The sequence below is a fragment of the Mycolicibacterium houstonense genome, assembly GCF_900078665.2.
Taxonomy (GTDB): Bacteria; Actinomycetota; Actinomycetes; order Mycobacteriales; family Mycobacteriaceae; genus Mycobacterium; species Mycobacterium houstonense.
The window spans coordinates 3,308,467-3,539,152 of record NZ_LT546207.1; the positions used below are offsets into that span (position 1 = coordinate 3,308,467).

General features: G+C 65.9%; 165 protein-coding genes and 7 pseudogenes (1 of these 172 cut by a window edge). 89 read left to right on the top strand and 83 right to left on the bottom strand.

The features are described 5' to 3' along the window. From BN4332_RS16815 to BN4332_RS16850, 8 genes are all read right to left on the bottom strand, one after another. The coding region (locus BN4332_RS16815; protein ID WP_066899845.1) for an MCE family protein at nucleotides 1-1,334 on the bottom strand (1,334 nt) is incomplete at its 3' end. After that, nucleotides 1,331-2,389, bottom strand: a complete 1,059-nt coding sequence (locus tag BN4332_RS16820; protein WP_066899847.1) for a virulence factor Mce family protein — start codon at nucleotides 2,387-2,389, stop codon at nucleotides 1,331-1,333. The genes BN4332_RS16815 and BN4332_RS16820, both read right to left, overlap by 4 nt. Further along, complete coding sequence (locus BN4332_RS16825; RefSeq protein ID WP_066899849.1) at nucleotides 2,382-3,428, bottom strand: MCE family protein; 1,047 nt, start codon at nucleotides 3,426-3,428, stop codon at nucleotides 2,382-2,384. The genes BN4332_RS16820 and BN4332_RS16825 overlap by 8 nt, the downstream gene beginning before the upstream one ends. Beyond that, a complete protein-coding gene (locus BN4332_RS16830; protein WP_066899851.1) occupies nucleotides 3,428-4,633 on the bottom strand; it encodes an MCE family protein in 1,206 nt (401 codons plus the stop codon). Before BN4332_RS16830 ends, BN4332_RS16825 begins: the two co-directional genes overlap by 1 nt. Nucleotides 4,634-4,648: 15 nt before the next feature. Continuing rightward, nucleotides 4,649-5,491: an ABC transporter permease gene (locus BN4332_RS16835; RefSeq protein WP_066899853.1), complete on the bottom strand. Its 843-nt coding sequence runs from the start codon at nucleotides 5,489-5,491 to the stop codon at nucleotides 4,649-4,651. A gap of 88 nt (nucleotides 5,492-5,579) precedes the next feature. Further along, complete coding sequence (locus BN4332_RS16840; protein ID WP_003879810.1) at nucleotides 5,580-6,344, bottom strand: MlaE family ABC transporter permease; 765 nt, start codon at nucleotides 6,342-6,344, stop codon at nucleotides 5,580-5,582. A gap of 281 nt (nucleotides 6,345-6,625) precedes the next feature. After that, on the bottom strand, nucleotides 6,626-7,543 hold the full coding sequence (locus tag BN4332_RS16845) for a 3-oxoacyl-ACP reductase (RefSeq protein ID WP_066899855.1): 918 nt from the start codon (nucleotides 7,541-7,543) through the stop codon (nucleotides 6,626-6,628). Between the two features lie 15 nt (nucleotides 7,544-7,558). Beyond that, nucleotides 7,559-7,750, bottom strand: a complete 192-nt coding sequence (locus BN4332_RS16850; protein ID WP_036391771.1) for a ferredoxin — start codon at nucleotides 7,748-7,750, stop codon at nucleotides 7,559-7,561. Nucleotides 7,751-7,915: 165 nt separating this feature from the next. Between BN4332_RS16850 and BN4332_RS16855 the strand changes: the two genes are divergently transcribed. The 6 genes and pseudogenes from BN4332_RS16855 (at nucleotide 7,916) to BN4332_RS16880 (ending at nucleotide 13,508) form a co-directional block, all read left to right on the top strand. After that, on the top strand, nucleotides 7,916-9,094 hold the full coding sequence (locus BN4332_RS16855) for an acyl-CoA dehydrogenase family protein (protein ID WP_066899857.1): 1,179 nt from the start codon (nucleotides 7,916-7,918) through the stop codon (nucleotides 9,092-9,094). 13 nt (nucleotides 9,095-9,107) lie between these two features. After that, a pseudogene (locus BN4332_RS16860) lies at nucleotides 9,108-9,254 on the top strand (acyl-CoA dehydrogenase family protein); the annotation flags it as partial. 2 nt (nucleotides 9,255-9,256) lie between these two features. After that, nucleotides 9,257-9,850 (top strand): annotated as a pseudogene (locus BN4332_RS16865) (acyl-CoA dehydrogenase family protein); the annotation flags it as partial. A 13-nt stretch (nucleotides 9,851-9,863) separates the two neighbouring features. Then, on the top strand, nucleotides 9,864-10,961 hold the full coding sequence (locus tag BN4332_RS16870; protein WP_066899859.1) for an acyl-CoA dehydrogenase family protein: 1,098 nt from the start codon (nucleotides 9,864-9,866) through the stop codon (nucleotides 10,959-10,961). Between the two features lie 3 nt (nucleotides 10,962-10,964). After that, entirely contained in the window at nucleotides 10,965-12,464 is a 1,500-nt protein-coding gene (gene fadD17, locus BN4332_RS16875) for a long-chain-fatty-acid--CoA ligase FadD17 (RefSeq protein WP_066899861.1), read from the top strand. A gap of 69 nt (nucleotides 12,465-12,533) precedes the next feature. Beyond that, nucleotides 12,534-13,508, top strand: coding sequence for an NAD-dependent epimerase/dehydratase family protein (locus tag BN4332_RS16880; protein WP_066899863.1), 975 nt, complete (start codon nucleotides 12,534-12,536; stop codon nucleotides 13,506-13,508). On the opposite strand, the gene BN4332_RS16885 is transcribed toward BN4332_RS16880, so the two are convergent. Continuing rightward, nucleotides 13,494-14,048, bottom strand: coding sequence for a TetR/AcrR family transcriptional regulator (locus BN4332_RS16885; protein WP_066899865.1), 555 nt, complete (start codon nucleotides 14,046-14,048; stop codon nucleotides 13,494-13,496). The genes BN4332_RS16880 and BN4332_RS16885 overlap by 15 nt on opposite strands. A gap of 42 nt (nucleotides 14,049-14,090) precedes the next feature. On the opposite strand from BN4332_RS16885, the gene BN4332_RS16890 reads away from it, so the two are divergent. Then, nucleotides 14,091-14,816, top strand: a complete 726-nt coding sequence (locus tag BN4332_RS16890) for an AraC family transcriptional regulator (RefSeq protein WP_066899867.1) — start codon at nucleotides 14,091-14,093, stop codon at nucleotides 14,814-14,816. On the opposite strand, the gene BN4332_RS16895 is transcribed toward BN4332_RS16890, so the two are convergent. Then, the gene (locus tag BN4332_RS16895; RefSeq protein ID WP_066899869.1) at nucleotides 14,753-15,148 is read right to left on the bottom strand and encodes a VOC family protein; all 396 of its coding nucleotides are present in this window, start codon (nucleotides 15,146-15,148) and stop codon (nucleotides 14,753-14,755) included. The genes BN4332_RS16890 and BN4332_RS16895 overlap by 64 nt on opposite strands. Nucleotides 15,149-15,275: 127 nt before the next feature. Between BN4332_RS16895 and BN4332_RS16900 the strand changes: the two genes are divergently transcribed. After that, nucleotides 15,276-16,829, top strand: coding sequence for a succinic semialdehyde dehydrogenase (locus BN4332_RS16900; RefSeq protein ID WP_066899870.1), 1,554 nt, complete (start codon nucleotides 15,276-15,278; stop codon nucleotides 16,827-16,829). A 6-nt stretch (nucleotides 16,830-16,835) separates the two neighbouring features. Here BN4332_RS16900 and BN4332_RS16905 read toward each other — a convergent pair whose 3' ends face one another. The 3 genes from BN4332_RS16905 to BN4332_RS16915 form a co-directional block, all read right to left on the bottom strand. Beyond that, on the bottom strand, nucleotides 16,836-17,672 hold the full coding sequence (locus BN4332_RS16905; protein ID WP_066900138.1) for a class I SAM-dependent methyltransferase: 837 nt from the start codon (nucleotides 17,670-17,672) through the stop codon (nucleotides 16,836-16,838). Between the two features lie 103 nt (nucleotides 17,673-17,775). Beyond that, nucleotides 17,776-18,897: an NAD(P)H-dependent flavin oxidoreductase gene (locus tag BN4332_RS16910; RefSeq protein WP_064900125.1), complete on the bottom strand. Its 1,122-nt coding sequence runs from the start codon at nucleotides 18,895-18,897 to the stop codon at nucleotides 17,776-17,778. Nucleotides 18,898-18,926: 29 nt separating this feature from the next. Further along, nucleotides 18,927-20,576, bottom strand: coding sequence for a medium/long-chain-fatty-acid--CoA/3-oxocholest-4-en-26-oate--CoA ligase (locus tag BN4332_RS16915; protein WP_066899872.1), 1,650 nt, complete (start codon nucleotides 20,574-20,576; stop codon nucleotides 18,927-18,929). Between the two features lie 69 nt (nucleotides 20,577-20,645). Between BN4332_RS16915 and BN4332_RS16920 the strand changes: the two genes are divergently transcribed. Both BN4332_RS16920 and BN4332_RS16930 read left to right on the top strand, forming a co-directional pair. Further along, on the top strand, nucleotides 20,646-21,446 hold the full coding sequence (locus BN4332_RS16920) for a crotonase/enoyl-CoA hydratase family protein (protein ID WP_066899874.1): 801 nt from the start codon (nucleotides 20,646-20,648) through the stop codon (nucleotides 21,444-21,446). 601 nt (nucleotides 21,447-22,047) lie between these two features. After that, the gene (locus BN4332_RS16930) at nucleotides 22,048-22,701 is read left to right on the top strand and encodes a nitroreductase (RefSeq protein WP_066899876.1); all 654 of its coding nucleotides are present in this window, start codon (nucleotides 22,048-22,050) and stop codon (nucleotides 22,699-22,701) included. Here the strand turns inward: BN4332_RS16930 and BN4332_RS16935 are convergent. From BN4332_RS16935 to BN4332_RS16945, 3 genes are all read right to left on the bottom strand, one after another. Continuing rightward, on the bottom strand, nucleotides 22,698-23,909 hold the full coding sequence (locus tag BN4332_RS16935) for a cytochrome P450 (protein WP_066899878.1): 1,212 nt from the start codon (nucleotides 23,907-23,909) through the stop codon (nucleotides 22,698-22,700). The genes BN4332_RS16930 and BN4332_RS16935 overlap by 4 nt on opposite strands. After that, on the bottom strand, nucleotides 23,906-24,613 hold the full coding sequence (locus BN4332_RS16940; RefSeq protein WP_066899880.1) for an acetoacetate decarboxylase family protein: 708 nt from the start codon (nucleotides 24,611-24,613) through the stop codon (nucleotides 23,906-23,908). The genes BN4332_RS16935 and BN4332_RS16940 overlap by 4 nt, the downstream gene beginning before the upstream one ends. Before the next feature lie 118 nt (nucleotides 24,614-24,731). Continuing rightward, a complete protein-coding gene (locus BN4332_RS16945) occupies nucleotides 24,732-25,763 on the bottom strand; it encodes an LLM class F420-dependent oxidoreductase (protein ID WP_066899881.1) in 1,032 nt (343 codons plus the stop codon). 58 nt (nucleotides 25,764-25,821) lie between these two features. On the opposite strand from BN4332_RS16945, the gene BN4332_RS16950 reads away from it, so the two are divergent. From BN4332_RS16950 to BN4332_RS16970, 5 genes are read left to right on the top strand one after another with little or no spacing between them, the layout of a single operon-like run. Beyond that, complete coding sequence (locus BN4332_RS16950) at nucleotides 25,822-26,814, top strand: Zn-ribbon domain-containing OB-fold protein (RefSeq protein ID WP_066899883.1); 993 nt, start codon at nucleotides 25,822-25,824, stop codon at nucleotides 26,812-26,814. A 13-nt stretch (nucleotides 26,815-26,827) separates the two neighbouring features. Beyond that, a complete protein-coding gene (locus BN4332_RS16955; RefSeq protein WP_066899885.1) occupies nucleotides 26,828-27,889 on the top strand; it encodes a thiolase family protein in 1,062 nt (353 codons plus the stop codon). Beyond that, nucleotides 27,889-29,061: a thiolase family protein gene (locus BN4332_RS16960; protein WP_066899887.1), complete on the top strand. Its 1,173-nt coding sequence runs from the start codon at nucleotides 27,889-27,891 to the stop codon at nucleotides 29,059-29,061. Before BN4332_RS16955 ends, BN4332_RS16960 begins: the two co-directional genes overlap by 1 nt. Nucleotides 29,062-29,066: 5 nt before the next feature. Further along, nucleotides 29,067-29,945 carry a TIGR03619 family F420-dependent LLM class oxidoreductase gene (locus tag BN4332_RS16965; RefSeq protein WP_066900141.1) on the top strand — a complete coding sequence of 293 codons (879 nt, stop codon included), beginning with the start codon at nucleotides 29,067-29,069 and terminating at the stop codon, nucleotides 29,943-29,945. Nucleotide 29,946: 1 nt separating this feature from the next. Next, nucleotides 29,947-30,366: a nuclear transport factor 2 family protein gene (locus BN4332_RS16970; protein WP_066899889.1), complete on the top strand. Its 420-nt coding sequence runs from the start codon at nucleotides 29,947-29,949 to the stop codon at nucleotides 30,364-30,366. A gap of 72 nt (nucleotides 30,367-30,438) precedes the next feature. On the opposite strand, the gene BN4332_RS16975 is transcribed toward BN4332_RS16970, so the two are convergent. Together BN4332_RS16975 and BN4332_RS16980 are read right to left on the bottom strand one after the other, a co-directional pair. After that, nucleotides 30,439-32,409 carry a hydantoinase B/oxoprolinase family protein gene (locus BN4332_RS16975; RefSeq protein ID WP_066899891.1) on the bottom strand — a complete coding sequence of 657 codons (1,971 nt, stop codon included), beginning with the start codon at nucleotides 32,407-32,409 and terminating at the stop codon, nucleotides 30,439-30,441. After that, nucleotides 32,406-34,469, bottom strand: coding sequence for a hydantoinase/oxoprolinase family protein (locus BN4332_RS16980; protein ID WP_066899893.1), 2,064 nt, complete (start codon nucleotides 34,467-34,469; stop codon nucleotides 32,406-32,408). Before BN4332_RS16980 ends, BN4332_RS16975 begins: the two co-directional genes overlap by 4 nt. Before the next feature lie 130 nt (nucleotides 34,470-34,599). Here BN4332_RS16980 and BN4332_RS16985 point away from each other — a divergent pair, with 130 nt between their 5' ends. Further along, nucleotides 34,600-36,192, top strand: a complete 1,593-nt coding sequence (locus BN4332_RS16985) for a PucR family transcriptional regulator (protein WP_066899895.1) — start codon at nucleotides 34,600-34,602, stop codon at nucleotides 36,190-36,192. On the opposite strand, the gene BN4332_RS16990 is transcribed toward BN4332_RS16985, so the two are convergent. Further along, complete coding sequence (locus BN4332_RS16990) at nucleotides 36,170-36,694, bottom strand: gamma carbonic anhydrase family protein (RefSeq protein ID WP_066899897.1); 525 nt, start codon at nucleotides 36,692-36,694, stop codon at nucleotides 36,170-36,172. The two genes, BN4332_RS16985 and BN4332_RS16990, sit on opposite strands and share 23 nt — an antisense overlap. 61 nt (nucleotides 36,695-36,755) lie before the next feature. On the opposite strand from BN4332_RS16990, the gene BN4332_RS16995 reads away from it, so the two are divergent. The 3 genes from BN4332_RS16995 to BN4332_RS17005 all read left to right on the top strand — a co-directional run bounded on the left by BN4332_RS16995 (nucleotide 36,756) and on the right by BN4332_RS17005 (nucleotide 39,142). Beyond that, nucleotides 36,756-37,385, top strand: coding sequence for a hypothetical protein (locus BN4332_RS16995; RefSeq protein WP_066899899.1), 630 nt, complete (start codon nucleotides 36,756-36,758; stop codon nucleotides 37,383-37,385). 108 nt (nucleotides 37,386-37,493) lie between these two features. Further along, nucleotides 37,494-38,657, top strand: coding sequence for a 3-ketosteroid-9-alpha-monooxygenase, oxygenase component (locus BN4332_RS17000; RefSeq protein ID WP_066899902.1), 1,164 nt, complete (start codon nucleotides 37,494-37,496; stop codon nucleotides 38,655-38,657). Further along, nucleotides 38,657-39,142, top strand: coding sequence for a hypothetical protein (locus tag BN4332_RS17005; RefSeq protein ID WP_066899904.1), 486 nt, complete (start codon nucleotides 38,657-38,659; stop codon nucleotides 39,140-39,142). The genes BN4332_RS17000 and BN4332_RS17005 overlap by 1 nt, the downstream gene beginning before the upstream one ends. A gap of 72 nt (nucleotides 39,143-39,214) precedes the next feature. Here BN4332_RS17005 and BN4332_RS17010 read toward each other — a convergent pair whose 3' ends face one another. From BN4332_RS17010 to BN4332_RS17020, 3 genes are read right to left on the bottom strand one after another with little or no spacing between them, the layout of a single operon-like run. Further along, nucleotides 39,215-40,357, bottom strand: a complete 1,143-nt coding sequence (locus BN4332_RS17010; protein WP_066899906.1) for a sulfotransferase family protein — start codon at nucleotides 40,355-40,357, stop codon at nucleotides 39,215-39,217. Continuing rightward, on the bottom strand, nucleotides 40,354-41,133 hold the full coding sequence (locus tag BN4332_RS17015) for an SDR family oxidoreductase (protein ID WP_066899907.1): 780 nt from the start codon (nucleotides 41,131-41,133) through the stop codon (nucleotides 40,354-40,356). The genes BN4332_RS17010 and BN4332_RS17015 overlap by 4 nt, the downstream gene beginning before the upstream one ends. 3 nt (nucleotides 41,134-41,136) lie before the next feature. Further along, the gene (locus BN4332_RS17020) at nucleotides 41,137-42,264 is read right to left on the bottom strand and encodes a hypothetical protein (RefSeq protein ID WP_066899909.1); all 1,128 of its coding nucleotides are present in this window, start codon (nucleotides 42,262-42,264) and stop codon (nucleotides 41,137-41,139) included. 109 nt (nucleotides 42,265-42,373) lie between these two features. Here BN4332_RS17020 and BN4332_RS17025 point away from each other — a divergent pair, with 109 nt between their 5' ends. Next, complete coding sequence (locus tag BN4332_RS17025; RefSeq protein ID WP_066899911.1) at nucleotides 42,374-43,288, top strand: IclR family transcriptional regulator; 915 nt, start codon at nucleotides 42,374-42,376, stop codon at nucleotides 43,286-43,288. A 6-nt stretch (nucleotides 43,289-43,294) separates the two neighbouring features. Here the strand turns inward: BN4332_RS17025 and BN4332_RS17030 are convergent, their stop codons facing one another. From BN4332_RS17030 to BN4332_RS17055, 6 genes are all read right to left on the bottom strand, one after another. Then, nucleotides 43,295-43,621 (bottom strand): hemophore-related protein, encoded by a 327-nt coding sequence (locus BN4332_RS17030; RefSeq protein WP_084459300.1) that lies wholly within the window; start codon nucleotides 43,619-43,621, stop codon nucleotides 43,295-43,297. Nucleotides 43,622-43,767: 146 nt separating this feature from the next. After that, on the bottom strand, nucleotides 43,768-46,641 hold the full coding sequence (locus BN4332_RS17035; protein ID WP_066899912.1) for an MMPL/RND family transporter: 2,874 nt from the start codon (nucleotides 46,639-46,641) through the stop codon (nucleotides 43,768-43,770). Beyond that, a complete protein-coding gene (locus BN4332_RS17040) occupies nucleotides 46,641-49,526 on the bottom strand; it encodes an MMPL/RND family transporter (protein ID WP_066899914.1) in 2,886 nt (961 codons plus the stop codon). Before BN4332_RS17040 ends, BN4332_RS17035 begins: the two co-directional genes overlap by 1 nt. Next, a complete protein-coding gene (locus BN4332_RS17045; protein ID WP_066900145.1) occupies nucleotides 49,523-49,942 on the bottom strand; it encodes an MmpS family transport accessory protein in 420 nt (139 codons plus the stop codon). Before BN4332_RS17045 ends, BN4332_RS17040 begins: the two co-directional genes overlap by 4 nt. A 363-nt stretch (nucleotides 49,943-50,305) precedes the next feature. Next, the gene (locus tag BN4332_RS17050) at nucleotides 50,306-51,097 is read right to left on the bottom strand and encodes an alpha/beta fold hydrolase (protein WP_066900147.1); all 792 of its coding nucleotides are present in this window, start codon (nucleotides 51,095-51,097) and stop codon (nucleotides 50,306-50,308) included. Between the two features lie 22 nt (nucleotides 51,098-51,119). After that, nucleotides 51,120-52,856 carry an AMP-binding protein gene (locus BN4332_RS17055; RefSeq protein WP_066899916.1) on the bottom strand — a complete coding sequence of 579 codons (1,737 nt, stop codon included), beginning with the start codon at nucleotides 52,854-52,856 and terminating at the stop codon, nucleotides 51,120-51,122. A gap of 461 nt (nucleotides 52,857-53,317) precedes the next feature. On the opposite strand from BN4332_RS17055, the gene pks2 reads away from it, so the two are divergent. From pks2 to BN4332_RS17070, 3 genes are all read left to right on the top strand, one after another. Continuing rightward, nucleotides 53,318-59,611: a sulfolipid-1 biosynthesis phthioceranic/hydroxyphthioceranic acid synthase gene (gene pks2, locus BN4332_RS17060; RefSeq protein WP_066899918.1), complete on the top strand. Its 6,294-nt coding sequence runs from the start codon at nucleotides 53,318-53,320 to the stop codon at nucleotides 59,609-59,611. A 380-nt stretch (nucleotides 59,612-59,991) separates the two neighbouring features. After that, nucleotides 59,992-60,804 carry a GAP family protein gene (locus BN4332_RS17065; protein ID WP_066899920.1) on the top strand — a complete coding sequence of 271 codons (813 nt, stop codon included), beginning with the start codon at nucleotides 59,992-59,994 and terminating at the stop codon, nucleotides 60,802-60,804. Between the two features lie 238 nt (nucleotides 60,805-61,042). Continuing rightward, complete coding sequence (locus BN4332_RS17070; protein WP_066899922.1) at nucleotides 61,043-61,708, top strand: methyltransferase family protein; 666 nt, start codon at nucleotides 61,043-61,045, stop codon at nucleotides 61,706-61,708. A 57-nt stretch (nucleotides 61,709-61,765) separates the two neighbouring features. Here BN4332_RS17070 and BN4332_RS17075 read toward each other — a convergent pair. Continuing rightward, nucleotides 61,766-75,076 (bottom strand): annotated as a pseudogene (locus BN4332_RS17075) (amino acid adenylation domain-containing protein); the annotation flags it as partial. 1,168 nt (nucleotides 75,077-76,244) lie between these two features. Between BN4332_RS17075 and htpG the strand changes: the two are divergent. Together htpG and BN4332_RS17085 are read left to right on the top strand one after the other, a co-directional pair. Beyond that, nucleotides 76,245-78,197, top strand: a complete 1,953-nt coding sequence (htpG, locus tag BN4332_RS17080) for a molecular chaperone HtpG (RefSeq protein ID WP_066899925.1) — start codon at nucleotides 76,245-76,247, stop codon at nucleotides 78,195-78,197. Between the two features lie 419 nt (nucleotides 78,198-78,616). Then, nucleotides 78,617-79,615 (top strand): hypothetical protein, encoded by a 999-nt coding sequence (locus tag BN4332_RS17085; protein ID WP_338066779.1) that lies wholly within the window; start codon nucleotides 78,617-78,619, stop codon nucleotides 79,613-79,615. Nucleotides 79,616-79,637: 22 nt separating this feature from the next. Here BN4332_RS17085 and BN4332_RS17090 read toward each other — a convergent pair whose 3' ends face one another. The 9 genes from BN4332_RS17090 to BN4332_RS17125 all read right to left on the bottom strand — a co-directional run bounded on the left by BN4332_RS17090 (nucleotide 79,638) and on the right by BN4332_RS17125 (nucleotide 119,975). Next, nucleotides 79,638-80,312 carry a methyltransferase family protein gene (locus BN4332_RS17090; RefSeq protein ID WP_066899929.1) on the bottom strand — a complete coding sequence of 225 codons (675 nt, stop codon included), beginning with the start codon at nucleotides 80,310-80,312 and terminating at the stop codon, nucleotides 79,638-79,640. A gap of 28 nt (nucleotides 80,313-80,340) precedes the next feature. Beyond that, complete coding sequence (locus tag BN4332_RS17095; protein WP_066900148.1) at nucleotides 80,341-81,681, bottom strand: WS/DGAT/MGAT family O-acyltransferase; 1,341 nt, start codon at nucleotides 81,679-81,681, stop codon at nucleotides 80,341-80,343. Nucleotides 81,682-81,799: 118 nt separating this feature from the next. Continuing rightward, nucleotides 81,800-94,048 (bottom strand): non-ribosomal peptide synthetase, encoded by a 12,249-nt coding sequence (locus BN4332_RS35510; protein ID WP_066899931.1) that lies wholly within the window; start codon nucleotides 94,046-94,048, stop codon nucleotides 81,800-81,802. Continuing rightward, nucleotides 94,045-113,649 (bottom strand): non-ribosomal peptide synthase/polyketide synthase, encoded by a 19,605-nt coding sequence (locus tag BN4332_RS35515; RefSeq protein ID WP_160110878.1) that lies wholly within the window; start codon nucleotides 113,647-113,649, stop codon nucleotides 94,045-94,047. Before BN4332_RS35515 ends, BN4332_RS35510 begins: the two co-directional genes overlap by 4 nt. A 45-nt stretch (nucleotides 113,650-113,694) precedes the next feature. Beyond that, nucleotides 113,695-113,925 (bottom strand): MbtH family protein, encoded by a 231-nt coding sequence (locus BN4332_RS17105; protein ID WP_066900150.1) that lies wholly within the window; start codon nucleotides 113,923-113,925, stop codon nucleotides 113,695-113,697. Nucleotides 113,926-115,040: 1,115 nt separating this feature from the next. Further along, nucleotides 115,041-117,116: a RecQ family ATP-dependent DNA helicase gene (locus BN4332_RS17110; protein ID WP_066900152.1), complete on the bottom strand. Its 2,076-nt coding sequence runs from the start codon at nucleotides 117,114-117,116 to the stop codon at nucleotides 115,041-115,043. Nucleotides 117,117-117,207: 91 nt separating this feature from the next. Next, nucleotides 117,208-118,260 (bottom strand): 4-hydroxy-2-oxovalerate aldolase, encoded by a 1,053-nt coding sequence (dmpG, locus tag BN4332_RS17115; protein ID WP_066899935.1) that lies wholly within the window; start codon nucleotides 118,258-118,260, stop codon nucleotides 117,208-117,210. Next, nucleotides 118,257-119,177: an acetaldehyde dehydrogenase (acetylating) gene (locus tag BN4332_RS17120; protein ID WP_066899937.1), complete on the bottom strand. Its 921-nt coding sequence runs from the start codon at nucleotides 119,175-119,177 to the stop codon at nucleotides 118,257-118,259. Before BN4332_RS17120 ends, dmpG begins: the two co-directional genes overlap by 4 nt. Nucleotides 119,178-119,189: 12 nt before the next feature. Then, nucleotides 119,190-119,975: a 2-keto-4-pentenoate hydratase gene (locus tag BN4332_RS17125; protein WP_066899939.1), complete on the bottom strand. Its 786-nt coding sequence runs from the start codon at nucleotides 119,973-119,975 to the stop codon at nucleotides 119,190-119,192. 73 nt (nucleotides 119,976-120,048) lie between these two features. Here BN4332_RS17125 and kstD point away from each other — a divergent pair, with 73 nt between their 5' ends. From kstD to BN4332_RS17140, 3 genes are all read left to right on the top strand, one after another. Further along, complete coding sequence (gene kstD / locus BN4332_RS17130) at nucleotides 120,049-121,728, top strand: 3-oxosteroid 1-dehydrogenase (RefSeq protein ID WP_066900154.1); 1,680 nt, start codon at nucleotides 120,049-120,051, stop codon at nucleotides 121,726-121,728. Next, a complete protein-coding gene (locus BN4332_RS17135; protein ID WP_066899941.1) occupies nucleotides 121,729-122,589 on the top strand; it encodes an enoyl-CoA hydratase ChsH3 in 861 nt (286 codons plus the stop codon). A 326-nt stretch (nucleotides 122,590-122,915) separates the two neighbouring features. Continuing rightward, nucleotides 122,916-123,761, top strand: a complete 846-nt coding sequence (locus tag BN4332_RS17140) for a hypothetical protein (RefSeq protein ID WP_066899943.1) — start codon at nucleotides 122,916-122,918, stop codon at nucleotides 123,759-123,761. Between the two features lie 654 nt (nucleotides 123,762-124,415). On the opposite strand, the gene BN4332_RS17150 is transcribed toward BN4332_RS17140, so the two are convergent. The 4 genes and pseudogenes from BN4332_RS17150 to BN4332_RS17165 form a co-directional block, all read right to left on the bottom strand. Then, on the bottom strand, nucleotides 124,416-125,510 hold the full coding sequence (locus BN4332_RS17150; RefSeq protein WP_066899945.1) for a hypothetical protein: 1,095 nt from the start codon (nucleotides 125,508-125,510) through the stop codon (nucleotides 124,416-124,418). A gap of 75 nt (nucleotides 125,511-125,585) precedes the next feature. After that, entirely contained in the window at nucleotides 125,586-126,713 is a 1,128-nt protein-coding gene (gene ltp2, locus BN4332_RS17155; protein ID WP_066899947.1) for a 17-hydroxy-3-oxo-4-pregnene-20-carboxyl-CoA lyase, read from the bottom strand. A gap of 7 nt (nucleotides 126,714-126,720) precedes the next feature. Continuing rightward, nucleotides 126,721-127,521 (bottom strand): annotated as a pseudogene (locus tag BN4332_RS17160) (acyl-CoA dehydrogenase family protein); the annotation flags it as partial. A 36-nt stretch (nucleotides 127,522-127,557) separates the two neighbouring features. Further along, complete coding sequence (locus BN4332_RS17165) at nucleotides 127,558-128,808, bottom strand: cytochrome P450 (RefSeq protein ID WP_066899953.1); 1,251 nt, start codon at nucleotides 128,806-128,808, stop codon at nucleotides 127,558-127,560. Nucleotides 128,809-128,975: 167 nt separating this feature from the next. On the opposite strand from BN4332_RS17165, the gene BN4332_RS17170 reads away from it, so the two are divergent. From BN4332_RS17170 to BN4332_RS17195, 6 genes are all read left to right on the top strand, one after another. Then, nucleotides 128,976-130,127, top strand: a complete 1,152-nt coding sequence (locus tag BN4332_RS17170; RefSeq protein ID WP_066899955.1) for a steroid 3-ketoacyl-CoA thiolase — start codon at nucleotides 128,976-128,978, stop codon at nucleotides 130,125-130,127. Beyond that, nucleotides 130,127-130,501 (top strand): DUF8021 domain-containing protein, encoded by a 375-nt coding sequence (locus tag BN4332_RS17175; protein ID WP_066899957.1) that lies wholly within the window; start codon nucleotides 130,127-130,129, stop codon nucleotides 130,499-130,501. The genes BN4332_RS17170 and BN4332_RS17175 overlap by 1 nt, the downstream gene beginning before the upstream one ends. Nucleotides 130,502-130,510: 9 nt before the next feature. Beyond that, a complete protein-coding gene (locus BN4332_RS17180; protein ID WP_066899959.1) occupies nucleotides 130,511-130,990 on the top strand; it encodes a nitroreductase family deazaflavin-dependent oxidoreductase in 480 nt (159 codons plus the stop codon). A gap of 198 nt (nucleotides 130,991-131,188) precedes the next feature. Continuing rightward, nucleotides 131,189-132,589, top strand: coding sequence for a histidine phosphatase family protein (locus BN4332_RS17185; protein ID WP_066899960.1), 1,401 nt, complete (start codon nucleotides 131,189-131,191; stop codon nucleotides 132,587-132,589). A 238-nt stretch (nucleotides 132,590-132,827) separates the two neighbouring features. Next, complete coding sequence (locus tag BN4332_RS17190; RefSeq protein ID WP_066899962.1) at nucleotides 132,828-134,234, top strand: histidine phosphatase family protein; 1,407 nt, start codon at nucleotides 132,828-132,830, stop codon at nucleotides 134,232-134,234. 17 nt (nucleotides 134,235-134,251) lie between these two features. Then, on the top strand, nucleotides 134,252-135,718 hold the full coding sequence (locus BN4332_RS17195) for a histidine phosphatase family protein (protein ID WP_235654115.1): 1,467 nt from the start codon (nucleotides 134,252-134,254) through the stop codon (nucleotides 135,716-135,718). 101 nt (nucleotides 135,719-135,819) lie between these two features. On the opposite strand, the gene BN4332_RS17200 is transcribed toward BN4332_RS17195, so the two are convergent. Both BN4332_RS17200 and BN4332_RS17205 read right to left on the bottom strand, forming a co-directional pair. Next, nucleotides 135,820-136,725 carry an SDR family oxidoreductase gene (locus tag BN4332_RS17200; protein WP_066899966.1) on the bottom strand — a complete coding sequence of 302 codons (906 nt, stop codon included), beginning with the start codon at nucleotides 136,723-136,725 and terminating at the stop codon, nucleotides 135,820-135,822. A 21-nt stretch (nucleotides 136,726-136,746) separates the two neighbouring features. After that, nucleotides 136,747-137,529, bottom strand: coding sequence for an SDR family oxidoreductase (locus tag BN4332_RS17205; RefSeq protein WP_066899968.1), 783 nt, complete (start codon nucleotides 137,527-137,529; stop codon nucleotides 136,747-136,749). Between the two features lie 59 nt (nucleotides 137,530-137,588). Here BN4332_RS17205 and echA20 point away from each other — a divergent pair, with 59 nt between their 5' ends. The 9 genes from echA20 to narI all read left to right on the top strand — a co-directional run bounded on the left by echA20 (nucleotide 137,589) and on the right by narI (nucleotide 148,821). Then, complete coding sequence (echA20, locus tag BN4332_RS17210) at nucleotides 137,589-138,344, top strand: (7aS)-7a-methyl-1,5-dioxo-2,3,5,6,7,7a-hexahydro-1H-indene-carboxyl-CoA hydrolase (protein WP_055117843.1); 756 nt, start codon at nucleotides 137,589-137,591, stop codon at nucleotides 138,342-138,344. A 1-nt stretch (nucleotide 138,345) separates the two neighbouring features. Then, a complete protein-coding gene (ipdA, locus tag BN4332_RS17215; protein ID WP_066899970.1) occupies nucleotides 138,346-139,224 on the top strand; it encodes a cholesterol ring-cleaving hydrolase subunit IpdA in 879 nt (292 codons plus the stop codon). Next, on the top strand, nucleotides 139,221-139,970 hold the full coding sequence (gene ipdB, locus BN4332_RS17220) for a cholesterol ring-cleaving hydrolase subunit IpdB (protein WP_066899972.1): 750 nt from the start codon (nucleotides 139,221-139,223) through the stop codon (nucleotides 139,968-139,970). The genes ipdA and ipdB overlap by 4 nt, the downstream gene beginning before the upstream one ends. 3 nt (nucleotides 139,971-139,973) lie before the next feature. Continuing rightward, complete coding sequence (gene ipdC, locus BN4332_RS17225) at nucleotides 139,974-141,044, top strand: (3aS,4S,5R,7aS)-5-hydroxy-7a-methyl-1-oxo-octahydro-1H-indene-4-carboxyl-CoA dehydrogenase (RefSeq protein WP_066899974.1); 1,071 nt, start codon at nucleotides 139,974-139,976, stop codon at nucleotides 141,042-141,044. A 122-nt stretch (nucleotides 141,045-141,166) separates the two neighbouring features. Then, nucleotides 141,167-141,832, top strand: a complete 666-nt coding sequence (locus BN4332_RS17230; RefSeq protein ID WP_066899976.1) for a class I SAM-dependent methyltransferase — start codon at nucleotides 141,167-141,169, stop codon at nucleotides 141,830-141,832. Nucleotides 141,833-142,141: 309 nt separating this feature from the next. Next, nucleotides 142,142-145,807, top strand: a complete 3,666-nt coding sequence (locus tag BN4332_RS17235; RefSeq protein WP_235654116.1) for a nitrate reductase subunit alpha — start codon at nucleotides 142,142-142,144, stop codon at nucleotides 145,805-145,807. A 10-nt stretch (nucleotides 145,808-145,817) separates the two neighbouring features. After that, entirely contained in the window at nucleotides 145,818-147,404 is a 1,587-nt protein-coding gene (gene narH / locus BN4332_RS17240; RefSeq protein WP_066899980.1) for a nitrate reductase subunit beta, read from the top strand. Beyond that, on the top strand, nucleotides 147,401-148,081 hold the full coding sequence (gene narJ, locus BN4332_RS17245) for a nitrate reductase molybdenum cofactor assembly chaperone (protein ID WP_066899982.1): 681 nt from the start codon (nucleotides 147,401-147,403) through the stop codon (nucleotides 148,079-148,081). The genes narH and narJ overlap by 4 nt, the downstream gene beginning before the upstream one ends. Further along, entirely contained in the window at nucleotides 148,078-148,821 is a 744-nt protein-coding gene (gene narI, locus BN4332_RS17250; RefSeq protein WP_066899984.1) for a respiratory nitrate reductase subunit gamma, read from the top strand. Before narJ ends, narI begins: the two co-directional genes overlap by 4 nt. Before the next feature lie 78 nt (nucleotides 148,822-148,899). Here the strand turns inward: narI and fadA6 are convergent, their stop codons facing one another. The 7 genes from fadA6 to BN4332_RS17290 form a co-directional block, all read right to left on the bottom strand. Beyond that, nucleotides 148,900-150,048, bottom strand: a complete 1,149-nt coding sequence (gene fadA6, locus BN4332_RS17255) for a steroid 3-ketoacyl-CoA thiolase FadA6 (protein WP_066899986.1) — start codon at nucleotides 150,046-150,048, stop codon at nucleotides 148,900-148,902. After that, nucleotides 150,041-150,655, bottom strand: coding sequence for a TetR/AcrR family transcriptional regulator (locus tag BN4332_RS17260; protein WP_066899988.1), 615 nt, complete (start codon nucleotides 150,653-150,655; stop codon nucleotides 150,041-150,043). Before BN4332_RS17260 ends, fadA6 begins: the two co-directional genes overlap by 8 nt. Nucleotides 150,656-150,925: 270 nt before the next feature. Then, nucleotides 150,926-151,675 (bottom strand): AmiS/UreI family transporter, encoded by a 750-nt coding sequence (locus tag BN4332_RS17270; RefSeq protein ID WP_338066780.1) that lies wholly within the window; start codon nucleotides 151,673-151,675, stop codon nucleotides 150,926-150,928. After that, nucleotides 151,675-152,433 carry a cysteine hydrolase family protein gene (locus BN4332_RS17275; RefSeq protein WP_066899992.1) on the bottom strand — a complete coding sequence of 253 codons (759 nt, stop codon included), beginning with the start codon at nucleotides 152,431-152,433 and terminating at the stop codon, nucleotides 151,675-151,677. The genes BN4332_RS17270 and BN4332_RS17275 overlap by 1 nt, the downstream gene beginning before the upstream one ends. Before the next feature lie 63 nt (nucleotides 152,434-152,496). After that, a complete protein-coding gene (locus BN4332_RS17280; protein ID WP_066899994.1) occupies nucleotides 152,497-154,038 on the bottom strand; it encodes a DUF4153 domain-containing protein in 1,542 nt (513 codons plus the stop codon). After that, the gene (locus BN4332_RS17285) at nucleotides 154,035-155,063 is read right to left on the bottom strand and encodes a HAMP domain-containing sensor histidine kinase (RefSeq protein ID WP_066899995.1); all 1,029 of its coding nucleotides are present in this window, start codon (nucleotides 155,061-155,063) and stop codon (nucleotides 154,035-154,037) included. Before BN4332_RS17285 ends, BN4332_RS17280 begins: the two co-directional genes overlap by 4 nt. Further along, entirely contained in the window at nucleotides 155,060-155,725 is a 666-nt protein-coding gene (locus BN4332_RS17290) for a response regulator (protein WP_066899997.1), read from the bottom strand. The genes BN4332_RS17285 and BN4332_RS17290 overlap by 4 nt, the downstream gene beginning before the upstream one ends. Before the next feature lie 143 nt (nucleotides 155,726-155,868). On the opposite strand from BN4332_RS17290, the gene BN4332_RS17295 reads away from it, so the two are divergent. The 7 genes from BN4332_RS17295 to BN4332_RS17325 all read left to right on the top strand — a co-directional run bounded on the left by BN4332_RS17295 (nucleotide 155,869) and on the right by BN4332_RS17325 (nucleotide 165,505). Beyond that, nucleotides 155,869-157,182 carry an SWIM zinc finger family protein gene (locus BN4332_RS17295; protein WP_066899999.1) on the top strand — a complete coding sequence of 438 codons (1,314 nt, stop codon included), beginning with the start codon at nucleotides 155,869-155,871 and terminating at the stop codon, nucleotides 157,180-157,182. Beyond that, nucleotides 157,179-158,636 (top strand): DUF5691 domain-containing protein, encoded by a 1,458-nt coding sequence (locus BN4332_RS17300; RefSeq protein WP_066900001.1) that lies wholly within the window; start codon nucleotides 157,179-157,181, stop codon nucleotides 158,634-158,636. Before BN4332_RS17295 ends, BN4332_RS17300 begins: the two co-directional genes overlap by 4 nt. Beyond that, nucleotides 158,633-159,721, top strand: a complete 1,089-nt coding sequence (locus BN4332_RS17305; RefSeq protein WP_066900003.1) for an ATP-binding protein — start codon at nucleotides 158,633-158,635, stop codon at nucleotides 159,719-159,721. The genes BN4332_RS17300 and BN4332_RS17305 overlap by 4 nt, the downstream gene beginning before the upstream one ends. Then, complete coding sequence (locus BN4332_RS17310; protein WP_235654117.1) at nucleotides 159,718-161,898, top strand: DUF5682 family protein; 2,181 nt, start codon at nucleotides 159,718-159,720, stop codon at nucleotides 161,896-161,898. Before BN4332_RS17305 ends, BN4332_RS17310 begins: the two co-directional genes overlap by 4 nt. Next, nucleotides 161,891-163,045, top strand: coding sequence for a VWA domain-containing protein (locus tag BN4332_RS17315; protein ID WP_066900005.1), 1,155 nt, complete (start codon nucleotides 161,891-161,893; stop codon nucleotides 163,043-163,045). Before BN4332_RS17310 ends, BN4332_RS17315 begins: the two co-directional genes overlap by 8 nt. 103 nt (nucleotides 163,046-163,148) lie before the next feature. Beyond that, on the top strand, nucleotides 163,149-164,009 hold the full coding sequence (locus BN4332_RS17320; RefSeq protein WP_066900007.1) for a helix-turn-helix domain-containing protein: 861 nt from the start codon (nucleotides 163,149-163,151) through the stop codon (nucleotides 164,007-164,009). Nucleotides 164,010-164,296: 287 nt separating this feature from the next. Then, nucleotides 164,297-165,505, top strand: a complete 1,209-nt coding sequence (locus tag BN4332_RS17325) for a hypothetical protein (RefSeq protein WP_096866931.1) — start codon at nucleotides 164,297-164,299, stop codon at nucleotides 165,503-165,505. A 60-nt stretch (nucleotides 165,506-165,565) separates the two neighbouring features. On the opposite strand, the gene ipdF is transcribed toward BN4332_RS17325, so the two are convergent. Together ipdF and ipdE1 are read right to left on the bottom strand one after the other, a co-directional pair. Beyond that, the gene (gene ipdF, locus BN4332_RS17330; RefSeq protein ID WP_066900011.1) at nucleotides 165,566-166,357 is read right to left on the bottom strand and encodes a (5R,7aS)-5-hydroxy-7a-methyl-1-oxo-2,3,5,6,7,7a-hexahydro-1H-indene-carboxyl-CoA reductase; all 792 of its coding nucleotides are present in this window, start codon (nucleotides 166,355-166,357) and stop codon (nucleotides 165,566-165,568) included. Next, a complete protein-coding gene (gene ipdE1, locus BN4332_RS17335; protein ID WP_066900013.1) occupies nucleotides 166,357-167,505 on the bottom strand; it encodes an acyl-CoA dehydrogenase IpdE1 in 1,149 nt (382 codons plus the stop codon). Before ipdE1 ends, ipdF begins: the two co-directional genes overlap by 1 nt. Before the next feature lie 45 nt (nucleotides 167,506-167,550). Between ipdE1 and fadD3 the strand changes: the two genes are divergently transcribed. The 5 genes from fadD3 to BN4332_RS17360 all read left to right on the top strand — a co-directional run bounded on the left by fadD3 (nucleotide 167,551) and on the right by BN4332_RS17360 (nucleotide 173,390). Beyond that, the gene (gene fadD3, locus BN4332_RS17340; RefSeq protein WP_066900015.1) at nucleotides 167,551-169,119 is read left to right on the top strand and encodes a 3-((3aS,4S,7aS)-7a-methyl-1,5-dioxo-octahydro-1H-inden-4-yl)propanoate--CoA ligase FadD3; all 1,569 of its coding nucleotides are present in this window, start codon (nucleotides 167,551-167,553) and stop codon (nucleotides 169,117-169,119) included. After that, complete coding sequence (locus BN4332_RS17345; RefSeq protein WP_066900017.1) at nucleotides 169,110-170,240, top strand: acyl-CoA dehydrogenase family protein; 1,131 nt, start codon at nucleotides 169,110-169,112, stop codon at nucleotides 170,238-170,240. Before fadD3 ends, BN4332_RS17345 begins: the two co-directional genes overlap by 10 nt. Nucleotides 170,241-170,313: 73 nt before the next feature. Beyond that, entirely contained in the window at nucleotides 170,314-171,267 is a 954-nt protein-coding gene (locus tag BN4332_RS17350; protein WP_066900019.1) for an acyl-CoA dehydrogenase family protein, read from the top strand. Further along, complete coding sequence (gene ipdE2, locus BN4332_RS17355) at nucleotides 171,267-172,202, top strand: acyl-CoA dehydrogenase IpdE2 (RefSeq protein ID WP_066900022.1); 936 nt, start codon at nucleotides 171,267-171,269, stop codon at nucleotides 172,200-172,202. The genes BN4332_RS17350 and ipdE2 overlap by 1 nt, the downstream gene beginning before the upstream one ends. Nucleotides 172,203-172,238: 36 nt before the next feature. Then, a complete protein-coding gene (locus tag BN4332_RS17360) occupies nucleotides 172,239-173,390 on the top strand; it encodes a pyridoxal phosphate-dependent aminotransferase (protein WP_066900024.1) in 1,152 nt (383 codons plus the stop codon). A 17-nt stretch (nucleotides 173,391-173,407) separates the two neighbouring features. Here the strand turns inward: BN4332_RS17360 and BN4332_RS17365 are convergent, their stop codons facing one another. The 3 genes from BN4332_RS17365 to BN4332_RS17375 all read right to left on the bottom strand — a co-directional run bounded on the left by BN4332_RS17365 (nucleotide 173,408) and on the right by BN4332_RS17375 (nucleotide 176,068). Next, nucleotides 173,408-174,079: a hypothetical protein gene (locus tag BN4332_RS17365; RefSeq protein WP_066900027.1), complete on the bottom strand. Its 672-nt coding sequence runs from the start codon at nucleotides 174,077-174,079 to the stop codon at nucleotides 173,408-173,410. A 73-nt stretch (nucleotides 174,080-174,152) separates the two neighbouring features. Further along, the gene (locus BN4332_RS17370) at nucleotides 174,153-174,776 is read right to left on the bottom strand and encodes a PaaI family thioesterase (RefSeq protein ID WP_066900029.1); all 624 of its coding nucleotides are present in this window, start codon (nucleotides 174,774-174,776) and stop codon (nucleotides 174,153-174,155) included. Then, entirely contained in the window at nucleotides 174,773-176,068 is a 1,296-nt protein-coding gene (locus tag BN4332_RS17375) for an adenylosuccinate synthase (RefSeq protein ID WP_066900031.1), read from the bottom strand. The genes BN4332_RS17370 and BN4332_RS17375 overlap by 4 nt, the downstream gene beginning before the upstream one ends. A gap of 129 nt (nucleotides 176,069-176,197) precedes the next feature. Here BN4332_RS17375 and BN4332_RS17380 point away from each other — a divergent pair, with 129 nt between their 5' ends. The 3 genes from BN4332_RS17380 (at nucleotide 176,198) to BN4332_RS17390 (ending at nucleotide 178,663) form a co-directional block, all read left to right on the top strand. Then, the gene (locus BN4332_RS17380) at nucleotides 176,198-176,737 is read left to right on the top strand and encodes a hypothetical protein (RefSeq protein ID WP_435405196.1); all 540 of its coding nucleotides are present in this window, start codon (nucleotides 176,198-176,200) and stop codon (nucleotides 176,735-176,737) included. Nucleotides 176,738-176,767: 30 nt separating this feature from the next. After that, the gene (locus BN4332_RS17385; protein ID WP_066900035.1) at nucleotides 176,768-177,547 is read left to right on the top strand and encodes a site-2 protease family protein; all 780 of its coding nucleotides are present in this window, start codon (nucleotides 176,768-176,770) and stop codon (nucleotides 177,545-177,547) included. A 216-nt stretch (nucleotides 177,548-177,763) separates the two neighbouring features. Then, nucleotides 177,764-178,663 carry a cation diffusion facilitator family transporter gene (locus BN4332_RS17390; protein ID WP_066900037.1) on the top strand — a complete coding sequence of 300 codons (900 nt, stop codon included), beginning with the start codon at nucleotides 177,764-177,766 and terminating at the stop codon, nucleotides 178,661-178,663. Nucleotides 178,664-178,667: 4 nt separating this feature from the next. On the opposite strand, the gene BN4332_RS17395 is transcribed toward BN4332_RS17390, so the two are convergent. Next, complete coding sequence (locus BN4332_RS17395) at nucleotides 178,668-179,084, bottom strand: DUF3151 domain-containing protein (RefSeq protein ID WP_066900040.1); 417 nt, start codon at nucleotides 179,082-179,084, stop codon at nucleotides 178,668-178,670. 117 nt (nucleotides 179,085-179,201) lie between these two features. Here BN4332_RS17395 and BN4332_RS17400 point away from each other — a divergent pair, with 117 nt between their 5' ends. Both BN4332_RS17400 and BN4332_RS17405 read left to right on the top strand, forming a co-directional pair. Next, on the top strand, nucleotides 179,202-180,029 hold the full coding sequence (locus BN4332_RS17400; RefSeq protein WP_066900042.1) for an Rv0361 family membrane protein: 828 nt from the start codon (nucleotides 179,202-179,204) through the stop codon (nucleotides 180,027-180,029). A 9-nt stretch (nucleotides 180,030-180,038) separates the two neighbouring features. Further along, complete coding sequence (locus tag BN4332_RS17405; protein ID WP_066900044.1) at nucleotides 180,039-180,629, top strand: CHAP domain-containing protein; 591 nt, start codon at nucleotides 180,039-180,041, stop codon at nucleotides 180,627-180,629. Here the strand turns inward: BN4332_RS17405 and fbaA are convergent. Further along, a complete protein-coding gene (fbaA, locus tag BN4332_RS17410) occupies nucleotides 180,626-181,663 on the bottom strand; it encodes a class II fructose-bisphosphate aldolase (RefSeq protein ID WP_066900045.1) in 1,038 nt (345 codons plus the stop codon). The two genes, BN4332_RS17405 and fbaA, sit on opposite strands and share 4 nt — an antisense overlap. Before the next feature lie 119 nt (nucleotides 181,664-181,782). Between fbaA and BN4332_RS17415 the strand changes: the two genes are divergently transcribed. Beyond that, nucleotides 181,783-182,433 (top strand): VTT domain-containing protein, encoded by a 651-nt coding sequence (locus BN4332_RS17415; protein WP_066900159.1) that lies wholly within the window; start codon nucleotides 181,783-181,785, stop codon nucleotides 182,431-182,433. Here BN4332_RS17415 and BN4332_RS17420 read toward each other — a convergent pair whose 3' ends face one another. Beyond that, complete coding sequence (locus BN4332_RS17420) at nucleotides 182,434-183,594, bottom strand: XdhC family protein (protein WP_066900047.1); 1,161 nt, start codon at nucleotides 183,592-183,594, stop codon at nucleotides 182,434-182,436. Nucleotides 183,595-183,646: 52 nt separating this feature from the next. Here BN4332_RS17420 and BN4332_RS17425 point away from each other — a divergent pair, with 52 nt between their 5' ends. Further along, entirely contained in the window at nucleotides 183,647-184,669 is a 1,023-nt protein-coding gene (locus BN4332_RS17425; protein ID WP_066900049.1) for an LLM class flavin-dependent oxidoreductase, read from the top strand. Nucleotides 184,670-184,687: 18 nt separating this feature from the next. Here BN4332_RS17425 and BN4332_RS17430 read toward each other — a convergent pair whose 3' ends face one another. Both BN4332_RS17430 and BN4332_RS33255 read right to left on the bottom strand, forming a co-directional pair. Next, complete coding sequence (locus BN4332_RS17430) at nucleotides 184,688-185,593, bottom strand: LLM class F420-dependent oxidoreductase (protein WP_066900051.1); 906 nt, start codon at nucleotides 185,591-185,593, stop codon at nucleotides 184,688-184,690. 48 nt (nucleotides 185,594-185,641) lie between these two features. Next, nucleotides 185,642-186,751 (bottom strand): glycoside hydrolase family 76 protein, encoded by a 1,110-nt coding sequence (locus BN4332_RS33255; RefSeq protein ID WP_066900053.1) that lies wholly within the window; start codon nucleotides 186,749-186,751, stop codon nucleotides 185,642-185,644. Between the two features lie 65 nt (nucleotides 186,752-186,816). Between BN4332_RS33255 and BN4332_RS17445 the strand changes: the two are divergent. After that, nucleotides 186,817-186,923: pseudogene (locus BN4332_RS17445) on the top strand (cyanase); the annotation flags it as partial. Here the strand turns inward: BN4332_RS17445 and BN4332_RS17450 are convergent. From BN4332_RS17450 to BN4332_RS17470, 5 genes and pseudogenes are all read right to left on the bottom strand, one after another. Then, nucleotides 186,924-187,577, bottom strand: a complete 654-nt coding sequence (locus BN4332_RS17450) for a TrmH family RNA methyltransferase (protein WP_066900055.1) — start codon at nucleotides 187,575-187,577, stop codon at nucleotides 186,924-186,926. Beyond that, the gene (locus BN4332_RS17455) at nucleotides 187,570-188,460 is read right to left on the bottom strand and encodes a hypothetical protein (protein ID WP_066900160.1); all 891 of its coding nucleotides are present in this window, start codon (nucleotides 188,458-188,460) and stop codon (nucleotides 187,570-187,572) included. Before BN4332_RS17455 ends, BN4332_RS17450 begins: the two co-directional genes overlap by 8 nt. Before the next feature lie 18 nt (nucleotides 188,461-188,478). After that, nucleotides 188,479-189,255 (bottom strand): SDR family NAD(P)-dependent oxidoreductase, encoded by a 777-nt coding sequence (locus BN4332_RS17460; RefSeq protein ID WP_066900057.1) that lies wholly within the window; start codon nucleotides 189,253-189,255, stop codon nucleotides 188,479-188,481. Nucleotides 189,256-189,272: 17 nt separating this feature from the next. Then, a pseudogene (gene ttfA, locus BN4332_RS17465) lies at nucleotides 189,273-189,956 on the bottom strand (trehalose monomycolate transport factor TtfA); the annotation flags it as partial. 80 nt (nucleotides 189,957-190,036) lie between these two features. Next, the gene (locus tag BN4332_RS17470) at nucleotides 190,037-190,660 is read right to left on the bottom strand and encodes a TetR/AcrR family transcriptional regulator (RefSeq protein WP_066900059.1); all 624 of its coding nucleotides are present in this window, start codon (nucleotides 190,658-190,660) and stop codon (nucleotides 190,037-190,039) included. Between the two features lie 70 nt (nucleotides 190,661-190,730). Between BN4332_RS17470 and BN4332_RS17475 the strand changes: the two genes are divergently transcribed. Together BN4332_RS17475 and BN4332_RS17480 are read left to right on the top strand one after the other, a co-directional pair. Beyond that, complete coding sequence (locus BN4332_RS17475; RefSeq protein ID WP_066900061.1) at nucleotides 190,731-191,789, top strand: Rieske 2Fe-2S domain-containing protein; 1,059 nt, start codon at nucleotides 190,731-190,733, stop codon at nucleotides 191,787-191,789. Further along, nucleotides 191,786-192,865 (top strand): NAD(P)H-dependent amine dehydrogenase family protein, encoded by a 1,080-nt coding sequence (locus tag BN4332_RS17480; protein ID WP_066900064.1) that lies wholly within the window; start codon nucleotides 191,786-191,788, stop codon nucleotides 192,863-192,865. Before BN4332_RS17475 ends, BN4332_RS17480 begins: the two co-directional genes overlap by 4 nt. 59 nt (nucleotides 192,866-192,924) lie before the next feature. Here BN4332_RS17480 and clpB read toward each other — a convergent pair whose 3' ends face one another. Next, a complete protein-coding gene (clpB, locus tag BN4332_RS17485) occupies nucleotides 192,925-195,471 on the bottom strand; it encodes an ATP-dependent chaperone ClpB (protein WP_066900066.1) in 2,547 nt (848 codons plus the stop codon). A 130-nt stretch (nucleotides 195,472-195,601) separates the two neighbouring features. Further along, nucleotides 195,602-196,381, bottom strand: a complete 780-nt coding sequence (locus BN4332_RS17490) for a DUF2510 domain-containing protein (protein ID WP_160110879.1) — start codon at nucleotides 196,379-196,381, stop codon at nucleotides 195,602-195,604. Nucleotides 196,382-197,149: 768 nt separating this feature from the next. On the opposite strand from BN4332_RS17490, the gene BN4332_RS35520 reads away from it, so the two are divergent. The 3 genes from BN4332_RS35520 to BN4332_RS17510 all read left to right on the top strand — a co-directional run bounded on the left by BN4332_RS35520 (nucleotide 197,150) and on the right by BN4332_RS17510 (nucleotide 199,299). After that, on the top strand, nucleotides 197,150-197,890 hold the full coding sequence (locus BN4332_RS35520; protein ID WP_435405197.1) for a nucleotide disphospho-sugar-binding domain-containing protein: 741 nt from the start codon (nucleotides 197,150-197,152) through the stop codon (nucleotides 197,888-197,890). Nucleotides 197,891-197,968: 78 nt separating this feature from the next. Next, entirely contained in the window at nucleotides 197,969-198,637 is a 669-nt protein-coding gene (locus BN4332_RS17505) for a GAP family protein (RefSeq protein ID WP_066900070.1), read from the top strand. A 38-nt stretch (nucleotides 198,638-198,675) separates the two neighbouring features. Next, the gene (locus BN4332_RS17510; RefSeq protein WP_066900072.1) at nucleotides 198,676-199,299 is read left to right on the top strand and encodes a CYTH domain-containing protein; all 624 of its coding nucleotides are present in this window, start codon (nucleotides 198,676-198,678) and stop codon (nucleotides 199,297-199,299) included. Here the strand turns inward: BN4332_RS17510 and BN4332_RS17515 are convergent. The 4 genes from BN4332_RS17515 to BN4332_RS17530 are packed head-to-tail and all read right to left on the bottom strand — an operon-like array spanning nucleotide 199,281 to nucleotide 201,101. Beyond that, nucleotides 199,281-199,742: a hypothetical protein gene (locus BN4332_RS17515; protein WP_066900074.1), complete on the bottom strand. Its 462-nt coding sequence runs from the start codon at nucleotides 199,740-199,742 to the stop codon at nucleotides 199,281-199,283. The genes BN4332_RS17510 and BN4332_RS17515 overlap by 19 nt on opposite strands. Then, entirely contained in the window at nucleotides 199,739-200,149 is a 411-nt protein-coding gene (locus tag BN4332_RS17520; protein WP_160110880.1) for a hypothetical protein, read from the bottom strand. Before BN4332_RS17520 ends, BN4332_RS17515 begins: the two co-directional genes overlap by 4 nt. A 57-nt stretch (nucleotides 200,150-200,206) precedes the next feature. Then, complete coding sequence (locus BN4332_RS17525; RefSeq protein ID WP_066900077.1) at nucleotides 200,207-200,659, bottom strand: hypothetical protein; 453 nt, start codon at nucleotides 200,657-200,659, stop codon at nucleotides 200,207-200,209. A gap of 1 nt (nucleotide 200,660) precedes the next feature. Next, nucleotides 200,661-201,101, bottom strand: a complete 441-nt coding sequence (locus BN4332_RS17530) for a hypothetical protein (protein ID WP_066900079.1) — start codon at nucleotides 201,099-201,101, stop codon at nucleotides 200,661-200,663. A 112-nt stretch (nucleotides 201,102-201,213) separates the two neighbouring features. On the opposite strand from BN4332_RS17530, the gene BN4332_RS17535 reads away from it, so the two are divergent. From BN4332_RS17535 to BN4332_RS34430, 3 genes are read left to right on the top strand one after another with little or no spacing between them, the layout of a single operon-like run. Further along, nucleotides 201,214-202,104 carry an EspA/EspE family type VII secretion system effector gene (locus tag BN4332_RS17535; protein WP_066900081.1) on the top strand — a complete coding sequence of 297 codons (891 nt, stop codon included), beginning with the start codon at nucleotides 201,214-201,216 and terminating at the stop codon, nucleotides 202,102-202,104. Beyond that, a complete protein-coding gene (locus tag BN4332_RS17540; RefSeq protein WP_066900083.1) occupies nucleotides 202,097-202,417 on the top strand; it encodes an ESX-1 secretion-associated protein in 321 nt (106 codons plus the stop codon). The genes BN4332_RS17535 and BN4332_RS17540 overlap by 8 nt, the downstream gene beginning before the upstream one ends. A gap of 51 nt (nucleotides 202,418-202,468) precedes the next feature. Continuing rightward, nucleotides 202,469-203,068, top strand: a complete 600-nt coding sequence (locus tag BN4332_RS34430; protein ID WP_235654119.1) for a hypothetical protein — start codon at nucleotides 202,469-202,471, stop codon at nucleotides 203,066-203,068. A gap of 4 nt (nucleotides 203,069-203,072) precedes the next feature. Here BN4332_RS34430 and BN4332_RS17550 read toward each other — a convergent pair whose 3' ends face one another. Next, nucleotides 203,073-203,702, bottom strand: a complete 630-nt coding sequence (locus BN4332_RS17550) for a TetR/AcrR family transcriptional regulator (RefSeq protein ID WP_066900084.1) — start codon at nucleotides 203,700-203,702, stop codon at nucleotides 203,073-203,075. A gap of 100 nt (nucleotides 203,703-203,802) precedes the next feature. Between BN4332_RS17550 and BN4332_RS17555 the strand changes: the two genes are divergently transcribed. The 3 genes from BN4332_RS17555 to BN4332_RS17565 are packed head-to-tail and all read left to right on the top strand — an operon-like array spanning nucleotide 203,803 to nucleotide 206,925. Continuing rightward, nucleotides 203,803-204,840, top strand: coding sequence for an ABC transporter permease (locus BN4332_RS17555; RefSeq protein ID WP_066900086.1), 1,038 nt, complete (start codon nucleotides 203,803-203,805; stop codon nucleotides 204,838-204,840). After that, complete coding sequence (locus BN4332_RS17560) at nucleotides 204,827-205,993, top strand: FAD-binding oxidoreductase (protein ID WP_066900088.1); 1,167 nt, start codon at nucleotides 204,827-204,829, stop codon at nucleotides 205,991-205,993. Before BN4332_RS17555 ends, BN4332_RS17560 begins: the two co-directional genes overlap by 14 nt. 20 nt (nucleotides 205,994-206,013) lie before the next feature. Further along, nucleotides 206,014-206,925 carry an aldose 1-epimerase gene (locus BN4332_RS17565; protein WP_066900091.1) on the top strand — a complete coding sequence of 304 codons (912 nt, stop codon included), beginning with the start codon at nucleotides 206,014-206,016 and terminating at the stop codon, nucleotides 206,923-206,925. Between the two features lie 21 nt (nucleotides 206,926-206,946). Here BN4332_RS17565 and BN4332_RS17570 read toward each other — a convergent pair whose 3' ends face one another. From BN4332_RS17570 to dnaK, 4 genes are read right to left on the bottom strand one after another with little or no spacing between them, the layout of a single operon-like run. Beyond that, nucleotides 206,947-207,336 carry a heat shock protein transcriptional repressor HspR gene (locus tag BN4332_RS17570; RefSeq protein WP_066900093.1) on the bottom strand — a complete coding sequence of 130 codons (390 nt, stop codon included), beginning with the start codon at nucleotides 207,334-207,336 and terminating at the stop codon, nucleotides 206,947-206,949. Then, complete coding sequence (gene dnaJ / locus BN4332_RS17575; RefSeq protein WP_066900096.1) at nucleotides 207,333-208,499, bottom strand: molecular chaperone DnaJ; 1,167 nt, start codon at nucleotides 208,497-208,499, stop codon at nucleotides 207,333-207,335. The genes BN4332_RS17570 and dnaJ overlap by 4 nt, the downstream gene beginning before the upstream one ends. A 39-nt stretch (nucleotides 208,500-208,538) precedes the next feature. Next, nucleotides 208,539-209,156 carry a nucleotide exchange factor GrpE gene (gene grpE, locus BN4332_RS17580; protein ID WP_066900098.1) on the bottom strand — a complete coding sequence of 206 codons (618 nt, stop codon included), beginning with the start codon at nucleotides 209,154-209,156 and terminating at the stop codon, nucleotides 208,539-208,541. Continuing rightward, on the bottom strand, nucleotides 209,153-211,015 hold the full coding sequence (dnaK, locus tag BN4332_RS17585) for a molecular chaperone DnaK (protein WP_066900100.1): 1,863 nt from the start codon (nucleotides 211,013-211,015) through the stop codon (nucleotides 209,153-209,155). The genes grpE and dnaK overlap by 4 nt, the downstream gene beginning before the upstream one ends. Before the next feature lie 488 nt (nucleotides 211,016-211,503). On the opposite strand from dnaK, the gene BN4332_RS33260 reads away from it, so the two are divergent. From BN4332_RS33260 to BN4332_RS17600, 3 genes are all read left to right on the top strand, one after another. Then, the gene (locus BN4332_RS33260; protein WP_066900102.1) at nucleotides 211,504-212,211 is read left to right on the top strand and encodes an alpha/beta hydrolase fold domain-containing protein; all 708 of its coding nucleotides are present in this window, start codon (nucleotides 211,504-211,506) and stop codon (nucleotides 212,209-212,211) included. Between the two features lie 93 nt (nucleotides 212,212-212,304). Next, complete coding sequence (locus tag BN4332_RS17595) at nucleotides 212,305-213,153, top strand: SDR family NAD(P)-dependent oxidoreductase (protein ID WP_066900104.1); 849 nt, start codon at nucleotides 212,305-212,307, stop codon at nucleotides 213,151-213,153. A 23-nt stretch (nucleotides 213,154-213,176) separates the two neighbouring features. Continuing rightward, on the top strand, nucleotides 213,177-213,965 hold the full coding sequence (locus BN4332_RS17600; RefSeq protein ID WP_066900106.1) for an SDR family NAD(P)-dependent oxidoreductase: 789 nt from the start codon (nucleotides 213,177-213,179) through the stop codon (nucleotides 213,963-213,965). 25 nt (nucleotides 213,966-213,990) lie between these two features. Here BN4332_RS17600 and BN4332_RS17605 read toward each other — a convergent pair whose 3' ends face one another. Beyond that, on the bottom strand, nucleotides 213,991-215,316 hold the full coding sequence (locus BN4332_RS17605) for a PucR family transcriptional regulator (RefSeq protein WP_066900108.1): 1,326 nt from the start codon (nucleotides 215,314-215,316) through the stop codon (nucleotides 213,991-213,993). A 115-nt stretch (nucleotides 215,317-215,431) separates the two neighbouring features. On the opposite strand from BN4332_RS17605, the gene BN4332_RS17610 reads away from it, so the two are divergent. The 5 genes from BN4332_RS17610 (at nucleotide 215,432) to BN4332_RS17630 (ending at nucleotide 220,711) form a co-directional block, all read left to right on the top strand. Continuing rightward, the gene (locus tag BN4332_RS17610) at nucleotides 215,432-216,931 is read left to right on the top strand and encodes a WS/DGAT/MGAT family O-acyltransferase (RefSeq protein WP_066900110.1); all 1,500 of its coding nucleotides are present in this window, start codon (nucleotides 215,432-215,434) and stop codon (nucleotides 216,929-216,931) included. Beyond that, nucleotides 216,928-218,544 (top strand): long-chain fatty acid--CoA ligase, encoded by a 1,617-nt coding sequence (locus tag BN4332_RS17615; protein WP_084459309.1) that lies wholly within the window; start codon nucleotides 216,928-216,930, stop codon nucleotides 218,542-218,544. The genes BN4332_RS17610 and BN4332_RS17615 overlap by 4 nt, the downstream gene beginning before the upstream one ends. Before the next feature lie 14 nt (nucleotides 218,545-218,558). Then, the gene (locus BN4332_RS17620) at nucleotides 218,559-219,155 is read left to right on the top strand and encodes a hypothetical protein (protein WP_066900114.1); all 597 of its coding nucleotides are present in this window, start codon (nucleotides 218,559-218,561) and stop codon (nucleotides 219,153-219,155) included. 103 nt (nucleotides 219,156-219,258) lie between these two features. Next, complete coding sequence (locus BN4332_RS17625) at nucleotides 219,259-220,101, top strand: oxidoreductase (protein WP_066900173.1); 843 nt, start codon at nucleotides 219,259-219,261, stop codon at nucleotides 220,099-220,101. Continuing rightward, nucleotides 220,088-220,711 (top strand): TetR/AcrR family transcriptional regulator, encoded by a 624-nt coding sequence (locus BN4332_RS17630; RefSeq protein ID WP_066900116.1) that lies wholly within the window; start codon nucleotides 220,088-220,090, stop codon nucleotides 220,709-220,711. The genes BN4332_RS17625 and BN4332_RS17630 overlap by 14 nt, the downstream gene beginning before the upstream one ends. Here BN4332_RS17630 and BN4332_RS17635 read toward each other — a convergent pair. Next, nucleotides 220,708-221,481 (bottom strand): TioE family transcriptional regulator, encoded by a 774-nt coding sequence (locus BN4332_RS17635; RefSeq protein WP_066900118.1) that lies wholly within the window; start codon nucleotides 221,479-221,481, stop codon nucleotides 220,708-220,710. The genes BN4332_RS17630 and BN4332_RS17635 overlap by 4 nt on opposite strands. A 56-nt stretch (nucleotides 221,482-221,537) precedes the next feature. Here BN4332_RS17635 and BN4332_RS17640 point away from each other — a divergent pair, with 56 nt between their 5' ends. Next, on the top strand, nucleotides 221,538-222,689 hold the full coding sequence (locus BN4332_RS17640) for an erythromycin esterase family protein (RefSeq protein ID WP_066900120.1): 1,152 nt from the start codon (nucleotides 221,538-221,540) through the stop codon (nucleotides 222,687-222,689). 3 nt (nucleotides 222,690-222,692) lie between these two features. On the opposite strand, the gene BN4332_RS17645 is transcribed toward BN4332_RS17640, so the two are convergent. Then, nucleotides 222,693-223,472, bottom strand: coding sequence for a hypothetical protein (locus BN4332_RS17645; protein ID WP_066900121.1), 780 nt, complete (start codon nucleotides 223,470-223,472; stop codon nucleotides 222,693-222,695). 97 nt (nucleotides 223,473-223,569) lie between these two features. Here BN4332_RS17645 and BN4332_RS17650 point away from each other — a divergent pair, with 97 nt between their 5' ends. Genes BN4332_RS17650 through BN4332_RS33715 form a run of 6 tightly spaced genes read left to right on the top strand, consistent with a single transcriptional unit; the run spans nucleotide 223,570 to nucleotide 227,488 of the window. Next, nucleotides 223,570-224,289 (top strand): oxygen-binding di-iron domain-containing protein, encoded by a 720-nt coding sequence (locus BN4332_RS17650; protein ID WP_066900175.1) that lies wholly within the window; start codon nucleotides 223,570-223,572, stop codon nucleotides 224,287-224,289. A gap of 37 nt (nucleotides 224,290-224,326) precedes the next feature. Continuing rightward, nucleotides 224,327-224,881 carry a hypothetical protein gene (locus tag BN4332_RS17655; protein ID WP_264077089.1) on the top strand — a complete coding sequence of 185 codons (555 nt, stop codon included), beginning with the start codon at nucleotides 224,327-224,329 and terminating at the stop codon, nucleotides 224,879-224,881. A gap of 51 nt (nucleotides 224,882-224,932) precedes the next feature. Then, nucleotides 224,933-225,556: a TIGR03085 family metal-binding protein gene (locus tag BN4332_RS17660; protein ID WP_066900127.1), complete on the top strand. Its 624-nt coding sequence runs from the start codon at nucleotides 224,933-224,935 to the stop codon at nucleotides 225,554-225,556. A 17-nt stretch (nucleotides 225,557-225,573) separates the two neighbouring features. Next, a complete protein-coding gene (locus BN4332_RS17665) occupies nucleotides 225,574-226,506 on the top strand; it encodes an LLM class F420-dependent oxidoreductase (RefSeq protein WP_066900129.1) in 933 nt (310 codons plus the stop codon). A gap of 39 nt (nucleotides 226,507-226,545) precedes the next feature. Further along, nucleotides 226,546-227,025 (top strand): hypothetical protein, encoded by a 480-nt coding sequence (locus BN4332_RS17670; RefSeq protein ID WP_235654120.1) that lies wholly within the window; start codon nucleotides 226,546-226,548, stop codon nucleotides 227,023-227,025. 19 nt (nucleotides 227,026-227,044) lie between these two features. Continuing rightward, on the top strand, nucleotides 227,045-227,488 hold the full coding sequence (locus BN4332_RS33715) for a hypothetical protein (protein WP_066900133.1): 444 nt from the start codon (nucleotides 227,045-227,047) through the stop codon (nucleotides 227,486-227,488). Here BN4332_RS33715 and BN4332_RS17675 read toward each other — a convergent pair. From BN4332_RS17675 to iniA, 3 genes and pseudogenes are all read right to left on the bottom strand, one after another. Further along, nucleotides 227,457-228,464 carry an Hsp70 family protein gene (locus tag BN4332_RS17675; RefSeq protein WP_435405164.1) on the bottom strand — a complete coding sequence of 336 codons (1,008 nt, stop codon included), beginning with the start codon at nucleotides 228,462-228,464 and terminating at the stop codon, nucleotides 227,457-227,459. The two genes, BN4332_RS33715 and BN4332_RS17675, sit on opposite strands and share 32 nt — an antisense overlap. Further along, nucleotides 228,412-229,767, bottom strand: a pseudogene (locus tag BN4332_RS17680) (dynamin family protein); the annotation flags it as partial. The pseudogene BN4332_RS17680 and the gene BN4332_RS17675, both read right to left, overlap by 53 nt. Nucleotides 229,768-229,835: 68 nt before the next feature. After that, nucleotides 229,836-230,686 carry the 3' end of an isoniazid-induced dynamin-like GTPase IniA gene (gene iniA, locus BN4332_RS17685; protein ID WP_066900134.1) on the bottom strand. Its footprint extends 1,006 nt past the window's final position, so only the last 851 of its 1,857 coding nucleotides appear in the window; its start codon lies off the right edge, out of view; the stop codon is at nucleotides 229,836-229,838.

Consider the following 230,686-nt stretch of genomic DNA (forward strand, 5'->3'; position numbering starts at 1 on the left):
GGTCCGGGTTGCGGGCCGACCCCGGTGCCGGGCGGGGGCGCGGCTCCGTCCGGCGGCAGGATCAGCGAGCTCAGCGACGCGTCAGGCGGGATCTGCGGCGGAGTCACACCCGGGGCGTTCTGCCACTGCAGATACGGCACCGGCGTCTCCGACTTGGCCTCGGTCTGCGGGGTGTCGTAGATGATCTGCCCCTTGTAGGCCGTGATGCTGTTGACCGGGTGGAACAGCACCGGCGGGTAGTTCATCGTGATGCGCTTGAGCACGGGGCCCATGCGCTGCCGGCAGATCTCGGCACGCTTGAAGTTGTCCGGGTTGGCGCCGGTGTCGAACGTGCCACCGCAGATGAACTGCACCGGGTTGGCGAAGTTGGGCAGCGACAGCAGACCACCGACGGTGCCCTGCGCCGGGTTGTAGATGTTGTAGAAGTTCGCCAACCCGTGGGGCGTGACGTGCAGGATCTGCTCGATGTCGTCGCTGTGGTCGGTCATGATCTGGGTGAAGTCGGCGAGCTTGCCCACCTGCGCGATCAATGCCTCGTTGTTCTCGTTCAGGAAACCGCGGACGTCGCTCAGTGCCTGATTCAGGGTGCCCAGGGTCTGGTCGAGACCGCTGGAGCTGTCGGCCAGCACCTGCGAGACCGACGCCACGTGATTGGTGAACTGCACGATCTGTTCGTTGCTGTTGGACAGCGCGTCGACCAAGACCTGCAGGTTTTTCACGGTGCCGAACAGGTCGGTGCGGGAGTCGCCCAACCGTCCCGCAGTTTGGGACAACTCACGCAGCGCATTGCGGAACGAGTCTCCGTTGCCGTCGAACGTGGCGGCGGCCTGGTCGACGAACTGCGCGATCGGGCCCTGCACCGAGCCGGGCTGGGGTCCGAGCTGCGTACTCAGCTGGGTCAGTTGCTCCTTGACCTCGTCCCACTCGACCGGAACCCCGGTGCGGTCGAGCCCGATCGAGGCGCCGTCGGCCATCACCTCGCCCTCGGTGTAGGCGGGCGTGAGCTGAATGAACCTGGCAGAAACCAGGTTCGGCGAGAGAATCAACGCCTTGGCATCCGCGGGCACCTTGATACCCCGATCGAGGGTCATCTCGATCTTGACGTCCGACGCTCGCGGCTCGATCGAGTCGATCGTGCCAACGGGCACACCCACGATCCGCACCTCGTCGCCCGGGTACAGGCCGACCGCGTTGGTGAAGTACGCCGTGAGCTTGGGGCCAGTGCGCGACGGCCACACCTGGTACACACCGACGGCGAGTACGCCGATCAGCAGCGCGGCCAGCGCAAACCGTATCCAGCGGTTCCGCCCGGAACCCGAATTCTGTTGTGTCATGGCGATTTCGGCCTAATGATCGTCCGTTCGGAAATGTATCCACGCAGCATGTCGGCAAGGCTGTCGGGCAGCTTGCCCGGCTGGAAGTAGGTGTCGAGCAGCACCTCGGACATCGCCGCGGGCGGCAGACCGTACAGGTTGATGTTGAAGCCGGGGCCGTTGCCGACCACCTCGGCGAGCGCCGTCGCGTACGGCGGCAATCTCTTGAGCGCCTCGCCGATGTGCTCGCGACGCTCCAGCAGGTTGTCCATCACCAGGTTGAGGTTGTCGAGCGCCGGCTTGAACTCCTTGCGGTTGTCGGCGACGAATCCCGAAAGTTGCCGGGACACATCGTCGATTCCGGCGATCAGGTTGCTCAACGCCTGCCTGCGCTCGGCGAGTGCGGCGAACAGTTGGTTGCCGTCGGTCACCAACTGGTTGACCTGCCCGGCGCGCGCGGCCAGCAGATCCGACACGCGCTTGGCGTGGGTGAGCAACCCGTCCAGGGCCTCGTCGCGCTTGTTGATGCTGCGCGACAGGTTGGCAACCCCGTCGAGTGCACCCCGCAGCTGCGGCGTGGCGTCGCGCAGCGTGTCGGTCAACGTCTGGAGGGCCTGCTCGAACTTCGGCTTGTCCAGCGCGGTGGCGTTCTGGCCCAGATCCTGCAGGGCGGTATTGAGCGTGTACGGAGTCGTGGTGCGGCCCAACGGGATCACCGTCGACGTGCCGGTGCCCTTCGGCGTCACCGACAATGCCTTCTGCCCGAGCACGGTTTCGGTCTTGATCGCGACAAGCGATTGGTCGCCCACCTTGATCTTGCGGTCCACGGTGAAGTTGACCTTGGCGGTGTCACCGGCCAGGGATACCTCGGTGACCTTGCCCACCGTGATCCCTGAGACGTGAACGTCGTTGCCCGGGTCGATGCCGCCTGCGTCGCTGAAATACGCCTCGTACTGCTTGCCCTGCGGGAAGAACGGAAGCCCGGTGTAGCCGAACGACACCAGCACCACGCACGCGACGAGGGCAATTCCGAATATGCCGGTGCGCAGCGCCGTATCGCCGTCGCGCTTAGCCACTTTCCGAACACCTCCCCTTGGACGGGTCCGGCGGGCCGCCGAACGGAATCAGGATGTCGCTGCCGGCCGGACCGTTGACCTTCATCCGGATCGAGCAGTAGTAGATGTTGAAGAACGAGCCATAGGCGCCGAGCGCATTGAGCCGCAGGTAGTTCTCGGCGAGCGGTTCGATGACCTTGTTGACGTCGCCCTTGCGTTCGTCGAGACGCTGCGCGAGCGGCCGCGCGTTCTCGATCACGCCCTGGATCGGTCGACGCGACTTCTCCAGCATCTCGGTCAGGTCGTTCTCGGCCGAGGCCAGCGGTCCGATCGCACCGGCGATCGGGTCGCGCCCCTCGGCGAGGCCGGTGATCAGCTTCTGCAGTTCGTCGACGCTGGTGTCGAACTGAGCGCCCTTCTCGTCGACCGTGCTCAGCACCGTGTTCAGGTTGGTGATCACGTCACCGATCAACTGGTCGCGGGCGGCCAGGTTCTGGGTGAACGCGCTCGTGCTGGTCAGCATGTTCGCCAGCGCCCCGCCCTGGCCCTGCAGCAGCTCGATCACCGCGTTGGAGATCTCGTTGACCTTGTTGCCGTCGAGGCCCTTGAGCACCGGCCGCAGCCCACCCAACAGGGCGTCGAGATCCAGCGCCGGCTGGGTGTTCTCCGGCGGGATGGTCGCCCCGGGCGCGAGCTTGCGCAGCTCTCCGGGACCCGAGGTGATCTCCAGATACCGGTCGCCGACCAGATTCTCGTAACGCACCTGAGCCCGGCTGGACGTGTAGAGCTGGTAGCGCTTGTTGACGTCGAACGACACATCGACGGTGTTGTCCGGGTTGAGTTTGACCGCATTGACCGTGCCCACCGGGACGCCCGCGATGCGGACATCCTGACCGGCCTTCAGCCGCGACGCCTCACGGAATGTCGCGTGGTAGCCGTTCTCCGAGGCGAACCGGAACTCGCCGAACACCACGACCAGCATCGCCGCCACCAACAGCATCGCGATGGTGAAGATGCTGACCTTGAGCATGGTCCGGTCAGGACGCGCACTGGACGCCATCAGTAATCGTCCCTTTCCGCGTACGCGCCGTTGAACAGGAACTGCAGGGTCGCCGGGGCGTCGAACTGCACCTCGGTGTTGGGCTGGAACGGGACGTAGGCGTTGTCGGTCACCAGGAACGGCGAGTGGAACCAGCTACCGCCGAACTGCTTCGACGGCATGTCCGGCAAGCCACGGCAGTTGGGGCCGCCGGAGGCGTTCACGATCGGCAGGCTCTCGGGGTAGGTGTAGGCCGGTGCGCCCGGCAGGAAGTTCGACGACACGAACAGGCCGGGGCGGATACCACCGATGATCGGCGCGAACCGGTCCACACCGACCGATACACCCTTCAACACACAGCCGAATTCGGGCGAGTAGTCGCCCGCCACCTTGAGCGGGGCGCGCAGCCGCTGAATCGCGGCGATGTAGTCGTCGGCGGCCGGCTGCAGGGTCGCGGTGCCGTTGTTGGCCAGCCCGGTCGCGGCCAGCAACGTGGCGTTGAGGTTGGTCTTCTCGTCGACGATGGTCTGGTTCAGCGCGGGCACGTTGTCGATCACCCGGGCCAGATCGGGTCCGGCGTCGCCGTAGATGTTGGCGACCACGGCCGCCTTGGCGAAGTCGTCCTGCAGGGTCGGGAGCTTCGGATTGATCTGCTGCAGATAGCCGTTGAGGCCCGACATCGCCGCGCCCAGATCGTCACCGTGGCCGCGCAGGCCTTCACCGAGCGCGGTCAGGGTGGCGTTCAGGCTGACCGGGTCGATCTTGTTGAGCACGTCGGACAGCGTCTGGAAGAGGGTGTTGACCTCCAGCTGCACGTCCTTGGCCGCGACGGTGCTGCCCGGTCGCAGTGAGGTGGGCTGCGGCTCCTCCGGCGGCAGGAACTCCACCGACTTGGCGCCGAAGATCGTGTTGCCCGCGATCCGCACTGTGGCGTTGGACGGGATGTACTGCATCTCGCCGCGCTTGATCGAGAGCGTCAGCTTCGCTTCGTTGCCGGCGTACGCGATGTCGGTGACCTTGCCGATCTGGATGCCCCGGTACTTCACCTTGGCGTCTTGCTCCATCACCAGGCCCGCGCGCGGTGCGGTCAGGCTGACGGTGTCGGTCGGCGTGAACGCGGCGGTGTAGGACAGGTAGGTGAAGATCACCGCGGCTGCCACGATCGCAGCCAGGATGGCGGCGGCGATCCGGACATGGCGCCGGTGTTTGGACGTTGCGTCTGACATGGAGATTCCTGCCACCTAACCCGCGAGGTTGAAGTTGCCGGACGCGCCGTAGACGGCCAGGGAGATGAACAGGGTGATGGTGACCACCACGATCAGCGAGGTGCGCACGGCCTGACCGACCGCGATGCCCACACCGACCGGTCCACCGGAGGCGTTGTAGCCGTAATAGGTGTGCACCAGCATCACCGCGATCGCCATCACGATCGCCTGCAGGAACGACCACAGCAGGTCGCTCGGTATCAGGAAGGTATTGAAGTAGTGGTCGTACAGGCCCGCGGACTGGCCGTTGATGAACACCGTGGTGAACCTCGCGGCGAAGAACGCGGCCAGCACGGACAGCGAGTACAGCGGGACGATCGCGATCAGACCGGCCAACAGGCGGGTCGAGACCAGGTAGGACACCGCGTGGACGGCCATCGCCTCGACGGCGTCGATCTCCTCGGCGACCCGCATGGCCCCGAGCTGGGCGGTGGCACCCGCGCCGATCGTCGCGGCCAGCGCGATACCGGCGATCACCGGCGCCACGATGCGCACGTTGAGGAATGCGGACAGGAAGCCGGTCAGGGCTTCGATGCCGATGTTGCCCAGCGACGAATAACCCTGCACCGCGATGACGCCGCCGGAGGCCAGGGTGAGGAAGGCCGCGACACCGACGGTGCCGCCGATCATCACCAGCGCGCCGGCGCCCATGGTCATCTCGGCCACCAGCCGGATGGTCTCCTTGCGGTACCGGTTGATCGCATTCGGCAGGTACCGCATGGTCTCGCCGTAGAACAGCGCCTGCTCGCCGACGGTGTCGACGGTCTTGGGCACGCCGCGGAACAGCCGGCGGAAGCGGAGGGTGGCGTCGTAACTCATAGTTGTCTCTTCTTCGCGCAAGCGCTCATCAGATCCATGTTCTTCGCGCAAGCGCTCATCAGGTCCATGTTCTTCGCGCAAGCGCTCATCAACGCACCAGCACTCTCACCCCGATGGCCGTCATGATCACGTTGATCACGAACAGGCAGATGAAGGCGTAGACCACCGTTTCGTTCACTGCGTTACCGACACCCTTCGGGCCTCCTTTTACGGTCAACCCGCGGTAGCACCCGACCAGGCCGGCCACCACGCCGAACAGCAGCGCCTTGATCTCGGCCAGCACCAGCTCGCCGAGTCCGGTGAGCACGGTCAGGCCGTTGATGAAGGAGCCCGGGTTGACGCCCTGCAGGAACACCGAGAAGACATAGCCGCCGGCCAGGCCGATCGCACAGACCAGGCCGTTGAGCAGCAGCGCGACGAACGTCGAGGCGAGCACCCGGGGCACGACCAGCCGTTGGATCGGGTCGATACCCAGCACCCGCATGGCGTCGATCTCCTCGCGGATGGTGCGGGCGCCCAGGTCGGCGCAGATCGCGGTGGCGCCTGCGCCGGCCACCACCAGCACGGTCACGACCGGACCGAGCTGGGTGATGGTGCCGAAGGCGGTGCCGGCGCCGGACAGGTCGGCGGCACCGATCTCACGAAGGAGGATGTTGAGCGTGAACGCGACCAGGACCGTGAACGGAATGGCGACCAACAGCGTCGGCACCAGGGAGACCCGCGCGATCATCCAGGTCTGATCGAGGAACTCCTTGAACTGGAACGGTCGACGGAACATCTTGGCGAAGGTGTCCAAGGACATCTCGACGAAGCCGCCCACGGCCCGGGCCGGAACCGCAAGCTGTTCGATCAACCTGGGCTCCGTTCTCGTACGTCTGGGTGGGACTCAGAGGTAGGTGAATTTGCGGAAACTCGCGTTGGCGAAAATCCGGCGACCACATGTCGTGATCGCTCTCCCACCCCTTTGTCTTATCGCGCTCTTAGTGAGCCGGATCATATTAACTAGAACACGTTCGCACTGTCAAAGAATTCAAAATCTTGATGTCAGGCGACGTTTTCGCAGCTCAGAGCAAGCAGAGCCAGATGCACACTGGAACAAGTTCTACTTCCGCTGAGCCTCGGTTAACGAGACCGTCAGTCTCGTGAAGTCATCAGCTCGGTGGCCGAGAATCCACGCTCCGGATCACGATCAGCAAAGTACTCGTGCAGTGTCCCGCTCAGGTCTGCCGGATCCCAGGCGGCGGAGTCCGCGGTGAAGTGCTTCTCCGCCGTAGGGGGCGCGACCAACGTGACAGTTGGACCATAGACGATGAACAGCTGACCGTTCACCGCTTCGGATGCAGGCGAAGCCAGGAATCGCACCAAAGTGACCACATGGTCGGTCGACAGCGGATCGACCTGGCCGCTGGCCAACTCGGGCGCGTCGCCGAATCCGCCCGCCGTCATGGCGGTGCGGGCGCGCGGAGCGATGGCATTGGCCCGCACACCGAAGCGCTCCAGGGCCCGGGCCGCCGACACGGTGAGTGCCGTGATGCCCGCCTTCGCGGCGCCGTAGTTGGGCTGACCGACCGGGCCCGACAGCCCGGCCTCCGACGAGGTGTTGATGATCCGGCCGTAGACGGTACCGTCGCCCGCCTTGGCCTTGTTGCGCCAGTAAACGGCCGCGTTGCGGGTCAGCAGGAAGTGACCCCGCAGGTGCACCGCGATGACCGCGTCCCACTCCTCGTCACTCATGTTGAAGAGGATCCGGTCGCGGGTGATGCCGGCGTTGTTGACGACGATGCCCAGTCCGCCGAGACCGTCGGCGGCGGCGATCAGCTCGTCGGCTGTCGAGCGCGCGCTGATGTCGCCGGCAACCGCGACACCCTTGGAGCCCGCCGCTGCGATCTCGTCGAGGACGTCAGAGGCATCCAGCGCGCCGGCCATGTCGTTGACCACCACGGTCGCCCCGGCCTTGGCCAGGCCGATGGCTTCGGCGCGGCCCAATCCGGCGGCCGCACCGGTGACCACGGCCACCTTCCCGGACAGGTCGATCTGTGCGTCGTCAGTCATAGTTTATGAATACCTCTAGTCTTTTCGGATCAGGGCTGCCCGGGGGCATTCGGCGATGGACTGCTCGGCCAGATCCTCCTGGTCGGCAGGCACCGGATCAGACTTGACCACGGCGTAGTCGTCGTCATCAAGATCGAACAAATCGGGGGCAATACCCACGCACACCGCATTGCCTTCGCAACGATCCCGGTCAACTTCAACTCGCATGGCGACCTCCTCGTGACGTGTGCGCACACGGGGCTGCGTGCACGCAGCCACAGAATACGACCCCACCTGACGGATACCAGTCCGATACCGGCCTGGATCCTAAGACTAGAACGTGTTACAACCAGGTGAGAACTCAGGTCTATCAAGCAGTGAGGATGCAGCGGTATGCGGATCGGTTACACCCCCGAGCAGGAGGAGCTGCGCCGCGAGTTGCGCGCGTACTTCTCCAAGTTGATGACGCCGGAGCGGGTTGAGGCCCTCAGCTCCTCCGAAGGCGAGATGGGTCGCGGCAACGTCTACCGGGACACCGTCGCGCAGATGGGCAAGGACGGCTGGCTCACGCTGAGCTGGCCCGAGGAGTTCGGCGGCCAGGCCCGGCCGCCGATGGACGGGCTGATCTTCACCGACGAGGCCGCGATCGCCGGCGCCCCGGTGCCGTTCCTGACCATCAACAGCGTCGCGCCGACGATCATGCACTTCGGCACCGAGGAACAGAAGAAGTTCTTCCTGCCCAAGATCGCCGCCGGCGAGCTGCACTTCTCGATCGGTTACTCCGAGCCCGGCGCGGGCACCGACCTGGCCGCACTGCGGACCACCGCGGTGCGCGACGGCGACGACTACGTGGTCAACGGCCAGAAGATGTGGACATCGCTGATCGCCTACGCCGACTACGTCTGGCTGGCGGTGCGCACCAACCCCGAGGCCAAGAAGCACCGCGGCATCTCGATGCTGATCATGCCGACCACGGCCGAAGGCTTCTCCTGGACGCCGGTGCACACCATGTCCGGGGTGGACACCAGCGCCACCTACTACCAGGACGTTCGCATCCCGGTCAGCAACCTGGTCGGCGAGGAGAATGCCGGCTGGAAGCTGGTGACCAACCAGCTCAACCACGAGCGCGTCGCCCTGGTGTCCGCGCAGCCGATCTACGTCGCGCTGGACGGGGTCCGCGAGTGGGCCCAGAACACCAAGGACGTACACGGCAAGCGCGTGATCGACTCCGAGTGGGTCCAGCTCAACCTGGCCCGCGTGCACGCCAAGGCCGAGGTGCTCAAGCTGATCAACTGGGAGCTGGCCTCAGCGGACGGCGCACCTTCTCCGGCGGACGCCTCTGCGGCCAAGGTGTACGGCACCGAGCTGGCCACCGAGGCCTATCGCTTGCTGATGGAGGTGCTGGGCACCGCGGCGACGCTGCGTCCGGACAGCAAGGGCGCGCTGCTGCGGGGCCGCATCGAGCGGTTCCACCGGTCGGCGCTGATCCTGACGTTCGGCGGTGGCACCAACGAGATTCAGCGTGACATCATCGGCATGGTCGCGCTCGGCCTGCCCCGAGTGAACCGGTAAGGACGGCATCCCAATGGATTTCAAGACGACTGAAGCCGCCGACGATCTGGGCGGCCTGGTGCGCACGATCACCGAATCGGTGTGCACGCCCGAACACCAGCGTGAGCTCGACAAACTGGAGCAGCGCTTCGACGCCGAACTGTGGGCCAAGCTGGTCGAGNCGAAGGCTTCTCCTGGACGCCGGTGCACACCATGTCCGGGGTGGACACCAGCGCCACCTACTACCAGGACGTTCGCATCCCGGTCAGCAACCTGGTCGGCGAGGAGAATGCCGGCTGGAAGCTGGTGACCAACCAGCTCAACCACGAGCGCGTCGCCCTGGTGTCCGCGCAGCCGATCTACGTCGCGCTGGACGGGGTCCGCGAGTGGGCCCAGAACACCAAGGACGTACACGGCAAGCGCGTGATCGACTCCGAGTGGGTCCAGCTCAACCTGGCCCGCGTGCACGCCAAGGCCGAGGTGCTCAAGCTGATCAACTGGGAGCTGGCCTCAGCGGACGGCGCACCTTCTCCGGCGGACGCCTCTGCGGCCAAGGTGTACGGCACCGAGCTGGCCACCGAGGCCTATCGCTTGCTGATGGAGGTGCTGGGCACCGCGGCGACGCTGCGTCCGGACAGCAAGGGCGCGCTGCTGCGGGGCCGCATCGAGCGGTTCCACCGGTCGGCGCTGATCCTGACGTTCGGCGGTGGCACCAACGAGATTCAGCGTGACATCATCGGCATGGTCGCGCTCGGCCTGCCCCGAGTGAACCGGTAAGGACGGCATCCCAATGGATTTCAAGACGACTGAAGCCGCCGACGATCTGGGCGGCCTGGTGCGCACGATCACCGAATCGGTGTGCACGCCCGAACACCAGCGTGAGCTCGACAAACTGGAGCAGCCCTTCGACGCCGAACTGTGGGCCAAGCTGGTCGAGGCCGCCGTACTGTCGGCCGCGGCACCGGAGTCGGTGGGCGGCGGCGGGTTCGGTGTGCTCGAGCAGGCGGCCGTGCTGACCGCACTCGGCCGCCAACTGGCCGCCGTGCCCTACCTGGAGTCGGTGGTGCTGGGTGCGGGCGCGCTGGCCGCGTTCGGTTCCGAGGAACTGCGCAGCGAGTGGGCACAGCCCGCGGTGGCCGGCGACAAGGTCCTCACGGTGGCGCTCGACGGCGAGATGGGCCAGGGTCCGGTGCAGGCCCAGGCCGACGGTTCCGGCCACAAGCTCACCGGCAGCCGCACCCTGGTCACCTACGGGCCGGTGGCCGACGCGTTCCTGGTGCCCGCTGAATCCCCTTCGGGTACATCGGTCTTCCTGGTCGCCAAGGACGATCCCGGCGTCACGGTGTCCCCATTGAGCACCACCGGCAAGGGCAGCGTGGCCCTGCTGGAACTCGAGGGCACCACCGTGGACGCCGCCCGCCTCGTCGGCGGAGCGGACGTCGCGGCCTGGCTGACCACGTACGCGGCATTGGGCCGCAGCGCTTTCCAGCTCGGTGTGCTGGAGCGGGCCCTGGAACTCACGTCTGAATATGCCCGCGAGCGCGAGCAGTTCGACCGCCCGATCGGCAGCTTCCAGGCGGTCTCGTCGCGGCTGGCCGACGGCTACATCGACGTCAAGGGCCTGCGCCTGACGCTGACCCAGGCGGCCTGGCGGTTGTCGGAGGATCTGCCCGCCGACATCGATGTCGCCAGCGCGGCGTTCTGGGCCGCCGAGGCCGGCCACCGCGTGGCGCACACCGCGGTGCACGTCCACGGTGGCGTCGGCATCGACATGGACCACCCGGTGCACCGGTACTTCCTGGCCGCCAAGCAGACCGAGTTCGGCGTCGGCGGGGCAACCGGGCAGCTGCTGCGCATCGGCCGCGAACTCGCCGACACCCCGGTCTAGCGGATGGGGGGTCCAACCGTCACCCAGCTGCTGGCTCCGCTGGCCGAGGTCACCGAACGCGGTATCCACCAAGACGATTCGTTCGTCAGCTGGGCTGACCACATCGCCGCCGGCGCGCAATTGGCTGCGGCGCTGCGGGCACGGTTGGACCCCTCCGAACCCCCGCATGTCGGGGCGCTCCTGGGCAACACCACGTTCTTCTCCAGCCTGCTGGTGGCCGCCGGCCTCGACGGGCTGGTGCCGGTCGGGCTCAACCAGACCCGCCGCGGCGAGGCGCTGGCCCGCGACGTCGCGCATGCCGACTGCCAGCTGGTACTGGCCGATTCCTCGATCACCGTCCCACCCGGGGTGGACTACATCGACGTCGAATCCGCCGACTGGGCAACCGAACTCGCCTCGTATCGGGATGCCCCGGTGTCCTTCGCCGAGCTGTCGGCCGACGACCTGTTCATGCTGATCTTCACCTCGGGAACCAGCGGCGATCCTAAGGCCGTCCGGGTCACCCATGACAAGGTGGCATTTCCGGGACAGATGCTGGCCGACCGCTTCGGGCTGGGCCCGGCCGACACGGTGTACCTGTCGATGCCGCTGTTCCACTCCAACGCGATCATGGCGGGTTGGGCCGTCGCGACGGCGGCCGGTGCGTCGATCGCATTGCGGCGCAAGTTTTCCGCCTCCGGTTTCATGCCCGACATCCGGCGCTACGGCGCCACCTACGCCAACTATGTCGGCAAGCCGCTGTCCTACATCCTGGCCACCGAGCCGGCGCCCGACGATGCCGACAACCCGCTCAAGATCCTCTACGGCAATGAGGGTGCGCCGCGGGACCTGCGCCGCTTCGCCGAGCGGTTCGGTGTCACGGTGGTCGACGGATTCGGTTCCACCGAGGGCGGTGTCGCCATCGCCCGTACCCCCGACACCCCCGAAGACGCCCTCGGTCCGCTCACCGACCAGGTGGCGATCGTCGACGTGGACACCGGGCAGCCGTGTCCGCCCGGGGTGGTCGGCGAACTGGTGAACCCCACCGGCGCCGGCTGGTTCCGCGGCTACTACAACGATCCCGACGCCGAGACGGCCCGGATGGCCGGCGGCGTCTACCACACCGGCGACCTGGCCTACCTCGACGACAACGGTTTTGCCCACTTCGCCGGGCGGCTCGGCGACTGGATGCGGGTGGACGGCGAGAATCTCGGTACCGCGCCGATCGAGCGAATCCTGTTACGCCATCCCGATGTTGCCGAGGTCGCGGTCTACCCCATCCCCGATCCTTCGGTCGGCGATCAAGTGATGGCCGCCGTGGTGTTGACGCCGGATGCGGCGTTCGATGTCGACAAGTTCCGGCGGTTTCTGCAGGAGCAGCCCGACCTCGGGCCCAAACAGTGGCCGTCATACGTGCGGGTGGGCGCCGCGCTGCCGCGCACCGAGACGTTCAAGGTGATCAAGCGGCAGTTGTCGGCCGAGGGCACCGAGTGCGCCGACCCGGTCTGGCCGATCTCGCGCTAGGCGAACACCTGCGCGGCGCCCACGCCAACCATTTCGATACCATCGGCATCGAAACTTGGGAGGCGCAGCATGCACATCGCAGTCACCGGCGGCACCGGCTACCTCGGCGCGCACACCGTTCGAGGCCTGCTCGAGGCGGGCCATCGCATCCGCCTGCTGGTCGCACCCGGCTGCGCCGGCGACGAGGTGATCGGTCATCTCGCCGCGCTCGGTGAGATGACCGTGCTGGAGGGCGACATCCGCGACGGCGCCACCGTCGCTGACCTGATCGAGGGCTGCGACGCCCTGATCCACGCCGCGGGCATCGTCGGCACCGATCGCCGACGCGAGAAGCTGATGTGGGAGATCAACGCCCATGCCACCGAGGCCGTATTGCACCGCGCCGTCCAGGCCGGCCTCGATCCGGTCGTCTCGGTCAGCAGTTACAGCTCGCTGTTCCCACCGCCCGACGGCGTGATCTCCGCCGACACCCCACCCGCCACAGGCCGCAGCCCGTATGCGCAGACCAAGGCCTACGCCGATCGGGTGGCCCGGCGGTTGCAGGAATCCGGGGCACCCGTCGTCGTGACGTATCCGTCGAGCGTCGTCGGCCCGGCCTATTTCACCGCCGCCGGAGTGACCGAGCGCGGGTGGGCCCCGATCGCCAAAGCCGGTGTGGCGCCGCGTATGCCGGGTGGGATGCAGATGATCGACGTGCGCGACGTCGCGCTGGTACACGAGCGGCTGATGGCGCCGGGGCGCGGGCCCAGCCGCTATGTCTGCGGCGGCGTGATGGTGTCGTTCAACGAGATGATCGACGTACTGGAACAGGGCACCGGACGCCGGATCCGCCGGATCCCGTTGTCGGCAAGCCTGTTCCGGGGCATCGGCTGGTGCTCGGATCTGCTCGCCGGGATCCTGCCGCTCGGCGACGGGATCAGCTACGAGGCCGCCATGCTGCTCACCGCCGCCACCCCGACCGAGGACAAGAGCACACTGGCCGATCTGGGCATCGATGCCTGGCGCTCGCCACAGGCGGCGATGCTCGCGTCATTCCGGCGGTGACACTCCCAGGGCGTCGCTGAGCAACCGCACCAGCTGCTGCTGAAGTTCGGGCGAATCGTCGTCGGTCGCCACCGTGGTGGTGAACAGCGCAGCGCCGGCCGCCATGGACAGCACGGCCTTCGCGACCGATTCCGACCCGTATCCCCGGGCGGCGAACATCTCGATCGCCGGCCCGCTGAAGCCGTCCCACAACGCCTTGCGCAACGCCGCGTTCTCGCGCAACGCGAGCAGCAACCCCGGCACCGCCTCGCTCACGTCGGCGCGGCTGAACAGTTCGTGGCTGCCGCGCACCACCCACTCGATCCACCCGGCCAGATCCGTGCCGGAAAACGGCGACATGTCGGGTGCCTCGCCGAGGATCGCGTGCAGCACCAGTTCGGCTTTCGATGCCCACCGCCGATTCAAGCTGGACCGCCCGACCCCGGAGCGAGCCGCGACCAGGCGGACGCTCAGATCGTCCCAGCCCACCTCGACCAGCAGTTCACGGGTCACCGCGAGCACCCGCTCGTCGATCGACGTGTCACGTGGTCGCCCGGCCATTCCCCGATTCAACCGCACGACGGCCCGGGTAGCGTCGGGGACGTGGGCTACCGCGAACTGCAACCCCCGCCGCGGCTGCGCGAACTCGTGGAGTGCCGATGGGTTCGCACCGGCCCGGCCGACTCCGGCCGGATCCTGCCCGACGGTTGCATGGACCTGATCGAGATGGACGGCACGATCGTCGTGGCCGGCCCGGACACCTCGGCATTCATCACCGCGGGAAGCCGGGATCCGGTGCGGGGGCTGCGGTTTCGGCCCGGCGTGCTGCCGCGCCTGCTCGGTGTTCCGGCGTCCGAACTGCGGGATATCCGGGTCGAGCTACGCGATCTGCGTGCGGTCGGCTCGCCCGGTTCACTCGAAGAGCTCACCACCACACTGGCCGCGGAGACACCGCGCACCGAGACCGCCCCGTGGCCGCTGCCGGTGCTCGCCGATGTCACGCGCCAACTGGCAGGGGGCGGGTCCGTCGCCGCGGCGGCCCACCGGGCCGGCTGGTCAAATCGGACACTGCAGCGGCAGTGCGCGGCGGTCTACGGGTACGGGCCGGCCACCCTGCGTCGCATCCTCCGTTTCCGGCGCGCCGTCGGACTACTCGTCACGGGGCTGAGCGCCGGGGCGGTCGCGGCGCAGGCCGGCTATGCGGATCAGTCCCATCTGCACCGGGAGGTCCGTGCGTTGACGGGCGTGGGATTGCGCCAACTCGGTCAGTCCCCCAGCGCCGCGAACAGATCCACCGAGGTGCCGTCGGGATCTTCGACGGTCGCGTAGCGCTGCCCCCACGGCGCATCGAAGGGCTCAAGAGTGCCGGGATGTCCGGCCGCGGTGATCCGCGCATAGAGCGCGTCGACGTCGGCCGGCGAGTCCAACCCGAATGCCAGCGCCACGCGGCCAGGTCCGCCAGGTGGCGTCCAGCCGGGGTGCATGCCCGCAATCACCTCCTCGGTGTCGAATGCGAGCCGGTTTCCCCCTGGCAACGCCACCTCGACGTGGGGGCCGTCGGGCCCGGGCACCTCCAGGCCCAGCAGCCGGTAGAAGTCGAGGGATCGGGGCAGGTCCGCGGCGACGATCTCGATGACCGCCGAGTTCAGGTTCAAAGCCATATCCGCAGGTTAGGACGCGAGGACGGGACCTGTCGTGAACAGATCGGACAACGCGGTCTTGGTCGTACCGTGGGTACCGAGTAGGTTGACCATGACTGATAGTTACTCGCCAGTAGGGAGAGTCCCGATGCCCGCTCCGTCCGCTGCCGATTTCGCCCGCCTGCGCGCTCTCGTTGCCATCGACGACGTCGGCGCCCGGCAGTCCAGGCCGATCGAGGAGGTGTTCACCGGCAAGGAGCTGACCACCATTCCGGTCGGGACCGCCGAGGACGTGACCACCGCATTCACCAAAGCCCGTGCCGCACAGGAGCAGTGGGCCAAGCGCCCGGTCAAGGAGCGCGCGGCGATCCTCGAGCGCTTCGGCGACCTGGTGGCCCGCAATCGCGACTTCCTGATGGACGTGGCCCAGGCCGAAACCGGCAAGGCCCGTTCGGCGGCGCAGGAAGAGATCGTCGACATCATCTTGAACGCGCGCTACTACGCGCGGCAGGCTGCCAAGCTGCTCGCCCCCAAACGGGTGCAGGGCCTGCTGCCGGGATTCGTCAAGACCGTGGTCAACCACCACCCCAAGGGCGTCGTCGGCGTCATCTCGCCGTGGAACTACCCGATGACGCTGTCGATCTCGGACTCCATCCCGGCCCTGCTGGCCGGAAACGCCGTGGTGATCAAACCCGACAGCCAGACCCCGTACTGCACGCTGGCCAATGCCGAGCTGCTGTACCAGGCCGGCCTGCCGCGTGAGCTGTTCGCGGTCGTGCCCGGACCCGGTTCGGTGGTGGGCACCGCGATCGTCGAGAACTGCGACTACCTGATGTTCACCGGTTCGACCGCCACCGGTCGGTCACTGGCCGAGCAGTGCGGCCGCCGGCTGATCGGCTTCTCCGCCGAACTCGGCGGCAAGAACCCGATGATCGTCACCAAGGGCGCCAACCTGGACGTGGTCGCGAAGGCTGCCACCCGCGCCTGCTTCTCCAACGCCGGCCAGCTGTGTATCTCGATCGAGCGAATCTACGTCGAGCGCGAGGTCGCCAACGAGTTCACCGCCAAGTTCGGCGAGCAGGTCCGCAAGATGAACCTGTCCGCCGCCTACGACTTCACCGCCGATATGGGCAGCCTCATCTCCGAGGATCAGATCAAGACGGTCTCCGGTCACGTCGACGACGCAAAGGTCAAGGGCGCCAAGGTCGTCGCCGGAGGTAACGCCCGCCCTGACATCGGGCCGCTGTTCTACGAACCGACCGTGCTCACCGGTGTCACCGACGAGATGGAATGCGCGCGCAACGAGACCTTCGGTCCGCTGGTCTCGATCTACCCCGTCGATTCGGTCGCCGAGGCCATCGAGAAGGCCAACGACACCGAATACGGCCTGAACGCCAGCGTGTGGGCCGGATCCAAGTCCGAGGGCGAGGAGATCGCCGCCCGGATCAACTCCGGCACGGTCAACGTCGACGAGGGCTATGCCCTGGCGTTCGGCAGCACCGCGGCCCCGATGGGCGGCATGAAGGCCTCGGGTGTCGGACGGCGCCACGGCGCCGACGGCATCCTGAAGTACACCGAGTCGCAGACCGTCTCCACCGCACGGGTGATCAATCTCGATCCGCCGCTGGGGATCTCGCAGACGGTGTGGCAGAAGGCGCTGACCCCGATGATCCGGGCGGTGCAGAAGCTGCCCGGACGCTGAACCGGGTTACCGGGGACGCCGCGCGACGACCGCGAAGTTCAGCGGGATCCGCGGCGCTCCCGGCGGCAGCGCCCAACCCTGCTCACACGGCACGAGGGCCGGGAATGCCTGCCAGTCCATGTAGGGCAGTTCGGCCAATGCCTCGATGACGAGCCCGGCCTGCAGCAGGCACGTGACGATTTCGGACAGGTCGTGGCGCCACTCGTGGTTGCGCACGTTGTTGATCTGACCGGCCGAGTTCTCGGTGTACGTCCCTGCGTCGTCGTAGGTTCGGACTCCCCCGCCGCTGAGGTAGTCGTCGGTGATGTCCCACGGCTCGTAGTCCATGGCGCTCAGGACGGGGTGGTCATCGCGGATCATGAACACTCCGCCGGGTTCGAGCAGATCGTGGATGGACTTGGCCCAGTTGGCGAGTTCGGGCAGCCAGACGATGGTTCCGGTACTCGTCACCACGGTGTCGAAGCGTCGATGGATCAAACCCGACGCGAACCGCGCATCGCCCTCCACCCAGGTGATGTCCCGGCCGTCCGCCTCGGCGATCCGGGCCGCGTGCCGCAGCGAGTTCGGCGACAGGTCGACTCCGTGGACATCGCGGGCGCCGAGCCGCGCCCAGGAGATGGTGTCGGTACCGATGTGGCACTGCAGATGCAGCAGCGAGCGGCCCTTCACCCCGCCCTCACCCAGGTGGGGCGCGAGCACCTCCAGGTCGTTGCGCACCACCCAGGAGATGTCGGTGGGGTCGGCGAGAAACCCTGCCACGTCGTACATCTCGGACCGGGCGTGTACCTCGGCCCGGTCGTCCCAGTTGGCCCGGTTGGCGGCCAGCGCATCCTGAACGTTCACCGGCTCAACCATACCGACCGTAAACCCGGTCGAGCCTGCGCCCAGATCGTGAAATCGTGCGAAATCGCGATCTGAACGCAGGCTCAGCGCGCTGTACGGAGGCTCAGCTCTCGGCGATGCCGTCCAGCCGCTTGGTGGCCGCCTCGAAACCGGAGACCAGTTCGGCGATGATGTCGGCGACCGGGCGGATCTCGTTCATCCGGCCCACGATCTGACCGACCGGCATCGACACGGTGTCGGGGTTGTCCGACTCGTTCATCCGCTGGTGCGCCTCGCTGACGAGGATGTTCTGCAGTGGCATCGGCAGCGGCTCCGGTGCGTCCGGGGCATCCCACGCGTCGGTCCACTTGGTCTTGAGCAGCCGGGCCGGCTTGCCGGTGTAGATCTTGCGACGCACGGTGTCGGCGGTGGTGGCCTTGAGCAGCGCCTCCTGAATCGTGGAGGTGCCACCCGGCAGCCGGTGGCCCAGGTCGTACTCCTGAGAGGTCAGGAACGCCGAGCCCATCCACACACCGGAGGCACCCAGCGCCAGCGCGGCCGCCACCTGCTTGCCGGTGCCGATACCGCCGGCAGCCAGCACCGGGGCCTTACCGTCAAGGGCGTCAACGATTTCCGGCCACAACACCATCGAACCGATCTCACCGGTGTGGCCACCGGCCTCGTGTCCCTGGGCAACGACGATGTCGACGCCGTTCTCGACGTGGCGCAGCGCGTGCTTGGCGCTGCCGGCCAGCGCGGCCACCGGAACCCCGGCGGCATGCGCCTGCTCGATCACGTCGACCGGCGGCGATCCCAGCGCGTTGGCGATCAGCTTGATCGGGTGCTTGAGGGCCACCTCGACGTGGCTGCGGGCCACCGAGTGCAGCCAGCCCAGCACGCCCTCGTTGCGCTCCTCGTCTTCGGGCAGCGGCGGAACACCGAGATCGGCAAGGGTTTTCGCGACGAAGTCGCGGTGGCTCTGCGGGATGAGCTTGTTGATGTCGACGGCCGTGCCCTCGGTGGGAATCTTGGCCGGCATCACCACGTCGACGCCATAGGGCTTACCGCCGGTGTTGGCGTCCATCCACTGCAGGACCTCTTCGAGGTCGTCGGCGTCGTTGAACCGCACGCAGCCGAGCACACCCAGACCGCCGGCCTTGCTGACCGCGGCGGCCACTTTCTCCGACGGGGTGAAAACGAAGATCGGGTATTCGATCCCGAACCGTTCGCAGAGTTCGGTCTTCATCTATTTCTCCCGTCGCTTCGCTCGCCCCGTCATTTCGCTCCCACGTGATTGGCGTGCACGTCATCGGCGGGCCGTTCTTCGGTGGTGTCCTTGGCCCAGCGGTAGTCGGGCTTGCCCGCCGGCGAACGCTTAACCTCGTCGACCAGCCAAAGGCTGCGCGGCACTTTGTATCCCGCGATCTCGCTGCGCACGAACGCATCGAGTTCGGCGAGGGTAGGGCGGGCCCCCTCGCGCGGCTGCACGACGGCGGCGACGTGCTGACCGAAGCGCTCGTCGGGCACGCCGACCACCAACGCGTCGAACACGTCCGGGTGGCCCTTGAGCGCGGCCTCGACTTCTTCGGGGTAGATCTTCTCGCCACCGGAGTTGATCGACACCGAGCCGCGGCCCAGCATGGTCACGCTGCCGTCGGCCTCCACCTCGGCGTAGTCACCGGGGATGGCGTAGCGCACCCCGTTGTAGGTGCGGAACGTCTCGGCGGTCTTCTTCTCGTCCTTGAAGTAGCCGACCGGAATGTGGCCGCACTTGGCGATGATGCCGCGCACACCGGATCCCGGCTTGACCTCGTTGCCGTCCTCGTCGAGCACCTTGGTGTTCTTGTCGATGGTGACCCGCGGCCCGCCGGTGTGCGACTGGCCCTTGGCCACGATGCTGGTGCCACCGAAGCCGGTCTCCGACGAGCCGATCGAATCGGTGATGATCCGGTTGGGCAGCAGCTCGAGGAACTTCTCCTTCAGGCTGGTGGAGAACAGGGCCGCGGTGCTGGCGAGCAGGAACAGGCTCGACAGGTCGTACTCCTTGCCCTGGGCCTGCGCGGCGAGCAGCGAGTCCAGCAGCGGGCGGGCCATCGCGTCGCCGGTGAAGAACAGCAGATTGACCTTGTAGTCGTGGATCATCTGCCAGACCTCGTCGGCGTTGAACTCCGGTGCCAGCACCACGGTCTGGCCGGAGAACAGCGACATCCAGGTGGCCGACTGCGTGGCACCGTGGATCATCGGCGGGATGGGCAGCCGGATCATCGGCGGGTTGGCCACGGCCTGCTTGGACAGGTCGTACTCGTCGGCGACGGGCTCACCGGTGGCGAAGTCGGTGCCGCCGAACAGCACTCGGTAGATGTCCTCGTGACGCCACATGACGCCCTTGGGGAAGCCGGTGGTGCCGCCGGTGTAGAGCAGGTAGATGTCGTCGGCGCTGCGGGGCCCGAAGTCACGCTCGGGCGAGCCCTGGGCCAGGGCATCCTCGAAGGCCACGCCGCCGTAGCGCTGGAAGTCGTCGTCCGACCCGTCCTCGACCACCAGGATGGTCTTCACGTCCGGAGTCTCGGGCAGCACGTTGGCCACCCGGTCGGCGTAGCGGCGCTCGTGGATCAGCGCGACCATGTCGGAGTTGTCGAACAGGTACTTGAGTTCGCCCTCGACGTACCGGAAGTTGACGTTGACCAGGATGGCGCCGGCCTTCACGATGCCCAGCATCCCGATCACGATTTCGATGCGGTTGCGGCAGTACAGGCCGACCTTGTCGTCCTTCTTGACGCCCTGATCGATCAGATAGTGGGCCAGGCGGTTGGCCTTTTCCTCCAACTGCCCGTAGGTCAGCTGCTCGTCGCCGGAAATCAGCGCGACACGGTCCGGCACAGCGTCGATGGCGTGCTCGGCAAGATCAGCAATATTCAGAGCCACAGAACCTAAACTAGAACGTGTTACATTTCGAGACAAGTCTGGGTTGAAAATGCAGAGAGGCTATCCCCTGTGAGCGATACCGAAAAAGGGCCCGACGCCCTCATTGAGCAGCGCGGACACACCCTGATCGTCACGCTGAACCGGCCGGAGGCGCGCAACGCGCTTTCCACCGAGATGCTCTCGATCATGGTCGAGGCCTGGGACCGCGTCGACAACGATCCGGAGATCCGTACCTGCATCCTCACCGGGGCGGGCGGGTACTTCTGCGCGGGCATGGATCTCAAGGGCGCGACCAAGAAGCCGCCGGGTGATTCCTTCAAGGACGGCAGCTACGACCCGTCACGGATCGACGGTCTGCTCAAGGGCCGCCGGCTGAAGAAGCCCCTGATCGCCGCGGTCGAGGGTCCGGCCATCGCCGGCGGTACCGAGATCCTGCAGGGCACCGATATCCGCGTCGCCGGCGAGAGCGCCAAGTTCGGCATCTCCGAGGCCAAGTGGAGCCTGTACCCGATGGGCGGCTCGGCGGTGCGCCTGGTGCGCCAGATCCCCTACACCATCGCGTGCGACATGCTGCTGACCGGCCGCCACATCACCGCGGCCCAGGCGCTCGAATACGGCCTGATCGGTCACGTCGTCCCGGACGGCACCGCGCTGGACAAGGCGCTGGAGATCGCCGAGGTGATCAACAACAACGGCCCGCTGGCCGTGCAGGCGATCCTCAAGACCATCCGCGAGACCGAGGGCATGCACGAGGACGAGGCGTTCAAGCCCGACACCGCCAACGGCATCCCGGTGTTCCTGTCCGACGACGCCAAGGAAGGCCCGCGCGCGTTCGCCGAGAAGCGCCCGCCCAACTTCCAGATGAAGTAGTTCCTGGCAGACGTTTACGCGGAGGATTGCGGTCAACATGTGGCAGCAATCCTCCGCGTTGTCGTCTTGCCACCCTCAAATGCTCAGCGCCAATGTCCGGGTGGCGGCGGCCCCCAATGCGGCGGCGGAGGCGGCGGTCCCCAGAACCGCGGTGGCGGTGGCGGACCCCAGAACGGCGGTGGGGGCGGCGGGGGCGGACCCCAGAACGGCGGTGGCGGCGGTGGAGGTGGCGGGCCCCACGGGTGCAACGGCGGAGTTGGCATCGAAGACAACGGCGCCGGTCCCCCAGCCTGCACGCTCGTCGGCGCCGGGGCCAGTGCCGCGTTGGCCTGACCGGCTATTCCGACGGCTCCGGCCAACAGCGCCCCACCCAGCACCACTCCGCTCAACACGCTTCGCCCAGTTGAATGTCGTGCCATCTCGTGCACTCCTCTAATCGTCGCGCCATGTCCCCCGATATTGCGAGACTATCTAATTAGATTAGCTATGCGAAACCGGTGGCACGCCTTGCACAGCGAATACTTAACTCACACATAGCAATCTCGCGGTCCACCGGAAAAACCGGTGGTCAGCCGGCAGCGAGATCGATACCGTGCGCGCTGTGTACGACCTCGAAGATGCGATCCACCAGCGGTGCTCCACCCGGAAGTTTCTGCCGGACAAACCCGTTCCGCGGGAATTGGTCGACGAGGCGCTGGAACTCGCGATCCGGGCGCCGTCCAATTCCAACATCCAACCGTGGCAGGCCGTGTTCGCCACGGGCGCGGCACGCGATCGGCTGGTGAAGGCGCTCCTGGCGGCCGCTCAGATGTCAGAACCGCAGATTCCCGCTCTGCCTACACAATTCGAGCACCATCGATTCGAGGTCGGCGCCGCGGTGTTCGGCGCGCTCGGGATTTCCCGTGACGATGCCGAGGCCCGGCGTGCCGTGGTGCTGCGCAACTGGGAGTTCTTCGGGGCGCCCCTGGTCGGGGTCGTCTGCGTGCATCGCGACCTCGACCACGTCGACAGCATGAGTGTCGGCATGTTCCTGCAGACACTCATCCTGGCGTTGACCGCCCGCGGGTTGGGCACCTGCACCCAGGTCTCGATCGCCGGGTATCCCGAGGTGGTGCACGACCAGCTCGGGATACCGGACGATCTGCGCGTTCTGTGCGGCCTGGCGATCGGCTACCCGGACCGCGACTTCCCGGTGAATTCGCTACGCACGCCGCGCAATCCGCTCGGCGACAACGTCGTGTTCCGAACGGACTAGGGCCCGACCGGCGCCGTCGGGGTGAACACGACCGGCATGGCTTCGGGGCCACTGACGAAGTTGGCCGGCCGCAGCGGCACCTGTGCGCCGTCGGCCAGGCGCAGGTCAGGCAGCCGGACGAGCAACCGCTCGACCATCAGCTTGAGCTCGAGGCGCGCCAGCTGGTTACCCAGGCAGAAGTGGGTTCCGAAGCCGAACGCCAAGTGGCTGTTGGGGTTCCGGTCGATCCGGAACTCGTCGGGATTCTCGAAGACGGCTTCGTCGAAGTTGGCCGACTCGAACATCAGCATGACCTTCTCGCCCTCTTTGAGGTCGGTGCCGTGGAATGTGGTGTCGGCGGTCAGCGTGCGGCACATGTTCTTCACCGGCGACGTCCAGCGCAGCATTTCCTCGATCGCGCCGGGTAGTGCATCCGGTTTCGCGACGAGCGTCTCCCACTGATCGTGGTTGCGCAGCAGTTGTTCGACGCCTCCGGACAGGGTGTGCCGCGTGGTCTCGTCACCGCCGATCAGGATGAGCAACGTCTCGAAGACGATCTCGTCGTCACTCATGCGCTGGCCCTCGACCTCGGCGTTGACCAGGATCGAGAACAGGTCGTCGGACGGATTGGCCCGCCGCTTCGTGATCTCATCCTTGGTGAACTCGGTGTAGGCGGCGAAGGTCTCCATCAGTTTCTGGATCACGGTCTCGTCGACGTGTGAGGACAGCCCGCACACCAGGTCGTCGGACCACTTCAGCAGCATTTCGCGTTCACTGGGCAGCACCCCGAGCATGTCCCCGATCACCGCCATCGGCAGCGGGGCGGCGATGTCGCGGACGAAGTCGCATTCCCCGCGCTCGCACACCGCATCGATCAGGGTGTCGCACAGATTCATGATCGACGGGACCTTGTCCATCACGCGCTTGCGGGTGAAGCCCGAGTTGACCAGCTTGCGCCGCAACAGGTGGGCCGGATCGTCCATGTCGATCATGTACGGCATGCCGGGCTGATCCGGGCGGATACCGCCGGCGCTGGAGAACAGTTCCGGTGCGCGTTCGGCATCGAGGACGGCTTGATACGTCGTTGCGGCCGCCTGGCCGTTGCGGTCGCGAAATACCGGCTCATTCGCCCGCATCCACCGGTAGGCCTCGCGCGCGCCCCCGTCGGAGTAGAACCTCCCGTCGGCCAAATCGACGTCAGGCTTGGTAGGGGGAAGGGTCTGGGTCACGAAATCTCCTTGGCGTCGGCAAACGTCATCTGCACATTGCGGACCGAGCTGGACAACATCGCCCGTTTGGGCAGGCCCAGCGCGGCAAGTTCTTCGGCGTACGGGTGGTCGCCGAGCCGGAGCCGAACCCCGCCCGGCCGGTACCGCACACCGGAAAGCCGCATGATGCCTTCGGTTTCGCGTAGTACCCCGTCGAGGTGGGAGAAGGTGGACTGCACCTGGGGCTTGGCGGTGAACGCCGACGGCACCGGGAGCCCACGCTTGAAGTCCATCCCGACCGCGAACCTGCCGTCGATGTTCACGTCGAAGCTGAACGGCTTGCCGTCGCGGACCCCGGCCCCATTGTCCGCGTCGCGGACGGTGAAGTCCGCCAACACCTTCGGGTATCCCCAGATCTGCCGGCCGGCCTGCAGCGTGAACTCGCCGTCGACCGGCAGGTGGTGCACGAAGGCCCCCGCCGAGCCAAGGCCGCGCAGCCCGGACTCCTCGGACCCGGGCCGGTTCACCATGACGTTGGTGCCGTACTCCAGGTACGGCCCCAGGTCGCCGTCGATGTAGTGCATCAGCATCAGCACGACGACGGCGCGGCGCGGCCGGAACCGATACACGCGCAGCCCGCTGTAATCGATCATGCGCTGCGCGGCATCGGCGTCCACCGAGAACATCGCCATGTGCTGCTCGGCGGTGCGGATCTGCACCGGCATCGTGAGCACGGTGCCGGCGATCGTGTGTTGCGAAGGCCCAGAAGCGGGAGCGCTGTGACTCACGCCATAAATCTAGAACCTCGAGTAGACACGTTGCAAGAAAGTGTCTAGTCGGGACTCAGACGAGAGCCGCGAGGTCACGGATCTGCTCGACGGAGCGGGCGCCGACGACCATCATCGTCACGCCTGCGGCCTCCCACGCCTTGATCTGCTCCTTGACGTAGTCGAGGTTCCCGACGATCGCGGAGTCGTCGACCAGTTCATCGGGGATGATCTTGGCCGCTTCGTCTTTGCGGTCACTGCGGAACAGTTTGGTGACGTCGTCGACGACCTCCGCGTAACCCATCCGGCGGTACACGTCGGCGTGGAAGTTGGTGTCCTCGGCACCCATTCCGCCCATGTACAGCGCCAGGTGCGGCTTCATCAACTCCATGATCGCGGGCCGGTCGTCGGTGACCACGACCTGCGCGGTGGCGCAGATCTCGAAGGTCTCGCGGGTGCGACGCGCGCCCGGCCGGGCGAAGCCCTCGTCGAGCCACTCGTTGTACATGCCGGCGATGCGCGGCGAGTAGAAGATCGGCAGCCAGCCGTCGGCGATCTCGGCGGCCAGCGCGACGTTCTTGGGCCCCTCGGCACCCAGCATGACCGGGATGTCGGCGCGCAACGGATGAGTTATCGGCTTGAGGTTCTTGCCCAGGCCGGTGGTGCCCTCACCGGTCACCGGCAGCGGATAGTGCGGTCCGTCGCTGTGCACCGGGGCCTCGCGCGCCCAGACCTGACGCAGGATGTCGATGTACTCGCGGGTGCGGGCCAGCGGCTTCGGGAACTTCGCGCCGTACCACCCCTCCACCACCTGCGGGCCGGACACCCCGAGACCGAGGATGTGACGGCCACCGGAGAGGTGGTCGAGCGTCAGCGCGGCCATCGCGCACGCCGTGGGCGTGCGGGCGGACATCTGGATGACCGAGGTACCCAAGCGCATCCGCTTGGTTTCGCGGCCCCACCAGGCCAGCGGGGTGTAGGCGTCCGAGCCCCAGGCCTCCGCGGTGAAGACAGTGTCGAAGTCTGCCTCCTCGGCCGCGGCCACGAGTTCGGCGTGATTGGTCGGCGGCTGTGCGCCCCAGTATCCGAGTTGCAGACCCAGCTTCATTTAGATTGCCTTCCGACGTGTCCTTGCCACGATTGTTAGAACCTGTTCTACTCGATGTGTGACAGCCAGCCAAAGCCGCCCGGCCTCGACAGATCACCGTGAGCCGCCACTTTCCGCGCCACTGAAACTGTCGTTTGACTACACCCGTTCAGTGGGCTCACTGCTCAGTCAGTTCTTCACCGCCCTGCGCGAGCGCCGGATCGTCGGCGTACGCGGGTCCGACGGACGCGTGCACGTGCCACCCGCTGAGTATGACCCGGTCACCTACGAGCCGTTGACCGAGGTCGTACCGGTCTCCAGCGTCGGGACCGTCATGTCCTGGACCTGGCAGCCCGAGCCGCTGGAAGGCCAGCCGCTGGACCGGCCGTTCGCCTGGGCGTTGATCAAGCTCGACGGCGCCGACACGCCGCTGCTGCACGCCGTGGACGTTGCCGAAGGCGAGCTGACCACCGGTGCCCGGGTGCACGTGCACTGGGTCGACGAGCCAGTTGGTGCCATCACCGATATCGCGTACTTCGTCCCCGGCGAGACCGCCGAGGACGTCCCCGCGGTGGCTACCGATGATCGTGAACCGGTGACCATGCTGGTCGTGCCCTCCTCCATCGAGATCCAGCACACCGCCTCGCGTCCCGAGAGCACCTACCTGCGGGGCCTGCGCGACGGCAAGCTGCTGGGTGCACGCACCGGTGACACGGGCAAGGTCTACTTCCCGCCAAAGGAGGCCGATCCGGCCACCGGGCAGGAGCTCGACCAGTTCGTGGAGCTGGTCGACAAGGGCACGGTCACCACGTTCGCGATCATCAACATCCCGTTCGCGGGCCAGCGCATCAAGCCGCCGTATGTCGCGGCGTACGTGCTGCTCGATGGCGCCGACATCCCGTTCCTGCATCTGGTCACCGACATCGATGCGTCCGAGGTGCGGATGGGCATGCGAGTCGAAGCGGTGTGGAAGCCCCAGGAGGAATGGGGCCTCGGCATCGACAACATCTCGCATTTCCGGCCGACGGGTGAGCCCGACGCCGACTACGACAGCTACAAGCACCACCTGTAAAGGGAAACCCCACATGACTCTTCGTGATGTCGCTGTCGTCGGTTTCGCGCATGCCCCGCATGTGCGCCGTACTGATGGCACCACCAACGGCGTCGAGATGTTGATGCCGTGTTTCGCCAGCCTCTATGAGGAGCTCGGCCTGCAGCAGACCGATATCGGTTTCTGGTGCTCGGGCTCATCCGATTACCTTGCCGGCCGGGCCTTCTCGTTCATCTCGGCGATCGACTCGATCGGCGCGGTGCCGCCGATCAACGAGTCGCACGTCGAGATGGACGCGGCCTGGGCGCTGTACGAGGCCTACATCAAGATCCTCACCGGCGAGGTCGACACCGCGCTGGTCTACGGCTTCGGCAAGTCCTCGGCGGGTGTGCTGCGCCGGGTGCTGGCCCTGCAGACCGACCCCTACACCGTCGCACCGCTGTGGCCGGACGCCGTGTCGCTGGCCGGACTTCAGGCCCGGTTCGGCCTGGACGCCGGAAAGTGGACCGCCGAGCAGATGGCGCAGGTGGCCCTCGATTCGTATGCCGCGGGCGGCCGCACCGACAGCGAGCAGGTCACCGGCAGCATCAGCGAATTGCTGGACCGGCCGTACTTCGCCGACCCGCTGCGACGCCACGACATCGCCCCGATCACCGACGGCGCCTCCGCGATCGTGCTGGCCGCCGGCGACCGGGCTCGTGAGCTCCGCGAAAACCCGGCCTGGATCACCGGTTTCGAGCACCGCATCGAGACCCCGGTACTGGGTGCCCGCGATCTGACCGTCTCGACCTCGACTGCCGCGTCGGCTCAGGCCGCCACCGGCGGTGACGTGAGCTCGATCGAGGTGGCCGAGATCTACGCCCCGTTCACCCACCAGCACCTGATCCTCACCGAGGCGATCGGACTGGGACAGAACACGAAGATCAACCCCTCCGGCGGCGCGCTGGCCGCCAACCCGATGTTCTCGGCAGGCCTGGAGCGCATCGGCTTCGCCGCGCAGCACATCTTCGACGGATCCGCCGGGCGCGTGCTCGCTCATGCCACCAGCGGCGCTGCGCTGCAACAGAATCTGGTCGCGGTCTTGGAGGGCAAATAATGGCTAACAAAGCAGCGGTCCTCGGAACGGGCCAGACCAAGTACGTCGCCAAGCGCACGGATGTCTCGATGAACGGATTGGTCCGCGAGGCCATCGACCGCGCACTCGTCGATTCCGGCTCCACCATGGCCGACATCGACGCCGTCGTGGTCGGCAAGGCGCCGGACTTCTTCGAGGGCGTGATGATGCCCGAGCTGTTCATGGCCGATGCCACCGGCGCGACCAACAAGCCGCTGATCCGCGTGCACACCGCTGGCTCGGTGGGCGGGTCGACCGCCATCGTGGCCGCCAGCCTGGTCAAGTCCGGCAAGTACCGCCGGGTGCTGACCATGGCCTGGGAGAAGCAGTCGGAATCGAATGCCATGTGGGCGTTGAGCATTCCGGTGCCGTTCACCAAGCCGGTGGGCGCGGGTGCCGGTGGTTACTTCGCGCCGCACGTGCGGGCCTACATCCGCCGCTCGGGCGCGCCGAATCACATCGGCGCGATGGTCGCGGTCAAGGACCGGCTCAACGGCGCCAAGAACCCGCTGGCTCACCTGCATCAACCGGACATCACGCTGGAGAAGGTGATGGCCTCCCAGATGCTGTGGGACCCGATCCGCTTCGACGAGACGTGCCCGTCCTCGGACGGCGCGGCCGCCATGGTGATCGGCGACGAGGCCGCCGCCGACGCCCGCGTGGCCGAGGGACACCCAGTCGCGTGGGTCCATGCCACCGCACTGCGCACCGAACCGCTGGCCTACTCGGGTCGCGACCAGGTGAACCCGCAGGCCGGTCGTGATGCCGCGGCCGCCCTCTGGCGTGACGCCGGGATCACCAGCCCGATCGACGAGATCGACGTGGCCGAGGTGTACGTGCCGTTCTCCTGGTTCGAGCCGATGTGGTTGGAGAACCTCGGTTTTGCCGCCGAGGGCGAGGGCTGGAAGCTCACCGAGGCCGGCGAAACGGCCATCGGTGGCAAGATCCCGTTCAATGCCTCCGGCGGTGTGCTCTCGAGTAACCCGATCGGCGCGTCCGGCATGATCCGGTTCGCCGAGTCGGCCATCCAGGTGATGGGCAAGGCCGGCGATCACCAGGTCGAGGGCGCCCGCAAGGCGCTGGGCCACGCCTACGGCGGCGGCGCCCAGTACTACTCCATGTGGGTGGTCTCTTCTGACAAGCCGACGTCATGACGCGCATGAAGTACACGCTCAGTGTGGCCATGGGCCCGCTCGAGCATCTGACCGGATTGGCCCGTACCGCCGAGGAAGTCGGGTTCGATGCGATCGCGCTACCTGACTCGCTGTTCTACATGGAGAAGCAGGCCGCGGACTATCCGTACACCCCGGACGGCTCGCGGATGTGGAATGCCGAGACCCCGTGGGTGGATCCGCTGATCGCGGCGGCGTCGATGGGTGCGGTGACCTCGACGCTGCGGTTCTACACCAACGTGATGAAGCTGGGCTCGCGTAACCCACTCCTGCTGGCCCGCCAGGTCGGCTCGGTGGCGAACCTGACCAATAACCGGTTCGGCTTCGGCGTAGGGATCGGCTGGGCACCTGAGGAATTCGAGTGGTGCGGGGTGCCGTTCGCCAAGCGCGGGGCCCGTGTCGACGAGATGATCGAGGTGCTCAAGCTGGTGCTCGCCGGTGGCATGGTCGAATACCACGGCGAGTTCTACGATTTCGAGCGTCTGCAGATGAGCCCGGCTCCTTCGCAGCCCGTTCCGTTCTATGTCGGGGGGCACACCCCGGTGGCTCTCAAGCGGGCGGCCCGGGTCGGTGACGGCTGGACCAGCGCGATGATGACGTGTGCGCAGCTGGCCGAGACGGTGACGGCGCTCAACAAGCTGCGGGCCGAATACGGCCGGGCCGAGGAGCCTTTCGAGTTCCAGGCGGTGTGCATCGACAAGTTCGATCTCGACGGGCACCGTGAGCTCGCCGCGGCAGGCATCACCGACAACATCGTGATCCCGTGGATGCTGGAAGGCCTGGGTTTCGACGCTCCGCTGGAGAAGAAACAGGATTCACTCAAGCGGTTCGCCGACACCTACATCCACTCCGGCTGGCAGGACTGACATGCCCATCACCGATCCCCAGCACCCCGCTCACCTGGCAGGCAAGCGGTCCAGAGACGCGGTTGCGGCCAGGGACAAACAGGCCTGGCTGGACAATTTCGCCGACGACGCGATCGTGCAGGACCCCATCGGTCCGTCGTTCTTCGATCCGGAGGGCAAGGGCCACCAAGGCAAGGAAGCCATTGCGGCGTTCTGGGACAAGGCCATCGCCCCGACCGACAACCTCGAGTTCAACTTCCTCGACACGTTCCAGTGCGGCAACGAGGAAGCCAACATCGGCAGCATCGTCACCACCATGGGCGGGCATCGCATCACCACCCCGGGTGTGTTCACCTACCGGGCGAACGAGGCGGGCCAACTAGTCGCGCTGCGCGCCTACTGGGAAGTGGACCGCGCGAGCGCCGAGAAGATCGAGAGCTGAGCCCGGCGATCCGATGACGGCAGAGCCCGGGTACGGCGATGGTGCCTTACCCGGGCCCAACCGATCGCGTCGTCAGCCCCAGTGTTCGGCGGCCCGCACCCGCAGCAGGTCGCGGAATTGTTTGGTGGTGTTCGGGAGCAGTTCACCGGTGCCCCAGTCGACCACGACGCCGTAGCGGCGCACCAGATCGAACGTGTCGAGCTCTCGGTCACGGAAGCGGGCGGCGACCTCGGCAGGGTCGACGTCGAGCCACTGTTTGCGAGCTGCGCGGATCTCGGCGCGCAGCGCAGTGGTTGCGGTGTGGTCGATCTCGTACTCGTCGATCTCAGGGTCGATCGGCGTGATCACCACACCGTAGTCGCGCGCGCCGCCCGCAACGGTCACATAGCCGTCGATCACGTCCTCCAGCACAGCCTCCGGAGCGCGGTCGAGGGGATCGCCGAGTCCCCCGCCACCTGCCGACGGCCGCTCGAAGGTGTCGCCGGCCTGCACCGCAACGCTGGAGAACACCGATCCCAAGAAGGCTTCCTCGGCCGTCCCACGGTTGAGCCAGACGCCGTGCGGAATCGAGGGGAGCCCGCCGTTGATACCCCAGGTAACCGACCGGGATCGGTCGCAACAGTAGGACATCACGGTGTTCTCGCAGTCGGTCAGCGTGCCGCCCTTGGTCACGCCGCAGCCTCCGCGGTACAAACCCGGTCCGCCGGAGTCGGGAATGATCGCGTGTTTGGTCGTCAGCACCGGAGTCAGGCGTTCTTGCCCCTCGCACGGCTGCACGGCCAGTCCCACACCGAACACCGGCGCCGTCGCCGTGGATCCGTCCTTGGTGCTGCGCCCTCCCCAACCGCCGGCCATCCAGTCGTACCACATGAAGAACGGGCGTTCGTCGCCTCGAGCGTCGCGGCCGCCGACGAGAAGGTACTCAAGGTTGAACGAGCAAGCGATGGCACGCTCGGGCATGATCGCCGACCATAGTTCGAAGATGGCGTTCATGATCTTTTCGTAAGGACCAGAACAGAATCCGGTCACCGCGATCGGCCAGCCGGCGTTGACCACGGTGCCTTCGGGCCCGATATCGGTGTTGATGGCGGCGTAGAGTCCGGAGTTCAGCGGCACGTCGGGAAAGAAGGTCTTGGTGCCCGCGACGATTCCGGAGAAGGCCGTGCCGTACCCACAATTGAGGAAGCTCGCCACCGCGGGAGCGCTGCCGGACAGGTCATAACTGAGCTGATCGCCCTGGATGGTCATCTTCACCCGGATCGGCACCATCCCTTCCGGTTTCGAAGGATCCGAGTCGAGATAGTCCTCGGTCACCCACTCGCCGTCGGGCAGTTCTGCGACGCGTTGCCGGACGATGCGCTCCACATAGTCCTGCACCTCGGCCATGGCGTCGACGACGGTGCCCCGGCCGTACTTGGCGACAAGTCGTTGAATCTCGCGCTCGCACACGCCGGTTGCCTCCGCCTGGGCGTGCAGGTCACCCAAGCTGATCTCCGGAGCCCGCGTGTTGGCCACCAGCAGTTTGGCGACATCTGCGAGAAATCGGCCCTCATGCCAGATGCGAACCGGAGTTATCCGCAGTCCCTCGGCGAAATGCTCGGTGGCGGTGACGTCGAAAGATCCGGGGACGCTGCCGCCGATATCGGCCCAGTGCCCCTTGTTCTGGGCGAATCCGATCAGCTGGCCGTCGGCGAAGATCGGCCGGATGAAGCTGACATCGTTGAGGTGGGTGCCACCGCGGTAGGGATCGTTGACGCAGAACACGTCACCGCGGTTGATGTCGTCGCCGAACTCGTCGAGCACGGCTTTGCATTGGAAGTGGAGCGTTCCGACGTGCACGGCGATGTCTTGGCTGCCCTGCATGACGGTATTGCCCTGGGCGTCACACAACGCCGAGGAGAAGTCTCGGCTGTAGATGACGAACGAGTAGCAGGTGCGCAAGATCTGCTCACTCATCAGGTCGACCGAGGTCACGAATGCGTTCTTGAGGACCTCGAACGTAACCGGATCGAGGCGGCGGCGGGTGGTGTTGGCGGCGTTCACTGCTGCTCCTGATGGATGTGGATTCGAATGTTGCCCCACTCGTCGACGACCGCGGTGGTCGACGGCGGTATGACGGTCGTCGAGTCGAGCTGGTCGATGATGGCGGGCCCGTCGACCGAGTTCCCGGCGACGAGTTCGTCGCGGTCGAAGACCGGCGTCGGCATGCGCCCGCCGACCTCGTCGAAGTAGACCTGACGAATTGTCAGGGGCGACGGTGCCGGTGAATCCGACGCATTCTGCTGGGGGAACCGCGGTTTCGGGGTCTCACCGATGGCGCGGACGCCGATTTGGTAGATCTCGACGTCGACGTCGTCGCGGCGGAACGAATAGTCGCGTTCGTGTTCTTCGTGAAAGAGTTCGACCGCACGGTTCAAGAACCCGTCCCGGTTGTCTGCCGTGACGCTCAGCGACCGCCATTGTCCCGCGTAGCGCATGCTGATCGAGCGGTCGATACGCATGCGATCCTCATCGACCCCCTCATGCCGGAGCCGGGCGAGGCCCTCCTTTTCGAGCTGCGCGAATTCGGATTCGAGCTCTGCCGGGTTGACGTCGGAAGCGATGCGCTGGAACATCGCCGACAAGTCGTGCCGGATGTCGACGAGCAAACACCCTTGCGCCGAGGTGATTCCAGGATGAGCCGGCACCACGACCGTGGGGATCGACAGCTCTTTGGCCAGAGCGGCTCCGTGAAGTGCGCCGGCCCCGCCACACACCACGAGGACGAAGTCCCTGGGGTCGTATCCGCGGCGGATGGACAACAGCCGCACTGCGTCGGCCATGTTCGCATTGGCGACCTGGATGACATTCGACGCGGCGGTATCGACGTCGAGGTCGAGACGCTCGGCGATGCCGCTACGCACGGCTTCACGCGCCGCGTCCACGTCAAGCGTCAGCTCGCCGCCGATCAGCGACTCACCCAGCCGGCCGAGCACCAGGTTGGCGTCGGTGTTGGTCGGTTCGGTACCGCCGCGCCGATAGCAGGCCGGGCCGGGTGCCGCACCTGCGGATTGCGGTCCGTTCCGCAGGGAGCCGGCCTCGTCGATCCAGGCGAGCGAGCCGCCGCCTGCGCCGATGGTGAGCACCTCGATGCTGGGGAAACAGATCGGGAAGCCGTACTCGACCTGCCAGCGTTTGGTGGTGCGGATCTCGCCGTCGTAGACCAGCGAGATATCCGTACTGGTCCCGCCCATGTCGAGGCCGATTGCATTGGGATATCCGCAGCGGGAAGCAATGTCGGCCACTGCGATGGCGCCCGCGGCAATACCCGAGGCGGCCAACCGCACCGGATACCGGTCCACCATGGCCGGCGTCATCGATCCACCGCCTGAGTGCAACAGCAACAGGTCGCCGTCGTAGCCGTCGGCGCGCAGGGAGCCTTCCAGTCGGTTCACATAACCACTCACCAGCGGGGCGAGCACCGCATTGGCCACCGTCGTGGACGCGCGGTCGTATTCGAAGATCTCCGGCAGGATCTCACTTGACGTCGACACCGTGACGCCGGGGATCTCGTCGATGAGAATCTCGCGCATTCGCCGTTCGTGGATGTCGTTGACGTAGGAGTTCATGAAGCAGACAGCCACGGTCAGCACACCTTTGCGCCGCAGGATGCGTGCGACGTCTCGCGCCTTGTCTTCGTCGAGGGGTGTGACGATCGATCCGACATAGTCGATTCGTTCCGGCACCTCGTACCGGTTGCGCCGCTTGATGTACGGGGCGCCGACGTCGACGTAGGAATCCCAGAGTTCGTCTTTCGTGCCGTCGCGTATCTCCAGGATGTCGCGGAACCCCTCGCTGCACACCATCGCGGCGGCCGGAAAACGACGCGTGATCAACGCGTTGGTGGCGACCGTCGTGCCGTGCGAGAACAGGGTCACCGCCGAAAGGTCGACACCCGCTGATCGCACCCCGGCCACGACCGCTTCCATCGGGTCGTGCGGGGTCGACGGCACCTTGGCGACACGCGTGCTCTGGTCACGCTCGTCGAAGATGCACACGTCGGTAAACGTCCCACCCACGTCGACAGCAACACGAAGGGTCTTCGTGGCTGTGTTCTGCTTCATTGGCAAGCCTCCTCTGGTGAAGTGTGGTCAAGTATTGAGCTGCACTAATCCGCAGCCAATTGGAGAAAGTGACTGTCGACTACACTCACGTTGGAGTTTTTAACCGTCCGGGGTGAGGTCGCCGCAACCAGTGGAGAAAGACGATTTCCGCCTAGTTGATCTGCTGTTGGATCAGTCCCTCGGCCTCGCCCTGGTGAGCGACTGCAATCCGCACGTACCACTGTCGGGCGCGCACGCGATCGAGATCGCCCATCCATCCGAATGGCTGCAGCCTGGAACCGTCATGCTGACGACGGGTTCGCTGTACGGCCATGAGGCCAAGAGCGGGAAAGCAGCGCAGGCGCTCCGGGGCCTGGTGCGCGAGCTGGTCTCGGCCGGCGTCGCTGCGCTCGGGTACGGACTCGGGGTTGTCACCGATGAAGTTCCTCGGGCCTTGGTGGACGAGGCGAACCGTCATCACTTCGCGGTGTTCACCGTGCCCCGCGAAGTCGCCTTCATGACGGTGATCGATCGTGTTGCGGAACAGACTCATTCAGTCGAGTCGCACTCGTTGCGGCGGGCACTGCAGATGCAGGATCAGCTGCTCGACGCGCTGGGCGCCGCCGATCCCGAGCAGGAGCTGATATCCCGTCTGGCCGCGATATTGCGGTGCAGCGTACTGCTGTACAACGAGCTGGGCGACGTCGTCGCGTCCTCCGGCAAGGCACCGTCACATCTGATGCGGTCCCAACTGCGTGGCCGCAGCGGCCATCTACGGTTCAGCGTCGGCAAGTGGTCGGTTACCGCGGATCCGATCGAGCCCGGCGGAGAACCACACTGGCTGGTGGTCGCCTCGACCCGTCACGAGGTTCCCGACGCTCTGGCCCGGTCGACTCTCCAGGTCTCCGTCCGCCTGCTCAACGCGATCGAGCGGTCGCGCTATCGGGCGGCGGTGGAGAACCGGGCACGCCAGGCTGCGTTCGTGCGCGAGCTGGTTGCCGGTGAGATCATCGATCAATTCAGCGCCGAAGGGCATTTGGAGTCGTTACGGTTCGGGCACCGGCCCCAGTTGCGCGTGTTCGCGATGTCTCCCTCGGATGGTTACGACGCCGGACGCTGGGTGACCCGAGCCGCCACCGCGCTCGACGCACTGGAGACCGACGCGCTCGATCTCGCCAGGTTGATGCGCCTGCCGGTGATGTTCGCACAGCTCGCCGATCAGCTGATCGGCGTGCTTGCTGCCGATGTGCCCGCCGTCAACGGCTGGATCGCCAACCAACCGGAAGGCGCCGTCTGCGGTTTCTCCGAACCGTTTCAGGATGTGCGCACCGGTCCGGAACGTCTCAGAAACGCACAGCGCGCGCTGCGGGCCGCACAGACCCGAAACCTTCGCCACACAAAGTTCGAAGACGTTGGTATCGCGGACTGGCTCTTGACCGGACAACACCGCGAGACCACCGCCGCCAAGGCCACCGAACAGCTCGCCGTGCTCGGGCAGCACGACGGCTACCTGGACTTCATTCGCACGTTCTTCAGCCATGACCTCGACGTCGTAGAAACGGCGAAGGCACTCAACGTACATCCGAATACCGTGCGGCACAGAGTCAAACGCGTCGAGTCGATGTTCGGTGAATCGTTGCGTTCACCGACACTGATCACCGCAATCCACCTGAGCCTCGAGGTACTCGCGCTCGAGGGCGACCTTTCCGCGATCGGCGAGCCTAGAGCTCGACGAGCCCCGTGAGATAGCGCTGGGCCAGCTCCCGGTATGCCGCCGGGTTGGTCTGCACCCACGTCTGGGCACCGGTGCCCGCGATCGGCCCCCGAATCTTCGCCGGCGCCCCGGTGACCAGCACCTCGTCGGGAATCTTGGTCCCGCCGACCACGAGTGAATGCGCGGCGATCAGGCTGCGGCGGCCGATCACTGCCCCGTCGAGCACCGTGCAGTGGTTGGCGATCAGCGCCTCCTCGCCCACGTGTGCGCCGTGCACCACACACATGTGGGCAACGGTGGCGCCCGGGCCGATGTCGACCGGGATTCCGGGCGGGGCGTGCAACACGGAACCGTCCTGAACGTTGGCACCCTGACGGATGACGATCGGCGCGAAGTCACCGCGCAGCACGGCGTTGAACCACACCGAGGCGCCCGCCTCGACCGTCACGTCGCCGATCAGGGTTGCCGTCGGGGCGACGAACGCGCCTGGGTCCACCACGGGCGCACGGCCCTCGAACGAATACTGCGGCATCGTTCAGATATACCGCAGGAAAGTGGCCTCAGCGCGGCGACGCGTACCCTGATCAGTAACTATGTCGCTCACGACAACCCATCGCCTCAGGACACTGCTCATCACCGGTCTCGCCACGGCCGTCGTCGGCACCGCCGGCGCATGCGCCCCGGCCGACAACCCACCGAGCACCCCGTGGGTTGCCACGCCGACCACATCGTCGGCCGCTCCCAAGTCGCCCAAGTCGCAGGCGTCCGACTACAGCCACCTGCTGCTGCAGGCCGAGGACGTCAGCATTCCGCCGGACACGTTCACGGCCAGGTCCAGCAACGTCAACCCGGACGGACAGTCCGGGGCCAGCGCGCTGTTCGTCAACGCCGATGACACCCGAGCCATCGCCGACACGATCCTCATCTATCCGGACGTGGAAACCGCCACCGCAACGCTCAAGCAGGCCTCCGCCGCGGTGAGCACCATGGTGACCGGCGGCCCGCCCCAGCCGGTGCCGGTCGGTTCGAACGGCACCGTGATCTCGGGCACCGCGCCCGACGGGTCCAAGGCCGTCACGCTGCTGATGTACACCCAGGGCCGCGCCGTCGTACGTCTGGAGTTCGACAGCAACCCGGACGATCCGGTGTCTCCGGAGACGGTCGCCAGCGTCGGCCGGATGCAACAAATCGCCCTCCGAATCGGTCTGCCGGAGCGCGAATAAGACACTTACGGGCCGGGTATGCCGCAGGTCACGCCCCGGTAATTGCCAGAAGGGAGCAAAAAACTGTAACGTGTTCTAGTTAGAGAGCACAGATACGGGAGGCCCACCGTGACTACCGAACATGCCGGCATCAGAGAGATCGACACCGGCGCCCTGCCAGACCGCTACGCGCGGGGTTGGCACTGCCTGGGACCGGTCAAGAACTTCCTTGACGGTCAGCCTCACTCTGTCGAGATCTTCGGCACGAAGCTGGTCGTGTTCGCCGATTCCAAGGGCGAGTTGAAGATTCTCGACGGCTACTGCCGGCACATGGGCGGTGACCTGTCACAGGGCACCATCAAGGGCGACGAGGTGGCCTGCCCGTTCCACGACTGGCGCTGGGGCGGCGACGGCAAGTGCAAACTCGTCCCGTACGCCAAGCGCACCCCGCGGCTGGCCCGCACCCGCGCATGGCACACCGACGTGCGTGGCGGCCTGCTGTTCGTGTGGCACGACCACGAGGGCAACGACCCGCAGCCCGAGGTTCGGATCCCCGAGATTCCCGAGGCGGCGAGCGACGAGTGGACCGACTGGCAGTGGAACTCGATGCTGATCGAGGGCAGCAACTGCCGCGAGATCATCGACAACGTCACCGACATGGCGCACTTCTTCTACATCCACTTCGGTTTGCCGACGTACTTCAAGAACGTCTTCGAGGGGCACATCGCCTCGCAGTACCTGCACAACGTGGGCCGTCAGGACATCGGCGGCATGGGCACCCAGTACGGCGAATCGCATCTGGATTCCGAAGCTTCGTACTTCGGTCCGTCGTTCATGATCAACTGGCTGCACAACAACTACAGCGGCTACAAGGCCGAGTCGATCCTGATCAACTGCCACTACCCGGTGACCCAGGATTCGTTCATGCTGCAGTGGGGCGTCATCGTCGAGAAGCCCAAGGGCATGGACGACAAGACCACCCAGAAGCTGGCCAACGCGATGACCGACGGGGTCAGCCAGGGCTTCATGCAGGACGTGGAGATCTGGAAGCACAAGACCCGCATCGACAACCCGCTGCTGGTCGAGGAGGACGGCGCCGTCTACCAGATGCGCCGCTGGTACCAGCAGTTCTACGTCGACGTCGCCGACATCACGCCGGACATGACCGACCGGTTCGAGATGGAGATCGACACCACCGCGGCCAACGAGAAGTGGCATGTGGAGGTCGAGGAGAACCTGAAGATTCAGGCCGAACAGAAGTCCGCCGAAAAAGAAACCGCACAGTCCAGCTGATGACGACACGCAACGAGCGGAGCCAGGCCCCCGACGTCGAGGACCTGGCCCGTTCTATGTTGCTGCTGCACGGCGCGCATGACGACCACGACGACGCCCATCACGGCAGCGCCACCCGGCCGGGTTCGCCTGCCGGGACCTGGTCCAAAGCACCGGATTTCGCGTCCGATCCGGAACGTGCCGCTGCCGTCCGCGAGGCCAGCGCACGTGATCGCGAGCGCTATCTGACCTCCGGCCTGGTATCGGTCGACTGCCGGTTCTGCCACGTGACCGTGCAGGTGAAGAAGCTCAGCGCAGAACACACCTCGGTGCAGTGGAACACCGAGGCCGTGCAGCGATGCGCGACATTTGCCGAAATCCGTGCCACCGGCGGCGATCCGGCCCGGGCCCGGGCATGCCCGCGACTGAGCGACAGCATCAAGCATGCCGTCGCAGAAGGATGCCTCGAAGAGGTGTCCTCGGCGCCCTCCCCCGGCGACGGCTAGATCCTTCCCAGGCAGACGAAAACTGCCCGATTTCGAATGAAATCGGGCAGTTTGCGGTATCTACCGGGAGGGTCAGAGCCCCTTGAACCGCTCCTTGACCGCCTCGGCGGTCAACCCGTAGTCGGCCAGCGAGTAGGTGTGCTTCGGTGCGCGTGGCCCCTGCTGGCTCGCCGTGTGGCTGTCGATCATCGCCTGCCGGGCGGCGTCGGTGAACTCCAGGCCAAAGGTGCGATAGATGCCTTCGACGGCACCGACGGGATCCTTGATGAACTCGAAGTAGTCCACATCGCAGAACTGGGCCGGATCATGCTTGGCCCGTTCGGCATTGAACAATTCCAGCCCACGCGACCAGGTCTCCATGGCATCTTCGCCGATCACGTTTCCGGTGAAGGTGTTCGACCAGCCGGCCGTGGTGTGCTGCGACAGTGAGCACATCGAGGCCATGATGGTCTCGGCCGGGCGGTGGCACTGCACGACCAATGCGTCCGGATAGGTGGCGAACAGCGCGTCCAGGGCGAACAGATGACTGGGGTTCTTGAGCACCCAACGCTTTTCGGGTTCGTTGAGCCCGATGAGCTGCAGGTTCCTCCGGTGCCGCCGGTAGGACTTCGTCCAGTCCTGCCGGGCCAGCCACCGCGAGTAGGTCGGCACGTGGGCCAGCGTCTCGTATGACACCGAGTGCAAGGACTGCCGCAGCAACTGCCAGCATTCCTCGACCTCGTCCGCGGTCATGTAATGCAGGCCGGTGTAGTCCGGGTTCTCCTCGTGCGCCTGCTTGAACCGGGCATCGAGCGCACTGAAAACCGGGTTGTCCGGCCAGGTTTCCCGCGGCGGCCGCGGCTGGGGGAACTCCGCCAGCCACATCTCCAGACCCTGGTGCATCGGGTCTGCGGCCAACAACCGGTGGATCACCGTGGTGCCGGTGCGCGGCAGACCGGTGACGAAGATCGGCCGCTCGATCGGCACGTCGGCGTGCTGCGGGTACTGCTTGAACGCAGCCTCCGACACCAGGCGGGCCACCAGTGCGTTCCGGGTGAAGAAGCGTTGCATCTTGCTGCCGAGCTCGGTCAGATCGGCGTCGCGCTGGTAGGACTCCAGGAGCACGCCGAGCGCTTCCAGATAGTTGTCATCGTCGGTACCGAAATCCTCCAGACCGCAGGCCTTTACGGCCGAGGCGTGCAGATCCTCGACCGTGCCGACATTGGTCCGGCTCATGCCTTGTACTCCCCGCAGTTGACATCGAGCGACTGGCCGGTGATGCCGCTGGACAGGTCGCTGGCCAGGAACAGGATGGCCGAGGCCACCTCGTCCTCGGTCGGCAGCCGCTTGAGGTCCGAGGACGCCGCGGTCGCCTTGTAGATCTCCTCGACGGTGGTGCCGTATTTGCCGGCCTGGTGGGTGAAGTAGCTCTCCAGGGTCCCGCCCCAGATGTAACCGGGCAGCACCGAATTCACCCGGATACCTTGCTCGCCGAGTTCGGTGGCCAGCGTCTGCGACATCGCGAGCAGCGCCGACTTGGCCATCTTGTAGGCGCCGTACTTGGCCTGGGAATGCCGGATCACCATCGAGTTGACGTTGACGACGGAGCCGTTGCTCTCAGCCAGGGCCGGGGTGAAGGCCTGCACCATCCGCAGGGCGCCGAACACGGTGAGCTCGATGGCATCGCGCATGTGCTCGAACGTGGTGTTGGCGAACGGTTTCATCGACGGCACCCGGAACGCGTTGTTGATCAACACGTCGACCTTGCCGTAGGCCTCGAGGGACGTATCGACGAGGTTCTTCACCTGCTCCTCGTCGGTGATGTCGGTACCGACCGAGACCGCGCGGCGGCCCAGGTCGGTGACCTGCTTGGCCACCTCGTCGAGGCGTTCGACGGTGCGGGCGGCCAGCACCAGATCGGCGCCGGCCTCGGCACACCGCCGCGCCAGGGTGGTACCCAGCGCGGGGCCGACACCGCTGATCACCACGACCTTGTTCTCCAGAAGTGTCATGGGCTAACCCACCATCCTTTCGCCGATCTGCTTTTGACGCAGGGCGATTCGCTCGCGCCAGTCCTGCTCGGAAATCTTGTTGGAGTCGTAGTACGGCAGTACCGAGGCGATCTGGTCGACGTCGACGATCTCGAGGGTCGGGCCGTCGGCCTCGGTGAGCTCACGCGACACCCGCTGCCACCGGAACTGCAGGTAACCCTTCAGGTGCCCGAGGGCCTCGCACCAGTTGGTGACGCCCGGATTGGCGTCGGACACCACGATGCGGATCTTGCCGTCCGGATCAACCTGGGCCTGCGTGCCGTTCAGCGAGGTCTGGTGGTTGATGTAGTCCAGCGAGATGTACCACAGGCTGCCGAGCTGGAAACCGAGGTAGGGCGCATCGGTCTCCGGCAACGTGATGACGATCGCCTGCTCGGGCGTGATGTCGTAATGCCCCACCGAGGAGTACTGGGTGGCCAGCCCGCCCGGGGTCAGCCGCGGCGCGGTCAGGGTGTTGACCGGCAGGTTGTCGTAGAACCACTTCGGGAACTGCAGCCAGGTCTTCACCCGCTGCACCAGTTGCTTGCCCGCAACGGCGTAACGCTTCTCGATGAGTTCCCGGGTCAGCGGCGCCGGTGCGGTGCCTGCCGTGTCCGTGCGCGCGATGGCGAAGGTTCCGCGCTGCGCCGACCAGTCGTTGTACACCTCGCGAATCACCAGCTGCGACGGCGTGTCCGGGGTGAACCGCCATTCGAAGGTGCCGTCGGCGGCGATGTCGAGCCTGCGGTCGTCGAACGCCGTCTCGCTGTCGGGCACCACCTCGTCGGTGTACTCACCGCCGAGCAGCTGGAAGCTCACATCGGTGGTGGTGCCACGACGTCCGGTCACGACGTACTCATGGCCAGGCTGCAACCTGGTGCCGAAGTACATCGTGTCGGGATTGTCCAATGCCATCTTGGTGAAGGGCCCGGTGCCGCTGTGCAGGAACGGATGGTCACGGTCGTAGTCGAAGGCGACGTGGGTGCAGGCCGCGATACACCCGGCCAGGTACTGCAGGCCTTCCAGGAGATCCGCCTCAGATTCGATGAACGGCGCCTCCGTAACCAGGCGTTCGGCCTCGGCGATCGCGTCGGCCAGTGGTTGCGAGTACATGCCACCCCTGCTCTCTCGGTCCAATATTGGACCGTAGTGGTAGAGTTTCCTACCTGACACTAGAACGCGTTCCAATTCGCGTCAACGCTCGGAACCACCAGGAGGATCGGTGCCAGACGAATCGGCCGGCCGCGCCTCACCGCCCACAGCCCGTGTGGTGGCCATCCTGGACTTCCTGTCCCGCCACCCGCAGGAGCGGTTCGGCCTGTCCGAGCTGGCCCGCCGGGTCGGACTGAGCAAGCCGACCTGCCTGGGCATTCTCAGCACCCTCACCGAATCCGGATATCTGGTGCGCGAGACCGCCGACAACGGCAAGGACAAGTCCTATCGGCTCGGCCCGGCGCTGATCACCCTGGGCCACGTGGCCCAGGAGTCGATGCGCGTCAATCCCTCCGCACGCGCCGAACTGCTCTCGCTGTCAGCCGCGTTCAATACCTCCGCGGGCCTGTCCGCGGTCGTCGATGACCGGATCACCGTCCTCGAGCTGGTCGGCCCGGCGGGCCGGGACCCGGGCGTGCAGGTCGGACAGAGCTATCCGTTCGCACCGCCCGTCGGCCTGATGTTCGTGTTGTGGGACGACGATGCGCTACGGGCCTGGCTGGCCAAGGCCCCGACCGTCCCACTTCGCACCGAGTCCGCTCGCCTGCAGCGGGTGATCGAAAACTGCCGTATCGACGGGTATCTGGTCGAGCGGCTGACGCCGGGTGGACGCAGGCTCTATGCGCTGATGGCGGGGATGTCGACCAACCTGCCCGACGAGCTGCGCGCGCTGCTGAGCGAGTTGGTGTCCGATATCGGCGAGCGGGTATACCTGCGCGATGAAGAGCCGGGCCATCGCACCCCACACGACATCAGCGTCATCTCCGCGCCGGTGTTCGACCACTACCAGCGTCAAATCATGGCGGCGTCCCTGCACATCGGAACGGCCTTGACGGACAAGGAGATCACCGAGCGGGCCCGCGCGCTGGTGGCCACAGCCGACGCCGTCACCAAACAGCTCGGCGGCACCAAGCCGCAGCGCTGACGCCGCTCAGTAGTTGTTGCAGGTGTCGAATACCGTCTGCAGCAGCCCGAGGTAGGGCTGGTTGGCCGGTTGAGCGGCAATACCCTCGGCCATCCGCTGGCGCTCATCCCGCGGCGCATTCAGGAACTGTTGCAAAACCGACTGCACCGCGGGCGATGCCCCGGCCATCGGACTCTGCGCATTCACCGCACCCATCACCTGCGAATAGTTGCAGGTGGTATTCACGGCCGAATCCAGCCTGGGATCTGCGGACGCGATTCCCGCGCCGGCGGACAGCGATATTGCCATGGCGCCGATGGCGACAGCCACTTTGATCGGCGATAGTTTCATCATTCGCGGACCTCCTCCCCCCGATGCCCGGACTCTACCCGTCGATCGCGAATGTGCTTGCAGGTTTTGGCAATTTGCTGCCCGGTCGACGAATTTTATTAATTTCCACAAAAAGTAGTTCGTCGGCGCGGAGCGGGAACTCCCAGGAATCAGCGCTCGTCTGAGGGCAGCAGCAGCGACCGCACCACCGGCCGCGGAGCAGTGTCCCGCAACAGTGCGCTGGCCGGTCGTCGGCGCACCCGTTGCGGCCACCAGAACCACGGGCCGAGCAGCGCCGCGATGGACGGTGTCATCAGCGCGCGGACCACCAGGGTGTCCAGCAACAGGCCGATGCCGATCGTGGAACCCACCTGACCGATGATTCGCAGATCGCTGACGACCATCGACATCATCGTGAAGGCGAAGACCAGACCCGCTGCGGTGACCACCTTTCCGCTACCACCCATGGCGCGGATGATGCCGGTGTTGATGCCCGCCGCGAGTTCCTCCTTCATCCGGGACACCAACAACAGGTTGTAATCGGAACCGACCGCCAACAGCACGATCACGGACATCGCGAGCACCAGCCAATGCAGGTGTATCCCGAGAATGTGCTGCCAGATCAGCACCGAGAGCCCGAACGCCGCGCCGAGCGACAGCGCCACCGTGCCGACGATGACCAACGCGGCGATCAGGCTGCGCGTCACCAACAGCATGATGACGAAGATCAGACACAGTGCCGCCACACCGGCGATCAACAGGTCGTAGGTCGAGCCGTCGCGCATGTCCTTGAACGTCGGGGCAGTGCCGGCCAGGTACACCCTCGCGTTCTCCAGCGGAGTCAGCTTGAGCGCCTCTTGGGCCGCGTTGACCACCGAGTCGACCCGGGAGATGCCTTCGGGCGTGGCCGGATCCCCCCGGTGCGAAATGATGAAACGGGCCGACTTGCCGTCCGGCGAGAAGAACAGGTTCATCGCGCGTTTGAAGTCCTCGTTCTCCAGCACTTCGGGCGGGAGATAGAAGGAGTCGTCGTTTCGGGCGGCGTCGAATGCCTGCCCCATCGCGGTGGCATTTTCGCTCATCTCGTCCATCAGGGCGAAGGTGCCTGCCATGGTGCTGTGCATGGTCAGAAGCGCCGATCGCATCGTCTGCATGCTCGCGATCATCTTCGGGAACTGCCCCATCAGCTGGGGCATGAGCACATTCAGCTTGTCGGTCTCCAGGCTGAGGTCACGCATCTGATCGGAGACGGCGTCGACCCCGTCGAGCGCGTCGAACAGAGATCTCGTCGACCAGCAAAGCGGGATGTTGAAGCAGTGCGGTTCCCAGTAGAAGTAGTTGCGGATCGGCCGGAAGAAGTCGTCGAAGTCGGCGATGTGGTCACGCAGTTCATCGGTGACCTCCGCCAGTTCGCGCGTGTCGTTGGTCATTCGATTCGTCGTACTGACCATTTGCTGGCCGATACTGTAGAGCCGCTGCGTGATGTTGATCAGCGTGGTGATGTCGTCGGCCTGCTTCAACAGGTCTTTCATCCGGTTCCGCTGGAACGGCATCACCTGCTGTTGATTGGCACTTTGCAAACTGAGCAGAAACGGTATCGATGTCCGGTCGATCGGGTTTCCCTCGGGACGCGTTATGCCCTGCACGCGGGATATGCCCTGCACCGCGAAGATTCCCTTGGCCACCTTGTTCAGGACCAGCAGATCGGCGGGATTGCGCATATCGTGATCGGCTTCGAGCATCAAGATGTCGGGCGTCATCCTGGACTGCGGGAAGTGCCTCTCGGCAGCCGCGTATCCGACGTTGGCCGGAATGTCACCAGGCACGTACAGGCGATCGTTGTAACTGGTCTTGTAAGCCGGCAGCGCCAGCAATCCGGTCAGTGCGATCACACACGCCGTGATCAGAATGGGTGCCGGCCATCGGACGATCGCCGTCGCGAGGCGCCGCCACCGGCGGACGATGATCTTGCGCTTGGGTTCGAACAGCCCGAAACGCCCGCCCACCGCGAGCACGGCCGGGATGAGTGTGAGTGCGACGGCGACCGCGACAACCATCGCCACGGCGGTCGGGACACCCATCGTCTGGAAATAGGGCAGGCGAGCGAAACTCAGGCAGAAGATCGCCCCGGCGATGGTCAACCCTGAGCCCAGGACGACCTTGGCCACACTCTGAAAGGTGGTGTAGAAGGCCGTTTCCCGGTCTTCCCCGGCCTGTCGCGCCTCCTGATATCGCCCGAGGAAGAAGATGCCGTAGTCGGTACCCACCGCGATGCCGAGCGACACGAGCAGGTTGACCGCGAACGTGGACAACCCGATCACCTGGTGCAGGCCGAGGAAGGCCACCACTCCGCGCGCCGCCTGAACCTGGATCCCCACCATGACGAGGAGGAGGACCGCAGTGACCACCGAGCGGTAGACCAACAGCAGCATCGCCAGGATCACCACGAGGGTGACGATGGTGATCTTGATGATGGATTTGTCCCCGGCATGGTTCATGTCGGCGACCAGTGGAGCCGGGCCGGTGACGTAGGCCTTCAGTCCCTCTGGTGGCGGTGTCCGGTCGACGATGCCGCGGATTGCCTCGACGGATTCGGTCGCCAGGGATTCGCCTTGGTTACCAGCGAGATTCAGCTGAACGTAGACCGCTTTGTCATCGGCGCTCTGGACCGCGGGCGCGGTGAGCGGATCGCCCCAGTAGTCCTGCACGTGCTGCACGTGACGGGTGTCGGCCTTGAGTTGCCGCACCAGATCGTCGTAATAGCGGTGCGCCTCGTCGCCGAGGGGCTGCTGGCTCTCCAGGACGATCATCGCCACGCTGTCGGAATCCGATTCAGCGAAATTCCGGCCCATCTGCTGCATGGCCTGGAACGCCGGGGCGTCCTTGGGGACCAACGACACCGAATACTGCCGCCCCACTTGTTCGAGCGACGGAAGGGCGAAGGTGACGACGGCGACGATCACCAACCAGCCGAGAATGATCGGCACCGCCAGCCGGTGAATGATCCTCGCGATGAGCGGTGGCTTGTTGTTGCTCACCACGATCAGCGTTCGTCAGGGTTGAGCAACAGGGAACGGACCAGCGGTCGCGGCCCGATCGGCCGCAGCATCGCACTGGCCGGACGCTGACGCACGTGCAGCGGCCACCAGAACCATCGACCCAGCAGCGCGGCGATGGACGGTGTCATGAACGCACGCACGATCAGGGTGTCGAACAGCAGACCGATACCGATGGTGGATCCGACCTGGCCGATGGTGAGCACATCGCTGGCCAACATCGCCAACATGGTCGCGGCGAACACCAGACCGGCGATCGTCACCACCTTTCCGCTGCCGGCCATGGCGCGGATGATGCCGGTGTTGATGCCCGCCGCGATCTCCTCCTTCATCCGGGACACCAGCAACAGGTTGTAGTCAGAGCCGACCGCCAGAAGGATGATCAGTGCGATCGCCAGCACGATCCAGTTCAGCTGGATGCCCAGGATGTGCTGCCAGATCAGTACGGACAAACCGAAAGCCGCGCCGAGGGACAGTGCCACCGTGCCGACGATCACCAAGGCCGCGACGAGGCTGCGGATCATGATCAGCATGATGATGAAGATCAGGCACAGCGCAGCGATTCCGGCGATCATCAGGTCGTAGGTCGACCCGTCCACCTGATCTTTCGCCATGGCCGAGCTTCCGGTCACGAAGAGCCTGGCGCTCTCCAGCGGAGTTCCCTTGAGCGCCTCCTCCGCGGCCGTCCTGATCGGATCGACCCGGGCGATACCCTCGGGCGTCGCCGGATCTCCGCGCTGCGAGATCAGCAGGCGCGCCGTCTTCCCGTCCGGCGACAAGAACACATCCATGACGCGCTTGAAGTCCGCGTTCTTGAATACCTCTGGCGGAATGTAGAAGGAATCGTCATTCCTGGCATCGTCGAAGGCCCGGCCCATGGCCGTGGCACCGTCGGACATCTCGTCCATCTGTGCCAGCACCCCCGCCATGGTGCTGCGCATCGACAGCATCATGGTCCGCGTGCTCTGCATCGTCGCGATCATCGCCGGGAACTGGGCGATCATCTGCGGCATCAACAGGTTGAGCTGGTCGAGGTTGCCGATCAGATCGTGCATCGACACCGTGAGTTGGTCCACGCCGTCCAAGGCCTCGAACAGGGACTTGATCGACCAGCAGAGCGGGATGTTGAAACAGTGCGGCTCCCAGTACAAATAGTTGCGTACCGGTCGCCAGAAGTCGTCGAAGTCGGCCATGTGGTCGCGCAACTCGAGCGTGGTGTCTTCGAGTTCGTGCGTCTTGCCCACCAGATTGTTGGTGGTGGCGGCGAGCTGCTGCATCAGCGCGTACATGCGTTCCATCACCGCAATGGTTTTGGAGATCTCCTCGGCCTGGACGAGAAGGTCGTTCATGCGGGCCTTCTGGAACGGCAGGAGCTGCAGTTGGCCGGCGTTCGAGGAGCTGATGATGAACGGAATCGTGGTGTGCTTGAGGGGAACACCTTCCGGCCGGGTCGCCGCCTGCACCCGGGCCACGCCGGGCACGGCCAGAACACCCTTGGCCAGCTTGTTCAGCACCAGGAAATCGGAGGCGTTCCGCATGTCATGGTCGGCCTCGACCAGCAGCACATCCGGCGAGGCCATCAGCGACTGTTGGAAGTGCCGGCCGGCGGCTTCGTAACCGGCGTTGGCGGGAATGTCCTTGGGCAGATAGTTCTGGTCGTTGTAGCCGGCCTGGTATGCCGGCAGGGCCAGCAGCCCGATCAGGGAGACCGCGCAGGCGGCGACGAGAATCGGTGCGGGCCAGCGGACGATCGCCGTGCCGATGCGTCGCCATCGGCGAGCGATGATCTTGCGTTTGGGTTCGAACAATCCGAGCCGACTGCCCAGCGCGAGGACCGCCGGGATCAGTGTCAGTGCCACCGCGACCGCCACGACCATGCCCAGCGCACACGGGATACCGAGGGTGCGGAAGTACGGCAAGCGGGTGAAGCTGAGGCAGAAAACCGCTCCGGCGATGGTCAAACCCGATGCCAGCACCACCTTTCCGACGCTGCGGTACGTGGTGTAGAAAGCCTGTTCCTTGTCCTCGCCGGCCTGACGTGCCTCCTGGTAGCGCCCGACGAAGAAGATGCCGTAATCGGTTCCCGCCGCGATACCGAGCGTCACCAGGAGGTTGACCGCATACGTGGACAGGCCGATGAGGCCCTGATCACCGAGAAGCGCGACCACCCCGCGGGCCACCTGCAACTGAATGCCCACCAGGAACAACAGGATCACGGCCGTGAAGATCGAACGGAAGAAGAACAGCAACATCGTCAGGATCACGGCGAGGCTGAGGCCCGTCACCAGCAGGACGGTCTTGTTACCGCTCGCGCTCAGGTCGGCGACCATCGCCGCCGGCCCGGTCACGTACGCCTTGATTCCCGGCGGCGGTGCACTCCGCTCGACGATGCCTCGGACTGCCTCCAGCGACTCGTTCGACAATGCCTGGCCGAGATCGCCCGCGAGGCCCATCTGGACGTAAACGGCTTTGCCGTCGGCGCTTTGCGCCGCGCCCGCCATCAGAGGATCGCCCCAGAAATCCTGCACGTGCTGCACGTGCGCGGTATCGGCCTTGAGCTGGCGAACCAGATCGTCGTAATAGCGGTGCGCCTCGTCCCCGAGGGGCTGCTCCCCCTCCAGGACGATGATCGCCGCGCTGTTCGAGGTGGCCTCGCCGAAGTTCCTGCCCATCCGCTGGATCGCCTCGAACGACGGCGCGTCGTTGGGGATCAGCGATACGGAGTGCTCTTTTTCGACCTGCTCCAACGGGGGGACGACCGCACTCAACACGTACGCGATCACCAACCACCCGAGAATGATGGGCAACGCCAGCACGCGGATCGCCCGCGCTATCAATGGCGGCTTGGTGCCGGTCTCCGGGTTGGTGCTCATGCGGCCTTCAGAAGGCAGTAGGTGAAGGCGCTTTCGCCATTTTCGACCTTCTCCGCCTTGACCTCGTCATCGACGGTGATCCGGCAGCCGATTCGGTTGCTGTCGCCTTGCGCAATGACATTGACCATGGACGTGGCCTCGGTCATCGGAAATTTCAATGTCCATGGCAAGCTTGCTCCCTCGACGAACTGCGGCTCCGCGTCGACGTCGAAATAGCTGATGTTGGCGACCGTTCCGGGCGGGCCGAACACCTCGTACACCAATTGTTTGGGGTCGTAGGGTTTGCGTTCCTCGAGTTCGGTGTCGGCATACGTAGGACGGGTCTCGGAGCCGAATACGCCATGCAGCCGCATGACCGTGAATCCCCCGGCACCGAGGACCACCAGGATCAACAGCGGAATCCATACCCGCTTCAGAACCCCCACGTTTCACGAACCCCCTGAATCCGCGGCCTATTCCGGACTATCCGTACCGCGAGAACAGGCGAAGTGTATCGGCCGCGATTCTCGACGGAGCACCGGCAGCTCGGATGCGCCTGGCATTCGAAGCCGGCCGCGCTGAATGGTCATGGCAGAAACACAACAGCTCGGGCAGGACAGTTCGAACCTGACAAGTAGATCATTCAGCCCACCTCCATATCGGCCCACTCCCAAGGTGATACGCGATCGTAATGCATTTCGGGGACCTCCCACTTGGGAACTGAATTAATACAGCTAATTGATTCCGCTTTGCTGATGGCCGTCGCGGAACTGTTGTGGGCCGAGACAATTCCGTGCGGGCTACGCACGGCTGCAGACGCTGGCGAAAAAATTCAAAATCGCCGAGTTCACCACCTCGGGCCGTTCCAGAAAGCCGAGGTGACCGGTATCGGCGATCTCGAGATATCGACCGTTGGGCAAGGCATCTGCCACCTCCGCTCCGAGATGCGGCGGCATCACGAGATCGTCGGCGAAACCGATGACGAGCACCGGTGTGGTGATCGACCGGTAGGCGGGCCTCCGGTCGCTCTGTGGCCCGACCTCGTACTGCGCCCGGATCCCCGGCGTCACCTTCGCCGGCCACCTGGTGAACGTGTCGATCCAGTCCCGGACGGCGCTCTCGTCGTTCAAGGTCTTTGGCGAAAAGTTCTCAAGCAAACGTAGTTTCGCGTCATACGTCGCAGGCAGTCGCACCCCCGCATCGGCGAGATCCCGCTCGGCGATACCGAAGAACTCGCGCGCGCGATCATGCCGCGCCCGGGTGGCCATCAATGCGGCCTGACTGACCAGCTCGGGGTGCGACAACATCAGCTCCTGTGCGATGTAGGAGCCCATCGAGATCGCCACGATCCGGACCGGAGCAATGCCGAGCCGCTCGATCAGCTCGACCGTGTCGGCCACCATCGTCGCCGAACTGAATCCGACGGCGTCAGCGGTCGCGCCCACCCCCCGGTTGTCGAAGGTGACCACCCGATACCCGGCGGCGCGGAATGCGGGCACCTGATGCAGATCCCAGGTGCGCCCGACACCACCCTGACCGGCGATGAACAACACCGGTTCGCCGTCGCCGCGATCGTCATAGGCCAGGTTCACGTCCGATTCCCCGAACCTGCACTCATGCGTCCAGGCGGGCGAATTCACCCTGCCGGTACTGGTCGACACAGGCTGCACGGCGTACCTTGCCGCTCGTAGTGATCGGGATCGAACCCGGCGGTACCAGAACCAGGTCTGCGACCCCGAGGCTGTGCGTGTTGAAAATGGCCGACGTCACCTCGCGTTTCACCGCCGAGAGTTGATCCGCGGGCTGCTCGGACGACTCTGGCCGCTTCCGGTATTCGATGATGACGACGAGCTTTTCGGTATGGCCGTCCGGAACCGCGATCGCCGCACACCGGCTCCGGCTGATCTCCTGGATCGTCGCCTCGATGTCGTCGGGAGAATGATTGCGCCCGTAAACAATCAGCAAATCCTTGATGCGCCCGATGACGTACAGCTCGCCGTCGAACACGAATCCCGAATCCCCGGTGCGCAACCAGGGTCCTTCCGGCGTACCGGCCGACGGAGCGACGATCCGCCCACCGAAGGTCGACGCCGTCTCATCGGGCCTGTTCCAGTAGCCGCTGGCCACGTTGTCACCGTGCACCCAGATCTCCCCGATGGCTCCGGGCGGGCATTCGGCGTGCGTCTCGGAATCCACGATCCGGATCGCCGGCGAGACTGGAACGCCGTAGCTGACCAGGGGTGTGCCCGCGCCGTTCCCGCAACGTTGCGCGGTGCCCGCGGTCAGCGGTTCGGATTCGAACCGCACGATCGCCGGCGGCGCACCCGATTCTCGGGTCGCGATGTACACCGTGGCTTCGGCCATCCCGTAAGAAGGCCGGATCACGGCCGGGTCGAGGTTGAACCTGGCAAATCGCTGGACGAACCGCTCGAGCGTCGCCGGGTGCACCCGCTCACTGCCGGTGATGATGACGAGCACCTTCGACAGGTCCAGCCCGGCCATGTCTTCGTCCGACGTCTTGCGTACCGCGAGTTCGAATGCGAAGTTCGGTGCGGCCGTGTAGGTGCGACCGTAGGTCGCCAGCATCTGCATCCACCGGGCCGGCCGTTGCAGGAATGCCACGGGACTCATCAGCACCGCCGGGACTCCCGACAACACCGGACCGCAGACTCCCAGATACAAACCCATGTCGTGATAGAACGGCAGCCAGGAGACGATCGTCGAGCCCTCCGGAACGACATTCCCGAATTCGGCGAAGTAGCCCGACATCAGCTGCTCGAAGTTGGCCAACAGGTTCCGGTGCGACATCATCACCCCGGCAGGCAGCCGAGTCGACCCAGATGTGTACTGCAAATACGCGGTATCCGTGGGGTTTTCGCGCTGCGCCGCGGAACCGGCCGGGGCATCGAGGTCCAAAGCGTCGACCTCGACGATCGCCGGCGATGCCAGGGAATTCGTTCTGAGATAGTCGGTGACCACACCGGCGACTGCCGACGTGGTGAGGATGACCGTCGGCTCCGCATCTTGCAGCACCGAGCTGACGCGCTCGTCGCTGACACCGCCCATGGGAACCGCCAGCGGGACCGCGATCCGGCCCGCCTGCAGCGCACCGTAGAAGGCGACGATGTAGTCCAATCCCTGCGGCGCCAGGATGAGGGCGCGGTCACCGGGTGAGCCGAATCTGTCGAGCTCTCGCGCGACATTGCACGCCCGCCGATACAGCTGGGAGTACGTCAGGCTCTCGGCGGAGCCGTCCCAATTCTGTTCGTAGTCAACAAACGTGACCGCCGTGTCATCGCCCTGCAGACCCGCACGCTCCCGCAGCAACGTCAAAATGGATGCCTCGCCCACGCAGGTCAGGGTATCGCGGTAACTGCGCCGACATATCCGGAACAGCCAGCAAACTCTATTTGAAAGGTCTTATGAATCACAGCCACGTCATTCCGCGCCAACGCACCAACGTGAGCGAAACACGTTTGCGAACGCATCGAAACGCCTCTGATCTTGACTGTTACGGAGCGGGCCGAAGCGGGGCCACGAAGTAGTTGAAATCTCCCGCATCTCACCTGCGGATTGTTTCGATCCTGGGACAACAATCCCGCAGCGAACATACTGTTGGTGATTGTGAGCGCCCGCGACGGACGCTGAGCTGCTAATGGCCGCGTGGCACCACCGGTCCAATTCCGCGGCCGGCGCACGAATGCAGGCATGGGGCCTCGTCGCGGATGAACCGCGGAAAGGCCGGCCGGGAGGAGTGGCAATTGACTGCGTCCGAAATTGTGCGCGGGGGGACAACAGGAGCGGACGCCGACATGGGGAAAACCCAGGCCGCCAAACCGGTGACTCCCGTTGCCATCATCGGCATGTCCTGCCGGCTTCCCGGCGGGATCGACTCCCCCGAGCGACTGTGGGAGGCCTTGCTTCGAGGCGACGACCTGGTCACCGAGGTTCCACCCGATCGCTGGGACGCCGACGAGTATTACGACCCGGAGCCTGGCGTGCCCGGCCGGTCGGTGTCGAAATGGGGCGCGTTCCTCGATGACGTTGCCGGATTCGACGCCGAGTTCTTCGGCATCAACGAACGCGAAAGTGCCGCACTCGATCCGCAGCAGCGGTTGCTGCTGGAGACCGCGTGGGAGGCCATGGAGCACGCGGGTCTCACGAGGGAAGCGCTGGCCGAGTCATCGACCGGAGTGTTCGTCGGATTGACACACGCCGACTACCAGATGCTGGCGGCCGACGCTCAGGCGCTGGAGGCGGCGTATGGCTTCAGCGGCAACAACTTCAGCTTGGCATCTGGCCGGATCGCTTACGCACTCGGCGTGCACGGCCCCGCGCTCACCGTCGACACGGCGTGTTCGTCGGGTCTGACGGCGGTACACCTGGCATGCCGCAGCCTGCACGAGGGTGAGAGCGATTTCGCTCTGGCGGGCGGCGCCACACTGGCTTTGGACCCGCGCAAGTTCGCCTCGGGTTCGGCCGAGGGAATGCTGTCGGCGACCGGACGCTGTCACGCGTTCGATGTCGCGGCCGACGGATTCGTGAGCGGTGAGGGCTGCGTCGTGGTCCTGCTCAAGCGGTTGTCCGACGCCGTGCGGGACGGAGACCGGATCCTTGCCGTGATTCGTGGCACGGCCGCGAATCAGGACGGCCACACCGTGAACATTGCGACACCGTCGGATGCCGCGCAGACCGCGGTGTACCGGTCGGCGTTGAGGGCCGCCGGAGTCGATCCCGGCACCGTCGGCATGGTCGAGGCGCACGGTACCGGCACACCGGTGGGCGATCCCATCGAATACGCCAGTCTGGCGAAGGTTTACGGCATCGACGGCCCCTGCGCGCTGGCGTCGGTCAAGACCAACCTCGGACATGCCCAGGCGGCCTCCGGGGCCCTAGGACTCATGAAGGCGGTCCTCGCCGTACAGCACGGCGAGGTTCCACAGAACCTGCATTTCACCCGCCTGCCCGACAAACTCGCCGAGATTCGGACCAATCTCTTTGTCCCACAGGAGACCACTCCGTGGTGCACCAACGGTCATCACCCCCGGCGGGCCGCGGTGTCGTCGTACGGACTGTCGGGGACCAATGTTCACGCGATCGTCGAACAGGCGCCGGTCCCGGCCCAGGAACACTCCGTCTCCGACTCGCCGGCGCTCCTGATGTTCCCGTTGTCATCCACCTCGTCCGAAGAACTGCGACGCACCGCCGGCCGGCTGGCCGACTGGGTTCTGGCACACGACGATGTCGCCCTGCCCGATCTGGCATACACGTTGGCGCGCCGCCGCGTGCACCGGCCGGTCCGCACCGCCGTCAGCGCTGGGACCCGACGGGAACTCATCGCCGCGTTGCGCGAGGTCGCCGAGGGCGACACCGAATACCCAGCCGCGGTCGGTCGCGACGATCGCGGTCCGGTATGGGTGTTCTCCGGACAGGGTTCGCAGTGGGCGGGAATGGGTGCCGATCTCTTGGCGACCGAACCGGCGTTCGCCGCCACCGTGGCGCAGGCCGAACCGATCATCGCCGCGGAGTCCGGATTCTCTGTGACCGAGGCGATGTCGGCGGCGGAGGCCGTGACCGGACAGGACCGGTTGCAGCCGACATTGTTCACCATGCAGGTCGCCATGGCCGCCGCCATGAAGGCACACGGAGTGGTCCCGGGAGCAGTGATCGGCCATTCCCTGGGAGAGGCCGCGGCGGCCGTTGTGGCGGGCGCACTCTCGTTGGAGGACGGGCTGCGCCTCATCTGCCGCCGGTCCCGGCTGATGTCTCGGGTTGCCGGCAAGGGCGCCACCGCCGCGGTGGAACTTCCCGCCAAAAAAGTACTTTCGGAGCTGACCGGCCGCGGCATCGACGACGTCGTGGTGGCGGTGGTGGCTTCCCCGCAGTCCACGGTCATCGCCGGCACCACTGAGACAGTGCGCGAACTCGTCGCGGACTGGGAGCAACGCGGGGTGTTGGCGCGCGAGGTCCCGGTCGACGTGGCGTTCCATTCACCACAGATGGATCCGGTCGTCGACGATCTGGCCGCGGCGCTGGCGGATCTGCGACCGCGGACGCCGGAGATTCCGTTCTATTCGGCGACTCTGTTCGACCCGCGCGAGCAACCGGTGTGCGATGCCAATTATTGGGTGACCAACATGCGCCGAATGGTGCGCTTCGCCACCGCCGTACAAGCCGCCCTGGAGGACGGCTACCGGGTCTTCGCCGAACTGTCGCCGCATCCACTGCTGACCCGGGCGCTCGAACAGACCGCCGCCGGTCGCGAGACACCGATGGCCGCCGTGGCGGCAATGCGCCGCCAACAGCCGATGCCGAACGGCCTGCGCGGGCTCCTGGTCGATTTGCACAGTGCCGGCGCCGCGGTCGACTTCTCGGTACTGGCCCCCGGCGGTCAATTGGTCGATGCCCCGCTGCCCACCTGGACGCACCGCAGGCTGTGGCTCAGCGGCAGTGGCCAGGAGGCTCCGACCCACGGCGGCTGCACCATCGCGGTCCATCCGCTGCTGGGGGCCAACGTCAGGCTGCACGAGGAACCGGAACGTCATGTCTGGCAGGCCGATATCGGCACCACGGCTCAGCCGTGGCTCGCAGACCACCAGGTTCGCTCGGTCGCCGTGCTACCGGGCGCCGCCTACTGCGAGATGGCGCTGGCTGCGGCCCGGACCGTGCTGGGCGAGGCCTGCGAGGTTCGCGACATCCGGTTCGAGCAGGCGCTGTTGCTGGACGAGCACACGGTGGTCAGCGCGTCCGCGTCGCTGTCGTCACCTGGTGTCGCCGACTTCACCGTCGAGACCGACGAGGAGGGCCGGCAGGTGCGGCACGCAACGGCCGTCCTGCGCGCCGCGGCGGATGAGATCCCGCCCAGCTACGACATTTCCGCGATCCTGGCCGCCCATCCCGGTTCCGACGATGGCGCCGAGGTGCGTAATCGGGTGGGCCAACACGGTATTCAGTACGGTCCGGCGTTCACCGGCCTGGCCTCGGTGCACACCGGCGAGGCAGAGGCGCGCACGGTGCTCGCCGAGGTGGCACTTCCCCGTTCGATCCGCTCACAGCAGGACGCGTACGGGGTGCACCCGGCGCTCCTCGATGCGTGTTTCCAGTCTGTCGAGGCACATCCCGACGTCCAGGCCGTCGGCGGCGACGTCCTCGGGTTGCCACTCGGGGTGCGACGGTTACGCATGTACGGTTCGGCCCGCAATGCGCACTACTGCTATGCGCGATTGACCTCGGCCGACGCCACGGGCATCGAAGTCGACATCGACGTTCTCGACCCGGACGGCGCGGTGCTGCTGAGCGTGCAGGGGCTACGCCTGGGCACCGGCGCGTCGGCCGGCGCCCACCACGACCAGGTGCTCAGCGAGAGACTGCTCGCCGTCGAATGGCGTCCGCGCGAACTGCCCGAGGTGGAATACGCCGATGCCGGCTCGTGGCTGGTGATCAGCGCGGCCTCCGGCCCCGACGTGGTAGCCGACAAGCTGTGCGGCATCTTGAAAGACCGTGGCGCACTGTGCACCAGCATGAGTTGGCCCAACCAAGCCGATGACTCGCTGACCTGCGAGCAGCTCGGCACTCACCTGCGGGCCGGCCGATTCACCGGGGTGGTCATCGTGACCGCACCGAATGACGGTGACCACGCCGAACGCTCCCCGCTGCTGGGACGGGACTATGTGCGCCATCTCGTCCACATCACCCGCGAGTTGCCGGAAATCCGTGGTGAACTGCCCCGCCTGTACGTCGTCACACGCAATGCGCAGACGGTGCTGGCCGGCGACGTCGCCAATTTGGAGCAGGCTGAGCTGCGCGGCCTGATCCGGGTCATCGGCACCGAACACCCGCACCTGGCCGCCACTCAGATCGATGTCGACCAGACCGTCGATGTCGAGCAACTGGCCGCACAGCTGCTCAGCGGATCCGAGGAGGACGAGACCGCGTGGCGCAACGGGCGGTGGTACACGGCGCGGCTGTGTCTGGCCCCACTGCGTCCCGAGGAGCGCCAGACCACCGTCGCCCATCACGAACGCGACAGAATGCGGCTGCAGATCCGGACGCCCGGCGACTTGGAGTCGATGGAACTCGTAGCCTGCGAGCATGTCCCGCCGGGGCCCGGGCAGATCGAGGTGGCGGTCACCGCATCCAGTGTCAACTTCGCCGATGTACTGGTCGCCTTCGGCCGCTACCCCGCCTTCGACGGCCGGCTTCCCCAGCTCGGCATCGACTTCGCCGGAGTGGTGACCGCGGTCGGCCCCGAGGTGACCGATCACAAGGTCGGCGATCGGGTCGGCGGTCTGTGCGCCGACGGTTGTTGGGGAACGTTCGTCACCTGTGACGCGCGGCTGGCCACCACCTTGCCGACGGGACTGACCGACGCCGAGGCGGCGGCGCTGACCATCGCGACCGCCACGGCCTATTACGGCCTCAACGACATGGCGCGCATCAAGTCGGGCGACAAGGTGTTGATCCACTCGGCGACCGGTGGCGTCGGCCAGGCGGCGATGGCCATCGCCCGCGCGGCCGGTGCGGAGATCTTCGCTACGGCCGGCAGTGAAGAGCGTCGACAGTTGTTGCGGGATATGGGCGTTGAGCACGTCTATGACTCCCGGTCCCTGGAGTTCGCCGATCAGATACGTCAGGACACCCAGGGATACGGCGTGGACATCGTGCTGAACTCGGTGACCGGCGCCGCCCAGCGGGCCGGCCTCGAATTGCTGGCATTCGGCGGACGATTCGTGGAGATCGGCAAGCGGGACATCTACGGCGACAGCCGGTTGGGCCTCTTCCCCTTCCGGCGCAACCTGTCGTTCTATGCCGTGGATCTGGCGCTGATGTCCGTCAGCCATCCGGACCGGCTTCGTGAACTGCTGTCCACGGTCTACCTGCTGAGCGCCGAGGGCGACCTTCCGATGCCCGAGTTCACCCGCTACCCACTTGCCGATGCGGCCAACGCCATTCGGACGATGAGCGGCGCCCAACACACCGGCAAGCTCGTGCTCGACATCCCGCACACCGGATCCAGCCGGCTCGTGGTTCCACCATCGCAGGTGCGGGTGTTCCGTTCGGACGGTGCGTACATCATCACCGGCGGTCTCGGTGGTCTCGGATTGTTCATCGCCGAGAAGATGGCGACCAACGGATGTGGACGCATCGTGTTGTCCTCCCGCTCGCAACCGAGCGAACCCGTGCTCCAGGTCCTCGATCGCATCCGGGCCACCGGGGTGGACGTCGTCGTCGAGTGCGGTGACATCGCCGAACCCGAAACGGCGGAACGGTTGGTGGCGGTGGCGACCGCCGGCGGACTTCCGGTGCGGGGCGTCTTGCATGCGGCGGGCGTGATCGAAGATGCCGCTCTGACCAACATCACCGATGAACTGATCGAGCGCGACTGGGCACCAAAGGTTTACGGTGCGTGGAACCTGCACACCGCGACGGCCGACCAGCCGTTGGACTGGTTTTGCTCGTTCTCGTCGGCGGCGGCACTGGTCGGCTCTCCCGGACAGGGTGCATACGCTGCGGCCAACAGCTGGCTGGACGCCTTCAGCTTGTGGCGCCGCTCCAAGGGGTTGCCGGGCACCGCGATCGCCTGGGGCGCGTGGGGGCAGATCGGCCGCGGCACCGACCTGGCCGAGAGCGCCGGCGCCGCCATCGCACCGGACGAAGGTGCGTACGCGTTCGAAGCGCTGCTGCGTCACGACCGGGCATACACCGGGTACGCCCCGATCGCGGGCACGCCGTGGCTTTCGGTGTTCGCCGAACGCAGCCCGTTCGCCGAGGCCTTCCGCTCAACCCGCCAGAGCGCGACGGGAACCAGCAAGTTGCGCGCCGAACTCGACGATCTGCCACCCGAGGAGTGGGCCGCCAAGCTGCGGCACGTGATCTCCGATCAGATCAGCGTGATCCTGCGCCGCAGCGTCGATCCGGACCGTCCCCTCTCCGAGTACGGGATGGACTCGCTCGGGGCACTCGAATTGCGAACCCGCATCGAGAATGAAACCGGCATTCGCATCTCGGCCACGGGCATCACGACCGTGCACGGTTTGGCCGACCTGCTGTGCGAGAAGCTCCTGCCCGCAGGAGCCACCGCTTCAGCAAACCCGGAGAGAGGTTAGGTGCCGATATGCCCTCACATCGACCGGGTGGGTGTCCGAGTCCGGTGACGAACCGTCGTTCCCCTCGGTCATCCCGTCCACCTCGGCTCCTGACAGGTCCTACGCCGACCCGCCAGGTTCAACCCCGGCGGGGCGGCAACCGGCACGGACGCCGCGAAACTAGTTACTTCACAACGCATCCGATGACGGCCTAACAGGAAACAACAGCAGAGTCACACCGAATCCTCGGAGCCGGTGCGCGATGGGGCCACGCCGTTCAGGTGTCGCCGACCGTGACGTGCACAGGCCCGCGGTTTCGCATGGCCAAACGCGCTCAAAGTGCTCGCGATCAAGTTTCGAGAATCCCTGCAGCAAATAACACACGAGGTAGTATTCCGGTCATGTGGGGCTCGTTGGTGGTACTGGCACTCTTGACGACGATCAATCCCGTGCGCCTCGGAATCATTCTTCTGGTGCTCTCTCGACCACGGCCCGTGCAAAACCTGTTCGCCTATTGGGCGGGCGCGGTCCTGATCGGACTCGCCAGCCTCGTCATTCCACTGATCGTGCTCCACTCCACTCCGGCGTCGTCCGCGTTCGCGAAGAGATTCGCTCACCCCACCGCAGACCCGATGACACAGCGCATCACCATCGGACTCGGCATTACCCTGCTGGCCATCGCCGCATTCATGGTGGCGCGCAATGTGCTACGGAAACCGGTCACTGCAGGCAGCCGTCAGCGAGCGGCGGGAGACGGCAGCGGTACCACCACCACACTCGTGGACGATTCGGGTGCCCCGCCGGCCATCACGAGGCTGTTGTACCCCACCCCGGCCGACGCCGACGCCGATCCCAAATCTCGTCGACTGATCGGCCGTGTTCGGGAGGCGTGGCAGAACGGATCCCCCTGGATCCCGTTCGTCATCGGAATCATCGTGGTCCCACCACTCGACGGAATCCTGTTCGCCCTCGCCATCGTCGTCGCCTCGGGCGCTTCGTTCGAGGTCCAACTGATCGCACTGATCGTATTCGTCTTCGGCGTGCTCATGGTGGAGGAGTTCATCCTCGTCAGCAACGTCATCGCGCCCGCGAGAACTCAAGCGGCACTACGTAAGTTGCACGAATGGGCCAGTGCGCATCGTCAGACGTTCGCCGCGGCCATCTGCGCGGTGGTCGGCGCTTCCCTGGTGCTCCGGGGCTTGGGCGGGCTCTGAATCGGTGATCCACCGGGCAGCGGGTGCGGAAGTCGACAGAATTCGCTGAATCGACCGCGAGCGGTTTGTCGGACCGGCGGAGGTCACACCCTGTCACGTTCTCCGCTGATGCCGGCCCCAGATCGCCTTGCGCGCAGGCTTGCCATTCTCCGGCTGTGAAGAACCAAAAATCCGGCACCCCAACCGAGGCGGATGTACGCTGCTAGCTGGGGAAATCAATGTGCAGCATCGAGGTGCCATGAAATCTTTGATGAATATTCTGGCCAGCGGCACGCTCGGCATCGTGGTGGTCGGATTGCTGATCTTCGTGCCCGCAGGCACGCTCGATTACTGGCAAGCATGGGTGTTCCTCGCCGTTGTCGTCATCTCGGGATGGGTTGCTGGCGCCTACTTCCTGCGGACGAATCCCGCGGTACTCCAACGCCGAATGCCGGCGGCCGAGAGCCGAAAGCCACAGAAGATCCTTGCCACCGCGCTGTTGCTGCTGTGGGGGGCAATGATCGTGGTCAGCGCACTCGACCATCGCTTCGGCTGGTCCGCGGTTCCAACGTCGGTCTCCGTGGTCGGCAACGTTCTGGTGGCGCTCGGTATCGGCGGCCTGACGCTCGTCCTCGCACAGAACAACCATGCGGCGGTGACCATCCGCGTCGAGGAGGGCCAGCAGCTTGTCTCGACAGGCTTGTACGGGCTGGTTCGGCATCCGATGTACAGCAGCGACATCTTTCTGTTGGCCGGGATTCCCCCGGCGCTCGGGTCGTACTGGGGGCTGCTTTTCGCCGTCCCGTGCCTGGTGGTCCTCGTCCTCCGCATCCACGACGAAGAACGGCTGCTCCGGGAAGAACTTGATGGATACCGCGAGTACACGCAGGCGGTTCGCTACCGCATGGTCCCGCTCATTTGGTGACGACCTGGAGGGCAAAGAATCGGCTCGCGGTGCTCGAAGCGGCCACACTGCTCCGCATCAAGGACTCAGTACGGATGTGAGCTGTTGTACGTATCCACTCAGTGATTCGGGTGTGAACATCTCGAAGTGTGTGCAGCCCACCGGAAGCACGGTGATCTCCCCGGACACATAGGGACGCCAACTGCGCAGCAGCGACCGGGCGGCCCTGCCGTTGCGCAACCGCGCCAACCGCGACCCGATCCCATCCCCACCGCTATCGGCGCACCGCGGACGCGCCGCCGAGAACATCACGACGTCACCGTCGAACACACCCGGCCGATGATCGAGAAGCATCAGCTGACCCGCACTGACACTGCGCGCCATGAACTCCACCAACTGACGCGACGGCGGGCTGGAACCTTTCTTCAGAATCATTTCCGAAACTCGCGGATACGTCAGGGGTCTCCAATGCAAGGGGACACCAATGTCGTTGGTGCGCAGGATGTAATCCAGTACCCATCCCTCGGCGATGGCCTGATCTTTCGCAATGGCCTGCGTGATGCGTTTCCAGAATTTGTTGGGGTTCAACAACCCATCGAGCAGCACCAGCCGCTGCACTTCACACCCACGCCGCTGAAGCTCAATCGCCAGCGCATGAGCCACCACACCACCAAACGACCAACCCAAGATGCGATACGGCCCCACCGGATACAACTCCTGCAACCGATCGGCATACCGCACCGCCATGTCGTTGATCGACCGCACCTCGGTCTCGCCCTCGGCCTGAGCCTGATTGATCCCCACGATCGGCCCATCCACATACCGACCCAACGCCCGATACGACCAACTCAACCCGAAACCATCGTGCACACAACACAACGGCACACCGTCACCAGGCTTGAGCACCTCGACCGGAACCACTTCCCGCGAACTGTCGGCCCGACCCACCTGCCGGGCCAACCCACGCACCGTCGGCGCATCGAACATCACCCGCACCGCCAGATCGGCACCGAGACGGGCATTAGCCGCGGCAATCACCCGCATCGCCGACAACGAATCCCCACCCAGATCAAAGAACGAATCGTCCACTCCGACCCGCTGCACCCCCAAAACCTGAGCATAAATACCGGCCAAGATGTCCTCGGTCGGGGTTTCGGGGGCGCGATAGTGCTGCCCTTCGGCATAGTCGGGTGCCGGCAGCGCTCGTTTGTCGAGTTTTCCGTTGACCGTCAACGGCAGCACGTCGAGCACCATCACGCTTGCCGGCACCATGTAGCCCGGTAATCGTTCAGCAAGCTGAGTACGCACCTGCGCTGGTTCGGCTTTGCCCGTCACGTACGCGACCAGGCGCTTGTCACCCGGGCGGTCCTCCCGAGCGATCACCGCCGCCTGATCCACCCCCGCCAAACCAGCCAACACCGTTTGAATCTCACCCAACTCAACCCGATACCCACGAATCTTGACCTGCTCATCAGCCCGACCCAAATACTGCAACTGACCATCCACACCCCACCGCACCAAATCCCCAGTCCGATACATCCGCTGCCCCCCAGCAAACGGACACGCCACAAACCGAGACCCCGTCAACCCACCCCGACCCAGATACCCGACGGCCAAACCAGACCCAGCCACATACAACTCACCCACCACACCAACCGGCACCGGACGCAACCACCGATCCAACACAAAAAACGCCGCCCCCGGAATCGGCCTTCCGATCGGGACAACACCCGACCCTGCCACCAACGGGGCACTAAACGACGTGTACCACGTCTCCGTCGGGCCATAACCATTGACCATCACCCGACCCGGCGCCCACCGATCCACCAACTCCACCGGACACGCCTCACCAGCCACCACCAACGCCGCAGACCCCAAACCCTGCGACGACAACGCCGCCGCCGCCGACGGCGTCTGATTCAACACCGTCACACCCTCGGCAACCAGCAACGCATGCAACTCATCCGGTGAACCCACCAACCCATCAGGCACCACCACCAACCGGCCACCGCTCAGCAGCGCACCGAAGATCTCCCACACCGACACGTCAAAGGCATACGAGTGCCACTGCGACCACACCCCCGCGGTCGGCAACCCCACATCCAACGACGCCAACAACCCCGTCACATTGCTGTGCGGGACCGCCACCCCCTTCGGCACCCCCGTCGTCCCCGACGTATAAATGAGATAAGCAATGTCGTCCCCGGACGGCACCGGCTGCACCGCGGAACAGGGTTGCGCCTCGATGCGCCGATCCTGGACGTCGACAACGGCCACACCCAGACCATCGAACCGGCCCGCCAACCCGCTAGTGGTGACCGCGGCCACCGGTCGGGCATCACCGACCACCACAGCGATCCGCGCATCCGGGTACGCCGGATCCAACGGCAAATACGCCGCCCCCGACTTCAACACACCCAAAATCGCCACAATCGCATCAACCGAACGATTCAGCACCAACGCCACACACTCACCCGGACCAGCACCCTGACCAACAAGCAGGTGCGCCAACCGATTCGAGGCTTCGTCGAGTTCTCGATACGACATGGACCTGCCGTCGAAACTCACCGCCACCGCATCCGGCACCCGAACCACCTGCCCGGCAAACACCTCCGGAATCGAACCCGCCACCCTCGCCGATGCGGTCAACGCAGCCCGATTACCCAACTCATCCAGACGAACACGCTCGTCGCAGTCCAACACATCGATAGACGACAAGCGCCGCGCCGGATCAGCCGTCATCGCCGCCAAAATCCGCTCCAACCGCCCAACCATCACCTCGATCGTGCCGGCATCAAACACATCCGTACGGAACTCCACCGAACCACCAATCCCCGCCCAAGCGTCCTCCGCGTCGAACCTCTCCCCCAAGGAGAACACCAAATCCATACGAGCGACATGGGTTTCAGCGGACAACGGCGTCACGGCAACATCACCCATACCCGCCCCGGTGACCGGAGTGCCACCGCCACGGCCGGCGAAGTTCTGCCACGCGAACAACACCTGGACCAATGGGCTATGCGTCCGACTGCGCGTCGGGTTGAGCCGGTCCACCAACACCTCGAACGGCACATCCTGATGCTCAAACGCCCCCAGGCTACGCTGACGCACCTGCCCCAGCAGCTCGCCCACGGTGGGATCGTCAGCCAAGTCGACCCGCAACACCAACGTGTTCACGAAGAACCCGACCAGATCATCGAGGGCCGGATCGTTACGCCCCGCAATCGGGAAACCCACCGCCACATCAGAACTGGCACTCAAACTCGACAACAGCACCGCCAACGCAGCCTGCACCACCATGAAACTGGTCGCACCGTGCTCCCGCGCCACCGCGGCCACCCGCCGCTGCAACTCCGCCGACCACTCCACCTCCACGCTGGCACCGCGGTGATCGGCCACCGCCGGGTACGGGCGGTCCGTCGGCAACTCCAACCGATCCGGCAACCCCGCCAGGGTGCGCTCCCAGTACGCCACCTGCGCAGAGATACGACTATCCGGGTCGGCGAGATCACCCAGATGAGCTCGCTGCCACAGCGTGTAATCCACATATTGCACCGGCAACGGGGACCACTGCGGCGCCTGTCCGGCACACCGAGCGGTGTATGCCAGCGCTAGATCTGCCACCAGTGGACCAACCGATGAACCATCACCGGCGATATGGTGCACCACCGTCACCAAAAGGTGCTCGCTGTCCGAAACTCGGAAAAGCCAAGCCCTCAGCGGTAGTTCAACTTCCAGGTCGAAGTGATGACGAACCGCCTCGCCGACGGCTTGCTCCAGCCGATCCGCCGACCAGTCTCCGGCGTCAACCACCTGCCAGCCGAAATCGGCCTCTCCGGCAGGCACCACAACCTGTTGCGGCACCCCTTCGTGCGCCACGAACACAGTACGCAACGATTCGTGCCGACCCACCACATCGGCCAATGACTCGGCCAATGCTCCGACGTTCAACCCTCCGGTGATCCGCAACGCGGTCGGCATGTTGTACGTCGCGACCTCACCCTCGAACTGGCTCAAGAACCACAACCGCTGCTGGGCATACGACAACGGCACCACTTCCGGCCGCGGTTGAGCCGTCAGTGGCGCACCGGGTCGGTCGCCGGCATGCAGACACATCCAGTCCGCCAGCCCGGCCACCGTGGAAACGTCGAACAACACCCGGATCGGGACAGCGACGCCCAGTTCGTTCCGAATTCGTGCGAGCAGCCGCGTCGCCGACAGTGAGTGACCACCCAGATCGAAGAACGAATCATCGATGCCGACTCGCGTTCCGCCGAGGATGTCGCTGAACAGGGCCGCCAGCGCGCGTTCGCGGTGATTGCGCGGCGCCCGATAGGCCGCGCCACTGTGGAATTCGGGCGCGGGCAGTGCCCGTTTGTCCAGCTTGCCGTTGACCGTCAGCGGCAGGGCATCCAACACCGTGATGGAGGCGGGCACCATATACTCGGGCAACCTCTCGGCCAGATAGGCCCGAAGTTCCGCAACGCGCTCGATGATCGCGGGATCGTTGACGGCCCCGGCCAGGGTGCAGCCCGTGTCGGCCGGCAGATAGAGATCGGAGAGAGCCTCCAGCGCACCGGTGCCGCGAGTGAGGACGATATCCATCAGACCGGCAGTAGGCGACCACGTCACCGACGTGAGGTATCCAAGTTCTTCACCCAGCTGATAGCACTCGTGCGGCAGCACCGCATCGGCGACGGATATGTCACCACGCAACTCACCGACCGGCACTCCGTCCCGGGCGTGGATCAGCGCCTGCGCCAGAAGGGCATCCGGCCGAATTCCGGCGTGGGGCACTCCGGTTACGCGTAGCTCGGGCAGCCCCCGGGTTCGCAAAGACTTCTCGAGCCCGGCGAGACTGCCGAACCGCTGCCACGGCTCCGACGGCAGTTGGGCCACGGAGCGCGCCGGAGCCGGAGCCTTCCGCAGAACCACGTCGTACCGGTAGCTGCTGAGTTCGTTCACCGCGTGCATCTGTTTGAGATGCATCTCAACGGCGCCGATGTCGCCGAGTTGCCCCGGCAACGCCGTGAAGAATTCGGGGGCAAGCAGAAGTTCTTGCTCGGCAAGCATTTCCCGGCGCACCCGCTCACGAACCGACGCGGCGCTGTCATCGGTCCCCGCAGCGCACACGATCCCGGTGGTGAACGCCCGCAACAACGACAGATTGCGCACGTCACCGAGGAACACCGCTCCGGCCGGCGCCAGCAGGCGCGTCGCCAGCGCCAGCACATCCAGCAAGTAACCCGCGCTGGGGAAATACTGGATGACCGAGTTGAGCACCACGACATCGAAATATCCCTCCGGCAACCCATCTGGCGCATCGGCAGGCTGGATCCGGAGCTGAACCCGATCACCCCACGGCTGAGAGCCCAGCGCCGTCTGCAACCTCTGAACCGTCGGTGTGGAGAAATCGGTGCCCCAGTACTCCTGGCATGTCGGAGCGATCTGCGACAGCAGCAACCCCGAACCCACACCGATCTCGAGAACCCGTTGCGGGCGCAGAGCCATGATGCGATCAACGGTCGCCGACCGCCATTCCCGCATCTGATCCAGCGGTATCGGCTCGCCGGTGTAACTGCTGATCCAGCCGCCGAAATCCTCACCGAGCACGGCCGGTTCGACCTCGGCCTGCGCCTTCGAATAGACGCCGCCCCACACTCCCTGCCACTGCTTGACAAGCTGCTCCTCGCGCTCAGGCTCCCGAACCAGCATCAGCTCCGGATCGAAAACGACATAGCCGCCCAACAACTTGTCGTCGTGGTCATCGGTCCGGCCCTCGGCCGAAACCGGCGCTCGAGCGACGACCACGGCCTGCGCCACACGGGGATGGGCTGCCAGTACCGACTGGACCTCGCCGAGTTCGATGCGGTACCCGCGGATCTTGACCTGCTCATCGGCACGTCCCTCATACAGCAGCTGACCATCCGCGCCCCAGCGCACCAGATCGCCGGTGCGATACATCCGGGCTCCCGTACCGTCGAACGGGCACGCCATGAACCGTGATGCGGTCAGACCCGACCGTCCCCAATACCCGACTCCGACACCGCGGCCTGCCACATACAGCTCACCGATCACACCCACCGGCACCGGGCGCAGCCATCGATCCAGTACGAACAAGGCTGTACCGGGCATCGGGTATCCGATCGGGACAACGCCCGTCCCGCCGTCACCGAGCGCCTTCAACGGGTCACTGATCGCCACCCACATCGTGGTTTCGGTCGGCCCGTACTGGTTGATCATCGACCGGCCCGGGGCCCAGCGTTCCACCAGCTCGGCGGGACAGGCCTCGCCGCCCACCAGCAGGGCCATCGATTCCAGACCGTCGGGCGACAGCCCTCCGACCGCGGACGGCGTCTGGCCCAGCACATCGACTTTCTCGTCGACCAGAAGTGCGTGAAAATCCGTCGGAGAGAGCGCTACCGACTCGGGCACCACAACCAGCCTGCCACCGTGAAGGAGAGCCATGAAGATCTCCCAGCCCGAGATGTCGAAGCTGTAGGAGTGCCACTGGGTCCAGGCCCGCCCGGACTCGGTCAGGTTCGGGTCGAGTGATTCCAGCAGTTGAATCACGTTGTGGTGCGCGATGGCAACACCTTTCGGGACGCCGGTGGTACCCGACGTATAGATGATGTAGGCGATGTCATCGGGCCGAGGCCCGGGCAGTTCCGCGCATTCGAGATCTGTGACGGACGAATCATCGACATCGATGATCGGCAACTTGTGACCGTCCAGCCGACCTGCCAGCGCGGCTGTGGTGACTGCGGCGACCGGCGCGGCGTCTTCGAGCATGAAGGCGATCCGCGAGTCAGGGTGGACCGGGTCGATCGGCAGGTAGGCAGCGCCCGTTTTCAGCACCGCCATGATCGATACGATCGCTTCGGAGCAGCGGTTGAACAACAGCGCCACGCACTGCCCGGGGCCGGCACCCCGGCTGATCAGACAGCGCGCCAACCGATTCGATGCCTCATCCAACTCCCGATACGTGGTCGAGCGCCCGGCGAACCGCAGCGCCACCGCATCCGGGTCTCGCGCGACCTGCTGGGCGAACACCACCGGTATCGACACCGGACTCGCCGGCTCAGACAAGACGCCGCGATTGCCGATCGCGTCCAGTTCGGCGCGCTCGGCGTCATCGAGAATGCCGATCGAGGACAGCAACCCGGCCGGATCGGCCGTCATTGCTTCCAGCACTCGTTCCAAGCGCCCGATCAACGCCTCGATGGTGACCGCATCGAACACATCGGTACGGAACTCGACCGTCCCGTGAATTCCGTCCGGCTCTCCGGCGTCGGTCCAGACTTCCCGCAGGAAGAACGCCAAATCCATACGGGCGGTGTGTGTCTCAGCCGACAACGGTGTGACCCGCAGGTCGCCCATGGTCGCCTCGGCATCGGGAGCACCGCCACCCTGCCCGGCGAAGTTCTGCCAGGCGAACATCACCTGGATCAAGGGGTGGTGGGTGAGGCTACGGCTCGGGTTGAGCCGGTCCACCAATACCTCGAACGGCACATCCTGGTGCTCGAAAGCACCCAGGCTGCGCTGGCGCACCTGCTCCAACAACTCGGCGACGGTCGGATCGCCGGTCAGATCGACCCGCAACACCAACGTGTTGACGAAGAAACCGACGAGATCGTCGAGCGCCGGGTCACTACGTCCGGCGATCGGGAACCCGACCGCCACATCGGAACTCGCACTCAAATTCGACAGTAGGACGGCCAGGCCGGCCTGCATCACCATGAAACTGGTCGCATTGTGTTCGCGTGCCACCCGGGCGACCCGCTGCTGCAACCGCGCCGACCAACGCACGTCCACGCTGGCACCGCGGTAATCGGCCACGGCGGGATACGGCCGATCCGTCGGCAACTCCAGCCGTTCCGGCATGCCGGCCAGAGCTCGCTCCCAGTACGCCACCTGCGCAGAGATGCGGCTGTCCGGGTCGGCCAGGTCACCGAGGTAACCCCGTTGCCACAGCGTGTAATCGACGTACTGAACCGGCAACGGTTCCCAATCCGGCGCTTGATCCGCCGACCGGCTCGCGTAGGCGATACCAAGATCACGCACCAGCGGTCCGACCGACGAACCGTCTCCGGCAATGTGGTGCACCACTGCCACGAACACATGCTGGTCGTCGGCGAGACGGAAAAGCCAGGCACGGACCGGTATCTCGGTTTCCAGGTCGAAGTTGTGCGACACGGCGGTCCCGACGGCCTCCATCAACTGGTCCACCGACCAACCACTACCGTCAACCACCTGCCACCCGAAATCGGCCGCTCCAGCCGACAGCACCACCTGCTGGGGCAACCCGTCGGACGCGGCAAAAATCGTGCGCAGCGACTCATGGCGGCCGATCACGTCCGCCAGCGCCGCACCCAACGCCTCCACATTCAGCTTCCCATCGATGCGCAACGCCGTCGGCATGTTGTAGGTCGCTGCCTCGCCCTCGAACTGGCTCAAGAACCAGAGCCGTTGCTGCGCATACGACAGCGGCACCACCTCTGGCCGTTCAACCGGAATCAGCGGCGGCAATCCTGCCGTGCCCTCGCCGAGACGCCCAGCCAGCTGGGCTATCGCCGGGGCGTCGAACAGGGTGCGTACCGCGACGGCAACACCTACAGCCTTGTGGATGGCTGCGGTCACCCGCATCGCCGACAACGAATCCCCACCGAGGTCGAAGAACGAGTCGTCGATCCCGACCCGCTCCAGTCCGAGCACATGGGCGTAGATGCCGGTCAGGATCTCCTCGATGGGCGTGGTGGGGGCGCGGTAGCACTCGGCGTCGGCGTACTCGGGTACCGGGAGCGCCCGCCGGTCGAGCTTGCCGTTGACCGTCAGCGGCAGCGCCTCCAACACCATGACCGCCGCCGGCACCATATAGTCGGGCAATCGCTGCGCAAGTTGAGCCCGCAGCTCCGCCGGATCGGCGGAGCCGGTGACATAGGCGACCAGCCGCCTGTCGCCCGGACGGTCCTCGCGGGCGATCACGACCGCCAGCCGCACACCGTCGAGATCGGCGAGCGCGGTTTGGACTTCACCGAGTTCGATGCGGTATCCGCGGATCTTCACCTGCTCGTCGGCACGGCCGAGGTACCGCAACTGCCCGTCACTGCCCCAGGACACCAGATCCCCGGTGCGATACATGCGTGTGCCCGCTCCACCGAACGGACACGCCACAAACCGGGATGCGCTCAGTCCCGACCGGTGCACGTAACCCACGCCGACACCGCGGCCGGCCACGTACAACTCGCCCACCACTCCGGCAGGTACCGGACGCAGCCATTGATCCAGCACGAACAACGCCGCCCCCGGTACCGGTGCGCCGATCGGCACCACGCCCGAACCCGGCCGCAGCGGCGCGCTGATCGTGGCATACACCGTCGTCTCGGTCGGACCGTAGGCGTTGATCATCACGCGGTCCTGAGCCCACCGATCCATCACCTCGGGCGGGCAGGCTTCACCCGCCACTACCAGCGCCGCCGACTCCAGGCCCTGCTCCGACAACATCCCTGCGGCCGAAGGAGTCTGGCTCAACACGGTGACGCGTTCGGTGACCAGCAGGTCATTCAGTTCCTGCGGGCTACGTGCCACCGAATCGGGCACCACCACCAGGCGACCACCGTGCAGCAACGCACCGAACATGTCCCATACCGAAACATCGAAGACCAACGAGTGCCATTGCGTCCACACCGATTGTGACGAGACCAGGGCCGGGTCCACCGAGCTCATGAGCTGGGTGACGTTGCCGTGGGTGATTGCGACGCCTTTCGGCACGCCCGTGGTGCCCGAGGTATACATCACGTACGCCAGATCGTGGGGCGCCGGCACCGGCAGAGAGGTAGCCGGACAACCGTCGATCCGCGCGTCGTCGACGTCGATGACGACCAGATCGGTCCCGTCAAGCCGCTCCGCCAATCCGGCAGTGGTCACCGCCGCCACGGGCGCGGCATCGGAGATCATGAACTGCACCCGGGCGTCCGGAATCGCCGGTTCTATCGGCAGATAGGCGGCCCCGGCCTTCAACACCGCCAGAATCGCCACCACTGCCTCGGTGCACCGGTTGAACAACAACGCAACGCACTGACCGGGACGCGCGCCGCAGTCAACCAGCAAGTGCGCCAACTGATTCGATGCCTCGTCCAGCTCACGATAGGTCAGCGATCGGCCATCGAAGGTTACCGCGACCGTCTCCGGCGACCTGGCGACCTGTTGTGCGAAAAGTTCCGGAATCGACGCCGAATGTGCGGGTTCGGTCAACACCGCCCGATTCCCGAACCGCCCCAGCCAGATATGGTCGGAGGCATCGAGTAGGTCCACCGACGACAACCGTTGGGTCGAGTCGGACGTCATCGCCACCAACACCCGGTGCCATCGGTCGATCAGCGTCTCGACGCTGGAGGCATCATAGACGTCGGTACGGAACTCGACGGTCCCACCGATTCCTGCGGGTTCTCCGTCCGCCGCGAAGCGCTCCGACAGGGAGAAGGTCAAATCCATTCGTGCGGTGTGGGTTTCCGCCGTCAGCGGCGCGACGCGCACATCACCCAAGGTGGCCCCGGCGGTGGGAGCGTCGGCGAAGTTCTGCCACGCCAACAGTACCTGCACCAACGGGTGGTGGGCCAGGGTGCGGGCCGGGTTGAGCCGCTCGACCAGCACCTCGAACGGCACATCCTGGTTGTCGTACGCGGCCAGGCTGCGCCGGCGAACCTGCGCCAGTAGGTCGGCGACAGTGAGGTCGCCGCTCACATCGACCCGAAGCACCAGGGTGTTGACGAAGTAGCCCACCAACGCATCCAGCGCCGGATCGCTCCGGCCGGCAGTCGCGATACCCACCGCCACATCGGAAGTGGCGCTGGTCTTGGCCAGCAGTACCGCCAGTGCGGCTTGGATCACCATGAAGCTGGTCGCACCGTGGTCGCGTGCCAGCTGCCTGACGCTCCGCTGTAGGTCGGCCGGCCAATCGACATCGATGCTGGCCCCCTGGTAGTCGGCCACTCGCGGATACGGCCGGTCGGTGGGTAGGTTCAGCCGTTCAGGTAAGTTCGCCAACGCCTCTCGCCAGTAGGCCACTTGCCCGGCAATACGGCTGTCGGGGTCGGCCAGATCGCCCAGATACTCACGCTGCCAGAGGGTGTAATCCACATACTGGACCGGCAATGGCGCCCAGTCCGGGGCGCGACCCACGGACCGGCTGGTGTAGGCCACACCCAGATCCGCGATCAACGGCGCGACCGATGAACCGTCCCCGGCGATATGGTGCACCACCCCCGCCAGCACATATTCATCCGCGTCTACGCGGAACAGCGTTGCGCGCAAAGGGCACTCGGCCGATAGGTCAAACGTGTAACCGACCACACGCTCGATAGCCTGGCGCTGCTCACCTGCCGTCCAACCGCTGGCATCAACGACCTGCCATCCGACTTCAGCTTGCCCGGTCGGCACCACCACCTGTTCCGGCACACCGTCAACCGCGCGAAACACCGTGCGCAACGACTCGTGACGGTCCACCACATCGGCCAGCGCCTGCCCCAGCGCACCGATGTCCACGCGTCCACTCAGCCGCAACGCCACCGCCATGTTGTAAATGGGCGACGGGCCCTCCAACTGATCCAGGAACCACAACCGTTGCTGGGCATACGACAACGGGATAACCGCCGGCCGTTGTCGGGCGATCAGCGGCTGACGCCCACCGCCACCGGAGTTCACGGCAGCCGCGAGCCCGGCGACCGTCGGCGCCTCGAACACCGAGCGAACCCGAAGGTCGGCGTCCAGACTCGTATTGATCGCATTGACCAGGCGTGTCGCCGACAGGGAGTCGCCGCCGAGGTCGAAGAAGGAGTCGTCGACGCCGACGCGGTCCATACCCAGGACCTGGGCGTAGATGCCGGCCAGGATCTCCTCGGTCGCGGTGCTCGGCGCCCGATAGTGATCACTGTCGACATACTCCGGTGCCGGCAGGGCACGTTTGTCGAGCTTGCCGTTGACCGTCAACGGCAACGCATCAAGAGCCACGACCGCCGCGGGCACCATATAAGCCGGCAACCGCTCGGCCAGTACCCCACGTACTTGCACCGGGTCCGCGGTGCCAGTGACATAACCGACCAGCCGCTTGTCGCCAGGCTGATCCTCGCGGGCGACCACCACGGCCTGTTGCACACCGTCCAGATCGGCTAGCGCGCTTTGGATCTCACCCAACTCGATGCGGTAACCGCGGACCTTGACCTGATCATCGGACCGCCCGGCATACCGCAACTGCCCATCCGGACCCCACGACACCAAATCCCCGGTCCGATACATCCGCGCACCCGGCTCACCGAACGGACACGCCACAAACCGCGAAGCACTCAAGCCGGCACGCCGCACATACCCGAGCCCGACACCGCGACCGGCCACATACAACTCCCCCACCACACCGGCAGGCACCGGACGCAAAGCCCGATCAAGAACAAACAACGCCGCCCCCGGCACCGGCACCCCAATCGGCACCACACCCATCCCCGGCTGCATCGGCTTACTGATCGTCGCGTACACCGTGGTCTCGGTCGGCCCATAACCATTGATCATCACCCGACCCGGCGCCCACCGATCCACCACATCCGGCGGGCACGCCTCAGCAGCCACCATCAACGCCGACACCGAACCCAACCTGTCCGGATCCAAAACCCCCACCGCCGACGGAGTCTGACTCAAGACGGTGACGTGTTCATCGACCAGAAGGGCATGCAGATCCTGCGGTGAACGGGTGGTCTGCTCGGGCACGACCACCAGGCGTGCACCATGCAGCAAAGCACCCCAGATCTCCCACACCGAATAATCAAACGCCAACGACGAACACGCCGCCCACACCTGGCCCGGGCCCAACCCGAACCCAACATCCATACCGTCAAACAAACGCGTCACGTTCTGATGGGTAACCGCAACACCTTTCGGCGTCCCCGTCGTCCCCGACGTATAAATAATGTGCGCCACATCATCGGCAGCCGGACCCGGCAACGCACTTGAGGACTGTGCATCTATGCGGGGGTCATCAACCTCGAGCACCGGAACACCGGACGCGCGCAACCGCTCAGCCAACTCCGCCGTCGAGATCACCGCCACCGGCGCCGCATCACCGAGCATGAACTCCACCCGAGCATCCGGAACCACCGGATCAATCGGCAGATACGCCGCACCCGACTTGAGCACCGCCAGGATCGCCACCACCGCATCAGCCGAACGGCCCATCAACAACCCAACACAGGCACCCGGCCCAGCACCCTCGGCAACCAGAAACCGCGCCAACCGATTCGACGCCTCATCCAACTCCCGATACGACAACGACGCGCCCTCAAAACACACCGCCACCGCATCCGGCGCTTGCTCCACCCGGGCGGCGAACAACTCCGGAATCGACGACCCCACCACCGACCCCGACAACACCGCGCGATGACCGAACTCGAACAGCTCCTCGTGCTCGTCCTCATCCAGGAAATCCAGCGACGACAACCGCCGAGTCAAATCAGCAGTCACGACGAAGCCCCGCGAATGGTCAAGACAAGAGGGTGACGATCACCGTCGCCCAGCGGCCGGATGCGCACCTGGTCCTCCCTCGCACCGAGTCGACCAGCGATAAATCGCTCAGCGATCAGGCTGCACGGCGGTTGTCTCCGCCTCGCGTCCTCGTCATATGCCCTTGGCCCACTCCAGCTATCTAATGTCTCGTTGCAGAGCGCCAGCATAACCACTTCGAGTTGCCATGGAGTCCGATTCGAGAATCCGATAAACATTCGCCCGCCACGCCACGGCCACGACCTCGTTTCGGGCACTCCCGCTATTGTTTGGCAATCGAAGTGACTTCGGCAAATGGCCGCCATCAGATCGCCCACCTCGGACATCGCACAGCTCGGCGGCCTCAAAAACTGCAACTACCGAGCCATGATCGTCAATGCACCCGCGGGTCACCGACACCCTGGGCGACGATGGGCCTTTCGCGCGCCGAGCGGGACAACCGGACCGGAATCGTGGGCGGATAATTGCGCAGTTCACCGCGATATTTAGCGGTGTGCTGCGGGGTCGCCGATGATCGCCTCCTCCCCCGCGGTTCGCTCGCCGCTTGACTCATCGACGATCGCACCTCGCCAGCCGATGCATGACAGGGACGTAATTCAGTCCAGCGAAGCGACCCGTGCCCGCACCGTTCGACATTCCCAGTAGAACTGGGCCGCCACCCAGAGCGGAACAGGTACAGCAAATATTGATTCCGATCTTGACCATATCCCGCTCACCGCATTTCCGGGGCCGGCCGGCAACGGGAAGTTAGCCAGGGCGAACTCGACATCCACCTTCGACACCGCCTTCAATGGAATTTGCGACTGCAAACATGGCAAACATTCAAGATCAAGGCGTTATGGCTATCTCGGATCACGTTCGAATGTCGGGCCGCAGGGAGGTCGCGTCACGTTCGGCCGTTCAAGATCGGCCGGCGGTCAGGGCCGGTCAGTGGCCGTCATCGGTGACGACTGCCGGTCGGTATTCTCCTCGGTGGTAGCCAACGTAAGTTGATCTGTGGGGATGGAATCACATGTCTGCACGCGTCGAGCAGTTGGAGTTTCAGGCGGAGGCTCGCCAACTCTTGGATCTGCTGGTTCACTCGGTCTACTCGAACAAGGACTCGTTTCTCCGGGAGCTGATCTCGAATGCCTCGGACGCCCTGGACAAGCTCCGCCTCGAAACACTGCGGAACAAGGACCTGACCGCCGATACCTCCGACCTCCACATCGACATCGAAGTGGGGCAGGATCCGCGGACACTCACCGTGCGCGACAACGGCATCGGCATGACGCGCGACGAAGTGGTGGACCTGATCGGCACCCTCGCGAAGTCCGGTACCGCGGAGCTGCGCCGGCAACTGCAGGAGGCCAAGAAGGCCGCCGCCTCCGAGGAATTGATCGGGCAGTTCGGTGTCGGCTTCTATTCCACCTTCATGGTGGCCGACAAGGTTGAACTTCTCACCCGCAAGGCAGGTGAGAGCGGGGCCACCCGATGGGTGTCGAGCGGCGACGGCACCTACACGATCGAATCCGTCGACGACGCACCGCAAGGCACGTCGATCACGCTCTATCTTAAACCCGAGGATATCGAGGACCAGCTCCACGACTACACGGCTGAGTGGAAGATCCGAGAGCTGGTCAAGAAGTACTCCGACTTCATCGCCTGGCCGGTCCGGATGCAAGTCGAGCGCCGTACGCCGGCTTCCGAGGACGGCGGTCCGGACACCGTCACGATCGAAACGCAAACGCTCAACTCGATGAAGGCGTTGTGGGCCAGGCCCAAAGAAGAGGTGTCCGAAGAGGAGTATCACGAGTTCTACAAGCACATCGCCCACGCCTGGGACGATCCGCTCGCGGTCATCTCGATGCGGGGTGAGGGCACCTTCGAATACCAGGCCTTGCTGTTCATCCCGTCGCACGCCCCCTTCGACATGTTCACCAGGGACGCCAAGACCGGCGTGCAGCTCTACATCAAGCGCGTCTTCGTGATGGGGGACTGCGAAGAGCTCATGCCCGGCTATCTGCGCTTCGTGAAGGGTGTCGTCGACGCACAGGGTATGTCACTCAATGTCTCTCGCGAGATCCTGCAGCAGGATCGGCAGGTCACCGCGATCCGGCGCCGTCTGACGAAGAAGATCCTGTCGACGATCGCGGAACTGCAGTCCACCAAGCCCGAGGATTACCGCACGCTCTGGACGCAGTTCGGCGCCGTCCTCAAAGAGGGCCTGATGTCCGACATGGACAACCGAGAGACGCTACTGCGGGTTTCGTCCTTCGCCTCCACGTTCACCGACGCAGAGGACGGCGAGGGTGCGACGACCCTGGCGGAGTACGTCGGACGCATGAAAGACGGCCAGGAACAGATCTTCTACGCCACCGGGCCATCCGCCGAGCAACTGAGGAAGTCACCGCACCTGGAGGCGTTCAAGGCCAAGGGGTACGAGGTGCTTCTGCTCACGGACCCGGTCGACGAAATCTGGGTGGGCGCGGTGCCGGAGTTCGACGGCAAGCCGCTGCAGTCGGTCGCCAAAGGCGAGGTCGATCTCGATTCCGACGAAGACAAGGCCGCGCACGAGGCCGAACGGGAGGCCCAGAAGCAGGAGTTCTCCGACCTCATGACCTGGCTGAAGGAGACATTGAGCGAACAGGTCTCGGAAGTGCGACTGTCCAGTCGCCTGACCGAGTCACCGGCCTGCCTGATCACCCCGACGTTCGGCATCACGCCGGCGCTGGCGCGCATGTACCGGGCCTCCGGGCAGGTGGTCCCTACCGGGAAACGGATACTCGAACTCAACCCGAACCACCCACTGGTCATCGGCCTGCGGCAGGCACACGCGGCAGGCGGCGAAGAGGCCGATTCGCGTCGTCTCGCCGAGACCGCCCAATTGCTCTACGGCACAGCCCTTCTTGCCGAAGGTGGGGTGCCCGACGATCCGGCCAAGTTCGCCGGAATTCTGGCCGATCGCTTGGCGAACACCGTGTAAAAGGCGTCATTGCAGCCGATTCCGGGGAATTTCCCCGCAATTGCCAAGTGAAACCGCGTTCGGGCTCGTACCGTACAAAAATGAGCAACGTACTCGACCTGCTCGATCAGACCATGTACGACATCGGACAAGCGACGCAATCGAATACCCTGCTGCAGTGCGTCTGGGCATACGACCGCCCGATCGACATCGACGGTCTGCGGCAGTTCCACGGCCATCTTGAGCGAGGACGGCTGTCTCGCTGCATCGCCCGGTCGCCATTGCCGTTCGGTCGCAGCCGTTGGGTGAAGCCCGACCACACATCGAACCTGGAGATCGTCGACTCGCCTCGCCCACGCGAAGAATTCGACGACTGGCTCGGCGAGCAGGTCAACTATCCGCTGAACTGCGAGCACGGGCCGGCATGGCATCTCGCCACCGTGCCGTTCACCGACGGCGGCGCGGGCGTGAGCCTGGTCATCTCACACTGCCTCACCGACGGTGTCGGACTGTGGGAGGCGATGGCGGATGCGGCGCTCGGCCGCGACGACCCCATCAGCTGGCCTGCCGCAGCGTCACGCGGACGGTGGCAGGCCATTCGCCAAGACACCGGCCAGACCGTCAGAGACATCCCGGCCATCGGCCGTGCCCTCGCCGGCGCGATTCAGATGGGACGGCAAGGTCGCAACGGCGCCGCTGCTGCCGCACCAACCACCGCCGCATCGCCGGCACCGCCTCCTGAGACCGATGGCTCCCACCTCCTCCCCACCGCAACGATCTTCGTCGATGCCGATGCGTGGGACGCCCGCGCGCGGGCCCTCGGAGGAACGCGCAACACGCTGCTCGTGGGACTCGCAGCCCGCCTCGCGCACCACGCCGGCCGGGTTGCGACGGATGGCTCAGTGGTGGTGACACTCCCGGTCAACGAGCGCACCAGCGACGACACTCGCGCCAACGCGATCAGCGGCGTGCGGGCCACCGTCAACCCCGCGTCCGCCACCACAGACCTGGGCGAGATCCGGGCTGCGGTGAAACGAGAACTGATTCGGCATTCGGAGGAGCCCGACCCTCAGCAGGTGATGAATGCGTTGGTGCCCCTCATGTCCGAGCGGGTTCTCAAAGCCGCCCGGAGCGCGACCAGGGGCAACCCGTTCAATCTGGTCGGCGCATCGAACGTCGGAGAGATGGATCCGGCCGCGGGCCGGGCAGATGGCACGGACGCCGCTTCGTTCGCATTGAGACTGCATCACCTCGGTGTCGCCACATCGACGTTGCACCGGTACGGCGGTGTGCAGACCATGCTGTCGGGGACGATGAACGGACAGATCTTCATTTCGCTGATTTCATACCTGCCGGGACGCGTGAACTCGAACGATGAATTGCGCCTGGATCTTTCGACCGCGTTGAAAGAGTTCTCGCTCAGCGGCACCTATCTCTGATCGGCCGGAGCAGCCCCGTCCGTCACCAGACGAGCGGCACCAGCCGGTAGTGCACCTTCTGCGTGTACTCCCCATACCCGGCGAGCTGCTGGCGGAGCAGCTTCTCCTCGTCTTGGATCCGGAAGGTGTAGATGATCAGGACAGGAATGAGAACAGCCAGCCCCCACCAGGACCCAAGCGCCAGCGGCATTCCCGCCACCATGAGCAGGGCCCCCATGTACATCGGGTGCCGGACAAGCCCGTAGAGTCCGGTGGAGACCAGCTTCTGCTCCGATTCCACCGTGATGTTGGCGGACGCGTAGCTGTTCTGGACGATCGTGAAGATCGTGACCACAAGGCCGATCGCAAACATCACGTTGCCGATCCACGATACGACGGTGGGCACCGGGGACCAACCGAAGCGATGATCGAGACCGCAGAACACCGGTAGGGCAATGGACATTACCGCGATGACGCCGATGATGGCCTTCTGCACCGGTCTCGATTCCGACTTCTGCCCGACGCGCATGCGCCGCTCCACGACCGCCTTGTCCCTCCTCAGCAGGTAGACGGTGGACAGAATCGCCATGACCGAATACACGGTCAGGAAAACCCATGCCTGCCAGTAGTCGAATGTCCCCGCCGGAACGAAGAGCAGTGCGCCCAACAGCAACAGGCCGAAAACTGATTGAACAGCCACCCGGATATTGGTGTTCATGTGATCCTCCTACGTGTGTGAACCGCGCTCAAAGGTAGGTGCCGGTCAGCGAAAAGTCGTTCAAGGCATTTGAAATATCTTGGCGTAAGCGGTCATTGGTGTTGACTCGACCGGGCAGATAGGAATGGGCCGAGATGAAGACTCGTCCGTTCGCTCGTCCGGACAGGAACGACTGCGTCCCGCCGAACCGGTTGAGCATCGCCTCGGTCAGCCCCAAGTGGGGAAGAACCTTGATCGCGAAGTGGTCGGACTCCGTGCCGTCCACTCTGCTGGCGGCCGGATTGACCACACCGAGGTTGGACGAACCGACCTGGTTGGGTGAACCGACACGAGAAGTGGCCCCGAGGAACCGCTTGGGTAACAGCGGAATAATGGCATTCACTACGTGTTCCTCGTCGGGCACCTCCCCATGGCGAATCAATGCTTGTTTGACCGCGGCCCGGACCTCGCGCAGATCCGTGGTCGCAAGCGCGGGGTCGACCGTGACGGCCACGCTGCTTCTCGCGTTGGCGCGGGTATCGCCGTCGGCACGCTGATTGACCGGCATCATCACGATCACCGAACCGTCTGGACCGACGCGTCTTGCTCGATGGGCAAGCCGCGCCGCCAACCCCACGAGAAGGCTGTTGCTGGTCCCGCCGAGTGCCTGTGCGCGAGCGTCCCACTCGCCGGCATCGACCAGGACCGTTGCCATCGGAACCGCGATCGTTTCGTCGGAACCGCCGGTAGGTACAGGTGCAGTGTTCGTCGACGAAGGGGGCGGCCCAGCAGCACCGGCACTGTCGCGGCTACGGCGTGCCAGCCGATTCGCAGCGACAACACCACGGCACACGGCCGGGATGTCCCGCACGGCTTGCCAGCTGTCCTCCCACAGGGCTTTCCAACGACCACGCGATGCCGCAGCAGGCCAGCGGATCGGGTCTTCGCGGCCGAGAGCCGCATCAGCCAGTGCCTCACACAACCCGACGCCGTCGATGAGGCAATGCGAGACGACCAAGCTGACGCCCGACCCTCCGTCAGTGAACGGGAGCACTGCGAGATGCCAGCCGGGTCCGTGCTCGCAGTCAAGTGGAGTATTGATCTGCTCGTCCAGCCAGTCATCGAATTCTCCACGTGGCCTGGCGGTCTCGACGATCTCGAGGTCGGAGGAAGTGTCCGCTGCCACCCAGCGGTGCCGGCCGAACGGCAGCGGCGACCGTTCGATGCCGCGGGACAACCGCCCCCGCCGGAGATTCTCATGGAACCGGCGGAGACCGTCGATATCGATCGGGCGGTCGTACACCCAGACACTCTGCAGCAGGCTGTTGACGCCGATCGCCAGTCCGAGGTCGAACGTGCGCTGGTCGAGCACATCGAGAACGTTGCTCAGCTTCGGAACTGCATCCGCGTTGGATTCGCGTGCGTCGGTTGTGTACGTGGCCCGCATCGGCGATCACCATCCCCACATCAGCCGCTTGACGCTTTCACGCCAGCGCATCGTTACGAAACTATTCCGCGGTACTTTCCAACAAGGTCTTGAGCTGTTCTGCGTATCCACTCAGTGATTCGGGTGTGAACATCTCGAAGTGTGTGCAGCCCACCGGAAGCACGGTGATCTCCCCGGACACATAGGAGCGCCAACTGCGCAGCAGCGACCGGGCGGCCCTGCCGTTGCGCAACCGCGCCAACCGCGACCCGATCCCATCCCCACCGCTATCGGCGCACCGCCGACGCGCCGCCGAGAACATCACGACGTCACCGTCGAACACACCCGGCCGATGATCGAGAAGCATCAGCTGCCCCGCACTGACACTGCGCGCCATGAACTCCACCAACTGACGCGACGGCGGACTGACCCCGTGCCGCGCAATGATGTCGGCGACCCGGGCATACGTCAAAAGACCCCAGTGCACCGGAACGCGAACTTTATTGGTCCGGAGGATGTAGTCCAATACCCATCCCTCAGATACCGCCTGATTCCTGGCGATCTTTCGGGTGATGCGTTTCCAGAATTTGTTGGGGTTCAACAACCCATCGAGCAACACCAGCCGCTGCACTTCACACCCACGCCGCTGAAGCTCAATCGCCAGTGCATGAGCCACCACACCACCAAACGACCAACCCAAGATGCGATACGGCCCCACCGGATACAACTGCTGCAACCGATCGGCATACCGCACCGCCATGTCGTTGATCGACCGCACTTCGGTCTCGTCCTCGGCCTGAGCCTGATTGATCCCCACGATCGGCCCATCCACATACCGACCCAACGCCCGATACGACCAACTCAGGCCGAAACCATCGTGCACACAACACAACGGCACACCGTCACCGGGCTTGAGCACCTCGACCGGAACCACTTCCCGCGAACTGTCGGCCCGACCCACCTGCCGGGCCAAACCACGCACCGTCGGCGCATCGAACATCACCCGCACCGCCAGATCGGCATCGAGACTGGCATTGGCCGCGGCAATCACCCGCATCGCCGACAACGAATCCCCACCCAGATCAAAGAACGAATCGTCCACTCCGACCCGCTCCAGACCGAGGACTTCGGCGTAGATGCCGGCCAGGATCTCCTCGGTGAGTGTTTCCGGGGCTCGATACTGCCGAGCATCGACATAGTCCGGCACCGGGAATGCGCGACGATCCAACTTCCCATTGACCGTCAACGGCAGACTTTCGACCACCATCACCGCCGCCGGCACCATGTAGCCCGGCAACCGTTGCGCCAGGGCTGCCCGGATTTCCGCCGGGTCTGCGGTACCGGTGATGTAGCCAACCAGGCGTTTGTCACCCGGGCGGTCCTCCCGAGCGATCACCGCCGCCTGATCCACCCCCGCCAAACCAGCCAACACCGTTTGAATCTCACCCAACTCAACCCGATACCCACGAATCTTGACCTGCTCATCAGCCCGACCCAAATACTGCACCTGACCATCGACACCCCAACGCACCAAATCCCCAGTCCGATACATCCGCTGCCCCACAGCAAACGGACACGCCACAAACCGAGACCCCGTCAACCCACCCCGACCCAGATACCCGACGGCCAAACCAGACCCGGCCACATACAACTCACCCACCACACCGACCGGCACCGGACGCAACCACCGATCCAACACAAAAAACGCCGCCCCCGGAATCGGCCTTCCGATCGGGACAACACCCGACCCTGCCACCAACGGCGCACTAAACGACGTGTACCACGTCTCCGTCGGACCATAACCATTGACCATCACCCGACCCGGTGCCCACCGATCCACCAACTCCACCGGACATGCCTCACCAGCCACCACCAACGCCGCAGACCCCAAACCCTGCGACGACAACGCCGCCGCCGCCGACGGCGTCTGATTCAACACCGTCACACCCTCGGCAACCAGCAACGCGTGCAACTCATCCGGTGAACCCACCAACCCATCAGGCACCACCACCAACCGACCACCACTGAGCAACGCACCGAAGATCTCCCACACCGACACATCAAAGGCATACGAATGCCACTGCGACCACACCCCCGCGGTCGGCAACCCCACATCCAACGACGCCAACAACCCCGTCACATTGCGATGCGGGACTGCCACTCCCTTCGGCACCCCCGTCGTGCCCGACGTGTAGATCACGTACGCCACATCATCGGCAGCCGGCATTGACAACGCGCTGCTCGGTTGCATGACGATCCGCCGGTCCGCCACATCGACAACGGCCACACCCAGCTGGTCCAGCCGCCCCGCCGACGCACCTGCAGTGACCGCGGCCACCGGTCGGGCGTCACCGACCACCACAGCGATCCGTGCATCCGGGTACGCCGGATCCAACGGCAGGTAAGCCGCCCCTGTCTTCAACACCGCCAGAATCGCCACAATCGCGTCAACCGAACGATTCAGCACCAAGGCCACACACTCACCGGGCCCGGCACCATGGCCGGCAAGGAGGTGCGCCAACCGATTCGAGGCTTCGTCGAGTTCTCGATACGACATGGACCTGCCGTCGAAGGTCACGGCCACCGCATCCGGCACCCGAGCCACCTGCTGGGCGAACACCTCCGGAATCGAGCCCGCCACCCTCGCCGGTGCGGTCAACGCGGCTCGGTTCCCGAGCCCATCGAGGCGAGCATGCTCGTCGGTGTCCAACACATCGATGGACGACAAGCGCTGCGCCGGATCGGCCGTCATAGCCGCCAGAATCCGCTCCAACCGCCCGACGATCACCTCGATTGTGTCGGCGTCAAACACATCAGTGCGGAACTCCACCGAACCACCGATTCCGGCCCAAGCGTCCTGGTCGTCGTACCTTTCTCCAAGGGCAAAGACCAGATCCATACGGGCGGTATGGGTTTCGGCCATCTGTGCCGCAGCGTGCACATCACCCACCCCCGGCTCGGAGCCGGTTGAATTCGCGGGGTTCTGCCAGGCCAACATCACCTGGATCAATGGGTGATGGCTCAGGCTACGGCTCGGGTTGAGCCGGTCCACCAACACCTCGAACGGCACGTCCTGATGCTCAAACGCTGCCAAACTGCGCTGACGCACCTGCCCCAGCAGCTCACCTACGGTGGGGTCGTCGGCCAGGTCGACTCGAAGCACCAAGGTGTTCACGAAGAACCCGACCAGATCATTCAAGGCGGGATCGTTACGCCCCGCAATCGGGAAACCCACCGCCACATCAGAACTGGCACTCAGCTTCGAGAGCAGAACCGACAACGCGGCCTGCACCACCATGAAACTGGTCGCATCGTGCTCCCGCGCCACCGCGGCCACCCGCCGCTGCAACTCCGCCGGCCACTCCACTTCGACGACAGCACCGCGGTGATCGGCCACCGCCGGGTACGGGCGGTCCGTCGGCAACTCGAGGCGGTCAGGCAGGCCCGCGAGCGCGTCCTGCCAGTAAACCAGTTGCCCCGAGATCCGGCTCTCGGGGTCGGACAGGTCACCGAGCTGCTCCCGCTGCCACAATGTGTAGTCAACGTACTGCACCGGCAGCGGAGACCACTGTGGCGCCTGGCCGCCACAGCGCGCGGCGTAGGCGACGGCCACGTCACGGGCCAGCGGTGCGAACGACCAAGCGTCCCCGGCGATATGGTGCACCACCGCAACCAGCACATGCTCATCTTCGGAGACGCGGAAAAGCCTTGCCCAGATCGGGATCTCGTTGTTCAGATCGAAGGGGTGCCGTACTGCCGCATCGATGGCCCTCGCCAACTGGTCGGTCGGCCAATCCGCGGCGTCAACCTCCTGCCACCCGAAATCCGCTTGGTCGGCCGGGAGGACCAGCTGCCGGGGGACACCGTCCACCTCGGGGAAGACTGTACGCAGACTCTCGTGCCGGGCTGCCACATCGGCCAGGGCCAGGCGGAGGGCATCGACGTCCAATCCGGTGACCCGGTACATCATCGGCATGTTGTAAATCGGTGACGGACCGTGCAATTGGTCCAGGAACCACAACCGCTGCTGGGCATAGGACAGCGGTATGACATCCGGTCGCGGTTGAGCCACCAACGGCGTTCGCCCACCCGTTCCGGCGGCGATTCGCGCCTCCAGCTGCGTCACGGCCGGCGCGTCGAATACCGCGCGGACTGCCAGATCACTGTCGAATGCGGTGTTGATGGCATTGATCAGCCGTATGGCTGAGAGCGAATCGCCACCGAGGTCGAAGAACGAGTCGTCGACACCCACCCGTTCCAGTCCCAGCACCTGAGCGAAGATGCCGACGAGGATCTCCTCGGTCGGGGTGGTCGGGGCCCGATAGCTGTCGGCGTCGAGGTAGTCCGGTGCGGGTAGGGCGCGTCTGTCCAGTTTGCCGTTGACGGTCAACGGTATGGCGTCCACCACCATCACGGCGGCGGGCACCATGTACGCCGGGAGGTGTTCGGCAAGCTGAGCTCGGGCCTTGCCGGCGTCGACCATTCCGGTCACGGACTCGGTGACATAACCGACGAGACGCTTGTCCCCTGGTCGGTCCTCACGGGCGACGACGACGGCTTGTTCCACGCCATCCAAATCCGCCAGGGCGACCTGGATTTCGCCGAGTTCGATCCGGTAGCCCCGGATCTTGACCTGTTCGTCGGCACGGCCCAGGTACTGCATCTGCCCGTCGCTGCCCCAGCGCACCAGGTCTCCCGTCCGGTACATGCGGGCTCCCGCACCGCCGAACGGGCAAGGGACGAAACGGGATGCGGTCAGCCCGCTTCGTCCGACGTAGCCGACCCCGACGCCGCGGCCGGCCACATACAGCTCCCCGACCACACCCGGAGGTACTTCCCGCAGCCAGCGATCCAGCACGAACAACGCAGCCCCCGGTACCGGAGCACCGATGGGAACAACAGTCGAACCCGCCGCGTCAGCGGTCAAGGGCGCACTGATCGTCGCGTATACCGTGGCCTCGGTCGGTCCGTAGGCGTTTATCAGGACCCGCCCCGGCGCCCAACGCTGCACCAACTCGGCCGGACAGGCCTCACCCGCCACCACCAAGGCGGCGGATTCCAAGCCTTGTGGGGACAGCATCCCCGCGGCTGACGGTGTCTGGCTCAGGACGCTCACCTTCTCGGCGACCAACAACGCGTGCAGATCCTGCGGCGACCGTGCCACCTCCTCGGGTACCACCACCAACCGGCCGCCGTGCAGCAGCGCACCGAAGATGTCCCATACCGAGACGTCGAACACCAGCGAATGCCACTGTGACCAAACGGTTCCCGGTCCCACCAACGCCGGGTCGACAGCCCCGAGGAACTGCGTCACGTTCTGGTGAGTGATCGCCACGCCCTTCGGCACACCTGTCGTCCCCGAGGTGTAGATCAGGTAGGCGACGTCATCGGCAGCCGGGGCGGGCAACGCACTGCTGGGTTGCCTCTCGATCCGGGCGTCGGCGACGTCGATGACGGCCAGGTCGGCGTCGGCGAGCCGGTCCCGCAACCCGGTGGTGGTGATCGCGGCGACCGGACGGGCGTCGCCGAGCATGAATTCGATACGCGCATCCGGAACCATCGGGTCAATCGGCAGATACGCCGCGCCCGACTTGAGCACCGACAGGATCGCGACGATTGCCTCGGCCGAATGGTTCAGCAGCAACGCCACCGATGCGCCCGGTCCCGCACCATGCTCGACCAGCAGGTGCGCCAGGCGGTTCGACGCCTCATCGAGGTTGCGATAGGTCCACGAAATGTCACCACACACCACCGCCACCGCGTCCGGGTCGCGCGCCACCTGCGCGGCGAACACCACCGGAATCGACACCGCGGCCACGGTTTCGGCCAACACCGCGCGGTTTCCCCAGCCGTCGAGGCGGGTGTGGTCATCCGCCCCCAGCAGATTTATCGACGACAACCTCGCCGTGGGATCGGCGGTGAGAGCTTCCACCACCCGCTGCAGGCGCTCGATGAACACCTCGATGGTGGCGGCATCGAACACATCGGTGCGGAACTCGACGGCCCCGGTGATCCCGGCCGGCTCACCCGCGCTCCAGCGTTCTGCCAACGAGATCGTCAGATCCATGCGGGCGGCCTGGGTATCCGCTTCCAGGGGTGTGGCCTGCATACCACCCAAACTTGGCGCGGGCGCCTGATCGTCGTCCTGCTTGGCCAGGTTCTGCCACGCCATCATCACTTGGACCAACGGATGGTGAGTCAGGCTGCGCGCCGGGTTGAGCCGATCGACAACCATCTCGAAGGGCACGTCTTGGTGCTCATAGGCAGCCAGACTGCGCCGACGCACCTGGTTCAACAGATCGGCCACCGTGGGATCGCCGTCGAGCTCGACACGCAGCACCAGCGTGTTGATGAAGACCCCGACCAACTCGTCCAGCGCCGGGTCACTACGGCCGGCAATCGGGAAGCCCACCGCCACATCCGAATTCCCGGTCAAATTCGACAGCAGCACCGCCAGCGCCGCTTGCACCACCATGAAGCTGGTCGCGTTGTGCTCGGCCGCCGCCCGCGCGATCTGCCGCTGCAGCTCGACCGGCCACTCCATCGCAACGCTGGCACCACGGTAGTCGGCCACCGGCGGATACGGCCGGTCGGTCGGTAGCTCCAGACGCTCCGGCAGTCCCGCCAGCGCCTGCTCCCAGTACGCCAACTGCCCGGCGATCCGGCTGTCGGGATCGGCCAGATCACCCAGGTACGACCGCTGCCACAACGTGTAATCCGCATACTGCACCGGTAGCGGCGCCCAGGCGGGCACCTGCCCCGCGCACCGGCTCGCGTAGGCGACCCCGATATCACGCACCAACGGGCCGATCGACCAGCCGTCACCGGCGATGTGATGGACCACCGCAACCAGGACGTGTTCATCTTGGGCGACTCGGAAAAGAGTTGCCTTCAGCGGAATCTCGGCCGACAGATCGAAGTGGTGCCCGACGGTGGCCTGGATCGCGTCGTGAAGTCGATCCGCCGACCAGCCGACGGCGTCGACCACCTGCCACCCGAGATCCACCTGTCGCGCGGACATGACAACCTGTCGGGGCACGCCGTCGACCGCCGGGAACACCGTGCGCAAGGACTCGTGGCGCTCCACCACGTCGGCCAGTGCCGCACCGAGCGCATCGACATCCAACCCGCCGGTGATCCGGTACGCGGTCGGCATGTTGTAGATCGGTGACGGTCCTTCGAGCTGGTCCAGGAACCACAACCGTTGTTGGGCATACGACAACGGCAGGATGTCCGGCCGCCGTTGGGCCACCAGCGGTTCGCGCCGCCCCGAACCCTCAGCGGCACGCAGAGCCAGTTGGGCCGCAGTCGGCGTCTCGAACACAGCCCGCACCGCAAGATCGGTCTCCAACCCGGCGTTGACCGCGTTGATCAATCGCATCGCCGAGAGAGAGTCGCCGCCCAGGTCGAAGAAGGAATCATCCACCCCGACCCGTTCCAGACCGAGAACCTGGGCATAGATGCCCACCAGCATCTCCTCGACGGGAGTGGCCGGGGCCCGGTATTCCTGATCGTTGACATAGTCGGGAGCCGGCAGCGCGCGTTTGTCGAGTTTTCCGTTCACCGTCAACGGCAACGCGTCGAGAACCACCACCGCCGCGGGCACCATGTAGCCGGGCAGCCGCTCCGACAATGCGGCACGCACCGCGACCGGATCCGCGTTGCCGGTGATGTAGCCGACCAGGCGCTTGTCACCGGGGCGGTCCTCTCGCGCGATGACTTCGGCCTGTCTTACGCCGTCCAGATCTGCCAGCGCAGATTGGATTTCGCCCAACTCGATGCGGTATCCGCGAATCTTGACCTGCTCGTCGGCGCGGCCCAGATAGCGCAACTGCCCATCGGCGCCCCAGGACGCCAGGTCTCCCGTCCGGTACATCCGGGCGCCGGCTCCGCCGAACGGACACGCCACGAACCGCGTCGCGGTCAACCCGCCACGGCGCCAATAGCCGAGCCCCAATCCGGCTCCGACCACATACAACTCACCCACCACGCCGTTCGGCACCGGCTGTAGCGACGAATCCAGCACGAAGAACCCAAGGTGCGGCAATGGCAGGCCAATAGGGCTGACGCTGCCCTCGGCGTCGCTCACCAGAATCTCCCGGAACGACGCATGCACCGTCGTCTCGGTGATCCCATACATGTTGATCAACCGCGGCGCACCAGAATGTCCCTCGAACCAGGGCCGGAGGCGCTGCGGTTCAAGCGCTTCCCCACCGAAGACCACTGTCTCCAGCTTCAACTGGCGGCCCAATTCAGGAAGCAACGCGTCGGCGGACTGCAATGCATAGAACGCGGACGGCGTCTGACTCAACACCGTCACCTGCTCGGCAACCAACAGCGCCAGCAGCTCCTCCGGAGCTCGCGTCACCGACTCCGACACCACGACCAGCCGGCCGCCGTACAGTAATGCGCCCCAGATCTCCCACACCGAATAGTCGAAGGCCAGCGAATGGCACTGCGTCCACACCTGCCCGGCAAGTCCCAGTTCGGCGTCCAAGGTCCCCAACAACCGAGCCACGTTCCGATGGCTGATCGCCACGCCCTTCGGAACGCCGGTCGTCCCCGACGTATAGATCAAGTACGCGACGTCATCAGCGACCGGCGTTGGTAATGCAGTAGCCGGTTGAGCCTCGATCGCGGCGTCGGCAACGTCCACGACGGTCAGGTCGATCCCTTCCAGCCGCCCCCGCAACTCAGCGGTGGTCACCGCGACGACCGGAGCCGCGTCGCCGAGCATGAACCGGATCCGCGTGTCAGGGTGCATCGGATCGATCGGCAGATACGCCGCACCGGCCTTCAACGCCCCCAGAATCGCAACGATCGCCTCAACCGACCGGGGCACCAACACGGCCACGCATTCACCCCGACCGGCACCCAGGCCAACCAACCAGTGCGCCAGCCGATTCGAGGCATCGTCGAGCTCCCGATACGTCATCGAGCGCCCACCGAAACTCACCGCTACCGCCTCAGGCGCGCGTCCCACCTGAGCGGCGAACAGTCCGGGGATCGACATCGCAGATACCGGAGGCTCGGTCAACACCGCCCGGTTACCGACATGATCGAGGCGGACGTGCTCGACGGGATCCAGCACATCGATCGATGACAACCGCCGTTCCGGATCAACGGAAAGCGCCTCTGCTACCCGCACCAACCGCTCGACCATTGTTGCGATGCTGGCCGGGTCGAACACGTCGGTTCGGAACTCCACGGTGCCGCCGATCCCGGCCGGCTCGCCGGCGTCGTCCCAGCGTTCGGCCAACGAGAACGTGAGATCCATCCGGGCCACGCGGGTGTCGACCGACAGCGGGGAGACCTGCGCCTCCCCCAGGGTCGATTCAGTCGCGGCGTCGGCAGTGAAGTTCTGCCAGGCCAATGCCACCTGGACCAGCGGATGATGGGCCAGTGAACGAGTCGGTTTGAGCCGATCCACCAGTACCTCGAACGGCACATCCTGGTGCTCGAGCGTGGCCAGGCTGCGCTGGCGCACCTGCGCCAGCAGCTCGGCCGCGGTCGGGTCGCCGGCCAGATCCACCCGCAGCACCAGCGTGTTGACGAAAAACCCGACCACGCGGTCCAGGGCGGCATCCCCCCGGCCGGCGATCGGAACGCCCACCGCTACATCCGGATTGGCACTGAGCTTCGACAACAGCATCGTCAGTGCGGCCTGGACCACCATGTATGTCGTGGCATTGTGTTCGCGCGCCACATCGCGGATCCGCTTGTGCAGACCGGCCGGCAACAACACGGGCATGCTGGCGCCCCGGTGATCGGCGACCGGTGGATAGGGCCGGTCGGTCGGCAGTTCCAGTCGTTCGGGCAGCCCCGCCAACGCCTGCTCCCAATACGCCACCTGCCCCGAGATGCGGCTGTCGGTGTCCGCCAGGTCGCCCAGATGTGCGCGTTGCCACAGGGTGTAGTCCGCGTACTGCACCGGCAGGGGCGCCCAGTCCGGCGATTGTCCGGTCGACCGGCCGGCGTAAGCCACCTGCAGGTCCGTGATCAACGGGGCCACGGACCATCCGTCGGCGGCGATGTGGTGCACCACGGCCACCAACACGTGCTCGTCGCCGCTCAAACGCAAAAGCATGGCCCGCAGGGGTATTTCGCTACCCAGATCGAAGGCGTGGCCGGCCATGGTTTCGATGGCCTCGCGCAACTCCGTCGCCGACCAACTACCCGCGTCGACCACTCGCCACCCACAGTCAGCGTTCTCGGCAGGCAGCACCACTTGCTGCGGGACGCCCTCGACCGACCGGAACACCGTGCGCAAGGACTCGTGGCGCTCCACCACATCGGCCAGCGCCGCGCCGAGTGCATCGGTATCCAGATGCCCGGTGACCCGCAGTGCCACCGGCATGTTGTAGATCGGCGACGGCCCCTCCAACTGATCGAGGAACCACAAGCGCTGTTGCGCATACGACAACGGGAGGACATCCGGCCGTTGTTGGGCCACCAGCGGTTCGCGCCGGCCCGAACCCTCACTCACGCGCGCCGCCAGTTGCGCCACGGTGGGCGTCTCGAACACCGCCCGCACCGCGAAATCGGCGTCCAGACTGGCATTGATGGCATTGATCAAGCGGGTCGCCGACAACGAATCTCCACCGAGGTCGAAGAACGAGTCGTCTACCCCGACCCGCTCCAATCCCAGTACGTGGGCATAGATTCCGGCCACGACTTCCTCGACCGGAGTCGCCGGGGCACGGTAGCCCTGACCGTTGACATAGTCGGGCGCCGGCAGGGCCCGCCTGTCGAGCTTTCCGTTGACCGTCAACGGCAAGCTTTCCAGCACCACGATCGCCGTCGGCACCATGTAGCCCGGCAGTCGCTCCGACAATGCGGCACGCACGGCGGCCGGGTCCGCGCTACCGGTGATGTAGCCGACCAGGCGCTTGTCGCCGGGGCGGTCCTCCCTGGCGATCACCGCCGCCTGGCCCGCTCCCTCGATTTCTGCCAAAGCGGTTTGAATCTCGCCGAGTTCGATGCGGTACCCGCGGATCTTGACCTGCTCATCGGCACGACCGCCGTACCGTAACTGCCCATGGCTGTCCCAGGACGCCAGATCACCGGTCCGGTACATTCGGGCCCCGGCACCGCCGAACGGGCACGCCACAAAGCGTGATGCGCTCAGTCCGCCGCGACGCCAATATCCGCACCCCAGTCCGGCGCCGACCACATACAACTCGCCCACCACACCGACCGGCACCGGCTGTAATGACGAATCCAGCACGAAGAACCCGAGATGGGCCAGCGGTACGCCGATCGGGCTGACGCTGCCCTCGGCGTCACCCGCCAAGATTTCCCGGAACGACGCATGCACCGTCGTCTCGGTGATCCCGTACATGTTGATCAACCGCGGCGCACCCGGATGACGATCGAGCCACCCCCGAAGACGCTGCGGCTCAAGCGCTTCCCCGCCGAAGACCACGGTCTCCAGCTTCAACTGACCGCCCGCGCCGGGTTGCAGCGCGTCAACGGCCTGTAGCGCGTAAAACGCCGACGGCGTCTGGCTGAACATGGTGACCTGCTCGGCAACCAGCAAGGCGTACAAGTCCTCGGGAGCCTGGGTCACCGACTCGGGCACCACGACCAGCCGGCCGCCGTAAAGCAAGGCGCCCCAGATTTCCCACACCGAATAGTCGAAGGCCAGCGAATGACACTGGGTCCATACCTGCCCTGAAAGGCCCAACTCCGCATCCAACGTCTCCAACAGCCGAACCACGGTGGAGTGCGTGATCGCCACCCCCTTGGGACGACCCGTCGTCCCCGAGGTGTAGATCAGATATGCGATGTGATCGGCCGTCGGCGCCGGCAACTCTCGCCGCTGTTCGGGGCGCGGCGGCACGTCGTTGAAATCGATGACCTCCAGATCGCAGCCGGTGAACCGGCCGATCAACTCCGTTGTCGTGACTGCCACGGCAGGCTCGGCATCGGCAAGCATGAACTGGATCCGCGCATCGGGATGCATCGGATCGATCGGCAGGTAGGCCGCTCCTGACTTCAACACCGCGACAATGGAAACGATCGCCTCGACCGAACGCGGGAAGAGCAATGCCACCCGCATCCCGGGACCCACGCCCAGGCCGACAAGGTGGTGCGCCAACCGATTCGACGCCTCGTCCAGCTCGGCGTATGACATCGAGTGACCGTTGAACGTCACCGCCGCCGCCTCCGGTGCACGGGCCACTTGCGCGGCCAACAACTCCGGAATCGACCCCGGCACCGAGGCCGGCTCGGTCAATACCGCACGGTTGCCCCACCTGAACAGCTCAGCGTGCTCGTCCTCGTCCAGGAAATCCATCGACGACAAGCGCCGGCTCAGGTCGGCAGTCACGACGACGCCTCCGCCTCGGCCGTCATCGCCACCAAGACCTTTCGCAACCGATCGATCAACCGCACAACTGTGGCCTCGTCATAGACATCGGTGCGAAACTCCACAGTCCCTCCAATCCCGGCAGGCTCGCCGGACTCAGTCCACCGTTCACCCAACGCAAAGGTGAGGTCAGTACGGGCGGTGTGGGTCTGAGCAGGTAGCGGCGTCACCTGCACATCCCCGAGCGTCAGGCCTCCAGCAGCGTCTGCGCTGTGCTGCCATTCCAGGTTCTGCCAGGACAACATGACCTGCACGAGCGGGTGATGGGTCAGACTGCGGGTCGGGTTCAGCCGATCCACCACGAGCTCGAATGGCACATCCTGGTGCTCGAAGGCCGCCAAGCCACGCTGACGCACCTGCTCCAGCAGTTCACCGATGGTGGGATCACCGGAGAAGTCGACGCGCAGGACCAATGTGTTGACGAAGAACCCGACCAGGTTGTCAAGTGCGGGATCGTTGCGGCCGGCGATAGAGATCCCCACCGCCACATCAGCACTCGCGCTGAGCTTCGACAGCAGCAGCGCAAGCCCGGCCTGCACCACCATGAAACTGGTGGCATTCTGTTCCCGAGCCACCCGGGCGATCCGCTGTTGGAGCTCGGCGGGCCATTCGACCACCAGACCGCCACCCTGATAGTCCGCCACCGGCGGGTACGGCCGATCTGTCGGCAACTCGAGCCGCTCCGGCAGCCCGGCTAGCGCCTGCTCCCAATAGGCCAGCTGCCCGGAGATGCGGCTGTCCGGATCGTTCAGGTCACCCAGATACGAGCGTTGCCACAACGTGTAGTCCGCGTACTGCACCGGCAACGGTGACCAATCGGGCGCCTGCCCCGCACACCGGTTGGCATAGGCCGCGCCGAGATCGGCCACCAACGGGGTAACCGACCACCCGTCAGCAGCAATGTGGTGGACCACCGCCACAAGCACGTGGTCGTTCTCCGCGACACGGAACAGTGTTGCCTTCAAGGGCAATTCGGCCGACAGATCGAACGGATACCGCGCGACAGCGCTGGCGGCTTCCACCAAACGGTCCGCCGGCCACCCGACTGCATCGACCACCTGGCACAGCGTTGGGATCCTCTCTGCCGGCACCACTACCTGCTGGGGCGCCTCGCCGGTGAGAGTGAACATCGTGCGCAGACTCTCGTGGCGCCCCACCACATCGACCAATGCCTGCCCGAGCGCGTCAGGATCGAGGTCACCGGTCAGGCGCAGGCCCACGGGCAGGTTGTAAACCGGTGAGGGGCCGTTCAATTGGTCGAAGAACCACAGCCGTTGCTGCGCATATGACAACGGGATCGTCTGCGGACGCGGCATCACCTGCAGTGGCGGCCGTGCCGCATCGCTCTGTTGGTGGTCGAGGCACTCCGCCAGGCGCCCGACGGTGGGCGCGTCGAACAGATAGCGGACCGGGACGTCCTTGCCGAGGGCCGACTGAAGGCGAGCGCTGACCCGGATGGCGATCAACGAATCCCCGCCAAGGGCAAAGAAGTCGTCGTCGAGGCCGACGCGGTCGAGGCCCAGCACCTCGGCGAACACCTCGGCGACCGTCTTTTCGGTCGGTGTCTGAGGCGGCCGGAAGGTGGCGGCCGTGAACACCGGCTCGGGCAAGGCTTTCCGGTCGATCTTGCCCGAGGAGGTCAACGGGAACTCCTCCAGGACCACGATCTGACTGGGCACCATGTACTCCGGAAGGCGACTGGTCAACCACTGCCGCACTTCGCTGACCTTGCTGTTGGTGTCAGGGTCATTGGCGTGCGCGCCCCGCTCTTGTGTCCCGGCCGGCGGCAGGTAGAGATCGGTCAGCACGGGCAAATCACCGTCGTCGGCGCCGTCGATGAACAATGCGTCGACCGTGCCGGGATTGGGGCCCCAGGTGACCGCAACGCGGTATCCGGCGGCCTCACCGAGGCGGTACAACTGTTCGGGGGTCACGGCAGTCTCGGGAGACGCCACCGCGGCAGCCTCTGCCAAGGCATCGGCGATCGAGTGTCCCTCGGCAAGAGCCTGTTCGACCACCACGTCGGCGATCACGCCCGCGCGCGGAATCGCGCTGACTCGTACGGTTTCCGGCCGTTGAGTGGTCAACTCGGCGTGCAGTCCGCTCAGCCCTGCACAATCAGACCATTCCCAGACGGTTGCAGTTTCGAGGGATCGGATCTCCGCCGCTGATTTGTGAATAGCGACGTCGTAGCGGTACCGCGTGAGCTCGTTGTCGGCCTCACCGCGCTTGACCTGAATGCCGATCCCGCTCACCGACGGGTGATCCGCAGCCCACGTGCTGAAGAACTCGGGGGCCAGCAGCAACTCAGGCTCGCCGACGATCGCGCGTTGCACACGCTGTCGGATCTCGTCGGTGCCGGCATCGGACCCGCTACGGGCCAACGCGATACCGGTCTGGAAGGCGCCCTGCAGGCTGTGGTTGCGCACATCGCCGACGAATAGCGTTCCGCCGGGAGCCAGCAGGCTCACCGCGTGGTCGATGACCGCAGTGAGGTACGCCGCATTGGGGAAGTACTGAATGACCGAGTTGATGATGATCGTGTCGAAGTATTCACTCGGCAACCCGTCGACCACATCTGCCGGTTGCACCCGCAACCGGACCCGGTCTCCCCATGGTTGGCCAGTGACCGCTGATTCCAGCGTCCGAATGGTCGGCGCGGAAAAGTCTGTACCCCAATACTCCACGCACTTCGGAGCAACCTGTGAGAGCACAAGTCCCGAACCGACGCCGAGCTCGAGCACCCGCTGTGGCCGGAGCGCCAGAATCCGGTTGACGGCACCTGAGCGCCATTCCTCCATCTGATCGAGCGGGATCGGATCTGAGGTGTAACTGCTGTTCCAGCCTCGGAAATCGCTACCGAAATCCGCCGCTTCGAGGTCGGCGTCGTAGAGCTCGTCGTAGACGGTTTGCCACTGGTCGACGACTTCCGCATCGTGATCGGCACTGCTGGCACGCGCCAGAGCGACATACGCGATGAGGTGATCAGCGGCATCGTCGTGGTAAACAGTGGCGGCTGCGCGGCTGACTTGCGGGCAGGACAGCAAGGTGTTCTCGATCTCGCCCAGCTCCAGGCGCTGCCCACGCAGCTTCACCTGAGCATCCGCGCGGCCGAGGTACTCCAGGCTGCCGGTTTCGGTCCAGCGCACCAGATCGCCGGTGCGATACAGCCGAGACCCCGGAGCGCCGAAGGGGTTGGCCACGAAGCGATCCGCTGTCAGGTCGGGACGACCCACATAGCCCCGGGCCAGTACGGGACCGGCCACATACAACTCGCCCACCACCCCGACCGGCACCGGGTTCAGCCGCGCATCGAGCACGTATGCCTGGGTCCCCGGTACCGGCGCGCCGATCCGCACCGGCTGCCCGGACGTCACCGCACTCCAGGTCGCCCAGATGGTGATCTCGGTCGGCCCATAGAGGTTGAACATCCGGCGCTCGGGTGCCCACGCCGCCACCAACTCCGCGGGACACGCCTCACCTCCGGTGGCCAACGTCGTCAAACCACCCACTCGACTCCGGTCGAGCGTCGCCAGCACGGTCGGTGTGATCAATCCCGCTTCGATCCGCTGATCGGCGATCACTGCCGTCAACGCCTCACCCGCGTACGAATCCGGTGGTGCCACCACCAGCGCCGCTCTGGAAGCCGTCGCCCACAACCACTCGAAGACCGAGGCGTCGAAGGTCGGTGCCGCCACCATCAGGACGCGCGCACCCGCACTGATCCCTAACAAGTCACGGGCCGCCGCTGCCACACCGAGCACGCCGGCATGGCTGATCGCTACGCCCTTCGGAGTACCGGTGGATCCCGAGGTGAAGATCGCGTACGCCGCATCGTCGATGGTCAACGGGGCCGACCGATCCGCGTCGGTGATCGGCTCAGCGGAACGTCGCGAAATGTCCAGCGCCTCGATATCCATGACGGGGCAAGTCCCGGCTCCGGCCACGTGGTCACCACCACGAGTGAGGACACACACCGCTTCGACGGTGTCCAGCACCGTCGAGATCCGATCGGCCGGGTGAGTGCGGTCCACCGGTACGTACACTCCGCCGGCCTTGAGCACTGCCCACCACGCGATCACCAACTCGGCAGACCTGCCGATCGCCACACCGACGGCGCGCTCAGGGCCAACCCCCGCTTCGATCAACGCCCGCGCCAGCCGGTTGGAGGCCTCATCGAGCTCCCGGTAGCTGAACGCCCGCGCGCCGTCCACCAGTGCCAGCCCGTCAGGATCCGCAGCCACGGCGGCAGCCAGAAGCTCCGGAGCCAGCCCCATCTGAGGCTCTATGCCGGCCCCGGACCACCTGTGCAGCAACAGATCCTGCTCGTCGTGATCCAGCAAGCCAACCTCGCCGACCACCACCGACGAGTCAGCCACCACGGCGTCGACCACCCGGCCGAACCAACCGACCAGGCGCTCGATGGTGGACCGGTCGAAAAGGTCGGTGGCATATGTCAGCACTCCGGCGGCCATCGGGGCGCCCGAACCCTCGTCGGGTACCTCCCTGATATCCACGTCAAGATCGAATTTCGCCGTGCGGGTGACCATCGACATCGGCTCGATGCCTGCACCCGCCAACGCCACCTCGGGGCGCACGTTGTTCTGGAATACCAAGGCCACCTGGAACAGCGGATGGTGCGAGGTGGATCGGGCCGGGTTGAGCTGCTCCACCAGCAATTCGAAGGGCACGTCCTGATTGGTGTACCCGTCCAGCGCCTTCTGCCGCACCTGCTCGAGCACATCGCTGAACCGCTGCTGAGAATTCAGCCCGACGCGTAGCACCCAGGTGTTGACGAAGAACCCGACCAGCTCCTGCAGGGCTTGGTCGTTGCGTCCGGCGATCGGGGTTCCCAGTGCGATGTCCTCGCCGACGCCGGCCCGGTGCAGCACGACGGACATCACGGCCTGCAACACCATCGACGTGGTGACGTTGTGTTCTGCGGCAACCGCTTTGATCCCTGCCCATGATTCGGGATCGATGCGCAGATCGACGCCGTCGCCGCGGTAGCTGGGCACCGGTGGACGCGGTCGATCGGTGGGTAGCGACACCACCTCGGGCAGACCCGCCAGTTCTTTTCGCCAATACGACAGTTGCTCGGCGATTCGGCTGCCCGGATCATCGAGGTCTCCGAGGTGTTCACGCTGCCACAGCGAGTAATCGGCGTACTGGACCGGCAAGGGAGACCAATCCGGAACCTGCCCGGCACACCGAGCCGCATAGGCGATCCCGACATCCTTGACCATGGGCGCCATCGACCAGCCGTCGAAGGCGATGTGGTGCAAGACGATTCCGAGGACGTACTGTTCCGGGCCTACGGCATAGATCTGGGCTCGGATCGGGATCTCGGTGGCCAGATCGAACCGGTAGCCCGCCAAGGCAACCAACTCCCGCATGACGGCGTCTTCTTGGTCTGCTGCCACCTGCGCCACTGCCGGCCCACCGCGCCGCCACAGCCCCAGTTGTGCGGGCAGCACCTTTTGTGAAGGCACCCCGTCGATGTCGGGGAACACGGTGCGCAGCGACTCGTGGCGACCGATCACGTCATCAAGCGCTGATTCGAGCGCGCCGAGGTCCAACGCTCCGTTGATCCGGAACGCGATCGGCATGTTGTAGGTCGCGACCCCGCCCTCGAACCGGTTGAGGAACCACAGTCGCTGTTGCGCATACGACAACGGGATGATGGCGGGCCGCTCCTGCGGAACCAGCGGTCGGCGTTCACTCGAGCCCGAAACAATGCGCGACGCGAGTTGGGCGACGGTCGGTGCGTCGAACAAGGTGCGCACTGCCAGGTCGACGTCGAGGTGGCTGTTGACCGCGGCGAGCAACCGCATTGCCGACAGGGAGTCGCCGCCGAGGTCGAAGAAAGAGTCGTCGACGCCGACGCGTTGCAGGCCGAGCACTTGGGCGTAGATGCCGGCCAGGATTTCCTCGGTCGCCGTGCTCGGCGCCCGATAGTGATCACCGTCGACATACTCCGGTGCCGGCAGGGCTCGTTTGTCGAGCTTGCCGTTGACCGTCAACGGCAACGCATCAAGAGCCACGATGGCGGCGGGCACCATGTAGGCCGGTAGCCGCTGTGAAAGCTGCGCCCGAACCTCGGCCGGCTCGGCGGTGCCGGTGAGGTAACCGACCAGCCGCTTGTCGCCGGGCTGATCCTCACGCACCACCACCACGGCCTGCTGCACACCATCCAACCCAGCGAGCGCTGTTTGGATCTCACCCAACTCGATGCGATAACCCCGGATCTTGACCTGCTCATCAGAGCGCCCGGCATACCGCAACTGCCCATCCGGACCCCACGACACCAAATCCCCGGTCCGATACATCCGCGCACCCGGCTCACCGAACGGACACGCCACAAACCGCGAGGCACTCAAGCCGGCACGCCGCACATACCCGAGCCCGACACCGCGGCCGGCCACATACAACTCCCCCACCACACCCGGAGGGACCGGACGGAGCGATCCGTCCAGGACGAACAAACCAGCACCGGGCACCGGCACACCCACCGGGACGATCCCCGAGCCGGGCTGTAATGGAGCGCTGATCGTCGCGTACACCGTGGTCTCGGTCGGCCCGTAACCATTGATCATCACCCGACCCGGCGCCCACCGATCCACCACATCCGGCGGGCACGCCTCAGCAGCCACCATCAACGCCGGGACCTGCTTCAGCTTCTCAGGCGAGAGCATTCCGACCGCAGAAGGTGTCTGGCTCAACACCGTCACACCCTCAGCAACAACCAACTCTTCCAGGTCTTGCGGTGAACGGGTGGTCTGTTCAGGAACGATCACCAGGCGTGCACCGTGCAGCAAAGCACCCCAGATCTCCCACACCGAATAGTCGAACGCCAACGACGAACACGCCGCCCACACCTGCGCCGGGCTCAATTCGAACCCAACATCCATACCGTCAAACAGGCGCGTCACGTTCTGATGGGTAACCGCAACACCTTTCGGCGTCCCCGTCGTCCCCGACGTGTAAATCACATGCGCCACATCATCGGCAGCCGGAACCGGCAGTGCACGTGAGGACTGCGCATCTATGCGGGGGTCATCAACCTCGAGCACCGGAACACCGGACGCGCGCAACCGCTCACCCAACGCGCCCATGGTGACCGCCACCACCGGTCGCGCATCAGCCAACATGAACTCCACCCGAGCATCCGGATGCGCCGGATCAATCGGCAAATACGCCGCACCCGACTTCAACACCGCCAGGATCGCCACCACAGCGTGCGCCGAACGCTCAAGCAGCAAGGCAACACATTCGCCAGGACCAGCACCCGACCCCGTCAGCACATGCGCCAACCGATTCGACGCCTCATCCAACTCCCGATACGACAACGACGCGCCCTCAAAACACACCGCCACCGCATCGGGAGAACTCTGCACTCGGGCGGCGAACAACTCCGGAATCGACGACCCCGCCACCGAACCCGACAACACCGCCCGATGACCCACCTCATCCAGCCGCGCCCGATCAGCAGCATCAAGCACATCCACCGACGACAACCGCCGAGCCGGATCAGAAACAAACGCCACCAACACCCGGTGCAACCGCTCGACGAGGGTCCGAATACTCGTCGCATCGAATACGTCGGTGCGGAACTCGACCACGCCGCCGATGCCGGCCGGGGCGCCGGCCTCGCTGAAACGTTCAGCGAGGGAGAACACCAAATCCATCCGAGCGGTTCGGGTCTCCGCATCGAGCGGCGTGGCCAGGACATCGCCCAGATCCAGACTGGACGCCTGTTCCGCGGCGAAGTTCTGCCAGGAAACCATGACCTGGACCAGCGGGTGGTGGGTCAGGCTTCGGGCCGGGTTGAGTCGTTCGACCAACAACTCGAAGGGCACATCCTGATGCTCGAGCGCCGCCAGGCCCCGTTGACGTACCTGGTCCAGCAGATCGGCGATTGTCGGATCCCCGGCCAGATCGAGCCGCAGAACCAGGGTGTTCACAAAGAAGCCCACCAGTTCATCAAGGCCTGGGTCGCGGCGTCCGGCGGTCGCAATACCCACCGCCACATCGGAACTGGCGCTCAGTTGCGCGAGCAGCGCCGCCAGTGCGGCCTGGACGACCATGAAACTGGTTGTGTTGTTCTCCCGGGCGACGCGCGCCACCTGCTGCTGCAACTCGGCAGGCCAGTCCAACGCGACGCTGGAACCCTGGTAGTCGGCCACTGGCGGATACGGGCGATCTGTGGGCAGCTCGAGCCGCTCGGGCAACCCCGCCAACTCCTGCTCCCAGTAGGCCAGCTGCGTGGCGAGCACGCTGCTGGGATCGGACTCCGATCCCAACCACTCCTGTTGCCACAGCGTGTAATCGGCGTACTGGACCGGCAGCGGTGACCAGTCGGGGGCGTGGCCGGTGCAGCGACTCGCGTACGCCGAACTCAGATCCGCCACAAACGGGGTGATCGACCAACCATCGGCGGCAATATGGTGTACCACCGCCACCAGCACATGCTCGTCCTCGGCGACCCGGAACAGCGTAGCCCGTAAGGGGATCTCGCTACTGAGATCGAAGTGCCGCCGCCCGACAGCTCCGGCGGCCTCCTCCAACCGTTCCGGCGACCATCCGGAGGCGTCGACTATCCGCCACCCGAATTCTGCGTCCGCGGCCGGCAGCACCAACTGCTGGGGAACCCCGTCAACCGCGCCGAACATGGTGCGCAGAGTTTCGTGCCGACCCACGACATCGGCCAACGCCCGCCCCAGCGCATCGGCGTTCAGGTCGCCGTCCAGCCGCAGCGCAACCGCCATGTTGTAGATCGCCGATGGCCCCTGCAGCTGCTCCAGGAACCACAACCGCTGTTGCGCATAGGAGAGCGGAATGACGTCCGGCCGCTGTTGCGCGACCAACTGCGGACGTCCGCCCGAGCCGGCCTTGATGTGCGGTACCAGCTGGGCGACGGTGGGCGCGTCGAACAAGGTACGGACACTGACTTCGGCGTCGAAGCCGGCATTGACGGCGGCGATCAGTCGCATCGCCGTCAGGGAGTCCCCGCCGAGGTCGAAGAAGGAGTCGTCGACCCCGACGCGTTCTAGGCCCAGCACCTGGGCGTAGATGCCGGCCAGGATTTCCTCGGTCGCCGTGCTCGGAGCGCGATAGTGATCGGTGTCGGTGTATTCCGGTGCGGGCAGGGCGCGCTTGTCGAGCTTGCCGTTGACCGTCAACGGCAAGGCGTCGAGAACGACGACGGCTGAGGGCACCATGTAGGCCGGCAACCGCTCGGCCAGTGCCCCACGTACTTGCACCGGGTCCGCGGTGCCAGTGAGGTAGCCGACCAGTCGCTTGTCGCCAGGCTGATCCTCGCGGGCGACCACCACTGCCTGTTGCACACCGTCCAGATCGGCTAGCGCGCTTTGGATCTCACCCAACTCGATGCGATAACCGCGGACCTTGACCTGCTCATCGGCACGTCCGGCATACCGCAACTGCCCATCCGGACCCCACGACACCAAATCCCCGGTCCGATACATCCGTGAACCCGGCGTTCCGAACGGACATGGCACAAACCGCGATGCGGTCAAACCTGGCCGGCGTACGTAGCCGACGCCTACACCGCGGCCGGCCACATACAACTCCCCCACCACACCCGCAGGAACCGGACGGAGCGACCGGTCCAAGACGAAAAGCGCCGCCCCCGGCACCGGCACCCCGATCGGCACCACACCCGAACCAGCCTCCAACGGAGCACTGATCGTGGCATACACCGTCGTCTCGGTCGGCCCATACCCGTTGATCATCACCCGACCCGGCGCCCACCGATCCACCACATCCGGCGGACACGCCTCGGCAGCCACCATCAACGCCGACACCGAACCCAACGCGTCCGGATCCAAAACCCCCACCGCCGACGGCGTCTGACTCAAGACGGTGACGTGTTCATCGACCAGAAGGGCATGCAGATCTTGCGATGAACGGGTGGTCTGCTCGGGCACGACCACCAGACAGCCACCGTGCAGCAGCGCACCCCAGATCTCCCACACCGAATAATCGAACGCCAACGACGAACACTGCGACCACACCTGCTGCGGCCCCAAATCAAAACCAACATCCATACCGTCAAACAACCGCGCCACGTTCTGATGCGTAACCGCAACACCTTTCGGCGTCCCCGTCGTCCCCGACGTATAAATAATGTGCGCCACATCATCCGCCGCCGGAACCGGCAACGCCGCACTAGACGCAGTTTCAATCCGGGGATCGTCAACCTCCACCACCGGCACACCAGATCCAGCCAACCGCTCACCCAACGCGCCCATGGTGACCACCACCACCGGCTGGGCATCGGCCAACATGAACTCAACCCGAGCATCAGGATGGGCAGGATCAATCGGCAGATACGCCGCACCCGACTTCAACACACCCAAAATCGCCACGACAGCCTGCGCCGAGCGCTCCAGCAGTAGGGCAACACACTCACCAGGCCCAGCACCATAGTCGGCCAACAAGTACGCCAACCGATTCGACGCCTCGTCGAGTTCTCGGTACGTAAACGAAGTGCCGTCGAAACGCACCGCCACCGCATCAGGCGCACGCTCCACCTGCACCCCAAACAACCCCGGAATCGACGACTCCACCACCGGCCGCATCAACACCGCCCGATGACCAACCTCATCCAGCCGCACATAATCAGCAGCATCAAGCACATCCACCGACGACAACCGCCGAGCCGGATCAGAAACAAACGCCACCAACACCCGCTGCAACCGCTCGATCAGCGTCTCGATGCTGGCCGAGTCGAACACGTCGGTACGGAACTCAACTGATCCGTCGATACCGGTCGGCGTGCCCGAGCCGTTGAAACGTTCGGCCAGTGAGAACACCAGATCCATCCGGGCGGTCTGGGTTTCCGCCTCCAAACGGGTGACGCCAACGTCACCCAACGCCAGAGCGGCAGCGGGATCACTGTGCTGCCAGGGCAGGTTCTGCCACGTCAGCATGACCTGGACCAGTGGATGATGGGTCAAGCTGCGAGTCGGGTTGAGCCGGTCCACCAGCACCTCGAAGGGCACATCCTGATGCTCAAACGCCGCCAGACTGCGCCGCCGGACCTGACCGAGCAGGTCGGCCACCGTGGGATCTCCGGCCAGGTCAACCCTGAGCACCAAGGTGTTGACGAAGAAGCCCACCAGATCATCGAGCGCCTGCTCGCCACGGCCTGCGGACGCAATGCCCACGGCCACCTCGCTACTAGCGCTCAGCTGGGCCATCAACGCCGCCAGCGCGGCCTGGACCACCATGAAGCTCGTCGCGCCGTGCTCGCGTGCCACCCGAGCGATCTGTTGCTGCAAGTCGGCCGGCCAATCCACCGTCACGCTGGAACCTTGGTAGTCGGCCACAGGCGGATACGGGCGATCCGTCGGGAGCTCCAGACGTTCGGGAAGATCTGCCAGCTCGGTCTCCCAGTAGTTCAGCTGGCCGCTGATGACGCTGTCGGGGTCAGATACCGATCCCAGCCACTCCTGTTGCCACAGCGTGTAATCGGCGTACTGGACCGGAAGTGGCGCCCAGTCCGGCGCTTGGCCCGCACACCGGCTCGCATACGCAGCCGCCAGATCTATCACCAGCGGCGTCACCGACCAGCCGTCGGCGGCGATATGGTGCACGACTGCCGCCAGCACGTGTTCGTCCTCGTCGATCCGGAAAAGCGTTGCCTTGATCGGGATCTCACTCGTGAGGTCGAAACTGTGACGTGCAGTGTCACCGATTGCCTCGTCGATGCGGGCTTTGGACCATCCGGCCGCGTCGACGATTCGCCATCCCAGGTCAGCGTGCTCGGGGTCGAGGACCACCTGCTGAGGCACCCCGGCGACCGACGTGAACACGGTGCGGAGGCTCTCCTGCCGACCTATGACGTCTGCCAGTGCGGCACCGAGTGCTTCTTCGTCCAGGTTCCCGCTGAGTCGTAGCGCCACGGCCATGTTGTAGATCGGCGACGGCCCCTGCAATTGCTCCAGGAACCACAACCGTTGCTGGGCATACGACAACGGAACCGTCGCCGGGCGATGCCGTGCAGTGAGCGGCGGCCGGACGACGCCGTCCTGATGCCGGTCGAGGTAATCGGCCAACCCACCGACGGTGGGCGCGTCGAACAGGTAGCGGACCGGCACATCCCGGCCGAGAGCGGACTGTAGACGCGCACAGACCCGGATGGCGATCAGCGAATCGCCGCCAAGGACGAAGAAGTCGTCATCGAGGCCCGCCCGGCCAAGTCCCAGCACCTCGGTGAACACCTCGGCGACGATCTTCTCCATATCGGTCTGAGGTGCCCGGAATGAGGTGGCGACAAAGGTGGGTTCAGGCAGAGCCTTCCGATCGATCTTGCCGGAGGAAGTCAACGGGAACTCGTCGAGCACCACGATCTGGGACGGCACCATGTATTCGGGTAACCGCTCGGCCAGCCACTGACGGACCGCGGTGACCTTCGAATTGGTGTGCGGGTCGTTGGCGTGGCCGCCACGCTGACGAGATTCCGTTGCCGGCAGGTAGAGATCGGTGAGCGCGGGCGGATCCTGCCCATCGGAGGCGGCGAGGAAGACGGCGTCCAGCGTTCCGGGTTGGGCGCCCCAGGTGACCGCGACGTGGTATCCGGCTGCCTCGCCGAGCCGGTACACCATCTCCGGCGTGACGGCTCCATCGGCGGTGGCAGAGTCGGCGTGGACGAGCGCCTCCACGATGGGAAGTCCGGCGCCCAGGGCTTGCTCGGTCACCACATCGGCAATCACCCCGGCGCGGGGAATACCACTGACCCGGACGGTGGTCGGTTGCTGAGCCATCAACTCGGCATGCAGCCCGCTCAGGCCCGCGCAGTCGGTCCACGTCCAGGTCGGGGCGCTGGCCAGCGAGCACACCTGGGTGGGTGCCTTGTGGACGATCACGTCGTAGCGGTACCGGCTCAGCTCGTTGTCGGCCTCACCACGTTTGACCTGGATACCGATGCCGCCCACCGACGGATGGTCGGCGGCCCAAGTCGTGAAGAACTCTGGGGCTAGCAGCAATTCGTGCTCACCCAGCATCGCGCGCTGTACGCGCTGCCGGATTTCGTCGGTATCGGTACCGTTCCGGCTGCGGGCCAACGCGATACCGGTCTGGAAGGCGCCCTGCAAGCTGTGGTTGCGTACGTCCCCGATGAACAATGCGCCGCCCGGTGCCAGCAGATCGACTGCCTTGTCGATGACCTCGGCCAGGTACCCAGCGCTCGGGAAGTACTGGACCACCGAGTTGATGACCACCACATCGAACTGGTTCTGGGGCAGGCCCTCGGTGATGTGCGCGGGCCGGGTCAACAGATGAACCCGATCTCCCCACGGTTGGCCGGCCACCGCTGACTGCAGCTTCTGGATGGTCGGTGCGGAAAAGTCGGTGCCCCAATACTCGACACAGTTCGGAGCCAGTTGGGACAGCAGCAAGCCAGACCCCACGCCGAGTTCGAGCACCCGCCGGGGCCGCAGTCCCAGAATCCGGTCGACGGTGACCGAGCGCCACTCCTCCATCTCCGGTAGGGGAATCGGATCGTCGGTGTAACTGCTGTTCCAGCCACGGAAATCGTTGCCGAATTCGACCCCGTCGAGTTCGGCGTCATAGAGCTCGTCGTATATGCCTTGCCACTGGTCGACCACATCGGCGTCGTAATCGGCCGGGCTCGTCTGCTCGAGGGCGATGTAGCCGACCAGATGATCGATACCGGTGCTTCCGCGACGCACGGCCGCAGCCGCACGCGTCACCTGCGGGCAGGTCAGCAAGGTGTTCTCGATCTCGCCGAGCTCGAGCCGCTGCCCACGCAGCTTGATCTGGGCATCGGCACGCCCGAGGTATTCCAAGCTGCCGGTTTCGGTCCAGCGCACCAGGTCGCCGGTGCGATACAACCGAGTCCCCGGCGCACCAAAGGGGTTGGCCACGAAGCGATCCGCTGTGAGATCGGGGCGGCCCACATAACCTCGGGCCACCGCCGGGCCGGCAAGGTAGAGCTCACCCACGACGCCGACCGGAGCCGGGTTCAGCCGCGCATCGAGCACCAACGCGTGGGTGCCCGGAACCGGTGCGCCGATCCGTACCGGCTCCCCGGCAGCCAGCGCACTCCACGTCGACCAGATGGTCACCTCGGTCGGTCCGTAGGCATTGAACATCCGCCGCGGTGGGTTATTTCCCTCCTCGGGTGCAGCCCATGCGGCCACCAACTCCGCCGGGCACGCCTCGCCACCGGTGACCAGCGTGTCCAACCCGTCGATCCGAGCCGGGTCCAGCGTCGCCAACACGGTTGGCGTGATCAGCGCCGCATCGACGCGCGACCTCGTCAGAACTTCGGTCAGTGCCTCGCCCGCGTAGGAATCCGGCGGTGCGATCACCAGCGCCGCCCTCGAGGCCACTGCCCACAACCACTCGAATACCGACGCATCGAATGTCGGCGCGGCGACCATCAAGATCCGGGACCGCGGAGCCACGCCGAGCAGATCGCGGTGCGCGGCCGCCACCCCGAGCACGCCGGCATGACTGATCGCCACGCCCTTCGGAGTACCCGTCGATCCCGAGGTGAAGATCACATACGCCGCGTCGTCAACGGTCAACGGCGCCAGTCGATCCGAATCCGCGACGGGACCCGGGCTGTGCTCGGACACATCGACCACATCGAGCGGAACCACGAGGCGACTGCCGGTCCCCTCGACGTCACCGAAGCCGCACGTCAGCACACACACCGCCTCGGCGGTGTCCAGAACGGTGGCGATGCGCTCAGCCGGGTGGCCCGGATCGACGGGTACGTACACCCCACCGGCCTTGAGCACCGCCCACCATGCGACCACCAGTTCCGCGCAGCGACCCATCGCCACGCCGACGGCACGCTCGGGGCCGACCCCCGCCTCGATCAACGCGCGAGCCAACCGGTTGGAGGCTTCGTCGAGCTCCCGGTACGACAGCTCGCGCGATCCGTCCACCACCGCGACGGCGTCGGGGTCAGCGGTAGCCGCCGCAGCCAGCAATTCGGGCGCCAATCCCACCGGGGCGTTTACCGCGGCACCGGACCACTTGTGCAGCACCAGATCCTGCTCATCATCGTCCAGCAGGCCCACCTCGCCGACGAGCACCGATGAGTCGGCAACCACGGCCTCGATCACCCGGCCAAACCAACCCACCAACCGCTCGACGCTGGATCGGTCGTACAGATCTGTGGCGTAGGCGACCGTGCCGGCCGCCATCAACTCACCGCGGTCTCCGGCCGTCGGTGCCTTCAGATCGAACAGCGCATTCGCGTCTCCGCTGGGCATCTCTCGCAGGTCGAATTCGAGGTCGAACCGCGCCGTGCGGATGTCGGCGGTGTCCGGTTCGACGTCGAGACCGTCCATCTGGATCTCGGGACGCACGTTGTTCTGGAAGGCCAACGCCACCTGGAACAGCGGGTGGTGTGAGGTGGATCGCGTCGGATTGAGCCGCTCAACCAACAATTCGAACGGCACATCTTGGTTCGCATAGGCGTCGAGTGCCTTCTGCCGCACACGGTCCAACACTTCATTGAAGGGCAGGGCCGGGTCAACGCCGACGCGTAGCACCCAGGTGTTGACGAAGAATCCCACCAACTCGTCGAGGGCCTGGTCCATCCGCCCGGCGATCGGGGTTCCCAGTGCGATGTCCTCGCCGACGCCGGCCCGGTGCAGTGCCACCGCCATGGCGGCCTGCAACACCATCGAAACCGTTGCATTATGTTTTGCGGCAACCGCTTTGATGCCCGCCCAGGATCCGGGATCGATGCGCAGGTCAACCGCGTCGCCACGGTAGCTGGGCACCGGCGGACGCGGGCGATCCGTTGGCAACGACACCACCTCGGGAAGGTCCGCCAATTCCCGCCGCCAATAGCTCAACTGGTTAGCGAGCACACTGTCGGGATCAGACTCGGAACCCAGCCAGTCTTGTTGCCACAGCGTGTAATCGGCGTACTGGACGGGCAGCGGTGACCATTCGGGCGCCCGGCCGAGGACCCGCGCCCGATACGCCTCGCCGACGTCCCGGGCCATCGGCGCCATCGACCAGCCGTCGAAGGCGATGTGGTGCAACACGATTCCGAGGACGTACCGCTCGGGTCCCACGGCATAGATCTGGGCCCGGATCGGGATCTCGGTGGCCAGGTCAAACCGGTATCCGGCCAGCGTGATCAGTTCGTCGACGAGATCGTGCTCTGCGACCTGCAACAGGGCCGGGCCGCCGCGCCGCCAGAGCCCCGGCCGTGTGGGCAGCACCTTCTGTGAGGGCACACCGTCGATATCGGGGAATACCGTGCGCAGCGATTCGTGACGGGCGATTACATCATCGAGGGCGGCATCGAGTGCACCCAAGTCCAACGCGCCGTTGATGCGGAACGCGATCGGCATGTTGTAGGTCGCCGCCCCGTCCTCGAACCGGTTGAGGAACCACATCCGGTTCTGCGCGTAGGACAGCGGAATCCGATCAGGCCGTTCGCCCGCCACCAACGGTGCGCGCCGGTCCGAATCTTCGCCGACGTGTGGCGCCAACTGCGCGACCGTCGGTGCGTCGAACAACGTGCGTACGGCCAGTCCGGCATCCAAATTGGTGTTGACGGCGGCGACCACTCGCATCGCCAGAATGCTGTCGCCGCCGAGGTCGAAGAAGGAGTCGTCGACACCGACACGGTCCATACCCAGCACTTGGGCGTAGATGCCGACCAGGATCTCCTCGGTCGCCGTGCTCGGCGCCCGATAGTGCTCGGTATCAACATATTCCGGTGCCGGCAGGGCTCGTTTGTCGAGCTTGCCGTTGACCGTCAACGGCAACGCATCAAGAGCCACGATGGCCGCCGGCACCATGTAGGCCGGCAACCGCTGTGAAAGCTGCGCCCGAACCTCGACCGGCTCGGCGGTACCGGTGACATAACCGACCAGTCGCTTATCGCCGGGCCGATCCTCACGCACCACCACCACGGCCTGCTGCACACCATCCACCGCGGCCAACGCTGTTTGGATCTCACCCAACTCGATGCGATAACCCCGGATCTTGACCTGATCATCAGACCGCCCGGCATACCGCAACTGCCCATCCGGACCCCACGACACCAAATCCCCGGTCCGATACATCCGCGCACCCGGCTCACCGAACGGACACGCCACAAACCGCGAAGCACTCAAGCCCGCACGCCGCACATACCCGAGCCCGACACCGCGGCCGGCCACATACAACTCACCCACCACACCCGCAGGCACCGGACGCAAAGCCCGATCAAGAACAAACAACGCCGCCCCCGGCACCGGCACCCCAATCGGCACCACACCCATCCCCGGCTGCATCGGCTTGCTGATCGTCGCGTACACCGTCGTCTCGGTCGGCCCGTAACCATTGATCATCACCCGACCCGGCGCCCACCGATCCACCACATCCGGCGGGCACGCCTCAGCAGCCACCATCAACGCCGACACCGAACCCAACTGTTCGGGGTCCAAAACCCCCACCGCCGACGGAGTCTGACTCAACACCGTCACACCCTCAGCAACAACCAACGCTTCCAGATCCTGCGGGGAACGAGTGGTCTGCTCAGGCACCACCACCAGGCGTGCACCATGCAGCAGGGCACCCCAGATCTCCCACACCGAATAATCGAACGCCAACGACGAACACGCCGCCCACACCTGGCCCGGCCCCAACCCGAACCCAACATCCATACCATCAAACAAACGCGTCACGTTCTGATGCGTAACCGCAACACCTTTCGGCGTCCCCGTCGTCCCCGACGTATAAATAATGTGCGCCACATCATCCGCCGCCGGAACCGGCAGTGCACTTGAGGACTGCGCATCTACGCGGGGGTCATCAACCTCGAGCACCGGAACACCGGACGCGCGCAACCGCTCAGCCAACTCCGCCGTCGAGATCACCGCCACCGGCGCCGCATCAGCCAACATGAACTCCACCCGAGCATCCGGAACCACCGGATCAATCGGCAAATACGCCGCACCCGACTTCAACACCGCCAAAATCGCCACCACAGCCTGCGCCGAACGGCCCATCAACAAACCGACACACGCACCCGGCCCAGCACCCTCGGCAACCAGAAACCGCGCCAACCGATTCGACGCCTCATCCAACTCCCGATACGACAACGACGCGCCCTCAAAACACACCGCCACCGCATCAGGCGCACGCTCCACCTGAGCGGCGAACAACCCCGGAATCGACGACCCCACCACCGAACCCGACAACACCGCCCGATGACCCACCTCATCCAGCCGCGCCCGATCAGCAGCATCAAGCACATCCACCGACGACAACCGCCGAGCCGGATCAGAAACAAACGCCACCAACACCCGCTGCAACCGCGACGCGAGATCCTCCACATCGAAACTGGCGAAGGGTTGGCCCGTGCCCATCGTGCTGAGAAGCAGTTGGTCTCCGGCACTGGAGAAGACGAGACCGAAGCCGCCCACCACGCCGACATTGGTCAACGACGCCGACGCCTGCGCACCGCCGAAGTCCAGTGTGAAGGTCGACGGCAGGAAGTTGATGCTGACCCGATTCGCCATCTGACCCGCGGCCCGCGGGTTGACCTTGCGCTCCAACGCATGGACCGGAAACCGCTGATGCTGCAGTGCTTCCTGGATCCGACTCTCGACATCGTCGATGAACTCCGAGATCGATGTCGCAGGTGAGGCCGTCAACACAAGCGGAACCACCCCGGCCACCATGCCGGGAAGCGTCCGCGACTCAGGGCTTACGCGGCGACTGACCGGGAAGTCGAGCACGACATCCGTGCCGTCGGCACACCACCCGTGCACGAGCAAGGCACACGCTGCGGTGATGACCGATGAGCGCGGAACATTCTTCGACCGCGCCAATATGTCGACCTGGCGCAGTACCTCCGAGTCCAATTGGACTGGGGCAGAGGGCCAATGGACTTCCTGAGTATCGAAGGATGCCATCGGCCACGAATCTGCGCCCGTTTCCGGCGGAAGGTTTCCGTTCCAATAGACCTCGTCATCGAGGTAGTCACCGGACGCTTCGTACTTCGACTCGTTTTCGATCAGATCTGCCAGCGATCCGAAAATCGACGGGGGTACGGGCTCGCCTGAGGACACTGCCGAGTAGACCGATGCCAGCCGGGAGCCGAGCAGCGCAATCCCGGTCCCGTCGAGCACGATGTGGTGACAGCAGGCCAGAAGGAAGTGTTCGTCGTTCTGTGTCTGGAACAGTGCAAACCGGAACAGTGGCCCGGTGAAGGACATCGGCATGCGTTCGATCGACGCTGCCATGTCGCGAGCTTCCTGCACGGGGTCGGATGCACTGCGCAAGTCGTAGAAGTCCAGCTCGACTTCGGGATAGTCGACCGCCTTCTGGAAGACCTGCCCGTCCACCTCGAAGAAGGTGGCCCTGAGCGGTTCGGCCTCTCGCACCACTCGGCGGATCGCCCACTCAAGGGCATCGCGGTCGAGCACGCCCGCGATCCTCACGAATAGACCGAGTAACCACTCTGTGCCGGATTCAGCCACGTCGTGCGCAAGCCAAATATCGAGCTGCGCGCGTGTTACCGGCAGCGACTGTTCATCAAGCTGCATCGAACTCTCCCACTGCGAGATGTGCTGCACGCCCCAAGGGACCGGTTAGCCGTCGACCCGTTGTGCTTGCGCCAATCTGTCGCGCAGGCTCTTCGGTCGGATATCCGGCCAGTTCTGTTCGATGTAGTCCAGGCACGCCGTGCGGTCCGCTTCGCCGAAGACGACCTTCCAGCCGGCGGGAATCTCGGCGAAGGTCGGCCATAAGCTGTGCTGCTCCTCGTCGTTGATCAGGACGAGAAATCGGCCATTGTCATCGTCAAACGGGTTGATAGTCATCTGGTCCTCCCCCAGCACCGAGTCGACCAGCGAAAATCGCTCAACGACGAGGATGCGGGGCAGTCCTGCCTCGCACCTTGCGTTGCGTTGTATGTATCTTTGGCCTACTCCAGCTATGCCGTGTCTAGTTGCAGAGCGCCAGCATATCCACTTCCGTTTAACGCGCGTGCAGAAATCAGGGATCTCAAAATTTTCGGTTGCTGCGCATCTGCCATTCGACTTCTTATTCGACGCAATGACGCGCTTTTAGCAAATCCCGTCCGCATTCGTTAAATGCGGTAAACAGCTGGCGTGATGGGCAGGTGCGCCCGGGATGGGTCGGCGTTTCCGGTGGCCGTGACATCCGGTAGCTCGGCGACTGCAGCCGAGGCAGGGGGCCGGCCCCCAGGACAGATCGCGGTCAGGACCAATCGCCGAGCGGCGCCCTCACAGAAGTCCGACCGGACCCAGAAGGCCAGGTAAAAGGGCCTTTGCGCACCGAGCCAGGAGGCACGGTCACTATCGAGACCCACGGGACGCACGGGGCACATGTGCCGCCAAACGGGGTGCCGCCAGGCCCGCCGGCCGCATGTGATTTGCCCTGCGTGATCTCGACGGTCGCCCGGCTTCGAACCCGTCCGATCGTCCACCAGCCGAAATGCGTTGTCATCGAGATGCAAATTCAGCACACATCGGTGCACATCCGCCCGCCCAAGAACACATTGACAGGAGGATCACAGGTCGACGCTCGGCGGGTCAACACGGCAATGACAAGGGTGTAGTTCAATCCAGCGAAGTGGGCTGGAGGGCCCCTGAAGTGGGAGAACACCCCATAGCCGGGGAGAGCGCATCCAATATGGAACACTTCAAATACTCAGCAAACGTCCCAGCCGTTGAATGCAACTTTGTGGGCAAAGCCCCACGCAGTTCCACTCACAAGCATTGTGTTAGCCAGACCTGCGCAGAATGGTGCAGAGTAGTGGTGGCCAAGACGCGCTGTATCAAAATTTGCGATTGAAAACACAGGCGAACTTTCAAGATCGCGCCACTTTTAGCAATCCCGGAATCAACATCAAATGCACCGAGTGCACAAAAGCTGGTTTTTGAGTAGTGAAACAGCGGCCGAGCCGCCAAGCTCAGCCGACGCTGGCCAATACCAGCGGCAATACCTCGGACACGCCGGCATCGCGCAGCAGGCGGGCTGCCATCGTCAGCGTCCACCCGGTGTCGGTCATGTCGTCGATGAGCAGCACCGGTCCGTCGACATCGATGTGCGGCGGCTCCCACGCGCCGTCCAGCGCCGCCACCCGATACGCCGAATTCGCAGCGGTGACAGGGCGATGCTGCGGGGCGTAAGCCAGGATGCCCAGATTCGTCAGCCGGCCGATCTGCGCCAGCCGCTGCACCGTCGACGAGATCAACACCGGGTGGTTCAGAGAATCCAACCCCACCACCGCGGCCGGCCGGCGATCCCAATCCCACGCCTTGAGCACCTCGACGGCCGCCGCCACCACGTCGTCGGGTACCTCGCCGTCGGGTTCGGCCAGCAGACGCCGTAACCGAGCTCCCCAGCCCAGGTCGGTGAGTCGGCCGATCGCCCGGCCCGGCGATGCCCCCTCGGTGATCCGGCCCGACAATTGCACCCCCAAGGCCGTCAGCCCGGATGGCCACTGCTTGCGTGGGGCCACCAGTACACCGGGGCGGGACAATCGTTGCGCAGTGTCGGTCAGGATGTCCTGTGCGACAGCAGCCGGATAGCGCCGGCCGGTGCAGTTGTCACACCGCCCGCACTGCGCGTCCGGTACCAGTTCGGGATCGTCGAGTTGGCCGCGCAAGAACGCCATTCGGCAGCTGTCGGTCGCCTGATAGTCCAGCATCGCCTGCTGCTCCCGCCGTCGCGCCTCGTCCAGCGCGCGGTAGCGGGCCTCGTCGTAACTCCATGGGACACCGGTGCCGATCCAGCCGCCCTTGACGCGGCGGACCGCACCGTCGACGTCGAGCACCTTGAGCACCATCTCGAGACGAGACCGATTCAGATCGACCAGCGGCTCCAGCGCCTGGGTGGACTGCGCCCGGTCGGACTCCAGTGCACCGATCACGTTGCGCACCATGGCTTCCGATGGGAACGCCACCGACGCGAAGTACCGCCACACGTCCTGGTCCTCGGTGCCGGGCAGCAGGATCACCTCAGCGCTGTCGGTAGCCCGCCCGGCCCTCCCCACCTGCTGGTAGTAGGCGATCGGGGACGACGGTGCGCCCAGGTGCACGACGAAGCCCAGGTCGGGTTTGTCGAAGCCCATTCCCAACGCCGATGTCGCCACCAGGGCTTTGACCCGGTTGTCGAGCAGATCGGCTTCCAGCTGTTCTCGCTCGGTGTTGTCGGTGGATCCGGTGTAGGCGGCCACCTTGTGGCCGCGCTCGGCCAACAGTGCGGCGACATCGTGTGCCTGGGCCACCGTGAGGGTATAGATGATGCCGGAGCCGGGCAGGGAATCCAGGTGTGCCGCGATCCAGGCGGCCCGCTGTGCGGGGGTACCCACCTGAACCACCGACAGCCGCAGCGACTCCCGGTCGAGGCCGCCGCGCAACACCAGGGTGTCCGCCCCGCCGACACCCAGTTGGGCCGCGACATCGCCGACCACACGATCGTTGGCAGTCGCCGTTGTGGCGAGAACCGGTATCTGCGAACCCAATTCACCGATCAGGGTACGGATGCGGCGATAGTCGGGCCGAAAGTCGTGTCCCCAGTCCGATACGCAATGCGCCTCGTCGACCACGACGAGACCGGCATCGGCGGCCAGCGCGGGCAGCACGTTGTCCCGGAAGTCGGGATTGTTGAGGCGCTCCGGACTGACCAGGAGAACGTCGAGTTCGCCCTCGGTGACCTGGCGATGGATCGCGTCCCACTCGGTGACATTGCCGGAGTTGATGGTGGCCGCCCGCACCCCGGCCCGCTCGGCCGAGGCGACCTGGTTGCGCATCAACGCCAGCAGCGGCGACACGATGACCGTCGGCCCGCGCCCGGAGGCACGCAGCAGCTTGGCCGCGATGAAGTAGACCGCGGACTTGCCCCACCCGGTCCTCTGCACCACCAAGGCGCGGCGGCGCTGCACCACCAACGCCTCGATGGCCGCCCATTGATCGTCACGCAGTCGCGCCGCGGGGCCGGCCAGTTGTTCGAGGATCGCCTGGGCCTGCTCGCGGGTTGCCATGGCCCCCATGATGCCGGGCGCGACCGACACCCCTACAAAGCACACTGGGCCTTCCGTTTCCGGAAGGCCCAGTGCAGCAGTGCTTGAGAGATCAGGCCTTTGCGGCCTCGGCTTCCTGTTCCCGCTTGATCTCCAGCGCGATGTCGATCAGCTGGTCTTCCTGGCCGCCGATCAGCTTGCGCTGCCCGGCGCGGTGCAGCAGCTGGTGCGCGGGCACGCCGTAGCGCTCGGACTGCCGGATGGCGTGCTTGAGGAAGCTGGAGTACACCCCCGAGTAGCCCATGATCAGCGCATTGCGATCCAGCAGGCACTCGGCCGGCATGGCGGGCGCGACGACCTCTTCAGCGGCATCGGCGATGTCGAAGAAGTCGATGCCGGTCTTGACCCCGATCTTGTCGAACACGCCGATCAGCGCCTCGACGGGTGCATTGCCCGCACCCGCACCGAACCGGCGGCAGGAGCCGTCGATCTGCTTGGCCCCGGCGCGCACGGCCTCGATGCTGTTGGCCACGCCCAGGCCGAGGTTCTCGTGCCCGTGGAAACCCACCTGCGCGTCGTCACCCAGCTCGGCGACCAACGCGGACACCCGATCGGCGACACCGTCGAGCACCAGCGCACCGGCGGAGTCCACGACGTAGACGCACTGGCATCCGGCGTCCGCCATGATGCGCGCCTGCTTGGCCAACTTCTCCGGGGAGATGGTGTGGCTCATCATCAGGAAACCGACGGTCTCCAGGCCCAGCTCGCGGGCCAGCCCGAAGTGCTGGATCGACACGTCGGCCTCGGTGCAGTGGGTCGCGATGCGGCAGATCGAGCCACCGTTGTTCTGGGCTTCCTTGATGTCTTCCTTGGTGCCCACACCCGGCAGCATCAGGAAGGCGATCTTGGCTTCCTTGGCTGTCTCGGCGGCCAGCTTGATCAGCTCCTGCTCCGGGGTCTTGGAGAACCCGTAGTTGAAGCTCGACCCGCCCAGCCCGTCACCGTGGGTCACCTCGATGACCGGGACACCCGCGGTGTCCAGGGCGGCGACGATGGCACCGACCTCGTCCTTGGTGAACTGGTGCCGCTTGTGGTGCGACCCGTCGCGCAGCGACGTGTCGGTCATCCGGACGTCCCACACGGGGTTGAAGAAAATGTCACTCATGCTTGGCCTCCTCCGGCCGGCGCGGCCAGGCGCTCTTTGGCGATTTCCTCGCCGACCTTGGTCGCCGCGGCGGTCATGATGTCCAGATTTCCAGCGTAGGGCGGCAGGTAGTCACCGGCACCCTCCACTTCCACGAACACGGTGACCAGGTGGTTTCCACCGTTGACCACCGACGGTTCGTCGAACTGCGGTTCGTTGAGCAGCCGGTAGCCGGGCACATAGGTCTGCACCTCGGCGACCACGTCCTTGATGGACTGTGTGATCGCGGCGTGGTCGGCATCTTCCGGGATCGCGCAGAAGATGGTGTCGCGCATGATCATCGGCGGCTCGGCGGGGTTAAGGATGATGATCGCCTTGCCCTTTTGCGCGCCGCCGATGTCACGCACACCCGCACTGGTGGTCTTGGTGAACTCGTCGATGTTGGCGCGGGTGCCCGGACCGGCCGATGCCGACGACACCGACGCCACGATCTCGGCGTAGGGCACGTCCACCACGCGGGACACGGCGTAGACCATCGGGATGGTGGCCTGGCCACCGCAGGTGACCATGTTGACGTTCGGCGCGTCCAGGTGAGCGCGCAGGTTGGCCGGCGGGATGACGCCAGGGCCGACGGCCGCCGGGGTCAGGTCGATGGCCCGGATACCGGCCTCTTCATACCGCGGGGCGGCGTCACGGTGCACGTAGGCGCTGGTGGCCTCGAACACCAGATCCGGCTTTTCGCTCTGAGCCAGCAGCCAGTCCACCCCCTCGTGGGAGGTTTCCAGGCCCAGCTTGCGCGCCCGCGCCAAGCCCTCGGATTCCGGATCGATGCCGATCATCCAGCGCGGCTCGAGCCACTCCGACCGCAACAACTTGTACAGCAGGTCGGTGCTGATATTGCCCGACCCGACGATGGCAACTGATGCTTTCTCAGCCATGATTCGGCTCCCTTATTCGAAACTCAGTCTTACTGAACCTAACCCGGCGAAGTCAGCGACGAAATCGCTGCCGGGAGGTGCATCTATCGCACGCGTGCACGAGCCCGGCAGCACGATGTCACCGGCCTTCAGACGCACCCCGAAGCTCTCCACCTTGCGGGCCAACCAGGCCACCGCGGTCACCGGATTTCCCAGTACCGCATCGCTGCGGCCCTCGGCCACGACCTCGCCGTGGTTGGTCAGGACCGCATCGATGTTGCAGATATCGATGTCCTTGGGCGAGACCCGCGCCTCACCGAGCACCCAGCCTGCGCTGCTGGCGTTGTCGGCGATGGTGTCGCACAACTTGATCTGCCAGTTGGTGATCCGGGTGTCGATCAGCTCGATGGCCGGCGCGAACGCGGCCGTCGCGGCGAGCACGTCCTCTTCGGTGCACCCGGCACCGGGCAGATCGTCGGCCAGGATGAACCCGACCTCGACCTCTACGCGGGGGTACAGGAAATTCGACGACTTCACCGGGACGTTCTCGAACACCTCCATCTCGTCGAGGAGATGGCCGTAGTCCGGCTCGTCGACACCCATCATGTCCTGCATGGCCTTGCTGGACAGCCCGACCTTGTGGCCGATCACCCGGGCGCCCTCGGCGACGCGCTGGCGGATGTTGATCAGCTGGATCTCGTAGGCATCCACCACATCGATGTCGGCGTACCGGTCCGTCAGCGGCGTCATCGGAACCCGGCTCCGCTCGGCCTGAGCGAGATCGGCCGCCAGCTCGTCGCGCACCTCGACACTAAGCATTTTGGTGAATTCCCCTCGCTTCTTTGACCGGCGCAGTTGTCCACGGGCCCGGCAATTCTATAACGTGTTCTACATGACTGGACAGGAGTACGACGTTGTCGTGGTCGGCAGCGGCGCTGCCGGCATGGTCGCCGCCCTCACCGCAGCCCACCAGGGCCTCTCGACAGTAGTCGTAGAGAAGGCGCCGCACTATGGAGGATCCACTGCGCGGTCCGGTGGTGGGGTCTGGATCCCGAACAACGAGATTCTCAAGCGTGACGGGGTCAAGGACACCCCCGAAGCCGCCCGCACCTACCTCCACAAGATCATCGGTGACGTGGTGCCCGCGGAGAAGATCGACACCTATCTCGACCGTTCGCCCGAGATGCTGTCGTTCGTCCTGAAGCACTCGCCGCTGAAGCTGTGCTGGGTGCCCGGGTACTCCGACTACTACCCCGAGACCCCCGGCGGCAAGCCCACCGGCCGCTCGGTCGAGCCCAAGCCGTTCAATGCCAAGAAGCTCGGCGCGGACGAGAAGGGCCTGGAACCGCCGTACGGCAAGGTGCCGATGAACATGGTGGTGATGCAGCAGGACTACGTCCGGCTCAACCAGCTCAAGCGTCATCCCCGCGGCGTGCTGCGCAGCATCAAGGTGGGCGTCCGCTCCGTCTGGGCCAACGCCACCGGTAAGAACCTGGTCGGCATGGGCCGCGCCCTCATCGCCCCACTGCGTATCGGCCTGCAGAAGGCCGGTGTTCCCGTCCTGCTGAACACCGCGCTGACCGATCTCTACATCGAGGACGGCGTCGTCCGTGGCATCTACGTTGTCGATCCCCGCGACGCTTCCGCTGAGCCGCAACTGATCCGGGCCCGCCGCGGCGTGATCCTGGGCTCCGGCGGATTCGAGCACAACGAGCAGATGCGGGTGAAGTACCAGCGCGCACCGATCACCACCGAATGGACCGTGGGCGCGGTCGCCAACACCGGCGACGGCATCCTGGCCGCCGAAAAGCTGGGTGCGGCACTCGAATTCATGGAGGACTCGTGGTGGGGCCCGACGGTCCCGCTGGTCGACTCACCGTGGTTCGCCCTGTCTGAGCGAAACTCCCCCGGCTCGATCATCGTCAACATGGCCGGCAAGCGGTTCATGAACGAGTCGATGCCCTACGTCGAGGCCTGCCACCACATGTACGGCGGCGAGTACGGCCAGGGCCCCGGCCCCGGCGAGAACATCCCGGCCTGGCTGATCTTCGATCAGCAGTACCGCGATCGCTTCATCTTCGCGGGACTGCAGCCCGGACAGCGCATTCCGAAGAAGTGGCTGGAATCGGGCGTCATCGTCAAGGCCGACACCATCGAGGAGCTGGCCGCCAAGACCGGTCTGCCCGCCGATGCGTTCGCCGCCACCATCGATCGGTTCAACGGCTTCGCCCGGTCCGGCACCGACGAGGACTTCCACCGCGGCGAGAGTGCCTACGACCGCTACTACGGCGACCCCACCAACAAGCCGAACCCGAACCTCGGCGAGATCAAGCACGGCCCCTTCTACGCGGCCAAGATGGTCCCGGGCGACCTGGGCACCAAGGGCGGCATCCGCACCGACGTGAAGGGCCGCGCCCTGCGCGACGACAACTCGGTGATCGAGGGCCTCTACGCCGCGGGTAACGTCAGCTCACCGGTGATGGGTCATACCTACCCGGGCCCCGGCGGCACCATCGGTCCCGCCATGACGTTCGGATACCTCGCGGCACTCGACATTGCAGGGAAGAAGTAGATGCCAATCGATCTCGACAAGGCGCTGGGCGCCGAACTGGAACCCATCGAGTTCTCCTGGACCAGCAGCGACATCCAGCTGTACCACCTGGGCCTCGGCGCGGGCGCCGATCCGATGGACGAGCGCGAGCTGCGCTACCTCGTCGACGACACCCCGCAGGTGCTGCCGACGTTCGGCAACGTGGCGGCCAGCTTCCACATGACCGAGCCGCCCAAGGTGCAGTTCCCCGGCATCGACATCGAGCTGTCCAAGGTGCTGCACGCCAGCGAGGCGGTCAGCGTGCCCGGCCCGATCCCGACCAGCGGGACCGCCAAGTCGGTGCAGCGCTTCACCGAGATCTGGGACAAGGGCAAGGCCGCCGTCATCGTCAGTGAATCCACGGTCACCGACGAGTCCGGCAAGGTGCTGTGGACCACCAAGCGGTCCATCTTCGCCCGCGGCGAAGGTGGTTTCGGCGGCGAGCGTGGTCCGTCTACGTCGGTCGAAATGCCCGACCGTGCACCGGATGTCGAGATCTCGTTGCCGACACTGCCGCAGCAGGCCCTGCTGTACCGGTTGTGCGGTGACCGCAATCCGCTGCACTCCGATCCGGCTTTCGCCAAGGCTGCCGGCTTCGACCGGCCGATCCTGCACGGGCTGTGCACCTACGGCATCGGATGCAAGGCCATCGTCGACAACCTTCTGGACGGTGACGTTTCTCAGGTGGCTTCCTACGGTGCCCGGTTCGCCGGCGTCGTGATCCCCGGAGAAACCCTGCAGGCCAACGTCTGGAAGGAAGACGGCAAGTTCATCGGTGTGCTGACCGCGCCGTCGCGGGACAACGCCGTCGTGCTGTCGGGCGTGGAGCTCGTCCCGGCGTAGTCCGCACGCTTCTCGCTTGCCCGCGCTTCTCGCGCTCACTTTGTCACGCTGGAGTGGCTGTCGACCTCGACGGCCACTCCAGCGTTGCATTGTGAGGGCAATGGCATTGGCGACCAAACGCTTTGTCACGCCAGAGTGGCTATCGACCTCCAGAGCCACTCCAGTGTGACAACGTGAACGCAGCAACCAGAGGAGCCGCCGCGCTAGCACAACTCACCGGACCCGTCATCTGTCACACCAGCGCAGATGTGGACAACGCGGGTCACGCCGACGCCTGTGGATAACCGAGGTGACGGAAACCGTATTGCGCTGCACACTTTCTCGGCATGGGGGAACCATTTCTCGGCAGTGAGGCTGTCGCCAGCGGCGAATTGCGCAAGAGCGCCCTGCGCACCAGGTACACCCGGGTCTTCCGTGACGTCTACGTCTCACCTGGCACCGAACTCACACCACTCATCCGTGCCCGTGCCGCCTGGTTGTGGTCTCGTCGTCGCGGTATCGTGGCCGGCAACTCGGCCGCCGCAGTGCACGGTGCGAAATGGGTGGACCTCGACGCACCATTCGAGATGATCCATTCCAACCGCAATCCCATTGCCGGACTGCGAGTTCGAACCGAAGAGATCGCAGACGACGAGATCGTTCGGGTTGACGGGATTCCGGTTACCTCGGCGGCTCGCACCGCACTCGACATCGGTTGCTGGTATCCACGAGACAACGCCGTCGCTGCGCTAGACGCCCTGGCCCGGGCCACCGACCTCAAGGCCGCCGACGTCGACCTGCTGGCGCAACGCCATGCCCGTCGCCGGGGTATCCAGCGTGCGCGCACAGCCCTGGACTTGATGGACGGCGGCGCGCAGTCGCCTCAGGAAACCTGGTTGCGGTTGATACTCATCGATGCGGGCCTTCCTCGGCCGCAAACTCAGATCCCGGTGTTCGACGGTCCGGGTGATCCGTTCGCCTATCTCGACATGGGTTGGGAGGACATCAAAGTCGCGGTTGAGTACGACGGTGAGGAACACCGATCCAGCAATTGGCGGTACAACTGGGACTTGCGACGAGCAGAGCGCATACAGCGGCAGGACTGGATCAACGTGCGCATCGCAGCCGGCGAGCGCAAGACCGATATTCTGCGGCGCGTCAACGCGGCACGTGCCTGCCGAGTGTCACGCTAGCGTGGCGCTCAGGCTCGGCAGCCGCTCCAGCGTGACAGTGTGCGGGCACGGGCGTTGGCAGACAACCTCTTTGTCACGCCAGCGTGGCGCTCAAGCTCGGCAGCCACTCCAGCGTGACAGTGTGCAGGCGCCACAGTACCGAGAGCGCGGGCCAAAAAGTCCCGAGAAGCAGGCAAAAAAAGCGGGNGCCCGGGCCGCCGGGCTGGCCGGCGCCGGGAGCGCCGTTCTCCGAGCCACCGCCCTTGGCGCCCTCCATGGCCTTCATCAACGGTTCCATCAGCGAACCGAACTGCCCGCCCATCTGGCCGGCGGCTTGTGCGGGGGCACCGGCCATCTGGCCCATCTGGCCGAGCTGACCCATCATCTGGCCGAGCTGACCGACGCCTTCTCCGCCGCCCTGGTCCGCCTTGTCGTATGCGCCCTGGGCGTCAGAAAGCTTGGCGTTGAACATGTTTTCCTTGGCCGACAACGCCGTCACATTCGTGGTCAGCGAGGCCGCCAGGGTCGGCAAGATGCCGGCGATGGTCATGCTCATAGCATCTTCGCCCGGCTGAATCGGAGGCATCTCCGGCAGCTGCACCGAAGCGGCGTTCCAGCTCAGCGGCGCATCCGGAGTTGAGAGCGGATCACTCACAAATTCCCCCTTGAATCAGCTCACCAATCGTCGTATTCATCATCACCATCGCCCAATTCGTGTTCAAGGGGAGCCGGTACGGCGAGACCTGACGTGGTCCCCCCGCCGCTGCCTCCGCGTTGGCCCATCATGCCCATCGGAGCGCCGCCACCCATACCCGCGGCGTTGGCCGCGGCCACCGGCGCCACACCGGCCATCACCGCGCCATTGGCGCCGGGGTCAACGGAGACCGGGGCGGTATTGCCACCGACGAGATTCGACATCAGCGGGGTCTGTGGGCTGCCGCCACCCGGTCCGCCGGGTAATCCTGCTGCCTTGACCATGCCCGAACCGCTGCCCGGGCCAGACCCGCCGGCCAGCGGATGGTTCGAGAACGACGAGAACGGGCTGGGCCCAGCGCCGGAGCCCTTACCACCCGAGCCGAGCATCGAGGTCAATTGCTGCAAAGGCTGAGACAGCTGCTGCAGTGGTTGGGACAGCTGCTGCGGAATCTGGCCGAGCATCTGCGGGATCTGCCCCAGCATCTGCGGGAGCTGGCTGATCAGCTGCATCATCTGCTCGCCACCCTTTTGGGCCGCCTGCGTTGCCTGGGCCGTCGGGGGCGTGCCGACCTGCGGGAGGTTGGCAATCGTGCTGAGGCTGCTGGCCATCTCACTGCTCGCGGCCGAGACGGTCGCGGTGTTCTGCGCGAGCCCCGCCTTGATTCGGCTCTCGATCAGCTCTTGCTTGTTCTGGAGCGGCAACCCCTGCAGGATCGTGACCTCCTGCTGGACCTCTTGCGCCACCGCGTTCACAGCCGTCTTGGTCGCCACCACGGACGCTGCCATCTTGGTCAACGCGGTGGAGATGGCCTGAGCTTGGGCGGCGTTCGCCTCGTGGCCGCCAATCATTGTGTTCGCCTCGCCTGCGGCTGCCAATGAGCTGGCGCCCTTCCAACCCTCGCCGAGCTTCGCGAGCTGACTGGTCTGCTCCGGAACGACGGAACCGCTGATCTGGAGCGCGACCTTGCTGTACGACGTCGCAGCCGCCGTCAGCTGCTCCTCATCGACGTTCGGCCAAGCCGGCCCCTGCAAGGTCTGCGACCCGTACGGGCTGCTGTCGCGCGGCATCCCCATGCCACGGCCCCCTTCTACGCGTGATGCACATCCGGAGCAAACATTACCGTGCCGGACGGGGGCCCCGATGCACCTTTATCCGAGGATCAGTCCTGACGTCGGGACGCCGGTGCCCGCGGTGACCAGGACATGCTCGACGTTGTCGACCTGGTTGACCGAGGTTCCCCGCAATTGACGGACGCCCTCGGCAATGCCGTTCATCCCGTGGATGTAGGCCTCGCCGAGCTGACCGCCGTGGGTGTTGATCGGCAGCCGGCCGCCGATCTCGATGGCGCCACCAGCAATGAAATCCTTGGCCTCGCCCTTACCGCAGAAGCCCAGCTCCTCGAGCTGGATCAGGGTGTACGGCGTGAAGTGGTCGTAGAGGATCGCGGTCTGGATGTCGTCGGGCGACAGTCCGCTCTGCTGCCAGAGCTGACGGCCCACCAAACCCATCTCGGGCAGCCCGAGCTCGTCGCGGTAGTACGAGTACATCGTGAACTGATCCGTGCCCGCACCCTGGGCGGCGGCCTCTATGATCGCCAGCCGGTGCTTGAGATCCTTGGCCCGCTCGGGGGTCGTGACGACGATGGCGACGCCCCCGTCGCTCTCCTGGCAGCAGTCCAGCAGCCGCAGCGGTTCGGCGATCCACCGCGAGTTCTGGTGATCCTCGATGGTGATGGGCTTACCGTAGAAGAACGCCTTCGGGTTGGTGGCGGCGTGCTTGCGGTCGGCAACCGACACCACACCGAAATCGGCACTCGTGGCGCCGTATTCGTGCATGTAGCGCTGGGCGATCATCGCCACCGACGCGGCCGGGGTGCTCAGCCCGTGCGGGTAGGACCAGCTGTACTCGACGCCACGCGAATCGGCGTTGACGGTAAGACCGGTCATCACCTGGCCGAACCGGAACTCCGAGCGCTCGTTGAAGGCCCGGTAGGCCACGACGACTTCCGCGACGCCGGACGCGACGGCCAGAGCCGCCTGCTGAACGGTCGCGGCCGCGGCGCCGCCGCCGTAGCCGATCTGGCTGAAGAACTTCAGATCCCCGATCCCGGTGGAGCGGGCCACGGCAGTCTCCAGGTTGGAGTCCATCGTGAAGGTGACCAGACCGTCGACGTCGGACGGCTTGAGGCCGGCGTCGTCCAGTGCGTCGAGGACGGCCTCGGCGGCCAGCCGCAGCTCGCTGCGACCGGAGTTCTTGGAAAAGTCGGTGGCGCCGATGCCGGCNCTCGGACAACCGCCAGACCGCGGAGGTGGACAGCAGAGAGATCGTCCGCGACGCGATGTAGACCTCGGACAGCTGCGCCGCCACGGTCTGGAACGTCGAGAGCGGGCGACCGAACTGCTCGCGCGTGGCCACGTAGTCGGCGGTCAACCGCAGCGCACCCGCGACCAGGCCGGCCGCGAACGCCCCGGTGGCCGCCAGGGCCAGCTGGTTGACCCGGTGGGCGGTCGCACCCTCGAGCACGTCGGCGGCGTCGACCACGACGTCAGCGAAGGTGACCACGTATTCGTCGGAATCGTTGGAGGTCGGGGTCTTGGTGACCGTCACCCCGTCGGCCTCCGGAGAAACCACCACCACCGCGTTGTCGGCGGTGACCACCAGCCACTTCGCCGTCTCGGCATAGGGCACACCGACTTTGGTGCCGTTGAGCTTGCCGTCCGCGAAGTTCACGGTGGGACGCTCCGGAAGCGAGTGGCCCGGCTCGTTCAGCGCGGCGGAGAGCACCGCACCGGTCGCAACCCCGGCCAGGTAGCGGTCCTGCTGAGCATCGGAGGCCAGGTCCAGCAGTGACACCAGACCGAGGCCGATGGTGCCCAGCGCCGGCCCGGTGGTGCCGTGCCGACCGATCTCGGTCAGCGCGGTGGAAAGTTCGGGCAGACCCAGACCGTCACCACCGAGGCGTTCCGGCACTCCCAGCGCCGCAACCCCACCGGAAACCAATGCGTCCCAGGTGTTGTCGCGTTCCAGAACAGAGGTCACCACATCGGCAACAGCCTGCTGTTCCGGGTTCGGTGTGAAATCCACCCGAATCCTCCTTGATCCGTTGGGCAGTCAGTGGGCTCAGTGGGCGACCGGGCACGCGCCCGTGTAATCCACCGGCCAGTGCTTGATGCCGTTGAGCCAACCGGACTTTAGCCGCTCGGGCTCGCCCATCGGCTTGAGGTCGGGCATGTGGTCGGCCACCGCGTTGAAGATCAGATTGATCGTCAGGCGGGCCAGGTTCGCCCCGATGCAGTAGTGCGCGCCGGTGCCGCCGAAGCCGACGTGCGGGTTCGGGTCGCGCAGGATGTTGAAGGTGAACGGGTCCTCGAACACCGTCTCGTCGAAGTTGGCGGAGCGGTAGGACATCACCACCCGCTCACCGGCCTTGATCTTGACGCCGGCGATCTCGGTGTCCTCGCTGGCGGTGCGCTGGAAGGCCGACACCGGGGTGGCCCAGCGGATGATCTCGTCCACGGCGGTCTTCGGGCGCTCCTTCTTGAACAGCTCCCACTGCTCGGGGTGCTGCGAGAACGCGATCATGCCGTGCGTGATCGAGTTGCGGCTGGTCTCGTTGCCCGCGACGGCCAGCATGATCACGAAGAAGCCGAACTCGTCGTCGCTGAGCTTCTCGCCGTCGATGTCGGCCTGGATCAGCTTGGTGACGATGTCGTCGGTCGGGTTCTTGCCGCGCTCCTCGGCCATCTTCATGGCGTAGGTGATGACCTCGAACGAGGACATGGCCGGATCGATGTCGGCGTACTCGGGATCGTCACCGGCGGTCATCTCGTTGGACCAGCGGAACAGCTTGTCGCGATCGTCCTGGGGCACACCGAGCAGCTCGGCGATGGCCTGCAGCGGCAGCTCGCAGGACACCTGCTCGACGAAGTCGCCCGTGTTGGACGCCGCGGCATTCTTCGCGATCGCCTGCGCGCGATTGTTCAGCTCCTCCTCGAGCCGCGAGAGCGCACGCGGGGTGAAGCCACGGGAGATGATCTTGCGCAGCCGGGTGTGGTGCGGGGCGTCCATGTTCAGCAGGACGGCGCGCTGCAGATCGACTGCCTCGCGGGTCATCTCCTGGGGCCAGACCGGGATCGCGCCGTTCATGGCACTGGAGAACACATCGCTGCGCAGCGAGACGTCCTTGACGTCTTCGTGCCGGGTCACCAACCAGTAGCCCTTGTCGCCGAAGCCTCCGGTGCCGCCGGGCACGTCGACCCAGCGAACCGGCTCGGCCTTGCGAAGCTCGGCGAGTTCCTTGACCGGCAGACCCTTGAGGTTCAGTTCGGAATCGAGGAAGTCGAAGTCCTTGGGGATGTTCGGGCAGCCCATGTGTCTAACTCCTAGTGTCTGTAGCAAGCCGTGCGCGTAGCCAGCAATGCTTGAAACAACGTGGTCTAGTACCAATTGGGACCATTGAAACACGGCTAGACCGCAGATCAAAGGCAGTGATGCATCGGCGCTTGTCAGAGTAATGAAACGTGTTCTAGCCTGGCTTCATGGGTAACCCTGTCATCGTCGAAGCCACCCGTAGCCCCATCGGCAAGCGCAACGGCTGGTTGTCCGGCCTGCACGCCACCGAGCTCCTCGGCGCCGTCCAGAAGGCCCTCGTCGAGAAGGCCGGCATCGACCCCGGCAGCGTCGAGCAGGTCATCGGCGGTTGCGTCACGCAATACGGCGAACAGGCCAACAACGTCACCCGGCAGTCCTGGCTCATCGCCGGTCTCCCCGAGCACGTCGGCGCCACCAGCATCGACTGCCAGTGCGGCAGCGCCCAGCAGGCCAACCACCTGGTGGCCGGCCTGATCGCCACCGGCGCGATCGACATCGGCATCGCCTGCGGCATCGAGGCCATGAGCCGGGTGGGTCTCGGCCAGAATGGCGGCGGCGCCCGCGCCGCGTCGTGGGATATCGACCTGCCCAACCAGTTCGAGGCCGCCGAACGCATCGCCAAGCGTCGCGGCATCACCCGCGCCGATGTGGACGCGCTGGGCCTGGCCTCTCAGAACCGGGCCAAGCAGGCGTGGGCCGAGGGCCGCTTCGACCGGGAGATCTCGCCGATCGAGGCCCCGGTCATCGACGAGAACAAGCAGCCGACCGCCGAATGGAACACGGTCAGCCGCGACCAGGGCCTGCGCGACACCACCGCCGAGGGCCTGGCGTCGCTGAAGCCGGTGATGGAGGGCGGAATCCACACTGCCGGTACGTCGTCGCAGATCTCCGACGGCGCGGCCGCGGTGCTGTGGATGGACGAGGACAAGGCGAAGGCGCTGGGCCTCAAGCCGCGAGCCCGCATTGTTGCGCAGGCCAACGTCGGCGCCGAGACCTACTACCACCTCGACGGCCCGGTGCAGTCCACCGCCAAGGTGCTGGAGAAGGCCGGCATGAAGCTCGGCGACATCGACCTGGTCGAGATCAACGAGGCCTTCGCATCGGTCGTGCTGTCCTGGGCTCAGGTGCACGGCGCCGACATGGACAAGGTCAACGTCAACGGCGGCGCCATCGCCCTGGGACACCCCGTCGGGTCGACCGGCTCCCGCCTGATCACCACCGCGCTGCACGAGCTGGAGCGCACCGACCGGAGCACTGCCCTGATCACCATGTGTGCCGGCGGTGCGCTGTCGACCGGCACCATCATCGAGCGCATCTAGTGGCCATCAGTGACGCCGAGCGCATCGCGGCCGCACAGGCCTACATCGATGCGCTGGTGAGCCACCAAGCGGATGCAGTCCCGTTCGCACCGGACTGCATCCGCATCGAGATGGGCCTGAAGACGGGACGCTCCGGTGACCACTTGCGGCGCAGCCTGAACAACGGTCCGCAGTTCAGGTTGATCGAGAAGACGACGACGCCGGAGTTCTCGGTCGACGGCGACAACATCCGCGCCAAGTTCGACGTGCTGACCAAGCCGCGGCTGTTCGGCCGGCGGGTGTGCTCACACGTCGACGAGACGTTCCTGATCCCGGCGTCCGACGGAAAGATCCACCACATCCGCGCCTCCCTGACCCCGTTCATCAGCCGCTAAGGTCGCCCCATGGCCAACACCCCTCGCCCGCTGAGCCCCAAGCAGATCGAGCGGCTCAACGCGAAGTCCACCGGCACCGCCATCAAGTGGATGTCGCGTGCGCAGACCTGGATCTTCAAGAAGACCGGCGGACGTTTCGGTGACAAGTTCCTGCGCGGCGCCGAAGTGGGGATCCTGACCACCATCGGACGCAAGTCGGGCGAAGAACGGGACAGCCCCCTGCTGTTCCTGCAGGAGGGCAAGCGCATCGTCCTGGTCGCCTCACAGGGCGGCCGGGCCACCAACCCGATGTGGTACCTGAACCTGGTGGCCAACCCCCGGGTGAAGTTCCAGACCAAGCACGAGACGCTGGAGTTGGTCGCGCGCGACGCCACCGACGCCGAGCGCGACGTGTACTGGCCCAAGCTGGATGCCATGTACGCCGACTTCGCGAACTACCGGTCCTACACCGACCGCAAGATCCCGATCGTCATCTGCGACCCGGCCTGACCCCAACGACGAGCAGCGCCCCCGACCCTCAGGTCGGGGGCGCTTTCTTTGTTGCAGGTGTCCTCCAGCCGGCCAATTACGCAACTCTTGGTAGCTGAATTGACGAGTGAACAGAATTCTGATTATGTACTGTGAGCCCGCACACACTTAACACCCAGTGAGCGGCAGCCCACACCCGCGTGAACCGATGGAGACCCTATGCAACGACCCACCCGACGCCGGGCTGCCGGTGCCGCCGCGACCACCCTCACCGCATGCTCGCTGTTCGCGGCCGCGACCCTGCCCGCCTCCGCACTGACCGTGACGTTCATCAGGCACGCCGAGTCGCAGGGCAATGCCTCCGGTTACATCGACACCAGCACCCCGGGGCCGCACCTGACCAACGACCAGGTGAACCAGAACGGTGGTGCGACCGGCGAAGAGCAGGCCCAGGCGTGGGCCGATGCCCAGTGCCCGAGTTCGCCCTGCACGAAGTACGACGCGCTCTACGCCTCGACCATGATTCGCACCCAGGAGACCGCGGCGCCGTTCGCCGAGAAGCGCGGGTTGCCGGTGACGATCCTGGGCACGTTCGACCCGGAGAATCCCCAGCGGAATTCCGGCGTGCAGGAGATCAGCGCCGGCATCTTCGAGGGCTTGCCCGAGGGCGAAGGCATCGGCCGCATCGGCTACATCCTCGCCCCGCTGGCGTGGACCATGGGACTGCAGTTCGTCCCGATCCCCGGCGGCGAGACCGGCCTCGAGTTCAACGAGCGCGTGACGAATGCACTCGCCGACGTGGAGTCGGGCACCACCGACACCAATGGCGACGGAGAGACCGACGCCGCGGTGTTCTCGCACGGCGCCACCATCATGATGTGGACGATGATGAACGTCGACAACCCGAATCTCCTGTTGTTCGCCCAGCATCCGCTGAACAACACCGAGACGGTGGTCGTCGAGAAGAACGAGGACGGCAGCTGGACTCTCAAGGAGTGGGCCGGCCAAGAGGTCGGTCCGGCCAACTACCCGACCCAGATGTTCGTCAACGTGCGCGATCTGATCGTTGCTCCGCAGAAGGCGATCTACAACATGCGCATTCCGGTGCTGTCGCTGGATGCGCAGGGCATCGTCACCACGGGCGCGCAGGGCATCCAGGACGTTGCCGAGGCCGGCGTGAAGTTCGTGCGAGATTCGGTGACGGACACCGTCAACGCCATCACCAACATCCCGAACTCCATCAACCAGTCCCCCACCCAGGTGTCGAAGCTGGGCACCGTGAGCACTGTGAGCACCGCGGACAGCGGGCCTGCCGCCGTGCTCGATGTCACCGAGGGCGCCAAGGCCGCGGTGGCGAACACCACCGAGTCGGTGCGGACCAAGGCCCCCGCCGTCCGGACGGCCAACGGCGCCACCAAGCTCACTGCGGGCAACAAGGTGGAACCGGGCAAGGCCGTCTCCGCGGCGCGCGACCGGGTCAACCGGGTAGCGGACGAGGTGCGCAGCGGAATCGAATCCTCGGCCAAGCAGGCCGGCGAGACGGTCAAGAAGCTCACCCGTCCCGACAAGAAGGCCGACAAGGACACCGCGGACAAGAAGGCCTCGAAAGACGCCGCGTGAAATAACAGGCGTCACAAGGTAGTACGCCTGGGATGGTCCCCCTCTTCCGCCCGGGGAGGGGGACCGAGCCACGTCCGCAGTGGCCGTAGCGGAACACGAGATTTTTGTCAATTACCGTCTCGCACAACGGGATAACCGATTGCGTTGGCTGGAATTCATCAGACAATGCAACTGGCCGGCCAACTGCATGTCACCGGCAGGTCACGTGAAATCCGCACTGCCGCAATGGAGGTAACACATGATCCGCTCTCACGGTGACGCCTCGGCGTCGCGATACAGAAGCATACTAGGGGGTGTCGCCCTAGCCTTCCTCGCCCTGTTCCTGGCGATCCCCGTCGCCCACGCCGCCGAGGTCATGCGGGTGACATTCGTCCGCCACGCCGAGTCGACGGCCAACGCGAACCACATCATCGATACCACCGTTCCCGGCCCCGGCCTCACCCCGACCGGCCAACAGCAGGCGAAGGACCTGGTGGACAGGCTCGGCGACAACAACTACGACGCGATCTACGCCTCGACCATGCTGAGGACCCAGCAGACCGCGACCCCGATGTCGCAGTATCTCGGTCTGCCGATCCAGGTGGTCGACGGCATCCAGGAGATCACTGCAGGCAATCTGGAAGGCAAGTCCCAAGACGAGTACGGGACGGCCTACATCATGGGGCCGCTCATGTGGGCCGGCCTCATTCCCAACATGCCGGCCAACCGCAATGTCCCCCAGCCGGGCACCGACTTCGACGGGAACGATTTCGACGCCGGCGTCGACAATGCCCTGAAGGCCATGTACGACAAGGGCGATCGCAACGCCATCGTGTTCTCGCATGGCGGCACGATCATGTTCTGGACGATCATGAACGTGAACAACCTGACGCTGGCGCAAAAGGGCATGTTGCTCAGCCAGTACACGTTGGGCAACACCGATTACGTCGTCATCGAGGGCAATCCCGAGGACGGCTGGGTGCTGACCGACTGGAATGGGCAGAAGTTCGCCCCGGAGCCGACGTTCGAACATGAGGTTGGGCTTCAGCTGCGCACCTTGAGCCACCAGCTGCAGCAGGCCATGAACGGCGTCGTAGAGTCCTTCGCCTCGGGCAATCCCGCCACCATCGCCACCGCGATCAACCGCGGAGTCGCAGAAGCCGGCTTCTCGATGCTCAAGTTCGGTCGCGCGATCAACGCCGAGATCATCAAACGGACCACCGGCGCGATCCCGACCAGCACCGAGGATGCGCAGGAGCGGGTTTCGACCAGCGTGGAGAACGTGAAGGCCGCGGTGAAGTCCAACGTCCTCACGCGCAATCTCGCCTCGGCTCCGGGGGCGGTCGACGAAACCACCACGGCCGCAAGTCAGCCGGACGATAAGACGTCGACCGGCACAGCGGTCAAGTCGAAGGTTCACGAGACCCTGGACGGCATCGCGACACCGCGTCGCGCGACCGATCTGTCCGACGGAAACAAGGTCGTGCCGGGCGCCAAGAAGGTGATCAGTCGCACCGGCGAGCAGGTTCGGGCAGCCGTCGAGGAGGCCCGCGACCAGGTGTCATCGTCGATCAAGAACTTCGGGGAAGCCGTCAAGAAGGCCACCGGTCAATCCGGTGATGCATCCGGAGACGGTGGCGCCACCGATACCAAGGACGCCGCCTAAACACCAGACCGACGGAATTGGCTCCTTTCGTTCGGGAAGGAGCCAATTCCGTTGCGCCCGACGCGTTGCCATTTGCACGAAATACATTGCCTCCGTTGATTTTTCATCACACTCTGCGTCTCGGACACCGAGACGGCGGCACCCATTCGAGTCAGATCTCCATACGTTGTGTCTGCTCCACCTGTTCATGTCGATTGGAGGAAAGCAGCACGATGAGTTATTTCAGACGCTCGGGATTCCGGGCGGCGACCGTGAGCATAGGAATGATGCTCCTGGCGTTTCTTCTTGCCATTCCGGTTGCCCACGCAGCGGAGGTCATGCGGATCACCTTCATCCGCCACGGCGAATCGACCGCGAATGCGGCGAACATCGCCGACTCGTCGGTGCCGGGCCCAGTCCTCACCGAAAAGGGGCAGCAACAGGCACGTGACATCGTCAAGGTGCTCGGCGACAACAACTACGACGCCATCTACGCCTCGACCATGGTCCGGACCCAGTTGACCGCCGCTCCGATGGCCGAGTACCTGGGGCTGCCGATCCAGGTAGTGCCCGGCCTTCAGGAGATCGAGGCCGGAATCTACGAGGGCACTCCGGAATCCGATGCGGTCAAGGGCTATCTGCAGGCACCGCTGAAGTGGCTGCAGGGCGATCTGGACGCGCGGATCCCGGGGTCGATCAACGGTCGCGAGTTCGATGCGCGCATGGACGGTGCGATTCAGACCATGTACGACAACGGGGACCGGAATGTGGCCGCGTTCTCACACGGCGGCGCAATCATGTTCTGGGTGTTCCTGAATGCCGAGAACGCGGACCCGATGTGGCTGATGACCAATCCGCTACGCAACACGGGCTACGTCGTGGTCGAGGGCAACCCTGAAGACGGTTGGCGCGTCGTCAACTGGAACGGCACTGAGGTCGGGCCCGAAACCGCGTTCCATGTCGAGGTTTTGCGTCAGGTGCGAACGCTGTCGCGGCAGCTGGATGCGGCCGTTCAGCAGGTGACGGATTCCTTCGCCACTCGCGATCCGGCGGCCATCGCCACCGCGATCAACCGCAGCATTGCCGACGCCGCCTTCTCCGTGACCAAGTTCAGCCGGGCGATCAACGCGGACATCGTCAAACGCATCGACAAGGTGATCCCGAAGAAGGAGGATGCCACAGCCGATGATGTTCAGGCAGCCGGCGACACGGCCGCCCAGCAGGTACAGTCCGCACCCGCACCGGCTGTCACCCAGGTGCAGACCAAACTCAAGGCACGTTCTGCGGCACCGGATCTCAGCGATAGGAACGAGGCTGTCCCCGGCGCGGCGAAGGCACTGAAGCGCTCGGGCGACCAGGCGAAGGCCTCGGTTGTGGACGCTCGGGAGCGGGTCAAGTCCTCGATCGAGAAGGCCGGAGACGCCGTCCGAAAGGCCGTCGCCAAGGCGTCACATGCTGACGCGAAGCCAGCCGGCGACCAGCGCAAGGTCAAATCAGAAGACTGACAAAGAAATCGAGTCTGCAGCTAGGGCAACGAGAGTGCGCTCAGATCGAGAATCCACTGGATTTCACGATCTGAGCGCACACTCGGCAAAACAAGAGGAAATCAGGCGCCGTACACCGGCACCGCGGGACGCGCCTGGGCCAGCAGGTCCTTGACCACCGGGCCCAGCTCAGCCGGATCCCACTTCGCCCCCTTGTCGATCTCCGGACCGTGCGCCCAACCCTCGGCGATGCGGATCTTGCCGCCCTCGATCTCGAACATCTTGCCGGTGACGTCGCGCGATTCGACGCTGCCCAGCCACACCACGAGCGGCGAGATGTTCTCCGCGGCCATGGCGTCGAAGGCCTGGTCCTGAGTGGCCATCATCTCGGCAAAGACGGTCTCGGTCATCCGGGTTCGGGCCGAGGGGGCGATGGCGTTGGCGGTGACGCCGTAGCGGCCCATCTCGGCCGCGGCCACCAGAGTCAGCGCGGCGATGCCGGCCTTGGAAGCGCTGTAGGTGGCCTGGCCGACGCTGCCCTGCAGCCCGGCTCCGGAGCTGGTGTTGATGATTCGCGCGTCAACCGTCTCGCCGGCCTTGGTCTTGGCCCGCCAGTACGCCGCGGCGTGCTTCATGGTGGCGAAGTGCCCCTTGAGATGCACGGCGGTGACGGCGTCGAACTCCTCCTCGGTGGCGTTGGCGAACATCCGGTCGCGCACGATGCCTGCGTTGTTCACCAGCACGTGAAGGTCGCCAAAACTATCTATGGCGTTCTGGATCAGGGCCTCGGCCTGCCCCCAATCGGCGACATTGGAACCGTTGGCCACGGCTTCGCCACCGGCGGCGACGATCTCGTCGACCACGTTCTGCGCGGCGCTACCGCCGCCCGCGGGCGACCCGTCCAGCCCCACTCCGATGTCGTTGACCACGACGCGGGCACCCTCCGCGGCGAACGCGAGTGCGTGCTCACGCCCGATACCGCCACCGGCACCCGTCACGATGACCACGCGGCCGTCGAGCAATCCCATTGTGATGTCTCCTTTTTCGAGTTACTTGATATCGGCGGTCGTGGTCGACAGGTAGTGCGGCGGCTCGCCGCCACCGTGCACCTCCAGCGTGGCGCCGCTGATATACGAGGCGGCTGCCGACGACAAAAACGCTGAGGCCCAGCCGATATCGGCCGGCTTGGCGAGCCGTCCCAGCGGAACATTGCGGGAGATCGCCGCGATGGAGTCGGCGTCGCCGTAGAACAGTTCGGACTGTTCGGTCTCGACCATGCCGACCACCACCGAGTTCACCCGGACCTTCGGCGCCCACTCGACGGCCAGCGTCGAGGTGAGGTTGTCGATGCCGGCCTTCGCCGCACCGTAGGCCGCCGTGCCCGGCGTGGGCCGGTGTCCACTGACACTGGAGATGTTGACGATCGAGCCGCCCGAGTCCTGGCCCTGCATCACGGCATTGGCGTGCGTGGACACCGACAGCGCACCGATCAGGTTGAGCTCGATGATCTTGGTGCTGAACTTCGCCGATGCGTCGGCGGCCAGCACGTACGGCGAGCCGCCGGCGTTGTTGACGACCACGTCGAGGCGGCCGTGCTTTTCCACGATGCTTTCGATGAGCGACTTCACCGAGTCGTCGTCGCGGATGTCGCAAGAGTGGAACTCATACGGCAATCCCTCGACCGGGCGGCGTGCGCAGGTCACCACGGTGGCGCCCTGACCGGCGAAAACCGCGCTGATCCCAGCGCCAACCCCTCGCACACCGCCGGTTACCAGGACCACCTTGCCGGTCAAACCCAAGTTGATTGCACCGGCTTCTGGCGTAACTGTCACTGTGCTAGCGTACCAAGCAAGTGCTTGCTTAGGTAGCGACCCCTCCAGGAAGTGGATTGATGACGATCACCACCAAGACAGTCGAGCCGGGCATCGTCTCGGTCACCGTCAACTACCCGCCGGTCAACGCCATCCCGTCGGCCGGTTGGTTCGAACTCGGCGATGCCATCACCGCCGCCGGCCGCGACCGCAGCACCCACGTGGTGATCCTGCGGGCCGAGGGCCGTGGCTTCAACGCCGGTGTGGACATCAAGGAAATGCAGAACACCGAGGGCTTCACCGCGCTGATCGACGCCAACCGTGGCTGCTACCACGCGTTCAAGTCCGTATATGAGTGCGAGGTCCCCGTCGTCGCCGCCGTCAACGGCTTCTGCGTCGGCGGCGGCATCGGCCTGGTCGGCAACGCCGACGTGATCGTCGCCTCGGATGACGCCAAGTTCGGCCTGCCCGAGGTGGAGCGGGGCGCCCTTGGCGCGGCCACCCACCTGTCCCGGCTGGTCCCCCAGCATCTGATGCGCCGGCTGTTCTTCACCGCCGCCACCGTTCCCGCCGAGACGCTGCACCACTTCGGTTCGGTGCACGAGGTGGTGCCCCGCGAGGAGCTCGACGAGGCCGCGCTGCGCGTCGCCCGCGACATCGCCAGCAAGGACACCCGGGTGATCCGGGCCGCCAAGGAAGCGCTGAACTTCATCGACGTCCAGCCCGTCAACGCGCGGTACCGCATGGAGCAGGGCTTCACGTTCGAACTCAACCTGTCCGGTGTGTCCGACGAGCACCGCGATGCCTTCGCCGGAACTGACAAGGGGTCGAAATAACATGGCAGACAAGAGAACAACCCTCGACGAGGCCGTCGCCTCGATCGAGAGCGGCATGACCATCGGCATCGGTGGCTGGGGCTCGCGGCGCAAGCCCATGGCCTTCGTGCGCGCGCTGCTGCGCACCGACGTCAAGGACCTGACCGTGGTCACCTACGGCGGGCCCGACCTCGGCCTGCTGTGCTCGGCCGGCAAGGTCAAGCGCGTCTACTACGGCTTCGTGTCGCTGGACTCGCCGCCGTTCTACGACCCGTGGTTCGCCAAGGCCCGCACCAGCGGTGCGATCGAGGCACGCGAGATGGACGAGGGCATGCTGCGCTGCGGGCTGCAGGCCGCCGCCCAGCGGCTGCCGTTCCTGCCGATCCGCGCCGGCCTCGGCAGCGACGTCCGCGCGTTCTGGGGTGACGAGCTCAAGACCGTGAAGTCGCCGTACCCGACGGACGGCGCCTACGAGGAACTCATCGCGATGCCCGCGCTGAACCTCGACGCGGCCTTCGTGCACATGAACCTCGGTGACGCCCAAGGCAATGCGGCCTACACCGGTATCGACCCGTACTTCGATGACCTGTTCCTCATGTCGGCCCAGCGCCGCTTCCTGTCGGTCGAGCGTGTGGTCTCGACCGAGGAACTCATCAAGGCCGTTCCGACGCAGGCACTTCTGATCAACCGAATGATGGTCGACTCTGTGGTGGAGGCGCCCAACGGCGCGCACTTCACCACCAACGAGCCCGACTACCGGCGCGACGAGAAGTTCCAGCGCCATTACGCAGAGGCCGCGGGCTCCGATGAGACCTGGGCCGAGTTCGTCAAGACGTATCTGTCCGGCAGCGAGGCCGATTACCAAGCTGCGGTCCGGAAGTTCAAGGAGGAGCAAGCATGATCGCCGTGACCCGCGCCGAGGTGTGCGCCGTCGCCTGCGCCGAACTGTTCCGTGACGCCGGCGAGATCATGGCCAGCCCGATGACCACCGTCGTTCAGATCGGTGCCCGGCTGGCCCGGCTGACCTTCTCCCCCGACATCGTGCTGACCGACGGTGAGGCCCGGATTCTGGCCGATACCCCTGCCATCGGTGCTCCCTTCGCCATGGAGGGCTGGATGCCGTTCAACCGGGTCTTCGAGACCCTGGCCTGGGGCAAGCGCCATGTGGTGATGGGTGCCAACCAGATCGACCGCTACGGCAACCAGAACCTGTCGGCGTTCGGCCCGATCCAGCAGCCGACCCGCCAGATGTTCGGCGTCCGCGGCGCCCCGGGCAACACCATCAACCACACCACCAGCTACTTCGTGGGCAACCACTCCAAGCGGGTGTTCTGCGAGTCGGTGGACATCGTCTCCGGAATCGGCTGGGACAAGATCGATCCGGAGAACCCCGCCTACCGGTTCGCCAACATTTACCGGGTGGTGTCCAACCTGGGCGTGTTCGACTTCAACGGCCCCGACCACCAGATGCGGGCCGTGTCGCTGCACCCGGGCGTCGAGGCCCAGCAGGTCGCCGACAACACCTCGTTCGAGGTGCACGGCCTGGAAGAGGCCGAGACCACCCGGCTGGCCACCGACGAGGAACTCAAGCTGCTCCGCGAGGTCATCGATCCGAAGTCGTTGCGCGACAAAGAGGTCAAGGTTTAACGAATGGGCAAGCTCAAGACTCCGCTGACCGAACTGGTCGGCATCGAGCATCCCGTCGTGCAGACCGGAATGGGCTGGGTGGCCGGGGCTCGCCTGGTCGCCGCCACCTCCAATGCCGGCGGGCTCGGCATCCTGGCGTCTGCGACCATGACGCTCGAGGAGCTGCAGACCGCCGTCACCAAGGTCAAGGCCGCCACCGACAAACCCTTCGGCATCAACATGCGTGCCGACGCGGGCGACGCCGGTGCCCGCGTAGACCTCCTGATCCGCGAAGGAGTCAAAGTCGCCTCCTTCGCCCTAGCTCCCAAGCCCGAGCTGATCGCCAAGCTGAAAGATGCGGGCGTCGTGGTGATCCCGTCGGTCGGTGCGGCCAAGCACGCCAAGAAGGTGGCCGGCTGGGGCGCCGACGCGGTGATCGTGCAGGGCGGTGAGGGCGGCGGCCACACCGGCCCCGTCGCCACCACCCTGCTGCTGCCCTCGGTGCTCGACGCCGTCAAGGACACCGGCATGCCCGTGATCGCCGCGGGCGGTTTCTTCGACGGGCGTGGCCTGGCCGCGGCGCTGTCCTACGGCGCGGCGGGCGTGGCAATGGGCACCCGGTTCCTGCTGACCTCGGATTCGACCGTGCCTGACGCGGTCAAGGAACGGTACCTGCAGGCCGCGCTGGACGGCACCGTGGTGTCCACCCGGGTCGACGGCATGCCCCATCGCGTGCTGCGCACCGGCCTGGTGGAGAAGCTGGAAAGCGGTTCGCGGGCACGCGGTTTCGCCGCCGCCGTCGGCAACGCCCAGAAGTTCAAGAAGCTCTCCGGGATGACCTGGCTGTCGATGGTCAAGGACGGCCTGGCCATGCGGCACGGCAAGGAACTCACCTGGTCGCAGGTCGTGATGGCGGCCAATACCCCGATGCTGCTCAAAGCCGGTCTGGTGGAAGGCAACACCGAGGCCGGGGTGCTGGCCTCCGGGCAGGTGGCCGGCATCATCAACGACCTACCGTCCTGCGCCGAGCTGGTGCCGGCGATCGTCGACGAGGCCGTCGCACACCTGCAATCCGCCACGAGCTACATCCAGTAGCTTTCTCGCCGAGCAGACACAGAATCGCCCTTTTCCGATGCGAAAGGGGCGATTCTGCTGGGGCCCCTCCCGCTTGCGGGGGACTGCTCGCGGTCTTTCGCGGCGCTAGGCACAGTGGAGTGATGGACATCCGTCGCGTCGAGAACCCGGTGATCCGCCGCGTGGCCGAAGGGCTGCATCAATTCAACAGTCGGCACCCGTGGAGCCACAACGATCATTTCCACCGCTGGATCCTGGCGAATCTGCCGGACCGACGCGGAACCGCGATCGACGTCGGGTGCGGTCAGGGCACCTTGGTGGCTCAACTGGGCACCCGGTTCGCCCGGGCCCACGGCACGGATCGCGACGCCGGCATGCGCGCGGAGGCGGCCCGGCGCTGCGCCCACTTGCCCAACGTGACGATCGACGACAGCCAGCTCGCCGACCTCGACGGACCCGCAGACCTGATCACCATGGTCGCCGTGCTCCACCACCTCGACGTCGAGCAAGCGCTGATCGACGTCAAACGACTGCTGGCCCCGGGCGGACGGTTCCTGGTGGTCGGTCTGGCCGCCCCGGCCTCGATCCGCGATACCGCGTGGGATGTGGCGTCCGCGGTCACCAACCCACTCATCGGCCTGATCAAGCACCCGCGTCCGGCACCGGGCGGGCCGGTGCCGCCACCGTTCCCGGTCCGCGATCCGCAGCTCAGCTTCGACGAACTGCGGGCGATGGTCGACAGCATCCTGCCGGGCGCCGAAATGCGCCGACGGCTGGCGTTCCGCCACACCATCGCCTGGACGAAATGACCGTGACGTCATCACGCTCGCGTCGGCCCGCGTGTTACCGCGGTGATAAATCCTGGGCTGCCTGGCCGCGCTGCCCGGTCACATGACACCGCCGCCGATACCCTCGATTTGGCCCCTGATCACGCCATCTTCCCAGGTAAGACAGGTTGGCTGGGCAACACGTCCGACCCGCTTGATAACCGGCGTGTTCCTGTGAAATGACTTGGGCGTTAACGCGATTTCACAGCGGTACAGACCCTTGAGTGCGTTCTTTTGACGGTCCTCGCAACCCTCCTACGCTCGTGAATCAACGCACTTGGAGGGACGATCGTGGTCGATTCACACGCGGGCAGCGCGACACCTGCCGATGCTTTGCTGCGATTGGGCAAGTACTTCCACCGCGGTGAAGTCTCAGCGGATCAGCGGACCCTGCACAAGATCGGCGGCCGGTCGGCTGACGACTTCTACCGGGACCGCTGGGCGCACGACAAGGTGGTCCGATCGACCCACGGCGTCAACTGCACCGGCTCCTGCTCGTGGAAGATCTACGTCAAGGACGGTGTGATCACCTGGGAGTCACAACAAACCGACTACCCGTCGGTCGGTGCCGACAAGCCCGAGTATGAGCCCCGCGGGTGCCCGCGCGGCGCGTCGTTCTCGTGGTACACGTATTCGCCTGCGCGCGTGCGCTATCCATACATCCGGGGTGTACTGCTCGAGTATTACCGGGAGGCCAAGGAGCGGCTCAAGGATCCGGTGCTCGCCTGGGCCGACATCGTCGAAGACCCCGAGAAGTCCGCACGGTACAAGGCCGCCCGCGGCAAGGGCGGATTCGTGCGGGCCGAATGGTGGGAGGCCGCCGAGATCGCCGCTGCCGCCCACGTCCACACCATCAAGAAGTACGGACCGGACCGGGTGGCCGGCTTCTCGCCGATCCCGGCGATGTCGATGGTCAGCCATGCCGTCGGCGCCCGGTTCATCTCACTGCTCGGTGGGTCGATGCTGTCGTTCTACGACTGGTACGCCGATCTGCCGGTTGCCTCACCGCAAGTCTTCGGGGACCAGACCGACGTACCGGAATCTGCCGACTGGTTCGATGCGGGCTACCTGATCATGTGGGGATCCAACGTCCCGGTCACCCGCACCCCGGACGCGCACTACATGACCGAGGCGCGCTACCGCGGCCAGAAGGTCGTCGTGGTCTCGCCGGACTATGCCGACAACACCAAGTTCGCCGACGAATGGCTGCCGGCCCGCCCCGGCACCGACGCCGCCCTCGCCATGGCGATGGGCCATGTCATCCTCAAGGAGTTCTTCGTCGAGAGGCAGACGCCGTACTTCAGCGACTACGTCAAGAAGTACACCGACCTGCCGTTCCTGGTCACCCTCGTCGAACGCGACGGCCGGGTGCTGCCCGGGAAGTTCCTCACCGCTGCCGATCTCGGTGACACCGGTGAAGGCGCGGAGTCGAAGACGGTGCTGCTGGACCAGGCCGGGCGGCCCGTGGTGCCCAACGGCTCGCTGGGACACCGGTTCACCGCATCCGGCGAGGGACATTGGAACCTGGACCTGCAGGGCGTCCACCCATTGTTGACCCTGCACGATGCGGACGGCGAGCCGGCCGGCGTCTCGCTCCCCCGGTTCGACAGTGACCAGCCGGGCGTGCTGGAGCGCGGGGTGCCGACCAAAATCGTTGCCGGACAGCGGGTGACGACGGTGTTCGACCTGATGCTGGCGCAGTACGGCGTCGCTCGCGACGGGCTGCCCGGGCAGTGGCCGTCCGGTTACGACGACGCCGCCGAGCCATACACGCCGGCCTGGCAGGAAGAGATCACCGGCGTGCCCGCGGCGGCCGCCGAGCGCATCGCACGCGAGTTCGCCGACAACGCCGAACGGTCCAAGGGCCGGTCGATGATCCTGATGGGCGCGGGCACCAACCACTGGTTCCATTCCGATCAGATCTATCGGTCATTCCTCACGCTGGTCATGCTCACCGGCTGTCAGGGCGTCAACGGCGGCGGGTGGGCACATTACGTCGGACAGGAGAAATGCCGGCCGGTCACCGGGTGGGCCACCTTGGCATTCGGCCTGGACTGGCAGCGGCCGCCACGGCAGATGCAGGGCACCGTGTTCTGGTATCTGGCGACCGATCAGTGGCGTTATGACCCGTTCACCTCGGAGGTGATGGCCTCACCGCTGGCCGAGGGCCGGTTCGCCGGCCGCACCGCCGCCGACAACATCGCGTTGGCCAGCCGGCTCGGCTGGATGCCCAGTTACCCGACCTTCAACCGCAATCCGCTGGATCTGGCGGACGAGGCGGCCCGGATGGACAAGGATGCCGCGGAATACGTTGTGGACGGGCTGAAATCCGGCCATCTGCAGTTCGCCTGCGAGGATCCTGATGCCCCGGAGAACTTCCCGCGCTGCCTGACGGTGTGGCGATCGAATCTGCTCGGCTCCTCGGCCAAGGGCAACGAGTACTTCCTCAAACACCTGCTCGGCACCGACTCCGCGGTCGCGGCGCGCGACGAGGACGGTATCCGGCCACAGGAGGTGCGCTGGCGCGACGACGCCCCGGTCGGCAAGCTGGACCTGCTGCTGTCCCTGGACTTCCGCAACACCAGCACGACGCTGTTCTCCGACATCGTGTTGCCGGCGGCCACCTGGTACGAGAAGCACGACCTGTCGAGCACCGACATGCACCCGTTCGTGCATGCCTTCTCGCCGGCCATCTCCCCGCCGTGGGAGACCAAGACCGACTTCGACGCATTCCACCGCATCGCCCGCGGGTTCTCCTGGCTGGCCGAGAAACACCTGGGCAAGCGCAAGGACATCGTGGCCATGCCCTTGCAGCATGACAGCGCCGATGCGACCGCTCAGCCCGGCGGCCGCGTGCTCGATTGGAAATCCGGTGAATGCGAACCGATTCCCGGGAAGACCATGCCGCGCCTGGTCCTGGTGGACCGCGACTACCCCGCAGTCGCCGAGAAGATGGCGGCGCTGGGACCGATGGTGGAAACCGTCGGCCTCACCACCAAGGGCGTGACCACGCATCCCGAGGCCGAGGTCGAGTACCTCCGCGGGGTCAACGGCACGGTGGTCAGCGGTGTCGCGGTGGGGCGGCCGTCACTGGCCAAGGACACCCATGCCGCGGAGGCCATCCTCGCGCTGTCGGGTACCACCAATGGGCGCCTGGCGGTCGAGGGTTTCGAGGCGCTGGAACGGCGCACCGGAACCGAGTTGGTCGACCTGGCCAAGGAGAGCGAGGGCAAGCGCATCACGTTCGCCGACACCCAGGCCCGGCCAGTGCCCGTCAACACCTCACCGGAATGGTCAGGCTCGGAAACCGGCGGCCGCCGCTACTCCCCCTTCACCATCAACACCGAGCGGCTCAAGCCGTGGCACACCCTGACCGGCCGCCAGCATTTCTATCTCGACCACGACTGGATGAGTGAGCTCGGCGAGCAGCTGCCGACCTTCCGGCCACCGCTGGACATGACGGCACTCTTCAACGAACCGGCTGTCGGAGATACGAGCGGAGGAATCACCGTGCGGTATCTGACGCCGCACTCGAAGTGGTCGATTCACTCTGCGTACCAGGACAACCTGTACATGCTGACGCTGTCCCGTGGCGGTCAGTGCATCTGGATGTCGGACGTGGACGCCGCCAAGATCGGGGTCAAGGACAACGACTGGATCGAGTGCACCAACCGCAATGGCGTGGTGAACGCCCGCGCGATCGTCAGCCACCGCATGCCCGAGGGCCTGGTGTTCATGTACCACGCCCAGGACAAGGCGGTCGACGTGCCGCGCACCGAGAAGAACGGCAAACGCGGCGGCATCCACAACGCGCTGACCCGGATCATGATCAAGCCGACGCATCTGATCGGCGGTTACGCGCAGCAGTCGTTCGCCCTGAATTACCACGGGCCCACCGGAAACCAGCGCGATGAGGTCACCACCATTCGTCGCCGTTCGCAGGATGTGGAGTACTGACATGAGAGTCATGGCGCAGCTCGCGATGGTGATGAACCTCGACAAGTGCATCGGCTGTCACACCTGCAGTGTCACGTGCAAGCAGGCGTGGACCAACCGCAGCGGTGTGGAGTACGTGTGGTTCAACAACGTGGAAACCCGCCCAGGACAAGGCTATCCGCGGCAGTACCAGGACCAGGAGAAGTGGAAGGGCGGCTGGACGCTGAACAAGCGCGGCAAGCTGACCCTCAAGTCCGGCTCGCGGTTCAAACGCCTGCTGAACATCTTCGCCAACCCCGACCTGCCCACGGTGTCGGATTACTACGACCCCTGGACGTACGACTACGAGAACCTGCTCGCCGCGCCGGCCATGGACACCACACCCGTCGCGCGGCCCAAATCGTTGATCACCGGACGCGACACCAAGGTCACCTGGGGCGCCAACTGGGACGACGACTTGGGCGGCGGTCCGGAGCAGGTGAGCCGGGACCCGTTGCTGGGCAAGCTTGAAGACCAGGTCAAACTCGAGTTCGAGCAGACCTTCATGTTCTACCTACCACGGATCTGCGAGCACTGCCTCAACCCGGCCTGCGCGGCATCGTGCCCGTCCGGTGCGATCTACAAGCGCTCCGAAGACGGCATCGTGCTGGTGGATCAAGACAAGTGCCGGGGCTGGCGGCAATGCGTCACCGGATGCCCGTACAAGAAGATCTACTTCAACCACAAGACCGGCAAGGCCGAGAAATGCACGTTCTGCTACCCGCGCGTCGAGGTCGGCATCCCCACGGTGTGCTCGGAGACCTGCGTCGGGCGGCTCCGCTACATCGGCGTGATGCTCTACGACGCCGACGCGGTCCTGGAGGCCGCGTCGGTCACCGAGGACAAGGACCTCTACCCGTCACAGCTCGGCGTGTTCCTCAACCCGCACGACCCGCGCGTCGTCGCCGAGGCCGAACGCGCCGGGATATCCACGGAATGGATTGAGGCCGCGCAGAATTCACCGGTGTACCGGCTGATCGTCGACTACCAGGTGGCGCTGCCGCTACATCCGGAATACCGGACCATGCCGATGGTCTGGTACGTGCCGCCGCTGTCGCCGGTCGTGGACATCCTCAAGGAGACCGGACACGACGGAGAGAACAAGAACAACCTGTTCGGCGCCATAGACACGCTGCGAATCCCGGTCGAGTACCTCGCCGAGTTGTTCACCGCCGGTGACGTGGGCCCCGTCCGGGCCGCCCTGCAGCGGCTGGCGGCGATGCGCGCCTACATGCGGGCCGCCAATCTCGGCGAGGAGTTCGACGAGACCATACCCGAATCGGTGCGCCTGAGCGGCGACGAGATCGGGTCGATGTACCGGCTGCTGGCCATCGCCAAGTACCAGGACCGGTACGTCATCCCCACCGGGGCCGGGTCCGATGCGCATCGCCTCGATGCGCTGGCCACCGGCTGCAGCCTGGACGGTGACGGCGGCCCGGGCATGACCGCGTTTGACACAATGGTGGACAAGTTCCACCTGACGCACACCAACGATGCTGTCCCGCAAGGTGACCCCACCCGGGTGAACCTGCTCAACTGGGACGGCCGGAGCACAGACGGGCTGTTGCCGACCACATGAAGCTACTCACCCTCGGCCGCAGAACCGGGACCGGCACTGCCCTGTCCGAACACCAGCAGCGACTCGTGTGGCGCATCGCCGCGCTGCTGCTCGACTATCCGACTGCCGAAACCGCTGCGCTCATCGACCAACTGGCCGCTGCCGCAGCGGAACTACCGGACTCGGCACGGGAACCGCTGGCGGAGTTCCTGCGCCGATTCGGCGACACCGATCCGATGCGGCGCGCGTCGAACTACGTCGAGACGTTCGACATGCAACGACGCAGCAGCCTGCATCTGACCTACTACGCCTATGGCGATACCCGCAAACGCGGGATGGCTCTGCTGCGGTTCAAGCACGCCTACCGGCAGGCCGGCCTGGAAGTCGGTGACCTGGAGAATTCAGAGTTGCCCGACTACCTGCCCATGGTGCTCGAGTTCGCCGCGACGGTCGATCAAGTGCAAGGCGAACGGCTGCTGGCCGAGCACGTCCCGGTGCTCGAACTCCTGCGGCTTTCGTTGCAGGACAACGAGTCCTACTACGCCGGGCTGCTCGCCGCGATCCTGACCACCCTGCCCCCGGTGAACAGCGCCGACCGTCGCCGCATCGCCCAGCTCGCCGCGGAAGGTCCGCCCGACGAGGACGTCGGCCTCGACCCGTTCGCGATGGATCCGATGTCTTCAGGAGGACGCGTATGAGCAACGTGCTGTGGATGACCCTGCCGTACATCGCCTTCACCTCGTTCCTGCTCGGGCACATCTGGCGCTACAAGGCCGACCAGTTCGGTTGGACCACAAGGTCTTCGCAGATCTACGAGAGCAGGTTGCTGCGACTGGGCAGCCCGCTGTTCCACTTCGGCATCCTCGGTGTGCTGGCCGGGCACGTCGTCGGGTTGATGATCCCGCAGTCGTGGACGGCAGCAGTCGGGATCTCCGAACACGCCTACCACCTGATGTCGGTGGGCATGGGATCGATTGCCGGCCTGGCGGTCGTCGCCGGTGTCGCCATCCTGCTCTACCGCCGGATCACCGTCCCGGAGGTCCGCACCGCCACCACGTTCAACGACAAGCTGATGTACCTGCTGCTGGTCGGTGCGTTGTCGACCGGGATGCTGAACACACTCACCAACGTCTTCTCCACCTACAACTATCGCGAGACCGTGTCGCCGTGGTTTCGCAGTCTGTTCACGCTGCACCCCTCGCCGGAGTTGATGGCCGAAACCCCATGGAGCTTCCAGGCACATGTACTGGTGGTGCTCGCCCTGCTCGGATTCTGGCCGTACACGCGGCTGGTCCACATGTTCAGCGCACCGATCGGCTACCTGGTGCGTCCCTTCGTGATCTACCGCAGCCGCGACCCCCAACGCGCCGGCAAGAACCGTTACGCCAAGGCGTGGGTGACACCACAGGCCCCGCCGCCGCGTAGCCGTTGGGTGTGACTGTCACCCGGACGAGCAGACGCAAAACTGCCCAATTCCCGTGGGAAAAGGGCAGTTTTGCGTCTGGTCGCGGAGAGACTAGAGGCGCTCGATGATGGTGACGTTGGCGGTGCCGCCGCCCTCGCACATGGTCTGCAGGCCGTAGCGGCCGCCGGTGCGCTCCAGGGTGTTCAGCATGGTGGCGAACAGCTTGGCGCCGGTGGCGCCGAGCGGGTGGCCCAGGGCGATGGCGCCGCCGCTCGGGTTGACCTTGGCCGGATCGGCCTTGGTTTCCTTGAGCCAGGCCAGCACGACGGGCGCGAATGCCTCGTTGATCTCGACGGTGTCGATGTCGTCGATCGTCAGGCCGGTCTTCTCCAGCGCATATTGCGTGGCCGGGATCGGGCCGGTCAGCATCATCACCGGATCGTCGCCGCGAGCACTGATGTGGTGAATGCGGGCCCGGGGCTTGAGGTTGTACTTGTTGACCGCTTCTTCGGACGCCAGCAGCACAGCCGCCGCGCCGTCGGAGATCTGGCTGGCCAGCGCCGCGGTGAGCCGGCCACCCTCGACGAGCGGCTTCAGGGAGGCGAGCTTCTCCAGCGTCGACTCCCGCGGGCCCTCGTCGACGCCGAAGTCGCCGACCGGGACGATCTCGTTGTCGAAGTGCCCGGCCCGGATCGCGGCGAACGCTCGCTGGTGGCTGTTGTAGGCGAACTGCTCCATCTCTTCGCGGGAGATGTCCCACTTCTCGGCGATCATTTCCGAGCCGCGGAATTGGGAGATCTCCTGGTCACCGTAGCGGTGCAGCCAGTTCTTGGATTCGTTTGTGGGCGAGGTGAATCCGAATTCCTTGCCGACCACCATGGCCGACGAGATCGGGATCCAGCTCATGTTCTGCATGCCGCCGGCCAGGATGAGATCAGCGGTGCCGGACATGATGGCCTGCGCGCCAAAGGAAATGGCCTGCTGGCTGGAACCGCACTGCCGGTCCACGGTGACGCCGGGGACCGACTCGGGGTATCCGGCGGCCAGCCAGGTCAACCGGCCGATGTTGCCGGCCTGCCCACCGATTGCGTCGACGCAGCCGACGATGACGTCGTCCACGGCACCCGGGTCGACGTCGTTGCGGTCGAAGATGGCCTTGAACGCGTGCACGCCGAGGTCGATCGGGTGCACCTGGGCCAGCGAGCCGTTCTTCTTCCCGACCGGCGTACGCACCGCGTCGATGATGTAGGCCTCAGGCATTGTTGGTCTCCTTTGACAGCGTGATTCCGCCGAGAACTACGGCGAGGTATTGGCGGCCGACCTGCTCGGCCGTGAGTGGCCCACCCGGTTGGTACCAGCGGACCGACACCCAGGTGGTATCGCGGATGAACCGGTACACCAGGTCGACGTCGAGATCGGGGCGGAAGGAACCGTCGGCGACGCCCTCGTGCAGGATGTCCACCCACATCTTGCGCTGCTCACGATTGCGCTCATCGACGAAAGAGAACTGCGGCTGTGCGGACAGCCGCTTGGCCTCGTCCTGGTAGATGACCACCTGCGCGTGCCGGTGCTCGATCGCCTCGAACGACGTCATGAACAGCCCGGTGAGTCGGCCCAGCGGCGTGGTCTCGGTGTCGAGAATCTGCTGGTAGCGGGCGAAAAGCCAGTCCAGAAAGTCCTTGAGCACCTCTTCGACCATCTGCTCTTTGGACTTGAAGTGGTGGTAGAGGCTGCCGGACAGAATTCCCGCGGAGTCGGCGATATCGCGGACCGTCGTCGCCTTCAGTCCGCGTTCGGCAAACATCGTTGCGGCAAGATCGAGTAGCTCGTCGCGTCTGCTCGCCGGCTGGGCGGGTGTTTCCCCCATCGCCCCAGCATAGCAACCAAGCGCTTGCTAGGTCACGTATGGGCGCAGCGCTCTCGTCACTCGCACGGGAAACCGGCCCCCNGCCCACCAGGCCCACCACCACCGCCGGCCCCAACACCCGGTACGGCGCCGACGCCAGCGGGACGATCGGCCAGACGCGCCGCGGCCACATCGTCCATCCGGGCTCTCCCGAACTCGGCAACGCGGGACCGATCAGTGGCGGCATCACGGGCTGTCCCGGATAGGCCGGAACTCCTGGAACCACCGTCGTCATGTCGTTTCCTCCCCCGTCGTCGGCTCCGGGATGCCGACCCTGATCCGGCACCCCGCCTCGGCGTTCATCACTTCGATAACCCCGCCGTGCAATTCGACCGCCCAGCGCGCGATGGCCAGACCCAGCCCGGTGCNCGCGACGTCACCGCCGGCACTGCGCCGGGAGAGCACGACCGACAGCGCAGTGGCGGCCAGCAGCACCACCAGCGCAGCCGCGCCGGCCACCGGTGAGGTCGGCCAGATCCCGTTCAACAGCAGGATCGCCGGCACGGTGCAGGTCGGAATGCCGAGCAGCACCAGGAACCATCCGGTGAAGTGGCCCAGATCGAGCCGACCGACCTTGCCGACCCCGAGCCCCAACAGCACGAAGAACAACGTCCACATGATCGCCCAGGTCGCCCAGATGACGGCGAACACCGGATCGGACCCGACACTCGTTATCGCGTAGTACGCCGCGATGGCCGCGACGAACGTGCTGTACCAACCGAATCCGCGCGGATCGATGTCGAAGATCTGGATGAACCCGAACCACAGGTAGGTGAATCCGAACAGATAACTCGGCCAGGTCGCGTTGACGATGGCGGGATCGCCGCCCGACTGCACGAGCACCAGCGTCGGCAGGACGACCTGGGCGGCACCGACGAACAGGTTGATCGGGGCGGCGCCGCGCCCGCTGACCAGACCGACCGAGACGAGTCCGTTGACGAACAGCGCCACACCCACGAGAAGCAGACCGACGTTTCCCATCAGCGGCCGACCCACTCCACGAACTGATCCGACGTGATCACCGGCGCGAAGAAGTTGTTGATCCGTTCGAAGGCGGCCCGCTCCTGATCGGGGTGGGCGGCACCGGTCGCATCGCCGATCACGATGGGCAACAGGCCGTGATCGCGCGCCGCGCGCGCATTGCCCTCGACGCACCAGTCGAGATGGATCCCGGTGAGCACCAACACCTCCACCCGCTGCCGACTCAACGCGCCGGGCAGGTCGGTACCGACGAAGGCCGTCTGCAACGCCTTTTCGTACAACTCGTTGTCACCGGGTTCAACCAGCTCGCGCAGCTCGCCCACGAGTTCGTTGTCCCAGGCGATCTGCTCGGGCGTGGCGTCGATATGGCCGGTCCAGCCGTCGTACTGCACGCGATCGAAATCTGTCTTCGGGTAGTCGTCGCGGAACACGGAGAACCCGATCCAGTTGAACGACACGAAGTTCGCCGCCGATCGCGCCGCCTTTGCCACCTTCACGGTCGCCTCAAGGCTGCCCCGGAAAGCATGACCTTCGGCATATTGGACCCCGCCCGGCTTGTACAGCGAGTTGGACTGGCTGATCGACAGAAACGCCGCGGGCCGGGACAAGATCTCACGGAAGTCGAGCCTCTCCCACTGCTTGGCGAGCGGCGGGATGGCGGCTCGATTGTCGGTCGGATATCCCAGCGCCTCAGGATCGAGCGCGATCGGTTCCAGCGGAGTGGTTCGAGAGAGGTCCTCGACGGAGAGTGCGGTCACACGGCATACCTTCGGCCGACGGCAGCGCCGTTGACAGCGTTTGAATCGGCACGATTCTGGCGTTTACCGGTACTGCGGATACGACCAGTACGGAGAGCAGTACTCGGGCAGCTCGGTGACCACCGGCCGGTCCGCAAGAGCCCGGGACAGATTGAACAGATACCACGGATCCGACTCGGGCCCATCGGATCGCACGCACGCCCGGATGTGCTCAGGCAGCCGGTGCAATGCCGGATCGATGTCTGAGGACAGGTTGGACAGGTATTCGGCGTCGAGCTGGCCGTTCTGTTCGAACCGGTCGATGTTCTTATCGGCGACCAGCCTCTCGGGATTGAGCACCGCCAGTCCGAGCAGGGCGGCCACTCCCGCCACCAATACCGCGTGCGGTAGCCAGCGTCCCGACATCCGGATCCCGGTCGCGGCCACCAGGAGGAACACCACGCCCAGCCACAGTTCGATGGTCACGACCATCACCCGATCGGTGCTGAACCCGTATGCCTGCTGGTACAGCCACATCCGATGGATCGCCGAGATCACCACGACAACCGAGGTGGCACAGAGGATTCCGACCAGGACCCGCAGCAATCGGCGATCACCGGTGTCGGTCCGGCCGGCCACCCGGATCACCACGGCGAGCACCAAGAGGGTCAGCGCAGACACCCAGAGCAGCTGCCAGAAGCCCTGCCTGGCGTACTCCGCGTAGGTCAGCCCTTCGGTTTCCAACACGTGGGTGTGGCCGCCGAACAGCACCGCGGCCTGCACCACCACGAACGCGATGAACAACACGTCGAGCACCCCGAGCGGCAGCGCCCACTCCCACCGCGGCACCGGCCGCATCGGCGCCGGGGCCAGGGCGTCCAGCCGCGGTGGGAATCGAGTCAGGTAGGCACCACCGAGGACGAAGGACGCCACGATCCCGAACACCACGATCCGTGCGATGCCCTCGGCTCCGTCGAAGGACGGCACCAGGGTTCCGGCCCAATGAGCGAAAGCCGCATCCGCCGAGGCGAACAGGGCCCCGAACACCAGCACCATGACCACGGTGAGGCCGACGACCACCGCGATGCGCCCCGGGTTGGCGACGCCTCCCCGCGACGGCATTCCACGTCGCACCCACCCGCTCACCCGCGCCGGCAACAGCCACGGCAGGAACGGCCCGGAGAACACCGCAGTCCAGGTTCGCCCACCGAACAGCGTGCACCAACCGACGATCCAGGCCGCCATGACACACAGCACGCCCAGCCACTCCGCGGCCAGCACCGCGGGAACGGCGAGAAGTGCCAGGGTCAACGCCATCCCGGCCCACTCCGTACGAGTGGGCCGACGCTCCGCGGTGCCGTACACCACGGCGAACACCATCAACCCGACAACCAGGTACCCGATGCTGAGCACCGACGGACGCCACAGCGCGGTGCCCACCAGGCCCACCACCACCGCCGGCCCCAACACCCGGTACGGCGCCGACGCCAGCGGGACGATCGGCCAGACGCGCCGCGGCCACATCGTCCATCCGGGCTCTCCCGAACTCGGCAACGCGGGACCGATCAGTGGCGGCATCACGGGCTGTCCCGGATAGGCCGGAACTCCTGGAACCACCGTCGTCATGTCGTTTCCTCCCCCGTCGTCGGCTCCGGGATGCCGACCCTGATCCGGCACCCCGCCTCGGCGTTCATCACTTCGATAACCCCGCCGTGCAATTCGACCGCCCAGCGCGCGATGGCCAGACCCAGCCCGGTGCCCCCATCGGAGGTGGCGCCGCGGGTGAACCGCTCGAAAACGCGTTCCCGCTCGGCGGCCGCGATCCCCGGGCCCTGATCGGACACCTCGAGCCGCAGTCCGGATGCCCCGCGGCCGGCCTGCACCGTCACCCGGCCACCGGCCGGGCTGTGCCGAATCGCGTTGTCCACCAGGTTGACCACGACCTGCCGCAGCCGCGCCGGATCCGCAACGGCCTTCAGGCCCAGCGGTGACACCCTGATGTCCACCGCCACGTCACCCGCCGACACGGAAACATGTGCCACGGCCTCGCGCAGAAATTCGTCGACGTCGAACCGGCTGATCTGCAACGGGATCGCCCCGCCCTCGATGCGGGACAGATCGAGCAGGTTGGTCACCAGCTCGCCGAGGCGTTCGGTCTGTGACAGTGCCATCCGCATGGTCTGGGCGTCTGGTTCGACGACCCCGTCGACCACGTTCTCTAGGACGGCCTGCAGCGCGGTGATCGGTGTACGAAGCTCGTGGGACACATTGCCGATCAGGCCCCGCCGGTACTCGTCGGCGGCGCCGAGGTCCGCCGCCATCTGGTTGAAAGCCGTTGCCAGTTGCCCGATTTCGTCGCGTGAGGTGGCGCGTACCCGGATGCTGTAGTCGCCTCGGGCCATGGCGCGCGCGGCTGCGGTCATCTGCCGCAGCGGTGAGGTCATGCCGTGGGCGAGGAACTGCGTCAGAATCAGCGACGTGGCGAGCGCGGCCAGCAGCGCATACCGGAACTGCCAGCTGGCGCCGATCCAGAACGTGAACGAGGCCAGCAGGATCGCCCCGCCCACCAACAGACCGGTCTTGACCTTGAACGACGCGAATGGGTCAAGCGGTCTGGGCAGCCGATCCCACAGTTCGGCGACGATGCTCACCGGGGTACCTCGAGCGCGTAGCCGACCCCGTGCACCGTGCGGATCAACTCTGATCCGAGCTTGCGGCGCAACGCCTTGACGTGGCTGTCCACCGTGCGGCTCTCCACCTCCGAGGCCCAACCCCAAACCTGTTCCAGCAGCGTCTCGCGGGCCACCGCGGCCCTGGGGCGGCCGGCCAAGAAGGCCAGCAGGTCGAATTCGGTTCGGGTGAGGTGAATCTCCCGGTCGCCCTGGTGAACCCGGCGCTCGGTCAGGTCGATGCGGTATTCACCCACCGACAGCGGCTGATCGGCGGCGGCCCGGTCCACCCGGCGCAGCAGCACCCGGACCCGGGCCACCAGCTCACGCATGCTGAACGGCTTGGTCAGGTAGTCATCGGCACCGATACCAAGACCGATCAGCATGTCGGTCTCATCGGTGCGTGCGGTCAGCATGAGGACCGGCACGACCCGTTCGGCCTGGATGCGCCGGCACACCTCCAGCCCGTCGAAGCCCGGCAGCATCACATCGAGCACCACCAGATCCGGCTGGGTCGCCGCGGCGGTTGCCACCGCCGATGGTCCGTCGACGGCCGTGTCGACCTCGAACGCCTCGGCGCGCAGCCGGGTGGCGACCGCGGACAAGATGGTCGGCTCGTCGTCGACCACCAGGATTCGCTTCACGAATCCGACTCTAGGTGCAGGTTGTGGTGCCGCCGGGCAGCGATTGTGAAGATCTTGTGGAGACCGCCGGAAATTTGCTGTAGTCGGGTGTCGGCCGACCTGGTTACGCTGGCCGGGGTCAGCAGGTATCTGGAGGGGCGGCGGTGAACAACAGCGTGGACCAGAACACGACGTGGTCCACCGACGAGGTACGCCAGTTTGCCGGGAAGGCCTTCGCCGCGGGCCGGAAACTGGCGGGCGCGGCGGGTTGGTCCAACACCGGCGCCACCCAGACCTTGTTGTGGGGCGACTTCCAGGGCAGCGGACGCACCCCGTACCGCGTGCAGGTCAATCTGGTGGGTCCGACGTACAAATGCTCGTGCCCGTCGCGGCAGTTCCCCTGCAAGCACGTGGTCGGCCTGGTGCTGCGGTGGTGCGGCGGCAGTGTGGACGCGACGGCCGAGGCTCCGGCCGACACCGTGGTCACCCCCGCGCCCCCGAGGGCCCCGCGTGAGGTCAGCGAGAAAGCCCTCGCGGCGCGGGAGCACAGCGTCGCCGAGGGCCTGGAGCAACTCCGTCGGTGGATCGACGATCAGGTCCGCAACGGCATCGCCGGGATCAGCGCCGATCCTTACGCCGGATGGAGCGAGCCGATCGCCAGACGCATGGTCGACGCGAAGGCACCCGGCCTGGCGCGCTGGCTGCGCAGCCTGCCCGGCCATCTCACGGATGACGAGTGGCCACGGAAGATCATCGAGGATCTCGGGTTGATGCGCCTGCTGACCGACGCATACCGCACCATCGACGCCCTGCCCGAGGAGACTGCCGCCGCCGTCCGGCGCCACATCGGATTCACCGTGTCGCGGGCCGAGGTACTCGCCACCGATGCCGTGAACGACACCTGGCAGGTGCTCGGATATGCCGAGACGCTGGAGGATCGGTACACCACCCGGCGGATGTGGTTGAGCGGCACGGACACCGGGCTGTTGGTCAACGTGCAGTCGACCGCACCGAGCGGCACCAGCTTCGACAACCGGGTTGTTCCCGGCCGCGAGTTCGCCGGCGGTGTCCACCTCTATCCGGGCGGCCCGTCGAGCTTCCGCGTGGCAATCCCCGACGGCGACGTGCCGACCGTCCCCGTGCAACACCTCAACGTGACCGGTACCGGTATCGACGACGCGCTCGCGGCACGGGCTCGCGCACTGGCCGTCGATCCGTGGCTGCTGTGTTTTCCGGCGATCGTCACCGCCCGCGCCGTACAGCACAGCAGGCCCAAACGCCGGCATCTGGTCGACGCCGAGGGCAACGCCCTGCCGGCGATCTGCGACGACGACCGCTGGGCGCGACTGCAGGCCGGAAGCGGCGGGCGTTTGCAGCCGCTGCTGGTCGAGATCACCACGGACGGCGTCGATCCGCTGTCGCTGTTGAGCGACGCGCCGCCGTCGCGTCTGACCGGACCGGCGGTGACTGCGCTGTGAGCGACTATCAGCGGATGATCTCGGCCGCAACCGTCGGCTTCGGCGCAAAGCCCTTCCCCACGGCCGCCTTCGACGCTCCGGTCGACGGCAGCGTGGCTGCGGTGTGCGACGCGGCCGATCCGGTCGGATCGGTGTTGCGGGTGGCCGGCCTCTACGCGCTGGCACGACGGGCCGGGCAGCGTTCTGAGCACGTCGAGGTGGGCAGTGATCCGGCGCCTCCGGAAACCCGGCCACTCATCACCGACGCCCATGCGTTCCTCATCGAACGTGCGCTCACCGCCCGCCCCATCCTCGACGGCGCGGTCACCGACATCGCCATGGCCGGCCTGCGTCTGCCCCCGCGGCTCATCCCGATGCTGTTGCGGCTACAGCAGAGTGACGTTGTGACGCAGGCACTCTGGGATGCGATCGGCTCCGGCGGCCAGTGGTATGCCGTCGAGCACTACGGTCGCAATCACCGCGCCTTGCGCCAGGTTCTCCACGGTCAGTCCACGGAGTGGCCCAAGGAATCCGACTACACCCACGGTGATACCACCAAGCGCCTGAACTGGCTCGCCACCGCCAGGACGCTCGACCCGGACCGGGCCCGCGACCTGGTGGCTCAGCACTGGTCCAGCGAGGATGCCGAGTCCCGGGCCGCTCTGTTGGCGGCGTTCGCGTCACCCGAACATGACGCCGACGAACCGTTCTTGGAGGCCGCCCTGGACGACCGGGCGGTCACCGTGCGTAGCGCCGCCATCGCCGTGCTCGGCGGGCGCCGCCGCAGCCGCTACCTCGACCGTATGAAAGCCCGTGCCGCTCAGCTCTTCTCGGTCAAGAAGTCGATGTTGGGCGTGAAGATCGCGGTCCATTCGTTGCCCGGGCCCGACGCCGCGGCGGTCCGTGACGGGCTGAGCACCACCAAACCGGAAGCCGTCGTCGCCCGCACCCCGATCGCGTTCTGGTCCGAGGTGTTCGGCGCCGTCGCACCGGAGAAGGTGGCCCGCGCGCTATATGACACTGATCAGGCCGTCCTGGCCGCGCTGACCGCCAGTGCGCTGCGCGGCAACAATCCCACCTGGGCGGTGCCGCTGTTGCAGCGTTGCCTGCCCGGCGATTACGCCACCTACTTCGACGCCGCCACGGCGCATCCGGCGATCTCGGCCGAGATGATCCGCGCGCTCACCCATACCGCACAGGCCGCGCCCTTGGTACGCATCGTGGCGAGCCTGCCGCGACCGTTCGCCCCCGACGTTGCCGCGGCTCTGTTCGGATCGCTGGCCGGGGCGGGCTGGGGCACGGCGCGTCAACGCCGCGAGGCCGCCGCATACCTCGCCGCCGGGTACCCGCTGGACTGGCTGCCGCGCTTCGCGAAGCTCGCCGACCTCACCACCGACGAAGAACTGCACACGTTCTACGCGACCATATTCGAGCTGCTCACCCTGCGATTCGACCTTGCAAAGGAACTCCGATGACACCCGCCCTCCTGCGCCCGCACGCCGAGCAGTTGTTCGCCGCCGAACTCGCCGCCCTGCGGTCGGCCGACGACAAACCCGTACCACCGAACTGGTCGATGTCGCCGCACGCCGTGGTGCGCTATCTGCTGGGCGGGGAAACCGTTGACGGAGTGGAGATCACCCCGAAGTACATCGGACCCCGGCGCATCATCGAGGTGGCCGTGGCGACGCTGGCCACCGACCGGGCACTGCTGCTGCTCGGCGTCCCCGGCACCGCCAAGACCTGGGTGTCGGAGCATCTGGCCGCGGCCGTCACCGGGGATTCGACGCTGCTGGTGCAGGGCACCGCGGGCACCGTCGAGGAGGCCGTCCGGTATGGCTGGAACTACGCTCGGCTGATCGCCGAAGGCCCGTCCGAGCAGGCCCTGGTTCCGTCACCGATCATGACCGCGATGCGCGACGGCAAGATCGCCCGCCTCGAAGAGCTCACCCGCATCCCGTCGGAGGTGCAGGACGCACTCATCACGGTGCTCTCCGAAAAGACGCTTCCCATCCCGGAACTCGGCACCGAGGTGCAGGCCACCCAGGGTTTCAACGTGATAGCGACGGCCAACGACCGCGACCGAGGTGTCAACGATTTGTCCTCGGCGCTGCGGCGGCGGTTCAACACCGTGGTACTTCCGCTGCCGGCGAGCCTCGACGACGAGGTGGAGATCGTGACGCGCCGGGTCGCCGACATCAGTGGATCCCTGCAGCTGCCCGCGGTTCCGACCTCCGCCGACGAAATTCGCCGTGTGGTCACGGTGTTCCGCGAACTGCGCTCCGGGTTGACCGCCGACGGCCGCAACAAGCTCAAGCAGCCGTCCGGCACGCTGTCCACCGCCGAGGCGATCTCCGTGGTCACGCAGGGCATCGCGATGTCGGCACACTTCGGCGATGGCGTGCTGCGGCCGGCCGATACCGCCGCGGGCATCGTCGGTGCGGTGGTGAAGGATCCGGTCAACGACGCGGTGGTGTGGCTGGAATACCTCGAGGCCGTCGTGCGGGAACGTGACGGGTGGGCCGACTTCTACCGGGCATCGCGGGACGTGCTGAACTCGTGACCACCCACGTCCTGGGGGTTCGGCATCACGGTCCGGGGTCTGCCCGTGCCGTGGTGTCCGAGCTCGACCGGATCCGGCCCGACATCGTGGTGATCGAAGGACCGGCCGACGCGAACGCGCTGACCACCGACGTCGACCACACCGAGATGGTGCCGCCCGTCGCGATCATGGCGTATGCGGTCGACGATCCCGCGGTGTCGGCATTCTGGCCGTTCGGCGGATTCTCCCCGGAGTGGCAGGCGCTGCTGTGGGCCGCGCGCAACGAGGTTCCGGTGCGGTTCTGCGATCTGCCCGCGGCCACCGTGCTGGCCCAGCGCGACGAGCGGCACGAGAGCGCATCGTTCGTGCGCATCGATCCGATCGGGGCGCTCGCCGAGGCCGCGGGTTACGACGACCCTGAACGCTGGTGGGATGACGTTGTTGAATCTCGCACCGATGGAACCGGATTCGACGCGATCACCGAGGCAATGCGGACCGTGCGGGAGCTCGAACCCGCCGAGGACGATCCGATCGAGCATCAGCGTGAAGCACACATGCGTCAGGTAATCCGCAAAGCCGCCAAGGAATTCGCGACGGTCGTCGTGGTGTGCGGGGCCTGGCACGCACCCGCACTATCCGGCAAACTTCCCGCCGCCAGCGCGGATTCGGCGCTGCTGCGTGGGCTGCCGAAGGTGAAGTCCGCGACGGTGTGGGTGCCGTGGACCCATTCACGGCTGGCCGCGGCCTCGGGTTACGGCGCGGGCATCCGGTCGCCCGGCTGGTATCAGCACGCGTTCCTAGAACGCGAGCGCCCGGTGGAAACCTGGCTGACGTTGGCGGCCCGGGCATTGCGCGAACACGACATCTTCGTCTCCTCCGCGCATGTCATCGAAGGCGTCCGCCTGGCCAACGCGCTGGCGGCGATGCGGGGCCGCGCCCATCCCGGGTTGAGCGAGGTCAACGAGGCCACCGAGGCCGTGCTGTGCGAGGGTTCCGATACCCGGTTCGGGCTCATCGTGCGGGAGCTGGTGGTGGGTGAACGGCTCGGCAGCATTCCCGAACACCTGCCGATGGTGCCGCTGCTGGCCGACCTCACCAAACAGCAGAAGTCGTTGCGGCTCAAGCCAGATGCCGCCGCCAAGCAGGTCACCCTAGACCTGCGCAAACCCAACGATCTGGCCAAATCCCATCTGCTGCACCGGCTCGCCGTTCTCGACATTCCGTGGGGCGAGCCCGAGATCGCCACCGGGCAGGGCACGTTCAAGGAACCATGGACCCTGCAGTGGCTACCGGAGTTCGCCGTGAAGGTCGTGATTTCGTCGGTGTGGGGCAACACGGTATATCGCGCCTGCAAGGCCAAACTGATCGATGTCGCCGGGAACGCCGCGCATCTGGGCGAGGTCACCGCAGCCATCGAGGCCGCCCTGCTGGGAGGCGTCGACGAGGCCGTCCCGCACCTGCTGAGCATCCTGGAGAACAAGGCCGCCGTCGACCGCGACCTCACCGAACTCATGGCGGCTCTGCCCGCCCTGGCCCGGTCCCTGCGCTACGGCGATGTGCGTCGCACCGACGCGGCCGCGCTCGGCGAGGTCACCACGTCGCTGCTGCGCCGGGTCAACGTCGGCCTGCCCGCGACGCTGACCGGGCTCGGTCCGGACGCCGCCGCCGAGATACTCGTGCACGTCAACGCGGTGACCGAAACCGTCGATCTGCTCGATACGGATGTCCGCGGCGAATGGCTCGCCACCATCGCACGGCTGGCCGATCGCGATGACCTGCACGGAAGCCTGATCGGCCGGTTCGTCCGGATCGGGGTCGACGGAGCCATGTTCACCACCACCGAGGCGGCCCACCGCATGCGGCGCGCGTTGAGCATCGGCGCGCCGGCCGACGAGAAGTCCGCGTGGATCGAGGGCTTCCTGTCCGGCAGCGGACTGCTGCTGGTACACGACACCGAACTGCTCTCGGTGATCGACGAATGGCTGATCGGTCTGACCGCAACCGAGTTCACCGATGTCCTACCGCTGGTGCGTCGCACCTTCAGCACGTTCGACGCCGGTGTCAAACGCAACATCGGGCACGCGGTGGCCACCGCGGGTTCGGCCGCCCACACCGAATTCGACGTCGACGCCGACCGCGCCCGGCCCGCAGTGATCGCGGCGGCGGCCATCTTCGCACGGGGGATCACCGATGGCTGACGACACCACGCCCGACGAACGCGACCGCCGGTGGCGGCTGGTGCTGGGGTCGGATGCCGAATCGCTGCCCAGCCTGCACGCCGGTGACGTCGAGATGGACAAGGCCCTGTCGGCGTTGTACGACCGCAAGGGCGGCCTCGGCGGATCGGCACCGAAGGTGGCGCGATGGTTGGGAGACATCCGAAAGTACTTCCCCAGCACCGTGGTTCAGGTGATGCAGCAGGATGCCATCGAACGGCTCAACCTGCGCATGCTGCTGCTCGAACCGGAGATGATGGACAGCATCGTCCCGGACCTGTCGTTGGCCACCACGTTGATCACGCTCGGCGAGGCCATTCCCGACGAATCGAAGGCCTCGGCGCGGGCCCTGGTACGCAAGGTGGTCGAGGACATCGAGCGCCGCATCGCCGACGGCACTCGGGCCACGCTGCGCGGCGCGCTGTCGCGCAGCGCACGGACCAACCGGCCGCTGGCCTCCGACATCGACTGGAACCGCACCATCGCACGCAACCTGAAAACGTTCCAGCCGGACCTGAAGACGATCATCCCCGAGCGGCTGGTCGGGTTCCGCCGCGCCGGGCGGTCGGTGACCAAGGACATCGTGCTGGCCATCGACCAGTCCGGTTCGATGGCCGAATCGATCGTGTACTCCGCGGTTTTCGGCGCGGTTATCGCGTCGATGCGCTCCCTGCGCACGTCGCTCGTGGTGTTCGACACTGAAGTCGTCGACCTGACCGACCTGCTCGACGACCCCGTCGACGTGCTGTTCGGCACCCAACTCGGTGGCGGCACCGACATCAACCGGGCCATCGCCTACTGCCAGACCCTGATCACGCGGCCGACCGACAGCATCTTCGTGCTGATCTCCGACCTTTACGAAGGTGGCGTCCGCGACGAGATGCTGGCCCGCGTCAAACAACTCGTCGACGCGGGAGTCACTGTCGTCGTGCTGCTGGCGCTGTCCGATTCGGGCGCACCGTCATTCGATCGGGAGATCGCCGCCGATCTGGCCGCCATGGAAGTTCCCGCGTTCGCGTGCACCCCCGACGCCTTTCCCGAGCTGCTGGCGCTGGCCATCGCCAAGGGCGACATCCGTGGCTGGGCGGACCGGACCGGCCTCGCCCAGCGCGGGATGGACGAGCCCTAGGCGCTCGCTGATCCGCACCTTGCCAAGGGGTGTTCGTCACCGTCGCCCTTGAATGCATTCATTTCCCCGATGCTCGCCTGTCCGCGTGGATACACTCCCGCGCATGGCCATGAAGCCGTGGGACGGTGACCGACCCCAGACTCCACGTACGGTGCTCAAGCAGGACATCGTCTCGGCCCGCGGCTTGTCGTTCAACTTCGTCAGCGAACGGATATCCGCACCCACCGATTGGTGCAGCGTCGACGCCACCAACCACGTGATGTACGTATATCGGCACGGAGCCATGCGCTCAATGGAGACGCTGCTCGACTGGGGCCCCTCAGGACGTGTTCCGCCCAGCGCGGGAGACATCTGGTGGAAACCTGCCGGCCTTGCCTGCGCAGCACTGGTCCAAGGCGACACTGCGGGATATTGCGAGATCTCAATTCCTGGTCGTGCGATTGGCGATGCGGCTTTGATTCCGCGGGTCAAATATCGAAACCCGCTGATCCATCATCTCGTTGAGGAGATCTGCAGCGTTGCCGGTCGTGAGGACACGGTCGCTCGGTTACTCAAAGAATCTTCGGCAGAGACACTGCGACTGCTCATCGTCGACGCCCACACGCTAGGCCGGCAAGGAAAGCGCGACGAGCGTCGGTCTCTGGACGCCACCACTCAGGCGGCGATCGTCGAGTACCTGAACGACGGCTTGGACTCCGAGATCAGCGTGGACTCGCTGGCGCGGTTCGCCGGGATGCCCGTCGAAACATTCATCAAGGCATTCCGGCGGGCGTTCCACACCACCCCGTATCAATTCCTGTTGGATCGCCGCATCGAGCAGGCCAAGACCTTGCTGGTGAGCACCTCCTTGTCGATGACAGAAATCGGCTCTGCGGTGGGCTTTCCGAACCCGAGTCACTTTGCCGCCACGTTCGGACGTCGTGTCGGTCTATCGCCTCGCGCCTACCGCCGGTCAGTGCGATAGACCCTGATACAGGGCCGAATCCCGAATTCACCTCACCCCTACGCCGTCCCGAGCCATTAGATCGGAATCGTTGCGGATTGAAGTAATTGAAACGTGTTCCACAAGAATCGAAAAGTAGCCAAGAATTGAAAAGCTTTCTCAGCTGACTCTCAGATACCTTCGTCCGGTCACTGACACCTAGTGCCCTCGAAGGGGTTTTGATGCACAGAGCTCTACGTCCGTTCTCCACGGCTGCAATAGCCCTGACTGCGGCGAGCGTGGTCGCCGTCGCGCCTATTACGGCACCCATGCCGGAAGTCCAAACGCCGGCGATGTCGTCGGCCTCCGTACAACTCGCCGCCTCCACCTTCGTGGACCCCATCGCCCGCTGGAGCGAGGTGCTCACGACGACGCAGACAAATCTGCAGAGGATCGTCGACGCGGCATCCGCCAAACCGTTTCCAGTGCTGACTCAGGTCATCGAGAACCAGACGCGGTACGCGAACACAGTCGGCACCGCCCTGTCGTCAAGCGCTCAGGGCCTCTTCACGTTTGTAACTGGCAACGGCGCCGGCGACCTACCCACGTTACTCACAAAAGCCCAGGAGTCGCTCGCCGACGGCAATGTGAAAGATGCTGCACAACAGATCAGCTTCGCCCTCATGGCCATGGGCACCGCGCTCTTCCCGATGCTCTCGATGCTCTCCATTCCTGGCCAAATCACCCAGAACATCGCGAACGTAGCGAAGTTGATTGCGGCGCAGGGCTTGGACACCGGAATCATAGGCAAGCCCGCGTTTGGCTTGCTCAGTCTGGCGCAGAATATGATCGCCGTGACGGCCACCATCGCTCAATCCTTCGTTGATGCAGCAACTGCCGGTGACCCGATCGCCGCAGTCAGCACGATCGTCAACGCTCCCGCCGAGTTCACTGACGGAATGCTCAACGGGCAACTCATCATCCGACGGCCACCCTGGCCCCCGGCACGAGGTGTCGGGATCCTGACTAAGAGCGGATTCACCTACTGGTCCCCCGCCGAGGCTTTGTTCGTCAAGATTCCGCAGGCGATCGCGGCAGCGATCACCCCTCCCGCACCACCCACCGCCGTGGCAGCTTCCACAACCGACACGTCGCCCCAGCCGGACATTGCGGCCGTGTCGGCGCCCGAGGCTCCATCCGTGCCGACCGAGGCCGACACGGCCACGGATGACACCACCGAAGCTGCCGCTCCCGCCGCAGCGACCGTCAGTTCCAATGGCGCAACCGATCTTTCGGCCGGAAACAAGGCAGAACCCGGCAAGATCGGTACCACTTCAAGCCGGCCCGCCCAGCAGATCCGTACCTCGGTGGAGAGTGCGGCCAATGAAGTCAACAAGGGCCTCAACGACATTCGCCAGGGTATCGAGAAGTCGGTCACCGGACTGAAAGATCGAATCAGCAAGACGACCACCACTAGCGAGGCCAGCAGCAGCGCGAAGGACGCAACCGGTAGCTCCGACTCCGGCAGCGACAGCTAGCACCACACAATGCGGCCCCTGCCCGGAGTTCCGGACAGGGGCCGCATTGCAGGAACCAGATCAGGCGCGCTGGCTGGAAACCGAGATGACCTCGCCGGTCAGGTAGCTGGAGTAGTCGCTGGCCAGGTAGGCGATCGTGGTGGCGATCTCCCACGGTTCGGCCGCGCGGCCGAACGCCTCGTCCGAGGACAGCCGGTCCAGCAGGGCCGCATCCGCCGACTTCTCGAGGAACTTGTGCCGCGCGATGCTCGGCGAGACCGCGTTGATCCGCACGCCGTATTCGACGGCTTCGATTGCGCTGCAACGGGTCAGTGCCATCACGCCGGCCTTGGCGGCGGCGTAGTGCGACTGCGAGTGCTGTGCGCGCCAGCCGAGAACGCTGGCGTTGTTGACGATCACACCGCCGTGTTCGACGTCGCGGAAGTACCGCAGCGCGGCGCGGGTGGCCCGCATGACCGAGTTCAGCGTCACGTTGAGAACGCGATCCCACTCGTCGTCGGTCATGTCGACCAGCGGGGTCTCGCCACCCAGTCCGGCGTTGTTCACCAGGACGTCGAGGCGACCCATCTTCTCGACCGACCGGGCGATCAGCGCGTCGACCGCCTCGGTGGAGGTGACGTCGCAGACCACGGCCTCGACCCGGCCCAGGCCGAGCTCGGCGAGCTGGTCGCGGGTCTCGTTCAGTCGCCGCTCGTGGTAGTCGGACACCACGACGTCGGCACCCTCCAGCAGGGCGCGCCGGGCGGTGGACGAGCCGATGCCGGTGCCGGCGGCGGCGGTCACGAGAACGACCTTGCCCTTGAGCAGGCCGTGACCCTCAATCTCGTTGGGGGCGACGGAGAGATCGCTCATCAGCCTTTTGCCTCTCGGGGTAGGCCGAGCACCCGCTCGGCGATGATGTTGCGCTGAATTTCGTTGGACCCGCCGTAGATGGTGTCCGACCGCGAAAACAGATAGAGCCGCTGCCACTCGTCGAACTCGCCGTCTTCCAGCGTCAGCCCGGCCGTTCCCTGCACGTCCATGGCGATCTCGCCGAGTTCACGGTGCCAGTTGGCCCACAACAGCTTCGACACGTTGTCCTGGCCCGGCTGCTCGACATCCATCGTGGCCAGCGCGTAGGAACGCATGGCCTGCAGTCCGGTCCACGACTCGGTCAGCTTCTGACGGATCAGCGGATCGTCGGCCGCGCCGGTGCGCTTGGCCAGCTCGACCAGGTTCGAGTGCTCACGGGCGTAGCGAATCTGCTGGCCCAGCGTGGACACGCCACGCTCGAACGTCAGCGTGCCCATGGCCACGCGCCAGCCGTCGCCGGGCTGGCCGACGACCAGCGAGGCCTCGGTACGGGCGTCGTCGAAGAACACCTCGTTGAATTCGGAGTCGCCGGTCAACTGGATGATCGGGCGGATCTCGACGCCCGGCTGATCCAGCGGCACCAGAAGATAGGACAGCCCGGCGTGCCGCTTGGAGCCCTTCTCCGTGCGCGCCACCACGAAGCACCACTGGGCCCAGTGGGCCAGTGACGTCCACACCTTCTGACCGTTGATCACCCACTCGTCGCCGACCAGCTCGGCCGTCGTCGCCACGTTGGCCAGGTCGCTACCCGCGTTGGGTTCGGAGTAGCCCTGACTCCACAGCTCGGTGACGTCGAGGATCTTGGGCAGGAACCGCTGCTGCTGTTCGGGGGTGCCGTACTCGATGAGCGTCGGCCCGAGCAGCTCCTCGCCCAGGTGGTTGACCTTGTCCGGCGCGTTGGCGCGGGCGTACTCCTCGTAGAAGGCGACGCGGTGCGCGACCGACAGCCCACGGCCGCCGTGCTCCACCGGCCAGCCGAGGCAGGTCAATCCCGCGGCGGCGAGATGCTGATTCCACGCCCGCCGCTCTTCGAAGGCTTCGTGTTCACGCCCCGGTCCACCCAGGCCCTTGAGCGCTGCGAATTCGCCTACGAGATTGTCTGCGAGCCACTGCCGGACCTCGGCCCGGAACTCCTGGACCTCTATCACCCTTGTAGGCTAACCTACCAAGCACTTGCTTTGTTAGGGGAGTCGATGGCCAGGGCACACCACCCGCTCGCGGGGCAAGATCGCCGCACCGTTCCGGCGGTGCTGGACCGGGTTGCCGAGCAGTTTTCCGACCGTGACGCGCTGGTCAGCGATCATAAGAGCCTCACCTACTCGGAACTGCGCGCCCACGTACGCCAGGCCGCCGCGGCGATGATCGACCTCGGTGTCGAGCCCGGCGACCGAGTGGCGATCTGGTCTCCCAACACCTGGCACTGGGTGGTGGCCTGCCTGGCCACGCATTACGCCGGCGCGGAGATGGTGCCGCTGAACACCCGCTATACCGCCAGTGAGGCCACCGACATCCTGGCCCGCACCGAGGCCCCGTTGCTGATTGCCTCGGGCGAGTTCCTCGGTTCCGACCGCGCGTCCGAACTGGACCGCGAGGCACTTCCCGCGCTGCGACACATCGTGCGGGTGCCCGTCGAGAAACAGGATGGAACCTGGGACGAGTTCGTCGCCCGGGGCACTGACCTGGAAGCGGTCGACGCGCGTGCGGCCGCGGTGCAACCCGACGACGTGTCCGACATCCTGTTCACCTCCGGCACCACCGGGCGCAGCAAGGGTGTCCGGTGCGCGCACCGCCAGTCGCTGGACGGATCGGCGGCCTGGGCCGAGTGCGGCCAGGTCACCAGCACCGACCGTTATCTGTGCATCAACCCGTTCTTCCACAACTTCGGCTACAAGGCCGGCATCCTGGCCTGCCTGCAGACCGGCGCGACGCTGTACCCGGTGCTGACGTTCAACCCCGAGCAGGCGCTGAAAAGCATTGCCGAGCAGCGCATCACCGTGCTACCCGGCCCGCCCACCATCTTCCAGACCCTGCTGGACCATCCCAAGCGCGCCGAGTACGACCTGTCGTCGCTGCGCTTCTCGGTCACCGGAGCGGCGGTGGTGCCGGTCGTGCTGATCGAGCGGATGCAGTCCGAACTCGACATCGACATCGTGCTGACCGCCTACGGCCTGACCGAGGCGGCCGGGTTCGGCACCATGTGCAGCGCCGACGACGACGCCGTCACCGTGGCCACCACATGCGGTCGGCCCATCGCCGATTTCGAACTGCGCCTGGATGATTCGGGCGAGGTGCTGCTACGCGGACCGAACGTGATGCTCGGCTACCTCGACGATCCGGAGGCCACCGCGGCGGCCATCGACGCCGACGGCTGGCTGCACACCGGTGACATCGGCACCCTCGACGAACGCGGGAACCTGACCATCACCGACCGGCTCAAGGACATGTACATCTGCGGCGGGTTCAACGTGTATCCCGCCGAGATCGAGCAGGTGCTGGCCCGGCTGGACGGCGTCGCCGAGTCAGCGGTGATCGGCGTGCCCGACGAGCGGCTCGGCGAGGTCGGTAAGGCGTTCGTGGTCGTGAAGCCAGGGGCGTCCCTGGATGAGTCGGCCGTAATCGCCCACGCCCGTGAGCATCTGGCGAACTTCAAGGTGCCGCGGTCGGTGGAGTTTCTTGACGTACTGCCGCGAAATCCGGGCGGCAAGGTGATCAAGCCGGTGCTGCGCAGCAGAGGGACCCGAGAAGGGGTGCAATGGACCTGACATTCGACGACGAGACCGAGGCCTTCCGGGCCGAGGTCCGTGAATTTCTGGCGGCCAATCGGGATTCGTTCCCGACGAAGTCGTACGACACCCTTGAGGGTTTCGAGCAACACCGCCGTTGGGACAAGGTGCTTTTCGACGCCGGCCTCTCGGTGATCGCCTGGCCGAAGGAGTACGGCGGCCGTGATGCCACCCTGCTGCAGTGGGTGGTGTTCGAGGAGGAGTACTTCCACGCCGGCGCGCCCGGCCGGGCCAGCGCCAACGGCACCGCGATGTTGGCGCCTACCCTGTTCGCCCACGGCACCGAAGAGCAGTTGCAGCGCGTGCTGCCGAAAATGGCCAGTGGTGAGGAGATCTGGGCCCAGGCGTGGTCGGAGCCCGAGTCGGGTAGCGACCTGGCCTCGCTGCGTTCGACGGCCACCAAGGTCGACGGCGGCTGGAAGCTCAACGGACAGAAGATCTGGAGCTCACGCGCACCGTTCGGCGAGCGTGGCTTCGGCCTGTTCCGTTCCGATCCGGAGGCCCAGCGCCACAAGGGTCTGACCTACTTCATGTTCGACCTCAAGGCACCCGGGATCACCGTGCGTCCGATCGCCCAGCTCGGCGGCGACACCGGTTTCGGCGAGATCTTCCTCGACGACGTGTTCGTGCCGGACAACGATGTGATCGGCGGCGTGCACGAGGGCTGGCGCGCGGCGATGAGCACGTCGAGCAACGAGCGCGGCATGTCGCTGCGCAGCCCGGCCCGCTTCCTGGCCCCGGCGGAACGTCTTGTCGCGCAGTGGAAGTCCAACCCGGATCCGGTCTTCACCGATCGCGTTGCCGATGCCTGGATCAAGGCGCAGGCCTACCGGCTGCACACCTTCGGCACCGTGACCCGGCTGGCCAATGGTGGCGAACTCGGCGCGGAGTCGTCGGTGACCAAGGTGTTCTGGTCGGACCTGGACGTCGCCCTGCACCAGACCGCACTCGATATGCAGGGTCCTGACGCTGAGTTGGTCGATCACTGGACCGAGGGGTTGCTGTTCGCCCTGGGCGGCCCGATCTACGCCGGCACCAACGAGATCCAGCGCAACATCATTGCCGAGCGCCTTCTCGGCCTGCCCCGGGAGCCTAAGTGAACACCCGAGGACGACCGCGAGTGAGGATCGCAGCGAGTGACGAGCGAGGACCGGAGCGAGTGGGAGTCGAGGCATGAACTTCGAGATTGACGAACAGCAGCGCGACTTCGCCGCCAGCATCGACGCGGCGCTGAGCGCCGCCAATGTCCCGGCCGCCGTGCGGGCCTGGAGCGAGGGTGACACCGGGCCGGGCCGAAAGGTATGGGCGCAGCTGACCGACCTCGGCGTCACCGCACTGCTGGTGCCCGAGAAGTACGACGGCATCGACGCCAGCCCGGTCGACCTGGTCGTGGCCCTGGAACGGCTGGGCTACTGGGCAGTGCCCGGGCCGGTGACAGAATCCATCGCCGTGGCACCGATCCTGCTCGCGGACGACGAACGCGCGGGCGGGCTGGCGGCCGGGGAGCTGATCGCCACCGTGGCCATGCCGCCCCAGGCGCCGCGAGCAGTCAACGCCGACTTCGCCGGACTGACGTTGCTGGCCGCCGACGGACAGGTCGGTGATGCCACCGCCGGAGCTGCCCACGATTCCGTCGACCCGGCCCGGAAGCTGTTCGACGTCAGCGCATCCGGTGACACCCAGACTGCCGACACCGCACGGGCCTACGAGTTCGGTGTCCTGGCCACCGCCGCCCAGTTGGTGGGCGCCGGCCAGGCGATGCTGGACCAGTCCGTCGAGTACGCCAAGCAGCGTGCGCAGTTCGGCCGGATCATCGGCTCGTACCAGGCCATCAAGCACAAGCTGGCCGACGTGCTGATCGCCGTCGAGCTGGCCCGCCCGCTGGTCTACGGCGCGGCACTGTCGCTGGCCGAGGGCTTGCCCGACACCGCACGTGACGTCAGTGCCGCCAAGGTGGCCGCCGCCGACGCCGCGCTGCTTTCCGCCCGCTCCGCGCTGCAGACCCACGGCGCCATCGGGTTCACTCAGGAACACGACCTGTCCCTGTCGCTGCTGCGGGTACAAGCCCTGCGCAGCGCCTGGGGCGATCCCACCGCACACCGTCGTCGACTGCTGGAGGCCCTCTGATGAGTGAAGAACGGCAACTACTGCGCGAAACCGTCGCCGCGCTCGTGGAGAAGCACGCCTCGCCCGAGGCTGTCCGCGCGGCGATGGAATCGGAACGCGGCTACGACGAGAAGCTCTGGGGCCTGCTGTGCGAGCAGGTCGGGGCGGCGGCGCTGGTGGTTCCCGAGGAACTCGGCGGCGCCGGAGGCGAACTCGCCGACGCCGCAGTGGTTCTCGAAGAACTCGGTAAGGCGCTGGTGCCGACCCCGCTGCTCGGCACCACGCTGGCCGAGCTCGCGCTGCTGGCCGTCGACGATCATGAACCGCTGGAGGGACTCGCCGAGGGCGCAGCCATCGGCACCGTGGTTTTCAATCCCGAGTACGTGATCAACGGGGACGTAGCCGATGTCGTCATCGCCGCCGACGGAGAGCACCTGACCCGTTGGGCGACGTTCACCGCCACGCCAAGAACCACCATGGATCTCACTCGCCGGCTGTCCGCGGTGATCCCCGGGGACACCGTCGTCCTCGGCGCCGATCCCGGCCTGGCCGACACCGCGGCACTGCTGATGGCGGCCGAGCAGATCGGTGCCGCATCCCGCTGCCTCGATCTGACCGTCGCCTACACCAAGGACCGGGTCCAGTTCGGCCGTGCCATCGGCAGCTTCCAGGCGCTCAAGCACCGGATGGCCGACCTGTACGTGAAGGTGTCCTCGGCCCGCGCCGTCGTCAACGACGCCATCGCCGCCCCGTCGCCCACCAATGCGTCCCTGGCCCGCTACTTCGCCAGTGAGGCGCTGTCGGCGGTGACTGCCGAGGCCATCCAGCTGCACGGCGGTATCGCCATCACCTGGGAGAGCGACATCCAGCTGTACTTCAAGCGGGCCCACGGCAGCGCCCAGCTGCTCGGGCCCCCGCGCGAGCATCTGCGCCGCCTCGAAGCTCAGGTGTTCTAGGCGGCTCGGCCGCCGGGGTGTTCTAGCCTGGCTCGGATGGACGTGTCGCTCAGAGCAGGGATCCCGCCGTTCCATGTCATGGACGTGTGGCTGGCCGCGGCGGAACGCCAGCGCACGCACGGCGACCTGGTCAACCTGTCTGCGGGGCAACCGAGCGCCGGAGCGCCGACGGCGGTGCGTGAGGCCGCCGTCGCCGCGCTGAACCAGGGCGCTCTGGGCTACACCGTCGCCCTCGGCATCCCCGAGCTCCGCGCTGAGATCGCCGCGTCGTACCGCAAATACGGCGTCGAGGTCGGCGTCGACGAGGTGGTGCTCACCACCGGCTCCTCGGGCGGGTTCCTGCTGACGTTCCTCGCCTGTTTCGACGCCGGCGATCGGGTCGCGATCGCCAGCCCCGGCTACCCCTGTTACCGCAACATCCTCACCGCGCTGGGTTGCGAGGTGGTCGAGATCCCGTGCGGGCCTGAGACCCGCTTCCAGCCGACCGTCGCGATGCTCGACGCGCTCGATCCCCGGGTAGCCGGCGTCATCGTCGCGAGCCCGGCCAATCCGACCGGCACCGTCATCCCGCCCGAGGAATTGGCCGCGATCACTCGCTGGTGTGATACCTCTGGGGTGCGGCTGATCAGCGACGAGGTCTATCACGGCCTGGTCTACCCCGGCGCTCCCGAGACCAGCTGTGCCTGGGAGACCTCACGAAATGCCGTGGTGGTCAACAGCTTCTCGAAGTATTTCGCGATGACCGGCTGGCGGCTGGGCTGGCTGCTGGTGCCCACCGAACTGCAGCGTGCGGTGGATCGGCTCACCGGGAACTTCACCATCTGCCCACCCGCGTTGGCCCAGCATGCCGCGGTGGCCGCCTTCACCTCCGAATCGCTGGCCGAGGCCGAAGGTCTGTTGTCGCACTACGCCGACAACCGCACGCTTCTGCTCGACGGGCTGCGCGGCATCGGGATCGATCGGTTGGCTCCGACCGACGGCGCCTTCTACGTGTACGCCGACGTCAGCGACCACACCGACGACTCCCTGGTTTGGTGCTCAAAGCTGTTGGCCGACACCGGCGTCGCCATCGCACCCGGTATCGACTTCGACACCGTGCGCGGCAGCTCCTATGTTCGGCTGTCCTTCGCCGGCCCGACCAGCGACATCGAAGAGGCCCTGCGCCGGATCGGTGCTTGGCTGGGCTGATACCCGGCGAACGTGAGCTACGCGGGGCCCTCCCCCTCGGCGTGAAAATCGATCACGCCGGCCCGAATCAGGATCAACAGACTGACCGCGAGCACCCAGAGCGGGAAGGCCAGCACGATCCACATGCTGACGTTTCCGGCGATCAGAAGTGCCACTGCGACAAGGTAAGTCGCGTACACCAGCGGACGTGGCATCAGTCCGGTCTTCAACCAGATCGTGGCCAACGACATCATGAACACCGCGGCCATCCGGACGCCGTAGGTCTTGCTCAACGCCATCAGCACCATCTGGCCGAACGTGGCGACGTGACTGTACGCGGTCGCGTCGGTGATGCCCGCCCGGCTGGCGATCAATCCCGCCCCGACAGCGGACGACACGAACATCATCGCCAGGAACAAGATGCCGCTGCCGAGGAACACCGACGAGAAGAACCGGTCCTCGAAACGGCCGAAACCGTCACGCACCACCCCGATGAACCACAGGAACGCAATGCCGGCGAACGGCATCAGCACCGAGGCCACCCGCAGTCGAGTGGTCGCACCGTCGATCCATTGCGAACCGGGCTCGGCGCCCTCGGGCAGCGCGGTGCGGATCAGCACGAGTGCCACGCCGAACAGCACGGCGAACAGGACCCCCGCCAGTGCCGCCGCTCGCGGGGTCGACAATCGGTGCAGATGTTGTTGGACCACAGCGCCATAGTGACACCCCAACCGCTGCGCCGCGACGACATTCGAGCCCTACGATGATGCGCGATCTGATGTCTCAGGGCTGGCCGGGCAGCAGTCTGATCATCAGGCCGTTGGCCTCGGCGAGCAGGTTCTCGTCGGGATCACGCAGTTCGGCGTTCACAAATGCCTTGCGCCCCTCGTCCTCTCGCACCCAGCCCCGGGCGGTCAGCTCGGTGTCGATCGGCGTCACCTTGCGGTAGTCCACGTGCAGGAAGGCCGTTCGGCTGATCGGACGCCCGGCGGCGTGGATCACCATGCCGAAGACCGAGTCGAACAGCAGCGGCAGCACGCCGCCGTGCACCGCATAGTTGCCACCGACGTGGAAGCGGCTGAACTCGACCTTCAGTTCGACGCCCTCGGGCTCGAACTTCGACACCGTGAACGGCGGCATCAGCAGACTGCCGACACCGGGCAGCGACGGCACCCGGTTGGCCGGTCCGACGCCTTCCGCGGCCTCGTAGGGGCCGAGCAGCTTGACCAGTTCCTCGACGCGGTCGGCGGCGTCGTCCCAGGTGTCGCCGTCCGGATTGGCCGACACGGCCAGGTCCTGCGCCCGGCGCATCGCGGTTAGAAAACGAGCGAAACCCGGCCCCGGATCGGCCGTCTCGAAAACCGGGAATCCGCCGTGCTGCTCGAATACCGATGGTTCGTCACTCACTTGGCGGCCAAGATGTCACGCCGCACGATCGTCTGCTCACGGCCCGGGCCGACACCGATGCAGGAAACATGCGCTCCGGCAAGCTCTTCCAGTCGCAAGACGTAGTCCTGCGCCTTCGCGGGCAGATCGGAGAACTCACGTGCGCCGGAGATGTCCTCCCACCAGCCGGGCAATTCCTCATAGATCGGCTCGGCGCGGTGGATGTCGGACTGCGTCATCGGCATCTCGTTGGTGCGCTTGCCGTCGACCTTGTAGCCGACGCACACCGGCACGGTCTCCAGGCTGGACAGCACGTCGAGCTTGGTCAGGAAGTAGTCGGTGATGCCGTTGACCCGGGTCGCGTAGCGCGCGATCACCGCGTCGAACCAGCCGCAACGGCGGGCCCGGCCGGTGGTCACGCCCACCTCGCCGCCGGTCTTGGCCAGGTAGGCGCCGTGCTCGTCGAACAGCTCGGTCGGGAACGGACCGGAGCCGACACGAGTGGTGTAGGCCTTGAGGATTCCGAGCACCGTGGTGATCCGCGTCGGCCCGATCCCGGAACCGACCGCGGCGCCGCCCGCCGTCGGATTCGAGGAGGTGACGAACGGGTACGTGCCGTGGTCGACGTCGAGCAGAGTGCCCTGCGACCCCTCCAGCAGCACGGTCTCGCCGCCTTCCAGGGCCTCGTTGAGCAGCAGCCGGGCATCGGCGATGCGGTGCTTGAACCCCTCGGCCTGGCTGAGCAGGTTCTCCAGCACCTCGGCCGGTTCGAGCGCCTTGCGGTTGTAGATCTTGACCAGCACCTGGTTCTTGAATTCCAGCGCCGCCTCGATCTTTTCGGCCAGCAGCTGCTCGTCGAGCACGTCGGCCACCCGGATGCCGATGCGCGCGATCTTGTCCTGGTAACAGGGACCGATACCGCGACCGGTGGTGCCGATCTTCTTACTGCCCGCGTACCGCTCGACCACCTTGTCGATCGCGACGTGGTACGGCATCAGCAGGTGCGCATCGGCGGAGATCAGCAACCGCGACGTGTCCACCCCACGGTCCTCAAGCCCGGACAGCTCCGTGAGCAGCACCCCGGGATCGACCACCACACCGTTGCCGATGACGTTGGTGACCCCCGGTGTCAGGATGCCCGAGGGGATGAGGTGCAGTGCGAAGTTCTCCCCGGTGGGGAGCACGACGGTGTGCCCGGCGTTGTTACCCCCCTGGTACCGAACGACCCACTGCACGCGGCCACCGAGCAGATCGGTGGCTTTACCTTTGCCCTCGTCGCCCCACTGGGCGCCGATGAGGACGATTGCCGGCATGGCGTAATCTCCCGCCTAATCTTCCGCACTAATGTGATGCAGCCGGTAGGTCACCTTATCCCAGCTCACGCCAGGAACCCATTTCTCCGACCCCGAGGAGCAGTTTTGACCACCTCAGACGGGGTTGCGGTGGTCGGTACTGCACCCGTTCCGGGTCCGCTCCGCAACCTGCCGAAGGCCGACGTCGACAACCTCGGCGCACACCGCCGAGTGATCGTGACCGGCGGCGACGCCGAGCTGGCGGCCGTACTCACCGCGTTGCTGCGCGCCGATCGACTCGATGTCGAGGTGGGTGTCGCCACGGGCGGCTGGTCGGCGCGTCGAGCGCTTCGTGCCGCGGCCCGGCGTGTCCCGCTGATCCGCGATGAGACCGGAACAGTGCTGGTCAAGGCGGCCTACTGGCGCGGCGACGAGGGTGCGCCGCTGGTGGGTGAGGCCATCGTCGACGATCATGTGCTGTTCGACGGCGAGGCGCCCGGCGTTCGCGTCGAACCCACCCCTGACATGCCGGGCCTGCGTGCGAGCGTGCTCANCCGCTGGGTGGTCGGGCGTGCCGCGCAGCTGGGCACCCCCGGCGCGCAGGTGATCCGCGACGGCGTGCCCGCACCGCGAACCGTCCGGCGCTCGACGTTCTACCGGCACACCGAGGGTTGGCTGCGCGTCGGCTGAAACCGCGGCCGCAGCCGGTAGCGTCGAATCGTGAACATCCGCCCGCTGCATCAGTCGGTACGGCCCAGCCCGGTTTTCCTGGCCGTCATCGCGCTCACCGTGGCCGGCGGGGTGCTGGCCTGGCTGGCCGGGATGGAGCGCACACCGCTGTCCTACGTCGGCGTGTTCATCCTGGTGATCGCCGGCTGGTTGGTGTCGCTGTGCCTGCACGAGTTCGGCCATGCCTTCACCGCGTGGCGGTTCGGTGACCATGACGTCGCGGTGCGCGGGTATCTGACCCTCAACCCGTTCAAGTACTCCCATCCCCTGCTGTCGCTCGGATTGCCGGTGCTGGTCATCGCTCTCGGCGGAATCGGGTTGCCGGGCGGGGCGGTCTACGTCCGGACATCATGGATGACCGCCAGGCAGAAAACCATGGTCAGCTTGGCCGGCCCGGCCGCCAACCTGGTGCTGGCGGTGCTGTTGCTCGGCATCACGCGACTGTTCGCCGAGCCGGAGCACGCGGTGTTCTGGTCCGGCCTGGCCTTCCTGGGCTTCCTGCAGGTCACCGCGGTGGTGCTGAATCTGCTGCCGGTGCCCGGACTCGACGGCTACGGCGCGCTGGAGCCGCACCTGAGCCCCGACACCCAGCGAGCACTTGAGCCGGCCAAGCAGTGGGGCCTGTTCATCCTGCTGATCCTGCTGTTCACGCCCGTACTCAACCGGTGGTTCTTCTCCGTGGTCTTCTGGTTCGTCGACCTGTCCGGCGTGCCGAGCCAGCTCGTGGCGATCGGCAGCCAGCTCACCCGGTTCTGGTCTGCCTGGCTCTGACACCCTCGTCGGCCCCGGCCCTTGTGGTCGAGCGCGTCACGCCCGTCGTCGTCACGCCAGCGTGACTCTCGCGACCGGGCGCCACTCTGGCGTGACGAAGTGAGGCCCGGACTGCGTGGCTGCACGGGCTGGGTGGCACCGCGGGCGGGGTGGCGGCCCGGGCATGGCCGGACCAGACACTTGCAACATATGCATACTTCCGCATATATTGCGGACATGGGAGCCGGTCACGATCACAGTCACCACAGCAGCGATACCCGCGTCAGCAGAATGGTCATCGCCGCGGCGATCCTCAGCGCGTTCTTCGTGCTCGAGTTAGTCACCGCGCTGCTGATCAACTCGATCGCCCTGCTGGCCGACGCCGGCCACATGCTCACCGATCTCGTCGCGATGTTCATGGGGTTGACGGCGGTGCTGCTGGCCAAGCGCGGCAGCTCCTCACCCGCCCGCACCTACGGCTGGCACCGGGCCGAGGTCTTCACCGCGGTGGCCAACGCCGCGCTGCTGCTGGGCATGGCGGGCTTCATCCTCTACGAGGCCATCGAACGCCTCGGCAATGCGCCCGACGTGCCCGGCGTGCCGATGATCGTGGTGGCGCTGGCCGGCCTGGCCGCCAACGCCGTCGTGGTGCTGCTGCTGCGTTCGCACTCCAAGGACAGCCTGGCCGTCAAGGGCGCCTACATGGAGGTCATGGCCGACACCGTCGGCAGCATCGGTGTCCTGGTCGCCGGCATCGTGACCGTCACCACCCGCTGGCCGTACGCGGACGTGGTGGTCGCTGTGCTCGTCGCCCTGTGGGTGCTGCCCCGCGCGATCGCGTTGGCCCGGGCTGCGCTGCGGATCCTGAGTGAGTCCTCCCCGTCACACATCGACGTCGAGGAACTGCGCTCCGCGCTCGGCGAGGTAAACGGAGTGACCGGCGTGCACGACCTGCACGTGTGGACCCTGGTGCCCGGCAAGGACATGGTCACCGCGCACCTCACGAGTAGCGGCGACACCGCGCGAGTGCTCGATGACGCACGGGCGGTGCTGAACGCGCGCGGCCTGGCGCACGCCACGGTTCAGGTGGAGCCGCCCGACGCGGCAGAAGACTGCTCGTGCGAGGCGAAGGACTGAGGGCTCAGGCCAGGCCGAGCTCGGCCCGCGCCGACGGATCGCAGTCGTCGAGCAGATCCAGGCAGCGCTGGAACTCGTCGGTCTCGCCGATGTCGTCGGCGGCCCGCGCCAGCGCTGCCACGCACCGCAGGAAACCCTGATTGGGCTCGTGGGCGAAGGGCACCGGGCCGAAGCCCTTCCAGCCGTTGCGGCGCAGCTGGTCCAGCCCGCGGTGATAACCCGTTCGGGCGTAGGCATACGCGGTGACGGCCTTGTCGTCGGCGAGCGCCTGCTCCGCCAGCACCGCCCATGCGATCGACGCCGACGGATGCGCGGCTGCCACCACGGCAGCCTTCTCCCCCGCAGCCAGTTCGTCTTCGGCCTCCGGGTCCCCGGGAAGGAGGACCGGATCCGGTCCCAGCAGATCACCCATCCGTGTCATGGGCCCATTGTGCACCGACGCCGGGTCACCGCCGCCACCGCGGATCAGTTCGCCACAGATCGCCGCACCGACGGATAAGCTCCACCGGTACCGACATACGGGAGGACCGCAGCAGGGATGTCGAACCCAACGGGACCGGACGAGCACAACGCACCGGGCCAGCCGGCCGAGCAGGCCCGCCCGTCCACCGACCACAGCGATACCCCGACCGAACAGGTTCAGTTGCCCCTGGCGTCGGAGGTCACCGATCCGGCCACCGAGATCATCGGCTCGGCCGACGAAGTCACCGAGGCGGTGATCCGCAGCGAGGAGCGACGTTTCACCGCGCCGTCCGGGTTCGACAGTTCCACTCAGAAGATCGACACCCCTCCCGACCCGGAGACCGAGGTGTTCGCACCGCCGGCCGAGGGTGACACCGTCGCCGCCGAGGCACCGAAAGGCGCTGCACCGCAGGTCATCCCGCCCCGCGAAGAGGCCGCACCGACGCCGCCGCCCACCACGCGCCGCAGCTGGGGCTGGGTGATCGCCGTCGTGCTGGTGATCGCCGCGCTGGTGGCGATCGCGGTGCTCGGCACCGTGCTGCTCACCCGCAACTCGTCGTCGACGTCCTCGCAGGAGGATGAGGTGCGCGCGACGATCCAGAACTTCGACTCGGCGATTCAGCGCGGCGACCTCTCGACGTTGCGATCGATCACCTGCGGCACCACTCGCGACAACTACGTCAAGTACGACCAGAAGGCCTGGGACGAGACCCACGCCCGGGTCGAGGCCGCCAAGCAGTACCCGGTGGTCGCCAGCATCGACCAGGTGATCGTGAACGGCGATCACGCCGAGGCCAACGTCACCAGCTTCATGGCGTTCGCCCCGCAAACCCGTTCCACCCGCAGCTTCGATCTGGAGTTCCGCGACAATCAGTGGAAGATCTGCCAGGCCCCCACCAGTTAGCCTGATCGGGTGACCCGGCGCGGACCGAAGCTCTGGCTGGCGCTGTCCGCGCTGCTCGTGGTCGGTGCAGTCGGCCTGTCGGCACTGCTGCTGGGCCGTCCGGACTCTTCGTTCGACGTGCTGCCGGGCAAACCGGCACCGTTCCCCGCCATCGACCGCAGCGCACTCAGCCCACCGCAGACCCGCATCGTCGACGTCCTGCAGGCGCAATACGAGGCCCAGCCCGGCGGCAGCCATTTCTCCGAGGGGGTCGAAGAACCCTGGTGTGCCGACTTCGTCAGCTGGGTGCTCAACGAGGCGGGCCAACCGTTGGCCAACCCGAACTCGGGCCATTGGCGCATCCCCGGCGTGTACACGCTGCAGGAGTACTACCAGGGCACCGGGCGGTTCGCCGGCCCGGATGACTACCGGCCCTCCACCGGTGATGTGGTGATGTACGTCGAGGGCAGCCCACTCGGGCTACACACGAATTTCGTTCTGGCCGTGGAGGGCAACGCCATCACCACGGTCGGCGGGAACGAGCAGGGCGGGATCCGGGTGCACACCCTCGACGACGCCGAACTCGCCGGCATCCTCGGGTACGGCCGACTGAGCGCTTAGCCGCCGGTGACGCTGCGGCCCGCGCTGTGCAGATCGTTGCAGGCCTCGATGACACGCTCGGTCATCGACGCCTCGGCCTTCTTCAGATAGCTGCGCGGGTCGTAGACCTTCTTGTTGCCGACCTCGCCGTCGACCTTGAGCACCCCGTCGTAGTTGGTGAACATGTGCGCGGCCAGCGGCCGGGTGAAGGCGTACTGGGTGTCGGTGTCGACGTTCATCTTCACCACGCCGTACTTGAGCGAATCCTCGATCTCGGACTTCAACGAACCCGAACCGCCGTGGAAGACGAAATCGAAAGGCTTTGCGTCACCGGGCAATCCCAGCTTGGCCGCAGCCACCCGCTGCCCCTCGGCCAGCACCTCGGGCTTGAGCACCACGTTGCCGGGCTTGTAGACGCCGTGCACGTTCCCGAACGTCGCCGCCAGCAGGTACGCCCCGTGCTCACCAGCGCCCAGCGCGTCGATGGTCTTCTCGAAATCCTCTGACGACGTGTAGAGCTTGTCGTTGATCTCGGCCTCGACCCCGTCCTCCTCGCCACCGACAACGCCGATCTCCACCTCCAGGACGATCTTGGCGGCCGCCGCGACCTTCAACAGCTCCTGCGCGATGGTGAGGTTCTCGTCGATCGGCACGGCCGACCCGTCCCACATGTGCGACTGGAACAGCGGGTTGCGGCCGGCCGCGACCCGCTCGGCCGAGATCGCCAGCAGCGGCCGCACGTAGGTGTCCAATTTGTCCTTCGGACAGTGGTCGGTGTGCAGGGCCACCGTGATCGGGTACTTCTCGGCGATCACGTGCGCGAACTCGGCCAGCGCGACGGCACCGGTGACCATGTCCTTGACCCCGAGGCCCGAGGCGAACTCGGCGCCACCGGTGGAGAACTGGATGATGCCGTCGCTGCCCGCGTCGGCAAAGCCCTTGATGGCGGCGTTGATCGTTTCCGACGACGTGCAGTTGATGGCCGGGAACGCGAAGGAATGCTCCTTGGCCCGGCCCAGCATCTCGGCGTACACCTCAGGCGTGGCGATCGGCATGGGTTGTCCTTCCGGTTGGACGTGAGTTATCGCAGGTGAAGACCGCTGGTGGGCCCCAGGTACCCTTGGGAGTCGTGATCGACACCGCCCTCCCTGAGGCTACGACCAATCTGGCACTCATGCCGGATTTCATGGATCCCCTGCACCTCATCGGATCCTTCGGCACCTGGGCCCTGGTGGGCATCCTGGTCGTCGTCTTCGTCGAGTCCGGTGTGCTGTTCCCGGTCCTTCCTGGCGACTCGTTGCTGTTCGTCGCGGGCATGCTCGCCGCGGGCACCGCCGCCCAGGGCACGTCGGTGGACGCCAACTTCGAACTCTGGCAGCTGCTGGTGTTCATCCCGGTCGCGGCGATCTTCGGCGGCCAGGTCGGCTACCTCATCGGCCGGTTCATCGGGGTCGAGATGTTCAAACCCGACGCCCGGGTGCTGAAGCAGAAGTATCTCGACGAGGCCCATGCGTTCTTCGAGCAGCGCGGCCCGTTCGCGATCGTCATCGCACGTTTCGTGCCGATCGTGCGGACCCTGGCGCCGATCGTGGCCGGCGCCGCCAAGATGCGCTACTCGGTGTTCTCGACGTTCAACATCCTGGGCGCCCTGATCTGGGGCGTCGGGCTGGTGCTGCTGGGCTACTGGCTGGGTCAGTTCGAGATCATCCAGAAGCTGCTCGAGCCGATCTTCATCCTGATCGTCGTGGCCTCGGTGGCGCCCATGTTCATCGAGTGGTTCAAGCGCCGCCGTGCCGCCAACAAAGGCGCCGAGCAGCAGACCTGACTATCGCGCCGGCAACGACCGGCGTTCACCCTGCTCGTGATGGATGCGGCCGTCGGTCCGGGCCAGCGGTCGTCCGCCGCCTCCCCACCGCCGCGCGATGATCTCGGCGGCGATGGACACCGCGGTCTCCTCGGGTGTCCGACCGCCGAGATCCAGCCCGATCGGACTGGACAGCTTGGCCAGCTCGACCTCGGTGATCCCAGCTTCGCGCAGCCGGGCCACCCGGTCCTCGTGGGTGCGCCGTGATCCCATCGCTCCGACGTATTCGACTTCGGGCAGGCGCAGCGCCACCTCCAGCAGCGGCACGTCGAACTTGGGGTCATGGGTGAGCACACAGATCACCGTGCGGGCATCGATCTCCCCGGCCTCGGCCAGCGTCGCGAGGTAGCGATGCGGCCAGTCCACCACCACCTCGTCGGCCGTCGGGAATCGTGCCGCGGTGGCGAATACCGGGCGCGCATCGCACACCGTGACCCGGTAGCCCAGGAACGTGCCCTGCTGCGCGACGGCCGCCGCGAAATCGATCGCGCCGAACACCAGCATCCGCGGTCGCGGCGCATGGCTCGCGACGAAAACCTCCATGCCCTCACCACGGCGCTGACCGTCCGGTCCGTAGGTCAGGACCTCAGTGCGACCCGCCGCCAACAGCCCACGGGCATCGTCGATGACGGCGGCATCCGCGCGCGGCGATCCAAGCGAGCCGACCTCCGCCGCATCCGGGTCGTCGCGGTGCACCACCAACCGCCTGCCGACCCACGACGCATCGGGATGTGCCACGACCGTGGCCACCGCGACCGGGCGATGCGCCTCGATGTCGTCGGCGATCGCACCCAATTGGTGAAAGGTGTTCGCGGACACCGGTTCCACGAACACGTCGAGGATGCCGCCGCACGTGAGCCCGACCTCGAAGGCGTCATCATCACTGACGCCGTAGCGTTGCAGCACCGGGCGGCCGCCGGCCATCACCTCAGTCGCCAGTTCGTACACCGCGCCCTCGACGCACCCACCGGAGACCGACCCGGAGACGGTGCCGTCGGGCGCGACCACCATCGCCGCACCCGCGGGGCGTGGGGCCGACCGAAATGTGCGCACCACTGTCCCGACACCCGCGGTGCCGCCGGCACGCCAGACCGCTAACAGAGTGCTCAGCACATCTCTCACGCCATTCAATCTAAACCGGAATATTTGTGAACCTGAAAGCGCCGTACTCCGCATGCGAGAAGACCACGAAGCGCCCAAGGTCAGTATCTGGACCGACGCACGGCCCGAACCCGGCGAACACCGCGGCGAGCGGCGCTACGCCGAGCTGCTGGAGGAGGCGCGACTGGCCGACACGCTGCCCTTTCACACGTTCGCCACAACCGAACAACACGGCGTCGACGACGGCTATCTGCCCGCTCAACTCCCGCTGATCGCGGGCTTGGGCGTTGCCACGCAGCGGATCCGGTTCATGACCAATGCCCTACTGCTGCCGTTGCATCCGTGGCGCCAGGTCGTCGAACAGGCCATGGTGGCGGATCTGCTGTCGGGTGGACGGCTGGCACTCGGCGTCGCAGCGGGCGGATACGAGCGCGAGTTCGACCTGTTCGGCATCGATTTCCGCAAGCGCGCCGAATTGATGGAACGGGGCTTGGCGTTCATTCGGCAAGGACTTCACGAGGGTTCCCTGCCCGATGGCCCGGACGGCACCGACGTGCCGGTGTTACCGCGTCCGGTTCAGGACCGCATCCCGGTGTATCTGGGTGGCGGCGCGCCGAAGGTGCTCGATCGTGCCGTTCGGCTTGCCGACGGCGTGATGCCGGTCGACTTCTTTTCGCCCGACACGGGATTCGCCGACATGTGGGAGGAGCGGCTCGCACCGGCGCTGGCACGTCACGGTCGATCGCTCGACGACTTCCGCTTCATCATCTGTGTTCCGTTGTGGGCGTCCGAGGATCCCGAGCGGGACTGGGAACTCTTCTACAAGGACGCGATCGAGTACCAGTTCGGCCAGTACGCCAGCTGGGCCGGAGACCGCTCCAAGGTCGGCGTCCACGCCGAATCCGACACGCCGTGGCAGCGGGAGAGCATGCTGGTTGACACTCCCGAGAACATCGCGCGACGTCTCAAGGAGATTCGCGCCGACGCGCCGTATCACGAGGTCGTGTTCTGGTACCGAATCCCGCACATCGGCCATGAGCGGGCCCTGGCCCACCTCGAACTGGTTGCGCAGAAGGTGATCCCGCTTCTCGGATGAGCAGCGGCAGGGCCTGGCTCAGGCCTTACCCAGCCCCAGCGCATCGGCGAGTTCTCGCAACGCCGGTCGCGGATCCGCCATCGGGCTGTCCCCGAGCACCTGCAGCACGACATGGTCGGCACCGGCGTCGAGATGAGCCGTGACGGCCTTCGCGGCGTTGTCGACCGATCCCATCCCCACCACGGCCCGGGCCAACCGTTCGGAGCCACCACGGACCAGGTCGGACTCGTCAAAACCCTGCCGCAGCCACGAATTCCGGTAGTTCGGCAGACCGCTGTAGACCTCGAGGTGCGCGTGGGCGCGGCGGAGTTGATCGTCATCGGTAGATCCGACTGCCACCGCCTGCTCCGAGACGATCCACTTCTCCGGACCGAGGATGTCCCGGGTGACCCGGGTCTGCTCGGGGGTCACCAGATAGGGATGGGCGCCGTCGGCATGGGTGCCCGACAACTCGATCATCTTGGGGCCCAATGCCGCCAGCAACCGGGGCGGACGGCCGACACCGGGTTCGATCTGCTCGGGCACCGCCGCCATCCGATCCAGATAGTCACGCATGGTGGCCAGCGGTTTCTGGTAGACGCCACCCAGGCCGTGCTCGACCAGCGGCCCGTGGCTGACACCGAGACCGAGCACGAACCGGCCCGGATACATCGCGGTGAGAGTGCGAGCGCCGGTCTCGGCCGCGCTCGGAACCCGGACGTGGATGTTGGCGATGCCGGTACCCACCACCAGACGGTCGGTGGCGGCCAGGAACGCCGCCGACTGGGTCAGGCATTCCTTCCCGGTGACCTCGGGGAGGAACAACGACCCGAAGCCGAGTGCCTCGATCTCTCTGGCGACTTCCTGCGCGTCCGGCATCGACCAGGTCTCACTTGCCCACCACACGCCGATCCGGCTGGGGAAATCGATGTTGGCACGCGTCACTGACCACTCCTCAACTTGCTCGGCTCGTCGACTCTGACCACACCCGGATTACTCGGCGAGGGTGTGCGCAGCTTCCAGCAACATCCAACCCGAAACCTGAACCGACAAGTCACGCTCGGGGATCTCCGACGCATTGACCGCGCCATCGATGAACTGGGCTTCTCCACTCTTCCCGCCGTCGGCCCCCGGCACTTCCGCGGTACGGTCCCAGAACGGTCCGAACAACGGCAGCCCGTCCACGGTCTGGCGATAATTCCACGCCGACTCGGCGGATTTCAGCACGATCCTCCTGGCCGTCTCGCGAGCGGCCTGGTCCTGCGCCGAGTCGCCCGGCAACGTCTTGGCCACCAACGCCAGGTACCGGGCCAGGATGCTGTTGAACAGCCCGCCGTCACCGCCACCGGCACCCTTGATGACGCCGTCGGGGGCCATCTCCTTGTCCACCGCGGCCACCAGACGACGTACCCGTTCGGCATGCCGGGAGTCCTGGGTGCGTACCGCGAGCTCCACCTCCAGGCCCAGCACCACGCCCTGGCAGTAGGTGTACTGCGCACGGACCATCGAGCCGGCCTTGATGCCGTCGAACACCAGGTGCGTTTCCGGATCGATCAGGGTGTCGTCGATCCAGTCGGCCATCTGCTGGGCCCGGCGCAGCCGGTCGTCGTAGCGGGCCAGGAAGATTCCGGCCGGGCCGTTGGCCGGGGCGTTGAAGAACTGGTCCTGTTTGCGCCACGGGATGCCGCCACCGTCCTCGGGCACCCAGGCCTCGATGAACTGCTTGCACAGTTTCTCTAGCGCACGATGCTTCTCGACGCCCGCCAGCCGCCCGGCCCGTTCGATGGCCAACGCCAGCCAGGCCATATCGTCGTAGTAGTTGTTGGTCCAGGACAGGTTGTTGCGCAACCAGTGGGCACGGATCTGCCGCTCGATTCGGGTCTTCCGCTCGGGCTGGGGATCGCGTACCTGCGCATCGACCAGGCAGTCCAGGAGATGCGCCTGCCACCAGTAATGCCACGTTCCGAACTGCCGGTACTTCTTGGTCGCCGGCCAGGCCACCACGCCGAGCTGGGTGCCGGGCAGGCCCCAGAGTTTCGTCAGGTGCCGTTGGGTGATCGCAGCTTCGGCGCTGGCCGCACGGTTAGCCCATAGCTGATCCATGTTGACGATCCTGCCTTACCAGCCCTGCGAAGTGTCGGCATGTCGGGCAGTTTTCCGCGCCGACATCGGCGATCGACGTCAAGCTCGATGTGCGCAAGGTCGCCGACCCGAAGGCGGAGAACGCGCCGTGATCACCTTCGACGGCAAATACCTGCCGACGAAGCCATTCTGATCACCAAGCCTGGGAGAAATCCGCGTGACGAGTGATCCACGCGTGCATGGCAATCCCTGCAGCGACGCCGGCGTTGATGCTGCGGGTCGACCCGAATTGGGCGATCGACACCGTGACGGCCGCGCCGGACTGCGCCTCGGGCGTGATGCCCGGGCCCTCCTGGCCGAAGATCAGCAGGCAGTCGCGAGGTAGTTCGGTCTCTTCCAGCCGCACGGCGCCGGGCACGTTGTCCACCGCGACGACGGTCAGCCCGGCCTCGGCGGCGAAGGACAGCAGCTCGGCGGTGGTGTCATGGTGGTGCAGCCGTTGATAGCGGTCGGTCACCATCGCGCCCCGCCGGTTCCACCGCCGACGGCCGACGATGTGCACCGTGTCGACGGCGAAGGCGTTGGCGGTGCGCACCACCGCACCGATGTTGGCGTCGTTGCCGAAGTTCTCGATCGCGATGTGCAACGGGTGTCGCCTGCGGTCGATGTCGGCGATGATCGCCTCACGTTTCCAATAACGGTAGGCGTCAACGACATTGCGGGTGTCCCCGTCGCGCAGCAGGTCCGGGTCGTAGCGGGCGGCGTCGTCGCCCGAGGGCAGCGGCCCTTCCCAGGGACCCACTCCCGGCGACTCACCCCATTCGCTGGGGCCGACGGCCTCAGCCACCGGTGGTCCACAGTGCGGCGTGGGTACCGATCACCGATACCGACGCATACAGCAACGCCGCGTTGATCTCGCCCTGAGTACACAGCGAAGCGCGCACATTGACCGCCCCCCGTGAGGCCTCCGGCAGGATCAGCACCGAAGAGCCGTATGCCGAACAGGCATGGCTGAGTCCCGGAGGCGGCATCGTCGGGCCGACGACCACCATCAACGGTCCACCCCGGGCCACCGCGTCGTCTCCGTAACGCTTTGCCTCACCGATGATTTCGAGACCGAGCAGCATGTAGCCGTTCCCGCTGAACGCGGCGGGGTCCCCGAGCGCGGTCGGGGCCAGCTGGCCACCGTCGGCGCGGAAGGCGTCCACACTGGTGGACTTGATCGTCACCCCGGTGTCGTTGACGTTGGTGGGCAACACCCCGACCGGGAATGCGGCCGGATAGGCCACGGTGGTGCCTGCGATCCGCTCACGCGGCGAGTAGGCATAGACTCCGCGCACCTGACTCTGATCACGCAACGGCCCCAAACACACTGTGCCGGTGAGCTTGTCGGGCGCCGGCGCCGACAGTGGCCGGATCCCCAGGCTGGTCACGCCGTCACAGCCATGCAGCGCGTCAGACTCGATCGGATGCGCCAGCGCGCCGTACAGCCCGAATCGGATGTCCTCCGGTTTGGCGTGGCCCTCACCCGACGCGGTGCCTTCGACGTCGATCAGCACCCGCTCGGCGTCGAACCGCAGATCCGATACCTTCAGATTCCAACCGAGAATGTCCAGCGAGTCGCCGACTGCACCGGTCGAGGCTTCGTAGATGCGACCGGGTTGATCAGAGCCACAACCCACGGTGACGACGAGAAGCACCGCCATCACCGCAGCGATCAGCCCCCGCACCGCCACGTCAGTTCAGTTCTAAGTTCTCCCACGACCTTTTCCCACTGCTTTTGTCATGGCGCGCACCAAGTTTCGCGGAACCAACCGGCTTCCCGTGGTGAGCGCCTTGTACTGCAGGCCCGGCACGATAACCACCTTGCCCGCGGCCACGTCGACCAGGCAGTCACGAATGACGTCCTCGACCTGCAGCCACAGGAACGACGGTGTGCCCGCCATATCGATGCCCGCGCGGGCATGAAACTCGGTATGGACGAACCCCGGGCACAGGGCGTGCACGCCGACCCCGGTGCCACCGAGCCCGTTGGCCAGTCCCTCACTGAACGAAACCACCCACGCCTTGGACGCCGAATAGGTCGATCCGCGCCCCGGCACCAGGCCCGCCACGCTCGCCACGTTGATGACAGTGCCGCGGCCGGCCTCGATCATCGACGGCAGCGCGGCATGAGTCAGTTCCATCACCGCGGTGACGTTGACATCCAATTGGGCCTGCAACTGCGCCAATTCGGCGGTCCAGAACTCACCCGACGTGCCGAATCCGGCATTGTTCACCAGAACCTGCACGCCGGCCCGGAGCCGATCGGCGACCTTGGCACGGTCGGGCGCGGATGAAAGATCCGCAGGCAGGACTTCGACGGCCGCACCGGCCTCGTCGCGCAACTCGGCCGCCAGCTGTTCGAGCCGCTGGACGTCGCGCGCCACGAGGACCAGGTCGTAGCCGTCACGCGCGTAGCGGTGGGCGAATCCGGCGCCGAGGCCTGAGGTCGGTCCGGTGATCAGCGCGACAGGGCGAGGCATGCCGATAGCGTACTGAACTGCNTGGGCGAGCCGGCGCGACGAGCCAGCGCGGCCTGGCTACCCTGGCCGGACTGCGGCGCCACGCCGTTCTGCGGAACCGGCGGCAGAACCCGCAACAGGTCGTTGAACTGACGCACCGTGCGCAGCCCCTCGTCCCATTGGGCGCGGGTACTGGTGACCGGCATGCTGACGAGCGTCCAGTGCTGCTCGTTCCACATGATCTCGGCGCAGTCGGGAGCGGTGTGGGCGAACGTGACCATCCGGCGGTCGCAGGCCCGGCGGGCGGCGTCGAGGGTGGTGGAGTACACCATCCGCGGACCGATCGCACCGAGCAGCCAGATGTCGCTCTCCCGGGGCTCCTTGATGCCCTTGAGCCGCAGATCGACGACCACGTTCGTGCCGACCTTGCGGTGCAGCGCGATCACCGTCGCCACCTCTTCGATGTCAAAGATGAACACCGCCTCGCCACGAATTTGGCCGAGCACGACGTTCTTGGCCGTGACGTCACCGATGGTCGACATCACCCCGCGCTTCCAGCGCTTGAGGATCTCGTTCGACTCGTGCTCGTAATCGAAGCCATGCGACTTCGCCCACGACTTGCGGCGCCGTCCCAACCCACGTCGACGGTCGATGTCGACGTACAGCAGCACCGCCGCACCCACGAAACAGAGTGCGGACAGCGTGAACCAGAGCGGGACCATCGGGCCTAGCCTACTTGTTGACCGCGGGAATGCCCCAGCCTTGTGAGGTCACAACCCGATTACTGGTGATCAGGCCGCTGTTACCGAGACTGCTCGAGGTAGGCGACGATCGCATTCGTGAGCCCCCGGCGAGCCATGTCGAGGTCGGTGTACGTGCCGAGTTGACGCTCGGAGGCGATGCCGCGCATCGCCCCGGGGATGAAGGAGGCAACCTCACGCACCCGTTCGGGGTCCACATCCAGGCCGCCGAAGGCCTGCTGACAGGTTTGCAGCCAGCCCTGCCCCCAGGACGACAGCTCGGCCGCCGTCTTCGGATACTGCCGCTCGAGTTCGGCCCCGTCCCGCGGCAGGGCGGCGCGCAGATTCTCGATCGCCCGCGAATCTCCGACGGTCAGCCCGTCGTAGAGCAGATCGATGACGGCAGCGACGCGTTCTCGCAGCGGTGCGGCGCTGTCGTGCTGGCCGAGGACGCCCGCGCGCCGTTCAGCGGTGCGGCGCAGCACAGCGGCCCAGAATCCGTCGATATCGCCGAACTGGTACTTCACCGCACCCCAGGTGACACCGATCTCTTTGGCGATCCGATTGGCCGATACCGCCCCGGGGTCTCCGGTGGCCAGGGCCTTGCGCGCGGCCTCCAGCATGCTCTCGCGGGTAGCTTCACCGCGCCGGTTGGTGCGGCGCGCAACAACGTCAGCGTCGGTCATCTTCGAGAGGCTACCCCGTTTTCACAGAACCCTCTTCCAAAGTTTCACAGAAGCTCCTACGATTCCGGACATGGCAAAACCACCGTTGTCGATGAAACCGACGGGATGGTTCCAAGTCGCCTGGTCAGACCAGGTCGGGGTCGGGTCCGTGCACGCCATGAAGTACTTCGGCGAGGAGATGGTCGCCTGGCGCTCGGAATCCGGGCGGGTCACCGTGATGAACGCCTACTGTGAGCACCTCGGCGCCCATCTGGGATTCGGCGGCCACGTCGTCGGTGAGGTGATCCAGTGCCCGTTCCACGGCTGGCAGTGGAACGCCGAGGGACGCAACGTCTGCATCCCGTACCAGGACCGGCCCAACCGCGGCCGCCGGATGCGCACCTACCCCGTCGCCGAGCTCAACGAGGCCATCTATATCTGGCACGACATCGAAGGACGTGAGCCGTTCTTCGACGCGCCGGATGTGTTCGCGTCTTTCAACGACGGCAGCAACGCGGCCGATTACTACCCGCAGCAGCGTCTCTTCCGTGAAGCGCTCGAGCTGCATCCGCAGTACGTGCTGGAGAACGGCGTCGACTTCGCCCACTTCAAGTTCGTGCACCAGACCCCGATCGTGCCGGTGTTCACCCGTCACGATTTCGCCGCGCCGATCTCCTACGTCGACTTCACCATCACCTTCGAGGGCGACGACCAGCAGTCGATCGACGATGTGAAAAGCGGCGTCGAGGCGATCAACGGCGGACTGGGCATCGCGGTGACCAAGAGCTGGGGCATGATCGACAACCGCACGATCTCGGCGGTCACGCCCGTCGACGAGTCCACCTCCGACGTGCGGTTCATGGTCTACATCGGCCGGACCCCAGGGAAAGATTCCGAGCGCGCCGCCGCGAAGGCCGCCGAGTTCGGCGACGAGGTGATCCGCCAGTTCACCCAGGACATCCACATCTGGTCGCACCAGCGCTACTCCGATCCCCCAGCGCTGGCCACCGCCGAATACGAGGGGTTCACCGCAATCCGCAAGTGGGCCATGCAGTTCTATCCAGACGGTCTGGGCGGCAGCGCCGCGGACCTCGCTTCCGGTGGCGGAGCCACCAATCCAACATCAGGACGAAAGGCCGATTTCACATGACCGAGAAGATCCGCGTATTCCAGGTGGCGACCGGCAACGTCGGCACCGAGATGATCAAACGCATCGGCAAACGGCCCGATCTCGAACTGATCGGATTGCACTGCTACACAACGGAAAAAGTCGGTCGCGACGCCGGTGAGATCGCCGGGATGGAGCCGATTGGGGTAACCGCGACAGGCTCGGTCGACGAGATCATCGCGGCGCGTCCCGACGTGCTGACCTTCCATGGCGTCTTTCCCGACGAGGACTTGTACGTGAAAGTCCTTGAGGCCGGGATCAATATCGTCACCACCGCGGACTGGATCACCGGTTGGCACCGCGACACCAACCACCCGCATCCCTCCGGCAAGCCGGTGTCCCAGCTGCTGGCCGAGGCTTGTGAGAAGGGTGGTTCTACGTTCTACGGCACCGGGATGAACCCCGGCCTCAACCAGATCCTCGGGGTGGTGTGCTCGGCCGATGTCGCCGAGATCGAGAACGTCACCACCATCGAATCCGTCGACGTGTCCTGCCATCACAGCAAGGACACCTGGATCGAAGTGGGCTACGGCCTGCCGGTCGATGACCCGTCGATCCCCGGCAAGCTGGAGAAGTACACCCGCGTGTTCGCCGACAGCGTGCTGATGATGGCCGACTGCTTCGGCCTGACACTCGACGAGGTCAAGTTCAGCTACGAGCTCGGTGCCTGCACCAAGGATGTGGATCTGGGCTGGTACACGCTGCCCAAAGGATCGCTGGGCGGCAACTACATCAAGTACCAGGGCATGGTCGACGGCGTGCCGCGCGTCGAAACCCACCTGGAGTGGCAGATGACCCCGCATACCGATCCGAGCTGGGATATCAAGGGCTGCTACATCACTCAGATCAAGGGCGATCCGTGCGTCTACAACAAGCACATGATCTTCCCGAAACCCGGGGTGGACCTGTCCGATCCCGATTCCTTCGCCTCGATCGGCATGACGGTCACCGGGCTGCCCGCACTCAATGCCATCGCATCGGTGGTCAAGGCCCCGCCGGGGCTGCTGACAAGCGCCGACGTGCCGCTGCGCGGCTTCGCCGGGCGGTTCAACATCTAGCGTTACAACGCGAAAAGCCCCGCCACACTTCATGTGTGGCGGGGCTCTTCACTGCCGGCTCAGCCCAGGACCAGGCCCTCGCCGTCGGCGCTGACGTTGACCGGCACCACGTCACCGTCGTGCACCTCGCCGGCCAGCAGCATCTTGGCCAGCTGGTCACCGATCGCCTGCTGCACCAGGCGGCGCAGGGGACGGGCACCGTAGAGCGGGTCGAAGCCGCGCTGGGCCAGCCACTGCTTGGCAGGCAGCGACACTTCCAACGTGAGCCGGCGCTGCGCCAGCCGCTTCTGCAGCTGCTGCAACTGGATGTCGACGATCGACACCAGCTCGCCGGGTTCGAGGCCGTGGAAGATGATCACGTCGTCCAGCCGGTTGATGAACTCCGGCTTGAACGCCGCCCGCACCGCCGCCATCACCTGCTCCTCGGTGCCACCGGCACCCAGGTTGGAGGTCAGGATCAGGATCGTGTTGCGGAAGTCGACCGTGCGGCCCTGGCCGTCGGTCAACCGACCCTCGTCGAGCACCTGCAACAGCACGTCGAACACGTCCGGGTGGGCCTTCTCGATCTCGTCGAACAGCACCACCGTGTAGGGACGTCGCCGCACCGCCTCGGTCAGCTGACCACCCTGGTCGTAGCCGATGTATCCCGGAGGCGCACCGACCAGCCGAGCCACCGAGTGCTTCTCGCCGTACTCACTCATGTCGATGCGGACCATGGCGCGCTCGTCATCGAAGAGAAACTCCGCCAACGCCTTTGCCAGCTCGGTCTTACCGACACCGGTCGGGCCAAGGAACATGAACGAGCCCGTCGGCCGGTTGGGGTCGGCCACCCCGGCCCGGCTGCGGCGCACCGCGTCCGAGACCGCGGTCACCGCGGCCTTCTGGCCGATGACGCGCTTGCCCAGCTCCTCCTCCATGCGCAGCAGCTTGGCCGTCTCGCCTTCGAGCATCCGGCCGGCCGGAATACCGGTCCACGCCTCGACCACCTCGGCGATGTCGTCGGGACCGACCTCTTCCTTGAGCATCACGTTCTCGCGAGCCTCGGCCACCGGCAGCGCGGCATCGAGCTTCTTCTCGACCTCGGGGATCCGGCCATAGCGCAGTTCCGCCGCCTTGGCCAGGTCACCGTCGCGCTCGGCCCGGTCGGCCTCGCCACGCAAGCTGTCGAGCCGCTCCTTGAGCTCGCGGACCACGTCGATGGCGCCCTTCTCGTTCTGCCAGCGAGTGGTCAGCTCCGACAACTTCTCCTTGTAGTCGGCCAGCTCGCCACGCAGCTTCTCCAGCCGCTCCTTGGAGGCGTCATCCTCTTCCTTCTCCAGCGCCATCTCTTCGATCTCGAGACGGCGGACCAGCCGCTCGACCTCGTCGATCTCGACCGGCCTCGAATCGATCTCCATGCGCAGCCGGGACGCGGCCTCGTCGACCAGGTCGATGGCCTTGTCCGGCAGGAAGCGCGCGGTGATGTAGCGATCCGAAAGGGTCGCGGCGGCAACCAGAGCGGAGTCGGTGATGCGCACACCGTGGTGCACCTCGTAGCGGTCCTTGAGACCACGCAAGATGCCGACGGTGTCCTCGACGGAGGGCTCGCCGACCAGCACCTGCTGGAAACGGCGCTCCAACGCGGCGTCCTTCTCGATGTACTTGCGGTACTCGTCGAGCGTGGTCGCACCGACCAGTCGAAGCTCGCCGCGGGCCAGCATCGGCTTGATCATGTTGCCCGCATCCATCGCGGATTCGCCGGTGGCACCGGCGCCGACAATGGTGTGCAGCTCGTCGATGAACGTGATGACCTGGCCGGCCGAGTTCTTGATGTCGTCCAGCACGGCCTTGAGGCGTTCCTCGAACTCACCGCGGTACTTGGCCCCGGCCACCATCGAGCCGAGGTCCAGGCTGATGACGGTCTTGTCCCGAAGGCTTTCCGGCACGTCGCCGGCGACGATGCGCTGCGCCAGGCCCTCGACGATGGCGGTCTTGCCGACACCGGGCTCACCGATGAGCACGGGGTTGTTCTTGGTACGGCGGCTCAGCACCTGCACGACACGTCGAATCTCGTTGTCACGCCCGATGACCGGGTCGAGCTTGCCCTCCCGCGCGCGGGCGGTCAGGTCGGTGGAGTACTTCTCCAGCGCCTGGTAGCTGCCCTCGGGGTCCGGGCTGGTGACGCGGGCACTGCCGCGCACCTTGGTGAACGCCTCGCGCAGCGCCTGCGGGGACGCACCGTGATTGGTCAACAGCTTGGCGACCTCGGAGCTGCCCGTGGCCAGGCCGACCATGAGGTGCTCGGTGGACACGTACTCGTCGTCCATCTCGGTGGCCAGGTGCTGGGCCGTGGTCACCGCCGTGATCGACTCCGGCGACAGCTGCGGCTGTGAGCTGGAGCCACTGACGCTGGGCAGCCGGCCGATCAGGCGTTCTGCCTCGGCGCGGATGGTTGCGGGCTCGACTCCGACCGCTTCCAGCAGTGGGGCGGCGATGCCGTCGTTCTGCGTCAGCAACGCCATCAACAAATGAGCGGGGGTGATCTGGGGGTTGCCTGCGGCGGTCGCCGCCTGCAACGCCGAGGTCAGCGCCGCTTGGGTCTTCGTGGTCGGGTTGAACGAGTCCACGACACCTCCCTTTTCCGATAGAGAAAATGCTTGTCGTGATGTTCAACGTAGTCAAGGTTGAGTCTGTTCCGCTCAACTTTAAAAATTTTCGGGGGGACGCTCCGGCTGCTACTGATTCCGACGGTTACGACTACCGCTCCCACGACGGCTGCAGGACAAATCGGCTGATCGCACCAAAAATCCCGCTGTCTGCCAGTCGGTTGATTAAGTAGTAGGTGAACGCAGTAACCAGCAGAAGCGTGGGGGTCGGCTCGGCCAGGCGGTGCAAACAGTCCAGCTTGTAGACAAACGCACTGTCGCTGGTGCCCGCGAGATCGAAGTTCGCGACGAACCTTCCCTGCCGCGTGACAGTGGCTATGCACGCACCCGATGGATCAAGGATCGACTCCTGAACGTCGGCATAGCGGTTATCGCTGGGCCGGATCCCGAAGTCGGCGGTCGCCACCTGCTGGAGTCCACTGTCCACTGCAAACGTCACCTGGCCGGTGCGAAACTGCCGCCCCGCGGAGCTGATCTGGCGCAGCTGGCCGACCCGCCGCCCATCAGGGCTCTCAGCATCTATCCGAAGTTGGCGGTTGGCTCCGTGTCGCGCAATGGTCAGGATCGGGGCACCGCTGGGTTCGACCACATCGAATACGAGCGACCGACGATCCCGGCCGACGATCGCCGGTATCCGCGAGCGCGAACGAACCGTTGCGACGTGCACACCTCGATCACCCGACACTGAACAGCACAGTCCTCCACGCTGATGAGCGGGGACACTGCGAAAGGTCAAGGTGCGCTGCCCAAGCGGAAAACCCGCTACCCGTTCAGGCGCCGCCACATCGTCAGTCCAACGGTGTCCGTCGTGGTAACGAAGTTGACTGACATTCCACGGGTCGGCGAACCATCCCGACAGTGGCAGCGTCACGGTTGCTTCCTCCCCAAACCACGTCGACAAGTCGAACCGGATCGAGCCAAGCCCACCGTAGCGTGTTCATTCCGAAGCGCACTGGTGCATATCTGCTTCTCCGAGCCCAGATAGAGTCGGCCTGCGCGAAGGGAGGCCGTAGGCCGCGGCTACCACGCCAGAGGTCGATGAAAGCGTTCGTCGGGCACACTCGACTCCGTGCACATCGCCTTGGTTGCCGCCTCCGCACCCAGCCACATGTACCCACATTTGGCGGTCGTTCACGAACTTGTCCGCCGCGGTCACCGGGTGAGCTATCTGGTGAGCGGCCACATGTCGTGGCTGGTGCGCCCGACCGGCGCCGACGTCATCGAATGCACGTCGGTGCTGCCCGGTGCCCCTGGGGCACCGGAAGGCTGGGGCGACGAGAACGATCCGGTGACCGGCATGCGGATGTTCCTCGACGAGGCCATCCACGTATTGCCTCAACTGCATTCGGCACTCGATTCGGATCGGCCCGACATCGTGCTCTACGACATCGGCGGCATGGCCGGTCCGGTGGCCGCCGAGCGGTGGGGCGTGCCCGCCGCCCAACTGTCGCCCAGCGAGGTCGCCTGGGACGGCTACCACGAGGACATGGCCGAGATCCTGGATCCGATTCTCAACGGCCCGAGCGGTGCGTCCTATCGCCAGGCGTTCGACGACTGGCTGACCGATTCCGGCACCGGACTGACGTTCGACGATGTGACCGGCGCACCCCGGCGCTGCCTGGTTTTGATCCCACGGGTGATGCAGCGCAACGCTGATCGCGTCGGTGGCCGCTACCGATTCGTCGGCCCGTGCATCGATCCCCGTCGGGAAGATCCGCGCGACTGGTCCCCGCCTCCCGGCGACGGCCCGCTCGCCCTGCTGGCTTTCGGCNAACAACCACAGCGGTCTTTTATCCAAATCAAGAGGGGTATAAGAGACAGCCCGTGCATCGCCCCCCGTGGGGAAGATCCGCGCGACGGGCCCCCGCCCCCCGGCGACGGCCCGCTCGCCCTGCTGGCTTTCGGCACCGCCTATACCGACCGGGCCGACGTGTACCGCAACGTGATCGAGGCACTCGACGGTGCGGGCTGGCGGCTGGTGCTGGCCACCGGCCGCGCCGACGTGGGCCCGGTTCCATCGTGGGTTCAGTTGCGCGACACCGTTCCCCAGCCCGCGGTGTTGCGGGTGGCAGACTGCTTCATCACCCACGCCGGCATGGGTTCATGCACCGAGGGGCTGTGGTTCGGAGTGCCCATGGTGGCGATTCCACAAGCCGTCGATCAGCCGGCCAATGCCGCACGTCTCGAGGCCATCGGCGTCGGCCGCCACCTGACCGACCACCTGCCCAGCGTCGGCGATATCCGCGACGCCGTCCTCGGCGTTGCGGCCGACTCGCAGGTCCGGCTGGCCCTCGACACGATCGGCGCGGAGATCCATGCCCTCGGTGGGCCGGAGCACGCCGCCGACGCGGTGGAAGACGTCGCCGTCGGGCGATGGTGAGGATTCGCGATCGGGACGTGTCGGTGTTGCTAGGTTTGCTCGGGGTACTGCCTGGATTGCTGCACTGAGAGGGCGCCGATGACGCAGAGCTGGGGTTCGATTTTTGCCGAACTCATCCCGCTGGCACTGGTGGTGGCGTTGTCGCCACTGTCCATCATTCCGGCGGTGCTCGTGCTGCACTCCCCCCGGCCCCGGCCGACCGGCCTGGCGTTCCTGGCCGGATGGTTCGTCGGCCTCGCGGCCTTGACCGCGCTCTTCGTGGGGATCTCCGGATTGTTCGGCCGGCTCGACGAACCCCCGACGTGGGCATCGTGGTTGCGCATCGTGGTGGGCGCCGCCCTGATCGCCTTCGGCGTGTACCGCTATCTCACCCGAGCGAAGTCCGAGCACAGCCCCAAGTGGATGGCCAGCCTGAGCAAGCTGACGCCCAACAAGGCCGGGATCGCCGGGCTGGTGCTCACGGTGGTGAACCCCAAGGTGCTCTTCATCTGCGTGGCAGCGGGTTTGGCGATCGGCAGCGCCGGCCTGGGCCAGCCCGGCGTCTGGGCGGCCGGCCTCTACTTCGTGTTGTTCGCCGGATCGACGGTGGCACTGCCGATCCTCGCCTACGCGGTATCCGGTGATCGGCTCGATCCCGCACTGGCACGGCTCAAGGAATGGATGGAACGCCAGCATGCCGTGCTGGTCGCGGCAATTCTCGTGGTCATCGGCCTTCTCGTGCTCTACAAGGGAATTCACGCGCTTTAGGGGACCGATTTCGGCGAAAATCACGCTACGGTGTGCGCATGTCCGAATCCGGTTTCGGTGATTTCGAATTCGAGCGGAAGTTCTTTGTCCGCGAATTGCCCGCGGTAGCGGCATCGGATCCCATGCCTGCCCTGATCGTGCAGGCATATCTGTTCGCAGCCGACGGATACGCCGTCCGCGTCCGGGTACAAGGGCCGGCCCCGGCTGACTTGGCTCTTCCTCCCGCCGAGCTCGTGGAGGCATTCGGCGAGGAATCGCTGGGGACCATGACGGCCAAAGGCCCCGCGGTGGGCGGCACCCGCTATGAGGCCGAACGAGAGCTCGATCCATTGGTGGCGGCGCAGATTGTGCGCCGAGCCGAAAACGTCGTCGCCAAAGTTCGCTACTCGATGTGGCTGGGCGAGGACGGCTGGATCATCGACCGGTTCCTCGGCGGCAACGCACCCTTACTGCTGTCCGAAGTGGAGCGTGGTGGGCCCGTGGTCGATCTGGCAATTCCGGCGTTCTGCATTTCCGAGGTGTCCGAGGACGACCGGTTCCGCAACGAATACCTGGCACACAAGCCATTCGGCACCTGGGTCGACGAATATCTGGGCGAGCTCGAACTCCGAGGGCCTACGTTCGTGGATAGCCTGGGGCACAATCACTTCGAAGGCAGTTGACCGTAGGGCTGCTGCGGGCCACGGCCCTGAGAGATCGCGTAGTTCATGGCAGTGTGTACCGAATTGAGCAGGTGCTGGTACGCGGGTAAAGAACGGCCGGCTTCGTCATACATCCCGCGAAACGCCCCCGGGTCCGGCCGCTTGCCGTAACTCAGCGTTTCTTGGAAGATCTCGAGGAGCCGCGCGCATCTGGTCGCCTCGGCCGCCAACTCCGCATAGGGCGCCTCGTACAGACGATTGTGCGGCCACCGACCCCAGAACGCTTCGGACTGAACGAATAGCCGCGCCCGCTCGGCATCCACTCGATCTGCCTTGGTTGACGGCAGCATCGCGATGCCAATGAACACCGCCACAAACACAGCGGACAGCACCAGACCAACGGTCACGATCGTGGTGAAACTCAAGGCCCTATCCGAGCTGGAGGCGAGCACCTGATCAATCATCGTCTGGCCACCGCATTCATCGCGTTGACGACGGTGGATATCCAGGCGCGGACGGCCGCGATCTGGGCAGCAAGGCCTACGTCTTGTCCTTCACGCGCGCGACCGCGTCGCTTCTCCAGGACGAAGACGATGCGCCAACAACGCTCCGCCTCCGCTTCGAGTTCGGCGTACGGCACCTGCCATAACCACTGAACCGGCCAACGCGACCGGAACTGGGCAGACTCGGCCGTGAGTCGCGCCTCCTCTGCATCCAGTTGACTGGACTCTCTGCGGTCAACCCAGAAGCCCACTAACTTCACCGTTGTCCACACCATGACAACGGCGACCAGAATGCCGAGCCATTCCTCTTTGGTCGTCGGGATGTCCCCCCGTGCGACAAACTCAACTGCCAGCGTGTCCCCCTGCACGCCCACAGCCTAACCTCAGCATTCCGGCGACCTGGGTTGGAACTGCCGCAAGGCAATTCACGCAAAAGGCGGCGCCTGCGGGCCCCTACCTTGCGCGGTCGCGTAGTTCATGGCGGCGTGGACGGTGGCGAGCATGCTTTGGTACATGGCTTCTTCGCGTTCGAGCTGCTGACGGAACTCAGCATGTATGGGCTCGGCCCGCTTCCTCGCTGGCCCCCTCAGAGGCAGTCTCATTCGCTTTTCGCCCACATATCCAACGAGCTCATTGCACCTGTCCGCTTCAGCGGCCAGTTCCTCGTACGGCGCCACCCAGAGGCGATCGCCCGGCCAGCGCGCCCAGAATGCCGACGAGTGCGTATATAGCCGTGCGAGGGTGCGATAGGAGGCCCTGCCGCTGTACCACACGACCCCAGCGAAGAAGGCCGAGCCTCCGATCCCCGCTACCAGGAAGGTAATCGCCGAGGGGATGGATGCATCGATGAAGGAATCGAGATCGAATTCGGCACCCATATCATCTGAACCCTTCCGCAACGGCAGCCTGCCGATCGCGCGCGGCGGCTGTGTTCAACGCAGCCACCACAATGCCTATCCAATGACGCACGGCGGCAATCTCTTTGGCGCGCTCCTCGCTATTGGGGGCCACCAGCTTCCCCTCCTCGAGCAGGAGAAGCACCAGCCAACACCGTTGCGCTTCCTTGTCCAACTCACCGTAGGGAGCGCTTCCCAGCCGGTCAGCGGGCCAACGGGCACGGAACTGGGCCGATTCCTGCTCCAAACGCCGTCGGTAGGCATTCGGTCGACTCGTGTTGAACCACCACCAGAGTCCGGCTGCGACAGCGAGAACCACCGCCGTCACGAGGCATATCGCGACGAAGCGAGCCAACGCTTCCTCTGGAGTGTCCGGCCAGTTACGTACGGACAGCGGGATGAACACTCCCCCCAGAACCAGCATTGCCGCAGTCTAGCTAGGCCGCAGCAACGGCCACCGCGCCAAGTGCTCAATTTGGTGCGCCAGCCCCCGTAAACCCGCTGTTAGGCTCGCGGAGGCGCAAATGAGGGGGCAAATGAGCAAGCTGGAGCATGTCCAATCGGTCATCGAAGTCGCCTTCGCAGGCAAGGGCGGCTGGGAGCACTGGAACGGGAAAGACGAGGAGAACCCGGTCGAGGCGGCCGTAGCCCAGGCCGGTCTTGGCGCTGACGTTATCGGCGGCGGGCACCTGGTCGCCGAACTATTCACCGAACACGTTCTCAAGAAGCCCACCACCAACTTCAGCTCATATAGTTCACCGAAACCCAAGATTCAAGGATTCGGGACGCCCATCATCGGCGCGGCCCTCCTGGCTATCAACACGATGCAGTTGACGTGTGGCTTCGAAGACCCGGAGACAGGCGACCGGTTCAAGAAGGGCGCTGACGGTTTCACGGCGATTTCGGACACTCTGAAACGGGCAACGCCTACCGAGCTGTGGCATGGCTCAGGGGCGAATGCCTACGCCGGCGAGAATGAGCGGCAGCAGGCACGTGCCGCGACGATGAGCAAGATCGACACCGAGGTGCAGGGCATCATCGCCAACCAGGCGGATCAGATCAAGAAAACACGTATGGCCCTCGACATCGCGGCGACCTACCTCACCGTCTGCATCCCGGTGGCGATAGTTATCGGAAAGACTCCGCCGACCGGCCCGGCTCAACAGATGGCGTTCGAACTCAGCGCGGTCGGCATAGCGATGCCCCCAGCGCTCATCGCCGTTACGACAATGACCGGCCTTGCGATGCAAAATGCGATGAAGTTCGCAAAGGCAGCCAGCGCCTACCAAGAGGTCGCCGCTGGCGCCAAGCCGTCCGGAGCACCACCGGCGTCGATGTCGCCACCAGGCGGGAATACGACTTCAACTCCGTGGTCGCCATCCAATGGCACGTCGACAGGTACCGGAGAGGGATCGATCAATGTCTGACGGCACGCTGGGAGTTACCACTGCGCATGTTCGCGAACTGTCCGACGGTCAAAACACGGCAAAGCGGTATATCGAGCTGACAGCCGATGTCACCGACGGTGTCAGCGACTCCATGTTCGTGAACCATGGCGTGATCTGCGCGACCAGCATCGACGCCCTGGCGATGGCCAACATCGCCCGCCACATGGCATGCGCCGCTATGGCATCCGTGTCGCAGGATATGGCGGAGAAACTGAATATCTCCGCCATGTATTACGACCAGACGGATGCGCAGGGCGGAGCCAACCTGGGCAAACAGATGCATCCGCGGTGACATGTCGGACCAGGTATTCGATAACTGACCCGGAACAGGTATGACTAACGCATGACGCCAAACGGTTCGGACGACTGGGACGACGCCGACGACGACAGCGGCCTCGACGCGTTCGACTTCGGCGCGCCCCAGCACGATGACGACTCATCCGGTCTCGACGCGCTGCCGGACTATGCCTTTGGTGCCGACGTCCACCACGACGGCGACCACGGCACGGGATTCGATGCGGTTCACGACTACGCCAACCACGAGGTCGTCGACGACGAACATGACAGCTTCGCCGCCATCGACGCCGAACCCGAGCCCGAAGACGAAGAACAGATTCCGGTGGTCCAGGCGATCAACCCACCGGGCACCGTCACTGTCACGGCGTACCTCAACGGCTCCGTCGCCCAGGTGGATCTGGATCCGAAGGTGACCGCGCTGACCGAGGCTCAACTGGCGGACGAAATCCGTTTCGTGGCCGGCGTCGCCGCCAAGCGTGCGACGGCAGTGGTGCACATCGGCGTGGTCAACATGATGGTCGAGCAGGGCATGGACTTCCAGGAAGCACGGGACTTCGTCGGGACCAACATGCCGTTCGCGACGCCCGAGCAGGCCGGCGAGGCCGAACTTGCGCTCATCGCACGGCATTCCGACCGGGCACACTGATCAACTACAGATCGGGCAACCCCAGCTCGGCGGCATCAGCGGTGAGATAGCGGGTGATCGTCGGCGCGAGCAGTCGCACCATCTGCTCACTGTCGAGCGTGGCCATCGGCGGCACTTCCATCACGTAGCGCAGCATGGCGGTTCCGACCAGGCTGGACGCGGCGAGCATGGCGCGTAGCCGCGCCTGCTCGCCGCCACCGAGCACGCCGGACACCGCGGCGAGCACATACTCCTGCATAAAGGCCCGAAATGCCACGTGCGCATCGGAATTCGACGTCGCCGACTGCAACATGGTCCGCATGCTGGCCGCGCTGTCGGGCGATTCCCAGATTTTGAGGTAGACGCGCACCATCCGCTCGCCCACGTTCTCGGGCGGCCCTTGCAGCGCGGCCACCAGCACGTCGGGGTCGAGGATCAGCCGCAACGATTCCCGGAACAGGTCGGCCTTGGATCCGAATAGATAGAGCACCATCGACGCGTCGACGTGCGCATCCGAGGCAATGGCGCGCAGCGTCGTCTTCTCGTACCCCTCCGCGGCGAAGCGCTGCTTGGCCGCCGCCAAGACGGCGTCGCGGGACACCGGATCGCCCTGTCGACGTCCGCGTCGCTTCGTCGTTTTCGCAGGTGGTGCCACACATCGAGACTATCATTTCAATGAGTGTTGAAAATCGACCCCGAGGGGCGCTACTCTCACATCAACCGATTAATTCAACATCGGATGAAAAGAGGGAACAATGCTCTCAATCCCGGCCCCCACCCCCGTTCACCACCACGCCGCACCCGAACACGAACCGCCAGCCGCGCTGCGCGCCGCAGGCATCGTCACGGTGCTGACCATCGCGATTGCCATCGTGGCGATCGCGTTCGCCCTGCCCGCGTCGCGGTCCAAGCCGCACGACGTGCCGATCGGCGCGGCCGGACCCCAGGCCGCCACCAGCCAGATCGCGCAAACCCTCGAAGAGCAGGCACCCGGCGCATTCGCGGTCACCTACTATCCCGGTGAGCAGGCGTTGCGCGAGGCGATCTTGAACCGAAACGTCTACGGCGGCATCGCCTTCGGGCCGCAAGGCCCGATCTTACTCATGGCCACCGGAGGCAGTCCGGCCGTCGCGCAACTGCTCACCCAGATCGGGAACGGCATCGCCGCCAAGACCGGGGCGCCCCTGCGCACCGAGGACCTGGCCCCGCCCACCACCCAAGATCCGCGCGGAACCGGACTGGCAGCCTCGGCGCTGCCGATCACGTTGGCGGGGATGCTGCCGGCGGTCGCGCTGGTGCTGGTCTTGCGGCGCGAGGTGTGGACCCGGCTGATCGCCACGTTGGTGTTCTGCGTGGTCGCCGGCATCACGATCGCGGCCCTGCTCCGCTACGCGTTCGGCTCCATCGACTCCAATTTCTGGGGAGTGGCCGCGGGCCTGACGCTCGGGATCGCCGCGGCCGGGGTGTTCATGCTCGGACTCGGCTCACTGTTGGGCAAGGTCGGGCTGGGCGTGGGCGCCGCGCTCGCACTGCTGCTGGGCAACCCGTTGTCCGGCCTGACGGCCGCCCCGGAGATGCTGCCCGCAGGCTGGGGCCAGCTCGGCCAGCTGTTGCCGCAGGGCGCCAACGCCACGTTGCTGCGCTCCACCGCGTACTTCGGCGGAGCCGGGGCGGATACCGCGATCCTGGTGCTCAGTTGCTGGGCGCTCGCCGGCCTGTTTCTGGTGATCATCGCGGCTTTGCGGCGTCCCGGGCGGACCACGCCTAAGATGCAGCTCCGTGGGACTCGATGACCGGGAAGCGTTGCAGACACTGCAGCACGCCGTCGACCCCGCGCACGGCTCAGAGACGCTGATTCGCGATTTCTACACCCAGTGGTTCGCCACCGACCTCTCGGCCCGCGATCTGTTTCCCCCGGACATGGGCAGCCAGCGCGAAGTCTTCGCCCGCGCTCTGACCTGGCTGTTCGGGGAGCTGATTGCCCAGCGCGCCGAGGAGCCGGTGGCGTTTCTGGCGCAGCTCGGCAGGGACCACCGCAAGTACGGGGTGCTGCAGAGCCATTACGACTCCATGCAGGACGCGCTGTACAACGCCTTCCGCAGCCACCTTGAGGCGCACTGGGACGACCGGCTGGCCGAAACCACGCATGATGCGGTCGCCCTGATCATCGGGGTGATGCGCGGCGCCGCCGACGCCGAGGACTCTCCGGCCTACTGCGACGGCACCGTCATCGAGCATCACCGGGTCACCCGCGACGTCTCGGTCATCCGGCTGCAACTCGACCAGGCGCTGTTCTACCACCCTGGCCAGTACGTCACCGTCCAGGTGCCCCAGTGGCCGCGGCGGTGGCGCTACCTAAGCCCGGCCATTCCGGCCGACCGCTCCGGCGGCATCGAGTTCCACGTCCGATCCGTTCCCGGCGGCATGGTGAGCACTGCCATCGTCAACGAGACCAGAATCGGGGACCGTTGGCGAATGTCCAGCCCGCACGGCGGCCTCCACGTCGACCGGGATGGCGAGGATGTGCTGATGGTGGCGGGCAGCACCGGCCTGGCCCCGCTGCGCAACCTGATCATGGACATGACCTTGCACGGGGTGAATCCGCGGGTGCACCTGTTCTTCGGTGGCCGCTACCCGTGCGATCTGTACGACCTGAAGACCCTGTGGCACATCGCGTCCACGAATCCGTGGCTGTCGGTCACCCCGGTGTCCGAGTACAGCACCGATCCACCGTGGGCCGGCCAGTATCCCGACGTCCGGCCGCCGCGTGGCCTCCACGTGCGTCAGACCGGCCTGCTGCCCGAAGTGGTGACCCGGTACGGCAATTGGGGCGATCGCCAGATCCTCATCTGCGGTGGCCCGGACATGGTCACCGCCACCAAAGCCGCCCTGATCGAACGGGGAGCGCCGCCCGAGCGCATTCAGCATGACCCGCTGACGCGCTGACCGCGTGCCACACTGGCCCTATGGCCGACTTGCAAGCTGTCACTCTCCATGACCCGTCGTCATCGATGACGGCGACATATGTTCCGGCGGTGGGCATGGTGTGCACCTCGTTGGCCGATATCCGGTCCGGCGAACGCGTCGAGTACCTGGGCCAGCGCCGCGGCCTGCAGGCCTACGTCACCGACGGCAAGACGATGGGGATTCCGATCCTCTATCCATGGGCAAACCGCTTGAGCAGCAACACCTATCGCGTCGGTGACACCGAGGTGAAGCTGACGCCCGGGGAGAATGGGGTGCGCGCCGACGCCAACGGGGCGCCGATCCACGGTGTACTGGCCGCCAGTCCCGACTGGCAGGTGACCGAGCAAACCACCAACACACTGTCGGCGACGCTGGACTGGGCCGAGCCGCGACTGCTGGCGACGTTCCCTTTCCCGCACCGTCTCACGATGACGGCGACGCTGGCCGACCGGGCCCTGACCGTGGCCACCACCGTGACGCCGACGGCCGCGCAGGCTGTTCCACTGTGCCACGGCTACCACCCGTACGTGACTATTCCCGTTGTGCCACGCGAGGTTTGGCGATTGCAGACGCCCCGCATGCAGCACCTGATCGTCGATGACCGGGGCTTGCCCACCGGCGAGACACGTGAGTGGCCGGGTGGAGCGCGACAGCTGCGCACCACCGAATTGGACGACGGATTCGACGACGTCGAGACGGGAGCGGTGTTCACGCTGTCCGGCGGTGAGCACCGGGTCGAGGTCACGTTCGAACGTGGTTACCCGGCCGCCCAATTGTTCGCGCCGCGCGCCGACGCCGTGGTGGGCATCGAGCCGATGGCTGCCCCAACCGACGCGTTGCACACCGGGAAATACACGACGGCCGCCCCCGGAGAACCGGAGACGGCCATCTTTTCGATCAGGGTCGGCTAGCGACCACCGCGGCGCTGTGGGCTAGGGCCGATGTCGCCGCCGAGCGGCGCCGGGCTGCCACAGCACCACCGCTTTCGACGCCACCGACACATCGTGGCGCTGATCCGAGGTGAGCTGCTCGACCTGCTGGGTCAACTCGGAAACCCTGGTGCGCAACGCATCAACCTGATTGGTGAGCTCGATGATGCGTTTGATCCCGGCGAGGTTGACGCCCTCGTCCTGCGACAGTCGCTGCACCTCACGGAGCAGGTCGACGTCACGTTCCGAGTAACGGCGCCCGCCACCGGAACTGCGCTGCGGGCTGACCAGGCCGAGCCGGTCGTATGTGCGCAGGGTCTGCGCGTGCATACCGGCCAGCTCGGCGGCCACCGAGATCAGAAACGTACGGGCTTCCTCTTTGCGCTGGCTCATGTGTTGCCTGCCCATCCGGCCCTTGGGTCGAACCCGCTGGCCCGTTCGGCTTTCGCATACGCCTCGAGCGCCTCGGCCGCTTCGCCTTCCAGGTTCGGCGGCACCGCCACCTTCACCGTGACCAACAGGTCACCGTGACCGCCGGAGCGCTTGGGCACCCCGCGTCCACGTACCCGCAGGATCCGGCCGTCGGAGGTGCCCTTGGGCACCCGCACACCGACCTTTCCGTCCAGGGTGGGAACGGAAAGCGTTGTGCCCAGTGCTAACTCGTGGAAGCTCACGGGCACCGCCACGGTGAGGTCGTCACCGTCACGCCCGAACACCTTGTCGGGCCGTACGTGCACGGTGACGTAGAGATCGCCCGACGGTGCGCCCCGCAACCCGGCTTCGCCCTGACCGGCCAGCCGGATGCGCTGACCGTCCTCGACGCCGGGAGGAATCCGCACGTTGATGGTGCGGGTGCGGGTGGTGACGCCGGTGCCCTGACACTCGGCGCAGGGGTGCTCGATGATCGAGCCGCTCCCCCGGCACTCGGTGCAGGGCTCGGAGAATCCGAACGCCCCTTGGTTGCGGTTGATGACACCGGAGCCGTTGCAGTTCGGGCACACCTTGGGGCTGGTACCCGGCCGTGCACCGCTGCCATGGCAGTTGGTGCACGGTGCCGGGCTGGTCAGCCGCAGCGGCATGGCCACGCCCTTGGTGGCTTCCAGGAACGACAGTTCGGTTTCGGTTTCCAGGTCATTACCCCGGCGGGGACGGCTCGGCCGCGGTTGTGCACCGCGACCGAACAGCCCGCCGAAGAGGTCACCGATGTTGGCGCCGCCGCTCTGACCGGCCGCGTCGAACAGGTCCCCGAGGTTGAATTCGGCTCCGTCGGAGCCGAATCCGCCACCGAAGTTCCCGCCCGGGTTGAACCGACGACCACCCCCGGCGAACAGCCGGCGAGTCTCGTCATACTCCTTACGCTTCGCGGGATCCGACAGAACACTGTTCGCCTCGGAAACCGCCTTGAACCGCTCGGCCGCGCCCGCATCGGGATTGCGGTCGGGATGCAGTTCGGAGGCCAGTTTCCGGTAGGCCTTCTTGATCTCGTCGGCGCTGGCGTCAGAGGAGACGCCGAGTTCTTTGTAGAAGTCCTTCTCGACCCACTCGCGTTGGGCCATGCTGCGCCACCTCCTTACCTCTTCTCTCTAATGGATTGACTATTTGTCTGATTCTGCGGCCTGATCGCCGTCGGCGTCACCGTTATCCGCTGGCTGCGCACCGGCTTCGGCGTCGGGCACGGTGTCCACGACGCCGACCAGGGCGTGCCGGACCACCTGGTCACCGATCCGGTAACCCCGGCGCATCACGGTGCCGATCACCGGGTGGGTGCCGTCTCCCTCGTGCTGCACGGCTTCGTGCAGCGACGGGTCGAACTCGTCACCCTCCTCGCCGAAACCGGAAAGACCCTGACCTTCAAGGGCGCCGACGAGCTTGTCGGCAACCGACTTGAGTGGCCCGGATTCCAGGTCACCGTGGCTGCGGGCCCGGTCCAGATCGTCGAGCACACCCAGCAACTGGGTGATGACCCCGGCCTTCGCCCGGTCGGCAACGACCTGCTGATCGCGGAGTGCCCGCTTGCGGTAGTTGTCGTATTCCGCCTTGACGCGCTGCAGTGTGGCTTTGAGCTCGGCAACCTCGTCGCTATCGCCCGTCGGCTCGCCGGAGGCCGGCGCCGGCCCCTCAGGGGCCGGCGCCTCACGAACCTCACCGGTGTCGGGATCGATGCGCCGTTTGTCGGTGATGGTCACCGGCTCGTGCGAATCGTTCTCGGTCACTTGGTCTCCCGGTCGTCGTCAACAACTTCGGCGTCCACCACGTTGTCGTCCGCGTTGGACGAGCCCGCGGCGGCGTCCGCTCCACCGGCGGCCTGCTCGGCCTGAGTGGCCTCGTAGATCGCCTGGCCGAGACCCTGGCTCTCCTGACCCAGCTTCTCCATGGCGGACTTGATCGCCGAGATGTCAGTGCCTTCCAGCGCCGACTTGGCCTCGGCGATGGCACCGTCGACCTTGGCCAAGGTGTCCTCGGGAACCTTCGATCCGCCTTCGGCCTCACGCTGCTCCTTGACGAACTTCTCCGTCTGGTAGACCAGCGACTCGGCCTGGTTGCGGACGTCGGCCTCTTCGCGACGCTTGCGGTCTTCCTCGGCGTGCGCCTCGGCGTCCTTGATCATCCGGTCGATCTCCTCCTTGGACAGGCCGGAGCCTTCCTGGATCTTGATCGTGTTTTCCTTGCCGGTGCCCTTGTCCTTGGCGGTGACGTGCACGATGCCGTTGGCGTCGATGTCGAAGGTGACCTCGATCTGCGGCACGCCGCGGGGAGCCGGCGGGATACCGGTCAGCTCGAAGGAACCGAGCAGCTTGTTGTGCGAAGCGATTTCACGCTCACCCTGGAAGACCTGGATCTGCACCGACGGCTGATTGTCGTCGGCGGTGGTGAAGGTCTCCGACCGCTTGGTCGGGATCGTGGTGTTGCGCTCGATCAGCTTGGTCATCACGCCACCCTTGGTCTCGATACCGAGGGACAGCGGGGTGACGTCAAGCAGCAGAACGTCTTTCACCTCGCCCTTGAGCACGCCGGCCTGCAGCGCGGCGCCCACCGCGACAACCTCGTCCGGGTTGACGCCCTTGTTGGGCTCCTTGCCGCCGGTCAGTTCCTTGACCAAGTCGGTCACGGCAGGCATACGGGTCGAGCCGCCGACCAGAACCACGTGGTCGATCTCGCCGACCGAGATGCCGGCGTCCTTGATCACCGACTGGAACGGCTGACGGGTGCGGTCCAGCAGATCCTGCGTGATCTTCTGGAACTCGGCGCGGGTCAGCTGCTCGTCGAGGAACAGCGGATTCTTGTCGGCGTCGACGGTGATGTAGGGCAGGTTGATCGAGGTGCTCTGCGAGCTGGAGAGTTCGATCTTGGCCTTCTCCGCGGCCTCACGCAGCCGCTGCATCGCCATCTTGTCCTTGGTCAGATCGATGCCGCTGGTGGCCTTGAACTTGTCGACCAGCCAATCGACGATCCGGTCATCCCAGTCGTCGCCACCGAGGTGGTTGTCGCCCGAGGTGGCACGCACCTCGACGACACCGTCGCCGATCTCCAGCAGCGAGACGTCGAACGTGCCGCCACCGAGGTCGAACACCAGGATGGTCTGTTCCTTGCTGCCCTTGTCCAGGCCGTAGGCCAGGGCGGCCGCGGTCGGCTCGTTGACGATGCGCAGGACGTTCATGCCGGCGATCTGCCCGGCTTCCTTGGTGGCCTGGCGCTGAGCGTCGTTGAAGTACGCGGGCACGGTGATGACGGCGTCGGTGATGTCCTCGCCGAGGTAGGCCTCTGCGTCGCGCTTGAGCTTCATCAGCACACGCGCGCTGATCTCCTGGGCGGTGTACTGCTTGCCGTCGATCTCGACCGACCAGTCACTGCCCATGTGACGCTTGACCGAACGGATGGTCCGGTCGACGTTGGTTACCGCCTGGTTCTTGGCGGGCTGGCCCACCAGCACCTCGCCGTTGCGCGCGAATGCGACGACGGACGGCGTGGTCCGGGAGCCCTCAGAGTTTGCGACGACGACGGGGTCGCCGCCTTCCAGGACCGCCACGCAAGAGTTGGTGGTCCCGAGGTCGATGCCGACCGCACGAGCCATGGTGTTGCCTCCTGTAGACATATAGGGGTCTGAGCGGACTGCGCTCAAGCCTGCTCCGGGTGAGCCTAGATTGTCAACCTAGACTTGAGTCGGTGTCACTCAACTTGCTGTCGATGAGGTCAACGGGGGTTTCGGCGGATTTGTTCCCGGCGTTCGGAGGAATTTTTTCGATCGGCCCGGCACCTTGTGTTCCTGCCACAACCACGTCCCTGCTTTTCAGCCATTCGAGACAAGCTGGGGTAGTGCCTGCATGGCTACCGTCTCGGCGAGTGAACGCAGTCACGTCTACCACGCCGCGGCGAGCCGGCGCCTGGATCGCGGCCCACCTGGCGCAGCGCCTGTTACCGCTGATACCTACGCCTCGCAGTTTCAGTTCGGCGACACGGCGGGTAGCCCGCCCAGAGATCGTTTCCGTACCGACGCGCCACGGCGCCGTCCGGTGCCTCATCTATTCGCCCCACCCGGACGCTCCCCTCGCAGGCACCGGGGTGGACGGGCCGCCGGTCAATCTGCACCTGCACGGCGGCGCCTTCATCGTGCGCAACCCACGGCAGGAGGAGTACATCGCGCACTACATCGCCGCAGAAGTCGGCGCGGTGGTCGTGCTGGCCGACTACGCGACGGCGCCGCAGGTGCGATATCCGGTGGCCGAAGAGCAGTGTTTCGATGTGGCGTCGTGGATACGCACTGAAGCCGCCCGCTGCGGCTGGGACGCGGCCCGGATGTCGGTGACGGGTGCCAGTGCCGGCGCGAAGCTGGCCGTCAATGTGTGCCAACAGGCTTACCGCACAGGCGATGTCATGTTGCGGGCAGCGGGGCTGGCCTTCCCGGTCGTCGACCTCAGCCGCAGCGACCGCACGTCTGACAAGGCGCGTCCACGCATATCGCGCAGAATCCAACGACTGGCGATCGACGCCTACCTCGTGGACACGAGTCGCTCGAGAGAGCCGCTGGCCTCTCCCCGGTTCGACGACGAGCTGGCCGCCGCGATGCCGCCGACACTGGTCTTGACCGGCGCCCTCGATACGCTCGGACCCGAGGGCGACGAGCTGGCGTTGCGACTGTCCAGCGGGGGCGTCCCGGTCACCCACCGTCGCTTTCCCGGCATCGACCATGGCTTCGCCAAGTCAGAAGCAGCCACCGCCCACGACGCGATGGAACGCATTGCCGCCCACCTGATCCGGCACCTGCGGTGAGCCCCGGCCATTGGCGCGTCGCGACAACTGACCTGGCACATGTTGGCTCATCCGCACGAGCGCGCCGCCGCGTCGCGTCCCTAGCGTCGAGGCATGCCCAGAACGCGATTCCGACTAAAGACCGCCGACCTCACCGATCGGGTGGTGGTGGTCACCGGCGCCGGCAGCGGTATCGGCCGGGAGGTGGCGCTGTTGTGCGCCCGGCGCCACGCCCGCCTGGCGCTGTGTGACCTCAGCGAGCGGGCCCTCGACGGCACCGCCGAGATGGCCGAGAAGCTTGGCGCCGAGGTGCTGACCTGCCACGTCGACGTGTCCGACGCCGATTCGATGAGCAGTTTCGCGGACGCCGCCTTCGAACATTTCGGACAGGTCGACTTGTTGGTCAACAACGCCGGAGTCGGTTTGGTCGGGGGCTTCCTGGACACCAACGTCAAAGATTGGCAGTGGTTGATCAATGTCAATCTGATGGGTGTGGTGCACGGCTGCAACAGCTTCCTGCCCCGCATGATCCGATCAGGGCGCGGCGGCCACGTCGTCAATCTGTCCTCGGCCGCCGGCCTCTTGGCCAATCCTCAACTGACCGCCTACAGCGCCACGAAATTCGCCGTACTCGGGTTATCTGAAGCGCTGCGCATGGAACTGAAGCCTCATCGCATCGGTGTCACCGCAGTGTGTCCCGGCATCATCAACACCGCCATCACGCAGAACAGCGTCATCCGCGGCACCGGGGATGTTGACGAACGGCGAAAGCACCTCGCATCGACCTATCAGAAACGCGGATACACCCCCGAGCGCGTCGCAACGAACATCCTTCGCGCCGTGGCCCGCAATCGCGCGGTGGCGCCCGTCGCCGCTGAAGCCCACCTGATGTACCTCCTCTCGCGCACCGCGCCACCGCTGGCCCGGTGGGTCGCGGCACGCGCGGCAGAACTTTCCAAGTAACAAGCCACATTTGAGGATCTGAAATGCAACTGAACGGCAGCAGCGCGCTGGTGACCGGAGCCACGGGTGGCATCGGCCGGGCCATCGCACGCGAACTCGCCGGACGAGGCTCCGCACTCACCATGACGGGCCGACGCGAGCTGGAACTACGTAAATTGGTCGACGAGCTCGGGCCGCCCGCCTGCGCCTTGACCGCTGATCTCAGCCGCCTCGACGAAGCGGACGACCTGATGGACCGTGCCGGCGAGGTGGACATACTCGTCGCCAACGCGGGCGTCGGTATCCCGCAGGATCTCACGATGCTGAGCGACAGCGAGATCGAGGCGGCGGTGCGCGTCAACCTGCTGGCCCCCACCGCACTCGCGCGTGCGGCGGCGATATCGATGAAACGCCGCGGCCGGGGCCACATCGTCTTCATCTCGTCGGGAGCCGGCCTTGTCGCGACGCCGGGGAACGGCGCGGTGTACACCGCCACGAAATGGGGATTGCGCGGGCTGGGACTTGCCCTACGCCAAGAGCTGCACGGTACCGGCGTCGGCGTCTCCACGATCTTTCCCGGCCCGATCCGTGATGCCGGGATGCTGGCGGAGACCGGAGTTACCCTTCCGCGAGGATTCGGTACGAGTTCGCCCGAGGATGTCGCGCGGGCGGTCGCCGGGGCGATCGAACGCGGCATCCCGGAGACGACGGTCGCGTCGGCCGGTGTGCGGCTGCTGGCCGGGATCGGTTCCGTCGCGCCGGTTCTGATCGGTGACATCGCGCGCCTCGCCGGGGTCGGGCGGGTTCGCGACGCCATGCTCGGGCGGCTGTAACAGGGCGCAGGCACGCGCACGTCGATCAGTTGGCCGGCCGCAACGAATCGGTCTGCGCAGGACCCGTCGCTGCGGAATCGGAGGTTTCGGCGACGACGTCGGCCAGAGCCAATGCGACGCGCAGCTCGAGCGTGCGCCGCTCCAAGGGCCTTCCCAACAATTCCTCTGCCTGCCGGATCCGATAGGCGACCGTGTTGTCGTGGACGTGAAGTCTTTTGGCCGTTCGTCCGCGACTGCAGTTCTCGTCGAGATAGGCGCGCACCGTGGCGGCGAGCCGTCGCGTGGTTTCGTCTGCCGCACCGAGCGGCCCGAGTTCACGTCGCACGAACTGCCTCGCCTGGTCCAGGTTGGCCGTTGCGATCGCCCTCAGCACGACATTGTCATAACGGGTGACACTGCCGGCCGGACGGTCGGCGAGTCGCGCGACACGTTGTGCCTCAACCGCTTCCACGTAACTGGAACGAAAGCCCGCGATCCCCGGTGCCGGCTCGCCGATCGCAACGCGTACACCCGGTGCGGCTGCCGTCCGAAACCGCAACTCGTCCAACACTTTCGACGGAATATGACTGTGTGAGCTGATCCAGGCCGCCGTCGACAGTATTCCGAGCGGGTGCACGAGTGGTTTCTGATTGCCGATCGCGGAAGCGATGTCGCGGATCGCAGCCTCGAGAACGGCTTGTGTGTTGCGGCCTTCTTCATGTGATTCGAGCCATGCGATGGCGGCGACATGGACCCGACGGACATCATGGCGGAGTCGCCGCGTAGCCACGTCGGTGTCGATGGGTTGGCCGGCCAGGATGGTTCCGATGGTCTCGGCCTGGCTGGCGGCGGCACTGCGCAACCAACGGTCACGCTCAGCGGTGTACGCCGCCTCTACCAGGCACAGCGCGGCGTCGACGTAGGAGAACATCCATGCGCCACCCAATTCCGATGCCAGGCGCAGTTCTTCGGCGTTGCGCGCGTGGCGTTGGAGGATCGCGTTGAAGTGAGTCGACGTTGCGGCGTGCGCGAGGCGATAACTGCGCATGAGCGTGGTGAGCGGTATGCCGTGTTGCGCCCCATCCCGTGCATAGTCGAGAGTCGGTGTCTGCAGCTGTGTCGCCTGGGCGGGATCGGCCCCGGCCGACAACACCTGACCGAAGTCGCGAATGCTCGCCTCGGTGCTCGCACGATTGACCTCGAGGGCCTGTTCGTTGACGAGGAGGTCGGCGAGCCGCGCCTGGGTGTAATCGTTCACCGCTGCTGAGATTTCACCGGCACGCTCGATAAGTTCGGCAGCGGCAGGACGCAGCACCGCCCGCCACACGCGCTGCTGCTCGTCATCCTGTGCGCCCGCCCAGGCCGGCTCCATGCTGTGCACGGTAGCGCCAGGCTGGACCGGCGGTGCGCAAATTGAACAACCGCCGGGCGCAGCGTTGGCGCGCGCAGACAAGAGAAGGCCGCGCCCGCCGGCGGACGATCTTCACATGCGACAACTGACCAGCCTCGACGCACAGTTCCTGGCCATGGAGAACGACCGGGTGCAGGGCCACGTCAGCGTCCTCGGCATCTATGACTCCCACACCGCATCGGGTGAACCCCTTGACGCCGCACTGGTTCGTGGCCTGATCAGCGAACGGCTGCACTTGCTGCCCACTTTCCGATGGCGCCTCGCCCAGGTGCCGTTCTCGCTCGACTACCCGTACTGGGTCGATGACGGCTCGTTTGACATCGAGTATCACGTCCGCGAACTGGCGCTGCCCGCACCGGGCGATCAGCGTCAGCTCTCCGAGCAGGTGGCGCGAATCATCGGCCGCCAACTCGACCGGGCCCGCCCGCTGTGGGAGGTGTACGTCATCCACGGACTCGACGACGGCGGCGTGGCGGTGCTGACGAAGATGCACCACGCCGCGGTCGACGGAGTCTCCGGCGCCGAGGTCATGAGCATCCTTCTCGATGACACCACCGGCGCTGAACGCGAATCTGCACCCACCATCGCCGCGGAAAACTACCCGTCGGAGGTGGCGATGCTCGGTCGCGGTCTCATCGGTCTCGCGCGCCAGCCGCTGCGGGTCCTGCGCGCCGGCCCCACGGCGCTGCCGCATCTCGACGACGTCCCGACAATCCGTCATCTGCCGGGAGTCAAGGCCATCGCGCGCAGTAGCCGGCTGGTCAAACGCGCTCTGCGAGCCGGCGCCGACGGGCCGGGCCTGCGGGGCAGCGATGTCACCGCTCCCCGGACCAGGTTTCAGGCACGGGTGTCGCCGCACCGACGCGTTGCCTTCGGCTCGATGTCGCTTGCCGAAGTCAAGGCCGTCAAGAACGCTCTCGGCTGCACCGTCAACGACGTCGTCCTGGCGATCTGTACAGCAGGGCTGCGATCCTGGCTCGATAAGGAAGGTGAGCTGCCAGATCAACCCCTCGCCAGTTTCATCCCGATGTCGGTACGGACGCCCGAGCAGCAAGGCACTTTCGGCAACCGGGTCTCGGTGATGATCACAGGGTTGCCCACCGATGTGCCGGATCCCGTTGAGCGCGTGCGCCGGATCAACGAATCGATGAATGCCGCCAAGGAACGCCAGCGTGCGCTCCCGGCCTCGCTGCTGCAGGATGCCAACCACTTCATCCCGCCTGCCCTGTTCGCCCAGGCGGCCCGGTCGCTGTCGCGGTTGGCCGGCATGCGTGGGCTCAATCAGCCTGCGAACGTGATGATCTCGAATGTCCCCGGACCGTCTACGCCCCTGTATCTCGGCGGGGCGCGTCAGCGCGCACAGTTCCCGGTTTCCGGAGTGCTCGACGGGATCGGCATCAACATCACCGTGATGAGCTACCAGGATTCACTGGAGTTCGGGATAGTCGTCGACCGCGAACTCGTCGATGATCCATGGCCGATCCTGGCCGCACTCGGCGACGGACTGGACGAGCTGCGCAACGCCACCCAGACACCGAAGCCCAAGACCGCGAGCCGGCGAAAGGCGACCTCATGACCGAAACCCTGTTGGGCAGCAACAGCATGGATGCCTATCCGCTCACCCTGACGAGCATCGTCGAGCGCGCCGAGCGCTTTCACGCCGACGTGGATGTGGTGTCACGCCGCCCTTCGGGTGCGGTATCGCGCACCACTTTCGGCGACTGTGCAGCTCGTGCGCGTCGTGTGGCGAGTGCGCTGAGCGCCCTGGGCGTTCGTGAGGGTGACCCGGTGGCCACGCTGTTGTGGAACCAGAGCGAACACCTGGAGCTGTACTTCGCGGTGCCCGCGATGGGCGCGGTGATCCACACCCTCAACCCCCGACTGTTCCCCGACGAACTCGCGTTCATCGTCGAGGACGCCGGAGACCAGGTGATCGTCGTCGATGAGTCTCTGCTCGAAGTGTTCGAAACCTTCCGAGCCGGACACGAATTCCGCCACGTCATCGTCGTCACCCACGAAAAGCCGGCCCCGGCGGGAACGCTCGACTACGAGACTCTGCTCGCCGACGCCGAACCGGCCGAGTGGCCGGTCCTCGACGAACATCGTGCGGCAGCGATGTGTTACACCTCCGGCACCACCGGCCGTCCCAAAGGGGTGGTGTACTCGCATCGAGCGCTGGTGCTGCACTCGCTGGTCGCGGCTTTGCCCGACCAACTTTCGGTATCAGCCAGGGACACAGTCCTTCCCGTCGTCCCGATGTTCCACGCCAACGCGTGGGGCCTGCCGTACGCCGCGGCGTTGACGGGGGCACGCCTGGTCCTGCCCGGCCCCCGGCTCGATCCGGAGAACATCCTCGACCTGTGTGCCGTCGAGCGGGTCACCATGACAGCGGGTGTGCCGACGGTATGGATGGGCATGCTCGCCGCCATCGACGCCGAACCGAGCCGGTGGAACCTGACGGAGCTCGACCGCCTGATCGTGGGAGGCGCCGCCGTTCCACGGTCGATGTTCGAGGGCTTCGATCGCCACGGACTCACCGTCGTGCAGGCCTGGGGAATGACCGAGACCGCTCCCCTTGGCGCGGTCTGTCGCCCGCCGGCGCGCCTTGATGAGGGTGAACGGGACGAGCAGTACGACTACCGCATGAGGCAGGGTGTCGCCACCCCGTTCTTCGACATCCGCGCCCGCGACGAAAACGGCGAAACCATCGCCTGGGACGACGCCGCCATGGGCGAGCTCGAAGTCCGCGGCCCCTGGGTCGCGGGCAGCTACCACGGCGGCCGGGGTGCGGACAGCTTCACCTCGGACGGCTGGTTCAAGACCGGCGATGTGGTGCGCATCGATCCGCACGGCTGCATCAGAATCTGCGACCGCTCAAAAGATCTGGTGAAATCCGGCGGCGAGTGGATCTCCTCGGTAGACCTGGAGAACCAGCTGATGTCGCACCCGGCGGTCGCACAGGCCGCGGTGATCGCCGTGCCCGACGAACGCTGGGGCGAGCGGCCTCTGGCCGTGGTGGTGCTTCAGGACGGGGGCCACGCCTCCGCCGAAGCCCTACGCGAGCACCTCGCCCGGGACTTCGCCAAGTGGCAGCTGCCCGACCGCTTCGAGTTCGTCGAAGCGATTCCCTGCACTGCCACCGGCAAATTCAAGAAATCCGAACTCCGCAACCTGTTCTTGACAGCCTGAAAGGAAATGAACAAATGAGCCGCTACGACATCACCCAGACCAACCGCGCCGTAGAGCGGTTGATCGAGACGACCGACAACCCGCGTCACCTGTACATGCTGCACGCCTACAACCGGCACCGGTACCTCGAGATGGCCGGGCGCTACGAGGAGATCTTCGCCCCGGACATGACCGTCGAGAAGCCGGTCTACCACTTCAACATGCTCGGCAAGAGCGTCACCGTGGAAGGCACCGAGGCGGTCAAGGGGCTGTACCACGCGTGGAAGGACACCGCCCAGTGCATCTTCTACGCCGACGACGAGAAGCTGGCCATCAGCGATGACATGATCGTGTCGACGTCATACATCTATCAGCAGACGCCCGGCGTCCTCCTCGCCGCCGAAGGTGTGCCGGCCGATCCCGAGGCCACCTATCTGGTCAAGACCGCCGAGCACATGATCTGGCCGTACGAGGACGGCCGCCTGGTCGGCGAAGACGTCTGGGAGTACGACGAAACTGCCAGGGAGTTCATCCAGCTCGATCCAGCTGATGTCCTCACTGTCGAGCAGTCGGCGAAGCTGCTCGACCCGCTGATCAAACCGCTGCCCGAGCACAATCCGTTCCTCGCGTGACGTCAGCGGAATAATCGCGGGACCGACCCCGTTGCAGCCACCGTCCAACAAAACTAAACTGATCGTACAGTTCAGTTACTTCGAGAAACAGGTGGTCAAAGACATGAGCGTTTGGTTCATCACCGGAGCTTCCCGCGGATTCGGTCTGCAGATCGCCCGCGACGCGCTGGACCGCGGCCATCAGGTCGTCGCCACCGCTCGCGACGCGTCCGCCGTCACCGCCGCCCTGGGCGACAACGAGAACGTGCTCGCCGTCGCGCTGGATGTCACCAACGAGGAGCAGGCACAACAAGCCGCGCAGGCCGCGGTCGATCGCTTCGGCCGGATCGACGTCCTGGTCAACAACGCCGGGCGCGGACTGCTCGGCGCCGTCGAGGAGGCCACCGACGCCGAGGTCCGGGCCGTGTACGAAACCAACGTGTTCGGCCTGCTGACCGTCACCCGCGCGGTCACCCCGGTGCTGCGGTCCCAACGATCGGGCACGATCGTCAACATCTCCTCGGTCGGCGGATTCGTCGGCTCGCCCGGTTGGGGCGTATACGCCTCGACGAAGTTCGCCGTCGAGGCACTGTCCGAGGCCCTGCACGCTGAACTGCAACCGCTGGGCGTACACGTCATGGTGGTCGAGCCCGGCTACTTCCGCACCGACTTCCTCGATTCGTCCAGCCTGCAGACACAGCGCACCGTGATCGAGGACTACACCGACGGCCCGGCCGGCCAGATGCGTGTCGCCGCAGGCGAGCGCAACCACGATCAGCCCGGTGACCCGGTGAAGGCAGCCAAGGCCATCATCGACGTCGTGGAGGCCCCGCAGCCTCCCCTGCGCCTGCTGCTGGGCAACGACACCATCGCTGCGGTCGAGGGCAAGATCGCCCACGTTCAAAGCGAGTTGGCGCAGTGGCGCACCGTCTCCGAGTCCACCGACTTCGATGATGTCGTCGCCTGAAACCGCCACCGGGGCGGGCGAATACACCTTCGCCCGCCCCACCGGCGCGCGCAGCGACCGCATCCACCAGGGCATCTTGGATGCGACGGCAGAACTGCTCGATGAGGGCGGCTACCCCGCGACCACGGTCGACGCGATCGCGGCCCGCTCGGGCGCCAGCAAGGCCACCATCTACAAGCACTGGCCGTCGCGGACCGCGGTGGCAGCAGAGGCTTTCGGTGCGTTGATGGCCCAGAGCCTTCCGCTTCCCGACACCGGAAGCACCGCAGGCGATCTCGTCGAACAGGTAGTAAGAGTCTCGGCGTTCTATGCCAGCGCCCGCGGCGAGGTCTTCGCGCAGCTACTCGCCGCCTGCGTCGAGGACGCCACGGGCGCAGCGTATTTCCGGGAGTACTTCCTCAACGGCCGCCGTGCGGCCATCACGCAGCTCTGGCAGCGCGGGGTGGACCGTGACGATGTCGACCCCGGTATCGCGATCGACGATGTGATCGACATCCTGTTCGGCCCGTTGATCTTCCGGCGTATCAGCGGCCATTACGACCTCACTGAGGAACACGCCCGCAGACTGGCACTTACCGCGCTGCGCGGGTTGCTTGCGGGCGGCGCCTAGTTGGTATCCAGATCGAAGTTGCCATCGGCGCGAATCAGGTCCGTATACACAGCGAGATTGGCCGACGCGGTCAGCATCGCGACACCCCGTGCCGTGACTCTGTCTTTCCATGCCTGGAGCGCTTCGCTCAGAGCCCTGATTCCGCCGCCATCGCGGATCTGCTGCGTGACCACGGCGATATCGTGGAGTAGATACCCACCGCGTCGAAGCAGGTGGGCCAGTTCGGCATCGCGAATATCGTCGGCGTCGTAGCTGCGGTGGCCGGTCACGCGGTCCCGTTGTGGTGCGAGAATGCCTGCCCTTTCCCAGGTACGAAGCGTCGCTGGGCTGACATTCAGGCGCCTGCCGAGTTCGCCGATACTGAACGACCCGCGATCTGCGCGATGTTGTTTCGAACTATCGCTGCCGGCGGACTCCTTGTTCAGCTGCGCCAGTGCGGATTCCACCATTCGGAGGGTGGATCGGTCCCGCAGCAACAGAGCATGACCATGGTCGATAGCTTCCATCGCTTGGTCGATGCGGCAATGGTTGACCGCCGTCATGATCTGCCCGGCAGCTGAGTAGCCGTAGGCCGGAATCAGCGATAGGTAGGTGCGCAGGGCGGCGGCATGGGTCTCGGTGTAGACGCGGTGGCCCGCAGCTGTGCGCCGGGCTTGGGGAATCAACCCGGCGTCCTCGTAATTGCGCACCGCCTGCGTCGAAATACCGTGCTCGCGAGCTAGTTGTACCGGCCTCACTTCACCACCGTTTGAAGGTTCAGCGGATGACATCCTGGGTTTTTTGCCACTAGGACTCAACCGTAACTTCAAGGATATGCTCTAAGGACGTGAGCGCGAATATCAGCGAAGCCGTCCCCGCATCATGTGAGCTCCTGGGTCTGGGTGAACCGACACATGGTGAGCCCGCCTTCCAGTGGATCCGCAACGCACTCATGCCGGAGCTGATCAACAGGGGGTTCCGTTCTCTCGTTCTGGAAACGGATCGTGCCGCCGCGTTGACCCTCAACGACTTCGTGCACCACGGACGAGGAACTCTCGACCAGGCGATGGAACACGGGTTTTCTCACGGACTCGGGGCATTGGTGGCGAACCGCCGATGCATCGCGTGGTTGCACGATTTCAATCAGTCCCGACCCGAGGCAGAGCGAGTGACGGTGCACGGCTTCGATGCTCCAACGGAATTCACGAGTGCCCCAAGTCCTCGGCGGTTTCTCCTGCCCGCATGCAACTACCTTGAGGCCGACATCGATATCGACGAACTCGTCGGAGATGACGAACAGTGGTCAGATCCGCGGGCAGTCATGGACGCTCACTCGTCGCCGGGAGCCACCTCGGCGGCAATCACGCTGCGGGCGATCACACATGACTTGCTCGTCTCGTTGTATGCCAGAGCACCCGAACTCATCGCATCGACCTCCCTCAGAGCTTGGCACACCGCAAGGATTCATCTGGTCACTGCGCTGAATCTGCTTGCCTACCACAGACAGGCGGCGCAACGTATCGACGAAGTGGCGCGGGTGAACGGCTTGCTGGCTACCCGCGACGCGATCATGGCTCAGAACTTGATCGACATCCGCGCCGAGGAAGCGGGTCGGGGCGCGACCCTCGTCTTCGCGCACAATCGCCACCTGCAGCGCCGACACAGTCAGTGGACTCTCGGCGGCATGAATCTGAACTGGTCCAGCGCCGGAGCCATCATCGACAGCGTGATCGGCGGGCACTACACGTTTGTCGCAGGCAGCCTCGGAAGCAGCAGTTGCCTGGGATTGCAGCCGCCACCGCAGGACACGTACGAGGGCCTGCTGGGAAAGGCAGTATCCAGCTGGGGCCTGGTTTCGCCGACACCCATCGACGGCGGGCGCCCCCGCGTCGACGTCACCCCCGATCAGGGGTATTTCCCCCTCGACGACGCCGTCATCCAATCCGCTGACACGATCCTGCATGTCAGTGACGCAGCGACGGTGCCGAGTGAGTCGTGAGGACTACATCACCCGGGCCCGCTCATCGCGTCGCCGCAGCAATGCCGTCCCGAACGCACCGATCACAACCAGATCAGAAGCCAGCCCGGTGCTGACCGTCGCCAACAGCCAGCCCGCAACACCGGTGGCCAACACGAACGGTGGCACCCACTCGAACACCCGATACCACGACGGCACGGGCTGCAGTACGTGTGCCGCCGCCTTGGCCCGGGCGTAACCGGGATAGAACTCCGTGACGGCAACCGCGAAGAACAATGCGGCCAACTGCAGAATCCACCCGGTCCAAAAGTTGTCGGTACTGCCGAAGAGGACATCACCCAGGAAGCCAACGCCCACTGAGAAGCCGAATGCCGCCGCCCACACCGCCGTCACCACCACGTTGATGCGGGTGAACAGCGGCGTATCCCAATGCTCGGGCGGAGTCACGTCGCGCGCGTAGGCCGTCGTGTACGGCCGCCCGATCAGCAGGCTGAACAGAGCCATCAGCGCGAGCGAGGCATTGGTCACCTCCCCTGACCACATTTCCAGCCATGCCTTCTGACCGCTGGAGGCGACCAGCCCGACCGCGGCCAGCACCACGAAGTAGGCCACGCCGAGAATCTCCAGCACGTGCACCGGAATGCTGCGACGCCAGGTCAGCGCCAGCACCGACAGCGAGAGGCCGAGAGCACTCATCACGGCGATCTCGTAGCGACCGGGACCGGCAAGGATGGCCATCAGCGCCCACGGCGCGATGCCGGACAACGGGGAGTCCAGAAACGCGTCGAGGGCTTTACCGAGCACGCGGCGACTGTAGGTAACCCAGCTGGGAATCTCCCAAGACGGCAAAAGCCGTCCATTCGGTTCCGCCCGAGCGGACCATGTCTTCATGGCTTCCGACCTGGACACCCGCGTCGACGAGATCGCCCCGGAAATCTACCGGTTGTCTACCTGGATACCCGGGATCACCGAGCACGGCTTCACCTTCAACCAGTTCCTGCTCACCGGTGACGAGCCGTTCCTGTTCCACACCGGCCAGCGGTTCCTGTTCGAGCAGGTTTCCACTGCCATCGAGCGGGTGCTGCCACTGCCCCGGCTCCGCTGGATCTCGTTCGGGCACTTGGAGGCCGATGAGTGCGGATCGGTCAACCAGTTCCTGGCCGCCGCGCCCCACGCCGAGGTCATCCACGGACCGCTGGCCATCATGTTGTCACTGAACGACATGTGCGACCGGCCCCCGGTCGTGGCACCGGCGGCCGACGCGCACGATATCGGCGGGCACCGCCTGCGGTTCATCGCCACACCGCATGTGCCACACAACTGGGAGGCCGGGCTGTGGTTCGACGAAACGACGTCGACGTTGCTGGCCGGCGACTTGTTCACCCACACCGGACAATGCCCAGCGCTGACCGAATCCGATTGTGTGGCACCGGCTCTGGAAGCCGAATCGGTGTTCCACGCCACCGGCCTGACCACCAATCTGATGCCCACATTGGCTCAACTCGCCGACCTGAACCCGACCACGTTGGCGCTCATGCACGGTGCGTCGTTCCGCGGCGACGGTGCCGGGCAGTTGCGCGCGTTGTCCGACGGTTATGCGGAGTTGTTCGGCGCGTCATAACCCAGCCTGGCCGGATGCGATGAGTAGCCTTGTCGCGGTGAAGGCGTCGCGATCGCTGAGCGCGTTGCTGGCCGCCGGCCTGTTGTTGTCCGGCTGCCAATCGAGCATCGACGGCACCCCGCGTACCAGCCCGCAATCGCCTACCGAACCCAGTTTCCCGACCGAGAAACCCACCCGGTCGAGCCCGGTGCCGTCCCCGACCACCACTGCCCCGGTTCCGCCCAGCACGCCTACGGCCGCCCCACCCTCCGACGCCACCCCTCTGGAGCCCGAAAACGGCTACGTATTCATCGAGACCAAATCCGGCAAGACCCGCTGCCAACTGTCCAAGCAGGAAGTCGGATGCGAGTCGGACTTCAGCAATGCGCCGACCGTCGACGGAGAACCCGCCAACGGCGTGCGGCTCACCCCCGACGGCCAGATCGACTGGGTGCTGGGCAACCTGGGTGACATTCCCGTCGTCACCCTCGACTACCGCCGGTACAGCGCCGTGGGCTGGACCATCGATGCCAGCAGCGAAGGCACCCGCATCAGCAACGACAAGACCGGTCACGGCATGAGCATCGCTGTCGAGGGCGTGGAAACCTTCTAGAGCTTAGAGTCGGCGTATGACTTCAAGCGAGAAGCCGAAGGCGGATCGCGCATGACCGCCGCTCAACGCGAACGTGCCGCACTGGTCGAGACCATGCGGGCCGCAGGGCCCGACGCTCCCACGCTCTGCGAGGGCTGGACCACCCGCGACCTGGCCGCGCACCTGGTGGTGCGCGAGCGTCGGCTCGATGCGGCCCCCGGCATCCTGCTGCCCCAGCTCGCCGGTTACACCGAGCGCGTGCAGCAGAAGGTGACCGAGAGCACCGAATGGGGTGACCTGGTCGATCAGATCGCCGCGGGCCCTCCGCTGTACTCGCCGTTCAAGCTGCTCGACCCGCTGGTGAACGTGGCCGAGATGTTCATCCATAACGAGGACGTGCGCCGGGCGCAAACCGACTGGGAGCCAAGGCCTCTCGATGACGCGACGGTGTCCGCGCTGTCCCGCGCGATCACCGGCATGGCCCGCATGACCATGGGCAAGTCCCCCGCCCGGGTCGCGTTGACCACGCCGGAAGGCAAGACACTGGCCACCGTCGGCTCCGGCCCGGAGGTCACCGTCACCGGAGATCCCGGCGAGTTGCTGATGTTCGCCGCCGGCCGCGAGCCCGCTCAGGTGACGTTCTCCGGTGACGACGGCGCCGTCGCGGCCCTGCGCGCTGCCCGTCGCGGGCTGTAGCGACCTAAGCTGGCGTCGTGGATTTCCGTGTCTTCGTCGAACCCCAGCAAGGTGCTACCTACTCCGACCAGCTCGCGGTGGCCAGGGCCGCCGAGGCGCTCGGATACTCCGCGTTCTTCAGATCCGACCACTATCTGGCAATGAGCGGTGACGGCCTGCCCGGGCCGACCGACTCCTGGGTGACGCTGGCCGGCATCGCACGCGAAACCTCGACGATCCGGCTGGGCACCATGGTCACCTCGGCCACCTTCCGGCACCCGGGTCCGCTGGCGATCTCGGTGGCGCAGGTCGATGAAATGAGCGGTGGCCGAGTCGAATTGGGTTTGGGTGCCGGCTGGTTCGAAGCCGAACATCAGGCCTACGCCATCCCGTTCCCGCCGCTGGGCGAGCGGTTCGACCGCCTCGAAGAGCAGCTCCGCATCCTCACCGGCCTGTGGGACACGCCCGTGGGCGAGACGTTCGACTTCGCCGGCAAGCACTATTCCGTCGTCGACTCGCCGGCCCTGCCCAAGCCCACCCAGAACCCACATCCGCCGATCGTCATCGGCGGCATGGGCGCCAAGCGCACACCGGCATTGGCCGCGGAGTTCGCCGCCGAGTTCAACGTGCCGTTCGTGCCACTGGACACCCTCAAGACCCAGTTCACCCGGGTCGCCGATGCGGTGGTCGCAGCCGGGCGAGCGGCGGACTCCATGACCTACTCGGCGGCCTTCGTTCTGTGCGCGGGCCGCGACGAAGCGCAGATCGCCCAGCGGGCCGCCGCGATCAGTCGCGAGGTGGACGAACTCCGCAGCAATTCACCGCTGGTCGGCACGCCTGCCGAGATCGTCGACAAACTCGGGCCCTTCCTGGAGGCCGGGGTACAGCGGGTCTACCTGCAGATGCTGGACCAGTCCGATCTGGAGCATCTCGAGCTGTTCGCCGGCGAAGTCATCCGTCAGCTGAGCTGACCGAGACCCGCTCCGGGGCCGGGCATAGTATCGGTGCCCGTGACCGGTGACAACGACGATCAGGGGCAGCCACCCGAGGCGCCCTGGCATCACTCGACGCCGGCAGTTCTGGGGGCCAGCGTGGCCGCCCTCGCCGTGATCGGCCTGGTGTTGTGGGCCGCGATCGCGCTCACCAGCTCCGGCAGGCCCGAGGACGCACCGATCGACTTTGTGCCGCCCACCTACGCCTCGACGTCGGCGAAGACCTCGAAGTCCACGACGAGCCGGACGATCACCACCACCCGTCCGCTGGAGACCACCGAGTTCGGCCTGCCGGGCGTGCCGGATCCGTCGGGGACGACGTCGGAGACCTCCGGTACGTCGGGCACCTCGACCACGGAGACCACCACCCCGACCACCACACCCACGACGGAGCCGACAGAGACCGAGTCGGAAACCGAGGACGACGAGACCACCACGACCCGCAACCGTCCTCGCACCAACGTGACACGCACCGTTTATCCAGCGCCCGTCGGCTGAGCCTGCCTACCATCGGCGGGTGTCGAACTATTACGACGACGACGAGCCCACCCAGTACGCGCCCAGCTACGGCGAATACGGAGAGCCACCCGCTCCCGAACCCGTTCCGTGGTACCGCAAGCCTGCCGCACTGATCGGCATGGGTGCTCTCGGAGCCGTCATCGCAGCACTGGTCATCTACGCGCTGGTGCAGCTGTTCTCGTCGGACACCCCGTCGACCACGACAACCACCACGTCGACCACGACGACCACCACCTCGGTCGCCACCTCGGCCCCCGTGGTCCCGGCACCTACTCACACCGTGACCGAGACCGTGCCGGCCACCACGACTGAGCAGCCGCCAACCACCACGACGACCACAGAGCCACCCACGACGACCACAACCACCACCACGACGACCACAACCACGACGACCGCGCCGGTGACGACGACTACGACGCCGCCCGCAGAGGAAGGCCCCTGACGGTNATCACCTGGGCCTGCGGCACGGTGGTGACGGGCATCCGGAATGCTTCGGAAAGCCGTTGGGTGACAAGGGGTATCCGGGCCCCACCGCCTACGGTGACCACGGCGGCCAGCTGCGCTGGGTGAATTCCGTTGCGGCGCAGCAGGTCCAGCAATGCCTCGACCACGCCGGCGAGCGGCGGGTCCACCACGGCGTCCAGCTCGGCGCGGGTGAGCCTGATGGCGCCACCCGGGCCGGCCACACTGGTGGCGCTCTGGTCGCTCAGCTGCTCCTTGGCGTCGCGGCACTGTTGGCGCAGCTGCGCCAGTGCGGTCACCGCTGCCGTGCCCGCGGGTTCGGCATCCAGCTCGTTGAGAACGCGGCGCAGCAGTTCCTGGTCGATCAGGTCACCGGAGAACTCGTCGTAGCGCAACGTCTGCCCGATGGTGGTGAACCCCGCGCCCGCGTCGGCCAGGGTCAGGCTCGTGCCGGAGGCACCGAAATCGCACAGTGCGACCACCCCGCGCGCCGGCAGGCCGGGATGCGCCTGGATGGCGGTCAACGCCGCGACCGAATCAGCAACCACCCGGACACCGGGCACGGCGCCGCGCAGCGCCTCGAAGCCGGCGGCGCTCCAGTGGGCCGGCACCGCCACCACGGTGTCGTCGGGCCGTCGGGCCGGGCTGGCCTCCACCGTCAGTGCCTCGATTGCGCCGGCCAGCAACCGTTCGGCACGATGCGTCGACCCGTCGGCCGCGACCAGCGGCACCGGGTCACCGACTCGGTCCACGAAGTCGGTGAACACCAGTCCGTCGGCCGCGAGCGTCGCCGGCCGCACCAGCGGCGTGTAGTCGGCGATCGCCACCAGATTGGTCGCGCCCACAGACAACCCCAGGCAATCACGCATACCTGTATGTCGACGGAGGGGACCATTTCGTNGCCCGGGGCCCGTCGAACGGCTCGTCGGGCTGCAGGCCGAGGCGGCTGGCGGCATCGGTGCCCTGCCCGCCGATGATGCGGCGCAGTGAGGCCATCTCGTCCTCGTTCAGCGTCGTCGGCCGTGACCGCAGCAGGCTGAGCAACCGGAGCTCCTCGAAGGCGTGCGTATCGGCCAGCAGCGGGTCGATGTCGGCGAGGATGTGGGGCGTCGCATAGATCGGGTTGTGCTGCACGAACTGGCGCAACGACAGCAACGCCGTGTGCGCCTTGAGCAGCTCGGACCGTTGCGCGAACTGCTGGTCGATCACATCGCGCAAGGCGATCAGCCCGCTGCGCTCCAGCAGTTCGTCGGCCAGCGCGACCGAGTCGGAGACCCCGGCGTGCAGCACGGCGATCGAGATGCGGATGCCGAACATGCCGAACCGGTCCAGCAGCGCCGCACGGGTGGCCGCATCGACCGGCAGGGTGATGTCCTCGCGGACGAAGCGGTCCACCGACAGCATCGCCTTGGTCAGTTGTGCCGGCTCGACCGCGGCGAGTTTCTCCAGTGCGACGAACTCGCTCTGGCGCAGTGTGCGGGCGGTGAGGGCGAGCAGACCCGACACCGGGACGACGGCCTGGCAGATGCCGGTCTTGTCCATCTCTTCGGTGAACCGCTTGGCGACGTCCTTGGCCGACATCATCGCGTCGATGCGCCCAGCCCCGATCTCGTCGGCTCGCGAGGCCACGCCGATGACGCCGAGCGCGCCCGAGGAGCCGCCGACCAGCTCACCGATCTGCTTGAGCAGGGCGATGTCGGCGGCGTTGAGCGTGCGCAGCAGGAACACCACGGCGTCGACCCGGGGCACGCCGTCCTCGGGGACCAGTAACCGGTGGGTGCGCAACGAGACGTCCCGCGACAGCGACGACGTTCCCGGGGTATCGATGATCGTGGTGTCGATCAGCTCGGCGGCCGGCCACTCGACGTCGAGGTCCACCACGTCGTCGGGATTGAGCCCGGCGAAGCTGAACGTCAACCCGCGATCGTGCGGGTCCCGCGCGATCGGCACGTTGGCACGCCGTCCGCCGCGGTGGTTGGCCGTCACCTTGGGGGTGGGGCCGTGCCGGAACCAGGTGACGATGCGCGTCGCCTCGGTGGCGTCGGTGGGCGCGATGTCCTCCCCGACCAGGGCGTTGACGAGGGTCGACTTGCCTGCCTTGAGCGTTCCGGCCAGCGCGATGCGAATCGGCTGGTTGAGCCGGCGCCCGATGCGGTCGAGCTCGTTGTGCACGTCGGGCCGATTGCGATAGGCCGGGTCGCCCCGGTACGCCTTGATGGTGCCGCCCAGAATCGAGCGCACCTGATCGGCCGTGCTCACGCTGCCGAGTCCACCCCTTTCAACCCCGAAGTCAACCCGGGGTTCATACAGAAACCAGCTATTGGAGCTTAGTTGCCCACGTCGGCCAGGTTCCGGGCGTGGTCGATCACTTGGGTCAGGATGTTCTTCTGCCGTTCCAGTTCTCGGACGCGGGTGTTGCGTTCGGCTTCCTCGGTCTTCGCCGCGGCCAGCGTGGCCTGCAGCGATTCGTTGAGCGAGCGCGTGGTCTGGTTGGCGATGTCGCGGTAGTGATCGCGCAGCTGACGCTGGATGCCTTTGAGCCGGTCCCGCGATTCCTTGCCGACGACGAAGGCGACGTCGTCGACGAACTTGCGCATGTTGGTCTTGGCCTCGCTGCGCACCCGCAACATGCGGTTCTCCATGTCCTCCTTGTAGGCCTTGCGGCCCAGCACCAGGCCGGCGCCCAGGGACAGCGGGTTGAACATGCCGAGGCCGGCGAACGAGGTGAGCATGCCGAACATCAGCACGCCGCCGTAGGAGCCCCGCATGCCGGTGATGACCTTGTGTCCGGCCTTGATCGGTTTGGCCTCCAACCGGGCCAGCGATTTCATCTCGCCGAATCCGGCGCCCATGTCGCGGGCGTCGATCTGCGGCAGTTGCACGGCCTCCAGACCCGCTTCGGTGAAGGTGCGCGCCACCTCGGCGGCCAGCGCCTCGGCGCGTTGATAGGCCCAGACGAAGTTGTCGCCGACCGCGGTGGCCACGGACTCCTCCAGCTCCGAACCGATCTCGGCCCAGTGCAGGGTGGGATCGCCGGAGTCGATCACCTTTTCGGTGTGGGCGGTGATGTTGCGGAACCGATTACGTAGATCGTGATCGACATCGGCGGTCAGGTCGGAGATGCCGTCGTTGAGCACCTGCTGCCACAACGCGGTCTGCTGCAGTGCGTCCTGCGCTT

Bases quoted from the DNA above. Each gene is read 5' to 3' on its own strand.
- BN4332_RS16825 (WP_066899849.1), bottom strand. From the start codon at position 3,428: ATGGCGTCCAGTGCGCGTCCTGACCGGACCATGCTCAAGGTCAGCATC.
- BN4332_RS16830 (WP_066899851.1), bottom strand. From the start codon at position 4,633: ATGTCAGACGCAACGTCCAAACACCGGCGCCATGTCCGGATCGCCGCC.
- BN4332_RS16835 (WP_066899853.1), bottom strand. From the start codon at position 5,491: ATGAGTTACGACGCCACCCTCCGCTTCCGCCGGCTGTTCCGCGGCGTG.
- BN4332_RS16845 (WP_066899855.1), bottom strand. From the start codon at position 7,543: ATGACTGACGACGCACAGATCGACCTGTCCGGGAAGGTGGCCGTGGTC.
- BN4332_RS16850 (WP_036391771.1), bottom strand. From the start codon at position 7,750: ATGCGAGTTGAAGTTGACCGGGATCGTTGCGAAGGCAATGCGGTGTGC.
- BN4332_RS16855 (WP_066899857.1), top strand. From the start codon at position 7,916: ATGCGGATCGGTTACACCCCCGAGCAGGAGGAGCTGCGCCGCGAGTTG.
- BN4332_RS16870 (WP_066899859.1), top strand. From the start codon at position 9,864: ATGGATTTCAAGACGACTGAAGCCGCCGACGATCTGGGCGGCCTGGTG.
- fadD17 (WP_066899861.1), top strand. From the start codon at position 10,965: ATGGGGGGTCCAACCGTCACCCAGCTGCTGGCTCCGCTGGCCGAGGTC.
- BN4332_RS16880 (WP_066899863.1), top strand. From the start codon at position 12,534: ATGCACATCGCAGTCACCGGCGGCACCGGCTACCTCGGCGCGCACACC.
- BN4332_RS16885 (WP_066899865.1), bottom strand. From the start codon at position 14,048: ATGGCCGGGCGACCACGTGACACGTCGATCGACGAGCGGGTGCTCGCG.
- BN4332_RS16895 (WP_066899869.1), bottom strand. From the start codon at position 15,148: ATGGCTTTGAACCTGAACTCGGCGGTCATCGAGATCGTCGCCGCGGAC.
- BN4332_RS16900 (WP_066899870.1), top strand. From the start codon at position 15,276: ATGCCCGCTCCGTCCGCTGCCGATTTCGCCCGCCTGCGCGCTCTCGTT.
- BN4332_RS16910 (WP_064900125.1), bottom strand. From the start codon at position 18,897: ATGAAGACCGAACTCTGCGAACGGTTCGGGATCGAATACCCGATCTTC.
- BN4332_RS16940 (WP_066899880.1), bottom strand. From the start codon at position 24,613: ATGCCGGTGCAGATCCGCACCGCCGAGCAGCACATGGCGATGTTCTCG.
- BN4332_RS16945 (WP_066899881.1), bottom strand. From the start codon at position 25,763: ATGAAGCTGGGTCTGCAACTCGGATACTGGGGCGCACAGCCGCCGACC.
- BN4332_RS16955 (WP_066899885.1), top strand. From the start codon at position 26,828: ATGACTCTTCGTGATGTCGCTGTCGTCGGTTTCGCGCATGCCCCGCAT.
- BN4332_RS16960 (WP_066899887.1), top strand. From the start codon at position 27,889: ATGGCTAACAAAGCAGCGGTCCTCGGAACGGGCCAGACCAAGTACGTC.
- BN4332_RS16965 (WP_066900141.1), top strand. From the start codon at position 29,067: ATGAAGTACACGCTCAGTGTGGCCATGGGCCCGCTCGAGCATCTGACC.
- BN4332_RS16970 (WP_066899889.1), top strand. From the start codon at position 29,947: ATGCCCATCACCGATCCCCAGCACCCCGCTCACCTGGCAGGCAAGCGG.
- BN4332_RS16980 (WP_066899893.1), bottom strand. From the start codon at position 34,469: ATGAAGCAGAACACAGCCACGAAGACCCTTCGTGTTGCTGTCGACGTG.
- BN4332_RS16990 (WP_066899897.1), bottom strand. From the start codon at position 36,694: ATGCCGCAGTATTCGTTCGAGGGCCGTGCGCCCGTGGTGGACCCAGGC.
- BN4332_RS16995 (WP_066899899.1), top strand. From the start codon at position 36,756: ATGTCGCTCACGACAACCCATCGCCTCAGGACACTGCTCATCACCGGT.
- BN4332_RS17005 (WP_066899904.1), top strand. From the start codon at position 38,657: ATGACGACACGCAACGAGCGGAGCCAGGCCCCCGACGTCGAGGACCTG.
- BN4332_RS17010 (WP_066899906.1), bottom strand. From the start codon at position 40,357: ATGAGCCGGACCAATGTCGGCACGGTCGAGGATCTGCACGCCTCGGCC.
- BN4332_RS17015 (WP_066899907.1), bottom strand. From the start codon at position 41,133: ATGACACTTCTGGAGAACAAGGTCGTGGTGATCAGCGGTGTCGGCCCC.
- BN4332_RS17020 (WP_066899909.1), bottom strand. From the start codon at position 42,264: ATGTACTCGCAACCACTGGCCGACGCGATCGCCGAGGCCGAACGCCTG.
- BN4332_RS17030 (WP_084459300.1), bottom strand. From the start codon at position 43,621: ATGATGAAACTATCGCCGATCAAAGTGGCTGTCGCCATCGGCGCCATG.
- BN4332_RS17040 (WP_066899914.1), bottom strand. From the start codon at position 49,526: ATGAGCACCAACCCGGAGACCGGCACCAAGCCGCCATTGATAGCGCGG.
- pks2 (WP_066899918.1), top strand. From the start codon at position 53,318: ATGGGGAAAACCCAGGCCGCCAAACCGGTGACTCCCGTTGCCATCATC.
- BN4332_RS17065 (WP_066899920.1), top strand. From the start codon at position 59,992: ATGTGGGGCTCGTTGGTGGTACTGGCACTCTTGACGACGATCAATCCC.
- BN4332_RS17070 (WP_066899922.1), top strand. From the start codon at position 61,043: ATGAAATCTTTGATGAATATTCTGGCCAGCGGCACGCTCGGCATCGTG.
- htpG (WP_066899925.1), top strand. From the start codon at position 76,245: ATGTCTGCACGCGTCGAGCAGTTGGAGTTTCAGGCGGAGGCTCGCCAA.
- BN4332_RS17090 (WP_066899929.1), bottom strand. From the start codon at position 80,312: ATGAACACCAATATCCGGGTGGCTGTTCAATCAGTTTTCGGCCTGTTG.
- BN4332_RS35515 (WP_160110878.1), bottom strand. From the start codon at position 113,649: ATGCAGCTTGATGAACAGTCGCTGCCGGTAACACGCGCGCAGCTCGAT.
- BN4332_RS17105 (WP_066900150.1), bottom strand. From the start codon at position 113,925: ATGACTATCAACCCGTTTGACGATGACAATGGCCGATTTCTCGTCCTG.
- BN4332_RS17110 (WP_066900152.1), bottom strand. From the start codon at position 117,116: ATGGCAACCCGCGAGCAGGCCCAGGCGATCCTCGAACAACTGGCCGGC.
- dmpG (WP_066899935.1), bottom strand. From the start codon at position 118,260: ATGAGTGACATTTTCTTCAACCCCGTGTGGGACGTCCGGATGACCGAC.
- BN4332_RS17120 (WP_066899937.1), bottom strand. From the start codon at position 119,177: ATGGCTGAGAAAGCATCAGTTGCCATCGTCGGGTCGGGCAATATCAGC.
- BN4332_RS17125 (WP_066899939.1), bottom strand. From the start codon at position 119,975: ATGCTTAGTGTCGAGGTGCGCGACGAGCTGGCGGCCGATCTCGCTCAG.
- kstD (WP_066900154.1), top strand. From the start codon at position 120,049: ATGACTGGACAGGAGTACGACGTTGTCGTGGTCGGCAGCGGCGCTGCC.
- BN4332_RS17135 (WP_066899941.1), top strand. From the start codon at position 121,729: ATGCCAATCGATCTCGACAAGGCGCTGGGCGCCGAACTGGAACCCATC.
- BN4332_RS17140 (WP_066899943.1), top strand. From the start codon at position 122,916: ATGGGGGAACCATTTCTCGGCAGTGAGGCTGTCGCCAGCGGCGAATTG.
- BN4332_RS17150 (WP_066899945.1), bottom strand. From the start codon at position 125,510: ATGGGGATGCCGCGCGACAGCAGCCCGTACGGGTCGCAGACCTTGCAG.
- BN4332_RS17165 (WP_066899953.1), bottom strand. From the start codon at position 128,808: ATGGGCTGCCCGAACATCCCCAAGGACTTCGACTTCCTCGATTCCGAA.
- BN4332_RS17170 (WP_066899955.1), top strand. From the start codon at position 128,976: ATGGGTAACCCTGTCATCGTCGAAGCCACCCGTAGCCCCATCGGCAAG.
- BN4332_RS17180 (WP_066899959.1), top strand. From the start codon at position 130,511: ATGGCCAACACCCCTCGCCCGCTGAGCCCCAAGCAGATCGAGCGGCTC.
- BN4332_RS17185 (WP_066899960.1), top strand. From the start codon at position 131,189: ATGCAACGACCCACCCGACGCCGGGCTGCCGGTGCCGCCGCGACCACC.
- BN4332_RS17190 (WP_066899962.1), top strand. From the start codon at position 132,828: ATGATCCGCTCTCACGGTGACGCCTCGGCGTCGCGATACAGAAGCATA.
- BN4332_RS17200 (WP_066899966.1), bottom strand. From the start codon at position 136,725: ATGGGATTGCTCGACGGCCGCGTGGTCATCGTGACGGGTGCCGGTGGC.
- echA20 (WP_055117843.1), top strand. From the start codon at position 137,589: ATGACGATCACCACCAAGACAGTCGAGCCGGGCATCGTCTCGGTCACC.
- ipdA (WP_066899970.1), top strand. From the start codon at position 138,346: ATGGCAGACAAGAGAACAACCCTCGACGAGGCCGTCGCCTCGATCGAG.
- ipdB (WP_066899972.1), top strand. From the start codon at position 139,221: ATGATCGCCGTGACCCGCGCCGAGGTGTGCGCCGTCGCCTGCGCCGAA.
- ipdC (WP_066899974.1), top strand. From the start codon at position 139,974: ATGGGCAAGCTCAAGACTCCGCTGACCGAACTGGTCGGCATCGAGCAT.
- BN4332_RS17230 (WP_066899976.1), top strand. From the start codon at position 141,167: ATGGACATCCGTCGCGTCGAGAACCCGGTGATCCGCCGCGTGGCCGAA.
- narH (WP_066899980.1), top strand. From the start codon at position 145,818: ATGGCGCAGCTCGCGATGGTGATGAACCTCGACAAGTGCATCGGCTGT.
- narJ (WP_066899982.1), top strand. From the start codon at position 147,401: ATGAAGCTACTCACCCTCGGCCGCAGAACCGGGACCGGCACTGCCCTG.
- narI (WP_066899984.1), top strand. From the start codon at position 148,078: ATGAGCAACGTGCTGTGGATGACCCTGCCGTACATCGCCTTCACCTCG.
- fadA6 (WP_066899986.1), bottom strand. From the start codon at position 150,048: ATGCCTGAGGCCTACATCATCGACGCGGTGCGTACGCCGGTCGGGAAG.
- BN4332_RS17260 (WP_066899988.1), bottom strand. From the start codon at position 150,655: ATGGGGGAAACACCCGCCCAGCCGGCGAGCAGACGCGACGAGCTACTC.
- BN4332_RS17280 (WP_066899994.1), bottom strand. From the start codon at position 154,038: ATGACGACGGTGGTTCCAGGAGTTCCGGCCTATCCGGGACAGCCCGTG.
- BN4332_RS17305 (WP_066900003.1), top strand. From the start codon at position 158,633: ATGACACCCGCCCTCCTGCGCCCGCACGCCGAGCAGTTGTTCGCCGCC.
- BN4332_RS17315 (WP_066900005.1), top strand. From the start codon at position 161,891: ATGGCTGACGACACCACGCCCGACGAACGCGACCGCCGGTGGCGGCTG.
- BN4332_RS17320 (WP_066900007.1), top strand. From the start codon at position 163,149: ATGGCCATGAAGCCGTGGGACGGTGACCGACCCCAGACTCCACGTACG.
- BN4332_RS17325 (WP_096866931.1), top strand. From the start codon at position 164,297: ATGCCGGAAGTCCAAACGCCGGCGATGTCGTCGGCCTCCGTACAACTC.
- ipdF (WP_066900011.1), bottom strand. From the start codon at position 166,357: ATGAGCGATCTCTCCGTCGCCCCCAACGAGATTGAGGGTCACGGCCTG.
- fadD3 (WP_066900015.1), top strand. From the start codon at position 167,551: ATGGCCAGGGCACACCACCCGCTCGCGGGGCAAGATCGCCGCACCGTT.
- BN4332_RS17345 (WP_066900017.1), top strand. From the start codon at position 169,110: ATGGACCTGACATTCGACGACGAGACCGAGGCCTTCCGGGCCGAGGTC.
- BN4332_RS17350 (WP_066900019.1), top strand. From the start codon at position 170,314: ATGAACTTCGAGATTGACGAACAGCAGCGCGACTTCGCCGCCAGCATC.
- ipdE2 (WP_066900022.1), top strand. From the start codon at position 171,267: ATGAGTGAAGAACGGCAACTACTGCGCGAAACCGTCGCCGCGCTCGTG.
- BN4332_RS17360 (WP_066900024.1), top strand. From the start codon at position 172,239: ATGGACGTGTCGCTCAGAGCAGGGATCCCGCCGTTCCATGTCATGGAC.
- BN4332_RS17375 (WP_066900031.1), bottom strand. From the start codon at position 176,068: ATGCCGGCAATCGTCCTCATCGGCGCCCAGTGGGGCGACGAGGGCAAA.
- BN4332_RS17390 (WP_066900037.1), top strand. From the start codon at position 177,764: ATGGGAGCCGGTCACGATCACAGTCACCACAGCAGCGATACCCGCGTC.
- BN4332_RS17395 (WP_066900040.1), bottom strand. From the start codon at position 179,084: ATGACACGGATGGGTGATCTGCTGGGACCGGATCCGGTCCTCCTTCCC.
- BN4332_RS17400 (WP_066900042.1), top strand. From the start codon at position 179,202: ATGTCGAACCCAACGGGACCGGACGAGCACAACGCACCGGGCCAGCCG.
- fbaA (WP_066900045.1), bottom strand. From the start codon at position 181,663: ATGCCGATCGCCACGCCTGAGGTGTACGCCGAGATGCTGGGCCGGGCC.
- BN4332_RS17415 (WP_066900159.1), top strand. From the start codon at position 181,783: ATGCCGGATTTCATGGATCCCCTGCACCTCATCGGATCCTTCGGCACC.
- BN4332_RS17425 (WP_066900049.1), top strand. From the start codon at position 183,647: ATGCGAGAAGACCACGAAGCGCCCAAGGTCAGTATCTGGACCGACGCA.
- BN4332_RS33255 (WP_066900053.1), bottom strand. From the start codon at position 186,751: ATGGATCAGCTATGGGCTAACCGTGCGGCCAGCGCCGAAGCTGCGATC.
- BN4332_RS17460 (WP_066900057.1), bottom strand. From the start codon at position 189,255: ATGCCTCGCCCTGTCGCGCTGATCACCGGACCGACCTCAGGCCTCGGC.
- BN4332_RS17470 (WP_066900059.1), bottom strand. From the start codon at position 190,660: ATGACCGACGCTGACGTTGTTGCGCGCCGCACCAACCGGCGCGGTGAA.
- BN4332_RS17475 (WP_066900061.1), top strand. From the start codon at position 190,731: ATGGCAAAACCACCGTTGTCGATGAAACCGACGGGATGGTTCCAAGTC.
- BN4332_RS17480 (WP_066900064.1), top strand. From the start codon at position 191,786: ATGACCGAGAAGATCCGCGTATTCCAGGTGGCGACCGGCAACGTCGGC.
- BN4332_RS17505 (WP_066900070.1), top strand. From the start codon at position 197,969: ATGACGCAGAGCTGGGGTTCGATTTTTGCCGAACTCATCCCGCTGGCA.
- BN4332_RS17510 (WP_066900072.1), top strand. From the start codon at position 198,676: ATGTCCGAATCCGGTTTCGGTGATTTCGAATTCGAGCGGAAGTTCTTT.
- BN4332_RS17515 (WP_066900074.1), bottom strand. From the start codon at position 199,742: ATGATTGATCAGGTGCTCGCCTCCAGCTCGGATAGGGCCTTGAGTTTC.
- BN4332_RS17525 (WP_066900077.1), bottom strand. From the start codon at position 200,659: ATGGGTGCCGAATTCGATCTCGATTCCTTCATCGATGCATCCATCCCC.
- BN4332_RS17530 (WP_066900079.1), bottom strand. From the start codon at position 201,101: ATGCTGGTTCTGGGGGGAGTGTTCATCCCGCTGTCCGTACGTAACTGG.
- BN4332_RS17535 (WP_066900081.1), top strand. From the start codon at position 201,214: ATGAGCAAGCTGGAGCATGTCCAATCGGTCATCGAAGTCGCCTTCGCA.
- BN4332_RS17540 (WP_066900083.1), top strand. From the start codon at position 202,097: ATGTCTGACGGCACGCTGGGAGTTACCACTGCGCATGTTCGCGAACTG.
- BN4332_RS34430 (WP_235654119.1), top strand. From the start codon at position 202,469: ATGACGCCAAACGGTTCGGACGACTGGGACGACGCCGACGACGACAGC.
- BN4332_RS17555 (WP_066900086.1), top strand. From the start codon at position 203,803: ATGCTCTCAATCCCGGCCCCCACCCCCGTTCACCACCACGCCGCACCC.
- BN4332_RS17565 (WP_066900091.1), top strand. From the start codon at position 206,014: ATGGCCGACTTGCAAGCTGTCACTCTCCATGACCCGTCGTCATCGATG.
- BN4332_RS17570 (WP_066900093.1), bottom strand. From the start codon at position 207,336: ATGAGCCAGCGCAAAGAGGAAGCCCGTACGTTTCTGATCTCGGTGGCC.
- dnaJ (WP_066900096.1), bottom strand. From the start codon at position 208,499: ATGGCCCAACGCGAGTGGGTCGAGAAGGACTTCTACAAAGAACTCGGC.
- dnaK (WP_066900100.1), bottom strand. From the start codon at position 211,015: ATGGCTCGTGCGGTCGGCATCGACCTCGGGACCACCAACTCTTGCGTG.
- BN4332_RS17595 (WP_066900104.1), top strand. From the start codon at position 212,305: ATGCCCAGAACGCGATTCCGACTAAAGACCGCCGACCTCACCGATCGG.
- BN4332_RS17600 (WP_066900106.1), top strand. From the start codon at position 213,177: ATGCAACTGAACGGCAGCAGCGCGCTGGTGACCGGAGCCACGGGTGGC.
- BN4332_RS17605 (WP_066900108.1), bottom strand. From the start codon at position 215,316: ATGGAGCCGGCCTGGGCGGGCGCACAGGATGACGAGCAGCAGCGCGTG.
- BN4332_RS17610 (WP_066900110.1), top strand. From the start codon at position 215,432: ATGCGACAACTGACCAGCCTCGACGCACAGTTCCTGGCCATGGAGAAC.
- BN4332_RS17615 (WP_084459309.1), top strand. From the start codon at position 216,928: ATGACCGAAACCCTGTTGGGCAGCAACAGCATGGATGCCTATCCGCTC.
- BN4332_RS17620 (WP_066900114.1), top strand. From the start codon at position 218,559: ATGAGCCGCTACGACATCACCCAGACCAACCGCGCCGTAGAGCGGTTG.
- BN4332_RS17625 (WP_066900173.1), top strand. From the start codon at position 219,259: ATGAGCGTTTGGTTCATCACCGGAGCTTCCCGCGGATTCGGTCTGCAG.
- BN4332_RS17630 (WP_066900116.1), top strand. From the start codon at position 220,088: ATGTCGTCGCCTGAAACCGCCACCGGGGCGGGCGAATACACCTTCGCC.
- BN4332_RS17635 (WP_066900118.1), bottom strand. From the start codon at position 221,481: ATGTCATCCGCTGAACCTTCAAACGGTGGTGAAGTGAGGCCGGTACAA.
- BN4332_RS17660 (WP_066900127.1), top strand. From the start codon at position 224,933: ATGACCGCCGCTCAACGCGAACGTGCCGCACTGGTCGAGACCATGCGG.